The organism is Embleya sp. NPDC127516 (assembly GCF_044765325.1).
Classification (GTDB): domain Bacteria; phylum Actinomycetota; class Actinomycetes; order Streptomycetales; family Streptomycetaceae; genus Embleya.
The window spans coordinates 1-188025 of sequence record NZ_JBIWJT010000006.1 but is presented as its reverse complement, the minus strand read 5'-3'; the positions used below and the strand labels follow the sequence as shown (position 1 = coordinate 188025).

165 protein-coding genes are annotated in these 188025 nt (G+C 72.4%); 93 read left to right on the top strand and 72 right to left on the bottom strand.

The window, feature by feature from the left end; genetic code table 11:
- Positions 1-494 precede the first annotated feature (494 nt).
- The 3 genes from ACIRL2_RS13925 to ACIRL2_RS13915 all read left to right on the top strand — a co-directional run bounded on the left by ACIRL2_RS13925 (position 495) and on the right by ACIRL2_RS13915 (position 3875).
- Entirely contained in the window at positions 495-2081 is a 1587-nt protein-coding gene (locus tag ACIRL2_RS13925; protein WP_395865453.1) for an alpha/beta hydrolase, read from the top strand.
- A 292-nt stretch (positions 2082-2373) separates the two neighbouring features.
- Complete coding sequence (locus ACIRL2_RS13920; RefSeq protein WP_402232145.1) at positions 2374-3201, top strand: ATP-binding cassette domain-containing protein; 828 nt, start codon at positions 2374-2376, stop codon at positions 3199-3201.
- Entirely contained in the window at positions 3198-3875 is a 678-nt protein-coding gene (locus ACIRL2_RS13915) for an ABC transporter (RefSeq protein ID WP_402232143.1), read from the top strand. Before ACIRL2_RS13920 ends, ACIRL2_RS13915 begins: the two co-directional genes overlap by 4 nt.
- Positions 3876-3977: 102 nt before the next feature.
- On the opposite strand, the gene ACIRL2_RS13910 is transcribed toward ACIRL2_RS13915, so the two are convergent.
- On the bottom strand, positions 3978-4634 hold the full coding sequence (locus ACIRL2_RS13910) for a pyridoxamine 5'-phosphate oxidase family protein (RefSeq protein ID WP_402232142.1): 657 nt from the start codon (positions 4632-4634) through the stop codon (positions 3978-3980).
- 332 nt (positions 4635-4966) lie between these two features.
- Here ACIRL2_RS13910 and ACIRL2_RS13905 point away from each other — a divergent pair, with 332 nt between their 5' ends.
- The 3 genes from ACIRL2_RS13905 to ACIRL2_RS13895 all read left to right on the top strand — a co-directional run bounded on the left by ACIRL2_RS13905 (position 4967) and on the right by ACIRL2_RS13895 (position 8791).
- Positions 4967-6274 (top strand): aminotransferase class I/II-fold pyridoxal phosphate-dependent enzyme, encoded by a 1308-nt coding sequence (locus ACIRL2_RS13905; protein ID WP_402232140.1) that lies wholly within the window; start codon positions 4967-4969, stop codon positions 6272-6274.
- A 384-nt stretch (positions 6275-6658) separates the two neighbouring features.
- Positions 6659-7951, top strand: a complete 1293-nt coding sequence (locus tag ACIRL2_RS13900) for a sensor histidine kinase (RefSeq protein ID WP_395865443.1) — start codon at positions 6659-6661, stop codon at positions 7949-7951.
- 195 nt (positions 7952-8146) lie between these two features.
- Positions 8147-8791 (top strand): response regulator, encoded by a 645-nt coding sequence (locus ACIRL2_RS13895; RefSeq protein ID WP_395865441.1) that lies wholly within the window; start codon positions 8147-8149, stop codon positions 8789-8791.
- 360 nt (positions 8792-9151) lie between these two features.
- Here ACIRL2_RS13895 and ACIRL2_RS13890 read toward each other — a convergent pair whose 3' ends face one another.
- The 6 genes from ACIRL2_RS13890 to ACIRL2_RS13865 all read right to left on the bottom strand — a co-directional run bounded on the left by ACIRL2_RS13890 (position 9152) and on the right by ACIRL2_RS13865 (position 17944).
- Positions 9152-9400, bottom strand: a complete 249-nt coding sequence (locus ACIRL2_RS13890; RefSeq protein WP_395865439.1) for a hypothetical protein — start codon at positions 9398-9400, stop codon at positions 9152-9154.
- Between the two features lie 451 nt (positions 9401-9851).
- Positions 9852-11408, bottom strand: coding sequence for a sensor histidine kinase (locus tag ACIRL2_RS13885; RefSeq protein WP_395865437.1), 1557 nt, complete (start codon positions 11406-11408; stop codon positions 9852-9854).
- Complete coding sequence (locus ACIRL2_RS13880; RefSeq protein ID WP_402232136.1) at positions 11405-12154, bottom strand: response regulator transcription factor; 750 nt, start codon at positions 12152-12154, stop codon at positions 11405-11407. The genes ACIRL2_RS13885 and ACIRL2_RS13880 overlap by 4 nt, the downstream gene beginning before the upstream one ends.
- Before the next feature lie 216 nt (positions 12155-12370).
- Positions 12371-13288: a hypothetical protein gene (locus ACIRL2_RS13875; protein WP_402232134.1), complete on the bottom strand. Its 918-nt coding sequence runs from the start codon at positions 13286-13288 to the stop codon at positions 12371-12373.
- A gap of 723 nt (positions 13289-14011) precedes the next feature.
- Complete coding sequence (locus tag ACIRL2_RS13870) at positions 14012-16828, bottom strand: AAA family ATPase (protein ID WP_402232132.1); 2817 nt, start codon at positions 16826-16828, stop codon at positions 14012-14014.
- Positions 16829-17140: 312 nt separating this feature from the next.
- Positions 17141-17944: an enoyl-CoA hydratase gene (locus ACIRL2_RS13865; protein WP_395865429.1), complete on the bottom strand. Its 804-nt coding sequence runs from the start codon at positions 17942-17944 to the stop codon at positions 17141-17143.
- A 264-nt stretch (positions 17945-18208) separates the two neighbouring features.
- On the opposite strand from ACIRL2_RS13865, the gene ACIRL2_RS13860 reads away from it, so the two are divergent.
- Entirely contained in the window at positions 18209-18913 is a 705-nt protein-coding gene (locus ACIRL2_RS13860; protein WP_395865427.1) for a methyltransferase domain-containing protein, read from the top strand.
- Between the two features lie 12 nt (positions 18914-18925).
- Positions 18926-19597 (top strand): lipoyl(octanoyl) transferase LipB, encoded by a 672-nt coding sequence (gene lipB / locus ACIRL2_RS13855; protein ID WP_402232130.1) that lies wholly within the window; start codon positions 18926-18928, stop codon positions 19595-19597.
- A gap of 242 nt (positions 19598-19839) precedes the next feature.
- On the opposite strand, the gene ACIRL2_RS13850 is transcribed toward lipB, so the two are convergent.
- From ACIRL2_RS13850 to ACIRL2_RS13840, 3 genes are all read right to left on the bottom strand, one after another.
- Entirely contained in the window at positions 19840-20373 is a 534-nt protein-coding gene (locus ACIRL2_RS13850) for a DinB family protein (protein ID WP_395865423.1), read from the bottom strand.
- A gap of 179 nt (positions 20374-20552) precedes the next feature.
- Positions 20553-21032, bottom strand: a complete 480-nt coding sequence (locus ACIRL2_RS13845; protein WP_402232128.1) for a MarR family winged helix-turn-helix transcriptional regulator — start codon at positions 21030-21032, stop codon at positions 20553-20555.
- A 358-nt stretch (positions 21033-21390) separates the two neighbouring features.
- On the bottom strand, positions 21391-21657 hold the full coding sequence (locus ACIRL2_RS13840) for a hypothetical protein (RefSeq protein WP_402232126.1): 267 nt from the start codon (positions 21655-21657) through the stop codon (positions 21391-21393).
- 346 nt (positions 21658-22003) lie between these two features.
- On the opposite strand from ACIRL2_RS13840, the gene ACIRL2_RS13835 reads away from it, so the two are divergent.
- The 4 genes from ACIRL2_RS13835 to ACIRL2_RS13820 all read left to right on the top strand — a co-directional run bounded on the left by ACIRL2_RS13835 (position 22004) and on the right by ACIRL2_RS13820 (position 27044).
- Positions 22004-22297 carry a YciI family protein gene (locus tag ACIRL2_RS13835; RefSeq protein ID WP_395865416.1) on the top strand — a complete coding sequence of 98 codons (294 nt, stop codon included), beginning with the start codon at positions 22004-22006 and terminating at the stop codon, positions 22295-22297.
- A 274-nt stretch (positions 22298-22571) separates the two neighbouring features.
- A complete protein-coding gene (locus ACIRL2_RS13830) occupies positions 22572-24266 on the top strand; it encodes a prenyltransferase/squalene oxidase repeat-containing protein (protein WP_395865414.1) in 1695 nt (564 codons plus the stop codon).
- Positions 24263-25312, top strand: coding sequence for a hypothetical protein (locus tag ACIRL2_RS13825; protein WP_402232123.1), 1050 nt, complete (start codon positions 24263-24265; stop codon positions 25310-25312). Before ACIRL2_RS13830 ends, ACIRL2_RS13825 begins: the two co-directional genes overlap by 4 nt.
- A 382-nt stretch (positions 25313-25694) precedes the next feature.
- The gene (locus tag ACIRL2_RS13820; protein ID WP_395865410.1) at positions 25695-27044 is read left to right on the top strand and encodes an acyltransferase; all 1350 of its coding nucleotides are present in this window, start codon (positions 25695-25697) and stop codon (positions 27042-27044) included.
- Here ACIRL2_RS13820 and ACIRL2_RS13815 read toward each other — a convergent pair.
- Positions 26981-27523: a hypothetical protein gene (locus ACIRL2_RS13815; RefSeq protein ID WP_395865408.1), complete on the bottom strand. Its 543-nt coding sequence runs from the start codon at positions 27521-27523 to the stop codon at positions 26981-26983. The two genes, ACIRL2_RS13820 and ACIRL2_RS13815, sit on opposite strands and share 64 nt — an antisense overlap.
- 150 nt (positions 27524-27673) lie before the next feature.
- On the opposite strand from ACIRL2_RS13815, the gene ACIRL2_RS13810 reads away from it, so the two are divergent.
- Complete coding sequence (locus ACIRL2_RS13810; protein WP_395865406.1) at positions 27674-28843, top strand: winged helix DNA-binding domain-containing protein; 1170 nt, start codon at positions 27674-27676, stop codon at positions 28841-28843.
- 44 nt (positions 28844-28887) lie between these two features.
- Here the strand turns inward: ACIRL2_RS13810 and ACIRL2_RS13805 are convergent, their stop codons facing one another.
- The gene (locus ACIRL2_RS13805; RefSeq protein ID WP_395865404.1) at positions 28888-29718 is read right to left on the bottom strand and encodes a helix-turn-helix transcriptional regulator; all 831 of its coding nucleotides are present in this window, start codon (positions 29716-29718) and stop codon (positions 28888-28890) included.
- A 204-nt stretch (positions 29719-29922) separates the two neighbouring features.
- Here ACIRL2_RS13805 and ACIRL2_RS13800 point away from each other — a divergent pair, with 204 nt between their 5' ends.
- The 3 genes from ACIRL2_RS13800 (at position 29923) to ACIRL2_RS13790 (ending at position 31958) form a co-directional block, all read left to right on the top strand.
- The gene (locus ACIRL2_RS13800) at positions 29923-30690 is read left to right on the top strand and encodes an SDR family oxidoreductase (protein ID WP_395865402.1); all 768 of its coding nucleotides are present in this window, start codon (positions 29923-29925) and stop codon (positions 30688-30690) included.
- Between the two features lie 154 nt (positions 30691-30844).
- Positions 30845-31543 (top strand): hypothetical protein, encoded by a 699-nt coding sequence (locus ACIRL2_RS13795; RefSeq protein ID WP_395865400.1) that lies wholly within the window; start codon positions 30845-30847, stop codon positions 31541-31543.
- A gap of 58 nt (positions 31544-31601) precedes the next feature.
- Entirely contained in the window at positions 31602-31958 is a 357-nt protein-coding gene (locus ACIRL2_RS13790; RefSeq protein WP_395865398.1) for a VOC family protein, read from the top strand.
- Between the two features lie 59 nt (positions 31959-32017).
- On the opposite strand, the gene ACIRL2_RS13785 is transcribed toward ACIRL2_RS13790, so the two are convergent.
- From ACIRL2_RS13785 to ACIRL2_RS13775, 3 genes are all read right to left on the bottom strand, one after another.
- Positions 32018-33154 carry a methyltransferase domain-containing protein gene (locus tag ACIRL2_RS13785; protein WP_402232119.1) on the bottom strand — a complete coding sequence of 379 codons (1137 nt, stop codon included), beginning with the start codon at positions 33152-33154 and terminating at the stop codon, positions 32018-32020.
- Between the two features lie 174 nt (positions 33155-33328).
- Entirely contained in the window at positions 33329-34684 is a 1356-nt protein-coding gene (locus ACIRL2_RS13780; protein ID WP_395865394.1) for an NAD(P)/FAD-dependent oxidoreductase, read from the bottom strand.
- Positions 34685-34862: 178 nt separating this feature from the next.
- On the bottom strand, positions 34863-36143 hold the full coding sequence (locus ACIRL2_RS13775) for an MFS transporter (RefSeq protein ID WP_395865392.1): 1281 nt from the start codon (positions 36141-36143) through the stop codon (positions 34863-34865).
- A gap of 444 nt (positions 36144-36587) precedes the next feature.
- Here ACIRL2_RS13775 and ACIRL2_RS13770 point away from each other — a divergent pair, with 444 nt between their 5' ends.
- Positions 36588-37082 (top strand): hypothetical protein, encoded by a 495-nt coding sequence (locus ACIRL2_RS13770; RefSeq protein ID WP_395865390.1) that lies wholly within the window; start codon positions 36588-36590, stop codon positions 37080-37082.
- A gap of 42 nt (positions 37083-37124) precedes the next feature.
- Here the strand turns inward: ACIRL2_RS13770 and ACIRL2_RS13765 are convergent, their stop codons facing one another.
- Positions 37125-37898 (bottom strand): aminotransferase class IV family protein, encoded by a 774-nt coding sequence (locus tag ACIRL2_RS13765; RefSeq protein WP_395865388.1) that lies wholly within the window; start codon positions 37896-37898, stop codon positions 37125-37127.
- Between the two features lie 137 nt (positions 37899-38035).
- Between ACIRL2_RS13765 and ACIRL2_RS13760 the strand changes: the two genes are divergently transcribed.
- Positions 38036-39082: a phosphotransferase family protein gene (locus ACIRL2_RS13760; RefSeq protein ID WP_402232116.1), complete on the top strand. Its 1047-nt coding sequence runs from the start codon at positions 38036-38038 to the stop codon at positions 39080-39082.
- A gap of 166 nt (positions 39083-39248) precedes the next feature.
- A complete protein-coding gene (locus ACIRL2_RS13755) occupies positions 39249-39827 on the top strand; it encodes a dihydrofolate reductase family protein (protein ID WP_402232114.1) in 579 nt (192 codons plus the stop codon).
- A gap of 215 nt (positions 39828-40042) precedes the next feature.
- Here the strand turns inward: ACIRL2_RS13755 and ACIRL2_RS13750 are convergent, their stop codons facing one another.
- From ACIRL2_RS13750 to ACIRL2_RS13740, 3 genes are all read right to left on the bottom strand, one after another.
- Positions 40043-40870, bottom strand: coding sequence for a hypothetical protein (locus ACIRL2_RS13750; RefSeq protein WP_402232113.1), 828 nt, complete (start codon positions 40868-40870; stop codon positions 40043-40045).
- Between the two features lie 144 nt (positions 40871-41014).
- Positions 41015-41395 carry a hypothetical protein gene (locus ACIRL2_RS13745; protein WP_402232111.1) on the bottom strand — a complete coding sequence of 127 codons (381 nt, stop codon included), beginning with the start codon at positions 41393-41395 and terminating at the stop codon, positions 41015-41017.
- 172 nt (positions 41396-41567) lie between these two features.
- Positions 41568-42437 carry a RimK family alpha-L-glutamate ligase gene (locus ACIRL2_RS13740; RefSeq protein WP_402232109.1) on the bottom strand — a complete coding sequence of 290 codons (870 nt, stop codon included), beginning with the start codon at positions 42435-42437 and terminating at the stop codon, positions 41568-41570.
- A gap of 213 nt (positions 42438-42650) precedes the next feature.
- On the opposite strand from ACIRL2_RS13740, the gene ACIRL2_RS13735 reads away from it, so the two are divergent.
- Positions 42651-43448 carry a histidine phosphatase family protein gene (locus tag ACIRL2_RS13735; RefSeq protein WP_395865375.1) on the top strand — a complete coding sequence of 266 codons (798 nt, stop codon included), beginning with the start codon at positions 42651-42653 and terminating at the stop codon, positions 43446-43448.
- A 311-nt stretch (positions 43449-43759) separates the two neighbouring features.
- Here the strand turns inward: ACIRL2_RS13735 and ACIRL2_RS13730 are convergent, their stop codons facing one another.
- The 3 genes from ACIRL2_RS13730 to ACIRL2_RS13720 form a co-directional block, all read right to left on the bottom strand.
- Complete coding sequence (locus tag ACIRL2_RS13730) at positions 43760-44359, bottom strand: hypothetical protein (protein ID WP_402232107.1); 600 nt, start codon at positions 44357-44359, stop codon at positions 43760-43762.
- 520 nt (positions 44360-44879) lie between these two features.
- A complete protein-coding gene (locus tag ACIRL2_RS13725) occupies positions 44880-45722 on the bottom strand; it encodes an SDR family NAD(P)-dependent oxidoreductase (protein WP_395865371.1) in 843 nt (280 codons plus the stop codon).
- Complete coding sequence (locus ACIRL2_RS13720; protein ID WP_395865369.1) at positions 45719-46930, bottom strand: LLM class flavin-dependent oxidoreductase; 1212 nt, start codon at positions 46928-46930, stop codon at positions 45719-45721. The genes ACIRL2_RS13725 and ACIRL2_RS13720 overlap by 4 nt, the downstream gene beginning before the upstream one ends.
- Before the next feature lie 344 nt (positions 46931-47274).
- On the opposite strand from ACIRL2_RS13720, the gene ACIRL2_RS13715 reads away from it, so the two are divergent.
- Together ACIRL2_RS13715 and ACIRL2_RS13710 are read left to right on the top strand one after the other, a co-directional pair.
- Positions 47275-48960 carry an ABC-F family ATP-binding cassette domain-containing protein gene (locus ACIRL2_RS13715; protein ID WP_395865367.1) on the top strand — a complete coding sequence of 562 codons (1686 nt, stop codon included), beginning with the start codon at positions 47275-47277 and terminating at the stop codon, positions 48958-48960.
- Between the two features lie 140 nt (positions 48961-49100).
- Positions 49101-49613, top strand: coding sequence for a DUF6228 family protein (locus ACIRL2_RS13710; protein ID WP_395865365.1), 513 nt, complete (start codon positions 49101-49103; stop codon positions 49611-49613).
- A gap of 168 nt (positions 49614-49781) precedes the next feature.
- On the opposite strand, the gene ACIRL2_RS13705 is transcribed toward ACIRL2_RS13710, so the two are convergent.
- Both ACIRL2_RS13705 and ACIRL2_RS13700 read right to left on the bottom strand, forming a co-directional pair.
- Entirely contained in the window at positions 49782-50774 is a 993-nt protein-coding gene (locus ACIRL2_RS13705; RefSeq protein WP_395865363.1) for an asparaginase, read from the bottom strand.
- A 325-nt stretch (positions 50775-51099) separates the two neighbouring features.
- Entirely contained in the window at positions 51100-51309 is a 210-nt protein-coding gene (locus ACIRL2_RS13700) for a hypothetical protein (protein WP_395865361.1), read from the bottom strand.
- 410 nt (positions 51310-51719) lie between these two features.
- Here ACIRL2_RS13700 and ACIRL2_RS13695 point away from each other — a divergent pair, with 410 nt between their 5' ends.
- Entirely contained in the window at positions 51720-52235 is a 516-nt protein-coding gene (locus ACIRL2_RS13695) for an NUDIX hydrolase (protein WP_395865359.1), read from the top strand.
- A 197-nt stretch (positions 52236-52432) separates the two neighbouring features.
- On the top strand, positions 52433-53230 hold the full coding sequence (locus ACIRL2_RS13690) for an exodeoxyribonuclease III (protein ID WP_402232103.1): 798 nt from the start codon (positions 52433-52435) through the stop codon (positions 53228-53230).
- Here the strand turns inward: ACIRL2_RS13690 and ACIRL2_RS13685 are convergent.
- Positions 53218-54180, bottom strand: coding sequence for a helix-turn-helix transcriptional regulator (locus tag ACIRL2_RS13685; RefSeq protein WP_395865355.1), 963 nt, complete (start codon positions 54178-54180; stop codon positions 53218-53220). The two genes, ACIRL2_RS13690 and ACIRL2_RS13685, sit on opposite strands and share 13 nt — an antisense overlap.
- A gap of 101 nt (positions 54181-54281) precedes the next feature.
- Between ACIRL2_RS13685 and ACIRL2_RS13680 the strand changes: the two genes are divergently transcribed.
- Positions 54282-55658: an MFS transporter gene (locus ACIRL2_RS13680; protein WP_402232100.1), complete on the top strand. Its 1377-nt coding sequence runs from the start codon at positions 54282-54284 to the stop codon at positions 55656-55658.
- A gap of 7 nt (positions 55659-55665) precedes the next feature.
- On the opposite strand, the gene ACIRL2_RS13675 is transcribed toward ACIRL2_RS13680, so the two are convergent.
- A complete protein-coding gene (locus ACIRL2_RS13675) occupies positions 55666-56034 on the bottom strand; it encodes a winged helix-turn-helix transcriptional regulator (RefSeq protein WP_395865351.1) in 369 nt (122 codons plus the stop codon).
- A gap of 101 nt (positions 56035-56135) precedes the next feature.
- On the opposite strand from ACIRL2_RS13675, the gene ACIRL2_RS13670 reads away from it, so the two are divergent.
- Positions 56136-56765, top strand: a complete 630-nt coding sequence (locus ACIRL2_RS13670; protein WP_395865349.1) for an NADPH-dependent F420 reductase — start codon at positions 56136-56138, stop codon at positions 56763-56765.
- Between the two features lie 84 nt (positions 56766-56849).
- Here the strand turns inward: ACIRL2_RS13670 and ACIRL2_RS13665 are convergent, their stop codons facing one another.
- The gene (locus ACIRL2_RS13665; protein ID WP_402232098.1) at positions 56850-57248 is read right to left on the bottom strand and encodes a DUF488 domain-containing protein; all 399 of its coding nucleotides are present in this window, start codon (positions 57246-57248) and stop codon (positions 56850-56852) included.
- Positions 57249-57415: 167 nt separating this feature from the next.
- Positions 57416-58051 (bottom strand): NAD(P)-dependent oxidoreductase, encoded by a 636-nt coding sequence (locus tag ACIRL2_RS13660; RefSeq protein WP_395865345.1) that lies wholly within the window; start codon positions 58049-58051, stop codon positions 57416-57418.
- Between the two features lie 158 nt (positions 58052-58209).
- Here ACIRL2_RS13660 and ACIRL2_RS13655 point away from each other — a divergent pair, with 158 nt between their 5' ends.
- Positions 58210-58899, top strand: a complete 690-nt coding sequence (locus ACIRL2_RS13655) for a TetR/AcrR family transcriptional regulator (RefSeq protein ID WP_395865343.1) — start codon at positions 58210-58212, stop codon at positions 58897-58899.
- Positions 58900-59123: 224 nt separating this feature from the next.
- A complete protein-coding gene (locus ACIRL2_RS13650; protein WP_395865341.1) occupies positions 59124-59459 on the top strand; it encodes a VOC family protein in 336 nt (111 codons plus the stop codon).
- A 91-nt stretch (positions 59460-59550) separates the two neighbouring features.
- Here the strand turns inward: ACIRL2_RS13650 and ACIRL2_RS13645 are convergent, their stop codons facing one another.
- On the bottom strand, positions 59551-60105 hold the full coding sequence (locus tag ACIRL2_RS13645; protein ID WP_395865339.1) for a GNAT family N-acetyltransferase: 555 nt from the start codon (positions 60103-60105) through the stop codon (positions 59551-59553).
- Between the two features lie 330 nt (positions 60106-60435).
- Between ACIRL2_RS13645 and ACIRL2_RS13640 the strand changes: the two genes are divergently transcribed.
- The 3 genes from ACIRL2_RS13640 to ACIRL2_RS13630 are packed head-to-tail and all read left to right on the top strand — an operon-like array spanning position 60436 to position 62295.
- The gene (locus ACIRL2_RS13640) at positions 60436-60942 is read left to right on the top strand and encodes a methylated-DNA--[protein]-cysteine S-methyltransferase (protein ID WP_395865337.1); all 507 of its coding nucleotides are present in this window, start codon (positions 60436-60438) and stop codon (positions 60940-60942) included.
- The gene (locus ACIRL2_RS13635) at positions 60939-61655 is read left to right on the top strand and encodes a 2OG-Fe(II) oxygenase (protein ID WP_402232094.1); all 717 of its coding nucleotides are present in this window, start codon (positions 60939-60941) and stop codon (positions 61653-61655) included. Before ACIRL2_RS13640 ends, ACIRL2_RS13635 begins: the two co-directional genes overlap by 4 nt.
- 4 nt (positions 61656-61659) lie before the next feature.
- Positions 61660-62295, top strand: a complete 636-nt coding sequence (locus ACIRL2_RS13630; protein ID WP_395865333.1) for a hypothetical protein — start codon at positions 61660-61662, stop codon at positions 62293-62295.
- A 43-nt stretch (positions 62296-62338) separates the two neighbouring features.
- On the opposite strand, the gene ACIRL2_RS13625 is transcribed toward ACIRL2_RS13630, so the two are convergent.
- Together ACIRL2_RS13625 and ACIRL2_RS13620 are read right to left on the bottom strand one after the other, a co-directional pair.
- Positions 62339-62809 carry an N-acetyltransferase gene (locus ACIRL2_RS13625; RefSeq protein WP_395865331.1) on the bottom strand — a complete coding sequence of 157 codons (471 nt, stop codon included), beginning with the start codon at positions 62807-62809 and terminating at the stop codon, positions 62339-62341.
- A gap of 355 nt (positions 62810-63164) precedes the next feature.
- Complete coding sequence (locus tag ACIRL2_RS13620; RefSeq protein WP_402232092.1) at positions 63165-64073, bottom strand: TIGR03620 family F420-dependent LLM class oxidoreductase; 909 nt, start codon at positions 64071-64073, stop codon at positions 63165-63167.
- A gap of 283 nt (positions 64074-64356) precedes the next feature.
- Here ACIRL2_RS13620 and ACIRL2_RS13615 point away from each other — a divergent pair, with 283 nt between their 5' ends.
- On the top strand, positions 64357-64923 hold the full coding sequence (locus ACIRL2_RS13615) for a TetR/AcrR family transcriptional regulator (protein ID WP_402232091.1): 567 nt from the start codon (positions 64357-64359) through the stop codon (positions 64921-64923).
- Between the two features lie 118 nt (positions 64924-65041).
- A complete protein-coding gene (locus ACIRL2_RS13610; RefSeq protein ID WP_395865325.1) occupies positions 65042-65650 on the top strand; it encodes an NUDIX domain-containing protein in 609 nt (202 codons plus the stop codon).
- Positions 65651-65724: 74 nt separating this feature from the next.
- On the opposite strand, the gene ACIRL2_RS13605 is transcribed toward ACIRL2_RS13610, so the two are convergent.
- A complete protein-coding gene (locus tag ACIRL2_RS13605) occupies positions 65725-66327 on the bottom strand; it encodes a hypothetical protein (RefSeq protein WP_402232089.1) in 603 nt (200 codons plus the stop codon).
- A gap of 242 nt (positions 66328-66569) precedes the next feature.
- Between ACIRL2_RS13605 and ACIRL2_RS13600 the strand changes: the two genes are divergently transcribed.
- The 4 genes from ACIRL2_RS13600 to ACIRL2_RS13585 all read left to right on the top strand — a co-directional run bounded on the left by ACIRL2_RS13600 (position 66570) and on the right by ACIRL2_RS13585 (position 69820).
- Complete coding sequence (locus ACIRL2_RS13600; protein ID WP_402232087.1) at positions 66570-67148, top strand: TetR/AcrR family transcriptional regulator; 579 nt, start codon at positions 66570-66572, stop codon at positions 67146-67148.
- Between the two features lie 162 nt (positions 67149-67310).
- Positions 67311-68549 (top strand): cytochrome P450, encoded by a 1239-nt coding sequence (locus ACIRL2_RS13595; RefSeq protein WP_395865319.1) that lies wholly within the window; start codon positions 67311-67313, stop codon positions 68547-68549.
- A gap of 207 nt (positions 68550-68756) precedes the next feature.
- Positions 68757-69188 (top strand): DUF732 domain-containing protein, encoded by a 432-nt coding sequence (locus tag ACIRL2_RS13590; protein ID WP_395865317.1) that lies wholly within the window; start codon positions 68757-68759, stop codon positions 69186-69188.
- A gap of 182 nt (positions 69189-69370) precedes the next feature.
- Positions 69371-69820: an RICIN domain-containing protein gene (locus tag ACIRL2_RS13585; RefSeq protein WP_402232084.1), complete on the top strand. Its 450-nt coding sequence runs from the start codon at positions 69371-69373 to the stop codon at positions 69818-69820.
- 42 nt (positions 69821-69862) lie between these two features.
- Here the strand turns inward: ACIRL2_RS13585 and ACIRL2_RS13580 are convergent, their stop codons facing one another.
- The 4 genes from ACIRL2_RS13580 to ACIRL2_RS13565 form a co-directional block, all read right to left on the bottom strand.
- Positions 69863-70360: a hypothetical protein gene (locus tag ACIRL2_RS13580; protein ID WP_395865313.1), complete on the bottom strand. Its 498-nt coding sequence runs from the start codon at positions 70358-70360 to the stop codon at positions 69863-69865.
- A gap of 349 nt (positions 70361-70709) precedes the next feature.
- Positions 70710-71933, bottom strand: a complete 1224-nt coding sequence (locus ACIRL2_RS13575; protein WP_395865311.1) for a beta-ketoacyl-[acyl-carrier-protein] synthase family protein — start codon at positions 71931-71933, stop codon at positions 70710-70712.
- Between the two features lie 180 nt (positions 71934-72113).
- A complete protein-coding gene (locus ACIRL2_RS13570) occupies positions 72114-72746 on the bottom strand; it encodes a response regulator (protein ID WP_395865903.1) in 633 nt (210 codons plus the stop codon).
- Positions 72743-73930, bottom strand: coding sequence for a histidine kinase (locus tag ACIRL2_RS13565; protein ID WP_395865309.1), 1188 nt, complete (start codon positions 73928-73930; stop codon positions 72743-72745). Before ACIRL2_RS13565 ends, ACIRL2_RS13570 begins: the two co-directional genes overlap by 4 nt.
- 296 nt (positions 73931-74226) lie before the next feature.
- On the opposite strand from ACIRL2_RS13565, the gene ACIRL2_RS13560 reads away from it, so the two are divergent.
- From ACIRL2_RS13560 to ACIRL2_RS13550, 3 genes are all read left to right on the top strand, one after another.
- On the top strand, positions 74227-74952 hold the full coding sequence (locus ACIRL2_RS13560) for an ABC transporter ATP-binding protein (protein WP_395865901.1): 726 nt from the start codon (positions 74227-74229) through the stop codon (positions 74950-74952).
- Positions 74949-77387 carry an FtsX-like permease family protein gene (locus ACIRL2_RS13555; RefSeq protein WP_402232081.1) on the top strand — a complete coding sequence of 813 codons (2439 nt, stop codon included), beginning with the start codon at positions 74949-74951 and terminating at the stop codon, positions 77385-77387. Before ACIRL2_RS13560 ends, ACIRL2_RS13555 begins: the two co-directional genes overlap by 4 nt.
- Positions 77388-77560: 173 nt before the next feature.
- On the top strand, positions 77561-78400 hold the full coding sequence (locus tag ACIRL2_RS13550; RefSeq protein ID WP_395865305.1) for an N-acetylmuramoyl-L-alanine amidase: 840 nt from the start codon (positions 77561-77563) through the stop codon (positions 78398-78400).
- 60 nt (positions 78401-78460) lie between these two features.
- Here the strand turns inward: ACIRL2_RS13550 and ACIRL2_RS13545 are convergent, their stop codons facing one another.
- The 3 genes from ACIRL2_RS13545 to ACIRL2_RS13535 form a co-directional block, all read right to left on the bottom strand.
- On the bottom strand, positions 78461-78634 hold the full coding sequence (locus ACIRL2_RS13545) for a hypothetical protein (protein ID WP_395865303.1): 174 nt from the start codon (positions 78632-78634) through the stop codon (positions 78461-78463).
- A gap of 132 nt (positions 78635-78766) precedes the next feature.
- Positions 78767-79159: a DUF3037 domain-containing protein gene (locus ACIRL2_RS13540; protein WP_395865301.1), complete on the bottom strand. Its 393-nt coding sequence runs from the start codon at positions 79157-79159 to the stop codon at positions 78767-78769.
- On the bottom strand, positions 79159-79992 hold the full coding sequence (locus ACIRL2_RS13535) for a HipA family kinase (RefSeq protein ID WP_395865299.1): 834 nt from the start codon (positions 79990-79992) through the stop codon (positions 79159-79161). The genes ACIRL2_RS13540 and ACIRL2_RS13535 overlap by 1 nt, the downstream gene beginning before the upstream one ends.
- Before the next feature lie 1345 nt (positions 79993-81337).
- Between ACIRL2_RS13535 and ACIRL2_RS13530 the strand changes: the two genes are divergently transcribed.
- Together ACIRL2_RS13530 and ACIRL2_RS13525 are read left to right on the top strand one after the other, a co-directional pair.
- Complete coding sequence (locus ACIRL2_RS13530; protein WP_395867045.1) at positions 81338-81817, top strand: MarR family winged helix-turn-helix transcriptional regulator; 480 nt, start codon at positions 81338-81340, stop codon at positions 81815-81817.
- A 99-nt stretch (positions 81818-81916) separates the two neighbouring features.
- Positions 81917-82900, top strand: a complete 984-nt coding sequence (locus ACIRL2_RS13525; protein WP_402232078.1) for an NAD-dependent epimerase/dehydratase family protein — start codon at positions 81917-81919, stop codon at positions 82898-82900.
- Positions 82901-82939: 39 nt separating this feature from the next.
- On the opposite strand, the gene ACIRL2_RS13520 is transcribed toward ACIRL2_RS13525, so the two are convergent.
- Entirely contained in the window at positions 82940-83506 is a 567-nt protein-coding gene (locus ACIRL2_RS13520) for a TetR/AcrR family transcriptional regulator (RefSeq protein ID WP_395867049.1), read from the bottom strand.
- Between the two features lie 51 nt (positions 83507-83557).
- Here ACIRL2_RS13520 and ACIRL2_RS13515 point away from each other — a divergent pair, with 51 nt between their 5' ends.
- Positions 83558-84073, top strand: coding sequence for a GNAT family N-acetyltransferase (locus ACIRL2_RS13515; RefSeq protein WP_395867051.1), 516 nt, complete (start codon positions 83558-83560; stop codon positions 84071-84073).
- A 39-nt stretch (positions 84074-84112) separates the two neighbouring features.
- Here the strand turns inward: ACIRL2_RS13515 and ACIRL2_RS13510 are convergent, their stop codons facing one another.
- The 3 genes from ACIRL2_RS13510 to ACIRL2_RS13500 form a co-directional block, all read right to left on the bottom strand.
- Positions 84113-84541, bottom strand: coding sequence for an ATP-binding protein (locus ACIRL2_RS13510; protein ID WP_402232075.1), 429 nt, complete (start codon positions 84539-84541; stop codon positions 84113-84115).
- A 331-nt stretch (positions 84542-84872) separates the two neighbouring features.
- Positions 84873-85937 (bottom strand): zinc-binding dehydrogenase, encoded by a 1065-nt coding sequence (locus ACIRL2_RS13505; protein ID WP_395867055.1) that lies wholly within the window; start codon positions 85935-85937, stop codon positions 84873-84875.
- A 39-nt stretch (positions 85938-85976) separates the two neighbouring features.
- The gene (locus tag ACIRL2_RS13500; RefSeq protein WP_402232073.1) at positions 85977-87146 is read right to left on the bottom strand and encodes an LLM class flavin-dependent oxidoreductase; all 1170 of its coding nucleotides are present in this window, start codon (positions 87144-87146) and stop codon (positions 85977-85979) included.
- Positions 87147-87207: 61 nt separating this feature from the next.
- Here ACIRL2_RS13500 and ACIRL2_RS13495 point away from each other — a divergent pair, with 61 nt between their 5' ends.
- The 3 genes from ACIRL2_RS13495 (at position 87208) to ACIRL2_RS13485 (ending at position 89731) form a co-directional block, all read left to right on the top strand.
- Positions 87208-88083, top strand: a complete 876-nt coding sequence (locus ACIRL2_RS13495) for a PaaX family transcriptional regulator C-terminal domain-containing protein (RefSeq protein ID WP_402232071.1) — start codon at positions 87208-87210, stop codon at positions 88081-88083.
- Positions 88084-88289: 206 nt separating this feature from the next.
- Positions 88290-88676 (top strand): ArsR/SmtB family transcription factor, encoded by a 387-nt coding sequence (locus ACIRL2_RS13490; RefSeq protein WP_395867061.1) that lies wholly within the window; start codon positions 88290-88292, stop codon positions 88674-88676.
- Complete coding sequence (locus tag ACIRL2_RS13485; RefSeq protein WP_402232069.1) at positions 88673-89731, top strand: cation diffusion facilitator family transporter; 1059 nt, start codon at positions 88673-88675, stop codon at positions 89729-89731. Before ACIRL2_RS13490 ends, ACIRL2_RS13485 begins: the two co-directional genes overlap by 4 nt.
- Positions 89732-89821: 90 nt before the next feature.
- Here ACIRL2_RS13485 and ACIRL2_RS13480 read toward each other — a convergent pair whose 3' ends face one another.
- The 6 genes from ACIRL2_RS13480 to ACIRL2_RS13455 form a co-directional block, all read right to left on the bottom strand.
- Positions 89822-90556 (bottom strand): type 1 glutamine amidotransferase, encoded by a 735-nt coding sequence (locus tag ACIRL2_RS13480; RefSeq protein WP_395867445.1) that lies wholly within the window; start codon positions 90554-90556, stop codon positions 89822-89824.
- On the bottom strand, positions 90556-91845 hold the full coding sequence (locus ACIRL2_RS13475) for a MurT ligase domain-containing protein (protein WP_395867065.1): 1290 nt from the start codon (positions 91843-91845) through the stop codon (positions 90556-90558). The genes ACIRL2_RS13480 and ACIRL2_RS13475 overlap by 1 nt, the downstream gene beginning before the upstream one ends.
- A gap of 230 nt (positions 91846-92075) precedes the next feature.
- Positions 92076-92756 carry a uracil-DNA glycosylase gene (locus tag ACIRL2_RS13470; RefSeq protein ID WP_395867068.1) on the bottom strand — a complete coding sequence of 227 codons (681 nt, stop codon included), beginning with the start codon at positions 92754-92756 and terminating at the stop codon, positions 92076-92078.
- A 196-nt stretch (positions 92757-92952) separates the two neighbouring features.
- Positions 92953-93294: a hypothetical protein gene (locus tag ACIRL2_RS13465; RefSeq protein WP_395867070.1), complete on the bottom strand. Its 342-nt coding sequence runs from the start codon at positions 93292-93294 to the stop codon at positions 92953-92955.
- A 355-nt stretch (positions 93295-93649) separates the two neighbouring features.
- Positions 93650-95137 (bottom strand): phosphatase PAP2 family protein, encoded by a 1488-nt coding sequence (locus ACIRL2_RS13460; protein WP_395867072.1) that lies wholly within the window; start codon positions 95135-95137, stop codon positions 93650-93652.
- 61 nt (positions 95138-95198) lie between these two features.
- Positions 95199-96218: an ADP-ribosylglycohydrolase family protein gene (locus ACIRL2_RS13455; protein WP_395867074.1), complete on the bottom strand. Its 1020-nt coding sequence runs from the start codon at positions 96216-96218 to the stop codon at positions 95199-95201.
- A gap of 252 nt (positions 96219-96470) precedes the next feature.
- Here ACIRL2_RS13455 and ACIRL2_RS13450 point away from each other — a divergent pair, with 252 nt between their 5' ends.
- Positions 96471-96866: a VOC family protein gene (locus ACIRL2_RS13450; protein WP_395867076.1), complete on the top strand. Its 396-nt coding sequence runs from the start codon at positions 96471-96473 to the stop codon at positions 96864-96866.
- A 165-nt stretch (positions 96867-97031) separates the two neighbouring features.
- Positions 97032-98246: an acyl-CoA dehydrogenase family protein gene (locus ACIRL2_RS13445; protein ID WP_395867078.1), complete on the top strand. Its 1215-nt coding sequence runs from the start codon at positions 97032-97034 to the stop codon at positions 98244-98246.
- 88 nt (positions 98247-98334) lie between these two features.
- On the opposite strand, the gene ACIRL2_RS13440 is transcribed toward ACIRL2_RS13445, so the two are convergent.
- The 3 genes from ACIRL2_RS13440 to ACIRL2_RS13430 form a co-directional block, all read right to left on the bottom strand.
- The gene (locus ACIRL2_RS13440) at positions 98335-98583 is read right to left on the bottom strand and encodes a hypothetical protein (RefSeq protein WP_395867080.1); all 249 of its coding nucleotides are present in this window, start codon (positions 98581-98583) and stop codon (positions 98335-98337) included.
- Complete coding sequence (locus ACIRL2_RS13435) at positions 98580-98906, bottom strand: DUF6247 family protein (RefSeq protein ID WP_402232065.1); 327 nt, start codon at positions 98904-98906, stop codon at positions 98580-98582. The genes ACIRL2_RS13440 and ACIRL2_RS13435 overlap by 4 nt, the downstream gene beginning before the upstream one ends.
- Before the next feature lie 129 nt (positions 98907-99035).
- Positions 99036-99194 carry a hypothetical protein gene (locus ACIRL2_RS13430; RefSeq protein ID WP_395867084.1) on the bottom strand — a complete coding sequence of 53 codons (159 nt, stop codon included), beginning with the start codon at positions 99192-99194 and terminating at the stop codon, positions 99036-99038.
- Between the two features lie 259 nt (positions 99195-99453).
- Here ACIRL2_RS13430 and ACIRL2_RS13425 point away from each other — a divergent pair, with 259 nt between their 5' ends.
- The 16 genes from ACIRL2_RS13425 to ACIRL2_RS13350 all read left to right on the top strand — a co-directional run bounded on the left by ACIRL2_RS13425 (position 99454) and on the right by ACIRL2_RS13350 (position 118071).
- Positions 99454-99675 carry a hypothetical protein gene (locus ACIRL2_RS13425; RefSeq protein ID WP_020555717.1) on the top strand — a complete coding sequence of 74 codons (222 nt, stop codon included), beginning with the start codon at positions 99454-99456 and terminating at the stop codon, positions 99673-99675.
- A gap of 85 nt (positions 99676-99760) precedes the next feature.
- On the top strand, positions 99761-100963 hold the full coding sequence (locus ACIRL2_RS13420; protein WP_395867086.1) for a cation:proton antiporter: 1203 nt from the start codon (positions 99761-99763) through the stop codon (positions 100961-100963).
- A gap of 273 nt (positions 100964-101236) precedes the next feature.
- A complete protein-coding gene (locus ACIRL2_RS13415; RefSeq protein ID WP_395867088.1) occupies positions 101237-102580 on the top strand; it encodes a salicylate synthase in 1344 nt (447 codons plus the stop codon).
- A complete protein-coding gene (locus ACIRL2_RS13410) occupies positions 102580-103626 on the top strand; it encodes a ketoacyl-ACP synthase III family protein (protein WP_395867090.1) in 1047 nt (348 codons plus the stop codon). Before ACIRL2_RS13415 ends, ACIRL2_RS13410 begins: the two co-directional genes overlap by 1 nt.
- A gap of 3 nt (positions 103627-103629) precedes the next feature.
- Entirely contained in the window at positions 103630-105297 is a 1668-nt protein-coding gene (locus ACIRL2_RS13405) for a (2,3-dihydroxybenzoyl)adenylate synthase (RefSeq protein ID WP_402232061.1), read from the top strand.
- Between the two features lie 7 nt (positions 105298-105304).
- Complete coding sequence (locus ACIRL2_RS13400) at positions 105305-105634, top strand: phosphopantetheine-binding protein (RefSeq protein WP_402232059.1); 330 nt, start codon at positions 105305-105307, stop codon at positions 105632-105634.
- On the top strand, positions 105631-107124 hold the full coding sequence (locus ACIRL2_RS13395) for an amidohydrolase family protein (protein WP_395867096.1): 1494 nt from the start codon (positions 105631-105633) through the stop codon (positions 107122-107124). Before ACIRL2_RS13400 ends, ACIRL2_RS13395 begins: the two co-directional genes overlap by 4 nt.
- A 10-nt stretch (positions 107125-107134) precedes the next feature.
- The gene (locus ACIRL2_RS13390) at positions 107135-107905 is read left to right on the top strand and encodes a 2,3-dihydro-2,3-dihydroxybenzoate dehydrogenase (RefSeq protein ID WP_395867098.1); all 771 of its coding nucleotides are present in this window, start codon (positions 107135-107137) and stop codon (positions 107903-107905) included.
- A gap of 47 nt (positions 107906-107952) precedes the next feature.
- Complete coding sequence (locus ACIRL2_RS13385; protein ID WP_402232057.1) at positions 107953-108621, top strand: isochorismatase family protein; 669 nt, start codon at positions 107953-107955, stop codon at positions 108619-108621.
- Entirely contained in the window at positions 108618-110543 is a 1926-nt protein-coding gene (locus ACIRL2_RS13380) for an anthranilate synthase family protein (RefSeq protein ID WP_395867102.1), read from the top strand. The genes ACIRL2_RS13385 and ACIRL2_RS13380 overlap by 4 nt, the downstream gene beginning before the upstream one ends.
- Positions 110540-110938 (top strand): YdeI family protein, encoded by a 399-nt coding sequence (locus ACIRL2_RS13375; protein WP_402232055.1) that lies wholly within the window; start codon positions 110540-110542, stop codon positions 110936-110938. Before ACIRL2_RS13380 ends, ACIRL2_RS13375 begins: the two co-directional genes overlap by 4 nt.
- 418 nt (positions 110939-111356) lie before the next feature.
- A complete protein-coding gene (locus tag ACIRL2_RS13370; protein ID WP_402232053.1) occupies positions 111357-112946 on the top strand; it encodes an aldehyde dehydrogenase family protein in 1590 nt (529 codons plus the stop codon).
- The gene (locus ACIRL2_RS13365; protein ID WP_402232051.1) at positions 112943-113449 is read left to right on the top strand and encodes an SRPBCC family protein; all 507 of its coding nucleotides are present in this window, start codon (positions 112943-112945) and stop codon (positions 113447-113449) included. The genes ACIRL2_RS13370 and ACIRL2_RS13365 overlap by 4 nt, the downstream gene beginning before the upstream one ends.
- Positions 113436-114458, top strand: coding sequence for a ketoacyl-ACP synthase III family protein (locus tag ACIRL2_RS13360; RefSeq protein WP_395867110.1), 1023 nt, complete (start codon positions 113436-113438; stop codon positions 114456-114458). Before ACIRL2_RS13365 ends, ACIRL2_RS13360 begins: the two co-directional genes overlap by 14 nt.
- 29 nt (positions 114459-114487) lie before the next feature.
- Entirely contained in the window at positions 114488-115576 is a 1089-nt protein-coding gene (locus tag ACIRL2_RS13355; RefSeq protein ID WP_395867112.1) for a 3-deoxy-7-phosphoheptulonate synthase, read from the top strand.
- Positions 115577-115728: 152 nt separating this feature from the next.
- Positions 115729-118071 (top strand): amino acid adenylation domain-containing protein, encoded by a 2343-nt coding sequence (locus ACIRL2_RS13350; RefSeq protein ID WP_395867114.1) that lies wholly within the window; start codon positions 115729-115731, stop codon positions 118069-118071.
- Between the two features lie 66 nt (positions 118072-118137).
- Here ACIRL2_RS13350 and ACIRL2_RS13345 read toward each other — a convergent pair whose 3' ends face one another.
- The gene (locus ACIRL2_RS13345; RefSeq protein WP_402232049.1) at positions 118138-118536 is read right to left on the bottom strand and encodes a VOC family protein; all 399 of its coding nucleotides are present in this window, start codon (positions 118534-118536) and stop codon (positions 118138-118140) included.
- A gap of 77 nt (positions 118537-118613) precedes the next feature.
- The gene (locus ACIRL2_RS13340; protein WP_402232047.1) at positions 118614-119636 is read right to left on the bottom strand and encodes an NADPH:quinone reductase; all 1023 of its coding nucleotides are present in this window, start codon (positions 119634-119636) and stop codon (positions 118614-118616) included.
- A 190-nt stretch (positions 119637-119826) separates the two neighbouring features.
- On the opposite strand from ACIRL2_RS13340, the gene ACIRL2_RS13335 reads away from it, so the two are divergent.
- From ACIRL2_RS13335 to ACIRL2_RS13310, 6 genes are all read left to right on the top strand, one after another.
- Positions 119827-120405 carry an SRPBCC family protein gene (locus ACIRL2_RS13335; RefSeq protein ID WP_395867120.1) on the top strand — a complete coding sequence of 193 codons (579 nt, stop codon included), beginning with the start codon at positions 119827-119829 and terminating at the stop codon, positions 120403-120405.
- 114 nt (positions 120406-120519) lie between these two features.
- Positions 120520-122091 carry a class I adenylate-forming enzyme family protein gene (locus ACIRL2_RS13330; protein ID WP_395867122.1) on the top strand — a complete coding sequence of 524 codons (1572 nt, stop codon included), beginning with the start codon at positions 120520-120522 and terminating at the stop codon, positions 122089-122091.
- Positions 122091-123293: an FAD-dependent monooxygenase gene (locus ACIRL2_RS13325; RefSeq protein WP_402232044.1), complete on the top strand. Its 1203-nt coding sequence runs from the start codon at positions 122091-122093 to the stop codon at positions 123291-123293. The genes ACIRL2_RS13330 and ACIRL2_RS13325 overlap by 1 nt, the downstream gene beginning before the upstream one ends.
- Positions 123290-125287 carry an FAD/NAD(P)-binding protein gene (locus tag ACIRL2_RS13320; RefSeq protein ID WP_395867126.1) on the top strand — a complete coding sequence of 666 codons (1998 nt, stop codon included), beginning with the start codon at positions 123290-123292 and terminating at the stop codon, positions 125285-125287. The genes ACIRL2_RS13325 and ACIRL2_RS13320 overlap by 4 nt, the downstream gene beginning before the upstream one ends.
- On the top strand, positions 125284-126816 hold the full coding sequence (locus ACIRL2_RS13315; RefSeq protein ID WP_402232042.1) for a lyase family protein: 1533 nt from the start codon (positions 125284-125286) through the stop codon (positions 126814-126816). The genes ACIRL2_RS13320 and ACIRL2_RS13315 overlap by 4 nt, the downstream gene beginning before the upstream one ends.
- 27 nt (positions 126817-126843) lie before the next feature.
- On the top strand, positions 126844-127446 hold the full coding sequence (locus ACIRL2_RS13310) for a CGNR zinc finger domain-containing protein (protein WP_402232040.1): 603 nt from the start codon (positions 126844-126846) through the stop codon (positions 127444-127446).
- A 111-nt stretch (positions 127447-127557) separates the two neighbouring features.
- On the opposite strand, the gene ACIRL2_RS13305 is transcribed toward ACIRL2_RS13310, so the two are convergent.
- From ACIRL2_RS13305 to ACIRL2_RS13275, 7 genes are read right to left on the bottom strand one after another with little or no spacing between them, the layout of a single operon-like run.
- Entirely contained in the window at positions 127558-128703 is a 1146-nt protein-coding gene (locus tag ACIRL2_RS13305) for an acyl-CoA dehydrogenase family protein (protein ID WP_402232038.1), read from the bottom strand.
- Positions 128704-128712: 9 nt separating this feature from the next.
- On the bottom strand, positions 128713-130332 hold the full coding sequence (locus ACIRL2_RS13300) for an AMP-binding protein (RefSeq protein WP_402232036.1): 1620 nt from the start codon (positions 130330-130332) through the stop codon (positions 128713-128715).
- Entirely contained in the window at positions 130332-131324 is a 993-nt protein-coding gene (locus ACIRL2_RS13295; RefSeq protein ID WP_395867136.1) for a transketolase family protein, read from the bottom strand. Before ACIRL2_RS13295 ends, ACIRL2_RS13300 begins: the two co-directional genes overlap by 1 nt.
- Positions 131321-132226, bottom strand: coding sequence for a transketolase (locus ACIRL2_RS13290; RefSeq protein ID WP_402232034.1), 906 nt, complete (start codon positions 132224-132226; stop codon positions 131321-131323). The genes ACIRL2_RS13295 and ACIRL2_RS13290 overlap by 4 nt, the downstream gene beginning before the upstream one ends.
- Before the next feature lie 57 nt (positions 132227-132283).
- Complete coding sequence (gene argC / locus ACIRL2_RS13285) at positions 132284-133309, bottom strand: N-acetyl-gamma-glutamyl-phosphate reductase (protein ID WP_395867140.1); 1026 nt, start codon at positions 133307-133309, stop codon at positions 132284-132286.
- Positions 133306-134211, bottom strand: a complete 906-nt coding sequence (locus ACIRL2_RS13280) for a RimK family alpha-L-glutamate ligase (RefSeq protein ID WP_395867142.1) — start codon at positions 134209-134211, stop codon at positions 133306-133308. The genes argC and ACIRL2_RS13280 overlap by 4 nt, the downstream gene beginning before the upstream one ends.
- Before the next feature lie 27 nt (positions 134212-134238).
- Positions 134239-134421 (bottom strand): lysine biosynthesis protein LysW, encoded by a 183-nt coding sequence (locus ACIRL2_RS13275; RefSeq protein WP_395867143.1) that lies wholly within the window; start codon positions 134419-134421, stop codon positions 134239-134241.
- Between the two features lie 285 nt (positions 134422-134706).
- Here ACIRL2_RS13275 and ACIRL2_RS13270 point away from each other — a divergent pair, with 285 nt between their 5' ends.
- Positions 134707-135489 (top strand): SDR family NAD(P)-dependent oxidoreductase, encoded by a 783-nt coding sequence (locus ACIRL2_RS13270; protein ID WP_395867145.1) that lies wholly within the window; start codon positions 134707-134709, stop codon positions 135487-135489.
- Between the two features lie 70 nt (positions 135490-135559).
- Here the strand turns inward: ACIRL2_RS13270 and ACIRL2_RS13265 are convergent, their stop codons facing one another.
- Positions 135560-136501, bottom strand: coding sequence for a LysR substrate-binding domain-containing protein (locus tag ACIRL2_RS13265; RefSeq protein ID WP_395867147.1), 942 nt, complete (start codon positions 136499-136501; stop codon positions 135560-135562).
- A 64-nt stretch (positions 136502-136565) separates the two neighbouring features.
- Between ACIRL2_RS13265 and ACIRL2_RS13260 the strand changes: the two genes are divergently transcribed.
- Genes ACIRL2_RS13260 through ACIRL2_RS13220 form a run of 9 tightly spaced genes read left to right on the top strand, consistent with a single transcriptional unit; the run spans position 136566 to position 145490 of the window.
- Entirely contained in the window at positions 136566-136973 is a 408-nt protein-coding gene (locus ACIRL2_RS13260) for a hypothetical protein (protein WP_395867149.1), read from the top strand.
- Positions 136974-137024: 51 nt separating this feature from the next.
- Positions 137025-137918, top strand: coding sequence for a family 3 encapsulin nanocompartment shell protein (locus tag ACIRL2_RS13255; RefSeq protein ID WP_395867151.1), 894 nt, complete (start codon positions 137025-137027; stop codon positions 137916-137918).
- Between the two features lie 18 nt (positions 137919-137936).
- Entirely contained in the window at positions 137937-138932 is a 996-nt protein-coding gene (locus ACIRL2_RS13250) for a sulfotransferase (RefSeq protein ID WP_395867153.1), read from the top strand.
- Positions 138933-138941: 9 nt separating this feature from the next.
- A complete protein-coding gene (locus ACIRL2_RS13245) occupies positions 138942-139712 on the top strand; it encodes an SDR family NAD(P)-dependent oxidoreductase (RefSeq protein ID WP_395867155.1) in 771 nt (256 codons plus the stop codon).
- Complete coding sequence (locus ACIRL2_RS13240) at positions 139712-140908, top strand: MFS transporter (protein ID WP_402232030.1); 1197 nt, start codon at positions 139712-139714, stop codon at positions 140906-140908. Before ACIRL2_RS13245 ends, ACIRL2_RS13240 begins: the two co-directional genes overlap by 1 nt.
- 58 nt (positions 140909-140966) lie before the next feature.
- Entirely contained in the window at positions 140967-142826 is a 1860-nt protein-coding gene (locus ACIRL2_RS13235) for a M20/M25/M40 family metallo-hydrolase (protein ID WP_395867159.1), read from the top strand.
- Positions 142823-143284, top strand: coding sequence for an adenylyl-sulfate kinase (locus ACIRL2_RS13230; protein WP_395867161.1), 462 nt, complete (start codon positions 142823-142825; stop codon positions 143282-143284). The genes ACIRL2_RS13235 and ACIRL2_RS13230 overlap by 4 nt, the downstream gene beginning before the upstream one ends.
- Positions 143281-144234: a sulfate adenylyltransferase subunit CysD gene (cysD, locus tag ACIRL2_RS13225; protein WP_402232029.1), complete on the top strand. Its 954-nt coding sequence runs from the start codon at positions 143281-143283 to the stop codon at positions 144232-144234. The genes ACIRL2_RS13230 and cysD overlap by 4 nt, the downstream gene beginning before the upstream one ends.
- Positions 144234-145490: a sulfate adenylyltransferase subunit 1 gene (locus ACIRL2_RS13220; protein WP_395867165.1), complete on the top strand. Its 1257-nt coding sequence runs from the start codon at positions 144234-144236 to the stop codon at positions 145488-145490. The genes cysD and ACIRL2_RS13220 overlap by 1 nt, the downstream gene beginning before the upstream one ends.
- Positions 145491-145583: 93 nt before the next feature.
- Here ACIRL2_RS13220 and ACIRL2_RS13215 read toward each other — a convergent pair whose 3' ends face one another.
- Entirely contained in the window at positions 145584-147137 is a 1554-nt protein-coding gene (locus ACIRL2_RS13215; protein WP_395867167.1) for an MFS transporter, read from the bottom strand.
- A 580-nt stretch (positions 147138-147717) separates the two neighbouring features.
- Between ACIRL2_RS13215 and ACIRL2_RS13210 the strand changes: the two genes are divergently transcribed.
- Together ACIRL2_RS13210 and ACIRL2_RS13205 are read left to right on the top strand one after the other, a co-directional pair.
- Positions 147718-150003, top strand: coding sequence for a TOMM precursor leader peptide-binding protein (locus ACIRL2_RS13210; RefSeq protein ID WP_402232026.1), 2286 nt, complete (start codon positions 147718-147720; stop codon positions 150001-150003).
- A gap of 52 nt (positions 150004-150055) precedes the next feature.
- The gene (locus tag ACIRL2_RS13205) at positions 150056-151291 is read left to right on the top strand and encodes a sensor histidine kinase (protein ID WP_402232024.1); all 1236 of its coding nucleotides are present in this window, start codon (positions 150056-150058) and stop codon (positions 151289-151291) included.
- Between the two features lie 24 nt (positions 151292-151315).
- On the opposite strand, the gene ACIRL2_RS13200 is transcribed toward ACIRL2_RS13205, so the two are convergent.
- Both ACIRL2_RS13200 and ACIRL2_RS13195 read right to left on the bottom strand, forming a co-directional pair.
- Entirely contained in the window at positions 151316-151921 is a 606-nt protein-coding gene (locus tag ACIRL2_RS13200; protein WP_402232023.1) for a DNA-binding response regulator, read from the bottom strand.
- Between the two features lie 157 nt (positions 151922-152078).
- Positions 152079-153524, bottom strand: coding sequence for a hypothetical protein (locus ACIRL2_RS13195; RefSeq protein ID WP_402232021.1), 1446 nt, complete (start codon positions 153522-153524; stop codon positions 152079-152081).
- Between the two features lie 199 nt (positions 153525-153723).
- On the opposite strand from ACIRL2_RS13195, the gene ACIRL2_RS13190 reads away from it, so the two are divergent.
- Entirely contained in the window at positions 153724-156138 is a 2415-nt protein-coding gene (locus ACIRL2_RS13190) for an ATP-binding cassette domain-containing protein (RefSeq protein ID WP_402232019.1), read from the top strand.
- Between the two features lie 130 nt (positions 156139-156268).
- On the opposite strand, the gene ACIRL2_RS13185 is transcribed toward ACIRL2_RS13190, so the two are convergent.
- Positions 156269-156709 (bottom strand): MarR family winged helix-turn-helix transcriptional regulator, encoded by a 441-nt coding sequence (locus tag ACIRL2_RS13185; RefSeq protein WP_402232017.1) that lies wholly within the window; start codon positions 156707-156709, stop codon positions 156269-156271.
- Positions 156710-156759: 50 nt separating this feature from the next.
- On the opposite strand from ACIRL2_RS13185, the gene ACIRL2_RS13180 reads away from it, so the two are divergent.
- The 5 genes from ACIRL2_RS13180 to ACIRL2_RS13160 all read left to right on the top strand — a co-directional run bounded on the left by ACIRL2_RS13180 (position 156760) and on the right by ACIRL2_RS13160 (position 162871).
- Positions 156760-157899 carry a substrate-binding domain-containing protein gene (locus tag ACIRL2_RS13180; protein ID WP_395867182.1) on the top strand — a complete coding sequence of 380 codons (1140 nt, stop codon included), beginning with the start codon at positions 156760-156762 and terminating at the stop codon, positions 157897-157899.
- A 54-nt stretch (positions 157900-157953) separates the two neighbouring features.
- Positions 157954-159426: an APC family permease gene (locus ACIRL2_RS13175; protein WP_395867184.1), complete on the top strand. Its 1473-nt coding sequence runs from the start codon at positions 157954-157956 to the stop codon at positions 159424-159426.
- Positions 159423-160442, top strand: coding sequence for an acetamidase/formamidase family protein (locus ACIRL2_RS13170; RefSeq protein ID WP_395867186.1), 1020 nt, complete (start codon positions 159423-159425; stop codon positions 160440-160442). Before ACIRL2_RS13175 ends, ACIRL2_RS13170 begins: the two co-directional genes overlap by 4 nt.
- 308 nt (positions 160443-160750) lie before the next feature.
- Positions 160751-161785: an MsnO8 family LLM class oxidoreductase gene (locus ACIRL2_RS13165; RefSeq protein ID WP_402232014.1), complete on the top strand. Its 1035-nt coding sequence runs from the start codon at positions 160751-160753 to the stop codon at positions 161783-161785.
- A 93-nt stretch (positions 161786-161878) separates the two neighbouring features.
- A complete protein-coding gene (locus tag ACIRL2_RS13160) occupies positions 161879-162871 on the top strand; it encodes a hypothetical protein (protein ID WP_402232012.1) in 993 nt (330 codons plus the stop codon).
- Between the two features lie 112 nt (positions 162872-162983).
- Here the strand turns inward: ACIRL2_RS13160 and ACIRL2_RS13155 are convergent, their stop codons facing one another.
- On the bottom strand, positions 162984-164528 hold the full coding sequence (locus tag ACIRL2_RS13155) for a PQQ-binding-like beta-propeller repeat protein (protein ID WP_402232010.1): 1545 nt from the start codon (positions 164526-164528) through the stop codon (positions 162984-162986).
- 377 nt (positions 164529-164905) lie between these two features.
- Positions 164906-165220: a hypothetical protein gene (locus ACIRL2_RS13150; protein WP_402232008.1), complete on the bottom strand. Its 315-nt coding sequence runs from the start codon at positions 165218-165220 to the stop codon at positions 164906-164908.
- Between the two features lie 377 nt (positions 165221-165597).
- Here ACIRL2_RS13150 and ACIRL2_RS13145 point away from each other — a divergent pair, with 377 nt between their 5' ends.
- On the top strand, positions 165598-166542 hold the full coding sequence (locus ACIRL2_RS13145; RefSeq protein ID WP_402232006.1) for a hypothetical protein: 945 nt from the start codon (positions 165598-165600) through the stop codon (positions 166540-166542).
- A 942-nt stretch (positions 166543-167484) separates the two neighbouring features.
- Positions 167485-170274: an AAA family ATPase gene (locus ACIRL2_RS13140; protein WP_402232005.1), complete on the top strand. Its 2790-nt coding sequence runs from the start codon at positions 167485-167487 to the stop codon at positions 170272-170274.
- A gap of 100 nt (positions 170275-170374) precedes the next feature.
- Here ACIRL2_RS13140 and ACIRL2_RS13135 read toward each other — a convergent pair whose 3' ends face one another.
- The 4 genes from ACIRL2_RS13135 to ACIRL2_RS13120 all read right to left on the bottom strand — a co-directional run bounded on the left by ACIRL2_RS13135 (position 170375) and on the right by ACIRL2_RS13120 (position 174602).
- On the bottom strand, positions 170375-171877 hold the full coding sequence (locus tag ACIRL2_RS13135) for an ATP-binding protein (protein WP_402232371.1): 1503 nt from the start codon (positions 171875-171877) through the stop codon (positions 170375-170377).
- Between the two features lie 158 nt (positions 171878-172035).
- Positions 172036-172767 (bottom strand): response regulator transcription factor, encoded by a 732-nt coding sequence (locus ACIRL2_RS13130; RefSeq protein ID WP_395867200.1) that lies wholly within the window; start codon positions 172765-172767, stop codon positions 172036-172038.
- Between the two features lie 75 nt (positions 172768-172842).
- Positions 172843-173688 carry an ABC transporter permease gene (locus ACIRL2_RS13125; RefSeq protein ID WP_395867202.1) on the bottom strand — a complete coding sequence of 282 codons (846 nt, stop codon included), beginning with the start codon at positions 173686-173688 and terminating at the stop codon, positions 172843-172845.
- Positions 173685-174602 carry an ABC transporter ATP-binding protein gene (locus ACIRL2_RS13120; protein WP_395867204.1) on the bottom strand — a complete coding sequence of 306 codons (918 nt, stop codon included), beginning with the start codon at positions 174600-174602 and terminating at the stop codon, positions 173685-173687. Before ACIRL2_RS13120 ends, ACIRL2_RS13125 begins: the two co-directional genes overlap by 4 nt.
- 501 nt (positions 174603-175103) lie before the next feature.
- Here ACIRL2_RS13120 and ACIRL2_RS13115 point away from each other — a divergent pair.
- The 3 genes from ACIRL2_RS13115 to ACIRL2_RS13105 all read left to right on the top strand — a co-directional run.
- Positions 175104-175919 (top strand): hypothetical protein, encoded by an 816-nt coding sequence (locus tag ACIRL2_RS13115; RefSeq protein ID WP_395867207.1) that lies wholly within the window; start codon positions 175104-175106, stop codon positions 175917-175919.
- A 241-nt stretch (positions 175920-176160) separates the two neighbouring features.
- Entirely contained in the window at positions 176161-179442 is a 3282-nt protein-coding gene (locus tag ACIRL2_RS13110; RefSeq protein ID WP_402232002.1) for an amino acid adenylation domain-containing protein, read from the top strand.
- A gap of 235 nt (positions 179443-179677) precedes the next feature.
- The coding region (locus tag ACIRL2_RS13105; RefSeq protein ID WP_402232000.1) for a type I polyketide synthase at positions 179678-188025 on the top strand (8348 nt) is incomplete at its 3' end.

Below are 188025 nucleotides of genomic sequence, written 5' to 3'. Positions count from 1 at the left end.
CCCGGCCTCGCGGCGGTTGCTGACTTCGTTCCGGCCGTCGGGGCGCCCGAGCGTCGCGTTGCCGTTGTGCCACGGTCGCGCCGCCGCTTTGCCTCGGTTGCCTCCTCCCGGTAGGCCGATGTGCCCGAGCGTTTCGCCACGGCTGTGCCTCCGCCGGGCCGCCGTTACTTCACCGACCTGCCCCGGTATCGCCGCATCACCACTCGTGCCACATGCCGCCGCGCGCACCGCGCCGCGTGCCGGGCTGACGTGGCGTCAACTACGCGCGTCGGCTACGGAGCGCGATCATCCGGTTTTCCGATCGATCGGGTGCAAATGCGATGAAACGGCTTTCGCGTATGTCAAACCCAAAATTTGGGTAATGGTTACCTCTCCCCTTGGCAAGGATTCACACTCCGACCCGACCGCCCCCTCGTCGCACCCGTCGTCGGCACGGCAGCATCTCCGGCGTCGATGTCACTCGTGACAGCTCCGTCACATGGAGGAACACCCACGTGAAGAGACACACTCTCGTCGCGTTCGCAGCCGCCACGACGTTGGTGGGCGGGCTTCTGACCCTCGCCCCACCGGCTTTGGCGGACGACTCGCCCGCAACTTCGGCCGAGTCCGCATCCACCCCCATTGCCTGGAAGAACTGCGGCAGCTCGAACTATCCGACGCTGGAATGCGGTTCACTCCAGGTCCCGATGGACCACAGCAACCCCGGCGGCCGACAGATCACCATCGCGGTGTCGCGGATTCCGCACACCGCCGCGAAGTCGCTCGGCCCACTCCTGGTCAACCCCGGCGGTCCCGGTGCCCCCGGCCGAGGTCTGGCCGGCTACGTCGCGAAGAACCTGCGCCCCGAGGTGGCCGCGCAGTTCGACGTGATCGGGTTCGACCCGCGCGGCTCCGGCGCCAGCGAACCGCACCTGGACTGCGTACCGGGCTTCAACAACCCGGTCCGTCCGGACACCGTCCCGGACAACTTCGGGGACGAACTGACCAACATCAAGCGGGTGTACGACTACGCCCAGGCGTGCGGCGCCAAATACGGCGACTTCCTCAAGCACATGAACACGCCGGCCTCGGCGGCGGACATGGACTCCATTCGCGCCGCCCTCGGGGCCAAGCAGATCAGCTACTTCGGCTATTCGTACGGGACTTACCTCGGCTCGGTCTACGCCAAGCTGTTCCCGAACCGGGTCAAGCGACTGGTGCTGGACAGCATCGTCGACCCGAGCAAGGACAGCATCTGGTACGGCAGCCAGCTCAGCCAGGACGTCGCCTTCAACAGCAACCTGAAGGCGTTCTTCGCCTGGGTCGCCAAGTACGACGCGAACTACCGCCTGGGCACCGACCCCGCCAAGGTGGAGAGCGCCTGGTACACGATGCGCGAGAAGCTGAGCAAGAACCCGGCCGAGGGCGTCGTCGGCGGCTCGGAACTCGAGGACGCATTCGCGCAGGGCGGCTACAACGACTCGACCTGGGCCGAACTGGCCGAGGGTTTCTCGGGTTACGTGGTCGACAACGTCACGGGTCCGCTGCGCACGGCGTACGAGGACCTGGCGGCGCCGAGCCCGGCCAACGACAACGTCAACAGTGGCTACCTGGCCACCCAGTGCCGGGACGCGTCCTGGCCCAAGGACTGGGCGACCTGGCACCGTGACGCGGTCAAGACCTACGCCAAGGCACCGTTCCTGACCTGGAACAACGTCTGGTTCAACGCGGCTTGCGCGTTCTGGCCGACGTCCGGCCTCAAGCCGGTGAACGTCGCCAACGACAAGCTGCCCAAGACGCTGCTGTTCCAGGCGACCAACGACGCCGCGACCCCGTACCAGGGCGGCGTCACGATGCACCGGCTGCTGCGCGACTCGGCCCTGGTGGTCGAGCAGGGCGGCCGTAACCACGGCATCTCGCTCAGCGGCAGCAGTTGCCTGGACAACTACCTGAACGAGTACCTGGTCACCGGCAAGACCCCGAAGGGCAGGGGCCACGGCCCGGCCGACGCGGTCTGCCAAAAGCTCCCCGACCCGGTGCCGAACGCGGCCGGTGCCGAGCTGAAGGCCGCCGCGCCCAAGACGTCCAAGACCGCCATGTAGATCCGCGCAACCGCACCACAAGCACGTACGCAGGGCTCGTCGCCTCGGCGGCGGGCCCTTGCGCGTGTTCGAGCCCTTGCGCGTCCGTCCGGGGCGATGAGCCCGTCCGGAGCCGTCAGCCCGTCCGGAGCCGTCAGCCCGTCCGGAGCCGTGATCACGTTCGAAGCCCTGAGCCGGTTCGGAGCCTTATGCGGCATGGCAGTTCGTACCCGACGCCGACCGAGGGCGCCGTGTGCGCGATCTCGTCCTGCCGTAAGGTCTGCTGCCGAGGTTCCGGTGAAGGGGGACGGCGGTGCACCTGACGGGTGTCGGCAAGCGATACGCCCTGCGCGGACCATGGGTGCTGCGCGCGGTGGACCTGCACCTGCCGCGCGGCGGCCTGGTACGGGTCGAAGGCGCCAATGGCAGCGGCAAGTCCACCCTGCTCCGGGTCCTCGCGGGGGTCTGCGAACCGACCACCGGCAGCGTCACCGAACGCGGCTCGGCCGCCTACGTCCCCGAACGATTCCCGCCCGAACTCCCGCTCACCGCCCTGCGCTACCTCACCCACCTGGGCAGGCTGCACGGCCTGACCGGACGGGAGAGCAGGCGACGCGCCCAGGAGTGGGCCGAACGCCTGGACTTCGCGGACAAGACCCGCGCGCCGCTGCGCGGACTGTCCAAAGGCACGTGTCAAAAGGTCGCCGTGGCACAGGCGTTCATGGCCGAACCCGACCTGCTCGTCCTGGACGAGGCGTGGACCGGACTGGACGGCCGCTCGCGGGACGTCCTGGACGGTTGTGTCGTCGAACGGGTCGAGGCCGGCGCCACGGTGGTCTTCGTGGACCACGACCCGCGCCGGCTGGCCGACGAGGTGACCGACACGTATCGGGTCGAGTCGGGCGCGGTCACCCCGGCGATCTCCGCCGTGAACGCGATCCGCGTGGTGATCGACATCGACAGCGGCCACCGCCCCGAACTCGACCGCCTCCCAGGCGATCCCGACCGCGAGGAGACCCGCCCGGGCGTCCTGCGGCTGCACACCACCACGGCGCACTCCGACGCGTTGCTGCGCCATCTGCTCACCAGCGTGCCCGGGGTCGGCGTGCGCTCGGTCCGCCGGGAAGGAGACGGCGCGTGATCTCCGCCGTGGTGCGTTATCAGGCGGCCCTGGTGCTGCGTTCCTACCGGTGGGTGCCGCCGGTGTTGGTCTACGCCGCGGTGATGGCCATCGGCGTGGCCGGCGGCGATCCGCTGCTCGGCTCGTTCGCGTGGGCCGCCGCCGCGATCATGCCGATCGCGGTGTGGCTCACCCGCGTGTCGGTCACGGTCGAGCCCGCCGCGGCCCGGCAGACCGCGTCGGCGGCGGTCGGACCCGGCCGCTCGCATCTGGCGGCGCTGCTGGTCGCGCTGGTCCTGTCGGGCGTGCTCGCCGCGCTGTGCACCGGCGTGCTGGCCGCTTCCACCGATCGTATCGCCGACCACGCGACGCACGGCGTCGATCGCGGCGAGGCGATCGCCGCGGGAGCGGTGGCCCAACTCGTCACCATCCTGGCCGGCGTGGCGATCGGCGCGCTGACCAACCGCCCGCTGTTGCGTCGCCCGGCGTACGCCGTCCCGCTCGCCGCGCTGGCCACCCTGGCGGCCCTGATCGTCCCGGGTAGCCCGGCGGCGCGCGTCCTAGAGGTGGTCACCGACGCCGCCAGGAACGACAGCGTGGACCTCCCGACCACCCAACTGGTCATCGTGGCGGGCGTGTTCGTCGTCGCGGTCGCCGCGGTCTGTCGGTTGGCGGCCCGCGTCGAACACGACTGACCCCCCAGGTCGACCGAGCAGCCGCAACGCCCCTGATCCACCAGGACGACCGAGCCGGAACACCCCTGGGGCACCGTGCCGGCCGTGCACACCGGGGTCGGCTCAGGACGCGCCGAGCCACTTGGCTAGGTAGGCCGGGATCTCCTGCTCTCGGTCCGGGCGGATCGGGCCCCGCGTGGTGGTCAGGGGTACCACACCGGCGTAGGTCGGCAGGTCGAGGTCGTCGGGGTCCTCGGCCAGGCCGTGGTCGCGGATCTTCGCGGCGACCTGGTCCAACTCCAGGCGGAGCACCGCCGTCTGGGCGTTCTCCTTCGGGGAGGGCTGCCGCACGTCGTCGGCGCGGCCTGGGACCAGGTGGTCGATGATCACCCGGTAGGCGTGCAGTTGCTCGTCCGGGTCGGCGACGTAGGTCAGCGGGCCGTGCGCGATCACGCAGCGGTAGTCCATCGAGTGGTGCATCGCCGAGCGGGAGAGCACCACCGAGTCCACGTGGGTGACCGAGACCGCCACCGGGAGGCCCTCGGTGCCGCTCGCCCGCGCGGCCAGTGCGAGTTGGCCGCCGCTGGAGGTGTGCAGGTACAGACGTTCGCCGTCGCGACCGAACGCCAGAGGGATGAGTTGGGGGCGACCGCCGACGGTGAACGAGACGTGGGCCAGGAAGCCCGCGTCCAGGATCGCGTGCACGGCTTCGACGTCGTAGTGCATCCGGTCGCGGTGCCGATACGGGGTGGTGGCTGTGGTTGCGGGGTACTCGGTCATCGCGAAGATCCTTTGTACTAGTTCAAAGAACTCATTGGAGTAGTACGATAGAGGCGAGGTCGGGGAGGCTGTCAACGGCATAATCCGACGACCTGTCGCTCAACCCGCCGACCGATCTGCCGCCCGACCGCCCGACCGCCCGACCGCCCGACCGATGAGCCACCCGGCCCGCCGCGAGACCGGCGAGTTCGGCGTGGCCGCACAGACCCGCAGCCCATGAACGAGCACGGCCCGCACCGGACGCCCAAGTCCCCGACGCCCCGACCACCGACGCCCCGACCACCGACCCCGCCGGGCAGCAGGCACCGAACGTGCCCGGATGCAGGAGAGACATGGCCACCACCGGTCGCACCGCCGCCGACATCGCCGCATCCGTCGAGCGCGACCTGCACGCCCGCGAACTCGCCCCCGGCGACGCACTGCCGCCCGTGCGCACACTCGCGGCCGAGTTGGGCGTCAACGCCAACACCGTCGCCGCCGCGTACCGCACCCTGCGCGAACGCGGCATCGTGGAGACACACGGCCGGGCCGGTACCCGGATCCGAGCCCGACCGGCCACCATCCGGCGCAACGACCTGGGCCCGTCCATGCCGCCCGGCACCCGCGACCTGTCCACCGGCGAACCCGACCCCGATCTGCTGCCGTCGCCGGCGTTCCCGAACCCGGCCGAATGGCGCACGCTCTACCAACACGGCGCCTTGTACGAACCGTTCGCCGATGCCGCCCGCACGGTGCTGAGGGCGGGCGGCATCGACACCGCGCACCTGGCCGCGACCTCCGGCGCGCTGGACGGCCTGGAACGCGCGCTCGTCGCACACCTGCGCCCCGGCGATCCGGTCGCGGTCGAGGACCCGACCTGGGCCAACCTGCTCGACCTGCTCGCCGCGCTGAATCTGACCCCGCAGCCGATCCCGGTCGACGACGAGGGTCCCGACCCGGCCGCGACCGAGGCCGCGCTACGGGCGGGCGCCCGCGCGTTCGTGGTCACCACCCGCGCGCAGAACCCCACCGGCGCCTCGGTGTCGGCCGAACGGGCCGCCGCGCTGCGCCCGATCCTGGCCGCCCACCCGCACGTGGTGCTCCTGGAGGACGACCACGGCAACGACATCTCCGGCCTGGACCTGCACACCCTCACCGGCGTCACCACCCACTGGGCGCACATCCGCTCGGCCGCCAAGGCGTACGGACCGGACCTGCGCTGCGCGGTGGCGACCGGCGACGAGGTGACCATCGACCGGATCGGCGGCCGGCAACGGCTGGGCCCCGGCTGGGTCAGCCACATCCTGCAATTCGCGGTCGCCCACGCGTGGACCGACCCGGACGTGGCCGAGCGCATCCACGTCGCGCGCGAGACCTACCGGCTACGCCGTACCCGACTCATCGACGCCCTGCGCGCACGCGGTGTCGTCGCGATCGGCCGGACCGGCATCAACGTATGGGTCCCGGCCCCGGACGAGACCACCGCCGTCGCCTCCCTGCTCGCGCGCGGCTGGGCGGTCGCGCCCGGCGCGCGCTACCGGATCGGCTCGCCGCCCGGCCTGCGGATCACCGTGGCCACCCTCACCGCCGAGGAGACCGAGCGACTGGCCGACGCGGTGGCCGCCGCGATGCGCGTGGGAGCCGCGCGGCAGACGCGGTGATGCGTCCCGGGATTTCGAGCGGTGGGTTGGGAGGCATCGTGGCTCGTCGTGGCTCGTCGTGTCGGCGGAGAGGCGGAGAGGCGGAGAAGCGGGGAGGCGGAGAAGCGGGGAGGCGGAGAAGCGGGGAGGCGGAGAAGCGGGAGGGGCGGCGGAAAGGCGGGGGAGAGGCGGGCAGGGGTGGCGGAAAGGTGGGGCTAGCCGAACCGTGAGGTCGGGGGGTGTCACCCTCGCCCGCACACCCCCGCCGCGTGGAGCATGAACACACTCCACCGATACGGTCTCGACCGGACCATGACGAATCCGCCGGTACGGCCCAACCGCCGTGACGCTCCACCGTCGTGACCAGTCCACCGCCGCACCCGATTTGCCCCGAGGACGTCCCCCATGCATCCCTTCCTGAAGGCGCCGTTCACGAGACGAACGTGGGCCGAGACCGGCTACGCGATCCTCACCCTCCCGCTCGCGGTGATCGGTTTCGGCGTGACCTTCGTGTTCACGGCCTTCGGCGTCGCACTGACCATCACGCTGATCGGTCTGCCGATCCTGGCCCTGACGGTGATGGGCGCGCGGGCGTGGGGCGGGGTCCATCGGGGGTTGGCGCGCGCCATGCTCGGGGTCGAGACGCCGCCACTGCGCAAATTCCGGCCCAAGCGCGGCCCGCTCGGACTGCTGGGCTCCTCGCTGGGCAACGCCGAGGGCTGGCGGGCGATCGCGTACCACGTGATCAAGTTCCCGCTGGGCGTCGTCATGGCCGTCGTGACCGGCGCGTTCTGGAGCTACGGGCTGATCATGGTGGTTTATCCGCTGCTCGTGGCGGTGTTCGACCCGACCGTCACCGACTCGCACGGCGTCGTGCGCCACTCGGGGATGCAGATGGGCGACGTGTACTTCGACACCTGGCCGCTCAAACTGGCGGCGTCCGCGTCCGGAATCCTGCTCGTCCTGCTCGCGCCCTGGGCCGTACGCGCCGTCGTATACCTGGACCGGCTGCTCATCCCGGCCCTGCTCGGGCCGACCAAGTCCGCGCAGCGGGTGGCCGATCTGGAGGAGACCCGGGCGATCGCCGTCGATGATTCGGCCGCGACGCTGCGCCGGATCGAACGCGACCTGCACGACGGCGCGCAGGCCCGGCTCGTCGCGCTCGCGATGAACCTCAGCATGGCCAAGGAGAAGCTGGACGCCGAGGACGTCGAGCGCCCGATGGACGTGGACCGTGCCCGCACCCTCGTGGACAGCGCGCTCGGCAACGCCCGCGAGGCGATCGTGGAACTGCGCGACCTGGCCAGGGGGATCCATCCGCCGGTCCTGGACCAGGGCCTGGACGCAGCGCTGGCCACCCTGGCCGCGTGCAGCGCGGTCCCGGTCGAGGTCCGCACCGACATCGACGTACGCCCGCCCGCCACGATCGAGACCATCGCGTACTTCTGCGCCGCCGAATTGCTCACCAACGTCGCACACCACTCGGGCGCGACATCGGCGGCCGTCGACGTGCTGGTCCGGGACGGCCGGTTGCGGCTGTCGGTCACCGACAACGGGCGCGGCGGTGCGAACGCGGGCAAGGGCAGCGGTCTTACCGGTCTGGTCGAGCGGGTGCGCACGGTGGACGGCGTACTGCGCATCGTCAGCCCGTTGGGTGGGCCGACCGAGGTGACGGTGGAACTGCCGATCCGGGAGTGAGGGTCGGGATGCTAGCGCGGTGGGCGCCGGTAGGCGTTGGGGGTAGGGGGGAGCGGCCGGAGGGGCTGGTCCGAGATGATCTGACCTGAGACGATCTTGTCTGAGACGATATGTTCCGAGAGGATCGGCGCCCAGAGGATCAGGCCCGAGACGATTGGGTCCGAGATGCGGTCGGATCATGGGACGATCGGGCCCATGCGCATCGTCATTGCCGAAGACGCCGCGATCCTGCGGGACGGCCTGGTTCAACTGCTTCTCGACCGCGACCACGAGGTCGCGGCCGCCGTCGCGGACGCCGACGCGCTGCGCGCGGCGGTGGCCGAACACAAGCCGGATGTCTGCGTGGTCGACATCCGGATGCCCCCGACGCACACGGACGAGGGCCTGCGCGCCGCGATAGACATCCGCCGGGACTACCCCGGCATCGGGGTGTTGGTCTTCTCGCAGTACATCGAGACCCGGTACGCGGCACAACTGCTCGGCGGCAACGCGGCGGGCGTCGGTTACCTGCTCAAGGAACGTGTGGTGGACACGCGGGACTTCACCGACGCGCTGGAGCGAGTCGCGGCCGGCGGCACCGCGTTGGACCCCGAGGTGGTCACCCAACTGTTCGGTGCGGGACTGCGCAGCGGCGGATTGAGCACCCTCACCCCGCGCGAGCACGAGGTGCTCGGGCTGATGGCCGAGGGCCGGACGAACGCGGCGATCGCGAAGAAGCTGGTGGTCACCGAGCGGGCGGTGGAGAAGCACGTCGGCAACATCTTCACCAAGCTCGACCTGCCGCCCTCGGACACCGACCACCGGCGGGTGATGGCGGTGTTGCGCTTCCTCGAGCTCTGAGGCGGGGGAGCGGTCGAGGCGATGCGGGTTCGCGGTGCGGCCTTGCGAGGCGGTTCGCACTGTGGCCGTGGCGCGGCTTCGTGGTGCGCCGGCCGGGTCGGTGCGGGAGCGCGGATGGGCGCGTGAGGCGGGTCCGGCCCGTGCCGTGGCGCGGCTGCGGGTGCGGCGTCACGCGGCGGGGGCGGTGGTTGCGGCGCTGCCGATTGCGGGTGGCCAGCGGTGGTCCGGTGCCTGGTGTGGCCGGCGGGAGGTGGGAGGTGGGACCGGTGTGGGATGTTCGGATCGCCCCCTCCGTGATCCGAACATCCCACACCGGTTCCTCGGGGCCGACCACGGCATCGGCCCCCGGCGCGGCTCGGTTCAGGGTTGTAGTGGCTTCTCCACGTCCACGCACGCGTGCCGAATCGTGTTCCGTGTGCCGACGACAGTCGACGTGAACGGCGATCCCGGTGTGGTCGGTCCGGGGGCGGCCGCCGGGGCCATCGTGCCCAACTCGTGGGTGCCCGGGTCGTTTTCGTCGGCACCGCACGCGGTCAGCGCGACGATCGCCGACACCACCGCCGCCAGGACGCCCGCCGCCGCTCCGGGCAGCGCGAGTCCGCGGCTCACCCGATCGGTCTCTCCGGTCGGGCGGCACGCCACGCCCGGCGCACCGTCGAAGGGCTGCTCCGCCGCCGCCACTCCGGCGTCGGATACCCAGGCGTGGCCCGGTTGTTCCCGAGGCGGGTCGCCACCTCCGGCCGGATGTGCCGCTCGTCCGTCGCGCTCCGCCGCCGGATGCGCGCCATGTGACCCGTGCCGCTACGGTCGCCGTCGAATCGAGTCGGCGCCTCGGCCTGCCGCGGGTCCCGCCGCGACAGTCGTGGGCACGGGGCGGGCGCCCGGTGGCCGCCGCCACCGGGCGTTCCCGCATACGCCAGGGGCGCGGCAAGCCGTACCCCCATGGACACCGGGTCGGTGAGGTCCGCGCCCCCCATGCGGTCGGACACACGCATGCACGGCCTCCCCCCAAAAAACGCCGGGCCCGCCCCACCCCGGGCGGGCACGGCGTACCGGGAGGCTAGGGACGATCCTTGTGGGTTTCCTGTGAATGGGCGGCCTGGGAAGGGATTTTCCCGACAGGGCGGGGCGCCGCGCGGGATTTCGGTACGTCGGCGCGCACCGAGGGCACCGGTGCGGCCCGGGCAGGCGTATTCGGCGGTTCCTGGGCCCGGACGCCCAGCCACGCGCGCTCGCGCGCCGCCTGGGGATCCGCGCGCAGCGGCAGCACCACCTCGATCCGAGTGCCGCGTCCGGACGGTGGCACGCCCACGGTGACCCGACCGCCGTGCAGCGCGACCTGTTGGGCCACCAGGGTCAGTCCCAGCCCGGCGCCGGGACTGTTCGGCCCGCGGTGGAAGCGCTCGAAGACCACCTCGCGCAACTCCGGCGCGATCCCGGGCCCATCGTCGTCCACGCACACCACGCCGCAATCCAGCCCGGGCAGCACCTTCACCAGCACCCGATTGGCGCCGTGCACCAGCGCGTTGCCGATCAGGTTGTCCACGAGCAGCCGCAGCCCCGCCGCGAGCCCGTACACGACCACCTCGTGCGGCGCCTCGACCCGTACCGCGGCCCGCACTTCGACGCCCGGACGGCGGGCGGGCGCGGCCCGGACCGCCGCGTGCGCGACCTCGGCCAGCTCCACCGGACCGAACGCCGCCGCGTCCACCAGGTCGCCCTGGGCGAGTGCGCGCAGCGCGGTCAGTACCGCCAACACCCGTTCGTGGCCGATCCGCAGGTCCGCGACCACGTCCTCGCGCTCGGTCGAGGCCAGGTCCGGATAGGTGGCCAGCACGTCCAGATCGGTACGCATCCCGGTGAGCGGGCCGCGCAGTTCGTGGTCGACGGTGGCGGCGAACGAACGTGCGGTCTCCAACGCCTCGCGGGTGCGCGCGGTCTGCGCGGCGTACCGGCCCAGCACGTCGTCGAGTGTGCGGCCGAGTTCGTCCACCTCGACCACGCCGGAGGGTACGTGCACCGCGTTGTGCGCGCCGCCGTCCGGATCCAGCCGGGCCGCCCGGCGGCGCAACACGCGCAGCGACCGGGTGGCCGCGGTACCGGCGACCAGACCGGCCAGTGCGGACAGCGGCACCGCGAACGCCGTCACCACATACACGCGCCGACGCAACAGCGCCGCCTGCGCGTCCGGTTCGCCCGAAGGCACGAACACGTAGAGCGCGCCGGTCGGCAGCGGCCGGGTCACCATCCGCCACGAACGCCTGTCCGTGTGCACGGTCACCGGGTACGGCGCGTGCGTGGGCAGGGGCGTTCCGTCCGGCGGTTGGGGGCCCATCCGCAGCGGCCCGTCCGGGGTGTCCACCCGCACGCCGACGTCCAGGGCCATCCCGAGCATCCGGTACTGCCGTGTGCGGATCGCCTGTTGGCGGTCGTCCAGATCGGTGCGGACCAACGCCCGCGCCGGCGGCGTCAGTCGCTCGGCCCGCTCCTGTAACTGCCGATCCTGGCGCTGGGTCAGATCGTGCCGGGCCCAACCCACCACGAGCGTGCCCGCGCCGAGTACGAGCAGCGGGACCAGGACGGCGACCGACAGCGCGACCCGCGTGGAGAGTTTCATCCGGGACCGCCCGAGATCCGCAGCACGAAGCCGATCCCGCGCACGGTGTGCAGTACGCGGGGGCGCCCGCCCGCCTCCAACTTGCGGCGCAGGTAGCAGACGAACGTGTCGACCACGTCGGTGCGCACGTCGAAGTCGTAGCCCCAGACCCGGTCCAGCAACTGATCCCGGGTCAGCACCAGCCCCGGATTGCGGGCGAACACCTCCAGCAGCGCGAACTCGCGACGGGTCAGATCCAGTGCGACGCCGTGACAGGTCGCGATGTGCGCGGCCACGTCCACCGCGACCGGGCCGACCCGCAGCAGCGGCTCGCCGGGCCCCCCGCTAGGTCGTCGGCGCAGTAACGCCCTTAATCGAAGGTCGAGTTCGCGCAGATCGAAGGGCTTCACCAGGTAGTCGTCCGCGCCGCTCTCCAGGCCGGCGATGCGGTCCGCGGTCTCGTCGCGAGCGGACAACATCAGGACCGGCGTCTCGGTGCCTCGCGCGCGCAGCGTGGAGCACACGTCGATGCCGCTGACGCCGGGCATCGCCACGTCCAGGACCACGACCTGCGGGGCCGGAGCGGGCGCGATGGGCGTCATCGGCTCGGCGGGCGCGATCAGTTCGAGGGCGCGGGTGCCGTCGGCGGCGAGGGTGACGTGGTAGCCGGCCAGGCGCAGGCCGCGCTCCAGGGCACGCCGGATCGAGGGGTCGTCGTCCACGACCAGCACGTGCGGGGGGCGGTCGGTCTCCGGTTCCGCGGTCACCGGATCGCGGCCTCCGGCTCCGGGACCGGCGGGCGCGGTTTCCGTAACCGGCTCGACTTCCCTGTGGTGATCATGTCGTCGGCTCGACCCATGTCGTCCCCCGGATGGCTGCTGCCGATGTCGCGAAGTCGCCGACGTGCGTGCGTGTGGCCGTCGGCGTTGTCGGTGCACAACCTATGGCGGGAGGCGGTGTGTTGTACGCGGAATGACGGCTCGTCAGGGGCCGGGTGGGAGCGGGTCGGCGGGAGTGGTGGTGGGCTTGTGGGGGCCACCGTCGGGGCCCGTGTTCGAATCCGTGTCCGCATCCGGGTCCGCGCCTTCTGCGTCCGCGTCCGCGTTCGCCTTTACATTCGCGTTCGAGTCTCTGTCCGTGCCCGTGCTCGTGCCCGTGCCCGTGCCCGTGCCCGTGTCCGTGTCGGTGCCCGTGCCTCTGTCCGTGCCTGTGTCCGTATCGAGCGGGTCGCCGGTCGGTAGCTTCGCGGACAGCCAGCGGAACCAGTTCGTGCGGTTGATCGGGATCTGCGGGTTGCGCAGCAGCCACAACACGTGCCCGGCCTGGTCCCGGGTCCAGGGCTCGCCGGAGTCGCATGCCTTCGCCAGTCGGGCGCGCAGGTCATCGCCGTCCACCGCACGGGCGATCCGCGAGTACTCGCGGTCCTTGCACCGGTGTCGGCGATACACCACGAGTTCGACCAGGTCCACCAGGCGGGCCCGGACCTCGTCGTGGTGCCCGGGCACGGCGAGCAGCCGGATCAGCCGCTGCTTGGTGCTCCACACCTTGGCGTGCCGGGTCCACTCGATCGGGTAATGGGCCTCCCACTCCAGATAGATCAGCGCGTACGGCAGTCCGCCCCAATCGGGTACGTCGGCCGGCGCGAGCTGCTCGGTGAGCAGGGCCGCGGCGGGCGTACGCAGCCACGCGGCACGGAAGCGCTGCCACGCCGCCTCCTCGGCGGAGACCGAGCGCGGCACACGCAACACGATCGTGTCGTACGCCTCGCGCGCTTCGCGTGTGTCCCGGGTCACCCGCAGATACCGGTCCAGGGCGCGCCGATGTGCGATCTCGTCGTCCGACACGAGCGCGCGCATCCAGCCCAGCCGGGTGTCCCAGTCCTCGATCGCGCCGCGTTCCATCACGCCGACGATCTACCCAGGAGTCCCCCGAACAAGTCCGCCATCCCCCGGTCCGCCCACCGAATCCCCCCATCGAAGCCGCCCATGACGGCAGGGTGATCGTCCGGTTGCTGTACGTAATCCCGCGCCATTGCGTAGACCCGGACGGGCCCAGCGCGCACGCTTCACCCCGCGCTTCGTCGAGACCCCGCGCCACAGGCACCCTCTGCCTTGCGCGGCCGGGTGGTTCGGCCTGATCGGACACCCGGCGCCACGCCCGGTGGGCCGTGTGGTCAGGCCGGGTCCTCGCGCGGAGGCACGGTGGCCCGGCCTGGCCATCATGCCGAGGTGCGGGCGCCGGATCGCGGCCCGCCCGAGTGAGCCGCGCCGATGCCACCGCCGCCCAAGCCTCGCGTGGCCGCCCGATCCGGCCGGGGTGTAGGGACGCCCGGGAGTATCGAGGACTCGATCGACGCGGCGTGTGGTCCGGGAGGGCAGTGGGTGGGACGCGATGTCGTGTGCAGCCCGGGAGGGGTGTGGGTAGGACGCGATGTCGTGTGCAGCCGGGAGGGGTGTCGGCGATCGCCGATGAGGTGTCCCCTTCGGCGGCCGAGCGCGTCACGTGTCGCCCCCGCCGTCAGTGGTGGGCGGGATCGGCGGGGGAGGGTGGGTGGCGGGGCGCGCTGTGCCGATGCCGATGTCGTGAGTGGTGTGCACCTTGGGTGGCGGGCGCGTGGGTGGGGTTCAGGCGGTGCCGGCGGCTAGCTGGGGGGTTCGGGTGATGCGGCCGGCCAGGGTGGGGAGTTGGGGGTGGGTGGGGCGTGGGGGGAGGGCGGCTACGCCGGAGCGGTTCGGGCCGGCGGTGGCGAGTTCGGCGCGGATGCGTACCTCCATCAGGGCGCCGGCCGGGGCGGCGAGCGCCTTGGCGAGGAGTTCGCAGGCGGCTTCGGTGCGGCCCTCGGCGCGTTCGACGACCGCGAGTGCGTACAGGGCGTAGGCGCCGACCGGGGTGAGGCCCTTGGTGCCGGTCAGGCGCAGGGCCTGCCAGGCGCCGTCGCGGGCTTCGGCGATTCGGCCCTGGGTGGTCGCGGCCATCGAGAGCGCGGCCAGGAACCAGGCGGCCAGCGTGCCCTGTCCCGTGGCGCGGGCCAGGCGCAGGCCCTCGGCGGCGTGCGTCTCGGCCTCGACGGCCCGTCCGGACAGCGCGCCGGCGACCGCGAGTGGCATCAGGGCCGCGGCGAGGGCGCCTCGGGCGCCGTGTGTGCGAAGGACCGCGGCCTCGTCCAGCAGGACGTCGTACGCGGACTGGTCGGTCGCCGCCGCGTGCACCGCCAGCGGGGTGACCTCCCACAGCGCGATGCCCAGGCCGTACAGCCGGGCCCGGGTGGCCGGCGCCACCATCGCGGGCGAGACGCCGTCGGCGCCCAGCGCGGCCACGACGGTGCGCAGCGGGTCGTCGTCGGCCAGGGGGAGAGCGGCCAGGGCGGTGCGGGCCTGAGTGGTACGGGCGCGGTCGCCGGCCTCCCACGCGGCGCCGGTCGCGGCGAGCAGGAGCGCGGCGCGACCGTGGGCGGCGTCCAAGAGCAGTGCTCCCGCTTCGGAGCGGTGCCCTTCCGCGTGCCGCAGGGCGGCGCGGAGGCGGATCGCGGTCCCGGAGGAGTGGGCCGAGGTGCCTTCGTCGGCGACGCCGTCGAGGTCGGCGGCGTCGGCGGTGTCGAGCAGGGTGCGGGCGCGGGTCGGGAAGCCGGCCTCCCACGCGGCGTACGCGGCGGCGACGTAGCGGCGGCGAGCCGCCGGGCGGTCGGCGGTCAGCCGGGCGGCCTGCTCCCAGGTCGCGGCGGCGGCGCCCGCGCCGAGTTCGCGGCGGGTGCGGCCGGCCCCGGCTTCGAGGGCGGCGGCGAGTTCCGCGTCGGGCCCGGTGGCGAGCGCGGCCAGGTGCCACGGTCGCCGGTAGGCGAGAGCACCGCTCGCGGCGTAGACCAGTGCTCCGTGAAGCGAGCGGCGCTCCGCGGAGGTAAGCGAGCGGCGTACCTCCTCGCGAGCCGACGCGTTCCGGAAGCGCACCCGGTGTTCGGCGGTGTCGACGAGACCGGCCCGCAACACCGCGAGCCGAGCGCCACGTCCGATGCCCACCCGGCGCCCGGCGACAGCCAACTGGTCCAGGTCGGCGGCAGGTTCGAGCGCGGCCAACGCGAGCAGTCGGCGAGCGTCCTCCGGCAACGCCGCGAACGGTACGTCCCCACCCGCGACGGCGGCACCCGTACCCGCCCGACGCGCACCCGACGCGGCGGTGCCCCGGGAGCGTCCCGGTCCGACGTCGAAGGCGTTCGCGTGCGCTGATGCGCGCTCAGCGGCAGCCGTTTCGTCAAGGTTGTCGAACTCGCGTTCGTCGGAAGCATGTTCCGGCTTCGTGTGCTCGCCGGCAGTCGGTGTGCATCGCGCGTAGCTCACACCAGCGTCGGCATCGCCGAGACCCGCCCGCGCCGACCAGGCATCACGCTCGGCCGCCGACGCCGGGCACGCCTCGCGGACGAACTCGCCGATGTCTTCGCCGACTCCCACCTCTCGCCCGGTCTGCGCCACCGGTTCGTGTGTGGTGGGCGTACTGAAGTCGCCGTCGACGTGGGCGACTCGGGTAGCGTCCTGGGCCGACGTGTCGAACCGGGCGGCCTCCGCCGCGGCCCGGTTCGTGGCGTCGGGCCGGAGGTCGCCATGACGACCCTGCCCGTTCGTGGTCGAGTCGGCGTCGGCCGCGGTGTTCGATGACAGGTCGGTGGTGGTATCGGCGGCTTCCGCCGCCGCGCCGTCTTCGAACACGCCCGCCGAGGCAGGCCACTCGGTCGAGTGCGCCACGGATTCGTCGCCGTGGACCGACGCATTCGCGGCCTTCACGCTCGCTTCGTCCTCGACCGACGCGACGGCGACATCCGCAGCCGGAGCCGGAGCCACATCCGCGGCTTCCGCCCCGGCAACGCCGGCAACCCCGTCCGTGCCGCCCACATCACCCGTGCCCGCCAGGCCCGTTCCGGCCCCCGACGCCGAATTCCCCCCGTTCGCAGACGCGTCGACGCGTTCCCGTGTCGCGCGCAGGACCGCGATCGGGAGGCCCTCGGCGCGGCCCGCGATGTAGGAGATGACCGCCGCCGAGGCCGCGTCGAGCCAGTGCGCGTCGTCCACGAGGATCAGGACCGGCTGTTCCCGGGCGGCGATCACGACGAGAGAGCAGGCCGCCGCGGCGACCACGCCTCGGTCCGCCGCGCCGGGAGCCAGGCCGAGCGCGATGCGCAGGGCCTGGGCCCGGGTGTGCGGCAGGCGGCCGATCCGGGGGTGCAGCGTCGCCAGCAGTTGGCGCAGCGCCGTATAGGGGAGCGCACCGCCCCCGCGCGGGCCCGCCGTCCGCAGGACGGTCATGCCCTTCGCCTCCCACACCGCCTCCGCCAGGAGCGTCGTCTTGCCCGCCCCCGCGGCCCCACGCAGCACGACCGCTCCGCCGTCACCGGCGCGCGTCCGTTGCAGCAGTGCCGTGACGGCGGCCAGTTCGTCGTTCCTTCCGTGCAGCACGGAAACTCTCCTCGCATCTCGCTCACACCCCCGTGGTGTGGCCGGCGGCCCCGCCGGATCCGGCCGGACCGCCGCACTATGAGCCTGAGCTTGCCCGTTCCCGGTCAACACATGTTCAACATTCACTCAACGTGTGAAGTCCGGACCAAGTAATTACGGACATGTGACACCGGCATCGCGTCGACATCACGCCGGCATCCGGCTGAATATCCGTCAGTCTTTCGGTTGAAGCTTCGTGACTCCAACGCTCCAAAGCCCCGAAGGCCGGTGGCCCCATGGGTCCGTAGGTCCGTGGATCCGTCTGAAAGTCCGTCAGTCCTTGTACTCCGGTCGCCGCTTGTCCTTGCGGGCCCGAATGGCCTCCTCGAAGTTCTCCGTCGTCAGTCGCACATACAACTGGGCGTGCCCCTCGTGGTCCATGTGCGAGTGCATGCTGCCTGCCTCCATGCCGGACCACAGCAACCGTTTGGTCACTTCCACCCCCACTCGACTGAACCCGATGATCCGTTCGGCGAGTTCGTACGCGTCGTCGAGCAACTTCTCGCCCGACACCACGCGCGACACCAGTCCGATCCGCTCGGCCTCGGTCGCGTCCACGTCCCGCCCGGACAACATGATCTCGAATGCCCGAGACGACCCGATCGCCCGGGGGAGCAAATAGCTGATTCCGAGCTCGCTCGCGGTGAGCCCGTTGTTGATGCCGGCGGCCCGGAAGTACGCCGTGTCGGCGGCGATTCGGATGTCGGTGGCGGTGGCGAGGCAGAAGCCGCCGCCGATCGCCGGGCCGTTGATGGCGCCGATCACCGGTTGGTGCATCCGGCGCAGCCCCAGGATCACGTCGTCCAGGATCTCCATCGATCGGCGGGCGATGCTGGTTCGGGTCAGGCCCTTGATGCCGGGGATCCGACCGGAATTCTCCAGATCCGCACCGGAGCAGAATCCACTCCCGGCACCTGTCAATATGACGACACGCGTATCGTTGTCCGCGCTCACGGCTTCCAGAGCCTCACGAAAGGGGACCATGACGTCGAAGGCCATGGCGTTCATGCGGTCCGGACGATTGAGGGTGATGAGCGTGACATGGGGGCGGGGTTTGTCGACGAGTACGAAGGACATGGGGGCGTCATCCTCGGCATGATTGAGGGGCGAAGGGCTTCGAGTCGCACGGTGTCGGACCGGGCGACCGGGGGACCGAAGAACGCGAATCCGGTCCCGCCACCGCGAATCGGAACGAATCGCCCAATGGTCGATCGGGCGACCGGCCGCGCGCCGGCCGACGGGGAACGTTCGGTGCCGCGTCGGTGGTTCGGGGCGCGTGCCTGGTCCGCGGCGCGCACTTGGTTCGGTACCCGTACGTGGTTCGGGACACGCAAGCCATTCTTGACCAAGTCAACGAAACCGCTCAAGGCCGCCCCGGAACTCTTCGACGCCTTCGCGGGCGACTACGACCGCTATGCGGGACTGTGCGACCCCCTCGGCGAGTGGCTCGCCGAACTCGAACTGACCGGCGACCGAGCGCTGGACGCGGGGTGCGGCTCCGGCCGACACGCACTCGCCCTGGCCGGCTCCTACGCCGAGGTGCTGGCCGCGGACGTGAGCGCGCCGCTGATCGAGGTCGCGCGGGTACGGCGCCCGCACGAGCGGGTGCGCTACGAGGTCGCCTCGCTCACCGACGTACACGACGCCGAGGGCTTCGACCTGGTGCTGAGCATGGGCACGCTGCACCACCTCCCGGACCTGGGCGCGGCCTTGGCGCACCTGAAGTCGCTGCTCCGACCGGGCGGGGAGATCGTGCTGGTCGACAACGTGGCCACCGTGCCCGCCGCGACGCGCCGGCAGTACATCGTGTGCGCCGCCCGTGAACTGGGTCGTGACGTGCGCCGGCTGCGGATCCGGGACGCGTGGTGGCTGTACCGCTTCCGTACCGGCGCGGCGTGGCTGGACCATCTGATGTCCGACCACTACCTGACCCGCGCGCAGTACCGGGCCCGCTACGCCGAGGTCTTCCCGGACGCCGAATTCGTGGACCTATCCTTCGCCACCGCGATGCGCTGGCGCCGCGCCGACGGCCTGCCGGTCGGGTAGGGGAGCGGGCGAGTGCGCGAGCAGACCGCGAATCCCGGCGCACCGGTGCGGGTCGACCTGGGTGCGGTGGCGTACCCGGCGGCGCAGGCCGACATGGCGCGGTGGGTCGCCGAGCGGCAACAGGATCTCGCGCCCGACCGGCTGTTCCTGCTCACCCACCCGCCGGTGATCACGTACAGCGCGCGCACGCCGCTCGCCGACCTCCCGGATCCGGCGTCGCCGATTCCGCTGGTCGAGGTGGACCTCGGTGGCCACGCGACCTATCACGGGCCGGGTCAACTGATCGGCTACCCGATCGTGAACGTACGGGCGCTCGGCCCCGGCGACCTGATCCGTCGGGTGGAGGACGGCCTACTCGCCGCGCTGGACACGCTCGGCTTCCCGGCGATCCGGCGGGAGACCCCCACGGGCGCACCGAGCCTGGTCGGCATCTGGACGCCCGACCACCGCAAGCTCGCGTCCATCGGCATGCGGATACGACGAGGCGTCAGCAGCCACGGCTTCGCGCTCAACATCGACCCCGACCTGAGCGCGTTCACCACCTTCACCGCCTGCGCCCTCCCGGACACGACGATGACCTCACTCGCCGAACTCGCCGCCGAGACCGGCCGCGCGACCCCCACCGAAGCCGCCGTCCGCGACGCGGTGGCGACGGCCCTCACCGAGCAACTCACCCGCCGCTAGACGCGAGGGCGCATCGGGTACATCCGGCAACGCGCCGCGTCTCCCGGCGAGGTGGGAAGACGCGACACGGAGTGCTCGCGTGGCTGCCGCGGTTCTCGGCTTGCCGGGGCGCACCGAGGCGCACCCGGCCGTCCGGCCGGCGGGCGGCCTCGTGTGCGTCTCGGATCGCCTCGTGCCCGATCGGGTACGGCCGGGGCCGCCGCGTCGGCCGGGGGTGTCGACGGTCGGCGGTCGCGGGCGGGTCAGGTCGCGCGAAGGCCGGTGACGTCCCAGAGGTGGTGGACCGGGTCGTGGATGAAATAGCGCGCGAAGGACTCGACGGTGAAGACCGTGCCGTCGCTGCGGGTGCCGGTACGCGCCCACTGGTCCTCGGTCACCGCCGCGAAGTGGTCGGCGAGTTCGGCGCCCGCCGCCGCGAGGTCGGCGGCGACCCGTACCGGGTCCTGTTCGGCGTAGCGGGACTCGATCGCTGTCGCGTCCTGGTCCCAGTTGGCGAATTCCGGGGCGTCCTGGGTCAGCATCAGCCGCAGCCGCTCGTCGAACAGGACGAACACGTCGCGCACATGGCACGCGTACTCGGTCGGGGACCAGGTGTCCGGGGTCGGCCGGATGCGCAGCTCGTCGCCGCCGGAGACGAGCAACTCGTGCCACGCGGCGGCGTTCGTGCGAGTCATCGCGGGGATCCGGGTACGCGGGACGGTCGGGGTGTCCAGCCCACAGTCGGGACACGCCGTGTCCAGGACCCACGTCCAGCTCTTGGTCTCGGGAGTGATCATGCGCCGAGAATGGCCCACCCGCCCCCGCCCCAACAAGGCATTTCCGCTCGAAGCCCCCGACAACGGCTTCCCGACATCAGGCCCCCGACATCGGCGCCCCGGACGCCGGCGCCCCTGACGCCGGCCCCCGAAACCAGGCCCCCGAAACCAGGCCCCCGAAATCAGCCCCCGACCCGGGCTCAGTGCCCGGCGGCGGTGGCGTTCGTGATCATGCGTTGCAGGACGCGCACGGTGGTGGCGTAGTCGGTGTCGGAGATGCTGTCGTGGAGGTGGGCACGAACGGATGGACCGATGGCCTTCACCCGCAGCCGCGCCGCTTCGCCCTCGGCAGTGATCCGTAGACGGTGATCAGGCGTTTCGGCGAGCCAACCCCGGTCGACCAGCGCGGCCGACTCGGGGCCGAGCCGATCCTCGGGGAGCAGGTATTCGCTCATCGCCTCGGTGAGTTCGGCCACGGATCGGGGTTTGCCGTCGACCGAGAGGTCGTCGGTGGAGAGGTGACGCAACAGCCAGAACTGCGGCTGGGTGATGCCGAGCTCCGCCTGTCGGCCGCGAATGTAGGCGATGACCTCGCGGTGCGCGAGACCGGTCCAGTAGCCGACGGGCTGCGTGGCGAGTTCGGCGTCCGTGGCGGTCGTGGTCGTGGCTTCGGTGGTCATCGGAGGCTCCCTTCCGGCCGTTGACGATCATCGTGTTGATCATCCGGTGGTGATCATCAGGCTAGGCCGCAGGGGAGAGGACCGAATCCGTAGAACCACGTGTGCGCTCGACCGGAGCCGGAGCCGGAGCCGGAGCCGGAACCGGGGCGGGAGCCGCGACCGCGACCGCGCACTCGACCTCGCCGACGACCGGGCCGGGCGAGCCTCGGCGAGCGGTGGTCGAATCCCGAAATCCCGCCCCGCACTCAGGTCGATAAACCGACTAATGGAACGGCCTCGCGAAACCGACCCAACGAAACGGACCCAACGAAACCGGCCCAACGAAACCGGCCCGGCGCCGCCCGAGCCCGCCGGTCGGCTATCGCTTGTCCCGCTCGGCTTGTGCTCCGGATATCGAGCCTCTTTTGTTCTTCTCCTTCTCGGTGGGCAAAAGCTTCTCGGCGACGATCCACACCGCGAAGCCCAGGACGATCAGGGCGATGCTCGCGGCCACATCGTGCCCGTGCAGAAAGGACTGCCGGGTGAGCAGTGTCCACAGACGGAACCAGCCGAAGAAGTGGTGGATCATGCCCCCGACGCCCTGGAGAACCAGGAGCAATCCGAATATGTCGAGGATCTTTCGCATATTCGTCAATCTACTGACAGCAATTGACCCGCGACACGGCCAAGCGGTCATATTCCGCCGACCAAAGTTGAGAACCTCAACCCCGGGCCGCTACCTTCGTCGCCCCGATCGGCGAGACCCGCCCCCGAACCCGACGCCCGAACCCGACCGCCGACCCCAACGCCCGGACCCAACCCCCGAACCCAACCCCCGGATCCAACGCCCGGACCCGCCCCGCCCCGCCCCACCCCGTCCCGGGACCGGTCCCGACCGGTCCCGACCGCCTCGGACCACCCCTGACCAGCCCCGTCGGCCCGGTGACCACAACCCCCCACCCCCGACCCCCGGCACGCCCTACGATCGGGGCATGTTCGTGATCACGCTGACCTACGTGGCCCCCATCGAGGACGTCGACGCACTCATGCCCGGCCACCTCGAATGGCTCGACCGGCACTACGCCGCCGGCACCCTCCTCGCCTCCGGCCGCCGCGTCCCCCGTACCGGCGGGGTGATCCTGGCGCATGCCGGCGACCGAGCCGCACTGGACGCCGTGCTCGCGGAAGACCCGTTCCGGCGCGAGGGCGTGGCAACGTACGACGTTGTCGAATTCGCACCCACCAGGACCGCTCCCGGGCTGGAAGGGTTGCTCCCGACGGTCTGAAGTGCCGTCAATAGCCGTTCATTTCCAGCACATTTGATGGCGATTACTCACTAATTCAGACAACAAACGAGTACAGGCTTCCGCATTCACGCCTTCGGGTGATTTCGTGTTGGGAACACACCGGTCCGGGCGATGGGGGTCGCTCACCTGCCGGGACGTGCATCGCACGCCGGGTACCCCAACCGCAGCACCCATTCCCCGCTCGGCGCCATACCCGGCGACACCGGATACGACGGCACAGCTTGCGACAGGACGTGTGGGGAGGCGTTGACCGATGCGCGTGCGAGATACCCGGATGCCGCCGTGGCCTGCGGAAATGTTCACGCCCGAACTGCCCGTGGCGACCGCCAGGCTGCGTCGGCGGGTCGCCGATTCGGTCCGTCCCGACGGAGCCGTCCGCGGCCCGTGCCGCAGTCGCGTGCTCGAATCGGCACTGCTGTTGCGGCTGCTGGAGCGGGCCGGTCTCGAGGCCGATCACCACCGCCGGCTCGCCGGGTTCCTGGCCGATCGCCTCGACAGTGTCGAACCTCTGGATCGGTTGCTCGCGACGATCGCTTTACGCCACTCCGGCGAGACCGTGGAGCACGCCTCGGGTGACCTGCTCGACCGGTTCCTCCAGCGCGCGCCGGCGTTTCTGAACGCCCGCAAGCGGGTCATGCTGGAGACCGTCCTCGCGCTGCTCGGCCCACCGCGTCGCGCCGCCCGCCGGCCGTTCGACCCGGACGCGTTCGACACCGGCAACCTGCACCCGTGGGCGCACGTGCAGACCGTCGCGCTCAAGGTCGCCCTCGCCGACCTCACCGGTCATGCGGACGAGATCGACCCGGCCGACCTGCGCCTGCTCCTGGATACCCAGCAGGCGTCGGGAATCTGGGAGGGCAACCTCCTCGTGCACCTGTTGGTGCTGCACGCGCTTGCCGACCGGCCGTACCTGGACGGCCTGATCGTCAACGGCGTGGCCAAGGTGCTGGCCCACCAACGCGCGGACGGCGGCGTACCGTTCGTGACCGACACCGACACATGGTGCGCGGTCACCGCGGGCGTCGCGTTGGACGCGGCCGGTGCACCGTACGAGGTCCGCCGGCGGATCGCCGACTACCTCGCGGCCGGCCAACGCGCGGAGGGCGGCTGGTCGTACACCGAAGCGGCGGCGCTCGCCGACGTGGACGACACGTCGGTGGCGATCGAGTTCCTGCACGCCACCGACCCGGTGCGCTACCGGCGCAACATCGACTTCGGCTTACGCACCTTATGGTCCTACCAGGCCCCCGACGGCGGGTTCCCCACCTACATCGCGGGCGCGCCGTCCGAGGCGTGCATGACCGCCGCCGCCGTCAACGCGCTCAGTGTGCGTGCGCCGCGGCACGTGGAACGTATCACCGCCGCACGCCGGTTCCTGGCCGGCGCCCAGCACCCGGACGGTACGTTCGACCCGGACTGGAGCCGCAGCCGCTACCACGCGATCTTCCGCGCCCTGCTGGCGACCGACGCGTTCGGCCCGGACGCCTACCGGGCCACCGTCAAACGGGCGCTGACGGCGGTGCGCGAGGGGCAGAACCCGGACGGCGGCTGGGGCCAGCAACCCGGCGACCCCAGCGACGCGATCAGTACCGCGTACGCCCTGATCGCGCTGTGCCGACAGAACGACCCGCGCCCGGTCGCACGCGGCGTCGAACACCTGCTGCGGGCCCAACGCGCGGACGGCGGTATCGAGTCCGTACCGGACATGCTCGGCACCAGACCATTCCTGTACGTGATCCCGTGCCTGGCCGACCACTTCTCCCTGCTGGCCCTCGGTCATCTGGGCAATCGACTGACCGCCCGATCGCACCGCCGGCCGGGTGTGCCACCCGGCCCGGGCGCCTCGGCGGCGCATCCCGCACCTCTGCGCGCCCCGGCGCCCGGCACCGCCGGAACGCGTGGGGGCAGGAACCATCCGACGCAGACCGGCGAAAGGAGCCCGGCGTGAGCACTCCCACCGTCGTCGACCTCCCGATCAGCTTCCACCTGCCGAAGCTCGCGAACCTGTTGCCGATGACGTTCCATCCCGAGACCGATCGCCTGATGCGCGAATCCCGCTGGTGGGCGCACCGGCACCTGGGCTTCGCGTACGGCGGCGACGCTGCTCGGATCGACAAGAACGTGGACGGCACGCTGCTGGTCTCGCTGTCCGTTCCGCACGCGGACTACGAACTCGCGTTGACCACGGCCAAGGTGATGAACTATCTGATCGGCATCGAGAACAGCCTCGTCGACAAGGCGGGCCTGGGCGGCAGTTCGTTCGCCACCCGCAACGTGTTCGGTCGATTCATGTCCGATCTGCTCGGCTGGGGGGACGGCTCGACCCCCCTGCGTGAGGACTTCTCCTGGCTGCGCGAGCGCATGCCGCCCGCGCGCTGGATCCGCTTCGTGTCCTACATGGAGGACTTCGCCCACGGCTTCACCACCGAACTGGAGAACTGGCGCGACGCCGGGATATCGGACTACGACACCTACATGGACGACCGCCGGCACAGCCTGGGCGTGCGCTGGCTGTTCGGCTTCGCCGAGGAGGGCGTTCCGGGTGTGGCGCTGTCCCAGGAGGCGTTCCGCACCGCCGACATGGTGGCGATCCACGACACCGCGATCGACGGCTACACGCTGATCAACGACCTGGTCTCGTATCGCAAGGAACTGGTCATGGACGACCGGGTGAACCTGGTCTACTACCTCGGCGAGGCGGAGGGGCTCGACCTCGAAGGCGCGATGAACAAGATCTGCGGATTGATAGACGCCACCGAACGCAAGTTCCTCGACCTGCGCGACCGGATCATGGCCGGCCCGCACGGCGGCGAGCCGGGGATGCGGGCGTACCTCGACGAGGTCGGCCACGTGATGACGTCCAACCTGTGGTGGGCCACCGTCAGCAAACGCTACGAACCCGGCGGCTTGGGCTGGGACGGCTCGACGGCCGGCACGATGACCTTCCACCGGGACCGCGCGGTCTTCGTTCCCGACCCGCAATCCGTCACATAGCGGACGGTCGATCCGGTACTCCACCCGTCTACCGACCCGGTACCCGTCCCGATTCGCGACCCGACACGCGTCCCGGCTCGCGCACGACCCACCGCCCCTCCCACCGCCCGGCGCACCCCTCGGTGCGCCGGCGGGCTTTGCCGGAACCTGACGTAACGTCAATCCTGCTCCGGGGCGGCTTTAATCATTCACTCATGAAGCGCGTCCATGCTGCCTACATGGACTTTCCGCGTTGTGGCACCCCGCGTCCTGCGGTTCGATCCGGCTCGACCCCCGTACGGACGGTGCGACCGCCCGTCGCCCTCGTCACCCTCGTCGCACCGCCGAGAAAACGACGGGCCGACGGCGAGGTGGTCGCCGATTTCGGGGCAGGCGCCCGGTGATGGCACTCTCCTTCGGCACCTCCGACAAGCGCACAGCGGACCTGCGCCCGGCTCCCGCGCCGGCGCGCGCGGCCGAGACCCCGGGGCGCGAGCAGGCACCCGGCGGGACCGATCCGACCCCGTCGTCCCGCACCGGCCCGCGCGCCGCCGCCGGCCGCCGGCCGCACCTGCACCGGGTCGACCTGATGCGCGACATCGCCTTCCTGTGCGTGATCGTCGTGCACGTCATCGGCGTCACGTACCCCTTCCCGGGCGAAGGCCCCGCGTTCACCCAGCTCGTGCTGCACTCGACCCGCGCGGTGTTCTTCTTCGTCAGCACGTTCGTGCTCTTCCACAGCGCCTACGGACGCCCGCTGCGGGTGGGCGCCTTCCTCACCAAGCGGTTCAAGCTGCTCGGCGTCCCGTACCTGCTGTGGTCCACCGCCTACTGGGTGCTGGGCGACCACGAACGGATCCGGCACGACCTGCCCGGCGCGCTGACCGACCTGCGCGGCGGCATCGTCTGGGGTGGATCCTGGTACCACCTCTACTTCCTGCTCGTCTCGCTCCAGATCGCCGTGCTCCTGCCGCTGTTCGTCAAACTGGTCCGCGCCTGCGCGGGCCGGCACGTGCTGCTGCTCGCGGTCACCGGCGTGGTGCAACTTGCGGCGCTGGTGGTGCTGTTCCACGAGATGCCGCTGAGCGGGCCGCTGGAGTGGTATCGCGTGCACGGCGGCATGTTGTTGCCGACCTACGGCTTCTTCGTGATGGCCGGCGCGCTGGCCGCGGTGCACCTGGACGCCTTCCACGCGTGGATCCTGGGGCACACCCGGACCATTTGCGTCGGCACGCTCGCGATGCTCGCGCTGACCTACGCGTGGTACCGACACACCGTGGCCGCGGGTCGGGACACCGCGACCGCCTCGATCGCCACCCAGCCGGTGAGCCTGTTGTGGGGGCCGTTCGCGGTGCTCGCGCTGTACGCCGTCGCCACCCGCTGGGAGCGGGCCCGAACCCCGTTCCCGGGACGCGCCGCCGCCGCGCTCGGTGCGCAACTGGCCTTCGGGGTCTACCTGGTGCACCCGATGATCCTGCGGTTGCTGGAACTGAGCGGGTTCGCCGCCGCGTTGCCGTGGTCGCCCGTCGCCGACACCGCCGCGCTGGTCGCCGTGGTCGCGATCGGATCCGCCGGATTCGCCTGGCTGGTCTCGCGGACCCCGCTGAGCCCGTGGCTGATCGGCCGCGAGCGCGCGCGGGGTCGGCGGCCGGCCCACCGGATCCGGCGGTCCGTACCGGCACCCTCGGGTCAGCAGACGGGCAGCAGGTCCTTCGCCGAGCCGGTCGTCTCCAACCAGGCCTCGGGCGCATAGCCGGCGCCCTGTCCGGTGGTCACCAGCACCCACTGATCGCTCTTGCCGCCACGCCAGCCGTAGACGTTCGAGCCCTTGGCCCGGCAGGTGGCGGTCAGTTCGGTGCCCGCGCTCACCTCGGCGATGGTCTTGCCCTTGCCCGGCTTCTCGCGTATCTCCAGGCCGATCGCCTGGCGTGCGATGACCGCCAGCTTGGCCGTCGAGGTGGGCGAGGGCACCGCGGTGCCACTGCCGCTCGCGGACGGGTTCCCCGATCCGGACGCGTTGGGCAGCGCCGTCGCCGAGGCGGACTTCTTGCCGTTGTCGCTCCCGTCGGAGGAGAGCAGCCACCACGCGAGGATCACTATCGCCCCGATGATCACCGCCCCGATCACCAGCCCGTTCCCGGGTTTCGGGGGGCGCGGACCACCCGGGCTCGCCGCCCGACGGGCGAGCGTCATACGACGCCAATCGAACCGGGACGATCCCCCAGAGGGCATGGTGACTCCTTCACGCAAACGTGCGGTGGTACGGGCGGAACCCGATACTCGATTCTTCCGTGTATCGACCCCGTCACGGTAAAGCGATCCCGAATCGCCGCGCCGTATGATTCCCGGCCACATGTCGTCTCGGACCCCTATGGTCGGCGCATGACCTCTGCGCTGCCACGGATCACCGACGACGAACGACGAGCGCGTTTGGGCATTCGGCATCGCCTGGCGCCCGGCGCGCGAGCCGCGAGGGCGGAGGACGCGGCCCGCGCCGTGCTCCTGCTGCACGCCACCGACCCCGCGACGGTGTACGTGTCCACCTGCGCGCGCCTGGTCGAGCCGTCGTCGGCCGAGGTGGAACGCGCGCTGTACGAGGACCGGACGCTGGTGCGGATGCCCGGCATGCGGCGCACGGTCTACGTGGTTCCGCGCGAGATCGTGCACGTGGTCCAGCGTTCCAGCACCGACGCGGTCGCGATCACCCAGCGCCGGGTGATGCTCCAGTTCCTGGCGTCCGGCGGCTACGACGAGGCGTGGTTGGACAAGGTCGAGGCCGACACCGTGGCCGCGCTCACCGGGATGGGCGAGGCCACCGCGATGCAACTGGGCGAAGTGGTCCCGCTGTTGCGCACCCAGATCCGAGTGGCGGTCGGCAAGCCGTACGAGGCGAACCAAGGGGTGTCCACACGGCTGCTGTTCACGCTCTCCTGCGAGGGCAGGATCGTGCGGGCCAGGCCGCAGGGGTCGTGGTTGTCCAGCCGGTTCCGATACACCATCGCGCCGCCGCTGCCGGAGATCGGCAAGACCGAGGCCAAGGCCGAACTGGTGCGCGGATGGCTGGCCGCGTTCGGGCCCGGGACGCTGGACGACCTCAAGTGGTGGACCGGATGGACGCTCACGGACACCCGACACGCGCTCGCCGCGGTGCGCGCGACGGAGGTGCGCCTGGACGACGGAAGCGTCGGGTACGTGCTGCCCGGCGACGAGGCGCCGGGCCCGACACCGGAGCCGTGGGCGGTGATGTTGCCCGCGCTCGACGCCACGCCGATGGGTTGGAAGGAACGGGACTGGTACATCACCCCCGAACTGCGCGAGCGCCTGTTCGACCGGATGGGCAACATCGGCCCGACCGTGTGGTGGAACGGACGCGTCGTCGGCGGGTGGGCCACGCGTGCCGACGGTGAAGTCGTCTGGCGCGCGCTGGTCGACCTCCCGCCGGAGGCGGTCAAGGCGATCGAGGCCGAGGCGGCCCGGCATACGTCGTGGTTGTCCGGGACGTGCGTGACGCCGCGCTTCAGGGTCCCCCTGGAACGGGAGCTGAGCGAGTGAAGCGGATCCACGGATTCGCGCGGGCCTTCGGGGCCGGGCGGGACTCAGTTCCGGGCGGCCGTCGCGGACAACTCGGCGGGCGCGGTCCGGACCCGCGGGGCCGTGGTGTAGACGACGAGGAGCAGATCGGGGTCGCCCGGAAAGGACAACGTCTCGTAGGCGGTGTCCAGCACGCTGCCGTCGGCGGGGCGTAGCCGCTTGGTGCCGTGCGTCTTCTCGGCCACCTGGTGGGCGTCCCACAGCGGCCGAAAGCGCGGATTGCCGGCGGACAACTCCTCGACCAGCGCGGCCATCCGCGTGTCCGGGGAGTGGCGCGCGGCGTCCAGACGCAGGAAGGCGACCGTGTCGGCGGCGACCCGCTCCCAATCCGGGTAGAAGCGAGCCGCGTCGGCGGACAGGAACGTGTGCCGCGCCATGTTGCGCTCGTGCGGTGCCATCGCGCTCAGCCCCATCACCGCGTCGGCGGCCGCATTCCATGCCGACACGTCCATGCACCGGCCCAGGACGAACGCGGGCGCGTCGATCCGGTCCAGCAGCACCTGTACGCCCGGCCGCGCCGTCGAGGGCGCGACCTGCCGAGCACTCGTCCGGGTCGGCCGGGCCAGATCCCACATGTGCTGGTACTCGGTGGGGTCCAGCCGCAGCGCGCGTCCGATCGCGTCCAGGACGGCGTCCGAGACATGCTGCCCCCGACCCTGCTCCAGTCGCACGTAGTAGTCGACGCTCACCCCCGCGAGCTGCGCGACCTCCTCGCGCCGCAACCCGGCCACGCGCCGCTTGCGACCGAATACCGGCAGCCCGACATCCTCGGGCCCGACCCGAGCCCGACACGCACGGAGGAAGTCGCCGAGCTGTTCGAAGGACGCGTCACTCATGCCCGGACTCTAGCCGCCGACGTATCGGCGGCCGGCGCGGACCGCCCGGAGGTGGTACGGGCAGACCCAGGAAAACGTGAGCTCTGGGTGCCCTCGCCGAACGCGGGCAAGGTAGGTGCCGTCGACGGGGCACCCGCCCCGGATCGTCTCCCCGCATCGCTTCCGCGCCTGGTTTTCGCGCACCGCCTCCACAGGAGTCCTCCCATGAGCTACACCGCACTCGCCGGTCGGATCGCCGTCGTCACCGGAGCCGCCAGCGGCATGGGCGCCGAGACCGCGCGCCTGCTCGCCGCCCACGGCGCGCATGTCGCGCTGCTCGCCCGCCGCGAGGATCGGCTCAAGGAACTGGCCGCCGAGATCACCGCCGCCGGCGGCACCGCGCTCGCCGTCGCGGTCGACGTCACCGACCAGGCTTCGGTGGACGCCGGCGCGGCGCGGATCCACGCCGAACTCGGCCGGGTCGACCTGGTCGTCAACTCCGCCGGGGTGATGTTGCCCAACCCGGTCGACGACGGCCGGATCGACGAGTGGACCCGGATGATCGACACCAACATCACCGGCGCGCTGCGGATCATCCGCGCGTTCACCGCCGACCTGGTGGCCGCCGCGGCCGACGGACGCACCGCCGACCTGGTCGACATCTCCTCGATCGGCGCACACGTGACCTTCCCGAACTACGCCGTGTACGGCGCGACCAAGGCCGCGCTGACCCACCTGTCCGCTTCCCTGCGCAGTGAACTGGGCCCGCGCGACGTCCGGGTCACCAACATCGAGCCGGGCCTGACCGACACCGAGCTGGGCTCGCACATCGACAACGCGGAGCTGGGCGAAGCCGGCCAACTGGGTGCCATGTTCGACACGATCGGCAGCCTCGCCGCGACCGACGTAGCCGACCTGGTGGCGTACGTGGCGACCCGGCCGCGACACGTGAACCTGCGCCAGATGGTGATCCTGCCGACCCGCCAGGCGTGAGCCGGACGGCGCGGACGGGGCCCGCGCACCCGGGCGGTGACCCCGGTCCGGCCCGTCGTACGGACGCCGGCGGTACGGCGTGATGTTGCGCGGGCCGGGGGGTGTTGACTATGACTTGTCAGGCCCGCCCGCCACCCCGTACGAGGAGCCTTCCGTGGCGCTGTTTCGTCGCCAGTCCCGCAACCAGCAGAACGCCGCCTGGGGGCAGGACGTGCGCGGCGTCCTGATGAGCGCGCCGCCGGATCGCATTCGGCAGGACCTGCGGCTGATGATCAGCCGGCCCGGTCCGCACCTGGGCACGCAGGGCATGGTGTGGCCGCTGGGCGATCGCGGCGAGATCCTCGCGGTGGCGTGCGTCAAGGGCCCGGACGGCACCGCCGTCACGATCGAGACGCCGATGGTGCAGCACTGGGGGATGGCGGTCGAGGACGTCTGGCTCCAGGCCGCGACGAACCTGCGGATGGAGAGCTTCAGCGGCACGCCGATGGAGATCTCCACCGGCACGACCCTGCACTCGCTGCTCGGCCAGAGCTGGCCCGGCTCCGCGCAGTTGTTCCGGCTCGGTGAGGCGCTCGGCGACCCGCTGCGCGCGGGCGCGCTGGTCGTCCCGCCGATCGACAACGGACTGCTCGCGCTGCCGCTGAACTCGCAGCGCACACTGGGCATGGCGGGCTTCGTGCTGAAGACCGCCCAGGGCCTGACGCGGGATCAGCAGCCTTTGTCCACCGGCATGTTCTGGTGGCACGAGGGCATCCTGGAGGAACTCGAGGTCAATTGGCGGGGACCCGAGCACGCGTCCCTGACCGGGTCCGCCCGCTTCGGGCAGGTGGTCCGCGCACTGCCGCCCCAGTGACTGGGGACGCGTCCCACCCCTCCCACCCCTCCCTCCCCGCCCGCACCGAGGAGTCGTCATGCCCGCCGTGTTCTCCGAACTCGTCGTCGACGCGCACGACGTGCCCGCCATCGCCGAGTTCTGGCGCCGAGTGCTCGGCTGGAACCTCACCGTCGATGGCGAGGACATCGAGCTGAGCGCGCCCGACGGGTCGTTGCCCACGATCCTGTTCCAGCCGGTTCCCGAGGGCAAGACGGTCAAGAACCGGCTGCACATGGACGTCAGCCCGGCGATCGGCTCGGACCAGGAGAGCGAACTGGCCCGGTTGCTCGCGCTCGGCGCCAAGCCCGCCGACATCGGCCAGGGCGAGTGCGGTTGGCATGTGCTGACCGACCCCGAGGGCAACGAGTTCTGCCTGTTGCGCACCCCCAGGTAGGGCCGGGCGGCCGAGGCGCCCGCCCGGCCGGGTTCCGGTGTGGGCGGGCGGCGTTCGGCTCACATCTCGGTCAGCCGATACCGGTAGTGCTCCCGCTCCACCGTCCACGCCCGGCCACCCGCGTCCGGCGCGTGCGGGAAGTCGGTGCCCACCGGGACCGCCTCCAGCCGCAGCCGGTCGGCGTTCACCACCGGTGCGCCGGCCACGCCGTAGTACAGGTCGACCGCCGCGTCGCGGTCGCCGTAGACCAGGATGCGGTCGCGCATGAGCACCGCGAGTGCGGGCCGCTCCGGGTCGAACAGGCCCCACGTCAGCCCGTCGCCCGGATGCCCCAGGAACAACACCGAGCGCGGTTCGGCCAACGCGAATCCGGTCAGCCGCATGTCCACCGGACCCAGTACCGGGCCCGCGTCCACCGCGCCGTGGTCGAGCAGAACGCGCAACACGTCCAGCGCGGCCGGCGGCAGATCCTCGCCGATCACCGCGAGATCGCCGGTCAGCGCGTGGGTGCGCCCCGGCCCCGCGTGCGGGCCACGCAACTGGAGGAATCCGCAACGGGAGACCGACACGCTGGTCAGCGTCCCGTCCGCGGCGCGCTCCCACGCGACGGCCAACTCCAGGCCCGGCCGCAGCCACATCGGGGCGACCAGCACCCCGTCCGGCGCGAGCTGCGCCACCCAGGCCGGCGGCAGGTCCGGGACCCCCACCGTGGCCTCGATCCGGTCGAAAGGCGCGCGATCCGCGACCCCCTCCCAGCCGTCCCCGGCCCGCACGTCCACGTGCACCCCGAGCCCGGCCAGGCGTCGCGCGGCCGCGCCCGCCAGATCGGCGGACACCTCGATGCTGACCACTTCGCCCTCGACCCCGGTCAACCGGGCCAGCAGCGCCGCGTTGTACCCGCTTCCGGTGCCGATCTCCAGCACGCGCATCCCCGGCCGGATCGCGAGCTGTTCGAGCATCAGCGCGACCATCGCCGGCTGGCTGACCGTGCTGTCCGGCAGTCCCCGGTCGTCGGTGGACAACACCACGACCCGGTCCTCGTAGGCGCGCTCCAGCGAGGACACCCCGGGGGTGAACACCTCGCGCGGCACCTGGGACATCGCGTCCGCGACCGCCTCGGTGCGTATGCTCCCGGTCAGGCGCAGCCGCTCCACCAGCGCCATCCGCAGGCGGGCCGCCGTGCGCTCGTCGCTCATGGCCCACGTGTACCCGCCAGGGCGGGATCCGGCACCCCGCACGGCGTCCCGGCGCCGGTGCGCACCCGCGCGGGCCGCTCGGGCGGACCCGCGTCCTCGTCGGGGTGGCCGTTCTCCGTCGGGCAGGTCCGTACGGTGACCGGCGTGCGGTGCGGGCGCTACCCGAGGGGGTGTCTACGGGTGTGCGGCGCGCGATCCGGTGCGGGCGGTGACCTCGTTCGGGGAGAGGTAGGCGTCGGTCTTCTCCAGGTTGCCCATCCGGCCGTCCTGATCGGACATGAAGCCCAGTCGGACCAGGTCGTCGCCCGCGAACGCGTGCTGGATCCAGTTGGAGAGCACCCGGGTGCGGGCCCGGATCGAGGGCACCGTCATCAGGTGGTAGCCGCGGGTGATCGCCTGCGCGGGCAGACCGCGCATCTCGTAGCCGAGCGGTCGGGCCACCGCCTGGGTGCCGCCGAGGTCGACGACCAGACCGAGGTCCTTGTGCCGGAACGGGCTCATCGGCTGCCCGCGCAGCGACGCGACCACGTTGGCGGCGGCGACCTTGGCCTGCCGGTGCGCGTACTGCGCGGTGGGCGGGCAGATCGCGCCGTTGCCCTTGGCCAGGTCCGGCACTGCCGCGGCGTCGCCGAGCGCGAACACGTCCGGGTGACCGGGCACGGCGAGGTCGGCGGCGACCGCGAGCCGGCCGCGGATCAATTCGGCGCCCATCGTGCCCATCAGCGGGCTCGCGGTGACCCCCGCCGTCCAGACCAGGGTCCGGCAGGGCAGCTTCTCACCGGTGGTCAGCGTCACCGAGTCCTCGGTGATCTCCCGCACGCTGATCCCGAGCCGCACGTCCACGCCGCGCTTGGCCAGCATCTGCAGCGTGGCCTTGCCCAGGTTCTCGCCGAGTTCGGGCATCAGGCGCGGTGCCACGTCGACGATCATCCAGCGCACCTGCGCCGGGTCCAGGCGGGGGAAGTGCCGGAGCGAGTTGGTGGTGAGCATCTCCAGGCACGCGGCGGTCTCCACGCCCGCGTAGCCGCCGCCGACCACGATGAACTGGCAGCGCGAGGCACGCTCGGCCGGGTCGATGCTGGAGTTGGCGATCTCGAGTTGGGCGATCACGTGGTCGCGCAGATAGACCGCCTCGGCCAGGTTCTTCATGCCGTGCCCGTAGGTGGTCAGGCCCGGGATGTCGAAGGTGCGGGTCACGCTGCCCGGTGCCAGGACGAGCTTGTCGTAGTGCTCGTTGGTGATCTCGCCGGAGATCTTGCGCACCACGCACACCTTGGCGGCCAGGTCCACACCGATCGCGCCGCCGGGCAGCACATGGGTGCGCTTGAACATCCGGTGCAGCGGCACCGCCGTAGTGCGCGAGGACAGTACGCCCGCCGCGACCTGCGGCAGCAGCGGCCGGTACACCATGTAGTCCATCGGACTCACGAGGACGATCTCCGCCTCGCGTGGACCGAGCGAGCGTTCCAGCCTTCGCACCGTTTCGAACCCGGCGAATCCTGCTCCGACGACGACCACCCGCTGCACCATGGTTGCCCCTTCCGGGAAGGCCGGGGCAGGAAACCCGCGACCATTTGGCACATTTTGTCCAAACATATGGGGATCGCGGATCGGCCACGACCCGGGCGGGCCATCCGAGGCGGATGATCACCGGGGTCCGGGCGGGTCGGGTGCGGCACGCGCCCGTGCTCGTCCCGGGGCGCGGGGTTCAGGCGGTCGGGCGCCGGGAGCGGCCCAGTGCGAAGCCCGCCGCGACGCACAACACCGGCGCGGTCAGGAAGCCCGCGACCAGGTTGAGGCCGCCGTAGCCGGCCAGGCCCAGGACCGAACCCGAGACCGCGCCGCCCGCCGCGCCGGCCAGGTTCATCAGCAGGTCCGAAACGCCCTGCACGCCCGGTCGCTCGCCGGCCGGCACCGATTCGCCGAGCAGCGCCGAGCCCGCGACCAGGCAGCACGACCAGCCGAAGCCGAGCAGGATCAGCCCGACCATGGTGCGCCACGTCGAGTGACCGGAGGTACCGGCGACGAACACCGCGAGCAGCAGGACGAGCTGGCCGCCCAGAATCACCGGGATCCGGCCGAACCGGTCGGCGGCCCAGCCGACCACCGGCGACAGCGCGTACATCCCGGCGATGTGCAGGCTGATGGTCAGCCCGACCAGGGTCAGCGCGGTGCCGTGATCCTTCATGTGCACCGGTGTCATCGCCATCACCGACACCATCACCACGTGCCCGAACGCCACCGTTGCCAGCCCGAGCATCGCGCGCGGCGCCCGGCGGATCACGCCGAGCGCGCCGCGCAGGTTGCCCCGGGGCGGCTGCCGGTCGCCGAGGTCGGCGCGGGCGATCAGCAGCGGATCCGGGCGCAGCGCGACCCACAGAATGGCGCCGGCGCCGCCGAAGGACACGATCGAGAACAGGAACGGCCCGGCCAACTCCGGCAGGCCGACCGCGCGGCCGACCACCGCGCCCGGCTCGTTCAGGTTGGGGCCCAGGACCGCGCCCACGGTGGTCGACCACACCACGATCGACAACGCCTTGGCCCGGCCCGCGTCGTCGGCGAGATCGGTCGCGGCGTACCGGGACTGGAGGTTGGCCGCGGTACCGGCGCCGAACACGAGCAGCGCGGCGATCAGCAGCGGGAACCACTCCAGGACCGCCGCCAGGATCACCCCGCCGGCCGCGAGCGCCGCGAGCCCCCACCCGGCGGTCAGCGCGACCCGCCGCCCGTACCGGGACGCGGCCCGCGACATCGGGATCGCGAACACGGCCGCGCCCAGCGTGATCGCGGTGGTCGCGAAGCCCGACCAGCTCTTGGATCCGGACAGATCCTCGGCGAGCAGCCCGCCGACGGTCAACGCGGAACCCATGCCCACCCCGCCGACCACCTGCGCGGCGATCAGCGTGCGCACGGTCCGCCGCTGGAGCCCCGAACGGTCCACCCGCACGGGGTCGACCGACTCGGGTATGGCCGGGTCCAAGGCGGTCATGCCGGATTCACCACCAGATCTGGAACGGATACACGAACCCACAGCGTGCCGGACACCCCCACCCCACCCCAAGCCGGGGCGATCGTGTGCCGATCGCCGGGACGCCGGTGCCGCGGCGGCAGGATCTTCGCACCGAAGCGGCCGTCGGGGCATCTGCGAGGACGCGGGCGGTTGCGGCGGGATGATTCGACATCGTGGGAGCGGACATGTTCGTCGCCGAGGTGGGTGGGGTCGGGCGGCGAGTGTGGCGGCGGAGTTGATGCGGGGTGGGTGAGCCGAGCGGATCAGGGGGCATGCGTTGGATCGGTGAGGTGAGGCGGGGTGACGTGAGGGGGCACGACGGATGGGTGAGGGCGTTCCGGGTGTGTGCGGTTGGAGGTGTGCCCGAGTGCGCACCCGGGTATGGGCAGGCGCCGCGCGCCGCATGGATCGGTGGACACGCACATGACGCTTGACGAGGACGAGGCCTGGACACTGTTGCGTGCCCTGGACCATCCGGAGCACCTGACCGTCCCGCCGGACTACGACCCGGTCGCCACGCGCGAGCGCTTCGATCGGCTCGTGGAGCGGCTGGAGACGGACTTCGCGTGCCACTGTGCGGTGGAGGGGGAGGCGCGGGCGGCGAGTCGGCACGGCGCGATCGTGGTGCCCGCGAGCGCGTTGGCGGGGAGCGGGCGGATCACCCTCGTGGTCAGCAACTTCGGCGACCTGGTCGCCACGAGCGTCGGTGCGCCGGACGACAACCCGGTCGGCGCGGCGCCCGCGTACGTGTCGCCGGCGGATGCGGACCGCGTCGCCGCCGCGCTGGACGACCTCGGCTACACGGTGGTCCCGGAGGATCTGCTGCGGTGCACGTACGACGGGGTGAGCCGGCTCGCGGACCACTACACCGTCGAGGATGGGCCGACCTGGTGGATCAGGTTCTTCGACTTTCCGTGACCGGGGGCGACCGGGCCGGGCGTGCCGGCGGGCCGAGCGGGTCTACACGAGGTCGCCGGGGATGGCGCGATAGGTGTCGGCCAGGGTGGCCAGGAGCGGGTGGTCGGTGGGCAGTACGTGTGTGCCGATGGCGCTGATCGGGCGCACGCCGATGGCCGTGTTGGTCGCGAACGCGGCCTGGATCGGCGCGAGTTCGCCGATGTGAACGGGCCGGGTAGGAGCGGGCCGGTGGGCCTGGAGCAGGTCGGCGGTGACGCCGCGCAGGCACGGGGCGTCGGGGCGGATCAGGCGGTCGGCGACCACGAAGCCGATGTTCCAGGTGCCGCCTTCCGAGATCCGACCGTCCGGCTCGACGAACAGCGCGTCGTCGTAGCCGGCCAGCATCGCCCGGCGGCGTTGGCGCAGTTGGCCGAACAGGCCCACGTGCTTGACCTCCGGCAGATCGCGTCGATACGTCAGCGGCAACACCCGCAGCGGCGGCATCGTCAGGGGCCCGGCCGGCCGGGTGCCGACCAGGATGTGCGGCGTGGCCGGAGCGGCCGGGTCGGCCAGGCCGATCGCCGGATCGAAGACGGTCACCCGGATCACGAACGCCTCGTTTCGACCGGCGGTGAACCGACGGACCAGGGTCCGGACGCGGTCCGGGTCCAGGTCGGCGTCGAACACGATGCGGCAGTCCCGGACCAGCCGGGCCAGATGCAGGTCCAGGCCGCGCACCCGGCCGTTCTCGACCCGCATGGACGTGAAATGCCCGATGTTCGACAGAGCCAGCGCGGCGAGGTCGTCGGGATGCGCGGGTGTGCCGTTGATCTCCACCCGGCAAGTCTGCCGGCCCGCGCGGCTCGGCCGGGAGTTCATGCTCTCGGCAGGGTGCGCGGAGCCGTCCCGGGGGCTCGGTCGGGCGGCGCGACGGTCGGGGCGGTGTGGTGGCGCCTGGGTAGGGTGTCGGATCCATGGGAATCCAACTAGTGCCGATCGGTGACACGTTGCGGGCCGCGCTGGGCCCGCCGAAGAGGGCGGAACTCCTGGACAGCAGCCCGCGTTCGCGGGTGTGGCGGGTGGAGTTCGGCGGCGAGCGGGCGATCGTCAAGCAGATCATCGGGGCGGGTGACCACCGCTACGGCGCGTCCGAGCGGTTCGCGCGGGAGGTCGCGGGGCTGCGGCTGGCCGCGCGGGGGCCGGTGGGTCCCGAGGTGCTCGCCACCGATCCCGACGCGTGCGTCATGGTGCTCGAACATCTCGACGACCTGGGCCGCATCGACGACTGGATGCCCGGGTACGCCGACGCGTTGGCCCGACTGCACGCGCTCACCGGCGTGGCGGACGCCGAGGCGCTGCCCGCGTGGCGCCCGCCCACCGCCGCGGACGCCGAGTCGTTCCTGGCGCTGGCCACGACGCTGGAGGTGGCGATCCCGGCGGGCGTACCGGCCGAGTTGGCCGCGCTGCTCACCCGGCTGGAGCCGGTCGGTCGGTATGCCCTGCTGCACGGTGACCCGTGTCCGGGTAACGATCTGCGGACCGCGGACGGGGTGCGGTTCGTCGACTTCGAGCAGGCCGCGCTCGGTGACGGGCTGGTGGAACTCGCCTACTTCCGGATCGGGTTCCCCACCTGCTGGTGCGCGATGTCGGTCACCGGCACACCGTTGGCCGAGGTGGAGGCGGTGTACGCGTCGACGTGGCGGGCGCGGACCGGACGGGCCATCGACCCGCGGACGGACATCGCCGACGCGTGCGCGGGCTGGTTGATCCGCGGCGACGCGCTGGTCGAACGGGCCCATCGGGAACGGGTCGACCAGTTGGCCCGGGTGCCGGTGCAGGACTTCACGTGGGGTCCGGTCTCGGCACGCGAGCGCCTGGTACACCGCCTCGGTGTGGTCGCCGACACGGCGACCGAGCCGTTGCGCGAGTTGGGTGAGCTGGCGCGGCGGCTGCGCGGGCGAATGGCGGCGGCCTGGCCGGGTCTGCGTCCGTTGCCGGGGACGGACACGCGGCCGTGGTGACGGGACGGGGGCTTGGGTCGGGCGGGCTTTCCAGGGTGAGACGGATGAGGCGGACGAGTTTCGAGCGAGAGCTTGCAACCACTACATCCGAAGTACTATAACTGTAGTCATCATCGGGCGGCCGAGCCGTTTCGGCCCGCTCGGCATCACTACGGAAAGAGTTCGCATGCGAAAGCTCACGTACTTCGTCGGCACCTCGCTCGACGGCTTCATCGCCGGCAAGGACGGAAGCGTCGACTTCTTCCCGGTCGGCGAAGACGTCCTGGCACACCTGGTCTCCGAGTATCCGGAGACGCTCCCGGGGCATGTGGCTCCGCACGTGGGGGTTGCGCCGGACGCCGAGTTCCGGCACTTCGACACGATCGTGATGGGTCGCGCGACGTACGATCCGGCGCTCCGGGAGGGCATCACCAACCCGTACAGCCACCTGCGCACGTACGTGGTCACCAACAGCATCACCGAAAGCCCCGACCCCGAGGTGACGCTGATCGCCGGCGACCCGGTCGCCAAGGTCCGCGAGTTGAAGGCAGAGTCGACCGGCAAGGGCATCTGGCTCGCGGGCGGCGGGCGCCTGGCGGGGAGCCTGATGGCCGAGATCGACGAACTGGTGATCAAGACCTACCCGATCCTGATGGGCACCGGGATCCCGATGTTGTCCGGCGGGTTCGAGGTCACCGCGTTCACCCGTACCGGTGGCACGGTGCTCGAGCACGGAGCGTCCGTCGCGACCTACCGAAGGACGTGACGCGGTGGCGGTCGCGATCGTGCGTGCGGTCGCGGCGTGGCCGGTGAGCAGGCGAGGGCGCTCGTGACGCGGCGGATCGATGTGGTTCGATCCGCCGCGTCACGTCGTGTTTCGGCGCGGCGGCCCGTCGACGTGGGGGCGCCGGATTCGGGGACCGCGGCGGGGGGTTCACGCCTGCGGGATGTGGAGCCGGGGGCGGGGCGGGGCTTCGAGGTTCAGGCGAGGGGGAGTTCGAAGTCGAGGACGCGGTGTTCGATGCGCAGGCCGGCGAGCGGGAGGGCTTGGCGGACGGCGCCTTCGGTGTCGCCGTCGAATTCGAACACGGCGAGCTCGTGTACGTCCGGGTGCTCGCGGCGGAGCGAGTCGACCAGTTCGGCGACCACGGCCCCGAGGATGTCGGCCGCGACGCCGGGGGCGGTGATCGCCTCGCCCGCGTTGAGGTACGCCCGGCCGTCCGCGATGTCGACGGTGAGTTCGGCGCCCTCGCCGATCAGGCCCACGCGGGGCGGCGGCAGGGCGCGTACGCGGATCGCGGGTAGCCCGCCCGGAGGCCACCAGCCGTGTGGGTCGACCGTCCAGATCCGGGCGATCTCCCCGGTGACCCGGGCCGCGAGCGCCCGGGCCGCGTCGCCCTCCGGCCCGGTGTCGGTACCGCTCCAGTGCAACACCCGGGCGCCGACCGCGCGGGCCTGTTCGGCGGCGCGCCGGTACATCGACACGAACGCGGCGCGTTCCTCGGCGGTCGCGGGAGGATTCCCGGCATAGGACCCCCGGACCAGCCGGCGGGCGAGCCGGTCGGCTCGCTCACCCTGGGCGGCGACGCCGGACTCGCCGTCGCCGTAGATGCTCACCCAGCCGAGCAGTCGGCCGGCGCGGCGCGCGCCGACGGTGCCGATGCGATCACCGGACCCACCGGCGTCGGGGCCGGCGTCGGTGCCCGCCGGTGCCGGTGCCGGGAGGCCGACCGAGGCGTACACCTCCGTGGCCCGCCGGTCCTCGGCCGCGGGATCGCCGTCCCACTCGAGGGAAATGTCGTGCTTCATCGGTCCATCGTCTCCCGGACCGGGAGGCCGTACAGATCGGATACCGCCGTCCGGCCGAGCCGGATCGGGCCAGGGGAGGGGCGCGACGAAGCGGGGGGACGACTCGCGGTGTCGGGCCGCTTGTCGCGATCGCCGCGGTGTCGGTCAGTCGGCGGTGGGGCGGGCGAGGCGGCGTCGGATGTGGTGGATGCGGCGGTCGGCGGTGGTGCCGTCCTCGATGCCCATGCGGACGCGGCGTTCGAAGCCGCGGATGAGCGCCTCGGCCAGCGGCTCGTCGGGAGCCTTGCGCCACGACTTGGGGCGCTTCGCGAACAGGCCTTCCTCGACGGCGTCGGCCCCGGTGCCGTCCCGGACGCCGGTCAGCGCGGTGAGGACCAGGTGCTCGCGGCGGCGATTGGCGCTGTGCACCGCGCGCTTGTTCCGACGGATGTTCCGGCGCGAGCTCTTGTCGTTCTCGCCGTAACCGTTGCGTCGGTCCTTGAGGTAGCTCAGGCGCTTGCGGTCCTGCGGATTCCGGCCGGTCATGACGTCGCTCGCCTTTCGGTGGGATGCGCGGCTGTCACGGTACGCGGCCGGCACTCGCGCGGCGACGCGATTTCCGGCCGCCCGAGTGCGTGCGAGGCCCGACCGGGGTGGTCGGGCCCCGCGCGACGGGTGCCCGGCCGGCGGTGGGCCGAAGGCCCGGGTGCGGCGCCGGTTACGGGTGCAGCGCGGCGACGATCGTGTCGGCGAAGCGCTCGGCGGCGCCCTCGGAGTGGGCGAGGAACAGCGACGGTTCGGTCAGCTCCAGTTCCAGCAGGGTGGGCGTGCCGTCGGCGTCGGGAATCAGGTCGACGCGCGCGTACAGCAGTGGGCCGACCGGGATCTCGGTCAGCACCCGGGCCGCGACCGCGAGTTCGGCGGCGGATGGTTCGCGGGCGTCGATCCGCTCGGACTTGTACAGGCCGTCGACCTCTTCGGCGGTGCCGTCGAGCATCGGGCCCTTGCGGACGGCGTGGCTGAAGACGCCGTCGAAGTAGACGAGCGCGGACTCGCCGACCGTGTCGACGGCCGCCAGGTACGGCTGCACCATCACGGTCCGGCCGGCCGCGAGCAGGCTGGTGGCGTGCCCGGCGGCGAGCGCGCGTTCCTCGGGGACGGCCAGGTCGTAGCGCTCGGTGTCCATGGATCCGGCGCCGACCGCGGGCTTGACCACGTGCACGCCGGACGTGGGCAGCGTGACGGTGGAGTCGGGCTCGAGCCACATCGTCTCGACGACGGGCAGGGCCGCCTTGGTCAGGTCGCGCAGGTAGGTCTTGTCGGTGTTCCAGGCCACCACGACCGCCGGGTTGGCCAGGCGCGGCACGCCCGCGGCCCACTCGACGAACTCCTTGCGGTGCGCCGGGTAGTCCCAGACCGAGCGCAGGATCACCAGGTCGTACGCGGCCCAGTCCACCGTCGGGTCGTTCCACACGGCGGCCTCGGCGCGGATACCGCGAGCGGCCAGCGGTTCGACGAGCAGGCGATCGTCCGGGTCGAGGTCGGGCAGCTCGGCGCAGGTGACGAGGGCGACGCGAGGTTCGATCATGCGGTCAGATTATCCGGACACACGGATGGATGATCACACAAGTCCGGCCGTGTCTCGTGTGATGGGCCGACCGGATGGTCGGTGCGGACCCGTCGCCTCGCGCGGCCGGGTTCGGAGCCGACCGGCCGGAGGATGTGGGGTGTGGCCCGGTGGCGCGTTTCGGCCCGGTCCCGGGGGTGAGAACCATGAGAGGGAACGAAGCTTGGGGGCACCGTGGGCAGCACGTTGGACAACGCGCCCTTCGGGCCGGCCGAGATCGTTGCCGTGCGGCACGGCGAGAGCACCGCCAACGCGGCCATGGCCACCGCCGCTGCCGCCGCCGGCGCGGGCGACGCCCCCGGCGGGTCCTTCCGGGCCGGTCGGGGATCGGAAGAGGACGCGGAGTTCGGCGAATTCGCCGCGGCGATGACCGGTCGCGACGCCGACATCTCGCTCACCGCGCGTGGCGAGGATCAGGCCGCCGCGGTCGGGCGTCGGCTCGCGCTCAAGGGCGAGACGCCGGACGTGGTGCTGGTCTCGCCGTACCGCCGGGCCCGCTCGACGATGCGCATCATCGCCCGCGAGGCCGCCCGGGTGGGCCTGTTGCTACCCCCGCCGCGCCGCGACGAACGGCTGCGCGACCGCGAGATGGGCGTGCTGGAACTGCGGACGGCCGCCGCGATCGAGAAGCTCTACCCGGACGAGGCCGAGCGTCGGCGCCGCGTCGGCGACCTGTACTACCGCCCGCCCGGCGGCGAATCGCTCGCCGACGTGGCGCTGCGGCTGCGCACGCTGCTGGCCGACCTGCGGCACGAGGCGCCGGGCGCGCACGTCCTGATCGTCGGCCACGACGCGACCGTGCTGATGCTGCGTTACATCCTGGAGGGCCTCACCGAGACCGACGTCGATCGCCTGGTGCGGACCGATCCCGTGGGCAACGCCTCGATCTCGCGCTGGCGCGTCCGCGACGGGCGTCCGCGCGCGATCCGCTACAACGACACGCGGCATCTGCGCGGCATCGACGTGCATTGAGCGCGGGCGGGCGGCGGCGGAGCGGGTTCGGGCAACCGGACGGCCGAAATGCGCCCGCACGGCGCGATCTTGATCGATTGCATCGGGGTGAGCGGCGTGCTGTTCGTCGGCGCCGCCGCCGTCCCGTCCCGTGCGCCGTGATCGGCGTGGCGTCGTTCACGATCGCGTCGGCCGGTTGCGGGCTCGCCGCGGACGCGCCGCAATCGGTCGGCTGCCGGGTCGCACAGGGTGCGGCGGCGGCCCTGATGGCTCCTCGGGTACTGGTGCTGATCGGCTCGTCGTGCCCCCAGGGTTCCGACGGGCCGCCGGGTTCAGTTCGAGTGGCGCGGCCGGGCCCACGGGAGCCGCTTGCGGAAGCGCTCCATCGGCGGCACGGGATCGATGCACAGGTCGAGGAGAGGCGTGTCCGGCGCGAGACGGGCGAAGGCGGCGGCCAGGCCCGCCCGATCCTCGGGGCCGGCCCCCTGCCACGAGGTCATGACATGGATGGTGGGAACGCCGGGGACGAGACGCCATCGGCGCATCCATGCGGGGAAGACGTCGCTCTTGCCCCCGCGTGTGACGGCGGCGCCGATCGTGACCAGGCGACTCGACGCCGAGGGGTTCCACAGGACCACGTACTCGACGTTGCGCCACGGGATTCGTCGGGGCGTTCCGTGTCGGTGAAGCGGCGGCCGGGCGAACGTGATGCCCTGGATATCGGCCCGAAAAACCGCGGTGTTGCGTGTCGCGAAATTCGCGGCGGCGGCGAGCAGCGGGAGGCCGCCGAAGAAGACCCAGCAGAAGATCGCCAAGGGGAGAGGGGTCCCGGGCAGAAAGGCTGCCGCGCAGAATCCGGCAGCGCACGCAAGGGGGATCACCGACCCCTTGATCCACCGGTGGTGCGATTCGAAGGCTCGACGTCCGGTCACGACCCCGATCCTGCCGGCAGGCAGGGCCGACCGACACGGTGGACGGCTTGCCGGTCGCGACGGGTTGGGGGCGGCGGCCGGCGGTCGGGCACGGGGGAGTGGGCCCGACCGCCGGCGCCTTGATACCCACGGGGTGGGGGGTGCGCCGTCGCGCATCCGGGGGTGTCAGGTCCCCTCCCGTCCCGTTCGGTGCCCTTTGGTTTCCCGTCTCCGGGGCCGGAAAACCGTCTCGGATCGAAGAGGTCGAACCCGGCCGTAGCAGGCTGCCAACCGATCGCGGACACGACCGTTCGGAGGCGATAGCGCCATTACCGATCAGAAACATGACGCATCGTCAGTATCCGGAAGAGGAACCCCCGCGCCCCTTTTCGGCCCTGATCAGCCGCTTGATCACCGATCCGGCGCGCCCGTCGGAACCGACCCGATCGGGCGTAGTCACCGCTACGGCGACCCGCGGCCGAGCCGGTCCCGCGGGCGCCCGGCGTCACCCGCTCCGCCCGGCGTCACTCGTCGGCCGGCGTCATCCGTTCGACAACCGCTCCAGGGCTCCGATCAAGTCCGGATAGCGTCGGGTTCGGGCGCCGCCGTCGACTCCGTACACGCTGCCCGAGACGAAGGACGCCTCATCGGAGGCGAGGAACAGCACCACGGCGGCCACCTCTTCGGGTTCCGCGAAACGGCCCAGTGGGGCGTTCTCGACGTACTCCTCGACCACGCCCGGGACATGCCACATGCCGGCGGTGGCCCGGGTGCGGATCAGGCCCGGGGCCACGGCGTTGACGCGGATGCCGGCCGGTCCCAGTTCGAGGGCGGCGACCTCGGTCAACGCGACCACGCCGGCCTTGGCCGCGCAGTACGCGCCCATGCCCCGACCGGGCTGGACGGCGTTGAGCGAGGCCAAGGTGATGATCGAGCCGGCCCCGCCGTCCCGGGCGCGCATCGCGCGGCCCGCGTGCTTGACGGTCAGGAACGCGCCGTTCAGGCACAGGTCGACGATGCGGCGCCAGGCCGCGTAGTCGTGGTCGGCCAATTCCGCCGCCGTACCGCCGCCCGCGTTGGCCACCGCGATGTCCAGGCCGCCGAAGCCGTCCACGGCGACCTGTACCAGCGCGGCCACGTCGTCCTCGACGGTCACGTCGCACAGCCGGGTGGCGCACCGCTCCGGGCCCAACTCCTCGGCCAGCGCCGCGAGTCCGGCCGCGTCGATGTCGCCCGCGACCACGTACGCGCCCTCGGCCGCGAAGCGTCGTGCGACGGCCAGGCCGATGCCCGCCGCCGCCCCGGTCACCAGTGCGACCTTGTCGGCGACGCGCCCCACCCCGATACCCCGATCCGCCGCGCTTTCCTCGATCCGCTCGCTCACGCCGTGCTCCCCTTCGTGTTCTCGTAGTCCTTCAACGCACCGCCGACCGCCTGCGCGGTCCGGTCGCGCCAGGTCTCGGAGAGGCCCACCTGCCAGTCCTGGGACGCGAGCGGGGCGTACGCGGCGCCGGTGAAGTACGGGATCACCTCGCGCGCGATCAACTCGTAGGAGCGCTTCGTCGCCTCGGGGTCCGCGAAGTCGGCGCCCATGAACAGGTAGGTGCCGAAGCCACCGGACTTCTGCCACAACCGCTCGATCTGACGGATCGCCATCTCGGGCGTGCCGCAGATGAACGACCCGGTGGCGTTGCCGTGTTCGATCCGCTCGGCGAGGGGCGTCGCGGTGTCCAGCGGGATCGGCAGCACCTTGGCCTGGTAGTTCTGGATGCCTTCGAGGCCGTAGGCGACCTCGCGGCGCGCCTGCTCCTCGGTCTCGGCGATGTGCATCATGCCCATCAGTCGCCACTTGGACCGATCCATGCTCTGTCCGTACCGCTGCGCGACCTCGTTCGCGATGCCCCAGTGGGTGCCGAGCGCGTCGAAGCCGCCCTCCTGGCTCGCGGCGATCGAGAGCATGCCCGCGCCGAACCGTCCGGCCGTGCGCGGGCCGGCGGGCGAGAACGTGGCGGCGACCGCCAGCTCGAACGACGGGTGTGTGTACGGCCGCAGTTGCAACCGGGCGTCGCGCAGCGTGAACCAGTCGCTCTCCCGGGTCACCGGCTCGCGACCGGCCAGCAGGGCGACGATCGCCTCCAGCGACTCTTCCATCATGGCCCGCTGGCGCGCCGTGTCGATGCCCAACATGTGGGCGTCGGAGGCGAGTTGGCCGGGGCCGACGCCGAGCATGACCCGGCCTCGGGTGAGGTGGTCGAGCAGCACCATGCGATCCGCGACGTGCAACGGGTGGTGGTACGGCAGTGAGACGACACCCGTGCCGAACCGGATGTGCCGGGTCCGCGCGGCGGCACTCGCGATGAACAGTTCGGGCGAGGCGACGATCTCCCAGCCGCCCGAGTGATGCTCGCCGATCCACGCCTCCGCGTAGCCGAGTCGGTCCAGGTGCTCGATCAGGGCCAGGTCCTGTTCCAGCATCAGGGTCGGGTTGCGCCCGGCTTGATGGAAGGGGGCCAGGAACACCCCGAACTCGAGCGGACTGCGTTCGCCCCGGGCGACCTGCCCGGCGATCTGCTGCGGTTCCGTGTGCGCCACCGCGACTCCTTGGATAACCCCGAAACTGATGAGCCGTCACCGTTCCAGCTCGCGATGCGCGAAGCAAGAGACGCACTATGCGAAAGGATTCCCGCCGCGTTCCCGGTCGACGGGGACTCGTCGCAACCGTCGGGTGATGGCGCGTGCGCCTTCGGTGATCGTCGCGTGCCGTCTCGGCGGACCCGGGAGGGCCCGGGAGGGCCCGGGAGGGTGAAATGCGTTGGCTCGGGTGGGGTCGAGCGGGTAGGAAGGGGTGTCATCCTCGGAGTGACCGTGGGACCCACCACCGAACGCAGCCTCGGACCCACCACCGACGAACGCAGGACGAAGGACGCGCGCACGCCATGGGCTACATCGATGTCAACACCGTCGGCTTCACCCTTCCCGACGGGCGTGTCCTGCTGGACGAGGTCTCCTTCCGGGTCGGCGACGGCACCACCGTCGCGTTGATCGGCGCGAACGGCGCCGGCAAGACCACACTGCTGCGGATCATCACGGGCGAGCTGAAACCGGATACCGGCGCGGTCGCCCGTACCGGCGGGCTCGGCATCATGCCGCAGTTCGTCGGCCGGATCCGGGACGCGTCCACCGTGCGTGACCTGCTCGTCTCGCTCGCCCCGCCGCGGATCCGGGACGCGATGCGCGCGGTCGACGAGGCCGAGCTGGCGCTGATGGAGAACGACGACGAGAAGCACCAGATGCGCTACGCCACCGCGCTGGCCGAGTTCGGCGACGCGGGCGGCTACGACATCGAGCCCGCGTGGGACCAGTGTTGTCAGGCGGCGCTGGGCACCACCTACGACGGCGCCAAGTGGCGCGAGGTGCGAACGCTCTCCGGCGGCGAGCAGAAGCGGCTCGCGCTGGAGGCCCTGTTGCGTGGTCCGGACGAGGTGCTGATCCTCGACGAGCCGGACAACTACCTCGACGTCCCCGGCAAGCGCTGGCTCGAACAGTCCCTGCGCGAGACCCAGAAGTCGGTCCTGTTGGTCTCGCACGACCGCGAACTGCTCGCTCGGGCCGCCGACCGGATCGTCACGATCGAACTCGGCGCGGCGGGCAACACCGTGTGGATCCACGGTGGTTCGTTCTCCACCTACCACGAGGCACGGCGCGCCCGCTTCGAGCGGTTCGAGGAGTTGGGCCGCCGCTGGGACGAGGAACACGCCAAGCTCAAGGCGTTGGTCCTGATGTACAAGAACAAGGCGGCCTACAACGACGGCCTCGCCTCCCGGTTGCAGGCCGCCCGGACCCGGCTGCGCAAGTTCGAGGAGGCCGGCCCGCCGCAGAACATCCCGCGCGAACAGGACGTCAAGATGCGGCTGCGCGGCTCCCGCACCGGCAAACGCGCGGTGATCGCCGAGGGGCTCGAACTCACCGGCCTGATGCAGCCGTTCGACACCGAGGTCTGGTACGGCGACCGGGTCGCGGTGCTCGGCTCGAACGGCTCGGGCAAGTCGCATTTCCTGCGCCTGCTCGCGGCCGGCGGCACCGATCCCGAGGCCGAGCACGAGCCGGTCGGCGACACGGTGATCGCGCCGGTGGCGCACACCGGCCGGGCTCGGCTGGGCGCGCGGGTACGGCCCGGGTGGTTCGCGCAGACGCACGACCACCCCGAGTTCGCGGGCAAGACCCTGGTCGACATCCTGGGCCGGGGCGACGAGCACCGCAGCGGGTTGGGCCGCGAGGGGGCCGCGAAGGTTCTGGACCGATACGAGTTGGCCTACGGCGCCGAGCAGCCCTTCGACACCCTCTCGGGCGGCCAACAGGCCCGGTTCCAGGTGTTGTTGCTCGAACTCTCCGGCGCCAATCTGCTGCTGCTCGACGAGCCGACGGACAACCTCGACCTGGTCTCGGCCGAGGCGCTCCAGGACGCCCTGGAGGCATTCGACGGCACCGTGCTGGCGGTCACCCACGACCGCTGGTTCGCGGCGTCCTTCGACCGCTTCATGGTCTTCGGCCAGGACGGCCGGGTCCGCGAGACGGACGGCCCGGTATGGGACGAGGGCCGCGTCGAGCGCGTTCGCGGCTGAGCGGGCCCACCCGGGTGGGCCCGAAGTCCTCGGGTCACCCGGCGTCCAATCGGCCGCGCGGTGCCGGTCTTCGGGCGGTCGCACGCGAGTACTCGTAACCGGAATGACGCCGACGGGTGCTCTGCCCTACGGTTCGGCGGATGCATCCCCACTTCGACGCGGCGAACGAATCGAACGAGCCGACCGAATCGTCCGGCCCGAACGACGTGATCGTGCGGTGCAACGACGATCCGAACACCGGGATTCGCCTTCGGGGCGCGGTCAGTCCGGACGACGAGGTCGTCGCGCACTACACCGCGTCGCGGCTCGTGCACTACACGGTCGAGATCCACGCGCCCGGGATGGCCGCCCGGTTGGACCGCGTGGTCGGCTGGACCGGCGAGGCAACCGAGATAGACGGCTTCCTGACCGACCTCGCCCGCGACTTCGGTGGTTGGGACGGTGAGCGCCGCTGGCACACCGACGATCGCGATCTCACCGTCACGGCGGTCTTCCGGTCCGGCGGGCGGATCGCGCTGACCTGGGAGTTGCGACCGCGGCGCATAGGCGCGTGCGGGTGGGCGGCGTCCGTGACCACCGTGCTGGAGGCGGGGGAGCAGTTGGCGGCGCTGGCGGCGGACGTCCGGCACTTCCTGTCCGCCGCCGACGGCTGACGGGCGCGATCCGCACGCGGGCGACCCGGCTCGGCCGGCGGCGTATCGAGGGGGAGAGCCGGTCGGGCGAGCAACGGGACGCGTGGGCCCAGGCGTTGGACGGGTGGGTCGATCCGCGGCTGTGGGCGGGCGGGACCGGACCGGCGCCGCGGACGGGGGCGGCGACACTCAGCCGTGGGCGGCGAACCCCGCGACCACGGCGGCGCGATCCGCGCCCGACGCGAGGAGCAGGCGCAGCAACACCCGAGCCTTGTACGGGTCGAGCAGGCCCGCGTTGATCAGGCCGCGGCGTTGCAGGTCGGTCTCCGAGCCGATCGCACCGTACGTGTGCCGCAACACGGAACCGGCGCCGGTGCGCGAGGTCAGCACGACGGGAATGCGTTCGGCCAGCGCGCCGAGTACGGGCGCGAGCGAGGCCGGGACGTGGCCGACACCGAACGCGGCGACCACCAGGCCGCGTTGGTCGGCCGGGAGGTCGACGAGCAGCGCGCCGTCGTCGTCGAGGGTGACCGTGTACAGCGCCACTTTGGCCGCGGTGAGCGCGGCGGGTTCCGGGATCGGCAGCGGCTCGTGCCGCGGCGGCGTGCTGAGGATCCGTACGGTGCCCTCGATCACGTGTCCCAGCGGTCCGGTGTCGGGCGAGCGGAACGTGGCGGTACTCGTACTGTGCGTCTTGCGGACCCGGCGCGCGGCGTGGATCTCGTCGCCGAGGACCACCAACGCGCCCAGGCCGCGGGCCGATTCGGCGACCGCCACCCGGGCCGAGGCGAGCAGGTTCGCGGGGCCGTCGGGGCCGGCCAGCGTCGGATTGCGCATCGCGCCGGTGAGGACGAACGGCTCCGGGTGCGGCCAGACCAGGTCGACGAGGTAGGCGGTCTCCTCGAGCGTGTCCGTGCCCTGGGTGACCACGACGCCGAGCGCGCCCTCGGCGACGGCGCGCGACGCGGCGGCGACCACGTCGAGAACCTGCGTGAACGTCAGATTCCCACTGGGCACGGCCTGTACGTCCCGCACGTCGAGCGGCACACCCAGGTCCGCCAGGGCAGGCACGGCGGCGGTCAGTTGCGCGCCGTCGAGACGGGCCACGACGGTGCCGGCGCCCGAGCCGACGGCCCCGGCCATCGCGATCGTGCCGCCGAGGGTGAACAACGCGACGCTCATCGGCCGAGTCTCCCCATTCATGGATTCGGTGGGTCGTTGATGCGGTGGATCGTGGTTTCGGTGGGTCATCGCGTTCGGTGGTGCGGCGAACGCCGCCAAGGTAGCGGTCCGCCATCGAGCGCGTGATCGCCGGGCGACACGTTTCGTCGGGTGCCACGTGTGGCGGGGCCGGCGGACCCGAACGTGCAGCGACCCCGAGGGACAAGGTCCACTCGGGGTCGCCTGGGGTGTTTCGGTGTCGCCTCTTCGCACTGTCGCGGTTCGTGCGGCCGGTGGTTACATCGCCCGGCCGGTTCGGACCGCCTGTCGGGGGTCACCGCCGTCCTCACCGGGCGAGGAGCTGCAGGTTCCGACGCATGCGTACCGACTCGGTCGCGGCGGCGCTCTGCACCACCTCGTGCTCCAGCCGCCGCTCGGCGCGACGGGCCTTGGCCGCGGCGCGGCGGGTGCGCAGGGCTGCCATGACCATGCGGTCGTTGGCGGCACCGGCGAGAAGCTCCTGCTGACGGCTCTTGTACAGCTCGTACTCGATCACTGTGTCCACCTTCTGTTACTTCGACCCGGTCTCCCCGGCTCGTGGTAACAGCTTCGCGCCCCAGTGGGGGTCCGGGCATGAGGCGGATGCCGCATCTATTCGGGCACCCGGACCCGATCCCATACCTAAGCCGCGGCCGGCGGACCTAAGGCGAGGTAAGGCGGTCTAAGGTAGGCCAAGACGACCTGTGGCACACCCTAAGGTGCCCTGTTCGTGGGGCCCATGGGAAGCGTGTGGCGAAGCTTTTCGCGGCGGGCTCGCGCCGAGCCGATCGTAGAACCCGATCGCGCCTTCGATCCAGACCCGCGTGTGCCATCGCACCTCATCGGGCGACGGGGACGGGCCGGCACGCCGTGCGCCGGCGTCGACCCGACCGGTGTGATCGCCGATCGGCCCGCAAGGATGGCCCCATGGCGTCAACCGTGCTCGAATCGCTGACCGTGCCCTGGATCCCCACCACGCACCGGATGGACATCCTGCGCTGTGCCGACCTGCCCGAGGGTTACACCGTGACCACCGCGTTCGTCTTCGCGCTGGACGGCCTCGGGCGCACGCTGCTGACCCGGGTGGCCCGGCCGGGCCGGGGCTGGGAGGTGCCCGGCGGGCACCTGGATCCGGGGGAGACCCCGGAGCGCGCGGCGGCGCGCGAACTCGCGGAGGAGGCGGGGCTGCGGCTGAACGCCGACCGGCTCACCCTGCTCGGCGGCCAGCGGATCACCCTCCTGGCCACGCCGCCGGCCGAATACCGCTATCCGACTCGGGCGTTCCAGGCCTTCTACACCGTGCGCCTGCCGGATCCGGGCGCGCCGACCCACCCGGACCCCGACTCCGAGTGCGACGCGGCCGAGTGGGTCGACCCGGCCGAGGTAGCCGTCCGCTGCGCGGGCGCGGCCTGGCTGCCGCTGCACGCCACGCTGTACGGGTGAGACCCCCGCGCCGCGGCGCACACCCTCGACGCCGAGCGCATCGACGCCGAGCACGCGAGACCTCCGCGCCGCGGCGCGCACCCGCCCGACCGCTGCGATCACCGCGGCCCATCGGCCCCATGGATCCCATCGGCCCCCGGTGCCCCAACCCCCGACCCCCGGCCTCGCGCCACCCCGAAACGGGCTAATCTGCACCGATGATCACCGTCTCCACCGCCAACGTGAACGGCCTGCGCGCGGCCGCCGGCAAGGGCTTCACCGCATGGCTCAACGCGACCGAGGCCGACGTCGTGTGCCTCCAGGAGGTTCGGGCCACTCCCGAGCAGCTCAGCGACGAGGTGCGCGACCCCAAGGGGTGGCACGCCTACTACGCGCCGGCGGTGGCCAAGGGGCGGGCCGGGGTGGCCGTGTACAGCAGGGCCGAGCCGTCGGCGGTGCGGATCGGGTTCGGGTCGGCCGAGTTCGACACGGCCGGGCGGTGGATCGAGATCGACCTGCCCAAGGTGACCGTGGCCAGTCTGTACCTGCCCACCGGCGAGGCGGAGACGCCCAAGCAGGACGAGAAGAACCGGTTCATGGCCGACCTGGTCGCGCACCTCAAGGTGATGCGCGCGACGGCGGCGATCGGCGGACGCGAGTCGCTGGTGTGCGGGGACTGGAACATCGCGCACACCGAGCACGACATCAAGAACTGGAAGGGCAACATCAAGAAGTCCGGCTTCCTGCCGGAGGAGCGGGCCTGGCTCACCGAACTGTTCGGCGCGGCCGACTGGCACGACGTGGTGCGCCGGATCCACCCCGAAGGCCCCGGGCCGTACTCGTGGTGGTCCTACCGGGGCAAGGCGTTCGACACCGACGCGGGGTGGCGGATCGACTACCACGTGGCGACCCCGGCCCTGGCGAACGCGGCCACCACCGCCGTCGTCGAGCGCGCGGACACGTACGCCGAGCGCTGGTCGGACCACGCGCCGGTGACCGTCGCCTACGACATCTGAGCCGAAGCACAAGCCGGAACGGCGGTAGGGATCGAAGCGGAGGCCGGGGCCGAGAGCGAGGCCCCGGCCTGCTGCGCCCGCCGCCGCTTCGTCCGGCAGTGCTCGCAGCACCACGGAGCCTCCGGCCGGCTCATCAGGTCGGCCATGCGCTCGCGCGTCAGGTCGTCGACCGGGGTGTACACCATCATCCGGGTCTCCGGCACGGTCGGCAGCAGTCGGGTGGCCGCGAAGTCCATCCGGCCCACCGCGCTGTGCAGGATCCGCTTCACGTGCCGATTGCCCGAGCCGACCTCGCGGCGCGCCCACAGTCGGGCGAACTTCGGGCTCGAACCCGCCAGTCGACGTACGAACGCCTCCCACTCCGGCTCGCCCACGTGCCGCGCGAACGCGGCCTGGAGCTCGGCGACCATCCGCAACTCCTCGAAGTCCTGATCGAGGAACGGATTGCAGCCGTCCGGAGAGGTGAACATGGCCCAGATCACGTTGCGTTCCTCGATCGGCTCCTCGGTCATGCTGGGAAACAGCTTGGCGTACGCCTCGTTCCAGGCCAGCACGTCGTAGCGGGAGTTGTAGACCGCGGCCGGATTGGGGACCAGGCCGTCCAGGATCTCCTGCATCTCCGCCGGCAGTCCCGCCCCGGGCTGCGTCTCGATCTCCCAGGGCACCTGCGCGAGTCGGTACAGGTGGGTGCGCTCGGCCGGGTCGAGCCCCAGCGTGCGGGCGACCGCGTCCAGCACCTGGACACTCGCGTTGATCGGACGGCCCTGCTCCAGCCACGTGTACCAGGTCACCCCCACGCCGGCGAGCAGCGCGACCTCCTCGCGGCGCAGCCCCGGTGTGCGCCGGCGCAGACCGGGCGGCAGGCCGACGTCCGCCGGGGTTCGGCGTTCGCGCCGGCTGCGCAGGAACGCGCCCAGTTCGGTACGTCGGCTCGCGGTGTTGGTGCTCATGCGGCCATCCTCGCCGCTGTCTCGATCCGGTGCCAGGTGCTCCGGGTACCAGGATCGACAGGCTCTCGGCAACAGGATCGTGCCGCCCGCACGCTCCTGGCATGACCACCACAACCGCGGCGCCGGACACGGCGCGACGCGCCCATCCGCTGCTGCTGACGGCACTGCTCACCGCACAGTTCATGGCACTGCTGGACACCTCGGTCGTCAACGTCGCCGGTCCCACGATCCGAACCGACCTGGACACCAGCGGTGCGGGCCTGCAATCGATCGTCTCCGGTTACACCGTCGTCTACGCGATGCTGATCATCACCGGTTCGCGGCTCGGTGGCCGGCTCGGCTTCCGCCGGGTGTTCGGCGCCGGCCTGGTCGTCTTCACCCTCGCGTCGCTGCTGTGCGGCCTGGCCTGGGACGACACCTCGCTGATCGTGGCCCGCGCGATCCAGGGCGGCGGCGCGGCGCTGATGGTGCCTCAGGTGCTCAACCTGATCCAGGCCACCTACGTCGGCGCCGACCGGGCCCGGGCGATGGGTCGGTACGCGGCGACCATCGCCGGCGGCCTGGTGGCCGGACAGGTGGTGGGCGGACTCCTGGTCAGCGCCGATCTGTTCGGGCTGTCGTGGCGGCCGGTGTTCCTGATCAACATCCCGGTCGGGATCGTGCTGTACGTGCTCGCGAGGCGGGTGCTGCCGCCCGGTGGCATCCCCTCGGCGCGCGGCCTGGACATCCCGGGCCTGACCCTGCTCGCCCCCGCGCTGCTCGCGCTGGTCGTCCCGTTGGTGATGGGGCACGAGTTGGACTGGCCGACCTGGGGTTGGCTGAGCCTGGGTGGCTGCGTGGTGCTGTTCGCACTGTTCGCGCTCGTCGAACGGCGGGTGTCCGCACCGCTGATACCGGCCGCGCTGCTGCGGGTGCCGGGCGTGGTGGCGGGCGCGGTCACGCTGTTGCTGGCGATGACCGCGTTCGGCGGGCTGATGTTCTCCACCGCGCTGTACGTGCAGAACGGCCTGGGCTACAGCGCGCTGGAGGCGGGGCTGACCTTCATCCCGTCCTCGGTCGTCTTCGCGACGGTGTCGCTGCGCTGGCAGCGGCTGCCCGCGGCATGGCATCCGCGGCTGCCGATGATCGGGATGCCGATCGGCGCGCTCGGATTCACGGCCACCGCCTGGGCGTTCGGCGACGGACAGTCGTTGCCGGTGCTGCTCGCCACGATGATCCTGGGCAGTTTCGGGCTGGGTGTCGCGTACAGCCCGGTGATGATGCTCGCGCTGCGCCGGGTCCCGTTGCCGCTGGCCTCGGACGCGTCCGGGCTGATGGTGACGATGATCCAGCTCGGTCAGGTGCTCGGGGTGGCCGCGTTCGGCACGCTCTACCTGTCGGTGGGCGGCGACTTCCACCACGCGGGCGAGGTGACCTCGCTGACGATCGCCGCGACGGCGCTGGCGACCGCCGTGCCGGCGGCCCGGTTGCGCAGGTAGCGCGCGCTCACGCGGTGCGTGCGGCGTCGGCCGCGTCCTGGGCGGCCAGGACGCGGTCGCCGTGTTCGATGGACCACGCGCCGATGGCCTGGAACGCGACCAGGAGGGACTCGCCCAGGTCGGTCAGCGCGTACTCGACGCGCGGTGGCGCCTCGGCATAGGCGTGACGGGACACCAGACCGTGGTACTCGAGTCGGCGCAGCGTCTCGTTGAGAACCTTCGCGCTGATCCCGCCGATCCGCGCGGCCATGGCGCCCGGTCGCATGGGGCCGGCGGCCAGCGCGTAGACGACCACGCTGTTCCAGCGGTTGGTGAGCAGGTCGAAGCCGATGCGAGCGCGGCAGTCGGCGACGTACTCGCCCTTGTGTTCGGTCATGGCTTCATTCTCGCCCCGGTGAGACTTACCGAATGGTGCCTGTCGGCTTGCCTAGCTTCGAGGAGTCGGAGACGACCTTTCGAGCGAGCGGGGTAGTGGCTGTGCGAATCGGAATTCTGGGTGCGGGCAACATGGCGGTCGCGTTGGGCGGCAAGTGGGCGCGGGCCGGACACGACGTGCTGATCGGTGCGCGGTCGGCGGAACGGGCCGAGGTGTCGGCGAAGTCGATCGGGGCCCGGGCGGGTACGTTCGCCGAGGCCGCCGGGCACGGCGAGGCGGTGTTGTCGGCGGTCGGGCACGCGGCGACCGGCGAGGTGATCCCGCCGTTGGCGGAGTTGCTGGCCGGCAAGGCGCTGCTCGACTGCTCGAACCCGATGGTGCCGGGCCCGAGCGGGCTGGTCCTGACCACCGACGGCGGCCCGTCGGCGGCGCGCACGCTCGCGGACGCGGCGCCGGGGGCGCACGTGGTCAAGGCGTTCCACCTGGGCGCGGCCGGGGTGTGGGCGGGCGAGCACGCGAACGGGCTCGGGGTACCGCTGTGCGGCGACGACGCGGACGCGCTCGCCGTGGCGCACACCCTGGTCGCGGATGTGGGCTCGGTACCACTGGCGGTCGGCGGGCTGGAGCGGGCGGGCTATCTGGAGGCGACCGCGGCGATCGTGATCGGGATGTGGTTCGCCGATCAGGACCCGCGGACGATGTTGCCGGCGGCGGAGCACGCGCACGGGTAGCGGGCGGCCGGTGCGCCGAGGGGCTGCGGTCGCGAACGGCCGGACGGCGGGCGGGTGGTCCGTCCGGCCGGTCGACGCGGGTTCCTACCGGTCGTCTTCGCGCCGGTGCTCGTCGAGGTAGGCGATCAGGACCGGGACATGGCTGTGCTCCGGGTCGCGGACGGCGGTGAGCAGTGTGAGTCGGCCGTCGCCCACCCGGGTGAGCAGGGCGGCGCGGGCCGCGTGCGCCGGCGCGGATTCGAGCTCGTCGCGGTAGCGGGCGCGGAACACGTCCTCCGCCAGACCGCCGGCGTGCCGGGCCCGGCGCAGCTCGGTGGACGGGGTCAACTCCTTGGGCCAGTCGTCCAGCCGCGCGTCCGCCTTGGCGAGGCCCCGCGGCCACAACCGGTCGACCAGGACGCGCAGGCCGTCGTCGGGTTCGGCGGGTTCGTACACCCGGCGGACGCTGATGGTGGGTCCGTCGGCGGTGCCGCGCCGGCTCATCGTTCCTCCCGTGGGGATCGGTGCCGGCGTGTACCCGGCTCGGGTCGATCTCACCGGGCGCGTCGATCGACGTGATCGCAGGGGCCGTTCACCGCCGGCGATCGTGGGTGTCGCCCGCGCCGGTCGCGGCACACGCGTGCCGCTTGCGCCCATCTCCGGGCCGGGCGTCAGTACGCGATGCCCACCGGCCGGCGGTAGGTGGCCGGGTCGTCCAGGACCGCGAGCATGCCGTGGGCGAGGTCGGCCCGGGCGATGGTGCCGCCGCGTGGGACGCTGCCGCCGATGTGGGTGCGGTAGGTGCCGGTGCCGGACCCGTTGGTCAGCCTCGGCGGTCGCATCGAGGTCCAGTCGCTGTCGCTGCGGGCCAACTCGCCCTCCATGGCGTCCAGGTCCGCGTACACGTCCTTGAGGATCGCGCGCAGGATCGGGATCAGCGCGCCGCGTACGAACACCGAGTCCTCGGTCGGCGTCGGGCCCACCGGGGCGGCGCTGATGGTCACCAGGCGCCGTACGCCGGTGTCGGCCATCGCGCTCAGGATCGCGGCGGTGGCCGCCGCCGCGATGCCGGCGGCCCTGCGGTTGCGTGGCCCTATCCCGGATATCACCGCGTCGCGGCCCTCGATCGCCTCGCGCAGTTCGGCCGGGTCCGTCACGTCCGCCCGTACGACCTCGATGTTCGGGTGTTCGAAGGCGGGCCGGGACGGCGCCCGGACCACGGCGGTGACCTTGTGTCCGGCGGCGACGGCATGGCGCAGGACGTGTTCGCCGGTGCCACCGGTCGCTCCGAGAACGGTGAGCCTCATGTGTTGCCTCCCGAGGTGGGTGAGTGTTCACTCACCTGCACATGGTGAATACTTGCTCACCCCTGCGTCAAGTCCGGGACCGGACCGCGCCGAACCCCACCGGACCGGCCCGAAATCCCCCGGACCGGACTGCCCACGAAGAACGGACGACCGCCGCGATGCCGCACTCGACCCGCCCCGAACCCCAGCGGCGGGAGCCGCAACCGGCGCCGACCCCCGGGCGCCGGCAGCAGGTCGTACCCACCCGGCAGCGGATCCTGGACGCCGCCGAGCACCTGATGCGCACGCTCGGACTCGCGCGCACCACGACCAAGGAGATCGCGCGCGCCGCCGGTTGCTCGGAGGCCGGGCTGTACAAGCACTTCACCGGCAAGGAGGAACTGTTCGTGGCGGTACTCCAGGAGCGGCTGCCGCCCCTGGGCCCGTTGCTCGCGCAACTGGCCGTCGAGTCGGACGGGCCCGACGGACCGGACGAGCCCGGCGGGGTGGAGCGGCGACTGACGGCGATCGCGACCCGGGCCGCGGAGTTCTACGAGCAGAGCATGCCGATCGCCTCGTCGCTGTTCGCCGAACCCGCGCTGCTGCGCCGGCACCGCGAGGCGCTGCGCGGCATCGGCGCCGGTCCGCACGTCCCGCTGCGCCTGCTCGCCGCCTACCTCACGGTCGAGCGCGACCACGGCCGGATCGCCCCGGATGCCGACCCGGAGGCCGCCGCCGCGATGTTGCTCGGCGCGTGTTACCAACGCGCTTTCCTGCGGCACTTCATGGGCATCGAGGACGGCCCGACGGTGGCCGAGTTCGCCGCGAGCGCGGCCGGGACGCTGATGCGAGGCATCGCGCGACCGTGACCGGCGAACGCGTCGAGTCGGCCCGGTGTCGTGGTGCGTGGTGCGTGCCCGGGTGGTGCGTTGCGGGGTGGGTGCCCGGTGATGCGTTGCGGGGCGCGGTGGGCCATACGCGGCTGCGAGCCATGCCGTAGGCACGGTTCGGCTGTCGGCGCGGCCTGCGACACTCCGGGCCCCGAAGGGCTCGGCTGCACCGACGTGTCGGTCGCGGCTCGTATCGTGCGTGCATGGAGCTGACACCACAGATGATCACGATCGACTGCGCCGATCCGCGCAGCCTCGCCGCCTGGTGGGCGAACGCACTGGGAGTGGAGATCGCCGAGGACTTCGGCGAGTTCGTCATCGTCGGCGCCGAGCCCTTGGTCCTGGGCTTCCAGCGGGTGCCCGAGGAGCGGGTCGGCAAGAACAGGGTGCATGTGGACTTCTCGGCCCCGGACCGGGCGGACGCGGTCGAGCGGTTGGTGGGACTGGGCGCGACGGTGGTGGCCGAGCGCGACGCGCCCGGACTGAAGTGGACCACCATGCAGGACCCCGCGGGCAACGAGTTCTGCGTCTCGGGCTGAGCGAACGCACGGCTGCCGACGCCGGAGGGAGGCCCGACCGGGACCCCTGCGGTGTCGGCGCCGCGCTCCGTGCGGCCGGGGCCGGTTCGGGTCAGGTGCGGGTGCGCAGGTAGCGCCCCCTGGCGAGTTCGGTGACCAGGACCGGCTTCTTCCCGTAGGCGGGCACCGTGGTGCGGCGTTCCTCGGTCATGCCCAGCTTGGCCATCACCTTGGCGGACGCGGTGTTGTCCACATGGCAGATGCTGACCAGGCGCGGCACGCGGGCGTACTCGAAGGCGAAGCGCAACACCTCGACGGCGGCCTCGGTGGCGATGCCGTGGCCCCAGTACGGTCGGGCCAGCCGCCACCCGATCTCGACCGCGGGCATCACCTCCGGCAGGAACTCCGGTACGGCCAGGCCCGCCCAGCCCGCGAACGCGCCGACCGGGCCCGGTTCGGCGGTGCGCAGTTCGATCGCGAACAGGCCGAAGCCGCGTGCCTGCCAGGCCTGTTCGTACTGGACCAGGGCGGCGGCGCTCTGCTCGGGGGTGCGCGGCAGGCCGTCGCCCACGTAGCGCATCACCTCGGGGTCGGCGTTCAGCGCGGTGAGCGCGGGCAGGTCGTCGTCGCGCCAGCGGCGGAGCAGGAGTCGGTCGGTCTCGATCATCGGACCATCCTGCCCGAGCGGAACCGGACCGCGAACCGGACGGGTGACCGGCCCGCGAAACAGACGAGGGGCGGACCGCGACCGGATGGCCGATCGGCCCGTCGACCCGACCGCACGAGGGCTCGATCGCGGGCGCCATCCGACCGACGACCCCGCGGGCCACCCACCCCGCCCGCACCCCGGATCGGGGCACAACGCGATGTCCGATTCCCGCCGGACGACGCGCTCGCGATCGCGCACAGTGGGATCCGGAAGCACCTATGACCAGTGCGCAAGGCCGGTCCCCGACCGATGCACACGGCCATCGCGATCTCGACGAAGGAAGCGACCATGACCGTCCACACCACCCTCGACAGCCCACTGGGCGAACTGCTGCTGATCGGCGACGAGCGCCCCGACGGCACGCTCGCGCTGTCCTCGCTGTCCGTGCCCGGGCAGAAGGGCGGCGCCGCCGTGCCCGCCGACTCGCGCCCCGACGCGGCACCGTTCGCCGAGGTGGTGCGCCAACTCGGCGCCTACTTCGCGGGCGACCTGCGCGACTTCGACCTGCCCCTGGCGCCGCGCGGCTCGGCCTTCCAGGAACGCATCTGGACCGCGATCGACGAGATCCCGTACGGCACCACGACCACGTACGGCGCGATCGCCGAACGGGTGGGCACCTCGCGGGCGGGGGTGCGCGCGGTGGGCACCGCGATCGGGGCCAACCCGCTGCTGCTGATCCGGCCCTGCCACCGGGTGATCGGCGCGGACGGCGCGCTGCGCGGGTACGCGGGCGGCCTGGACCGCAAGGAGTACCTGCTCGACCACGAGGGCGCGCTGCCGGCGCGCCTGGGGTGAGCGCCGTGGACACGCTGTTCGCCGGCACGCCCGCGACCACCACGGATTTGGCCGCACGGGTGGACGAGCACGGACACGCGCTGACCCACCGGATCCTGGACCCGGACACGTGCCGCGAGATCGCCGAACTGTACGACCGCCCCGAGCTCTTCCGCGCCACCATCGACACGGCCCGGCATCGCTTCGGCGCCGGGCAGTACCGCTACTTCGCCGCGCCCGTGCCCGAGCCGATCGCCGCGCTGCGCACGTCCTGCTACCCGCACCTGCTGCCGATCGCCCGCGCGTGGGCCGCCCGCCTGGGTAGGCCCGCACCCTGGCCGGACACCCTGGACGAGTGGCTGACGATGTGTCACGCGGCGGGCCAGACCAGGCCGACGCCGATCCTGCTGCGCTACGGACCGGGAGACTGGAACGCGCTGCACCGGGACCTGTACGGCGACCTGGTCTTCCCACTCCAGGTGGTGATCGGCCTGGACGAGCCCGGCATCGACTACACCGGCGGCGAATTCCTGATGGCCGAGCAACGCTTCCGGGCCCAGTCGCGCGGCACCGCGATCAGCCTGCCCCAGGGGCACGGGCTGGTCTTCACCACCCGGGACCGGCCGATCCGCTCGGCCCGAGGCTGGTCGGCGGCGCCGATGCGGCACGGCGTCAGCACGGTGCACTCCGGGCTGCGCCGCACCCTGGGCCTCGTCTTCCACGACGCGGCGTGACGCGATGTACACGCTGATCGGGCCGGACGGGCGGCCCTACCGCAGTGCGACGCCGGGCACGCTCGGCGGCACCACGGGCGGTCGGCTGTACGGGCGGCTGGACTGCCGCAGCGCGCTGCGGGCGATCGAGCGCGGCGGCTACGTCGCCGGCCGGGTCTTCTTCGCCGACGAGGCGACCGCGATCAAGGCCGGGTTCCGGCCGTGCGCGGTGTGCCTGCCGGCTGCCTACGCCCGTTGGAAGGGCCGCCCGCCGGCGCCGCACACCGAGGCCGAACTGGCCGATCTGCTCCGCAGGTTGGCCGGTCGGCGGACGCTGGCGATCGGGCACGGCCGGGACCGCGCCTCGACCGCCGCCGCGCACGCGCTCGCGGCGGTCTGGCCCGGGGAGGTGGTCGCGGTGGTCTCCTGGCCCGAACAGGCCGCGTCCTGGCTGCGCCCGGCACAGCGGTTGACCGCGCACGCACCGGACGCGTGGGTGGTGGCGGGCTCGGCACCGGGGTGGGCCGGCATGCGCGAGCGACTGCTGCGCAGCACCGACTGGGACCCGGAACGCACCTACGCCTTCGCGTCGTTGGCGGATGCGATCACGGACCCGGACCGGGACGAGGGTGTCTGGTGGGCGGCGGCCCGACCGGGGTGACCGACGACCCGGCGGGCCCGCCGCGCAGGCCCGCGGGCACCGGCTACCGCGCGGCGTAGCGGATTTGCTCGAACGGCCAGTGTTTCGCCAACCACGCGGAGACCTCGCGGTACAGCGGCGCGTCGAGTTCGGCCCGATCCGCCCGTACCCAGGAACGCACCGAGGTGACGGCGGGGTCCTCGCGGTCGGGGTAGATGTACACACAGCCGATCACGTCGTAGTCACCGGCGTTGCCACCGTTGTCGAGCACGGTGTACGTGAAGCCGGTGCGCTTGGTGAAGTCGTCGGCGTGCCGGACCAGATCCCGCAGGTTCTCGTCGGCGGTCATGCCGTCGAGCGGCGGCCAGTGCCGGTCCGCGAAGCCGGGCGTGGCCCGGATGTGCTCGATGCTCGACGACCACGCGGTCAGATCGGCCCGGTTGTGCCGGGCGGCCAGCGGTTCCAACCGGAAGGACGGCGTGACCGGCGGCGCGGGGACGACGAACTCGTCGGGGACGAAGGTGCGTTCGGACATGTCGGGAGCTTACGCCGGTGGACGGGAGCGGTGGGAGTGACGCGCCGGGCGGGTGTGGCGCGAGGTGGGTGTGTGGTCGGCGCAGGGCGGACGCGTCCCGTGTGGAGCGGGAGCGGGAGCCGGTGCCTTGGCGGATCCGGTGCGGTGGCGCGGCCGGGCGCCGGGCTCGGGTGTCGGACTCGGGCGCCGTGCCCGGGGTCGGGGTCGGGCTCGGAGGTCGGGCCCGGTCTCGGCCGCGTGGCGCTATCCGGCGGCGGGTGCCGGTGTGCGTGCGTCGGCCGCCGGGCGGGAGCCCGGTGGTACCGTCGCCGTCGCCGTCGAGGGGGTGGGGCGCTTCGACCGGGTGGCCGGGGTTTTATGTGAAATCGCCGACTAGTGAAGCCAGTTCGCGCCATTCGGTCAGCGGGATGCGGCCCTGGTCCGGGGTGAGGACCTGGAGGCAGACGTGGTCGGCGCCCGCGTCCAGGTGTTCGCGGATCCGTTCGGCGATCGCGTCGAGATCGCCCAGCGCGCACAGCGCGTCGACCAGGCGGGTGCCCTCGCCGTCGAGTTCGGCCTCGGAGAAGCCCATTCGGCGCAGGTTGTTCATCTGGTGCCGGGCGACCCGGTAGCCGGATGTGAAGCCGCGCGCGACCTCCACGGCCCGGGCCCGGTCCGGGGACAGCACCGTGGTCAGGGACACCGACAGGTACGGGTCCGGGCCCATCGTCTTCCGGGCCAGCGCGGTGTGGTCCACCGTCACCAGATAGGTGTGCGCGCCCCAGGTGCGTGCGCCGGCCAGCGCCAGCATCTTCGGGCCGAGCGCGGCGAGCACCCGGCGGCCGGGGCGTTCGGGCGGCGTGCCGATCAGCACGGCGGCGTCCATCTCGTCCAGGTAGGCGCCGACGCCGGCGACGGCGGGAGTGGTGTTCGCCTTGGGCATGCCCGGGATGTCCGCCTGGCCGGCGGCGCGGTGGCCGCCCAGGCCCAGCACGAAGCGGTCCGGGTAGGCCTCGTTGAGGGTGCGCTCGGTCGCGGCCATCAGGCGCGGCGTGCGCTCGGACATGATCGCGATGCCGGTGGCGACCGGGAGCGTACGGGTCGCGGCGAGCAGGAGTTGGGCGTGCGTGCCGGCCTCGCGGCCGATGCCCTCGCCGACCCACAGGCCGCCGTAGCCGAGTTCCTCGATCTCGGCCGCCGCCTCGCGCACCGCGCCGGCGGGTTGGCCGTCGAACGCGAAGGTCCACAGGCCGAGCCGCCCGAGGGCGGCCTTGTCGTGCGTCATCGGTGGTTCCGTTCCGTTGGTGGGCGGTCACAGGTCACAGGTCATGGGATGCGGGTCATCGGGCGCCGGTCGTCGGCCGCCGATGCCGCGACGGGTTTTCCGCGCGCGGCATCGCACGGTGCCGAGGCCGGGATGGCGCCGGGGCACGGCCGCGCCCCGGGAGGCGGGGTTGCCGCGGTACCGGGCATGGCTGTGACCGGGACATTCCGGAGGCTGCCTCCGGTTTGCCTCGACCACCATATGGAGGCAGGCTCCGTTTGACAACGTCCGAGAGGGAACGCCGATGACCCGACCGATGCGCGCCGACGCCCGCCGCAACTACGAGCGCCTGCTCGCCGAAGCCCGGGTGGTGTTCGCCGAACAGGGCATCGACGCGTCGCTGGAGGAGCTCGCCCGTCGGGCCGGGGTCGGCATCGGCACGCTGTACCGGCACTTCCCCTCCCGGGACGCGCTCGTCGAGGCGGTGGTGCGGGACCGCTACGACGGCCTGACCGCGCGGGCTCGGGCGCTGGGCGACACCGCGGCCGCGCGCGACGCGCTGGCCACCTGGCTGCGGCTGCTGATCGAGGGCGCGGGCACGTTCCGGGGGATGAGCGCGACGTTGATGGCCACGCTCGCCGACGAGACCTCCGAGTTGTACGCCTCCTGCCACGCGATGCGCGCGGCCGGCGCCGACCTGCTCGCGCGCGCCCAGGCGGCCGGCCAGGTCCGCGCCGACATCGACACCGACGAACTCTTCACCCTCGCCCACGGCATCGCCTGGGCCCACGAACAGCGCGGCGTCGACGACCCGGAGCGGTTGCCGAAGCTCGTCGACGTGGTCGTCCTCGGCCTCGCCACGCGCCCCTGATCCGGCGCCCTCGATCCGAGGCCGAGGGTGACCGGCGTCGCGGGCCCGAACGCGGCACACGTCGCCGGCCGGGACCCTGTCGGCCGGTGCGCCGCGGGCTGGGACAGACTTCGGTGTCATGGACGAGCATGCGAACGGCCTTTCGGAGAGCGGTGCGGGCGGCCCGGGTGAGGGCCGTGCGGACGATCCGGCGCGGAGCGCGTGGACCGTCGCGGCGGGGGCGTTGTTCTTCGACGACCGGGGCCGCGTGCTGCTCGTCGAGCCCGACTACAAGCCGGGGTTGGAGTTTCCGGGTGGCATCCTGGAGCCGGGGGAATCGCCGTGGGCGGGTTGCGTCCGCGAGGTTCGCGAGGAACTGGGCATCACCCTGGACGGGCCGCCGAACTTGCTCGTGGCGCAGTGGGTGGCGCCGGTGGACGGGCATCGTGGCGGTATGCGCTGGTTGTTCGACGGTGGCGTGCTGACTCCGGATCGACTCGCCGGGATCCGGCTCCAGGCCGACGAGTTGCGGGCCTGGCACCTGCTGACACCGGATCGGGGCGCGGCCGCGATGCCGGCGGGGCGGGCCGCACGGCTGCGAGCGGCGCTGCGGGCGCGGGAGAGCGGACGGGCGATGTACGTCGAGGTCGGGGAGTTCGATACGGCGGACGTCGGCACGGCGGGCGCCGGGATCGAAGACGTCGACACCGGGAGCGTCGAGACCGAAGACGTCGAGACCGCGCGCTGACGCGTACGGCGGGCCGCGGCCGGCGTGCGGGGTGCCTGCCGGGGCGCCGGCTCGGCTGACCCGCGCGGCGCGGCTCAGACCTGCGGGGCGGCGTTCGCCACGGCCGCCGTCAGCGCCTCGACGAGCGGGACCGGTGCGGCGTCGGCCGGCGGATACACCACCAGCGTGCCGTCGTCCGCGACGCCGAAGCAGCCGCCGGCGCGACCCTCGCGTGCGGCCCGGTCGGCATCGAGCACGATCGGCGGGCCCTCGCGGAGGATGACGGTCTCCGCTGTCAGGCCCGCGCCCAGCAGGGCCGCGCGCAGCGCCTCGGCCCGACCGGGGTGCGAGACGCGCAGCCAGACCTCCTCGGTCGCCAGGGCGCCCCGCTCCAGGAACGGCCCACCGCGCGCGTCCAGCGAGAACAGGTCCAGGACCGGTCGACGCCGGTCGACGACGGCGGCGGTCGGGCGGCGGGTCAAGCGCGCCGGGCCTCTCCTCGGCGGGAACCCGACCACCGGCAGCGCCACGGCGCCCCGGTTCGCCAACTCCGTCGCCGTCGCGGTCAGGAGACGCTCGATGCGTGCGAGGGTCCGGACCCAGTCCTCCCGACGTCCCGCCGCCGCCCGGCCGGCCGCCGTGGCCGGGTCCGCCGACCGCTGTCGCTCCGCCTCGATGACGGCGTCGAAGTCGCTCATGCCGGCAACCTACCGGCGCTCGACGTGCTCCGGTCGGACGCGGCCGTGCGGGGTGGATCGGGAGCGATCCCGGGCCGGTCGGGTCGACCTGCCCGACCGTCAGTGCGCCCGACCCCGTCCCTGGCCGAACGGCAAGCCGCTTTCCGTGTGAACAGCGGTGCCGAGATGAAAATTGACGCCCCATCAGCCTTGTCGATTGGCAGAGGTCGACGTATGTTCATGCCCAACAGGAAGGGGGACCCGTGGCGATTCCGGCACCGGAGGACACCTATGACAAGGTGCTCCAGGCGGCAGAGGAACTGTTCGGCGAACACGGTTTCGCCGGCACCTCGCTGCAGGCCATCGCCGATCGGGTCGGGGTGACCAAGGCCGCCCTGTACTACCACTTCCGCACCAAGGACGAACTGCTCGACGCCCTCCTGCGCCCGGCCCTGAACGACCTGGACCGGGTGTTGGAGGTCGCCGAGAGCAGGCGCGGCAGCACCGCTCGCCAGCGCCTGCTGTTCGAGGGCTACGTAGAGTTCCTGATCCGGTACCGCACCCTCGCCGTCATCCTCGATCGGGACGTCGCGATCGGACGCCACCGCGCCATCAAGCCCCGACTCGCCTCGATCACCGCGCGGGTGCGCGAAGTCCTCGACGACGTCGACGACTCGATCGAGTACCGCGTGTCCACGGCCGTGGCGATGGGCGGCATCTACTCCGCCGTCGCCGCCTTCCCGGAACTGCCCGACGACGAGCTCGGTCGCATCCTGCGCGGTGTGGTCCGCAAGCTCCTGGGCCCACGCCGCAGGGCGTCGGGCCCGGTCGCCGGGGTCTGACCCGCACCACCGCACCGCACCACCCAGGCACGACGCCCAGCCAGACCACCCGCACAGGCACACCATCTCGCACGCACCACCGCACCACCGCGCTTTCCGGCACCCGTCCCCGGCCGGTTTCCGCGGCGACCTCGCACACCCTCCGGCAACGGGAGTTCCACCATGACGTGTCCGGTCCTCGACCACGGCTTCGACCCCACCGACCCCGACCTGTACACCACGCGCATCCCGCTGGACGAGTTCGCCCAGTTGCGCAAGACGTCCCCGGTCGTGTGGGTCCCGCAGACGCCCGAGGTGTCCAACTTCGGCGACGACGGCTACTGGCTGGTCACCCGGCACGCGGACGTCAAGGAGGTCTCCACCAAGCCGGAGATCTACTCGACGAACAAGAACACGGCGATCATCCGGTTCGCCGAGGGCATGGACATGTCCAACATCGACGCGCAGAAGCTCATCATGATCAACATCGACCCGCCGGAGCACACCCGGCTGCGCAGCATCGTCCAGCGCGGTTTCACGCCCCGGGCGATCAACGCGCTCCAGGCCGCGTTGACCGAGCGGGCCGCGCAGATCGTGGCGGACGCCAAGCTCAAGGGCTCCGGCGACTTCGTCACCGAGGTCGCGTGCGAGCTGCCGTTGCAGGCGATCGCGGAGTTGATCGGCGTACCGCAGGAGGATCGCAAGAAGATCTTCGAATGGTCGAACAAGATGCTCGGGTACGACGACCCGGAGTACGCGGAGTCCACCGAGGTCGGCGCGCAGGCCGCCGCCGAGCTGATGCTGTACTCGATGGGCATGGCCGAGGAGCGCAAGGCGTGCCCGGCGCAGGACATCGTCACCCGGCTGATCACCGCGGAATCCGACGGCAGCCTGTCCTCGGACGAATTCGGCTTCTTCGTACTGCTGTTGGCGGTCGCGGGCAACGAGACCACGCGCAACGCGATCACGCACGGGATGCTCGCGTTCTTCGACAACCCCGACCAGTGGGAGCTGTACAAGGCGGAGCGCCCGGAGACCACGGCGGACGAGATCGTGCGGTATTCGTCGCCGGTGATGTCCTTCCAGCGCACCGCGACCCAGGACACCGTGCTCGGCGGCCAGGAGATCAAGGCGGGGCAGCGGGTCGGCATCTTCTACAGCTCGGCCAACTACGACGCCGACGTGTTCGAGAACCCGATGAAGTTCGACATCACCCGCAACCCGAACCCGCACCTGGGCTTCGGCGGTGGCGGTCCGCACTTCTGCCTGGGTGCCTCGCTGGCCCGGATGGAGATCAACCTGATGTTCAACGCGATCGCCGACGCGATGCCGGACATCACCAAGGCGGCCGACCCTCGCCGGCTTCGCCACGCGTGGATCAACGGCATCAAGGAACTCCAGGTGCACTACACGGGCAAGTAGCCCACCGGATCTCGGCAGGAGCGCCGGTCGACGACCCGCGACCCGGCCGAACGTGACAGGCGCCGTCCGCTACGGGAGCAGCGGGCGGCGCCTTCGCGGTTTCCGGGGTGGGACTTCGGTGTCGGAGAAGGTCACGACTCGGTGAACGAGGTCCGATCGGGTGGTCCGGGGGCATAGCCTCCGCCGCATCCGACCGTGGGGGGTCTCGTGAGCAGTCAGTCGTCGCAGCCGCGTCGACGTATCGGCAACCGCGTCGTAGGGGCATGCGTTGCCATCGTCCTGGTGATCGGCGCCGCCGTGTTCGTGTCGACCCTGGTGCGGGGCAAGGGGGACGGCGACACGGCGACGCCGGCCGCCGGAGCCGGGGCGAACTCCGCCTCGGCCGGCGACAGTCGCTCGCCGAACGATGCCCGCTTCATCGCCGAACTGGGTCGCGTGGCGCCACAACTGGTGGGCGCCAAGGCCGACTTCAGCGTATTGCTGAGCATGGCCAACGTGTCCTGCGGGTGGGTCGCGATGGGCAAGGAGCGCGACGAGATCGCGGGCCGCATCATGGGCGTCACCTTCACCCGCGAGGAGGCCGCCGCCATCACGAACGCGGCGATGGCGGTGTACTGCCCGGCGGGAGGCCGCAAGTAGCAAGTAGGGGGCGCAGGCGGCGGGACGCCACCGGGGACGGCGCGGCCGGGGCGGTGTGCGCGACGCGGTCACCCACTCGGATGTCCCGAACGGGGCGGGCCCGGCGGCCGGCGCGCGGAGTGTGGGAGCGGCGTGCGAAGGTGACTGGTTCAAGATCGATGGACCGGGACCAGGGGAGCGACGTGGGCGGCGTTGACGAGGGTGTGTACGTGGTGCGCAACGTGCACAGTGGGCTGGTCCTCGAGGTCGAGGGCGGGCGTACGAACAGCGGGGCCAACGTGTGGCAGGGCGCCGAGGACGGCTCCACCGCGCAGCACTGGCGGATCACCGCCGTTCACGCGGGCGGCGCGGTGTACCACCTGGAGCACGTGGTCAGCGGGAAGCGGCTGGACGTGACCGGTGCCTCGGAGGAGAACGGGGCCAACGTGCAGCTCTGGCGGGCGAACAACTTCGGCGCGCAGGAGTGGATCCTGGAGCAGCACGCGGACGCGCCGGGGCGGGTCACGCTGATCAACTACGTCAGCGGGCTGCTCCTCGAGGTGGCCGACGACAGCACCGAGCCCGGTGGCAACGTGCGGCAGTGGGAGGACACCGACCGCCCCTCACAGTGGTGGGCGCTCGAAGCACGCTGAGCCCGCGGCCGGCCGCCGCGTGCCGCCCCGGCGTCGCCGTGGCTACGCGGCGGCCACCACGTGGGTGCGCGCGAGTGCCGGGGCGGTGATCCGCGGGCGAGCGCCGGGGCGGGCGAAGACGAACAGCCGCAGCACCACGAACCGGCCGATCCCGGCCAGGCCGGACGCGCCCAGGTAGACGCCCTGCTCGACCAGGACGCCCGCGCCCGGGGCGGCCGCGTGCAGCCCGAGCACCGCGGCGGTGGTGAACAGGTAGGCGACCAGCGCGCTGAGCGCCGACTGCCCGTGCGCGCGCAGCCCTGCGCGCCCGCCGCCGAAGGTGAACCGGCTGTGCAGCTCGGTGGCGGCCACCGTGGAGACCACGGTCACGAACGCGTTGGCGACCGCGATCGGCATCGTGTCGGAGAGCACGACCAGCGCGCCCGAGGAGGCGATCCCGGTGCCGCCGCCGAAGACCACGAACCGCGCGAACGCGGCGATCGAACCGGACTTCCCGGCCCTGCCGCCGGCTGCGTTGCTGGTGTTCCCCGTGGTCTTCATGTCCTTCAGCCTAGAAACGAATGAGGCCAGGGACGTTCCTGATTCACCAGGTGCGCGCGAGGTGCTCGGCAAAAACCTGACGGCTCGCCGGAACCCCTCTCCCATATGGCCTTCGGGCCCCTCCGCCCGCTGATCCGGGACGGCTGTGACCCCTCCACCCTGATGCACGAGCGCCCCTCGACGCACCCGATTTTTCCGCCCGCCGGGTGTCCGCACCGAAGGGTTGGCGGCGGCGCGGGGATCGCCGGAGCGGACCCCGCCGAAGGCCCGAACACGCGACGACCCCGGTCGGCCCGCGAGGCGGGGGACCGGGGTCGGTGCGGCGCGTGGCGCCGGTGTCGGGCGGGTCCTAGTTGGCCGAGGTGAAGACCAGGGCCGCGTTGTGGCCGCCGAAGCCGAAGGCGTTGGCGACGGCCACGTTCAGGGGGCCCACCCGGGGTTCCTTGGCGACCACGTCGAGGTCGATGTCGGGATCCTGGGAGTCGAGGTTGATGGTGGCCGGGACGACCCCGTCGCGCAGCGACGCCACCGCGGCGACCGCGGCGATCGCGCCGGCCCCGCCGCACAGGTGACCGAGCATCGACTTGATCGCGGTGACCGCCGCGTGCGTACCGATCGCCTCGGTGATCGAGGCGGCCTCCAGCGCGTCGCCGCCCGGCGTCGAGGTGGCGTGCGCCTGGATGTGGTCCACGTCCGCGCCGGTGACGCCCGCCTCGGCCATCGCCATCCGCAACGCGCGGACCTGGCCTGGCCCGTACCCGGCGGTGATGTGGTTGGCGTCCGAGGTGACCCCCGCGCCGGCCAGGTACGCGTGCACGAACGCGCCGCGCGCCGCCGCGAAGTCGGCCCGCTCCAGGACCACCAGCGCGGCGCCCTCGCTCATCACGAACCCGTTCCGCCCGGCGTCGAACGGACGCGACGCGGCGGCGGGGTCCCCCTCGTAGGTGGACAGCGCGCGGGCCTGCGCGAAGCCCGCGATCGGCAACGCGCCTATCGTCGCCTCGGCGCCGCCGGCGACCACCACGTCGGCGCGACCGAGCCGGATCAGGTCCAGGCCGTACGCGATCGCCTCCGAGCCCGACGCGCACGCGCTGACCGGGGTGTACGCGCCCGCCCGGGCACCCAGTTCCATACTTACCTGCGCGGCCGGCCCGTTGGGCATCAACATCGGCACGGTGTGCGGGGACACCCGGCGCACGCCGGACGCGGCCAGTACGTCGTGCTGCGCGAGCATCGTCATCGCACCGCCCATGCCGGTGCCCACCACCACGGCGAACCGTTCCGGCTCGACCGTCGGCGCACCCGCGTCCGCCCACGCCTCGCGTGCCGCCACGAGCGCGGCCTGCTGACATCGGTCCAGGCGCCGGGCGCGGACCCGGTCCAGTACCGTCTCGGGGCAGACCCGCATCCGTCCGGCGATCCGCACCGGCAGGTCGGCCGCCCACGGATCGGCCAGGGCTTCGATTCCCGACTCGCCCGCGAGGAGGGCCGCCCACGTGGACGGCACGTCCCCGCCCAAAGGCGTGGTCGCACCCATCCCGGTGACCACCACATCGGTCTTGCCGAGCGTCATAGAACGCACCCCAGCTCTGTCGAAGAATTGTGGAAACACGACACGGGTGACCCACTCGCGCTCGCGTGCGGGCCACTTGATCCGCAACGCTGTCAGGGAAAGGCCGGTCCGGGGGTATCGACACCGATAAAGAGGACGTCCTATTACTTGTGGAGACCCGACAACCGACCGGTAACCGGCTCAGCCCCGCAAATACGCCAGAACGGCCAATACCCGTCGATGATCGTCGGCCGCAGGCGGCAGATTCAGCTTGGTCAGGATGCTCGCGATGTGCTTGGACACCGCCGCCTCGCTGACCACCAGGGCCCGGGCCACAGCCGCATTGGAGCGTCCTTCGGCCATCAGCGCAAGCACCTCACGCTCGCGCGGCGTGACCTTGGCGAGCGGATCGCGCCGCCGGGCCAACAGTTGGCGGATCACCTCGGGATCGACCACCATCCCGCCGTCTGCGACCCGCTCCAGGGCGGCCATGAATTCGGTCACATCGCCGATGCGATCCTTGAGCAGGTAGCCCGTACCCACCCCGTCGCGCGCGTCGAGGAGTTCGTCGGCGAACGTTTGTTCGACGTACTGGCTCAGCACCAGCACCGCCAGGTCCGGCCGCACCCGCTGGAGCTCGCGGATGGCTCGCAGGCCCTCGTCGGTGAAGTCCGGCGGCATCCGGACATCGGCGATCACCACGTCCGGGGCGTGCGCGCGCACCGCAGCCACCAGCGAGGGACCATCGCCCACGGCCGCCGGCACCTCGTGCCCGAACCGCTCCAACAGGCCCACCAGGCCCTCGCGCAGCAATACCGCGTCCTCCGCGATCACCACTCGCAAACGCCGCACGGTATCTCCACTCGCACCAGGGTCGGCCCGCCGATCGGACTCGACAACAACATCCGACCATCCACCGCCGCGACCCGGTCGGCCAGCCCCGTCAGACCCGAACCCGCGGCCGGGTCCGCGCCGCCGCGCCCGTCGTCCGCGACCTCCAGGACCAGCACCTCGTCCTGGATCCGCCCATGCACCCGGCAGCGCTCGGCGCCGCTGTGCCTCGCCGCGTTCGCGAGCGCCTCGCACACCGCGAAGTACGCGGCCACCTCCACCGAGGCGGGCAGCCGCGACACCTGGACGTCGGTATCCACCGGCACCGGCGAGCGCCCCGCGACATCGCGAATCGCGGCGGGCAACCCGCGCTCGGTCAGCACCTGCGGATGCACTCCCCGGATCAACTCGCGCAACTCCGCCAGCGCCTCGCGGGCCATGGTGTGCGCCTCGGCCACCTCCCGGGCCGCCCGCGAGTCGGGCGGCAGGTCCAACGCGGCCAGCCCGAGCTTCATCGTCAACGCCACCAGGCGCTGCTGCGCGCCGTCGTGCAGGTCCCGCTCGATCCGCCGCTGCTCGGCCTCGAACGCGTCCACCAGGCGGGCCCGGGAGCGGCGTACCTCGGTCAACTCGGCGTCCCGCGAGCCCAGCACCGCGATCGCGACCGCCGAACGCGCCCCCGCCCACGCCGCGATCGGATACGCCGCGACGGGCAGCAGCACCAGCCCCGCGAGCACCCCGCCCACCGACGCCCAGGGCGTCGCGGAGGGTTGCCACGGCGCGCTGAGCAGCACACCGGGAATCCCCACCGCGACGAACAACACCGCCAGATCCACCCACCCCAGGGTGAGCACCGACAACGCCCCCCACCCCAGCTCGCGCCACCCGGCCGGCTCCCGCAACGAGGACCGGGCCGGCCGCGCGTCCGGCGCCACCAGGCGCAACCGGCGCCGTTCGAACGGCCCCGCGAGCGCGACCAGCACCGTGAGCACCAGGCCCGCGCAGACCACCGCCGCGACCGGCCCGATCCGGTTCCAGGACGCGGCGATCCCACCCGCCGCGACGCCGCCCGCGACTCCGGGCACCCCGCCCGCCAGCAGGTACCCGATCGAACGCCACGGCCAGGCCGAGGACAGGAAGCCCACCGGGCGCGCGGTCAGCGCCTCCAACACATTGCGAGGAATCACCGCTCGACCGTAGCCGGCACCCGGGCCGCTGTCGGTAGTGCCAGGTGGAGTGTTCGAACCAGTGCCGGCACCAATGCGCCGACCCCCACCCGGCGCCTTGACTCGACGTCGTGACGAACCGACCCGGCGCCGTGCCGCGCCACTTTCCGGACCCCTCCGCACACCCCGCCGGCGCCGCGCCGGGCGATCGCCCGGATCCCGCCGATCGCGTGACCGCCGACCGCCCGCCCGCCGACGGCCCGTTCGACGAACGCCCGTCCGTCGAACGCCCTTCCGCGGCGCACGCGGACGCCGTCGTGGTGCGGCTTCGCGACGTCACCCGGGTGTTCCACACCGGCGGACACCCGGTCGCCGCGCTCGACGGGATCGACCTGGACATCGCCGCGGGCACGATGACCGCCGTGATGGGCGCCTCCGGCTCCGGCAAGTCCACCCTGCTGCACTGCGCCTCGGGCCTGGACCGGCCCACCTCCGGCCTGGTCACCATCGCCGGCACGATCACCCGCGACCTGGACGAGCGAGCGCTGGCCCACCTGCGCCGCGAGCACATCGGCTTCGTCTTCCAAGCGCTGAACCTGGTCTCCGCGCTCACCGCGGAGCAGAACGTCGCGCTCCCGCTGCGACTGGCCGGGCGCCGGGCCGACCCGGACGCGGTGGCCCGCGCCCTGGCCGCCGTGGGGCTGGCCGATCGGGCCCGCCACCGGCCCGATCGACTCTCCGGCGGCCAGCAGCAACGCGTGGCGATCGCCCGCGCCCTGATCACCAGGCCCGCCGTGCTGTTCGCCGACGAACCCACCGGGGCGCTGGACAGCAGCGCGTCGCGCACCGTGCTGGGCCTGCTGCGCTCGCTGGTCGACGAGCACGGCCACAGCGTGGTCATGGTCACCCACGACCCGGCCGCCGCGTCCTGGGCGGACCGGGTGGTGCTCCTGGCCGACGGTCGGGTGGTCGACGAACTCACGCGGCGCACCGACCCGGAGACGATCGCCGCCCGCGCGGCCGCGGCGGAGGTGCGGGCGTGAACACCCTGGCCACACTGCGCGAACGCGGCACCGCGCTCCTGGGCTCGCTGCTCGCGCTGGTCCTGGGCATCGCGATCCTCACCGCGAGCGCGCTGATCCAACTCACCGGCGGCACACCGGTGCCCGAGCGCTACGCCGGCACACCCGTGCTCCTGCACAGCGCGCACGGCACGGACCGCGACGGCGAGTTCGCCGAACCGGTGCCCTGGTCGCCCGAGCGCACCGGGCAACTCGTGCGCGAACTGGCCGCGATCCCGGGTGTGCGGGAGGTGGTCGCGGACCGGCCCTTCTACGCGCAGGCCGTGTCGGGCGGCCGACCGGTGGGCGGGCGGGACGGGGACGAACGCATGGGCCGGGGATGGTCGAGCACGACGCTCGCGCCGGCTCCGCTGGTCGCCGGACACGCCCCGCGCCGCGCCGACGAGATCGCCGTGGACGCCGAACTGGGGCCGCGCCCGGGCGAGTCGATCACGGTGTTGACCGCGAGCGGGCCCGCCGCGTACACCGTCAGCGGCACGGTGCGCGGGCCCGGCTACTACGTCACCGACGAGCGCGCCCGGGAGTTGGCCCCCGGTGTGCGGGTGCTGGGCGTGCAACTGACCGACGGCGCCGACCCGCGGGCGGTGGCCGCCGCCGCGCGGGCCCTGGCGCGCACCGACGCGCGCGTGCTCACCGGCGCGGATCGGCGCGACCTGGCGCCGGCCTCGGCCCGCCGCACGTCGTGGATCGGTGCCCAGGTGATCATCACGATGGCCGGGCTCGCGGGCTTCGTCACGATCCTGGTGGTCGCGGGCACGTTCGCCTTCGGCGTGAACACGCGGCGTCGCGAACTCGCCCTGCTGCGGGTCATCGGCGCCGACCCCGGACAGGTGCGACGCGCGCTGTACGCCGAGGCGCTCCTGCTCGGCGCGCTCGGTTCGGCCACCGGCGTGCTGATCGGTGTGCTCGGCGCACCCGCGGTGACCGGGATGCTGGTGGACACCGGCTTCGAACCGGCCGGGTTCACGATCCGGGTCCGGACCTGGATCCCGGCCGCGGTGTTCGTGGTGGGAGTGGGCACGGCGCTGGTCGCCGTGTGGTCCGCGTCCCGACGGGCCGCGCGGATCGATCCGCTGGAGGCGCTGCGCGAGGCGGTCGTCGACGAACGGCCGATCGGCAGGGTCCGCCGGATCGCGGGCATCGCGAGCGTGGCCCTGGGCGGCGGTTGCGCGCTCGCGAGCGCGTTCGCGGCGCCGACCGAGATGATCACCTGGGCCTTGGCCACCGCGGTCGCCTCGATCAGCGGCGCGACCCTGCTCGCCCCGGTGTTCGTGGCCCCGCTGGCCCGCGCGCTCACCCGCCCGTTCGCCCGCCGAGTGGGCGCGGGCGCGCTGCTGGTGCGGGAGAGCGCCTGCGCCGCCGTGGGCCGCACCGCCTCCACCGTCGCGCCGGTGCTGGCCACGATCGCCTTCGTGGTGCTGATCACCGGCAACACCCGTACCGGCGCCGAGGCGTTCGCCGACCACGCGAGCGCGACGACGCGGGCGAGCGGCGCGGTGGTCGCGAGCGGTACGCCGGGTCTGTCCGACGCCGCGGTGGCGGGGGTGACCGGCAGCGCGCAGCTCGCGAGCACCGTGTACGCGGGCCCGGCCCGGCTTGCCGTCGACGCGGCCGGCATCGACCCGCACGCCTTCGCCCGCACACACGACCGGCTCGACCCCGTCCGGGGCACACTCGCCGACCTGGTCGGCCCCGACACCGTCGCGGTGACCGCCTCGACGCTGGCGGCACTGGGGCAACCCCCGTCTCAAGAAGCGGAGTTCACCTTCGCGGACGGGCGTACGCGGGTGTTGCGGATCGTCGCGGTGCTCGACGACCGCGCGGATTCGCACGGCGTACTACTCGCCCGGGACACGCTGCGCGCACACGACCCGGACGCGCTGACCGAGGTGGTCCATCGCACCGGCGGGCCGGCGATCGTGCCCGGCGACCCCGCGGCGACCGCGCTGGGCGTCCGGGAGATCGGGGTCGCCGCGTACGCGCGGCGGGCCGATGCCGAAGAGGACCGACTGATCGACGTGTTCACCCTGCTGCTGGTGGCGACGACCGCCGGCTACACCGCCCTGGCCGTCGGCAACACGCTGCTCATGGCCGGCGCCTGCCGGGTCGCCGACTTCCGGGTGTTGCGCCTGTCCGGGGCTACCCGCCGCCAAGTGTTGTGGACGGTCGCGGGGGAGACCACGTTCGTGGTCGTGCTGGGCGTGCTGCTCGGCGGCCTGGTCGCGGTGCCGTCGCTGCTCGGGATCCGGGCGGGACTGGCGGGCGCGCTCGGTACGCCGGTGCGCCTGGTGGTGCCGTGGGCGCCGGTGACCTGCGCGATCGTGACATGCCTGGCGATCGCGCTCGCGGCGAGCGTGCTACCGGCCCGACGGGCGATGCGCGGAGTGGCGCCGTGAGGGTGGGCCGGGCCGGGCCGACGCGGTGACGTTCGGCGGGTTGTCGGGCGGCATTATCACCGACTTGGGTGCGATTGGCCCGGGTTTGCCGAAGATCACGGAAAATCCGGCGAATCATCGTGACCATGGTCATTCGCGACTTCGTCCCCCGACCTCGACTTAGGGAGACCGCCATGGCCTGGTACCCCGGAGCCACCAAGCGCGAGCTGCAGCCGGAATCCGACGCGCAACCCGCCATCCGTCCCACCCAGTTCATCCTGCACTCGATCGCCGCGCCGTGGTCGGGACAGCGCATGTACGAGTACTGGCGCGATTCCACCAACCTCGAATCGCACTTCGGCTGCGCCTACGACGGCGGCCTGTGGCAGTACATCGGCACCGAGACCCGCGCGGACGCCAACGCGTCGGCGAACCGCCGATCCGACGGCACCGGCGCGGTCAGCGTGGAGACCGCGAGCAACCTGGAACACACCGACCCGTGGACCGACGCCCAGATGGACAGCCTGATCCGGCTGGGCGTGTGGCTGCACGAGCGGCACGACCTGCCGCTGCGGATCTGCCGCGCCTGGGACGACCCGGGCTACGGGTATCACCGGCTGTTCGCCAAGTGGTCGATCAGCGGCACCGCGTGCCCCGGCGACGCACGCGTGCGGCAGTTCCACGACCGGGTCTTCCCCGGCATCGTGGCCGGCACGGGCGGAACCCCCGTCCCCGACATCCCCGCCCCGCGACCGGCCGTCGACCTGGCCGAACTGGTCGCCGCGGCACGGTCCGACCCGAGCCGCGAGGGCACCCCGGTCACCTACGTGGGCACCCGGATGGTCGAGAACGCCCTGGTCGCGGAAGGGCTGCTCGCGCGGAACCTGGCCGACGGGCACTACGGGACGGCGACCCTGCGGGCCTACGCGGAGTGGCAGCGCAGGCTCGGCTACAACGGGTCGGACGCGGACGGGATCCCGGGGCGGCGATCATTGACGCGGCTGGGGGCGAAATACGGCTTCACGGTCGCCTGAGGGGCCGGCCGGGCACGGGTGCCGCGGAGCACCCGGCGCCCGAGTGTTCGGATCCGGGCTTCACCCGTCCCGGTCGGTGGCCACCAGCAGACCGGTGACGATCGCCATCAGTGACCACACCAGCCACATCCAGGCGACCGCTTCGTAGAGGGCGCTGTACAAACCCAGGATGGTCAGCAGCACGAGTGTGCAGACCACCATGCCCCGACTTTGTGGACCGTACGTACTGATCATCGTCGCCTCCACCCTCGGAGCCCGGGAACGAACCGGTGCTTGGCACGGTAGCGCAGCAGGTCACGGCACGGACAGAGAACGGCCGCCGGCAACCGCGCGTCGCGTCGGATCGGCGCGCGGCGGCCGGCCGCACTACAACACCAGCAGGTCGAAGAGCCGGTCCAGGTCCGCCGCCGGATTCGCGGTCAAGCCGCCGTGTACCGGACCGGGCTGGACGATCGTGCTGCGCGGGGCGGTCAGCCAGCGGAACCGTCGACCCACCGGCTCGGCCCCCGGAGCGCCGGCCGCCTCGCTGCCCGCGCACACCAGCTCCCACGCGGCGAGCACCGCGCGCGCCTGGGTCACGTCGGCGTCCGGGTCCAGGGCGCACAACCTGGACTGCTCCACATGGGTGCGCGCGCCCAGGAAGCCGAACGCCTGGCTGTACAGCGCGACCCCGACGTTCAGACACTCCCCGCGCTCCACGCGCGGCACCAGGCGGATGATCGAGTACTCGAAGAACTGCCGCTGCGCGTTCATCGTCATCACTTGAGCCAATCCGGGCGGTTCGACGACTGCGCCGCGCCCTGCCGCGCGACCACGTCCGGCGCGATCTCCGGCAGCCACGCGCGCGGACCGGCGGCGCGGGCGAGCAGGTGCCCGATGTACGCCTCACGCAGCGCGTCGGGGCTGTCCAGGCCCAGCGCGCGCTCGGCGTCACCGGGATCCAGCCACTCGTCCGGGACCAAGGCCAACACCTCGGTGAGCAACTCGCGGGTGATCCGAGGGGCCAGCTCGGCGTCCGCCTTGAGCAGGCCCGGACCGCCGAGGGCGGCCAGCACGTGGTCGGCGGCGTCGAACGGCCGCGTCGCGGCCGCCTTGGCGGCCTGCCACGCGTGGTGGAACCACAACGCGGCGCCGTGGTCGATCAGCCACAACCGGCCGTGCCACACGAGCAGGTTCGGATTGCGCCAGGAACGGTCCACGTTCGAGGTCAGCGCGTCCAGCCACAACACCCGCGCGGCCAGTTCGGCGTCCGGCTCCCAGGTGGCCGGGGTGAAGTCGGCCGAGCCCGGCAGGAAGTCCATCCCCAGGTTCAGCCCGGCACTCGCCTGGACCAGTTCCTGGACCTCCTGGTCCGGCTCGCCGCGCACGATCACCGGGTCCACCTCGACCCGCACCAGCGCCGGCACCGGCAGCCCGAGCCGGCGGGCGAGCTCGCCCACCACGACCTCGGCGACCAGCACCTTGACGCCCTGTCCGGCGCTGCGGAACTTCACGACATAGGTGCCCAGATCGTCGGCCTCTACGAGGCCGGGCAGCGAACCGCCCTCCCGCATCGGCGTGACGTAACGAATGGCATGGACCAGGGGAAGCATTCCCGAACAATGCCACGCGCCGTCCGGCAAAAAACACTCGGCCTGTTGGGCGACTTTGTCGCCGGCTCGGGAGGGGGTGGGTCGTGGGTGGGGGTGTGGGGTGGGGGCCGGGGTCGTGGGTGGGGTGGTGCTGTTTGTTGGGCGACTTTGTCGCCGGCTCGGGAGGGGGTGGGTCGTGGGTAGGGCGTGGGGTGGCGGGCCGGGGTCGTGGGTGGGGGCGTGGGGTGGGGGGCCGGAGTCGTGGGTGAGGCGTTGCTGTTTGTTGGGCGACTTCGTCGCCGGCTCGCGAGGCGCCGCTTTTTCTTTCCCCCGCTTCGCTCCTCCAAGAAAAAGCGGCGCCTCGCTCGGGACGGCGTGTCCCTCCGCTTCGCTCCGGGCCACACCGTCCACACTTGCGGCTCCGCCGCTCTCCGCGCTTCGCGCGTCGATCACCGGGGTGGGGCTGGGTCGGGGGCGCTGACGCGCCGGGGTGTGTGGGGACGTGACCGCGCCGGTCGTGGGGTGGGCCGGGGCCGCTTTGGTGGACCGGGCCATCGGTGGGGTCGGCCCGGTCCCGGCCGCTCAGCCGGCGACACCGTCCGGTCGACTCGGGCCTCGGCGCGGGAAGCCACTCGGGCGCCACCGCGCCCCACCCCCGGCGCGTCAGCGCCCCCGACCCACCCCCACCCCGGTGATCGACGCGCGAAGCGCGGAGAGCGGCGGAGCCGCAAGCTTTGACTTCGTGGCCCGGAGCGAAGCGGAGGGACACGAAGTCACGAGCGAGGGGCCGCTTTTTTGCGGAGGAGCGAAGCGGGGGAGCAAAAAAGTGGTGCCTCGCGAGCCGGCGACGAAGTCGCCCAACAAGCAGCAACGCCGCGGGACACGACTCTGGCGCGTCGGCCCGCCCGTGTCCGCGATTCGGGCGGGTGGCGGCGGCCCCTGCGATCCCGGCAAGTGGGCCCGGCCGTCCCCGCGACTTTGGCGCGTCGGCCCCCCGTGTCCGCGATTCGGGTGGGTGGCGGCGGTCCCTGCGATCCCGGCAAGTGGGCCCGGCCGTCCCCGCGACTTTGGCGCGTCGGCCCGCCGGTGTCCGCGATTCGGGTGGGTGGCGGCGGTCCCTGCGATCCCGGCAAGTCGGTCCGGCCGTCCCCGCGACTTTGGCGCGTCGGCCCGCCCGTCCCCGCTACCCCGGCAAGTCCACCCGCCCATCCCCACGGCCCCAGGTCCCTCTCACGTTCCGCCCGCGCTTCCGCCGACCCGCTCCCGCCGCGCCGACCACACGCCCGCGTCGTTGCCGGTCGCGCCTGACGGGACAATGGGCGCACCCGGATCCAGCAGGATCCCCGCTCCTCGGGACGTGACACGCGTGAGTTCGCCGGAATCCACCTCGGCGCCGATCGGCGACCTGTTCATGCGCGTGGCCAAGCGCATCCGGGTACGCGCCGGCCGGGAACTCGCCCCGCTGGGCCTGACTCCGGCCCAGGCGCACGCGATGAAGGTGCTCGCCCATGCCGACGAGCCGCTGCGGATGGCGGACCTGGCCGCGCGGCTGGAGATCGTGCCGCGCTCGGCGACCACCGTCGTGGACGACCTGGCCGCGCGCGAACTGGTCCGCCGCAGCGCCTCCGAACTGGACCGGCGCGCGACGCTCGTGGAGCTGACCGAGCGGGGGCGGGCCGAGCTGCGGCGGATCCGGGCGATTCGGCAGGGGGCCGGGGCGGCGGTGTTCGATCGCCTGGGGGAGGCGGATCGGGCCGAGTTGTTGCGGTTGTTGCGGTTGGTGGACCGGGAGTTGGTGGAGCAGGACGCCGCGGGGGAGCCTTGCTCGCGGCGAGGGGCCGGGTGAGCGGTGGGTGGTCTTCGCCGAGGGCGATTCCGCCGAGGGCGATTCCGCCGAGAGCGTGACGTGGTTGTGGGGGCGGGCGGGGGTGGGCAGGGTCGGGGCATGCGACTTTTGATTCTGGGTGGGACCGCGTTCGTGGGTCGGGCCGTCACCGATGCCGCGGTGAATCGGGGCTGGGATGTGACCGTGTTCAATCGCGGTCGGCATGAACTGCCGGATGGTGTGCGCTCATTGGTGGGCGATCGGACCTCCGAGGGCGGGTTGGCGGCGTTGGCCGGCGGCGAGTGGGACCTGGCGGTGGACACCTGGAGTGCCGCGCCGCGTGTGGTTCGCGACTCGGCCGACCTGTTGGCCGATCGTGTCGGTCGGTATGCGTACGTCTCGAGTTGCTCGGTGTACGACCAGCCGACGCCGGCCGGGCTGGGGGAGGAGGCTCCGCTGGTCGAGGGGTCGCCCGACGACGGTGACGTGGCCTATCCGAACGCCAAGCGCGGGGCGGAGATCGCCGTCGAGCGGGCGTTCGGCGATCGGTACGTGCACGGGCGTGCCGGGTTGATCCTGGGGCCGCGGGAGAACATCGGTCGGCTGCCGTGGTGGCTCAACCGGATCGCGCGGGGCGGCCCGGTTTTGGCGCCGGGGCCGCGGGAGGCCGAGCTTCAGTTCATCGATGCCCGTGACCTGGCCGAATGGACCCTGGACGCGGCCGAGGCCGGTCGCAGTGGCGCCTACAACCTGGTCAGCCCGACGGGCCACAGCACGATGGGCGAACTGCTCGATCTGTGCGTTCGGGTCACCGGTTCGGACGCGGAACTGCGCTGGATCGATCCCGACACGATTGTGAAGGCGGGTATCGAGCCGTGGCTCGAACTGCCGATCTGGCTTCCGGCCGGTGCGGACTACGACAGCATCCACCGTCGCGACGTGCGCAAGGCATTGGGCGCCGGACTGCGTGTGCGGCCGGTGGAGGAGACCGTCGCGGACACCTGGACCTGGCTCCGCTCGGTGAACGGCATCGTGCCGCAACGTTCGGACCGGCCGGTGGTGGGACTGCCGCCGGAGAAGGAGGCCACGATCCTGGCGGGCTGAGCCGGGCCCGGTCCGTCTCCACCGGAGCGCGCGTACCCGTCAGTGCGGGAAGGCGTGGTCCAGGAAGGACGTCCACGCGGCCTGGACTCTCTCGTGGTGTCGCGGAGTGTCCGCGGCGAGGTGATCGAGGAGGAGGCCGCGCAGGACGGCCAGGACCAGGGTCGATGGGACGGGGTGGTCGGCGAGGACGCGGTCGAGCGGGGGGAGCCAGTCGTCCAGGGACTTGCCGGCGAAGTCGGACCAGGGGCCGTCGGGGGCGTCGAAGGAGCGCACGTAGCCGTCGAAGAACAGCCGGAGGGCGCCGCGGCGTTCGGGGACGACGAGCCAGGTCCACAGCAGGTCGAGGGTTTCCCGGGCGGTGCCGGGGTGATCGTCGGCGCGTTCGACCAGGGCGAGTTGTTCGACGCGAGCGACGGCGAGGATCTCGCGGATCAGGCCCTCCTTCGAGCCGAAGAGGTAGAGCAGGACGCGCGGGCTGGAGCCGATCGCCTGGGCCAGCGGGCGCAGCGAGAGTTCGGCCAGGCCGTGTTCGGCGACGTAGGCCACGCTCGCGGCGAGCAGGTCGGCGCGGCGGGCGGAGGTGGGGGGTTTCGCGTCTGCGGTCACCCGCCTACTCTCTACTGAAACGACTGTTTCAGTGAAGGGGATTTCGGGATCATGACCTCGACGCCCGACCCGGCGGCGGTGACCATTCGTGACGCGACGCGGCCGGGTGACCTCGGGGCGATCGCCGCGTTGCACGGGGTGCTGTACAGCCGTGAGTACGGGATGGACACGACCATGGAGGCGGATGTCGCGGCCGGGATGGCCCGACTCGTGCAGGCCCGGGCGCGGGAGGGGGACGACGGGCCCGGGCGGATGTGGGTCGCGGAGGACGGGCGGCGGGTGCTGGGCGGGATCGGGCTGACCCGCGAGGAGGACGGGTGGATGCGACTGCGCTGGGTGATCCTGGATCCGGCCGCGCGCGGACGTGGTGTGGGTGGTGCGTTGCTCGACACCGCGCTGGTCGAGGCCCGTCGGCGCGACGCGGCCGGGGTGTACCTGTGGACGATCGCGGGCCTGGGCGCGTCCCGGCACCTGTACGACCGGGCCGGATTCACCCTGACGGAGGAGCATCCGGCCCGCGCCTGGGGGATCGACGCAGTCGAGCAGCGCTTCGACCTGAAGTTGTGATCGGCGGCGGCGAGCGCTACCCGCGGGTCCGCGAGCGGTTCAGCGCAGGGGCAGGGTCACCCACACGGTTTTGCCGCCGGTCGTGTCCGGCTGGATCCCCGCGTACCCGCCGACCTCCGCGACCAGGGCCTTGACGATCAGCAGGCCGCGCCCGCTGTCGTCGTCGACCGTCTCCAACAGCGCCTTCGGGCAGAACGGGTGTCGGTCGTGCACCCCCACCTGCACGCCACCCTCGGCGGTGCCGCGCACGGTGACGCCGATGGCGGGGGTCAGTACTCCCGCGTGCCGGACCGCGTTGGTCACCAGCTCGGACACGACCAGGCGCAGCGTGTCCACGAGGTCGCCATGCGCGGGCATGCCCCACTCGACGGCGATCGCGACCACCTTGCGGCGCGCCGCGGACACCTCCGCCTCGTGCGGCGGCAGATCGAACCGACACACCGGCTGGGCATCGTTGAGCACGGTCATACCGCGCCTCCCGAGCCGGTGGCGGTCACGTGATGGACGGACACGGCACCGTGACGGTGCCCGGTGTGGCTCATGATGTCCCCGATGGCGGGTGTACGGATCTTCCGAGGGAATTCCCTCGGAGCGTACCGATTCCGACGCCCGGCGCGTCCAGTTTGCGACACTTCCACACCCCGCTCGGCGGGGCGTTCGGGGCGTGGGTCGGCGAAACGCCCTGGCGGGCGCGCCGCCCGCGCACGGCGCGCGCCAGGGTCGTCCGAACCGGGTCCACTCGTACGCGTGACATCCGCCGAGGTCCGGCCCCGGCGTCCGGCGCCGGGCCGGACAGGGCCTAGGCGGTGGCGGGATGTACGCCCGAGCCCTCCAGGTGCGGTCGGACCAGAACCTTGACGTGCTCGTCCGGGCGGCCGAGCGTGTCGATCGCGGCGGCTACCCCGGCGAAGCCGACCTGACCGGTGACCAGCGACGCCGCGTCCACACTGCCGGCGGCGATCCGGGCCAGCGTCCGGGGGTACTCCTCGGGTGGATAGGTCAGGCACATCTTGACCGTGAGGTCCTTGTAGATGCCCACCACCGGCCGGAAGGTGTCCTCGGTCATGCACACCCCGATCAGCAGCACGGTGGCGCCGCGCGGCGCGGCGTAGGTGATCCGGTCGAACATCCCGGCCTTGCCCGAGCACTCGAAGACGGTCAGCGGTTGTCCGGGCTCGGCGATCTCGCGCCACGCGAGGAACGGGTCCCGCTCGGCCGGGTCGACCACGACGTGCGCGCCGAACGCGCGGGCGAGTTCGCGGCGGCGCGGCGAGGGCTCGGAGACCACCACCGGCGCCACGCCGCGCTCGACGAGGCCGGCGATCGCGCCCAGGCCGATCGGACCGGCGCCGATCACGATCGCCGCGCCGCCCCGCTCCGCGCCGGAGCGGGCCACGTTGCCGAAGCCGACCGCGAGCGGCTCGGTCAGCGCGGCGATCTGCGCCGGTACGTGCGAGGGCACCTTGACCAGGGCCGCGGCCTGCATGACCATGCGCTCGCCGAAGCCGCCGGGGAAGGTGTTGGAGTAGCCGATGGTGCGCAACACACCACCGCCGTCCAGCGCCCACGGCAGACCGACCACCACCTCGCCCTCCTCGAAGCCGGTCACGCCCGGGCCGGGTCGCAGCACTCGTGCGGACAATTCGTGGCCCATCACCAGGTCGGCGTTCGGGTCGAAGACGAACGAGGGCGTATCGGAGTCGATCGAGGCCTGGAGGAACTCGGCGGTGTGCTTGTACGCGGACAGGTCCGAGCCGCAGATCCCGCAGGCCACCGTCTCCACGAGGACCTGCCCCTCGCCGGGTTCGGGGGCCGCGATGTCCTCGACCGTGAACGCGCCGCCGCGCAGTACCGCTGCTCGCATGATGGGTCATCTCCCTGGTGAGTCGACGAACGGGTGGATTCAGGAGGCGGCGGGCGGTGTCATCGCCGCCACGACCGCTTGGCGCAGCGCGCCGATGAAGCGCTCGCTGTTCTCGTTCGCCCAGGCCATCGAGGCCTGCCGGGGCAAGTTGGCGCCGGTGAAGTGCGGCACGACGTACTCGGCGAACAACTCGTAGCTGCGCCGCTTGTCCGCGGGGCGCGCGATCGGCAGGTCGAGCAGGAGCAGCGTGCCGAAGCCGCCGGAGTGCTCGGCCATCGCGGTGATGCGTTCGATCGCCTGCGCGGGTGTGCCGATCATCGCGACGCCGAAGGTCGGGAAGCCCTCGCCGGTCCACTGCGCGACGGCCTGCCGGGCGGTCGCGCCCCAGGGCATGGTCATCGCGGACAGTCCCTGGATGTAGTCGACGAGGTGGTGCACGCCGTACTCGGCCTGCTCGCGCGCGGCCTCGGTGGTCTCCGCGAGGTGCATCGGCACCACCAGCCGCCAGCGCTCGCGGTCGGCGACATGGCCGTGCTCGGCGCAGGTCTTCGCGTACACGTCCCAGTTCGTGGCCAGAGCGGCGAGGCCCGACGGGTCGGCGGCGGCGAGCGAGAGCAGACCCATGCCGTGGGTGCCGGCCTGTACCGACCCGGACGGCGAGACGGTGGAGGCGCACACGGTCTCGATCCCGTCGCGGGAGTACGGGGCCAGGTGCAGCCGGGCCTGGTCCAGGGTGAACCAGTCGGTCTTCATGGTCACCGTCTCGCCGCGCAGCAGTGGCACGATCGCGGCCAGCGCCTGGGCCATCATGCTCCGCTGGCGCATCGGGTCGATGCCCATCATGAAGGCGTCCGAGGCCAGTTGGCCGGGGCCGGAGCCGAACATCACCCGTCCGCGCGCTTGCAGGTCCAACTGCACGATGCGGTCCGCCAGGACCAACGGGTGGTGGTACGGCAGCGAGTTGACGCCGGTACCGAGTCGGATCCGGGTGGTGCGTTCGGCGGCGGCGGCGATGAACACCTCGGGCGAGGCGATCGTCTCGTACCCGGCCGAGTGGTGCTCGCCGATCCACGCCTCCTCGAAGCCGAGCGCGTCCAGGTGCTCGACCAGGTCGAGGTCCCGGCGCAGTTGCAGCGCGGGGTTGCCGTCGATGCCGTGGTAGGGGGCGATGAAGGCGCCGAAGCGGGTCGGGGGAGCGGCTGCGGACACGAGTGGAACCCTTCATAGGAACGTAGGACACAAGAACATGCTTGAATGAGTTATGTCCTACATGGAGGATGACGAGGAAACAAGGGGCGACGGCCGCACGGCGCCGCGCACCCGGCGCACCGCCGGCGGCGGGCCCAGTGCGCGCACGTTGTTGTTGACCGTGCTGGGGGAGTACGTGCGCTGGCCCGGGCACGACGGCGTGTGGTCGCCGACGGCGGTGGCCGCGCTCGGCGCGCTCGGTGTGCCGGAGGCGGCGACCCGGCGGGCGATCACCCGGCTGACGCAGGAGGGCTGGCTGTCGGCCCGGGCGCAGGGGCGCTACACCCGGCTGACCCTCGCGCCGTCGTTGTACCGGCTGCTCACCGGGTGGACCGAGCGGCTGTCCCGGGCGACGCGCGAGACGCCCTGGTCGGGGCAGTGGCAGCAGTTGCTCCTGCGGCCGCCGGCGGCACTGCGCGAGGCGCGCGCGGTGGTCGAGGAGCAGCTCGCGTTCGAGGGCTTCGGCGATCTGGGCCGAGGGGTGTGGATCGCGGCGGACCCGGGCGGGGTGGACGCGCTGCGGGCGCTGATCGACGAACGCGGCCTGACCGGGCACGCGACCTGGATGACCTCCACCGTGTGCGACGCGGCGCGCGAACGGGCCCTGGTCGACCAGGCGTGGGACCTGAGTGCGGTACGGGCGGACCTGGAGGCGTTCGTGAACCGATTCACCGATGCCCGGGCGGGCGCCGACGAGGAGGCTTTCGAGCTGCGCACCAGGCTGGTGCACGCGTGGCGGCTGACCTTCGAACGCGACCCGCGGCTGCCCGCGGCGCTGCTGCCGGCGGACTGGCCGGGACCGGCCGCGAGCGACCTGTTCGTGGCCACGTGGCGGCGGGTCCACGAGCCGGCGCAGCGGTGGTGGGCGCACCTGGATCGGGATCCGCGAACGGGCTGACGTTCCCCCGAATGGACCTCGTTCCGGCCGGCGCCCCACCGGTCGGGGCGAGGTCCGTCGTCGTTTTCGTCTCGCCCGGCGGCGCGGTGCACTTGCGAAGGGATACCCCCACCCCCTACCTTCTTCTCATGCTCGTATGAAGAGCTGTTCAGACGTTACGATGTCCGAGTCGATGCGATGGCGGACGTGATCGTGGAGGTGACCCGGTGGCGCAGCCGGTGAACGCGGATCTGGTGGACTCGGTGCGGTCGCGGCTGCCCGACGGCCCCCATCTGGCCGAGACCGCGGACGTGTTCGCGCTGCTGGGCGATCCCGGGCGGCTGACCCTGCTGGTCGCGCTGCTGGAGGGCGAACTGTGCGTACGCGACCTGGCCGCCGCGTGCGGGCAGGGCGAGTCGGCGGTCTCGCACCAGCTTCGGCTGCTGCGCGCGCACCAGGTGGTGACGGTGCGCCGGGAGGGCCGATTGGCCTACTACCGGCTCGCGGACGCCCACGTACGCCTGCTCCTGGACGTGGCGCTGGCGCACATCGGCCACGCCCCCGCCACCGATCACACCGGCTGCGCGAGCGAGATTCCCGGAGGGATTTCATGACCACCCGCGAGCACGACCACGCCCCGGGCGCACCCGGGTCCGCCGCGCCGGCCGGCGAGTCGTACGGTGCCCATGCCGCCCCCGACGGCCACGACGGCCACGACCACGGGGGATCCGGGCACGCGGGTCACTCCCACGGTGTGGCCCCGGACGCGGACCGGCGCTACCTGACCGCCGCACTCGTGCTGATCGGCGCGTTCATCGTGGTCGAGGTCATCGTCGGCATCCTGGCGAACTCGCTCGCGCTGATCACCGACGCCGGACACATGGTCACCGACGCGTTCGCGATCGGCCTCGCGCTGGTCGCCATGCGCCTCGCGGCCCGACCCGCGCGCGGGCGCTGGACGTACGGATTCAAGCGCGCCGAGATCCTGTCCGCGCAGATCAACGGCATCACGTTCCTGGTACTCGCGGTGTGGTTCACCTACGAGGCGGTCCGCCGGTTGATCTCGCCGCCCGACGTCGAGGGCGCGCTGGTGATCGTCACCGCCGCGGTCGGCATCGTGATCAACGTGATCGCGGCGTGGCTGATCTCGCGGGCCAACCGCTCCAGCCTCAACATCGAGGGGGCCTACCAGCACATCCTGAACGACCTGTGGGCGTTCATCGCGACGCTGATCTCCGGCATCGTGGTGCTGAGCACCGGCTTCGCCCGGGCCGACGCGATCGCGTCGCTGATCGTCGCGGCGCTGATGCTCAAGTCCGGGATCGCGCTGGTCCGCGAGTCGTGGCGGATCTTCCTGGAGGCGGCCCCCGCCGGCATCGAGCCGGACTCGGTCGGCAGCGACCTGGCCTCGGTCGAGGGCGTCACCGAGATCCACGACCTGCACATCTGGACCATCACGTCCGGCTTCCCGGCGCTGTCCGCACACGTCCTGGTCGAGCCCGGCGACGACTGCCACCGAGTGCGCGACCGGCTTCAGGAACGGCTGCGCGAGCGGTACGCGATCACCCACACCACGCTCCAGGTCGACCACGCCGACCCGGCGGTGCTGGCGATCGGCACGACGCGGGGGCACTGCGAGGACCCGCACGGGGCGGTGCACACGCCCTGACGGGTGGGGCGGACGGCCGAGGGGCCCGGGTACCGATCGGTACCCGGGCCCCTCGGCATGTTCCCTGGTGCTCGGTTCGAGGCGGCCTGCTCAGTTCGAGGCGGCGGCCCGGACCGTGCGCAGGCGCTCGGAGCGCAACTGCTCGTGCCAGTGGTCCCCCAGCGGGGTCAGCGGAACGCCGGTTGCCCAGGTGAGCAGCAGGTCGGCGAGCGCCGGGTTGCGCGACATCACCGGCCCGTGCATGTACGTGCCGATCACCCGACCCGCGTAGGCGCCCTCGGTGCCGTCGCCGGTCCCGTTCCCGTTGCCGTGGGTGACCCTGGCCAGCGGCTTGGCGCCGGGGCCCACGTAGGTGACGCCCTGGTGGTTCTCGAAGCCGGAGAGCACCGGCAGGCCGAGCGCCGGGTCGACCTCGGCCAGCACCTCGCCGACGCAGCGCTTGCCGGGCGCGCCCCGGCCGGAGCGTACGTCCAGCAGACCCAGGCCCGCCTCGGGCTGGTCCAGGTCGTCGATGAACTCGTTGCCGATGATCTGGTATCCGGCGCACACCGCGAGCAGCGCGGCGCCGGCGCCCACGGCGGTGGCCAGTCCCGGGTCGCGGCGCAGCCGCTCGGCGGCCAGGCGCTGCGGCCGGTCCTCGCCGCCGCCGATCAGGTAGATGTCACCGGAGGTGGGCACGGGCTGGTCGGAGCGCACGTCCACGCGCTCGACCTCGATGCCGCGCATCAGCGCGCGCCGCTCCACGATCAGCGCGTTGCCCTGGTCGCCATATGTGCTGAGCAGGTCCGGGTAGATCCAGACCAGGCGCAGCCTGCTCTCACCGATCATGCCTGTGCCGCTTCCTTGATCGTCTTGCGAAGCTGTTGGAACGCCGTGTAGTTGGCGATGACCTCGATCTGGCCGGGCGGCGAGGCGGCGACCGCCTGGGCGAGCGTCTCGAAGACCTGGAATTGCAGGCCCGCGACCTCCAGTCGGACGGCCAGGTCGAGCCGACGCTGGCCGAGCACGAACAGCGGGCGGCCGGCGAGCTGGGTGAAGTCGACGTCCCAGATCCACGAGGTGTCCTTGCCGTCCGCGTCGAGCGCGTTGACGGACAGGATCACCGGGGTGGGCGGCGGGTCGATCAGCGAGAACGTCTCGACCCAACCGGCCGGGTTCTTCGCGAGCAACAGGCGCAGCTTGCGACCCAGGTAGTCGACCACGTCGTAGCGGCCGGCGACGGCGGTGACGTGCTTCATCCGCTCCAGGGCCGCGTCCACGGGCACCCCGAACAGCGACGCGACGGCCGCGGCGGTGACCGCGTTGGCCCGGTTGGCGCGGCCGGGGAGCTGGAGGTGCAGTGGCCACACCTGCCCGTCCGGGTCGACCATGCGATCCCCGGCCAGCGACCAGGTCGGCGAGGGACGGCGGAAGTCGCACTCCGAGCAGAACCAGTCGTCGCCCGGACGCTGCATCACGCCGCCGCACTGCGGGCAGGACCAGGAGTCCTCCTGCCAGGTCTGCCCGGCGGCGACCCACAACACGTCCTTGCTGGAGGAGGCGGCCCACACGATCAGCGGGTCGTCCGCGTTGGCGACCACGATCGCGTCGCGCCCGCGCAGGCCCTCGCGCCACTTCTCGGCGAGCATCCGGGTCTCGGCGGCGCGGTCGAGCTGGTCGCGGGAGAGGTTGAGCAGCGCGATGGCGACCGGGTCGGAGTCGCGGGCGACACCGGCGAGATACTTCTCGTCGACCTCGATCACGCCGTAGCGGGCCTCGGCGCCGGCGCCCGCGAGCGCGGAGGTGATTCCGGCCGGCATGTTCGCGCCCAGCGCGTTGGACACCACGGGACCCGCCGCGCGCATCGCCTCGGCGACGAGGCGGGTGGTGGTGGTCTTGCCGTTGGTCCCGGAGATCAGCACCACCTGCAGGTCCACCGACAACTGCGCGAGCAGGTCCGGAGCGAGCCGCAGCGCGAGCTTGCCGCCGATGACCGAACCGCTGCCCTTGCCGGCGCGTCGCGAGATGGCCGCGGTCACCCGACTCGCGGTGATCGCCAGTTTGGAACGCGGCGGCAACGCCTTGGGGGAGCGCTGCGGCGCACCCCCCTGGCCGGGAACGCTATTGCCTGACATCGAAGAAGGTTCCTCCAAGCGACGGCCCCGACCGGCGGTGGCCCATGACCGGTTGTACCGGCCGCCACCCTATAGGCGTGGACGCGCGGGGTGGTTGTCGTGGTTGCGCCCTGTCCGGGTCGCGAGGGTGTGTCCGCCCACACCCGCGCCTCGCGTGGGTCGGGGTTTCGCGGCGGGTGGGCGTGCGCGCTCCGGGCGTGTGGCCCGGAGCGCGGGTTGGTGCTTTGGGGTTACGGAAGGCGCCAGTCGATCGGTTGTGCCCCCTGGGCCACCAGCAGGTCGTTGGTGCGGGAGAAGGGGCGGGAGCCGAAGAAGCCGCCGGCGGCGGACATCGGGGAGGGGTGGGCCGACTCCACCACCGCCGCGCCGGGGCCCAGCAGCGGCCGGGCGTTGCGGGCGTCGCGGCCCCACAGGATGGACACCAGCGGAGTGCCGCGCGCCGCGAGGGACTTGATCGCCTGCTCGGTGACCTCTTCCCAGCCCTTGCCGCGGTGGGCGGCGGGGCGACCGGGGGCGGTGGTCAGCGCGCGGTTGAGCAGCAGCACACCCTGGGAGGCCCACGGGGTCAGGTCGCCGTTGGTCGGCATCGGCAGGTCCAGGTCGCGGTTCATCTCGGTGAAGATGTTGATCAGCGAGCCCGGCAACGGCCGTACCTCGGGGGCGACCGCGAAGCTCAGTCCCACCGCGTGTCCGGGGTTGGGATAGGGGTCCTGACCCACGATCAGAACCCGCACATCCGCGAACGGCTGCGTGAACGCCCGCAACACATTCGCGCCCGCGGGCACGTAACGCCGCCCCGCGGCGATCTCTCCTCGCAGGAAGTCGCCCATGGCGGCCACACGGCCCGCCACCGGTTCCAGGGCCTTCGCCCATCCTGCCTCGACAATTTCGCCCAACGGCCGTGCCACCATGGGAGTTGAGCATAGGGCAAACGGGTGACACCCCCTGCCGTAGAGGCGTTGCGCGGGCACTCCCTGGCACGGGCCGGGTTCGTGCCGCGCCGCCGGCCCGGATTCGCCCGGACGCGGTCGGGCCCGGGTGCCCGCGGTTCGCCGGCCGGGCGGCCGAGGCGATCCGCCTCGCCGCACCCGGACCGGCAGCCGCGGGCTACTCGATCAAGCCCGTCACGATGTCCCAGGCATCCTCGGGGTCCGAGCCGGCCAGGGACAGGGCCACCGCCGCCTCGCACGCGGCCAACGCGAAGACCGCGCCCACCCACGTGCGTTCCGCGGGGGTCAGGCGGCGCCACTCGATCGCGCCGCCGGCCCCGTCGACCAGATCCGAGGCCACCACGAGCCAGCCCCACTCGGCACTGCCCCGGCCGGCCGCGAGGGCGCGCAGTACGCCCGTGCCCAGCAGGACATCCCGCGCGCCGAGGCCGCGGCCCAGCAACGACGCCTCCCGGGCCGCGGTGGGCCGCAACCACACCCCACCGCGCGGAGCCACCATGGACACCACCCCGGCGGCGACTCTTCCCGCCGCCAATATCGCCGCCATACGTCCGGCCGACCCGGATATCGCCCCCGAAACCGCCACCACTGCCCCTTATCGACAACAGCTCGCATCCCCCCGGCCCATCGACCGGCGGCCCACACCGTAGCGGTGCCCCGAATCACGGGCCTCGCACCCCCACCACGCACGGGACCCCCGTTCCGGTTTCCGTTCCGGGCGCCCTCCGGGCCTGCCGGGACAAGTCGACGGCAAGCCGGGCGAGTTCGGCCGCAGGTACACGGGCGGCGTGGTGAGGCGGTCGGTGCGGGCGGGGCGGGGTGTGCGGCGTGGTGGCGGCGTGGGCGATGCGGGGTCAGTCGCGAACCGCGCCGTCCGGGCGGTAGACCATCAGGCGGCGGCCCTTGGCGACGCGCAGTTGCGAGGCGCCGGGGCGGACCTCGCCGTCGACGGCGAGTTCGGCGCCCTCCTGGATCTCGGAGAGCCTGACCGTGCGGGCCGTGGAGGCCTCGTACACGCGCGAGGTGCCCAGGGTGCCGGACAACACCGCGGCCACCAGGCGGGTGCGGGCCAGCGGGCGGGAGGCGTCCACGATGCGTACGTCGAGCAGGCCGTCGGTGAGGTCGGGGCGGTAGGTGGGGGCGAAGCCCTCCGGGGCGTACTGGCCGTTGCCCAGGAACAGCAGCCACAACGAGCGCGGCCGACCGTTGACCCGCATCTTGACCGGACCCGCGTCCCGGAGCACCCGGACCAGGCCCACCAGCATGGCCGGCCACTTGCCGATCTTGCCCTCCAACTCCTCGCGGAAGCGCACCAGATCGGGGTAGACGCCGAGCGAGAAGGTGTTCAGGAAGAGCTCGGGACCCAATTCCTCGCCGTCGTCGGAGAACGGGTGCGAGTGGTCGCGCTGCAACTCGGCGACGTCCACCAGCACCGCCTCGCCCGCCGAGAGCGCCATCACGGTGTCCTCCAACCGGGTCAGGCCCAGGTCGCCGGCGAAGTGGTTGAGCGTGCCGGCGGGGAAGACCGCGAGCGGCATGCCCCGGTCGAGCGCGATCCGCGCGGCGCAGTTCACACTGCCGTCGCCGCCCGCGACGCCCAACACCCGCGCCTCCCGGGCCGCCTCGCACAGCAGCGCGACCAGGTCGCCGTTCTGGCCGCGCTCGACCACCTTGGCCCCGGGCAGGAGTTCGCGCAGGCGCTGGGCGGTGTCGCCCTCGGGGCCCGCCGAGCGGTTGACCACGACCACCAGGCCGTCGCCCTCGCCCAGCGCCGGCACCTTCCCGCGCGGCTGCGGCGCGGACGCGGCCTCCACCGGCCGGGTCGGCCACCAGCGCAGCGTCACCGCGGCCAGACCCGCGCCGAGCGCCGCGCCCGCGAGCACGTCACCCGGGTAGTGCACGCCCGTGTACACCCGGGAGAAGGCCACCGAACCGGCCAGCGCGCCGGCCGCCACGCCCAGCGGACGCGACTCCAACGCGACGCCGGTGGCGAAGGCCGCCGCGGACGCCGCGTGCCCCGAGGGGAACGAGGTCGTCCACGGCTGCCGGCTCAGCCGGCGGGCGATCGGTACCGCGTCTATCACCGGCCGGGGCCGGCGCACCCAGCTTTTGAGGACCACATTGGTCACGGTCGACGCCAGCGCCACCGAACCCAGCCCGCGCAATGCCGCCCGGCGCCCGCTGCGTCCACCGGAAAGCGCCATCCCCGCACCGGTCACCGCCCACAGGCGCGAATGGTTCGCCGCGCGCGACAAGGCGGGCAGCGCCTTGTTCGCCCACGGCACATGATGCGTTGCCACCCACGCGAAGGCCGCCCGGTCGGCGGCATGGATCTTTCCCATGGCGCCATCACTACCCGCAAGCGCTCCCGACCCGCAAGCGCTCGGCACACCGCGACCCATGTCACATACGGAGGGCCTCGGACACCTCGGACAGTTCGGCCCGATACTCGATGCGATCGAGCCACTCGGCGGGCCAACCGTCCAGGCCGTGTACGGCGCCGATCATCGCGCCCGCCAGCGCGGCGATCGAGTCCGAGTCGCCGGAGGTGGCCGCGGCCCGGGCGAGCGCCGACCTCGGGTCGTCCGGGTACAGCGCGACGCACAACACCGCCGTGGCCAGCGCCTCCTCCGCGATCCACCCGGCGCCGGTGATGCGGCACGGGTCCGATCGTCGATCGCGCTCCGACAGGGCCCGCTCCAGCCGGGTCAGCACGCCCAGGCATTCGTCCCAGCCGCGCGCGATGAAGCCCTCCGGGGTGTCCGCGAACGGACCACGCCACAGGCCCTCGCCGAGCCAGTCGGCCCGATAGACCTTGCGCTGCGCCTCGGCGTGCGCGCGCAGGTACCCGGGCAGGTCGCCGATGGAGACCCCGACGCGCAGCGCGTGCACGGCGGTCGCGGTCAGGTCCGAGGCGGCCAGCGCGGTGGGGTGGCCGTGGGTGACGGCCGCCTGGAGTTGCGCCGCGCCGCACCGGTCGGCCTCGCCGAGGGCGTCGACCAGGCCCAGCGGGGTGACCCGCATATTCGCGCCGCAGCCCTTGGAGCCGCGTCGGGTCGCGTCGAGCCAGGTTCGGCCGGCGGCCAGCTCCGCGCACGCGGACATACACGTGTGCCCCGGCGCGCGGGTGTTGTCCGGGGAGTCCCACCAGGTCAGGAAGTGGTGGATCACCAGCGGCGCGAACCGCTCGGCGGTCAACGCGCCACCGTCCGCGCGCGCGTCGATCAGCGCGTGCGCCACCGCCAGGCCCATCTGGGTGTCGTCGGTGACCAGGGCCGGCGTGCCCTCCAGATCCAGCGGGCCGGGCAGTTCGTACCGCCGCACGATCTGTGCGTAGGACAGGAACTCCGTCGGCGCGCCCAACGCGTCCCCGTACGCCAGGCCGAACATGCTCCCGCGCACGCGCTCCGCGTTCCCCACCATGTGGCACCACCCTTCGTCGAGCACCAGCCTGCCGGCCCGACGATCATCGCCCGGATCTTTTTCCGGTTCGGCTCGATGCGGCCGGCGCGGGGCGGTGCCGGGCACGCCGGCGCGCGGGGCGCGGGCCGACGTGGCGGGTCGAGAACGGCGGGCCGAGGTGGCGCGTGGGGACGGTGCGTCCGGGCGGCCCGCCGGGTGAGGCGCCCGTTCGGTGAGGGTTCGGAATCGGCGGCCCGGGGCGAAGCTGAGGGCATGGACGTACTCTCCGGTCGCATCCTGCTGCGGCCCACCGATCTCGAACGCTCGCTGGTCTTCTACCGCGATGTGCTCGGACTCGCGATCGCCCGCGAGTTCGGGACCGGGATCCATCGCGGGACCGTGTTCTTCCTCGGCGGAGGCTTCCTGGAGGTCTCCGGCAGCGCGTCCGCGGTCGGGCCGGGGTCCGAGGATCTGCGACTGTGGCTCCAGGTACGGGATCTGGTCGCCACCCACAAGGAACTCCTGGGCAAGGGCGCCACCGTGCTGCGCGAGCCGCGCCGCGAGGCGTGGGGGTTGGACGAGATGTGGATCGCCGATCCGGACGGCGTGCGGATCTGCGTGGTGCAGGTTCCGGACGAGCATCCGATGCGCTTTCGACCCGGGATCTGACGGGTCGTCCGAAGCGGTGGCGGGAGTCGTCGCGGATCGCCCCGCGAGGCGGTCGCGAACCCCGATCGGCCGGTGGTCCCGGGCCCCTTGACGCTCTCGGGTGGCGACGACACACTCAAGCTACCAGCCGGTAACAATTCGACGATGCCCGGGGGCCCGCCACCCATGACCGCCTTCAACCTCGCCCTGAACGAGGACCAGACCACCATCCGCGACTGGGTGCACACCTTCGCCGCCGACACCATGCGCCCGGCCGCCGCCGAGTGGGACGAGCGCGAGGAGACCCCCTGGCCGATCATCCAGGAAGCCGCCAAGGTCGGACTGTACTCCCTCGACTTCTTCACCACCCAGGCCTTCGATCCCACCGGGCTGAGCATGCCGCTGATCATGGAGGAACTCTTCTGGGGCGACGCCGGGTTGGGCCTGGCGCTGACCGGCACCGCGCTCGCCGCGGCCGGCCTGGTGGCCAACGGCACCCAGGAGCAGATCATCACGTGGGCGCCGGAACTGTTCGGCACCGCCGACGACATCCGGGTCGCCGCGTTCTGCTCCTCCGAGCCCAACGCCGGCTCCGACGTCTCCTCGATGCGCACCCGCGCCGTCCACGACGAGGCCACCGGCGACTGGATCCTCAACGGGGTCAAGACCTGGGCCACCAACGGCGGCATCGCGCACGTGCACGTCGTGGTCGCCACCACCGACCCCGCCCTGGGCTCGCGCGGTCAGGCGAGCTTCGTGATCCCGCCGAACACGCCCGGCCTGTCCCAGGGCCAGAAGTTCAAGAAGCACGGGATCCGCGCGTCGCACACCGCCGAGGTGGTGCTGGACAACGTGCGCGTCCCCGGCGACTGCCTGCTCGGCGGCAAGGAGAAGCTGGACGAACGGATCGCGCGGGCCAAGGCGGGTACGTCCGGGCGCTCGAACGCGGCGATGGCCACCTTCGAGTCCTCCCGCCCGGCGGTGGCCGCCCAGGCGGTGGGCATCGCGCGCGCCGCCTACGAGGTGGCCCTGGAATACGCGCAGGTCCGCGAGCAGTTCGGCCGGCCGATCATCGACAACCAGGGCGTCGCGTTCACCATCGCCGACATGCGCACCCGGATCGACGCGGCCCGACTGCTCACCTGGCGGGCCTCGTGGATGGCGGCGACCAACCAGCCGTTCACCGCGGCCGAGGGCTCGATGTCCAAGCTGTACGCCGGAGAGACCGCCAAGTGGGTGACCTCCGCCGCGATGCAGATCCTCGGCGGCAACGGATACACCCGCGAGTACCCGGTCGAGCGCATGCACCGGGACAGCGCGATCTACACGATCTTCGAGGGCACCAGCGAGATCCAGCGACTGGTCATCGCGCGGACGTTGGCGGACGTGCCGATTCGCTGACGCGGGGCTACCGGGCGCCGCGAGGCGTCGCGTCACTCGGCCCGAGGCACGGGTCGGGTGTCGCGACGGTCGCCCGTGAATCGCCGGTTCAGCCGGTCCAGACCACGTTCATCACGGTGACCCGGACGCGGCTGTCCTCGATGACGAACGTGATGAAGCCGAAGGAGCCGAACGGGGCCTCGCGCATGGTCTTGAGGCCGCTGTGCATTCGGCCGCCGACCGCCCAGGGGTCGCGCTCCAGCGCACTTTCCAGGGTGTTGAGCGCGCCGATCGCGCTGGTGGGCAGGGTTGCCTTCTGGCGGGCGGCGGGCGCGTCGTACACCACCAGGCAGCTCATGCGCGCCTGGTTTGGGCGGCGGGCACGGTTTCCAACCGCTCGCCCGCGTGCAGTCGGGCGGACCGTTCGACAACCCGCTCGTAGTCGCCGGTGCGTCGGAGGATGAGATGGCGCTGCCAGCCGGCCAGGACATCGGCCAGGGCGGCGAGTTGTCCGGTGCCATGAGCGTGGTCGAGCGCGCCGGCGAACTCGCGCTCGAACTCGACACGCGCGTCCTCGGGCAACTCGGCGCGGATCTCGGCGGGCGACGGCCAGCGGGCGCCGCCGACGCGGATGACGAGATCGGCGGTGCGGGGCGCGGGAACGGGAAGCTGCTCGTCCATGTACTGAGCGTGCCGGCCCGGCCGGACCGCGCGGTAGTCGGCGCGTGCGCGTCGGGCGTACGCCCCGCGTCGTTGGGCGCGCGCCGCGCGCGACCCCGGATGCGACGGTCCGACCGGGCTCGGCCCGGGTCAGCGCATCGGTGCCGGTTGTGGTTCGGGTTCCGGCTCGTCCGGGACCGGCGGCCGGCCCGGGTCCGGCGGCAGCGGCTCGGGGCCGGGTTCCGGCAGCGGGTGCGGGCTGGGCATCGGCGGGACCGGGGGCAACGGGTCCGGCCACGGATCGGTCACGGTAACCTCCTGGCGAGGCGGGGTCCGGACGAGTCCGGACACGTCGCGGCGGCGACGTCACTTTCCGAATACCCCGCCGGCGCCGGACCACCGCCCGCGGTGGTCGTCCGGGGCGCGGACATCCGACGCCCCCATGACGCCCACACAAACCGTGTCGAACCGGGGTCGTGCCCGAGGAAGCTCGACACCCGGGGGAAGAGGGCCGACCATCCCCCGGTTGCACCTAATCTGAAGGCCCTCGTTCGAACAGGAGAACCTCATGGGCGGCCAGGTCCCGATCAGCGAAACCCCCCTCCCGGGCATCGGTACGCAGTACACCCTGTCCACCGTCGCGGGCCGGGCCATCTCCGTGGTCGCCGGCCGGGACGGCGTGCGTCGGATCGCCTTCTACAACGTCGACGACCCCGACGCGTGCGGCCCGGGCGTGCGGCTGACCCGCGCCGAGGCCGTCGCGCTCGCGGAACTGCTCGCCGAGGACTGACCCACCCGCCCGCGGACCCCCCTCAACCCGCGGTTCGAGCCGCAGACCGTCCTGCCCCTTCGAACACCGCGAGCACAACCCACCCATGCACCCGGCAACACTGCTCATCGAACTCGGCGCCATCATCCTGGGCCTGTCCATCCTCGGCCGGGTCGCGACCCGGATGGGGATGTCGCCCATTCCCTTCTACCTCCTCGGCGGCCTCGCCTTCGGCCACGGCGGCGTGCTCGACCTGTCACAGAGCGACAACTTCATCGAGATCGGCGCCGAGATCGGCGTCGTCCTGCTCCTGCTGCTGCTGGGCCTGGAATACACGGCCGGCGAACTGGTCACCAACCTGCGCGCCGCCGCGCCCGCCGGAGCGATCGACGCGCTGCTCAACGCGGTGCCCGGCTTCGTGGCCGGCCTGCTGCTCGGCTGGGGGCCCACCGCCGCGCTCGCACTGGCCGGCGTCACCTGGATCTCCTCGTCCGGGGTGATCGCGAAGGTACTCGGCGACCTGGGCCACCTGGGCAACCGGGAGACCCCGGTGGTGCTGTCCGTGCTGGTCATCGAGGACCTCGCGATGGCGCTCTACCTGCCCATCCTGACCGCGCTGCTGGCCGGCGTCGGACTGCTCGGCGGCTCGCTCACCGTGGCCATCGCGCTGGGCACGATCAGCATCGTGCTCTTCCTCGCGCTCCGGCACGGCGGCCGGATCTCCAAGGCGCTCTCCAGCGAGGAACCGGAGTTCCTGCTGCTGGGCGTGCTCGGCCTGACCCTGTTGGTCGCCGGCATCGCGGACAAGCTGCAAGTGTCCGCCGCCGTCGGCGCCTTCCTGGTCGGCATCGCGATCTCCGGCGACGTCGCCGAACACGCGCAGACCCTGCTCGCGCCACTGCGCGACCTGTTCGCGGCCGTCTTCTTCGTGTTCTTCGGTCTGTCCACCGACCCCGGCGCGCTGCCCGGCGTACTGCTGCCCGCCGCCGCCCTGGCGCTGATCACCGCGCTGACCAAGATCGCCACCGGCTACTGGGCCGCCGCCCGCGCGGGCATCGCCAAACCCGGCCGCTACCGGGCGGGCGGTGCGCTGGTCGCGCGCGGCGAGTTCTCCATCGTGATCGCCGGCCTGGCGGCGACCTCGGGTGTCGAGCCGCGGATGGGACCGTTCGCCGCCGCGTACGTGCTCATCCTGGTGGTGGCCGGCCCCTTCACGGCGCGCTACGCCGAGCCCGTGCTGCGCCGCCTGTTCGGCCCCAAGGCGGTGCCGGCCCCGATCGAGGAGGACGACGACCTGACGCCGCGGTAGCGGCGGACGGTCGGGCCCCTGCCCGGTCCGGGCCGGGGTGGCACACCCCGAGTCGGCGTATCCCCAACGGGATGCGCCGACTTCGCGTTTCGAGAAGAACCCCTTATCGCGGGCTTGTGGTTCCCACCCGGTTACCTCCGTATCGTCGTTGACGGTAACCCAAGGCATCGGTCCGACTCCGGCCCGCCGCGCCCCCGCCGCCGTCCCGCCCGCGGCCGTGCGCGTCGCGGTCGTCGACGCGCGATCCCGACCGCTACGAGAGGACGCCCGCAGATGAGTCCCACCAGGTGGCTGCACTACTTCGAGACGCAGATCCCGCTCGCCGAGGAGCCGCTGCTCGTCGCGGCCCGACTGGCCGGCTCCGGCCTGCACGCGTCCTACGTGGTCTACGAGAATGGCGGCACGTGGTCGTACGCGGGCGGGGTGCGGGCCGAACTCACGCTGGACCGGCACGGCGCCAGGCTGAGCCGAGAGCACGAGCCGGACATCGTGCTGCCCTGGGACGACCGGCCGCTGGACCTGGTGTCCCGACTCCTGGACACCGTGACGGTGCCCGAGTGGCGCGCGTACGGCTGGGCGGCCTTCGAACTGTCCTACGCCAAGGACGGCGACCTCACGCACGTCGGCGACGAGCGACTGCTGCACCTGGTGGTGCCGCGCGCCGAGGTCCGACTGGAGGAGGGGCACGCGCTGTTGCGCGCGGTCGACCAGGAGACGCTGAGCGCCCTGATGACCACGATCGACACACCGGTCGCGGGATCCGCCGAGCCGGCCCGACCGCTGGACGTGCACGGCCGGGGCGAGTTCGAGTACCGCGAGGCGGTCAAGCTCGCGGTGGACGAGATCAACCACGGCGACCTGCACAAGGTGATCCTCTCCCGGGTGGTCGACGTGGACGAGGACATCGACCTGATCGCCACCTACGTGACCGGCCGGCGGAGCAACAACCCGGCCCGCTCGTTCCTGCTCGACCTCGGCGGCATCGAGGCGATCGGCTTCAGTCCGGAGATCGTGGTCAAGGTGTCCGCGGCGGGCACCGTGGTCAGCCAACCGCTGGCGGGCACCCGCGCGCTGACCCCCGACCTGCTCGTCAACGAGGGCCTGCGCGCCGACCTGCTGGCCTCCGCGAAGGAGGTCTACGAGCACGCGATCTCGGTCAAGACCGGGACCGACGAACTCGAGGACGTGTGTGTGGAGGGCAGCGTGTCGGTGCCCGAGTTCATGACCGTACGCGAGCGCGGCAGTGTGCAGCACCTGGCTTCCCGGGTGTCCGGGCAACTGGCGCCGGGCGCGGGCATCTGGGACGCCTTCGCCGCCGTCTTCCCGGCGGTGACCGCGTCCGGCGTGCCCAAGGACGCCGCGTACACCTCGATCCGCCGACACGAGCCCGGCGCGCGCGGTCTGTACAGCGGCGCGGTGCTCACGGTGGACCACACCGGCGAACTGGACGCGGCCCTGGTGCTGCGCAGCGCCTACCGCAAGGACGGGCACACCTGGCTGCGCGCGGGCGCCGGCATCGTCGGCCACTCGACGCCGGAACGGGAGTTCGAGGAGACCTGCGAGAAGTTGGAGAGCGTGGCGCGCTACCTGGTGCCCGCGCGGGAGGAGGACGCGTGATGAGGTTCCACGAAGACGTGTTCGTCGCGGGCGTGGGCTCGTATCGACCCGACGTGGTGAGCACCGCGTTCGCGGTCGGCGCGTCCTGGTACGACCCGGCGGACCGCGAGGCGTCCGGCATGGAGTCGGTGATGGTCGCCGGGGACCTGCCCGGGCCGGACATGGCGGTGCGGGCGGCCGAGGTCGCGGTGCGCCGATCGGGCCACGATCCGGACGACTTCGGCGCGCTGCTGCACACCGCCACCCACCACCAGGGCCCGGACGGCTGGTCGGCGCCGCACTACGTGCTGCGCAACACGTTGGACCGGCCGATCACCGCGGTCCAGGTGGGGCCGGGTTGTCTGGGTTCGCTGGCCGCGTTGGAGAGCGCCGCGTACCGGCTGCTCGGCAACCCGGACCACGACGCGGTGCTGCTGACCTGCGGAGACAACTTCGGTACCCCGCTGGTGGATCGGTGGCGGGCGTCGAAGTTGTTCCTGCTCGCGGACGGCGGCGCGGCCGCGGTGGTGTCCCGGCGGGCCGGCTTCGCCCGACTGCTGGCCTTCGGGGCGGTGTCGAATCCGTCGATGGAGGAACTGCACCGAGGCGGCGAGAAGCGCTTCCCGCCCGGCATCACCATCGGCCGCTCGCTCAACTTCGAGGAACGCAGCGCCTATTGGCGCGAGCAGTGGGCCAAGGGTGTGGCACCGCCGATGGGGCACTTCGGTGACGTGGTGGCCGATACGGTCGAGCGCACGCTGGCCGAGGCCGGCCTGGCGTTGGACAAGGTGGCCCGGATCTGCCACTCCGGCTACACCCGGGGCGCGTTGGAGAGCATCTACCTCGACCCGCTGGGCATCGACGACACACGCGGCACCTGGGAGCTCACCCGCACGCTCGGGCACGCCGGTGCGGCGGACCCGTTCATCGGCCTCGAACACGTGTGGACCGGCGGCGAGGTGGTCCCCGGCGATCACGTCCTGCTGTTGTGCGCCGGGCCGGGCATGGAGACCGACTGCGCGGTGCTGGAGATCCTCGCCCCGTACGAGCCCGCGAAGGAGGGCTGACCGATGCCGGACGGATGTGTACCGTGGCCGGCGGAGGTCGCCGCACGCTATCGGCGCGACGGGTTGTGGCTCGGCGTCGACCTCGGCGGCCTGCCCCGGGCCTGGGCCGACGCGCACGGCGACCGCACCGCCCTGGTCGGCGGCGAACGCAGGCTCTCCTACCGCGACCTGGCCGACCGGATCGACCGGATGGCGGCCGGCTTCCACCGGCTGGGCCTGCGTCCCGGCGAGCGGGTGGTGCTCCAGCTGCCCAACGTCGCCGAGTTCGTGATCGTCGCGTTCGCGCTGTTCCGGGTCGGCGTCAAGCCGGTGTTCTCGCTCGCGTCGCACCGTGCCAACGAGATCCGGCACCTGTGCGAGTCGTCCGGGGCGTCGGCATACGTGGTGCCCGATCGTCATCGGGGCTTCGACCACGCCGGTCTCGCGCTCCGCATGCTCGACGAAGTCCCTTGTCTGCGCGCGGTGTTCGTGCACGGCGACCCGCCGCCCGGAGCCGGCGCATCGGTGTTCGCACTGGCGAGCGTGGACGCCGATCCGCTCCCGCTGCCCGCGAACGACCCGGCGGATGTGGCGTTCTTCCTGCTCTCCGGCGGAACCACCGCGCTGCCCAAGCTGATTCCGCGCACGCACGACGACTACGCCTACCAGATCCGGACGGCGGCCGAGGTGTGCGAAGTCGGCCCGGACGAGGTGTACCTGGCCGCGCTGCCGGTGGAGTTCAACTTCACCTGGGGCTGCCCCGGTGTGCTCGGTACGCTCGCGGCCGGCGGCACCGTCGTGTTGGCCGAGGACCCCTCCGCCGACGATTGTTTCCGTGCCATCGAGCGCGAGCGGGTCACCCTCACCTCGGTGGTGCCCACCGTGGCCCGGCTGTGGCTGGAGGCGCTGGAGTGGGGGGCGGCGGACCTGTCGAGCCTGCGGCTGATCCAGATCGGCGGCGCCAAGCTGCCGGTCGAACTGGCCGCCCGGATCGAGCCGGGCTTCGGCTGCCGATTGCAGCAGGTGTTCGGGATGGCCGAGGGCCTGCTCGCGATGTCCCGCCCCGACGACGACGCCGAGGCCGTCCTGACCACGCAGGGCCGCCCGATCTCGGCGGCCGACGAGGTGCGCGTGGTGGACGAGCGGGACGCCGATGTGCCGCTCGGCGCGGTCGGTGAACTGCTCACCCGCGGCCCGTACACGCTGCGCGGCTACTACCGCGCCGACGAGCACAACGGGCGCGCCTTCACCTCGGACGGCTTCTACCGCACCGGCGACCTGGCCCGACTGACCCCGGCCGGGCACCTGGTGATCGAGGGGCGGCTCAAGGACGTGGTGATCCGCGGCGGCGACAAGATCGCCGCCGGCGAGGTGGAGGGCCACCTGCTGAGCTGCGCCGCGGTGGACGCCGCCGCGGTGGTCCCGGTCGCGGACGAGTTCCTCGGCGAGCGCATCCACGCGTTCGTGATCTGCCGGGGCGAACCGCCGACCCTGGCCGACCTCAAGCGGGCCCTGCACGAGCGCGGGCTGGCCGAGTACAAGCTGCCCGACCGGATGGAACACGTCGACGCCTTCCCGCTGACCGCGCTCGGCAAGGTGGACAAGAAGGTCCTCACGGCAGCGGCGAACGACCCGACACTGAGCCGGAATTGGGGACCGGCCGCAACCGTCTCCGAACACCGGGAAGGGTGAACCGGACATGGACGGCACCACCAGCACCAGCACCAGCACTTCCGGCACCACCGGCACGACCGGGACCGCCGGGCCCACCCCCGCTCCGCCGACCTCGGCCGACCTGCGCGAGAGCGTCTCGGCGATGATCGGCACCCCCTCCGGCGAGATCGCCGGCGATGCCAACCTCGTGCTGCTCGGCCTGGGTTCGCTGGAGATGATGCGCCTGGTCACCCGGTGGCGACGGCAGGGCCTGGCGGTCGAATTCCGCGACCTGGCCGCCGAACCGACCATCGACGCGTGGACCGAGCGGTTCGCCGCGGCCGGAGCGAAGGGGCAGCCGGAGGCGGACCGATGAGCGCGCTGTTGATCCGGGGCGGCTGCCTGTATCCGGGAGACACCGGCGCACGGGTGATCCCGGACGGTTCGGTCCTGGTCGAGGCCGGGCGGATCGCCGCGGTCGGGACCACCGCCGATGTCGAGGCCGGCTTGACGCCGGCCCTGCGGGCGGACCTGCGCACGATCGACGCGCGCGGGAAGATGATCCTGCCCGGCTTCGTGAACGCGCACTGGCACGAGATGTTCGCACTGCGGTTCCCGTTCAAGGGGGCCCTGCGACCGCCCGCCGATCGGGACGACAAGCCCGCGTTCATGGCCCTGGGCGGCGACATCCGGCAGATCTCGACCGCCTTCGACGTCTTCCACGATCAGCTCGAACTGCTCACCCCGGACGAGGCGTCGGCCATCGCGCGCTACTCGATGTGGACCCAGTTGCGGTCGGGGACGACCACCCTCGGCGACGTCGGCTCGTTCAACCGGCCCCAGGCGCTGATCGGGGCCGCACGGGACCTGGGCATGCGCTGCGTGGTCAGCACGTGGGCGAGCGACGCGGTGTGCGCGGAGGGCGAGACACGGTTTCGTCGCACCCGTGACGCGGACGACGAACTGCGCCGGATCGAGGACGTGCTGCGCGAGGTCGCGGCCGATCCCGACGGGCTGGTCCGGGCCTGGCCGACCGCGGTCTACGGCACCAACATGAGCGACGAACTCGGCGCCGGGCTGGCAGAGTTGGTGGACCGCTACGACGTTCCGTTCGGCACGCACGTGGGTGCGCTGCGCAACGAGTCCGCGGTCATGCTGGCCTACCACGGCAACACCCCGGTCCGCCGGTTCGCCGAACTCGGGTTGCTGTCCGACCGGTTCATGGCGGTGCACTGCGCGTTCGCGGACGAGGACGAGAGCAAGCTGCTGATCGAGGCGAACGCGCACATCAGCCACTCGCCGGCGAAGTACGGTCCGGCGGGGGAGTCCGCGCTGACCGAGACCCGGGCGATGCCCCGGTTCCGGCGCGCCGGTCTGGACGTCTCGCTGTCCACGGACGGTGCCTCGCTGCCGATCGGCGGCATGGCCGAGGCCATGCGGGCCTGCTGGCAGATGTACAACGAGATGTACGCCGATCCCACCGAGGTGTTGCCCACCGACGCGCTGGCGATGGCCACCCGGCTGCCCGCCCGAGGTCTGGACTGGGCCGCGGAGATCGGCAGCATCGAGGCGGGCAAGCAGGCGGACCTCCAGCTGATCCCGACCGACGACTGGCGCTACCTGCTCAACCCGCGTCCTCTGGAGGCCTTCCTCGCACTCGGCGGATCCACCGACGTGGACACCGTCCTGGTCGCGGGCCGGGTCCTGGTCGAGGGCGGCCGGGCCACCGGCGTCGACGAGGCCGACCTGGAAGCGGAGTACCTGGCGGCGCTCGGCTCGTTCTCGGTGCGCTGCCTGGGCATCGACCCGGACGTGGTGGCCGCGCTCACCGGACGACCCCGGAAATCTCGACGACAGCGGAAATGAGGTGTGCCCGATGCGCGACACGACGGCCCTGGTCACCGGGGCGGCAGGTGGCATCGGCGGTGCGGTGACGCGCGCGCTGGCCGCCGAGGGGATCGCGGTCGCGGCCCTCGACGCGAACGCCGAGGCGCTCGGGCCGCCGGTCAAGGAACTGACCGAGGCCGGACACCGCGTGCGCGGATTCGCCGCCGACGTGCGATCGAGCGCGGACGTGGACGCGGTGGTGGCCCGAATCGAGGACGAACTGGGACCGATCGGCTACCTGGTCAACGCGGCGGGGGTGCTGCGCACCGGCGCCGCGGCCGAACTCTCCGATCAGGACTGGGAGCAGACCTTCGCGGTCAACACGACCGGTGTCTTCCACGTGTGCCGCGCGGTGGCCCGCCGGATGATCCCGCGCGCGAGCGGCGCGATCGTCACGGTGGCCTCCAACGCGGCGGGCACCCCGCGCTGGGACATGGCGGCATACGCGGCGTCCAAGGCCGCGGCGACCGTCTACACCAAGTCGCTCGGCCTGGAACTGGCCGGGCACGGCATCCGGTGCAACGTGGTCGCCCCGGGCTCCACCGACACGCCGATGCTGACCTCGTTGTGGGCGGACGGCGACGCGCGCGCGGCCTCGATCGAGGGCACCGCGGCCACCTTCCGGGTCGGCATTCCGCTCGGCCGACTCGCCCGCCCGCAGGACGTCGCGGACGCCGTGCTGTTCCTGCTCTCCGACCGCGCCGCGCACATCACGCTCCACCAGCTCACGGTCGACGGCGGCGCGGCGCTGGGCAACTGAGCGCGCGCTCCGTCGAGCGTCCCCCACCGCACGAGAAAGGAGGCATCATGGCGATCCCGGCGATCGCGTCCTACCCCATGCCGACCGAGGACGAGCTGCCGCGCAACGTCGCGTCCTGGACGATCGATCCCGCGCGCGCGGTGTTGCTGATCCACGATCTGCAGCACTACTTCATGCGGCCCTTCGACGCGGACCGGGCGCCGATGGCCGACCTGATGGACAACGTCGCCGCGCTGCGGGCCCGGTTCGCCGAATGCGGCGCGCCGGTCGCGTACACCGCGCAACCCGGCGGGATGAGCGACGAACAGCGCGGCCTGCTCAAGGACTTCTGGGGCCCGGGGATGACCGCCGAGCCCGGGCAGCGGATGATCCCGGACCGGATCGCGCCGAACGCGGCGGACACCGTGTTCACCAAGTGGCGGCCCAGCGCGTTCTTCCGCACCGGCCTGCTCGACCTGCTGCGCGCGCAGGGCCGGGATCAGTTGGTGATCTGCGGCGTCTACGCGCACGTGGGCATCCTGATGACCGCGCACGAGGCCTTCTCGCACGACATCGAGACCTTCGTGGTGGCCGACGCGGTGGCCGACTTCTCGCCGGAGTACCACCGGATGGCGCTGGACTATCTGGCGTCCCGGTGCGCGGTGACGGTGTCCACCCGGGTCGCGTTGTCGACGGCGACGGCGACGGCGACGACGTCGGGCGGAGCCAAGCGATGACCGGCCCGCCGCCCGGCCCGTCCGTCCTGGATCGCATCCTGGCGCCGGACCCACCGCCGTTCGCGTTGTTGCACCGGCCGGGCGCGGCCGGGCCCGAGCGGATCGACGTACTGCTCGGGCGGATCACCGAGCCGGACCGGATCGCGGACATCCCGCTGCCGCCGGCCGGTGGTCGCGGCCGGCACGAGACGCTGGCCGTGCTGCCGTATCGGCAGATCGGCGAGCGGGGCTACGACTTTCCCGACGACGGCGCACCGCTGCTGGCGATGACCGTCCTGGAGCAGGACGCGGTGTCCGTCGCGGAGATCCTCGATCGGCTGCCGGACGGGCCGATCGAGCTGGGCCGGGGCGGTTTCGACGCCGACGACGAGCAGTACGCGGACACGGTGCGCACGGTGCTCGCGGAGGAGATCGGGCGCGGGACCGGCGCCAACTTCGTGATCAAGCGCTCGTTCCGGGTGGAGATCGGCAACTGGTCGCCGCATACCGCCTTGGCCTTCTTCCGTCGGTTGCTGGGGCGCGACCCGGGCTCCTACTGGACGTTCGTGATCCACACCGCCGGCCGTACGTTCGTGGGCGCCTCGCCGGAGCGGCACATCAGCCTGGACGCGGGCACCGTGGTGATGAATCCGATCAGTGGCACGTATCGGTATCCGGACGGTGGGCCGGACCTGGGCGAGGTGCTGGACTTCCTCGCCGACGAGAAGGAGGCCGGCGAGCTGTACATGGTGCTCGACGAGGAACTCAAGATGATGGGCCGGGTGTGCGACCTCGGTGGTCGGGTGGTGGGCCCGCGGTTGAAACGCATGGCGCGGCTGGCCCACACCGAATACCTGATCGAGGGCCGCAGTTCGCTGGACGTGCGGGACATGTTGCGCGAGACGATGTTCGCGCCGACGGTCACCGGCGGCCCGTTGGAGAGTGCGTGCCGGGTGATCGCGCGGCACGAACCGGCCGGGCGCGGCTACTACGCGGGCGTGGTCGCGTTGATCGGGCGGGACGCGCACGGTGGTCGGGCGATGGACTCGGCGATCCTGATCCGTACGGCGGATGTCGACCCGGCGGGTCGGTTGCGGATCGCGGTCGGCGCGACGCTGGTGCGTGATTCGGATCCGGTCTCGGAGGCGGCGGAGACCCGGGCCAAGGCGGCGGGCCTGCTGGAGGCGTTGCGCGGCCCGGTGGGCGGTGCGGTCGGCAGACCGGTCGGAACCGGCGCCGATATCGGCGAACATCCGGACGTACGACGGGCGTTGGCGGCGCGGAACCTGCCGCTGGCCGGCTTCTGGTTCGCCGGGCCGGGGGAACGCACCCGGCCCGAACCGAGGTTGGCGGGTCGTACCGTGCTGGTGATCGACGCCGAGGACACCTTCACCTCGATGGGGCGGCACCTGTTGGCCGCGCAAGGGTTGCTGGTGACCGTTCGGCGGTTCGACGAGGACTATCGCCTGGACGAGCACGACCTGGTCATCGTGGGCCCCGGCCCCGGGGACCCTCGGGATCACGCGCATCCCAAGATCGCCCGGATCCGGGAGGTGACCCGCACGCTGCTGGCGGCGGACACGCCGTTCCTGTCGGTGTGTCTGGCCCATCAGGTGCTGAGCACGATGCTCGGGCTGGACATCGTGCGCAATCCACTGCCGAATCAGGGCACGCAACGGACCGTCGACTGCTTCGGGCGGGCCGAACGGGTCGGGTTCTACAACACGTTCGCGGCATTGAGCCCGAGCGATTCGATCCGGTGCGCGGCGCGGGACGGTGCGGTCGAGGTGTTTCGCGACCCGGGCAGTGGCGAGGTGCATGGGCTGCGCGGGCCGGGGTTCGCTTCGGTGCAGTTCCATCCGGCTTCGGTGTTGACCGATCACGGGGCCGAGATTCTGGGTGAGTTGTTGGGCGATCTGGCGGAGGGGAAGGTGCGCACGTGAGCGGCGACGACGGCGAGGAGACCCTGTACTTCGCCTCGGCCGAGGAGTTCGGCGCCTGGATGGAGGCGAACCACGCCGACTCGGACGGGGTGTGGGTGGCGTTGGCGAAGAAGGGCACGTCGGAGCCGTCGGTGACCCAAGGACAGGCGTTGGACGTGGCGTTGTGTTACGGGTGGATCGACGGCAAGGCGTTCTCCGGCGGTACGCCGGAGGGGTGGTGGGCGCAGCGGTACACCCCGCGCCGGGCGCGGAGCAACTGGTCGAGGATCAATTGCCGGCGGGCGGAGAAGTTGATCGAGCGCGGGCGGATGCGGGCGGCGGGGTTGGCGCGGATCGAGGCTGCGAAGGCGGAGGGGCGTTGGGTCGCGGGTTCGCCTGCGGCGGGCTCTGGTTGAGGGGTGGCCTCAAGCGCCGGCCGGGCTGTTTGGCCTCATGCGCCGGCCGGGCTGGTTGTGCTCAAGCGCCGCACGGGCTGGGTGGCCTCAAGCGCCGGCCGGGCTGTTTGGCCTCATGCGCCGGCCGGGCTGCTGTGCTCAAGCGCCGCACGGGCTGGGTGGCCTCAAGCGCCGGCCGGGCTGGTTGTGCTCAAGCGCCGCACGGGCTGAGTGGCCTCTAGCGCCGGCCGGGTTGGTGTGCTCAGGCGGCGCACGGGCTGATTGGGCTCGGGTGCTGGTTGGGCCGAATTGGTGGGCTGGGTGGCTTTGTTGGTTCGCAGGGTGAGAACCAAGTCTTATCGCGGGTGCGTTGTTCCGGTTCTGTTACCTGCGTAGCGTTTTTGCTGGTATCCACATCCTTCGCTCGAAAGGGAGAACCGTGACCACCAGGGTTTATCCCGCCTACATCGGCGGCCGGGACATCGGCGGCGAAGGCGGGGAGTATGTGCACACCGTCACCGCTCGGGCCATCATCGAGGACACCTTTCCCAGTCTGCGGTTGAAGCGTGATCTCGACCTGGGCGTGGTCGATCGGGAGAGTGCCGGGGATCGGCTCGCGGGAGCGTGTGCGGTCGCCGACGAAGGCATGATCGCGGCGGCGCTCGCGGCGGCCGCCGGTGCCGCGCCGGAGTGGGCGCGCACGCCGCTCGCCACCCGGATGGAGATCGGGCGGGCGATCGCGCGGCGGCTGGGCGAGCATCGGGATCCGCTGGTGGAGATCCTGGTCGCCGAGGGGCAACCCCGTTCGGGAGCCGAGGCGATGATCGACGGGATCCCGCTCACCGGATGGAGCCCCGAGACGCTCGAATGGTGCGCCGAACAACTGGAGTTCCGTCGTCACGACGGAGAGCGCGAGATGATCCTGCGACGCGTGGCCGACGGTGTGGTGTGCGTCAACCCACCACAGAACGCGGCGACGGTGAACGCGTTGTCCGCGATCACCGCGCTGTTGGCGGGCAACACCGTCGTGGTCCGCGCGCCGCGCGGCGTCGCACTCAGTTGCATGTACGCCATGCGTGAGGTGGTGGCGCCGGTGCTGGAGGCGGCCGGAGCGCCCGCCGGCACGCTGAACGCCTACTGCGGCCCGCCGGCCGTCGACACCTGGCTGGCCAGCGAACACGTGAACGACATCGTCTACTACGGCGGCAGCAAGCAGGGCCTGGCCTTCGAACGGGACTGCATCGCCGCGGGCAAGAAGCCGATCCTCGAACTCGCGGGCAACGACTGCTGCGTGGTGTGGTCCGACGCCGACCTGGACGCCGCGGTGGAGACCATGACCCAGTTCTTCCTGAACTCCGGTCAGATCTGCAACGTGCCCAACCAGGTGATCGCACACCCCGCGATCGCGGACGAGCTGATCGAGCGACTGATCGTGGCGACCGGCAAGATCCACCCCGGCTATCCCGACGAGCCCGGCGTGGTGCTCACCCCCGTGCTCGGTGCCGACTGGTTCTTCGGCTGCCTGACCGAGGCCCTGATGGGCGGCGCGACGATGGTGCACGGCGGCCGTCGCCTGGAGGTGGACGGCACCCCGTCGGACACCGGCTTCTTCATCGAACCGACGATCGTGCGGGTGGCCGGACTCGGCGACGCCCGCTCGTTGTCGGTGGTCCGGGACGAGACGTTCTTCCCGCTGCTGCCGATCATCGTGCCCGAGCCGGGCGACTCGGACGAGCGACTGTTCGAGGAGATCCTGACGTTCGTCAACAGCAATGCCTACGGCCTGCGGAACTCGTTCTGGTCGACCGGCCCGGAGCACATCGAGCGGTTCCTGTCGGGTGTCACCAATGGCGGCAACCTGAAGATCAACGACTCGCACGGCAACTTCCTCCCGTTCCTGCCCAACTCGGGCGGCACCGGCCTCACCGGCGGCGCCTTCGGCGAGGCGAGCCATCCCATGTTGCGCACCACGCATCTGCAGGGCGTCAGCATCGTCCGTCCGACGCCCCGACTCGGAGGAGCCCGATGACTTCCCGCACTCTCAAGGCCGCACTGCCGTGCTCGGCGGCGACCGCGATCGAAGGACTCCGCGACGACCGGGTCTTCCCGGACTGGGCCGCCGAGATCGTCTCGGTCCAGGACGCCGGCGACGACCTGCGGCACTGGACGCTCGCCTTCCGCGGCGGTACCGCCCGGTGGGCGCAGCGCACCCGGGACGCGAGCGGTGAGCAGCAGCCGTACCGGATCGAGTTCGAACAGGTCGACGGCGACTTCCAACGGTTCGGCGGCGCGTGGACGTGCACCGACACCGACGACGGCTGCGAGGCCGTGTTCGAGGTCGGCTACCGCACCAGCGTGCCGCACCTCGCGGGCGCGATCGACTCCGCCGTCGGCCGGGTCGTGGTCCGCGCCGCACACCACATCCTGATCGGCGTCGGCGGCACCGCGGAGATCACCTCCGGTGGGCACCACCTGCGCGACCTGCCGGTCGCCCTGATTCCGGAAGGGAGCCCGAGCCATGCGCTTCGATGACATCTGGATCACCGGAACCGGCGGCACACTCGGCGAGCGGACCCCCGTTTCCGACGCCGTCGCGGCCGGCCACTACGAGGCCGAGGCCGCCGAGAGCACCGGCATGGTCAGCGTCGCCCAGGCCCGGCTCGCGCCGCCGGAGATGGCCGTGATCGCGGGGCGCCAGGCGATCAAGGACGCCCAGGAGTACGGCACCGTGGTCGACCCGGGCAGCCTGTACCTGCACAGTCACGGGCACTTCCAGGGCATCGACATGTGGCCCGCCGCGTGCTGGATCGCCAAGGAGCTGCTGGGTCCGCGCGTCGACGGGGTACCCACGACCGTCTCCGCGTGGTCCAACGGTTCGCTGGTCAGCATCGACATCGCCGCGGCGATGCTCGCGTCGCGCCCCGCGCTGCCGTCCGCGCTGATCACGCTGGGGGACCGGTTCGCGCCGCCGACCGATCGCTGGCACACGTCCCCGGGCATCGTGTTCGGCGACGGTGCCGCGGCGGCCGTGCTCGCCCGAGGCGGTGGTCGGCTGCGGCTGGTCTCGCTCGTCTCGGAGACCGACACGGTCCTGGAGGGGCTCTCGCGCGGCGACGAGCCGTTTCGTACCGCGCCTTCCGGGCAGGGCGACATCCGGCACCGCACTCGGCAATTCCTGGCCCAGGGCGAGGTTTCCATCCGGGACGTCCAGACACGTTCGGCGGACCGCACCCGCAGCGTGGTGGCCCGTGCCCTGGCCGACGCGGAACTGGACCAGGAGCAGATCGACTGGTTCGTCACCCCGTTCGTCGGCAGCACGCTCCACCGGGAGAGCTTCGTCCGGCCGCTCGGCATCACCCCCCGCCACGACCTGCACGAACTCGGGCTGACCATCGGCCATCTCGGCGCGGCCGACCAGATCTACGCGCTCGACCACCTGCTCAAGGAAGACCTGTTGGCACCCGGGGCCCGGGTGCTCGTGATCGGAACCGGCATGGGCTTCACCTTCTCCGCCGCCGTGTTCGCGGCGGACCGGTCCTGACCCCACGATCGGAAGGAAGGAACTTTGTCATGAGCCTCAGCCGCAACTCCGACTCCCGCGTGACGGCGGTCGACAGACTCATGTCGCCGACCGCCCTGCGAAAGGAGATACCGATCCCGCCCGAGACCCGCAAAGCCGTGCTGGCGGCCCGCCGGGACGTCAAGCGCATCCTGAACGGGAAGGACGATCGCCTGGTCCTGGTCACCGGTCCGTGCTCGATCCACGACACCGAGGCCGCACTGGTCTACGCCGAGCGCCTGGCGGAAGTGTCCCGGCGGATGGCGGACCGACTGCTGATCGTCATGCGCGTGTATGTGGAGAAGCCGCGTACCCGGATGGGCTGGAAGGGACTGGTCAGCGATCCCGGCCTGGACGGGTCGTTCGACCTGAACACCGGGCTGCGGATGGCGCGCGGGCTGATGGTGCGGATCCTGGAAACCGGGCTGCCGATCGGCTGCGAGTTCCTCGACCCGATGATCGCCCGCTACTTCGCCGACGCGGTCTCGTGGGCCTCGATCGGTGCGCGCACCGTGCAGAGTCAGGTGCACCGCCAGCTCACCAGTGGGTTGGACATGCCGGTCGGGATCAAGAACACGACCGCCGGTCGCACGGGCGACGCGATCGACGCGATCGTCACCGCCTCGAACAGCCACGTGTTCCCGAGCATCACCGACGACGGGCAGGCGGCGGTGGTGACCACCAGCGGCAACCCCGACTGCCACGTGGTGCTGCGCGGCGGCACCGAAGGCCCCAACTACAGCGCGCCCGACGTGGCCGAGACACTCGATCAGTTGCAGGCCGCGGGACTGCCCGGACGGGTGGTCATCGACGCGAGCCACGGCAACAGCGGCAAGGACCACGAGGAGCAGACCAACGTGGTCGAGGACGTCGCCGAACGCATCGCCGACGGTGAGTCCGGCGTCGCCGGGATGATGATCGAGAGCTTCCTGGCCTGCGGTCGACAGGATCTGATCCTGGGTCGGACCGACGGTCTCGCCTATGGCCAGAGCGTCACCGACGCGTGCGCGGGCTGGGAGCAGACCATGCACATGGTCGAGCGCCTGGCGGAGGCGGTGAAGGCCCGGCGCGCGGCGGATCCGTCGGTGATGGTGGCCTGAGCACTCGGACCGACACCCGGCTTCCCGACACCCGCACACCCGACACCTGCACACCCGACACCCTCACCTCCCCGTACCCACATCCCCGTACCCACCTCCCACCTCCCGACATCCGACATCCGACATCCGAGAATTCGAGAGGAACGATTCCGGTGGCCACGACCACGAGTTCGGCACTTCCGCTCGCGCGGCACATCGACGGCGATCGCACCGGAGCGGTGCATCGGATCGCCATCGCCGCCCCCGATCGGGCGAAGTCGGATCCGGCGCGGTACGCGTCGGCGGCGCTCGCGGCGCTGATCCACCGATACACCGGCGAGACCGATCTGCTGATCGCTCGCCGTACCGGTCCGGGACCGACCGAGACCATCGAGCCGCGGGTGTCCGGCGACGAGACGGCGGCGGAACTGCTCGCCGGCGTCGCCGCCGCGCCGCCCGCACAACCGGCGGCGGGTCGCCCCTGCCACGGCATGGTGGCCGACGCGGCCGCGCGGGACTTCGCCTCCCGCGCCGCGCTGACCCTGTGCGTCGACGAGGCCACATACGAACTGCTGCTCTCCCAGGACGAGTTCGATGAAGAGGCGGCCGCCCAGTACGGCCGGCATCTGGCCCGCGTGCTGTGCGCGCTGAGCACCGACGACGGCGTGCTCGTCCGTGATCTGCCGCTGCTGGGCGACGAGGAGAGGCAGCGCATCCTGGTCGAGTGGAACCGGACCGAACAGGACGTACCCGAGCCGTTCTTCCACGAGATCGTCGCGGACTTCGCGCGCCGAACCCCCGAGGCGATCGCGATCGCGCTGCCGGACAGCGCGCTGACCTATCGGGAACTGGACGACCGGGCCAATCGCCTCGCGCACCGCCTGGCCGCGACCGGTGTTCGCCGGCGGGACCGGGTGGGGGTCTGCTTCCCGCGCGGTGCGGAGAGCCTGATCGCCCAACTCGCCTGCTTCAAGCTCGCGGCGGCGGCGATCCTGCTCGACCCGGACTTTCCCGCCGATCGGGTGCGCTTCATGGTCGAGGACGCCTCGGCCGCCGCGGTCGTGACGCTGTCCGCGCACGAGGACAAGGTCTCCGGACACTGTCCGGTGCTTTCGCTGGACGTCGCCGACTGGCACGCCGAGCCGAGCACCGAGGTGAGTGCGCCGGTGGACGTCGACGACCTGATCCACATCTGCTACACCTCCGGCTCCACCGGCGCGCCGAAGGCGGTTCTGGTCCGGTTCGGGGCGGCGCGCAATCAGATCCACAGCATGTGCGAGATGACCGGGATGAACGCCGACACCCAGGGCACCTGGCTGGCCGCACCCGGCTACGGCATGGTCGAGGTCGAGTGTTTCCCGGTGCTCGCGGCCGGCGGTACGGTGCACATTCCCGATGTATCGGTGGTGGCATCCCCGCAGTTGCTCCAGGACTGGTACCTGGACAAGCGGATCACCACCACGCTGTTGATGAAGCCGATGGCCGAGCGGCTGTGGAGCCTGGACTGGCCCGCCGACACCCCGTTGGCGAACATCAGGGTCTGCGGCGAGCGGATCCAGTCCTGGCCGCCCGCCGGGCTGCCGTTCCGCCTGATCAACCTGTACGGCTCCGCCGAGGCGACCACCGTCGCCGGCTGCGACATCACCGAATTGGGACGAGAGTTGGGGGCCGAGGGACGGGCCCGCCGGCTGCCGCCGATCGGCCGGCCGATCCCCAACGTCAAGATCTACGTGCTGGACGAGAACCTCGCGCCGGTACCGCCGGGCGTGGTGGGCGAACTGTGCATCGCGGGCCACAGCCTGTCCGCCGGCTACCTGAACCGGCCCGAGGCGACCGCGCTGAAGTGGGTGTCCAACCCGATCGATCCGGACCGGAACCCGGTGCTCTACCGCACCGGCGACATGGCGCGGTACTGGCAGGACGGCGGCATCGAGATCATCGGCCGGGTGGACAACCAACTCAAGGTGCAGGGCAACACCGTGCAACTCGGCGAGATCGAGGTGGTCGCCGCAAGGCAACCGGGCGTCGCCCAGGTCGCGGTCCTGGCGCATCGGGACACCGACGGGGACGTGCGCCTGACCGCGTACATCGAGCCCAAGGGTGAACCGGCGCCGGCGGTCCCGGACATCCGTCGGGCGCTGCGGGAGAAGCTGCCCGCGTTCATGGTGCCGTCCGCGTATGTCGTGGGCGGGCTGCCGACATCGGTCAACGGCAAGATCGACCGCGCCGCGCTGCCCGAACCGCCGCGCTCGCGGCCGGACCTGGACAGCCCGTACCGAGAGCCGCGCACCGACACCGAGCACTCGCTCGTGCAGTTGTGGACGAAGGTGCTCGAACTGGATGGGATCGGAGTGCGGGACAACTTCTTCGAACTCGGCGGCGACTCGCTGCGTGGCGCCCGGCTGACCGAGCAGGTGCGCGAGCTGTTCGACATCGACGTCGAGTTGGGTGATCTGCTGCACGAGCCCACGATCGACCGGATGGCCGCGGTGATCGAGGCGGCCCGCGTGCGTTGACCCTCGTGCGAGCGGCCGTCGTCCCCGGCGTGACCGACGGGGACGACGAGCCGCGGCGCGCCGGGCTCAGCCCTTGCCGGTCTCGGCCAGGACGTCCAGGTAGTTCGGGTTGTGCATGATGCCGAGCACGTTCCCGAACGGGTCGATCACCGAGGCACCGGCGAATCCCTCGCCGAAGTCGCGGGCCGGCTCGTGCTCCTTCGCGCCCATGGCCAGCAACCGGTCCAGCGCGGCGGGCAGATCCCCGACATGCCAACTGACGACGGCACCGCCGGCCTCGGCCGTGCCGTGCGCGCCCAGCTCCGAGACGTAGGCAGCGTCCACCAGACCCAGTTCCTGTCGGAAGTCGCCGACCCGGAACTCGACATACCCGGGGCGTTCGAAGTAGGGCTCGATGCCCAGCAGTTCGGTGTACCAGCGGCGGGCCGCGGCCAAGTCTGCCGCCTGGTACCTGACATGGGCCAAACCTCGCAACATTCGTGCTCCCTCGGTGTTCGGCGGAACCGGTCCGACATGGTGATAACGCCGCGGGTCGTGAGGGGTCACTCCCCGGCGGGACCGGGCGAATCGGGTCGGGGCGCGTGGTCGGTGCGCAGTACCACTCTTGTGCCGTGCAGTTCGTGCCGTTCCATCCGACGGTGCACGTCGGCGGCGGCGGACAGCGGCAGGATCTCCATCGCGCGCGGGCGCAACCGGCCGGTGCCGAGGAGGCGGTTGATCGTCCCCGCGGCGGCGGCGAGTTCGTCGACGCCGGCGTGCGAGATCACGAAACCTCGGATCGAGCCGTCCTTCATGTAGAGCTCGCTCGCGGGCAATACCGGTGCGGTGCCCGGTCCCGCGCCCGCGAGCAGAACGATCCGGCCGCGGCGGGCGAGGAGGTCGACCGCCGCCGCCAGGTCGTTGCGGCCGGAGGTGTCCAGATACAGGTCCACGCCGTTCGGGGCGGCCTCGGCGAGGTGTCGGGTCAGGTCTGGATCGCGATAGTCGCAGACGATCTCGGCGCCCAGTTCACGGCAGTATCGGGCGTCCCGGGCCGAGGCGGTGGCCAGGATCCGGGCGCCCGCCTCGGCGGCCAGTGTGACCAGTGCGCCGCCGACGTTTCCGGCGGCGCCCGCGATCAGCACGGTGTCGCCGGCGCGCAGGCCGCCGTGCGCGAACAGCGCGAGGTGGGCGGTGGCCGCGGGGTGCAGCACCGCCACCGCCGCGTACGGATCCACCCCCGGCGGGAGTCGGTAGAGCCGGTCGGCGGCGACCACCGCCCGTTCGGCCGCCGCACCCTGCCGGCCGCCGTGGCCGAGGCTGTTGCTCCAGACCGGGTCGCCGACGGCGAAGCCGGGCGCACCCGGGCCGACCCGGGCCACCCGGCCGACCAGATCGCGGCCGATGACGAACGGGAACGCGACGGGAGTGGCGAACCGCCCGGAGCGCACGAAGGTGTCGACCGGATTGACCGTGCCGGCCCACACGTCGACGAGCACGTCGCAGGGGCCGGGGGAGGGGTCGGGCAGCTCGCCGAAACGGATCTCCGACGGTGGGCCGAGCCGTTCGAGGTAGGCAGCGCGCATGTACCGGAGTCTGGCATCAGGCGAAGTGAATTCCCCTGCGTGACCCGCCGGTTCGGGACGCGCGTGGCTTCGCGATTCGAGAAGGACGTCTTATCGCCAGGGCGTGGTCGCCGCGCTGTTACCACCATAACGTGATGAGTGGTAGCAGTGCTCTCGCCCATACCAGCGACACCGAAAGGGGCGCCGGGAGATGACCAACGCACCAAGCTTCGCGGCCTTCGAGGCCGGCGAGCGTGCGCCGCTGTTCCTGTTGGCCGCGCATACGCACATCACGGCCGACCCGGCCGAGGTCTACGCGGTCGTCAGCGATCTGCCGCGCAGCGCGGAGTGGAGTCCCGAGTGTGTCGGCGGCACCTGGATCCGCGGCGAACCGGGCACGGTGGGCGCGGTGTTCCGCGGCGAGAACCTGCGGGCCGCGGACGTGGTCGGCTGGGCCCCGGTGGTCCGGGGCACGTGGTTCACCGAATCCGAGGTGGTCGCCGCCGAGCCCGGGCGCGGTTTCGGCTGGGCGATGCGGGACTCGGCGGGGGTGCGGCAGGACAGCGTGTGGGGCTACGACATCGAGCCCGCCGACGGCGGTTGTGTGCTGACCCACCGGTTCCGGATGGGCCGTGCCACCGAGGGGATCCGGGGCATCACCGCGGCGATGGACGAGCGGGAGAAGCTGCGCTTCCTGGCCGAGTGGGGCGCCAAACTCGCCACGGACCTGCCGGTCACCCTCGAACGCATCAAGCGGGTCGTCGAGCGCTCCGCCGCCGTCCGGCGCTGAACCGCCGCCGGCACCCGCCCCCCGACCCTCGGCCGACCGGGTCCACCGCCCGCCATCCCGCACCCTCCCCGCGGTCGTCGGCCCGCCCGAACCCACCGACGAAGGTCTGACCTCATGTTCTTGCAACGCATCGGTAATCGCGGCATCCGACTGGGCACGCTCTTCGAACGCGCGGCGGCCCGACACCCGGCCAACGTCCTGATCCTCGACCACGACCTGGACATCGCCCCCGACCTGGGCCGGCGCGCGACCATCCCGGAGATCGCCGACCTGATCGACGACTTCGCGGCCCGGCTGCACGCGGCCGGGATCCGACCCGGCGACCGGGTCGTGGTGCACAAATCCGACGGCTTCGACATCACCCTCCTGGCCTGCGCGATCGCCCGAGCCGGCGGGGTTCCGGTGTTGCTGTCGCCGATGCTCGACGGCGCGACCGTCGCCGAGTTGGTGCGGCGCACCGACCGGCCGTTCCTGGTCACCGACCGGGCCAAGCTCGACGGACTGCCGGGCGCGGTCTTCGCCGAGACCGCGCGGGTGCTGCTGACCACGGGCACACACCCGGACGCCACCACCCTCGACGCGTTCGCCGGGGTGGCCCGGGTGCCCGCGGTGACCCGGCCCGCCGAGGAGCCGACGCTGATCACCCATACCTCGGGCACCACCGGAGTGCCCAAGCTCGCCGTACACACCGGCCGCAGCCTCCAGGCCCGGTATCGGCCGCAGGCCGCGATCGTCGCGCCGATCCTGCGGCGCCGGGAAACCATCGCGCTGCACGTGTCGTTCGTGCACTCCCGACTGATCACCGCACTGGCCATCTCGCTGCTGCGCGGCTTCCCGATCGCCGTGCTGGCCGACTCCGATCCCCGACGCGCCGCCGATCTGTTCGCGCGGCTGCGGCCGGGGGTCCTGGAGGCGCATCCCAACACCTTCATGGAATGGGAGGAGTTGGCCGACGATCCGCGCGAACCGCTGGCCGGCGTGAAGCTGTTCAGCTCCACCTTCGACGCGATCCACCCGCGCACCGTGCACCGACTGCTGGCCGCCACCCGGCGCCGCGCGCCGCTGTTCGGCCAGTTGTACGGCCAGAGCGAGGTCGGGCCGGCCGTGGTGCGCGCCTTCACCCGGGGCCGGGCCCCGGACGCCGACGGTCGCTGTGTGGGCCGCCCCTTCCCCGGGATGACCGCCGCCCGGGTGGTCGGTCGGGCGGGCCGGCCGCCGTCCGCCGAGCACCCCGGCTTCATCGAGGTCAAGAGCGACGGACGGGTCCTCACCTACCTCGGCGAACAGGACCGCTACGACGCGCAGGTGTCCGCCGACGGCTGGTGGCGGATGGGCGACGTCGGCTACCGGACCAGGTGGGGTTGTATCCACCTGCTGGACCGCGAGGTCGACCTGATCGAGGGCTTCGGCTCGACGCTGGCCGCCGAGGACGTGCTGTTCGACAAGCTGGACGAACTCGCCGAGGTGGTCATCGTGCCCGGCGCCGACGGCACCGCCGTGCCGGTGGTGTGCACCAGGGACGACCACCCCATCGATCGGGACGCCTGGCGTGCGGCCACCGCCGAACTTCCGGACATGGCCGATCCGGTCCAGCGTCGGATCGAGGACCTGCCGCAGACCGCGACCACCAAGATCAAACGCCTCGAGTTGGCGCGCCGGCTCGAGGACGAGGATCGGGGTGCGTGATGGCCGAGGTCATCGTCGCGGGCGGCGGGATCGGCGGGCTGGCCACCGCTCTCGCGGTGGCCGCCCGCGGACACCACGCGGTAGTGCTCGAACGAGCGGACGAGTTCGCCGAGATCGGTGCCGGCATCCAACTGGCCCCCAACGGACTGCACGCCCTGGACGTCCTGGGCGTGGGCGCGGCGGTGCGCGCGGCCGCGGTACGAATGGCCGAACTGCGCTTCATGGACGGCATCACCGGTGCGCACGTGGCGAGCCTGCCGCTGACCGAGCAGTACCGGCGCCGCTTCGCCGGCCCCTACGTCGTCGTGCATCGCGCGGAACTGCACCGGGCGCTGCTCGACGCGTGCCTGGCCGCCGACGCCGTGTCGCTGTACGCCGGCGCGCACGTCGTCGACTACACCCGGGACGCCACGAGCGCGACGGCCCTGCTCGCGGACGGCACCGGGATCACCGGCGACGTACTGATCGGCGCGGACGGGATCCACTCCGCGATCAGGGCCCGGCTGGTCGGCGACGGCGAGCCGCGGATCTCCGGGATCAGCGTGTACCGGGCGGTGATCCCGATGGAACGGGTACCCGACGCGCTGCGCTTCGACCGGTCGGTGGTGTGGTGGGCCGGACCCGGCTGTCACTTCGTGCACTACCCGATCGCCGGCGGTCGCTTCCTCAACCTCGCGGCCAGCCGCGCGGACGGCGGCACCGAGGCCGTCGCCGGGGAGTGCGTGCACCGCGACCGGGTGCTGCGCGAACTCGCCGCCCTGGGCGGCACCGCACAGCGGCTGCTCGAACTCGGCGCGGACTGGAAGACCTGGATGCTGGTCGACCGCGACCCGGTGTCCCGATGGACCGACGGCCGAGTCGCGCTGCTGGGCGACGCGGCCCACCCGATGCTGCACTACGCGGCGCAGGGCGCGTGTCAGGCCCTGGAGGACGCCGTCGTGCTCGGCGCGCGACTGGCCGGTGCGCGAGCCGACGACCTGCCGCAGCGCCTGGCCGGGTACCGCGACGCGCGGCACGAGCGGACCACCCGGATCACGCTCGCCGCGCGCGACAGCATCCGTCTGTGGCATCCCGCGGGCGCCGCGGCCGAGACCAGGAACGCGCTGCTCGGCGCGATGTCGGCCGATCGGCTGCACGACCACGTGGCCTGGATGCACGGGTTCCGGGTCGGCGGCCCGCGCGCCGAGGAGGCGGCGGCATGAGCGCCGCCGGCCCGATCCGGGTCTGCGTCGTGGGCGCGGGGCCGCGCGGGCTCTCCGTCCTGGAGCGCCTGTGCGCCAACGAACGCGCCGCGCCCACCCATCCGGAGGTCACGATCCACGTGGTCGACCCCGCCTCGCCGGGGGCCGGCGCGGTCTGGCGTTCGGAGCAGTCCCAGCACCTGCTGATGAACACGGTCGCGGCGCAGATCACGGTGTACACCGACGCGAGCTCGCGGATCGAGGGGCCGGTCGTGCCCGGGCCGAGCCTGTACGACTGGGCGCGGTCCGCGGCGGCCGCGGGCGAAGCGGGCGACCTCGGTGCGGAGATCCTCGCCGAGGCCCGCGCGCTGGGCCCCGACGACTACCCCACGCGCGCGTTCTACGGCCGCTACCTGCACGACGCGTTCGAGCGGGTGGTGGCCCGCGCGCCGGCGCATGTCGCGGTGCGGGTGCACCGCTCGCGCGCGGTGGCGCTGGCGGACACGCACGGCATACCGGGCGGCCCGCAGGGGGTGCGACTGGAGGACGGCACCCGACTGCACGAGTTGGACGCGGTGGTGCTGGCCCTGGGCCACCTGCCGGCCCGGCTGTCCGCGCGCGAGGCCCGCACCGCGAGCCTGGCCCGGATCCACCATCTGACCTACATCACCCCGGCCAATCCGGCGGACCTGGACCTGGATCGGGTCCGGCCCGGCGAGAACGTGTTGTTGCGCGGCCTGGGGCTCAACTTCTTCGACCACATGGCCCTGTTCAGCAGCGGCAGGGGAGGCCGCTTCGATCGCGCCGAGGACGGGCGGACGGTGTATCACCCGTCGGGCAACGAGCCCGCCATGTACGCGAGTTCGCGGCGCGGCGTGCCCTACCACGCCCGTGGCGAGAACCAGAAGGGCGCGCACGGGCGGTACGTTCCTCGGCTGCTGACGCCCGAGTACGTCGAGGGTCTGCGCCGGCGCGCCCGAGAGGGACGGCCGGTCGACTTCACCGCGGACCTGTGGCCGCTGATCGTCCGCGAGGTGGAAAGCGTGTACTACGCGGCGCTGTTGCGCCGGCGAGGCCGCCGGGAGACCGAATGCGCGGCGTTCACCCGGGAGTACCTGGCGGCGGGTTCGGACGACGAGAGTGCCGACCTCGCCCTCGCGTACGGCATCGAGCGGGCCGCGCACTGGGACTGGTCGGCGATCTCCCGGCCCTACGGCGAGCGGGAGTTCGCGAGCCGGGCGGAGTTCACCCGGTGGCTGGTGGAGTACCTGGAGCGGGACGTCGCGGCGGCCCGGGAGGGGAACGTGGACGGACCGCTCAAGGCCGCGTTGGATGTCCTGCGGGACCTGCGCAACGAGATCCGGCTCGCGGTCGACCACGGCGGCCTGACCGGCGACTCGCACCGGGACGACCTGGAGGGGTGGTACACGCCGCTCAACGGCTTCCTGTCGATCGGCCCGCCGGCCGCCCGGATCGAGCAGATGATCGCGCTGATCGAGGCCGGCGTGTTGACCCTGACCGGGCCCGGCACCCGGATCTGCCTGGACGTCGCCGAACCGGCGTTCGTGGCCGCCTCCACCATGGTGCCGGGCCCGCCGGTACGCGCCGCGGTGTTGATCGAGGCCCGGCTGCCCGAGCCGGATCTGCGCCGGACCGAGGACCCGCTGCTGCGTCACCTGCTGAACACCGACCAGGCCGCGCCGTACCGGATCCGCGGTGTCGGCGGCGAGGACTACGAGACCGGCGGCCTGGCGGTGACCGAGCGGCCGTACCGGCTGATCGATGGGCGGGACCGGCCGCATCCGCGCCGATTCGCCTACGGCGTGCCGACCGAATCGGTGCACTGGGTCACCGCCGCCGGGATCCGCCCCGGCGTGGACTCGGTCACGCTCGCCGACTCGGACGCGATCGCCCGCGCGGTCCTCGCGCTGCCCGCCGCCTCCCGAACGCCGGCGAACGTGCGTCCGGTGTTGTCGACCGACCCGGAAATCACCCCGAACGGAGTGATCGTGTGACCGCTGTCCCGCACGTACTCGACCAACACGTGGGCGCTCGCCCGGACATCGAGCAGGACGCGGGACTGCTGTCCCCGGTCCGGGTCGGGACGCCGGTGGAGGCGGCCGTGTGCGATCGGGCCTGGCTCCAGGCCATGCTCGACGCGGAGGCCGCGCTCGCCCGAGCCCAGGCGCGGCTGGGCACCCTGCCGCGGGCCGCCGCCGAGATCATCACCGCGACGGCCCGGGCCGAGCGCTTCGATCTGCGCGAGGTGGCCCTGGCCGCCCGGGAGAGTGCCAATCCGGTGGTCGCGCTGGTCGCCGCGCTCACCCGGGCGGTAGCCGAACAGGACTCGGCAGCGGCCGAGTTCGTGCACCGCGGTTCGACCAGCCAGGACATCCTGGACACCGGCGCGATGTTGATCGCCGCGCGGGCCCTGGGCATCGTACGGGCCGACCTGACCCGGATCGCCGACGCGCTCGGCGTGCTCGCCGAGCGGCATCGGGACACCGTGCTGGCCGGGCGCACCCTGACCCTGCACGCGGTGCCCACCACCTTCGGCCTCAAGGCGGCGGGCTGGCGGCAGTCGGTCCTGGACGCCCGACGACGGATCGACGCGCTGCTCGCGGACGGCCTGCCGGTGTCACTCGGCGGCGCAGCCGGCACGCTGGCGGCCTATCTCGAATACGCGGCGCTCGAATACGCGGCACGCGACGGTTCGGTCCGCGACGGTTCGGTCCGCGACGGTTCGGTCCGCGACGACTCGGCCGAACGGCTCGACCCCGGTGTCTACATCGAGGCGCTGGTCGACGCGTTCGCCGCCGAAACCGGCCTGGCCCGGACGCCGTTGCCGTGGCACGCGCTGCGCACCCCGATGATCGACCTGGCCGCCGTGCTGGCGGGTACCACCGGCGTGCTGGGCAAGATCGCGGTGGATGTGCAGGTGTTGGCGCGGACCGAGGTGGGCGAGGTGGCCGAACCCGACGTGGCGGGCCGGGGCGGATCGTCGGCGATGCCGCACAAGCGCAATCCGGTGTTGTCCACGCTGATTCGCAGCGCGGCGCTCCAGGTGCCGGCGATCGCGGCGGCGTTGTCCGGGTGTTCGGTCGCCGAGGACGAGCGCTCGGCGGGCGCGTGGCACGCCGAATGGCTGTTGTTGCGCGAGGGCCTGCGGCTCGCGGGCGGCGCCGCGCACACGGCCGTGGAACTCGCCGAGGGCCTGGTCGTCCACCCCGAACGCATGCGCGCCAACCTGGAGTCGACCGGCGGCCACATGGTCACCGAGCGGCTCGCGGCGATCCTGACCCCCGCGCTCGGGCGGGCTCGGGCCAAGGCGCTGGCGGCCGCGGCGTCCGCGAGCGCGGCGCGGACCGGGCGGTCGTTGGCCGAGGTGCTGGCCGGCGAGCCGGAGGTCACGACACGGATCCCCGCCGAGCGCCTGGCGGAACTGCTGGACCCGGCCGGGTACACCGGCGGCGCCGGCGTGATGGTCGACCGTGTACTCGGTTCGCCCGGACGGGAGCACGGGCGAACGGGGAACTACCAGTGAAACGGAGACGCCGGTAGCATGAATGGCATGCGGTCACAACGCGAAATCCGACAGCCGGGAGACCGGGCCGTCGCACCGGGCGGACTCGCGCTGGTGCAGGCATTCGTGAACAGCGTCAACGTCGAGTTCGGTCCGGACGAGTTCGCCTCGGTCGAGGGCCTGAACCGCTGGCTGGCGCGCAACGGCTTCGCGCCACCGGCGACCGCGCCGGACGACCTCGACCTCGCGCGGACGATCACGCTGCGCGAGGCGCTGCGGGGGCTCCTGCGCGAGAACAACGGCGCGCCGACCGACGAGCGGTCCAGGCGGACCCTCGAACAGGTCGCGCGGGAATGCCCGCTGGTCGTCGGATTCGACGGTGGCGGGCCGGACCCGGTGCTCCGGCCGACGCGGACGGAACTGCCCGGCGTATGGGCCGCGGTGCTGGCGGCCACCGTCGAGGCGCGGCTCGACGGCACCTGGCAGCGGCTGAAGTCGTGCAACGAACACCGCTGCGAATGGGCCTTCTACGATCGCTCGCGCAACCGGGGCAGCCGTTGGTGCTCGATGGCGGTATGCGGCACGCGGGCCAAGATGGCCACCTACCGGGGGACGCGAGCGACCTCGAACGCCGGTTCGTCCGGGGGATGACCCGGGGCGGGGTGGGCGTTCGAGCGCCCGGTCCCGGGTGTCTCTCGTGTCCCGCGACCGCGTTCCCCGCCGCCGGCCGTCTTCGCCGAGGTACGGCGGCCCGCCGTCGTCTCACGGCGCGGCGGTGCGGCCCAGGAGTTTGCGGGCCACCACGAGCTTGGTGGCGGCGGCGGTGCCGTCGGCGAGTTGCAGGCCGATCACGTCGCGGAGCCGGCGGGCGATCGGGCCGTCCTCGGTCCAGCCGAGTTGGCCGAAGGTCAACAGCGCCTGGTGCACGGCGTCCATCGCGGCCTTGGGGGCCCACCACTTGGCCATGTTCGCCGGGACCCGCGGATCCTCGCCGGCGTCCGCCAGCGCCAGCGCCTGGTAGGCGACCAGGCGCGCTGCATGCAACATCGTCGCGTGCTCGACCAGGGCGAAGGCCACCGACTGGAACCGGCCGATCGGCTGCCTGAACGCCTCCCGCCGCCCGGCGTGCCCGACCGCCTCGTCGAGTGCGGCCTGCCCGACCGCGATCGCCATCAGCGAGATCAGCGCCCGGGAGACACCGAAACCGCGCATCACCTCGACGAAGCCGCGGCCGGGCGTGCCCACCACGTCCCGCGCACCCACCGGCAACCCGTCCAGCAGCAGCCGGCCTCGGCCACCGGCCCGGCAGCCCAGATCGTCGAGCTGTTCGCGGGTCACGTGCGCGTCGTCGAGCCGCACATAGAAGGCGGTGACGCCGTGCGCGCCCGCCTCGCCGGTGCGCGCGAAGACCAGCGCGTGGCCGGCGTACATCGCGGCCATGATCGAGGTCTTCTCGCCGGAGAGCACCCAGCCGTCGGCGGTGGGTTCGGCGCGCATCCCGATGTTCGCCGCGTCGGTGCCGTGTGCGGGCTCGGTCAGCGCGAGGGCCACGATCGTGTCGCCGGAGGCGATCGACGGCAACCACTCGGCGAGTTGCCCGGGCGTACCGTTCGCCGCCAGGACACCGCCCACCAACGCCGCGTTGAGCACCGGGAAGCACACCGACAGGTCGGCCGCGGCCAGTTCGGCCAGCGCGATGCCCGCGCTCGTCGCGTCCAGTTCTCTCCCGCCGTACGCCCGCGGGATGCGCAGGCCGAACAGGCCCTCGGCGCCCATCTCGGCGAGCAGGCCGGGCCGATAGCTGCCGCGCGCGTCGCTCTGCCGGGCGTGCGGGGCGATCCGCGAGTCGGCGAACTTGCGCACATGCTCCGCGAGTTCGTTCTGATCCTCGGTGAAGGTGAAGTCCATGGCCCCTCCTCAGGCTTGTTGGAATCGGTCGCGCAGGGCGAACTTCTGCACCTTTCCGGACGGCGTCCGGGGCAGCGCGGTCGCGATCTCCACCCGCTCGGGCCAGTAGCGCTTGGCCATGTCCAGACCGGCGAGGTGGGTCTGCAGGTCGGCGAGCGTCGGCGCGGGGCCCGCCGGGACCACGACCGCACACGCGCGTTCGCCCAGCCGGGCGTCCGGGTAGCCGACGATCGCCACGTCCTTGATCGCGTGGTGGCGCAGCAGCGCGGCCTCCACCTCCACCACCGGGATGTTCTCCGCCCCGCGCATGATCAGGTCCTTGACCCGACCGGTGATCCGGATGCCGCCGTGTCCGTCGGAACGGGCCAGGTCGCCGGTGTCGAACCAGCCGTCCTCGGTGACCGACGCCGCGTACACCTCGGGACGGCGGAAGTAGCCCAGACACTGCGCGGCACCACGCACCTGGAGCAGCCCGGACTCCCCTGCGGCCACCGGCCCGCCGTGGTCGCGGTCGACGACGCGCACCCACATCCCCGGCACCGCGGTGCCGTCGCTCTCGGCGGCGCGCAGGGCGGGCTGCTCGGGACGGGTGATGGTGACACAGCCGTTCTCGGTCATGCCCCACAGCGCGTACAACCGGCAGCCCAGGATCTCGCGCGCGTCCTCGACCAGCATCGGCGCGATCGGGGCGCTGCCGGTGGCGAATGTGGTCAGCGCGGACAGGTCCCGGGGAGCGGCGCGCTGCGCCTCGATCAGGTCGGAGAGGAAGGTGGGCGCGCCCATGAAGAAGGTGACCCGACGCTCCTCCAGCACGCGCAACATCAGCGCCGGATCCCACGCGTCCACCTGGACGGCGGTCGCGCCGAGCAGCAGGGGCATCACGAAGTTCCAGGTGTAGCCCGCCTGATGGGAGGTCGGCGAGCCCATCGCGGTGACCTCGTCGGGGGTGAGCCCGAGCACGTCGGCCTGTGCCTTGTTCATCGCGTAGAGCGTGTTGTGGCTGTGCACCACGCCCTTGGGCTCGCCGGTGGTGCCCGAGGTGAACATCACCTGCGCGGCGTCGTCGGGTCCCGCCTCCAGATCGTCCAGGGCGGCCAGTTCGGCCGTCGTGGGCTCGCGCTCGATCAGTTCGCGGTCGAAGTCCAGCGCCCCGTCGGCGGTTTCGCCGCCGTCGCCGCCGAGCAGCACGCGCCGGCGCAGGGTGGGCACGGTCCGCGCCACCTCCGCGCTCATCCGGGCGTAGGAGAAGCCGCGGAACTCGGCCGCCGCGATGTAGAGCGGACTCTCGGTCAGGCCGGTCATGAACTCCACCTCGCGCCGGCGCATGACCGGGACGACCGGGCCGGCCACCGCGCCCATCCGCGCGCAGGCCAGGCACAGTGCCACCAACTGCCACGAGTTGGGCAGTTGCAGGGTGACCACATCGCCCGAGCACACGCCCAGCCTTACCAGGTTGGCGGCGAACCGGTCGACCCGGTGCGCGAGTTCCGCGTAGGTGAGGGTCACGACGGTGTCGTCCTGGTAGCAGACGAGGGCGTCCTTGTCGGGATGGTCGGCCACCGCGCGGCGCAGGTCGGCCAGGAGGGTCTCCTCGCGCCACCATCCGTTCGCTCGGTACGAGCCGGTCATCACAGGTCCTTTCGGGTCGGGTCGACGGCCGAGCGGGCGTGCGCGGCGATGGCGCGGGCGGTGATGCCGCCGCGCTCGACCAGATACCGCTGGCCGCCCGCGACCGACACGAACGCGTCCGGCATGGCCACTCGACGCACCCGCACCGGCACGAGTTCGGTCAGCGCCTCGGCGACGGCGGAGCCGAAGCCGGCGGTGCGCCAGTGCTCCTCGACGGTGATCACCGTGCCGCCGGGGCCGACCGCCGCGGCGAGGGCGGCGGTGTCCAGCGGTTTGACCGTGTGCACGTGCAGGACGCCGGCCGAGATGCCCTCGCCGGCCAACTCGTCGGCCGCGGCCAGGGCGGCGAGCACCGGGTACGGGCCGCACGCGGCGATGGTGATGTCGGCGCCGGGGCGGAGCCGCTGCGCCCGGCCCAGTTCCAGGGGCGGTCCGGCGGGGAGGTCGGGGGTGGCGTTGCGGCCCATCCGGAAGTAGACCGGTCCGGGCAGCGTGAGCGCCTGGCGAAAGAGCGTGTCGGTGCCGGCCGCGTCGGCGGGCACCACTACGGTCATGTTCGGCAGGGTGCGCATCACGGCCAGGTCCTCCAGACCGTGATGGGTGGGGCCGAGGTGGCCCGCGGACACGCCGGAGTGGGTCGCCGCGATACGTACCGGCAGGTTGTTCAGGGCGATGTCGATCTTGACGGCCTCCAGCGCCCGGGACGCGGCGAACGCCGCCATCGTGTTCACCAACGGCATCCGGCCCTCGCGGGCCAGCCCCGCGGCGGCGCCCATCAGGGTGTGTTCGGCGATGCCCAGATTCAGGTAGCGGTCGTGTCCGGTGCCGAAATCGACGCCGGCGAACAGGCCGGTGTCGCTGTCCAGGCAGACCAGGCGCTCGTCGCCGGGCAGCAGTTCGGCCACGATGTCGCGGTAGACCTCACGCGAGGAGCGGGGCTCGGCCGCCGCGGTCGGTTTCGGGGTCGGTTCGGCGGTGGTGGCGGTGGTCATCGGTTCTCCCCGGGGGTCTGCGTGCGCAACGCCGCGTGGGCGCGCCGCTGTTGCCGCTCGCCCAGTCGGGCGTAATGGCTGCGGGTCTGGCCCTCGACGAACGGGATGCCCTTCCCCTTGACGGTGTGCGCGAGGACGAGAGTGGGCCGGTGCGGAACCGGCGGTGCGGTCAGCACCCGGGTGAGCGCGTCCATGTCGTGGCCGTCCACCTCGTGGACGTGCCAGCCGAACGCGCGCCAGCGGTCCGCCAGCGGTTCCAGACCGCCGACCGACTCGGTCCCACCGGTGATCTGCAGGCCGTTGCGGTCGATGATCGCGGTCAGCCGGTCCAGGCCGTGGTTGCCCGCCACGGCGGCGGCCTCCCACACCGAGCCCTCCTCCAGCTCGCCGTCGCCCATCACCACGAAGCAGCGGCGGTCGCCCCCCTCGAGCCGGTGCGCGAGCGCGAAGCCGACGCCCAGGGCCAGGCCGTGCCCCAGCGAACCCGACGGCATCTCCACGCCGGGGATCTCCGGATGCGGGTGGGCCATGAACGGGCTGCCCGGCCGCGCGTACTCCGCGAGTCGCTCCTCGGGGAAGAAGCCGACCTCGCACAACGTCGCGTACAGGCCGATGCCGCCGTGGCCCTTGCTCAGCAGCAGGATGTCGCGGTCCGGCGCCTGCGGGAAACGGGGGTCGATCCGCAGTACCCGCAGGTACAACGTGGTGAGCACCTCGACCAGCGACATCGAGCCGCCCAGGTGGCCGCCCTCGGGTCCGGCACACATGTCCACGATGTGTTCGCGGATCCGGCCGGTGGCCTCGCTCGGGTCGGCCGTGGGGCCCGGTTCGCCGGCCGGCTGCGGCCGATCGTGCCGGCCCGGCGGGACGGGACCGGGCAGGGTCGCGGGACTGCTGCTCATCGCTGGCTCCTTTCGCCTGGGTCGGTGTGGGTGGTGCGCGATATCGCTGACTTCGGGTCAGTTCGGGTGCAGCCCGGTGAACTCCAGACCGAGCCGCTCGGGCATGTCGAACCGCACGTTCAGGCACTGGACCGCGTTGCCCGCGCCGCCCTTGACCAGGTTGTCCAGGGCAGCGATCACGGTGAGATGGCTCGAACCGCGATCCAGCGCGAAACCGACGTCGCAGAAGTTCGAGCCGGCCAGGATCTTGGCCTCGGGAAAGCGGTGCATGCCGCGCCGCTGGGCGACCACGCGCACGAAGGGTTCCGCGGCGTAGCGGGAGCGGTAGGCGGCCCGGACCCGGCGCTCGTCCGCGCCCGGCACCAGGTGGGCCCGGCCCACGAGTTGCACGCCGCGAATCGCCTCGATGCCGGTCGCGGTCATCCGGACCGGGACTCCGGCGGCCTGTGCGATCTCGGCTTCGTGCCGGTGCCGGGTGGGCGCGAAGACCCGTAGTGCGCCGCTGCGTTCGGCGTGCAGGTTTTCCGGGCCGGCCTTGGCGCCGGAGCCGCTGGAGCCGGTCCGGGCGTCGATGGTGACCTCGCCGCGGATCAGCCCGGCCTCGGCGAGCGGGACCAGCGAGAGGATCCCGGCGGTGGCCATGCAGCCCGGTACGCTGATCCGCCGCGCGGTGCGCAGTCGCCTGCGGTGGAACTCGGGCAGGCCCGGCACGAACGTCTCCAGCAGGTCCGGCGCCGTGTGCGAGACGCCGTAGTAGTCGGCGTACACGTCCTTGTCGTGCAGGCGGAAGTCCCCGGACAGGTCGATCACGGTGTCCGCGAGCTCCAGGAACTCCGGCATCCGGCGCATCGTCTCGCGGTGCGGAGTGGCCAGGAACAAGGCGTCGTAGAAGTCCAGTTGCTCCTCGGAGCAGAAGTCGAGTTCGGTCCGCCCGCGCAGGTTCGGGTGCACGCCGTCGATCCGCCGGCCGCGCAGGGTGCGCGAGGTGGCGGCGGCGAGCTCGACCCCGGGGTGCACGGTGAGCAGCCGCAGCAGCTCGCCGCCGATGTAGCCGGCCGCCCCGACGACCCCGACCCGGATCACGCCCGTACCCCGGCCGCGAGCAGGTCCGCGATGGCGCCGGCCACGTCGATGTCGCGGCCGTGGGCGCCCTGTAGTCCGGTGAACTCCACCCGGTCGTTGACTTCGAGCACGGTGAGCCGTCCCTCCAGGTCCTCGATCAGATCGACACCGGCCAGTTCCGTGCCGACGGCGGCCGCTGCGGCGACCGCGAGTTCGGCGTGTTCGGCGCTGGGCGGCAGGGGTTCGCTCACCGCGCCGCGCGCCACGTTGGTGCGCCATTCGGTGCTTCGGCGATACGTACCGCCGAGCGCCCGGCCGGCCACGACCAGGACGCGGATGTCGCGATCGGCCTTGGCGACCTGCTCCTGCACGTAGACCACGTGCGACTGCGGGGAGGGGAGCGCGGCGATGTGTTCGAGTACGGCGCCGGCCATCGCCGGATCGGTGACCCGGGTGACCAGTCGTCCCCAGGAGCCGACGAGCGGTTTGAGCACCGCCGGATAGCCGATCTCCTCGAGCGCGGCCAGGGCCGCGTCGGGCGTGATCGCCAGCGCGGTCCTGGGCGTGGGCAACCCGTGCCGGAGCAGGGCCGCCGAAGTGTGCCACTTGTCGCCGGCGACGTGGGTGGCGGCGGCGCTGTTGACCACCGTCACGCCCGCCGACTCGAGCGCGCTCGCCGCGTACAGGGCCCGGAAGTGCCCGACCTCGCGGTTGAGGACCAGCCGGGGACCGGTGTACGACGTGCCGCTCGCGACGAACAGCCTGCGGGGATCGAGATGTTCGAACGCGATCCCGCGTCGGTCGAGGGCGGTCATGATGCTCTTCTCCTCGAACCGCACCCGGGACGCGAGCACGGCGAGGCGCGGGGACGCGGCCGGCGCAATCGCCGCCGACCGGTTCACCGCTGATCGGATCGAAGTCATCGACCGAATCCCCTCTCCCGATTCCCGTTATTCGCCCCAGTCCTCTTCGACCTCGGGCGCGAGCTCGACCTTCGGCGGCTTCACGGACGCGATCTCCAACTCGCTCCGACAGTCCACGCACTCGATGATCTCGCTCACCCTGGCGTCCTCGTCGAGCGTCACCGTCGTCGCGCATTCGGGACACTCGGGGGCCTGCACGACCTGCTGCATGAGTTCAACCTCCGGCTGTGGTGGTGATATCCGGGCGATCTCGACCCGTCGGCTGGTTGCCACTGAAAACCGTAACGCGATTTCCCCGGTAAATGCCAATGAGGAAATCTGATCGGACCGAAAGCGAACCGTTATGGTCGACCGGTCATAACCGGGAAGGATTTCCGCATAAGCAGCCCTGCTTGTCGACGCCGGTACAACCGGTCGTTTCGCGATTAACATTTCCCGGATGGAATCGTCCTCGGACGATTCGTCGCCGCAAGATTGACATCGAAAGGCCCGATCATGAATGTTCGACCGCGAGACCGCGTCGCCATGGTCGTGGCGTCGAGCGCCGGTGTGGGCCTGGCCGCGGCCAAGGGCCTCGCCGTGCGGGGCGCGCACGTGTCGTTGTGCGACCTGGACCCGCGCCGGCTGGCCCGCGCGCATGTCGAGGTCAACGCGCTGGGGCCGGGCGACGTGCTGAGCATGCCGGTGGACCCCTACGATCCGTGCGCGGTGGCCGAGTGGGTGCGCCGCACCGCCGACAACTTCGGCGGCCTGGACATCGTGGTGACCAACTCCGGCCCGATCACGCCCGGTCCGGTGGACGGCTTCCGGCTGGCCGACTATCGCGCGGCGATCGACGCGAACCTGCTGCCGCACGTGAGCGCGACGCTGGCCGCGCTGCCCATCGTCAAGCGCGGCGGCTGGGGTCGGTTGCTGCTGATCGCGCCGGCGAAGGCACGTCGCCCGCACGGGCGCGAGGGGTTGTCCGGCATGGCCCGGATGGGCCTGATCGGCTATCTGCGCGGGTTGGTGGACACCCTGGACGGCACCGGCGTGACGGCCAACGTGCTGGTTCCGGGAGCGGGGCCCGGTGCCGGCCCCCGGCTGTGGGGCGATCCCGGGGCGGGTGCCGAGATCGCTCGGGTGGCCGACCGGATCCGTGGTGAAGGCACCCGCGAAGGCGCCGAGTTCGGGGCGCTGGCCGCGTATCTGGCGAGCGAGCGGGCCGAGCCCGTCACCGGTCTGGTCTTCGACACGCACGGCGGCGACGTCGGTGCGATGGCCGCCTGCCGCGGTTAGCCGGCGATCGGCGGATCCGGGCGGGGCCGCGCCCGACCCGGGTTCGCGCGCCGGTCGCGGCGCGGGCCGGCTAGCGGTGCGCGAGCACCCGGCGGGTCTCGGGGCGGTTCGCGCGGCCCGGGTCCGGGACGGGCGGGGCATCGACGAACGGGTAGCCGAGCAGCGCCCGGCGAAAGGCCTTCTCCGCGATGGCCGGCAGGTTCGAGGGGGCCAGACCGGAGGGATAGGCCATCGTCACCGGCAATGGTCCGGGCGGGGCGGGCAGCCCGGGGCGGACCGCCTTGGGCAGGTCCCACAACTCGTCCCCGTTGGCCACCAGGCACGCGACCCCCATGCCGGCCTTCGCCGCCGCGCGCAGCCCGACCAACTCGGGGCCCTCGTAGGAGATCCGCCACGGCACGTCGCAGGCGTCCAGCGCGGCCACGATCCGCCCGCGCATGGTGCACGGCTCGGTGAACAGGGTCAGCGGCAGCGCGGCGTTCTCGCCGTGCGCCGGCTGGCCGAACCAGTCCATCCGCAGGTGGCCGAGTCCGCGACTGGTGGCGGCCGGTTCGTCCGAGCGCGTCTGCAGGAGCAGCGCCAGGTCGAGTTGGCCGGTGCCCACCTGGGTCTCCAGCGCCTCGCTCAGGCCGGTGCGCACACTCACCTGCGCCTGCGGCAACCTGCGGGTGACCAGCCGAAGGAACTCCGGTAACGCCTCCGCGAGTTGATTGACGATCCCGATGGAGAGCCGTTCGTGTCCCGAAGCCGGCACGAAACGGTCCACCGCCTCGTCGTTGAGCGCGACGATCCGCCGGGCGTAGCCGAGGAGTTCCTCGCCCTGGGGGCTGAGCCGCAGGTTGCGCCCGGTCGAGGTGAAGATCGGACCCTTGATCAGACCGTTGAGCTGCCGGATCTGCTGGCTGACGGCGGGCTGGGTGATGTGCAGAGCCTCCGCGGCCCGGCGGAAACCACCGAGGTCGACCACGGTCAACAAAGCCCTCAGTCGATTGACTTGCAGGTCGTGATGCATTCTCCACTCACATCCATGAAGGGTCTTGCCACACACCTGACGCTCGGGTGGCGACGGGGCCAAGATGATGCTGTGCGGCAACAAGATCAATAAACCTGAGCAATTCGGCCTCGCCGGCGCCTTCGGCGTCGTATTGCCGGCCGAAACCAGGGTACGGGGCGCCGACCGGCCGTTCCACGGTACGGTTCACGACTTCGGCATGAGATTTTCACGGCCGAATGCGAATATGCGATCGGGTGGCATGATCCGGCGCCGAGCGGGCAGGCGGCAGGCGTCGCGTGCGACGAGCATGCCGGCAAACGGGCATTCGGTGGAGACGGGCGACGCCGAACCGGGCGTTTGCCGGCACGGCGCCGACGGCCATTTCGTCGACGATTCGCCCGCCCGAGTGTCCGGAGAAATCACGCGCACTTATCCGGGTCATAAAAACACGCGTTCGACGGCGACCCCCGGCGGTGGAGATCACGCCTAACGTCGATTACTCAGGAACGTTTCCGAGTTCGGATCCAGCCGAGGAGTCGCCATGCAGGGAGCCGCCGCCGGGCCCGCCGTCGAACAGGGAGTCCGGGTCACGCTCGCCGATCCCGGGCTGCGCACGCGCAGTCCCGGCGAGGAATTCGCCTGGGCGATGGGCGGCGTGCCCGCCGCCGAGGATCGGGTGGTCCCGTTCCGGGCCCATCTGCCCGCCGTCTTCCCGCTGTTCGCGACCCGACCGCGCTACGCGGTGCGGCACCTGCTGAAGACCGCGTCGGTGCCCGACCGTCGGGTGCCGTACGTGCACGAGCCGCCCGCCGAGACGACCGCCGCGGCCGGCACCTCCTATCGCAGCACACCCGAAGGCGCCTTCGTGCCCCGCCTGGAGCAGGCCGAACTCACCGACCTGACGGTGTCCGTACCGCTCCCGCGCGGGCTACTCGACCAGCCCGCGCTGCTCGCGTCCTTCGTGGACTACCGCGTGCTGGTCCGGCTGTCCGTGGTGGAGAACGAGTCGCTGCTGCACGGCAGCGCGGACAAGGCGATCCCCGGTCTGCTCACGCTGCCCGAGAGCAGGCACGGCCGGCTCGGCGCGGACCTGGCCGAGGGCCTGACCGTCGCCGCCGCCGAGGTCGAGGAGACCGGTGGCTCGTGCGACGGCATCGTCGTACACCCCTTCACCTACTGGGAGTTGGTCAAGACCGGCACGCTCGCCCTCCTGGCCCAGGCGGGCGTCACCGTCTCCCGGACCCGGATGATCCCGCGCGACCGGGTACTGCTCGGCGACTTCCGCGCCGCCGCGACCCTGCTCGTCCCGGACGTGGCCGCGCTCGCGCTGCGTCGCGGCGCCGGACCCGACGGCTGTGACGCGGTGCAGGCAACCACCCGAGTGGGACTGGCCGTTCACCTTCCGCAGCACTTCCTGCTGCTGACCCGCGACTGAGAAGGGAGTGTGCTCGCGATGGCCGACCGGTCCCCACGCGTGTTGTACATCACCGGCTGGATGCGCAGCGGCAGCACGCTCCTGGGCAACATCCTCAACGAACTTCCCGAAGTCCGGCACGTGGGCGAACTGCACTACCTGTGGCGCAACGGCGTCCTGGGCCGGGGCAGCAACTCGACCTGCGGCTGCGGCACGAGCCTGCGCGCGTGCCCGCTGTGGTCGGGTGTGCTGGAGGACACCGACGGCACCGGGCTCGAGGCGACCGCGCGGCGGACGGCCATGCGGCAACACGCGCTGCTGCGCACCCGGCACGTGCGCACCCGGCTCGCCGAGGCCCGCGGGCGGGTGCCCGCGGCCCCCGGCGTGGACGAACTCCTGGACCGCACCGCGCGGATCCATCGCCGGCTCGTCGACGACGGCGCCGGCCGGCTGATCGTGGACGGCTCGAAGTACCCGGCGGAGGCCGCCGCGCTGCTCGGCCGCCGCGACCTGGACGTGCGCATCCTGCACATCGTGCGCGACCCCCGGGCCACCGCGCTGTCCTATCGGCGGGCCAAGCAGTACATCGACCCGATGAGCCCGGCCCGCAGCAGCGGCTACTGGAACGCCTTCAACGTGGCGTCCGAACTGGTCGGCGCCACCGCCGTGGGCCGCTACCTGCGGGTGCGCCACGAGGACCTGTGCGCGCGGCCCGCGGACGTGCTCGCCGACGTGCTGCGCTTCGCCGGACTCGACGACGAGCCGCCGGTCGACGCGCGGGGCCGGGTGCACCTGGGCGGCAACCACACCGTCACCGGAAACCCGGACCGGTTGCGACAGGGCGTCACCGAGATCCGCCCCGACGAGCGGTGGCGGACCGAACTGGCCCCGCGCGACCTGGCCGTCGTCACCGCACTGACCGCGCCCCTGCTGCGCCGCTACGGCTATCCACTGCTGCCCGGGCACGGCGACCGGGCGCACCCGACGAAGGCATCGGCGGAGCCGGTGCCGGCGACCGCCGCCGCGCAACGATAGGAGCCGACCGTGGATCTCGGACTCGATGGCCGCGCCGCGCTCGTCGCCGCGGCCGGCAGCGGGATCGGCCTGGCCGTCGCGCGTGCGCTGGCGGCGGAGGGCGCCGATGTGTCGATCTGCGGACGGGATCCGGACAAGCTGGCCCGCGCCCGGGACGAGATCGACGCGTGCGGCAAGGGCCGGGTGCTGGCCACCTCGATCGATCTGCGCGACGAGGAGGCCGCCGCGGGCTGGGTCCGGCGCACCGCCGAGGAGTTCGGTGCCCTGCATATCGTGGTGAGCAACTCCGGCGGCGTGCCGTTCGGCCCGGTGGAGAGCTTCACCGTCGCGCAGTACCGGGAGGCGGTCGACGGCAACCTGCTTCCGCACGTGTCGCTCGCGCTCGCCGCGGCGCCGTACCTGACCGCGGCGGGCTGGGGCCGGATCGTGATGATCACCTCGGAGTCGGTGCGCCAACCGCACCCCGGCAGCGGGCTGTCCTCGGTGGCCCGGCTCGGGGTGCTCGGCTTCGCCAAGGGCCTGGTGCACGCGTTCGGCGCGGCCGGGGTGACCGTGAACGTGCTGGCCCCCGGATTCCACCGGACACCCATTCTGGACGTGCAGTACGGCGCCCGGGTCGAGGAACGGCTCGCCGAGGTGGCCCGGGACATCCCGCTGGGCCGGATCGGCCGGGCCGAGGACCTCGGCGCGCTGGTCTGCTTCCTGGCCGCCGAACAGGCCGGCTACGTCACCGGCTCGGTCGTGGTGGTGGACGGCGGCAACTCGCGGGGGATCGGCTGATGGCGGCGCCCGCGCACCGGCCCCAGGCGGATACCGCCGGCACCGACGCCCGCCCGACGCAGCCCTGGGCGCGCACCTTCGCCGGCGTCCTGGTCGCGCTGTTCACCACGTTCGTCGCGGTCGGCCTGGCGATCACGGTCATCCCCCGACTGGTCACCCGGGAACTGCACGGCTCGCCCCTCCAGGTCGGCGTCGCGTTCACGGTGTCCGGCGTGGTGGCCCTGCTGGTGCGCCCGTACGCCGGGCGGCTGGCCCAACAGCGCGGCTGCCGCCCGGTGATGATGCTCGGCGCCGCGCTGATGGTGCTGGTCGGCGGGCTGTACGCGCTGCCGCCGACCCTGTTCGGGTTGTTGGCGGCCCGGTTCGTGCTCGGCGTGGGGGAGGCCCTGCTGTTCACCGCCGGATCGGTGTGGACGGTGGCCCTGACCCCGGTGGACCGACGCGGCCAGGTGGTCGGGTTCTACGGACTGGCGATGTGGGCGGGCCTGGCGGTGGGGCCGGCGCTGGGCGAAGTGTTGTATCGGACCGGCTCGTACGGCGCGGTGTGGACGGCCGCCGCCGTGTTGCCCGCGGTCGCCGTGGCGGTGCTGACCCGGCTGCCCGACAGCGCCCGCCAAGGCGTCGCGGTGTCCGCCCGGTTGTTGCCGCGCGCCGCGATCCTGCCCGGCCTCTCACTCGGCTTCGGCGCGTTCGGATACGCGGCGGTGGCGAGCTTCGGGGCGCTGGCCTTGACGTCCCGCGGGATCGGCAACGGTTCGCTGCTGATCAGCGTGTTCAGCGCGTCGTACGTGGGTGTGCGGGTGGTCGCGGGGCGGGTGCCCGATCGGGTCGGCGCGCTGCCGGTGATCGTGGTGTCCGCGTGCGTCGAGGCGGTCGGCCTGGTGCTGATCGCGTTCGCCTCGACCCTGTGGGTCGCGGCGGCCGGCGCGCTGATCGCCGGCGGCGGCTTCACCCTGCTGTATCCGGCGCTGGCGATGATCGCGATCGACACTCCGCCGGAATCCGAACGCGGCGCGGTACTGGGCGCCATCTCCTCGTTCTTCGACGTCGCGGTCGGCCTCGCCGGGCTGCTCGGCGGGCTGCTCGCCGAGGTCGGCTACACCGCCACCTTCCTGCTGGCCGCGGTCGCCGCACTGGGCTCGCTGTACACCGGCACCGCCGCGGCCCGGCGCCGGGACCGAGCCCGGGCCTCGTGACCTGATCGATCCCCCGCGCGTGGCCACACGCGTGCCGACCCACCGAAGGAGTCCTCGCATGTCCGCCGCACCGAGCGAGACCGCCCGCGCGCGCGACGCCGCCCTGTACGTGCTCAAGCTGGGCAGCGCGACGCTCACGCACGAATCGCTCTTCGACGAGATTCTCGCGCTGCGCCGGCGCGGGGCCCGGCTGCTGGTGATCGCCGGCGGCGCGGCCGGCATCACCGAGCACTACGCCCGGATCGGGCGCGAGGTGCGGATGTTGACCCTGCGCTCCGGCGACACCGTGCGCTACTGTCCGCCCGCCGAACTGCCGCACCTGCTGGCCGCCTACGAACAACTCACGCTGCCGCGCGTGGACGACGCGCTGACCCGGCGCGGCCTTTCGGTGTTCGCCGCCCCGGCCCGCACCGCCGGCCTCGTGCGCGCCACCGCCGTCGGACCCCTGCGAGTGGTCGAGGACGGCCGCACCAGGGTGGTGCGCGACCAGCGCGCGGGACGCGTGAGCGGGGTCGACGCGGCGCGCCTGACGGACCTGTTGGCCACCTTCGACGTGGTATGCCTGTCCCCGCCGGTCGCCGACGCCGACGGCGGCGTGGCGCTGAACGTGGACGCCGACGTGCTGGCCGCCGAGGCGGCCAAGGCCCTGGACGCCGACCACCTGCGCCTGGTCACCGGAACGGCCGGACTGCTGGCCGACCCCGAGGCGGACGGCGGCACGCTGCGCGACATGTTGCCCGGACAGGGACAGCGCTACGCGCGTGGCCGGATGCGGCACAAGGTGCGGGCCGCGGAGATCGCCCTCGGCGGCACCTGCGACGTGGCGATCACCGGCCCGCATACCCTCGACACCACCCGCGCGACCCGGTTCTGGCGCGCTCCCGCGCCCAGCCCTGACCTCGAACTCCTGTCCCGAGCCGTGCAGTTGTCGTCGGTATCGCACGACGAACGCGAACTCGCCGAGTATCTCGCCGGCTGGTGCGCGGCCCACAAACTCGATGCCGAGATCGACGCGGCCGGCAACCTGGTGGCCACGCGCGGCACCGGCCCGCGCCGGCTGCTGCTGCTCGGCCACCTGGACACCGTGCCGCACCGCTGGCCGGTCCGCTGGGACGGCGACGTGCTCACCGGGCGCGGCTGCGTGGACGCCAAGGCGAGCCTGGTGACCTACCTGCGCACGCTGGCCGAGCTGGAGGTGCCGGACGACGCGCAGGTGCGCGTGATCGGCGCCGTACAGGAGGAGATCACCGGCGCCGGTGCCTTCCACGCCCGCGACCACTACCCCGCCGACGCGGTCGTGATCGGCGAACCCAGCGGCGCGGGCGCGCTCACCATCGGCTACTACGGCCTGGTCAAGCTGCGGCTGAGCATGTCCGAACACACCGAACACACCGCCGGAAAGGGCGCGCGCACGGCCGGCGACCGCATGGTCGAGGGGCTGCGGGCGGTCCGCGCCGAGGTGGAACGACTGAACCCGGACGCGCTCACCGCGGTGCTGGGCATCCGTGCGCACAACCGCGGCGACGTACAGCTCGGCGAGGCGACGGTGGACGTGCGCGTGCCGCCGGGCCTGGCCGTGGACGACCTGCTCGCGGCGCTGCGCGCACTGCCCCTGGCGCCCATCGCGCTGGACGTGGTCCGGGCCACCCCCGGGGTGTCCACCGCGCGCTCCAGCCCGCTGGTGAAGGTCTTCCAACGCGCGTTCCGCGCCGCCGGGACCACGCCGCGATTCCTGCTCAAGAAGGGCAGCAGCGACATGAACACGCTGGCCACCACCTGGCACGACATCCCCATGGTCGCCTACGGCCCGGGAGACTCCAAGCTGGACCACACCCCGCACGAAAAGTTGGACGCGGCGGAGTTCCGCGCGGCCGGCACGATCCTGACCGCCGCGGTCCGAGGATGGTGTGCGTCGTGACCGGGCCCGCGTACTGCACCTGCCGGCCCGGCGCCACCGTCTGGCTCACCGGCCCGCCCGGCGCGGACCGGGACCGGCTCGCCCGGGTCGCGGCCCGGTCGTTGCGGCGTGCGCACCGTCGGGTGGAGATCCTGACCGGTGCCGCGCTGCGCCGCGTCGTCGGCGCCGACCCGACGTCCTCCGGCGCCGAACGCCGCGGGCACGTGCTGCGGATCGGCCGAGTCGCACACGTACTGGCCCGCAACGGCGCCACCGTGCTGGTGACGGTGCCCGCCCCCGACGCGGCGACCCGGGCCCGGGTGCGGGCCTGGCACCTGGACAGCGGGACCCGCTACCTGGAGGTGCGCGTGGGCGCCGCCGCGGACTCGACCGGGCCGTCGATCGCGGCGGACCCGGCGCACGGACCCGAGGCCGCGGCGGCGCTGCGCGCGCTGCTCATCGAGGAGGGATCGGCATGACCATCGCGACGAACCGCGCCGACGGTGCCGACGGCACCGGCGGCACCGACAAGGGGTATCCGTTCGCGCACCTGGAGGCGATGGAGTCCGAGGCGGTGCACATCCTGCGCGAGGTGGCCGGGGAGTTCGAGCGGCCGGTGATCCTGTTCTCCGGCGGCAAGGACTCCATCGTGATGCTGCACCTCGCGCTCAAGGCCTTCGCGCCCGGAGTGCCCCCGTTCGCGCTGCTGCACGTGGACACCGGCCACAACTTTCCCGAGGTGCTGGAGTACCGCGACCGCACGGCGGCCCGACACGGACTGTGCCTGCACGTGGTGTCGGTCCAGGAGTTCATCGACGCCGGCGAGCTGCGCGAGCGTGCGGACGGCACCCGCAATCCGTTGCAGACCGTGCCGCTGCTCGACGCGATCGAACGACACGGCTTCGACGCGGTGTTCGGAGGCGGCCGGCGGGACGAGGAGAAGGCCCGCGCCAAGGAGCGGGTGTTCTCGCTGCGCGACGAGTTCGGCGGCTGGGATCCGCGCCGGCAGCGGCCGGAGTTGTGGCAGCTGTACAACGGGCGGCACGCGCCGGGCGAGCACGTGCGGGTCTTCCCGCTCTCCAATTGGACTGAACTGGACATCTGGCAGTACATCGCCCGGGAGCGGATCGAACTCCCGGCCATCTACTACGCGCACGAGCGGGAGGTCTTCCACCGATCCGGCATGTGGCTGACCCGGGGCGAGTGGGGCGGCCCGGGCGAGGACGAACCGACCGAGTGCCGGCGCGTGCGCTACCGCACGGTCGGCGACATGTCCTGCACCGGCGCGGTGGACTCCGACGCCGACACCGTCGAGAAGGTCATCGACGAGATCACCGCGTCCCGCCTGACCGAGCGGGGCGCCACCCGGGCCGACGACAGGATGTCCGAGGCCGCGATGGAGGACCGCAAGCGAGAGGGCTACTTCTGATGATCGTCGACACACTGCGCTTCGCCACCGCCGGCTCCGTGGACGACGGCAAGTCCACCCTGGTCGGCCGACTCCTGCACGACTCCAAGTCGATCCTGGCCGATCAACTGGAGGCGGTCGAGCAGGCCTCCTTCGACCGGGGGCAGCACACACCCGACCTGGCCCTGCTCACCGACGGCCTGCGGGCCGAGCGTGAGCAGGGCATCACGATCGACGTGGCCTACCGCTACTTCGCCACGCCCCGCCGCCGGTTCATCCTCGCCGACACCCCCGGGCACGTGCAGTACACCCGCAACATGGTCACCGGGGCGTCCACCGCCGAGCTGGCCGTGGTGCTCATCGACGCGCGCAACGGCGTGGTCGAACAGACCCGGCGGCACGCCGCGGTGGCCGCGCTGCTGCGGGTCCGGCACGTGGTGCTCGCGGTCAACAAGATGGACCTGGTGGACTGGTCCGAGACCGTCTTCGCGGGCATCGCGGACGAGTTCACCGCCTACTGCGCCGCGCTCGGGGTGGCCGAGGTCACCGCGATCCCGGTCTCCGCGCTGACCGGGGACAACGTGGTGGAGCCGACCGGGACGATGCACTGGTACGCCGGGCCGACCCTGCTCGAACACCTGGAGACGGTGCCGGTCACCCGAGACCCGGACGGCGACCCGACGCGCTTCCCGGTCCAGTACGTGATCCGTCCGCAGACCGCCGAACTCCCGGACTACCGGGGCTACGCGGGCCAGATCGCCTCCGGCGTGCTGCGGGTGGGGGACCGGGTCAGCACGCTGCCGTCCGGAGGCACCAGCACCGTCGAGGGCATCGACGCTCTCGGCGAACCGGTGGACACCGCGTGGGCGCCGCAATCGGTGACCGTACGGCTGGCCGACGACCTGGACATCTCCCGCGGCGATCTGCTCGCCCCCGAGGACACCGCGCCCGACCCCACCCGAGACGTCCGCGGGACCGTCTGCCACCTGCACGACCGGCCGCTGGCACCGGGTCAACGGGTGCTGCTGCGGCACACCACCAGGACGGTGCGGGCGATCGTCAAGGAGATCCCCTCGCGGCTGAACCTCGACGACCTCTCGCACCGGTCCGCCCCCGGCGAACTCGTCGCCAACGACATCGGCACGGTCGTGCTGCGCACCGCCGAGCCGATCGCCCTCGACCCGTACGCGCACTCCCGGCGCACGGGCTCGTTCCTGCTGATCGACCCGATCGACGGAACGACGTTGTCCGCGGGGATGGCCGAGACCCCGGCCTGACCGGGGAAGACACCCGTGCCCACGCTCGCCGTCCGCGGACGGCGAGCGTGGGCACGGGTGTTCGTCGACCGCATCGACTCGGCGGCCGGGTGGTCAGCGGGGTGCGCCGATCGCGCCGTTCCGGGACTCCCACTCGGCGGGCGCGTCCCCGGCGGGGCCGTCCGCCGGAGCCGCCGCGGCCTCGGCCTCGAGCGTCGGGTCGACCTCGGGGCGCGCCGGCAGCGCGAACATCAACACGAAGATCACGACCAGGACGACCGCGGCCCACAGCAGCGAGTTCTCGAAGGCGTTCACGAACGCGGGCCCCACCTTCTCGGGCGCGAGTCCGTCCTCGATCAGCCGGAAGAAGACCACCGACGTCAGCCCCAGACCCAGCGCGTTGCCCATCTGCAGCGTCGTGTTGATCAGCCCGGACGCCGATCCGGCATGCTCGCGCGGTACATCGGAGAGCACCGCGTTGGTCAGCGGCGCCACGATCAGCCCCATGCCGACGCCGATCACCAGGAGCGGCAACGCCATCTGCCAGGCCGTGATCCCGGTGCCGTACCGGTCCGCCTCCCACAGGTAGATCAGCATGCCCGCGGCCATCACCAGCGCACCGGCCTGGAGCACCTTGCGTCCGAATCGCGGCACCAGCTTCTGCACCGAGACGCCCGCGGCGGCGGCGACCGCCACCGAGAACGGCAGGCTGGTCAGACCGGCGCGCATCACACTCCAACCCAGTCCGATCTGCATGTACAGCGTCCAGACCAGGAAGAACATGCCACACACGACACCGAAGCCGAACTCCACCGCGATCCCGGCACTGAAGCTCTTCACCCGGAACAGCGACATCTCCACCAGCGGCGAGCCGTCCCGACGGGTCTTGGCCCGCTCGTACAGTGCCAGCGCGGCGAACACGAACACCGAGCCGGCCATGGAGAGGTAGCCCCACAGCGGCCAGCCCAACTCGCGGCCCTGGGTGAGCGGGTACAGCAACATCAGCAGGCCCAGCGTGACCAGGCCGACGCCGACCAGGTCCAGATGCAGGGCGCGGGCGGCCTTGGACTCGGTGATGTACTTGCGGCCCAGGATCAGCCCGGCGATGCCCACCGGCACGTTGATCAGGAAGATGGTCCGCCATTCGAGGTCGAACACGTTCCACTCGGTGAGCAGCGCGCCCAGCAGCGGTCCGCAGACCCCGCCCATGCCGACGATGGCGCCGAACAGGCCGAAGACCTTGCCGCGTTCGTGCGCGGGAAAGGTGGCGTGCACGATCGACAGGACCTGCGGGACCATGATCGCGGCCCCGGCGCCCTGCAGGATCCTGGACGCGACCAGCATGTCCGCGTTCACCGCGCAGCCGCTGAGCGCGGAGGCGACGGTGAAGGTGGTGACACCGATCAGGAAGATCCGCCGGCGCCCGTGGATGTCGCCGAGCCGGCCGCCGGTGATCAGGCCGGCCGCGAACGCGAGCACATAGCCCGCGGTGATCCATTGGATCTGGCTCGTGGAGGCGTCCAGGTCGCGCTGGATGGAGGGCAGTGCGACGTTGACGATCGTGACGTCGAGCAGATCCATGAACGCCGCGGTCATGACGATGGCCAGTGCGATCCAGCGCCGCGAATCCGGCGGGGCCGCTTCCGGGTGAGCGATGGGTGAAGTCATGCTTCCAGGCTAGAAATCGAAGGGGGTGGACAGGGGGTCGCGCGTTAAGGGCTTGCGTTCGTTTCGATCAGCACGGTTTATGGCCGAGCCGCGGGATTTCCGGGGAAAGCGCGGCGCAGGCAATCGGCCCGCCGCGGATCGAATGCATGTTCCATCGGGCGGGCGGTGCATTTGTGATATCCGTTGGGTACGTGAAGAGTTCACATCCCGACCGGGAAAAACCCGCGGCACACCGCCGGCGTACTCACGCCGAGCGGAGGAAGACTTCCCCTCGCCATCGACGAAGTGCCCGGTCCGGCCCGCCGACTTCGGACGCACCGGCCCGGCACGCCGCCCGCCACACAGCCCCCGAGGAGCGCCATGAACACCATTGCCCTTCCGCCCGCCCGAGTCCACGCGCCCACCGTCCCGGCACTTTCCCCCGACGGCTGCGAGAAACTGGTCGTCGAGAATCTCACCGCATCGCCGGCCGATCGAAACCGGCCGGCCACGTGTATCTGCTGGTCGGACGCGCAGCCCGTCGACTGAACCGGATATCCCGGACCGATCGGCGGACTTCCCCGAGGACCGAAGGGAAATCGTGAACGGCGCGCGACACAATGCCCCCGGCCTTGCCTTCAAACCCCACCTCGAGGTCGAAGTGGTGCCCGCCGAAGGCGTGTTCCTGGTGTCCGAGCGCGGGGTGACCGCACTGCGCGGCACCGGCCTGGTCACCCTCGCACCGCTCCTGGACGGCACCCGCACCCTGGACGCGCTCATCGCCGAGACCGCACCGACCCTGCCCGCCGCGCAGACCCGACACCTGGTCGGCGGCCTGCTCGACGCGGGCCTGCTCACCCACCGGCTACCGGCCAAGAACGTCCCCGAAGCCGATCGGGCCTACTGGGAACTCGCGGGCCTGGACGGTGACCTCGCGGCGGACCGGGTACGCACCGGCCCGGTCCGCGTGGTCGGTGTCGGCCCCACCGGCACCGCGACCGCGACCGCGCTCACCGAGGCCCTGGTCGCCTCCGGGCTGCACGTGCCCGACACCTCGGACCGACCCCCGGCGCTGACCATCGCCGGGTGCGACGACTACCTCGACCCCGCGCTGGCCGACCTGGACGCCGCGCACCGCGCCTCCCGGGTGCCCTGGCTCCTGGTCCGCTGCGGCGGCGAACAGCCCTGGATCGGGCCGCTGTTCCGCCCCGGCGATGCGGACGCCCCGTGCTGGCGCTGCCTGGCCGAAGCGCTGCGCCGCAATCGCCCCGCGCACCGCTACCTCGAACAGGCGCTGGGCCGACCGGTGGGCGCGCCCGCGTCCGCCCACCCGGCCGGCAGGCTGCTCGCGCTGCACCTGGCCGGCCTGGAGGCCGCCAAATGGCTGGCCGGCCGACCCCGGCCCGCCCCCGACACGATCTGGACACTGGACACCCTCACCCTCACCGGCCGGCACCACCCGGTGCGCCGCCGCCCGCAATGCGCCGGCTGCGGCGACCCCGAAATCGTCGCCCACCGGGTGCGGGCCCCGGTCCGCCCCGGCACCCGGATCAAGGCCGACACCGCGTACGGAGACCGGGCCTCGACCCCCGAGGAGATCCTCGAGCGTTACGGCCACCTGGTGGATCCGCTCACCGGAGTCCTGGGCGAGATCACCCGGGACACCAGAGGCCCCGACTTCCTCAACTGCTTCCACGCCGGCCACAACCCGGCCGCCGCGCCCACCGGCCGGACCGCGCTGCACGCGGGGCTGCGCACCCACAGCTCCGGCAAGGGCCCGACCGCGCGCGACGCCCGGGTCGGCGCGCTGTGCGAGGCCGTGGAACGGTTCAGCGGCGACCACCACGGCGACGAACCGGTCGTCCGGGCGGCCTACGCCGACCTCGGCGACAACGCCGTGCACCCCGACCTGGTCCAACTCTTCCACCCCCGCCAGTTCGCGGACCGCGAACGCTGGAACGCCGAACACGCCCCCGCCCACCACGTGTGCGCGCCGTTCGACGACCACGCGCCGGTGCACTGGACCCCGACCTGGTCGCTCACCGGGGACCGCCCGCGACTGCTGCCCACCTCGCTGCTCTACTACAACACCCCGCGCGACCCGGGCGGTCGCCGCTGCGTCGCCGGCTCCAACGGCTGCGCCGCGGGCGGCTCGCTCGAGGACGCCATCCTCCAGGGCTTCCTGGAACTGGTCGAACGCGACGCCGTCGCGCTGTGGTGGTACAACCGCACCCGGCAGCGCGGGGTCGACCTGGACACGTTCGAGGACCCCTGGATCGCCCGGGTGCGCGGCGGCCACGCCGAACTGCACCGGCAGGTGTGGGCCCTCGACCTCACCAGCGACCTGGGCGTGCCGGCGTTCGCCGCACTGTCGCGGCGGGTGGACAAACCCGCGGAGGACATCTCGCTCGGCTTCGGCGCGCACTTCGACCCGGGCATCGCGCTGCGCCGCGCGCTGGCCGAGGTCAACCAGATGTTGCCGCCCGTCGCCCGGGTCGCCGCCGACGGGTCCGGCTACGGGTGCGACGACCCCGTGGCGCTGCACTGGTGGCGCACCGCGACGATCGCCGAACATCCCTACGTCACCCCCGATCCCGGCCTGCCCGCGAGTGCTCCGGGCGACTTCCCGCACCGGCGGCACCGGGACCTGCGCGAGGACGTGCGGACCATCGAGAACCTGGTCCGGGCACACGATCTGGAACTGCTCGTGCTGGACCAGACCCGCCCCGACATCGGGCTGCCCGTGGTGCGGGTGATCGTCCCGGGACTTCGCCCGGTCTCGGCCCGGTTCGCCCCGGGGCGGCTGTACGACACGCCGGTGCGGCTGGGCCGGCTCACCGCCCCGACCCGCTATGCCGACCTCAATCCGATTCCCCTGTTCCTGTAGCCCGTCCCGCTCCTACGCTGCGTTGCACAGCGACCTCGAGCGAGGAGCCTTGATGCACGCAACTCCCGCGCGCGAACCCGAGATCAGCCCGGGACACAGACCCGCGCCGCACACCGAACTCGCTCCGCGCACGGCGGTGACGATCACCGCGATCGTGATCCTCGGCTTCTTCCTGGTCGCGCTCACCTATGTGCTGCGCGACGAACACGGAGCCGGTGCGCTGGTGTTGTGCCTGGCGCTGATGTTGCTGCTGTTCGCGTTGCAACTGGGCCACTCGTTCCCGTCCCGGGTGCCGATCCTGGCAGGCCGGCGCGAGCGCACACTGGCGGCGCAGGCCCTGCTGACCTACCTGCCGTTCACCCTCTTCGGCGCGGCCTGGCTGGGCATGCCCGGGTTCCTGGCCGCGTCGTGTCTGCTCGTGCTCAAGTCCGTCCTCGCGTGGGTGTGCTTCGGTACCGTCGTGGTGTCCACCGGAGTGATCCAATACGCGGTCGGCTTCGGCGGCGGTGAACTCGCCTACAACGTCACCGCCACCGCGCTGACCGGGCTGGTCGTCTACGGGCTCAGCCGACTCGCCGAGCTGATGCGCGAAGTCCAGGAGGCCCGTGAGGAGTTGGCCCGCTTCGCGATCACCCGCGAGCGGCTGCGCTTCGCTCGCGACCTGCACGATCTGCTCGGTTCCAGCCTGTCCACCATCACACTCAAGTGCGAACTCGCCTACCGTCTGGTGCGCCTGCACCCCGCGCGGGCCGAGGCCGAGATCGTGGAGATCCTGCACACGTCCCGGCAGGCGCTGGCCGACGTCCGCTCGGTCGCCAGCAGTTACCTGCACATGAGCCTGACCCGCGAGATCACCGCCGCCGAGTCGCTGCTGAGCGCGGTGGGCATCGACACCCGGGTGCGCGCCGCCGCGGACCTGCCCACGGGCGGCGCGGACGCGGTGCTGGCCACCGTGCTGCGCGAGGGCATCACCAACGTGCTGCGGCACAGCAAGGCCCGGCACTGCGTGATCGAAACGGTCCTCGACCACGACCGGGTGCGGCTGACCCTGACCAACGACGGCATCGACGCGAGCAAGACGCCGCCGGTCGCCGCCGGCGCGACCGAGGGCGGCAGCGGGCTGCGCAACATGGCCACCCGGGTGCTGGCCCTGGGCGGGACGCTGACCGCGGCCACCCGTGCGGACGGCTGGTTCGAACTGACGGCGGAACTGCCGGTTAACGCGGAGGCCGATCCCGATCGGAACGCGGGGTGGGACACCGCGGTCGGCGGCTCCCCGGGCCGGTGACGCCGCGCGGCCGGTCGACGCGCGTCACAACCAGCCGGAGTCGCGCGCGATCCGCACCGCGTCCATACGATTGCGGGCGTTGAGCTTGGTCACCGTCGTGGTCAGGTAGTTGCGTACCGTCCCGGCGGAGAGGAACAGGCCGCGCGCGATCTCCGGCACGTCCACCCCCTCGGCGGCCAACCGCAACACCTCGGTCTCCCGCGCGCTCAACGGATTCTCCGCCGCCTGGAGCGTGGCCACCGCCAACTGCGGATCGATCACCTGCTCACCGGCGGCCACCGCGCGGATGGCGGCGGTCAGTTGGTCCGGATCGGCGTCCTTGAGCAGGAACCCCGAGGCGTGCGCGGCCAGCGCCCGCCGCAGATTGCCCGGCCGGCCCAGGCTGGTCAGGATCACCGTGCGGCACTCGGGCAACCGCTCGTGCAGCAGCCGGGCCGCCCGAATGCCGTCCAGACCCGGCAGATCGATGTCCAACACCGCGACCTCGGGGCGCACCTCGAGCGCCACCGGCAGGATGAGATCTCCGCAATCGACCTCGGCGACGACCTCGATGTCGGGCTCCAGTTCCAGTAACGACACCAGCGCCCGACGCAGCATGAGCATGTCCTCGGCGAGAAGAACCCTGACCATCGTGTCCCCCCACGGCATCCCAACGGGATGGTCACTGTCATCGACCGTTCCTCGGGAGCACCGGCGGCAGCGCCCCGCCCGCGACACCGACGACCCCACGCCCTCTCACCTGCCCCGACGCGCTCCGATCACGCCGGTCCAAGGCGAGCACGACCGGTCAGATCGAGAACGTGTCGCCGCGCACCCGCACCGACCGGCCGATCCACGGGTCGGTGCGCATGGACGCCAGCACGTCGGCGTCCGTCGAGGAGGCCACCGATCGCACGCCGCCCGTGCCCTCGACCACCGCGATCGCCACCGCCGGCTCGCCCTGCTCGAACGCCACCGTGCAGCCCACCACGTCCGCCGGGCCCGCGTAGTCCGCGTCCACCGGCCGGGCCGGCAACTCGGCACTGACGTCCACCGCCCGGAAACCGCCGGCGGCGGGGCGGCCCGCCCACAGCGCGCCGGCCTGCTTGGTCACCATCCCCGACACGGCGGTCACCAGCCCGTCCCCACCCGCGAGCACGTTCGCCGCGACCTCGACCGTGGCCTGGAGCACGTAGTTGTTGAGCGGCCCCCCGGCGAAGGCCATCCCGCCCGTACCGGTCAACGCCCGGCCGGCACGCTCGGTCAGACCCAACTCGCGCTGCTGGATGCGCACCGCCGCCGGGAAGCAGCTGTACAGGTCAACGTGGGTCGTGTCCCCCACCCCGGAGCCCAGCGCCGCGCCGACCGCCGCGAACCCCGGGGAGCGGTCCAGGTCCGGTCGGGCCACCAGCGGCACCATCGTGTTCGCCTCGGCCGCCATGGTCGGGAACACCCACCGCCCGCGCTCGACCCCGAACCGCCGCGCGGTCTCCGCCGAACACAGCAGCAGCGCGGCAGCCTGGTCGACGTTCATCTGCGAGCAGTGCCACTTGGTGTACGGGTCGGCCAGCCACGCGTTGCGCCCCTCGGGGGACAACAACTCGTCTTCGCGCAGCGCGCGACCGCGCACCGAGTGCCCGGCGTCGGCCGCGACGGCCGAGAAGCCCTGCCACAGCGCGGCGATCTCGCGCGCGTTGTCCGCCGGCGACAACCCGCGCGCCGCGCCGATCGCGGACTCCATCACCGCGTACTGCCGGGCCGGCACGGCCAGATGGCGATCGATCTCGACCCGGGCCAGGATGTCCGCACCCGGCGCCCAGACCGTGTCGGGCACCCCGTCCGCGACCGGATCCGCGAGCTCGACCCCGGCGATCCTCGCCCGCAACCGCCGGTGGGCCGCCTCGCCGCCCACCACCAGGACCACGTCCGCCCGCCCGGCGGCGATGTCGGCGCAGGCCCGGCTGATCAACGACTGCTGCAACACCCCGAGTTCGGCCAGCGTGCTGTGCGCGTCGACGATCTTGAACCGGTTCGCCAGCCACCGTCCCGGATCGCCGTGCCGCCACGTCCCGCGCGGGACCAGCACATGCCGCACCGCCCGCAACAGGCCGCCCAGGCCGTCGGCGGCGTCCTCGACGGCCCGGGCCATCAACTCCAGCTCGCCGACCCCGGCGCCCGCCTCGGCCAGGCGCTGATTCGCCACCCCGGCGCCCACCAGCACCGGTGTCCGCGGATCGATCGTCTCCAGCGCCATCGACGCCCCCTCGCAACGCTGCTCCTCGGCACCGGACCACCCGGCGGGCCGACCGTAACGGCGGATCCCGACGATCACCAGAGCCGACGATCACCTTTGCCGCGGCCCCGCGGCCGGGCCGACCCGACCGGCGCGGTTGCGGACCGCCCGCCGGCGGGCATACGACAACCTTCGGCCCGGCACCCCGAGGAGCAGCGCGATGACCGAACACGACCCCTATGTGCGGGTACGCGGCGCGCGTGAGCACAACCTGCGCGACGTGGACGTGGACATCCCGCGCGACACGTTCGTCGTGTTCACCGGGGTCTCCGGCTCCGGGAAGTCCTCGCTCGCGTTCGGCACGCTGTACGCGGAGGCACAACGGCGGTATTTCGAATCGATCGCCCCGTACGCCCGGCGACTGATCCAGCAGGTCGGCGCGCCGCACGTGGACGAGATCAGCGGACTGCCGCCGGCCATCGCGCTGCGCCAACAGCGCTCGGCGCCGACCTCGCGCTCGACGGTGGGCACCCTGACGACGCTGTCCAACTCGCTGCGGATGTTGTTCTCCCGGGCCGGCCACTACCCGCCCGACGCGCGGCGGGTGGACTCGGACGCGTTCTCGCCGAACACCGTCGCCGGCGCCTGTCCGAACTGCCACGGCCTGGGTCGGGTGCACGAGGTGAGCGAGGAGTCGCTGGTCCCGGACCCGGGCAGATCGATCCGGGACGGTGCGATCGCCGCGTGGCCGGGCGCCTGGTACGGGAAGAACCTGCGGGACATCCTGGCCACCCTCGGCTACGACGTGGACCGGCCGTGGCGCGAGCTGCCGAAGGTCGAGCGGGACTGGATCCTGTTCACCGACGACCAGCCCGTGGTCACCGTGCGTCCGGTGCGCGACGCGAGCCGGATCCAACGCGACTACCAGGGCACGTACAGCAGCGCGCGGCGGATCGTGCTGAAGACGTTCGCGACCTCCAAGAGCGCGACGCAGCGCAGGCGGGTCGAGCGTTTCCTGCGCAGTGGGCCGTGCCCGGTGTGCCACGGCCGGCGGCTGCGGCCGGAATCCTTGGCGGTGACCTTCGCGGGGTACGACATCGCCGCGCTGGTCGCGCTGCCGCTGGCCGAGGCGGCGAAGGTGTTGGCCGGCGCGGAGGCCGACGGCGAGCCGGCCGCGACGATCTGTACGGACCTGGTGGCGCGGATCGCGGTGCTGGTCGAGCTGGGGCTCGGCTACCTGAGCATGGATCGGGAGACGCCGACGCTCTCCTCGGGCGAACTCCAGCGGTTGCGGCTGGCCACCCAGCTCCGGTCGGGCCTGTTCGGGGTGGTGTACGTGCTGGACGAGCCGTCCGCGGGATTGCACGCGGCGGACACCGAGGCGCTGCTCGTGGTGCTCGACCGGCTGCGCGCGGCAGGCAATTCGTTGTTCGTGGTGGAACACCGGATGACGGTGGCGCGCCGCGCGGGCTGGCTCGTGGACGTCGGGCCCGGCGCGGGCGAGGGCGGCGGCCGGATCCTGTACAGCGGCCCGCCGGCCGGGCTGCGCGAGGTGGCCGACTCGGCGACCCGCCGATACCTGTTCCGGACCGGCCCGGCGGCGATCCGGGAGCCGCTGTCGCCCACCGGGTGGGTGACGCTGACCGGGGTGACCCTGCACAACCTGCGCGATGTGGACGTGCGCTTCCCGCTGGGCGTGTTCACCGTGGTCACCGGGGTGTCCGGCTCGGGCAAGTCCAGCCTGGTCGGCGGGGTGTTGGCGGAGGTGACGGCGGATCACCTGGGCACCCGGCCGGAGGAGGACGAGGACCGGCGGCAGGAGTCGGGCGAGATTCGCGCGGTGGAGGGCCTGGACGTGGTCGATCGGCTGGTGCGGGTGGACCAGAAGCCGATCGGGCGCACCCCGCGCTCGAACCTGGCCACCTACACCGGCCTGTTCGACACGGTGCGCAGGCTCTTCGCGGACACCGACGCGGCGCGCGAGCGCGGGTGGACCGCGAGCCGGTTCTCCTTCAATGTGGACGGCGGCCGATGCGAGACGTGTTCGGGGGAGGGCTTCGTCGCGGTGGAGCTGCTGTTCCTGCCCGGGACGTACGCGCCGTGTCCGACCTGCCACGGCGCGCGCTACAACCCGCCGACGCTGGAGGTGACGTACCGGGGGCTGAGCGTCGCGGACGTGCTCGGGCTGACGGTGGACGCCGCCGCCGACTTCCTCGCCGAGGTGCCGGCCGCCGCGCGCAGTCTGACCACGTTGCGCGAGGTGGGCCTGGGCTACCTGCGACTGGGACAGCCCGCGACCGAGCTCTCCGGCGGCGAGGCGCAGCGGATCAAGTTGGCCAGTGAGCTGCAACGGGCCCGGCGCGGGCACACGCTGTACGTGCTGGACGAGCCGACGGCCGGGCTGCATCCGGCCGATGTCGAGCTGTTGATGCGCCAGTTGCACGGTCTGGTCGCGGCGGGCAACACGGTCGTGGTGGTCGAACACGACCCGGACGTGATCGCCGGCGCGGACTGGATGATCGACCTCGGTCCGGGCGGCGGCGCCAACGGCGGCCGGATCGTGGCGAGCGGGGTGCCGGCGGATGTGGCGGCGAAGGGTGTGGGGGTGACCGCGCGGTTCCTGGCGGCGTACTGACGCGGCGCACTGACGCGCGGGGCGGCGCCGGGCGGGTGGGCGAGCCGGGCCACGCCGGCGCCTCGTCGCGCGGTTCGGCATCGCGTGGTTCGGGCGGGTGGATCGGCCCGCGCGGGTCGGCCCGGCCGGCTCAGTCGGCGTCCGGACCGGCCAGGAACTCGAGGAGTGCGGCCGGATCGTCGCCGGCACACGCCGCGCGCACGGCCGCCTCGTGTGCCTGGGCCAGCGCGTCCAACCGGGCGAGGCGGTGGCGCCCGCGCCGGGACAGGTGCGCGGCGATCCGGCGGCGGTCCACGCCGGACTGGCGTCGGTAGATCCAGCCGTCGTCCACCAGCGCGTCCACGATCCGGGTCAGGCTGGCGTGCGGGATCAGCAGGCTCTGCGCCAGGTCGCCCATCAGCCGGCCGTCGCCCTCGCCGACGGCGCGCAGCACGAGCCACTGGTCGAGGGTGCAGTTCTCCTCGGCCAACACGAGGGTCAGGGTGCGGGTCAGGCGGCGCTGCGCGATGGTCAGCAGCTCGGCCAGGGGCGGTCGGGCGACGGCTCGTTCGGCGAGTTCGCCGGCGGACATGCGCATCACCCCTTCACCGGGCCGGTTCCAGGAGCATACTTACTCGCCTGATGAGCGTCGACACAGTCTTGATCGAGCCGCTCGACGCGCTGCATTCCGACCGGAATCCCCAGGTGCTTCGAGTGGGCCTGGTGGTGCCCCAGTCCGGGCCGCTCGGGATCATCGGGCCCTCGGCGGTGGACGCGGCGCTGCTCGCGGCGTACGAGATCAACACCGCCTGCGGGGTGCGCGACCGCCCGGTGGAACTGGTCCTGGTGGACGCCGGCGGCCCGCCCGAGAAGGTCGCGGCGCAGGTCGAACTGCTCGGCTCGGCGGGTGCGGTGGACGTACTGGTCGGCTTCCACACCAGCGACGTGCACCGCGCGATCGAGTCGGTGGTGAGCGGCCGGACGCCGTACGTCTTCACCCCGCCGCACGAGGGCGGCGGTCGGCTGCCCGGGGTGGTGTGCACGGGAGTCGACCCGATGCGCCAACTGCGTGAGTCGATCGGGTGGCTGACCGAGCACCATCGGCTGCGCCGGTGGGCGCTGATCGGCAACGACTACATCTGGCCGCAGGCCATCCACGCGGCCGCCACGCGGTTGATCACACACGCGCACAGCAGCGTGGTGTACGAGCGACGGGTGGCCTTCGGGGCGGTACGCGCGGGCCTGGACGAGTTGTTGGCCGGGCTGCGGGTCGCCCGCGCCGACGCGCTGCTGCTCAGCCTGATCGGCCGCGACCTGGTCGACTTCAACCGGGCACTGCGGCACGCAGGGCTGGATCGCATCCTGGTCCGGCTGTCCGGGGCGCTGGAGGAGAACGGGCTGTTGGCCTACGGCGGCGACGACACCGGTGCGATGTACGCGGTGATGCAGTCCTTCGCGTCGCAGACCGACGATCGCCGGCTGGGCCTGGCCGAGCGGCACCGGTCCCTGTTCGGCGCGCAGGCGCCGGTGTTGGACGCCTACGCCGAGGGCCTGTACGACGGGCTGCACCTGGTCGCGGCGTTGGCCGCGCGGGACGAACTGGCGCCGGACGGGTTGGCGGCGGCGGTGCGCCGATTGTTCGACGCCGATCCGGCCGCCGCGCGAGGGGCGTGGGCGCGGTCGTCGCTGGGGCCGCCGCGCAGGCAGGTGTACCTGGCCCGAGCGGAAGGGCTGGATTTCGTTGTGCTGCCGCGACGAGAAAGTACTTCCATTTGGAAATAACTGGTTCTAGGGTTTCTCCGTGACCCCTCGGGGTCGTCCCGAGGAGAGACCACCATGAGCGAAGTCCCCACGCGCGGATCGACCGGGAGACCCGAGTCGACCGGCAGACCCGAGTCCCCCGGCAGACCGGACCCGACCGGAAGCCCCGCGTCGATCGAGAAGTACGGCTACAAGCAAGAACTCCGCCGGTCCCTGAGTTTCCGCGACCTGCTCGTGTACGGCCTGGTCTTCATGGTCCCGATCGCGCCGTTCGGCATCTTCGGCGGCGTGTTCCAGGGCTCCGGCGGCATGGTCGCGCTCGCGTACGTCATCGGCATGGTCGCGATGATGTTCACCGCGTTGTCCTACGCGCAGATGTCCCAGGCCTTCCCGATGGCCGGATCGGTGTACTCCTACGCCGGCCGAGGCATCGCCGCCCCGGTGGGCTTCCTGGCCGGCTGGATGATCCTGCTCGACTACATCCTGGTGCCCGGCCTGCTCTACCTGATCGCCGCCGTCGCGATGAACTCGCTGGTCACGTCCATCCCGGTGTGGATGTGGGTGGTCGGGTTCGTGCTGCTGAACACGGCGGTGAACTACCTCGGCGTCGAGATGACCGCCAAGGTCAACAAGATCATGCTGATCGGCGAACTGATCATCCTGGTCCTGTTCATCGTGATCGGCGTGGTCGCGCTGATGGACGGCAAGGGCCGCGGCTTCGACTTCACCCCGATCTACAACAGCGACACCTTCTCCTGGAGCCTGGTCTTCGGCGCCGTCTCGATCGCGGCGCTGAGCTTCCTGGGCTTCGACGGCATCTCCATGTTGTCCGAGGAGAACAAGGACTCGGCCAAGGCCATCGGCCGGTCGATGGTCGCCGCGCTGCTGCTGGCCGGGACGTTGTTCATCGCGCAGACCTGGATCGCCTCGCTGCTGGTGCCCGACCCCGGGACGCTGATCGACAAGGGCGACCCGGACGGCACCGCGTTCTACGACGCGGCCCGGGTCGCGGCGGGCGGCTGGCTGGCCAAGCTCACCGCCGTGGCCACCGCGATCGCGTGGGGCTTCGCCAACTCGCTGGTCGCCCAGGCCGCGACCTCACGCCTGCTGTACGCGATGGCCCGGGACCGGCAACTGCCGTCCTTCCTGGCCAAGGTGCACCCCAAGCACCGGGTCCCGGTCAACGCCACGCTGCTCACCGCCGTGATCTCGCTCGCCCTGGGCCTGTACACCAGCACCCGCGACGACGGCATCACCACGCTGAGCAGCCTGGTCAACATCGGCGCGCTCACCACGTTCCTGGTGCTGCACGTGTCGGTGGTCGTGCACTACCTGATCCGGCACAAGAGCCGGGACTACTGGCGGCACCTGATCGCGCCCTCGCTGGGCTTCGCGATCCTGGCCTACGTCGTCTACAACGCCGACGGCGACGCGAAACGACTGGGCACGATCTGGTTCGCGATCGGCCTCGCCCTGCTCTCCGGTCTGGTCCTGGCGGGCCGCCGGCCGAAAATCTCCGCCATCGACCAGGTCGAGGAACCCGTATGACCCTGCTCGAAGTCGTCTCCCTGCAGCCGACCTACCACCAGTACGCCTACACCTTCGGCGGGCGCCGCCCGCTGGTGACGGTCCGCCCCGGCACCATCGTGGAACTGTCCACCGAGGACTGCTTCGGCGGGAACGTCAAGGGCATCGACGACCTGCCCAGCGCGGTGTGCACCTTCCCCTATCTCAACCCCGTCACCGGACCGATCGCGGTCGAGGGCGCCGAACCCGGGGACACCCTCGCGGTGCACTTCGTGGACATCGCACCCGCGCGCGACTGGGGCATCTCCACCACGTTCCCGCACTTCGGCGCGCTCACCGCCACGCCCACCACGGCGATGCTGCACGAGGCGCTGGAGGAACGGGTGTGGGTCTACGACCTGGACGCCGACGCGGGCATCTGCCGATTCCGGGCTCGGGAGAGCGACTTCGTCGTGGACCTCCCGCTGGACCCGATGCACGGCACGGTCGGGGTGGCGCCCGCCGCGGGTGAGACGCTGATGTCGATCACCCCGGGCGCGCACGGCGGCAACATGGACACCCCCGAGATGCGGGCCGGCACCACCGCGTACTTCGGCGTCAACGTCGCGGGCGGCATGCTCTCGATCGGCGACGGCCACGCCCGCCAAGGCGAGGGCGAACTGTGCGGGACGGCGGTCGAGGCAGCGATGCGCACGGTGATCGTGGTCGACCTGATCAAGGGCGGCGCGCCGGTGTCGCCGCGCCTGGAGAACGACGACCACCTGCTCACCACCGGGTCGGCCCGCCCGCTCGAGGACGCCTTCCGGATCAGCCAACGCGATCTCGTGGGCTGGACGGCGGAGCTGCTCGACCTGGAACTGCTGGACGCCTACCAGCTCGTCAGCCAGGCCGGCCTGGCCCCGGCCGCCAACGTGTGCGACACCAACTACACGATGGTCGGCAAGCTGCCCAAGGCCGTGCTCGGACGACACCGGGCCTACGAGGGCCGGCACGACCACCTGCGGGCGGTGGCGGCGGCCTATCTGGCCGAGCGCTGAGGCCGCGCGGCGGGCCGTGACGACTCCGGCACCGGAGGGGCCACCGGTTGCCGGCGCCCGGCGGCGGATCATCCGCAGGCCGGGCGAGCGGGGGACATCCCCGGGAAGGACGCGTCCGCCGACGCGCATCCCGCAGGGGAGAACTCGGGGATGTCCCTGTGGGTGCCGGGTGCCGGGTGCCGGGTGCCGGGTGCTCGGGCGGTTCGGTGCCCGCGTGCCCGCGTGCTTGTGGGTTCGCGGCGGTACGACCGGGTGCGAGCGACCCGGCGCGGCGGGAATTCCCGGCCCGTGTGCGTGTTGGGATTCGTGTGAACGTGTTGCCGCCGGGTGTCCGGTTCTCCGTGCTCGACAGGTCGCTCACCCTGGAAGGGGAGCACCCCGCGTCGGCGCTGCGCCACGCCGTGGCCTTCGCCCGGGAGGTGGAGCGGCTGGGGTACCACCGCTTCTGGGTCGCGGAGCACCACAGTGTGCCGGGCGTGGCCGGGTCGGCACCCACCGTGCTGGCCGCCGCGGTGGCCGCGGTCACCGAGCGGATCCGGGTCGGGACCGGCGGGGTGATGTTGCCCAACCACCAACCGCTGGTGGTGGCCGAGCAGTTCGGCGTGCTGGAGTCGCTGTACCCGGGCCGGATCGACCTGGGCGTGGGCCGCTCGGTGGGCTTCACCGACGGGATCCGCGCCGCGCTGGGCCGGGGCAAGGACGCCGCGGAGGACTTCCCGGATCGGTTGGCCGAACTGCTCGGCTACTTCCTGGGCACCCAGGACGTGCACCCCGGGGTGCACGCGCGCCCCGCCGAGGGATTGCGGCCGGCCCCGTTCGTGCTGGCCACCGGGGCGGGCGCGGACCACGCCGCCGCCGCCGGGGTGCCGCTCGTGGTCGCCGCGGCGATCGGCGAGGAACGCATGCTCGCCGCGATCGAGCGCTACCGGGCCGCCTTCCGGCCGTCCGCGTGGTCGACGCGACCCTACGTCGTGGTGGCCGGCACGATCGCGATCGCGGACACCGAGGCGGCGGCGTACGACCTGCTCCTGCCCGAGGCGTGGGCGGCCGCGTACTCGCGCACCAAGGGCACCTTCCCGCCGCTGCTCCCGGCCGAGCGCATCCGGGCGACGGCGATGACCACGCGCGAGCGGGAACACCTGGACGCCGCGCTCCGGGACCAGATCCACGGCACCGCGGAGACCGTCGCCGGCGAGCTGGCCGGCCTGTTCGCCCGCACGGACGCGGACGAGTTCCTGGTCACCACCAGCTCGCACGACCGGGCCGGCCGGTTGCGATCGGCCCGGCGACTGGCCGAACTGGCGGGCATCGCGCCGCGGATCGGCGCGGCTGCCGCCGGCTGAGCCGGCCGGGCGGACCGACCTCCGCCGGCAGCCGGCGCGCGTTGCTAACGTGGTGCGGCCCGAGCCGGTCGTTCTGCGGGGAGGTTCCGACCGATGGCCCATGCCGGCCACCAAGCACACACGCTTCCACACCCATACCCACCCGGGCACACGCCCGCGCACGCGGCGACCGAGACACCCGCGCAGATCGAGCGGCGCCGGATCGCCAACGTCGCCTCCGTGGTCGTCCCGGGTGTCCTGGCGCACCGGATGTTGCGCCCGGCGCACCGGATCGGGAAGCCGGACGGGCTGATGGGCAACCTCAATCGGGTGCGCGCGTGGCTCGGCCTGATGATCGTGCTGGCCGTGTTCCTGCGCGGGCTGTACCAGGAGCGCACGCACTCCTCGGGCGCGGCCGCCGGCACCACCACCAAGATCCAGGGGGCGCAGGTGGTCGCCGAACTGGCGTCCGCGATGGTCCGCCGGATGGTGCTGCTGCCGCTGTACGGCATCGTCGGCATCGTGCTGATCGGCTGCCTCCTGGTGCTCTGCGCCCGGCCGCACCTGCGCTCGCTGACCCTGCGCCAACTGATCCACCCGGTCCGCACGGTCGGGTTGTTCCTGGTGGTTCCGGGGCTGGGCCTCGCGTTGGCCTGGGGATGCCGCAAGGGCGCGGGGCTGGGGGCGAACACCAACACGCTGCGCACCGACGGCACGATGGTCCAACTGGTGTTGTCCTGGGTGTCCATGGTCGCCGGGATCTGGGTCTTCGGATTCGCCCTGGTGGCGATCTGGCAGGTGGCGCAGCACCTGTTCTCCGCGGCGGACGGCCACCCGATGTTGCCCGCGCTGATGGCGATGTGGCTGGCCTGGACGTTCACCCTGACCGACATGCTGGTCAAGACCGACAACCCGCTGTTCGCGGGATCCGATATCGTGCCGGGCAACATCAAGGCCGTGGTCGGCGTGGGCGGTTCGGTGATCATCACCGCGTTGAGCGTCTGGGAGATCCGCCGCCTCGGCCGTTGGAACGGGATCACCTGGCGCAGCGGCCCGTGGGGATCGCGATCGCCGCAGACGCGCGCGACCGCCCAGGGAGTGGCCTGAGTTCGGGTCGGGGCCTCCTTGTCCGGGGCCCCGGTCGGATCCGCCGAGGCCCCGAGCGCGGGCGCCCGATGGACGGGCATCCGGGCTCGGGGCCTCGGTGTTCTCGTGCCGGCTAGGACTTGCCGCGGATGCTGCCGGTGATCAGCCGGTAGCCGAGGCCGGCGGTGCTCTCGTCGACCAGGAAGAGCCGGCCGTCGTGTTCGAACGGCTTGGGCATGGCCTCGGCGAGGGAGACGCCCAGCCGCAGGGGGTACTCGGCGAGGACCCGGATGTGGCCGTTCTGCGGGTCGAAGCGGACCAGGCGCGGCGGCTTGCTGCCGCGCGCGTTGACCCACACCCGCAGGGCGCCGTCGGGGGCGACCGCGATCGGCGCGGCCTTGCTGTCCACGCTCAGGCCCACCACCTTGACGGCGGCCGGCAGCGCGGAGATCCAGCGCACCCGACCGGTCTGCCGGTCGACGGCCACGATCTGGTTCGCTCCGGGCGTGTTCGACGCGTGCACGGACCGGCCGTTGTTGCCGGGCACGTAGATCGTGCGCTCGTCGGCGAGTACGCGCGGCGAGGTGTCGCGCTTGTCCTCGCGCGCGTCGCCGCGGGTGTCGTCGACCAGCGGGCCGCCCGCGTCGATCGTGTAGGCGGGCTCGCCGCGTTCGGTCAACACGGTCAGCCTGGCCGGGCCGCCCGGCGCGGTCGGCTCGTCGACGATCACGGGGGAGGTGGCGACCACCGGTGAGGTGCCCGCGAGCACCGTGCCCTCCGTGGGCAGCTTGTGCACCCAGGCCGGCTTGCCGGTGAGCGGATCGACCGCCCACACCGCGTCCGTGCTCCCGCACCGGCCGTTGGCCACCAGCGCGGCCCCGCCGCGGAAGCCGGTGACCTGACAACCGACCGCGAAGGTGCGGTCGGCCACCCACAGTTGGGTGCCGTCCCTGATCCGGAACGCGGTGTCGCCGCTGACCGCCACGCCGCGCGAGACGGCCAGGCGTTCCAGGGCCGCGGGGCCCTTGGCGGTGCGCGGTTTGGCCCACACCTCGGTGCCCGACGTGATGTCGATGCCCGCGATCCGGTCGCAGGCGGTGCCGACTCCGTAGACGACGACGGCGATCGGCCCGTCGGTCTCGGCGCCGGCCGCGCACATCGCGGCGCCGTTCGGGAGCGGCTTCTCCCAGACGGTGGCCCCGCTGTCCACGCGGTACGCGACCACGCGGGTGCGTTCGGAACGCACCACGGTGTCGCCCTGGAACCAGGTGCCCTCCAGCGTGCGTACGTCCGAGCCCGCCGTCGACACCGGCTTGGGGCCGTCCCGACCCTCCTTCAACGCCCAGGCGACCGACACGTGTTCGCCGGTGTTGCCGTACTCGTCGCCGTGCAGCACGGCCTGCCGGACCGCGCCGACGCCGGCGAGGGCGAGCACCAGCAGGGCCAGGATCGCGGTGCGCAGCAGGACCGGGCGATCGCGCGCGGGCCGGATCCGGTCCGGGGCGAGCGGCGGGCCGAAAACGAAGTGGTGGTCCGAGGGCGCCGGTTGCAGCGGCATCGGCGCGGGGGTCGGCGGGAGGGCCGAGCCCGGTCCGGCCGGGCCGCCGTACCCGGGGGTGTGCGGGTGCGGCCCGGGTTGGGGATGCGGGTCGTGCAGGGGCAGGTTGGGATTGGCCACGAAGCCGCCACCCGAGGCATTCGGGAACGGCGCGGGGCGTGAGTGCGGTTGTGCCGCCGGGCGCGCGTGCGACGGCGGCTGCGCCTGGGCCGGGATGTGCGGCTGGGGCGATGGCTGCGGCTGCGCGTGACCGGGGCCCGGGCCGGGGCCCGACGGCTGTGGTCGGGCCGGTGACGAGGAGGCGGGCGGTGCGAAGGGCGGTGGCGCCTGGCCCGACGACGGCGGTGCGAACGCCGGGGGTGCCTGGGCCTGGCCCGGTGGCGCGAAGGGGGGCGGCACGGACTGCCGGGCGTGCGAGCGTCGTTGCTCGTCCCACGGGTTGTGTGCGTCGTCCGGGCTGTTCGGGCTGTCTGGGCCGGGCGGGTACTGCGGGGTGCTCACGCGGTGCCTCCCGACGTGCCGGATATCACCGGGGCGCCGAGGCCGACGTCGCGCGGGCCCGGCAGGTCCTTGAAGTCGCTCCGGTCCACGTGGCCCACCGACTGGCCCACGTTGTGCAGCCACAACACCAGGAACGTGATCGCGGCGGCCGAGGCCGCGACGATCAGCACGCTCACCACGATCACCAGACCGCTGCGCGGCGCGGCCGGCCCGCGGGCCGGCCGAGGTTCCGCCGGCGCGCCCCACGGTGGTGGCGCCTGCCCCGGGCCGGAGCCCCGCACCGAGCCCTGCGGTGGCAATGAGTGCGTCATGACGATCGCGCCCCCCCGTGTTCCTGTCCCGAATTCACCCCGTACCGCGACCACCGCCCGGCACCTCCGACGCAAACGCCGCGTCGATCACCGTACCGACCCCGCTCTCCTCCCGCCGACCATCGCCCCCTCTCCGCCCGCGACACTCCACGAAATCCCCCCAACCGGGCCCGAGTCGTATGACTCGGGGGCGTCGCGTTCGCGCTCGTGCGTCGTCGTCCGTCCCCGGAAGACCCCCAGGTGTCGGGCCCCACATGGGTGGGAGCCCGAGGCGACCGGGTGCCCGACGGGCGGGACCACCCGGTGGGGGTGTCGTGGCGGTGAGGCAGGATGTCGGGGCGGCGATCGGCGTCGTGGTCGAAACGGGGAAGTGGATCGTGTCGTTTCAGCAGCCGGCGGGAGGCGAGCAGCCGCCGCCCGGTGGTGGGCCCTACGGGCCGCCGCCCGGATCGTACGGGGCGCAGTCCCAGGGTCAGCCGTACGGGCAGCCCCAAGGTCAGCCCTACGGGCCCTACGGCCCCCCACCCGGGGCGCTGCAGCCGGGTGTCCACCCCTATGGCGCTCCGCAGCCTCCGGGGCAGCCGATGTACGGACCGCCCGGATACGGGATTCCGCAGCCGCCGGGGCGTCGGGGCCCGAAGGTCGGGGTGATCGTCGCGGCCGTGGTGGGCGTGGTGGCGGTGGGGACCGTCGCCGTGCTGGGTGCCACCGGAGCGTTCTCCTCCGACGACAAGGACCCGGTGGCGAAGCCGACGTCGTCGGTCTCGGCGAGCGACCGGCCGACCACGTCGCCCACCTCGCGAGTGCCGGGGCCGCCGGAGTTGCCGACCCGGCCGCCGGCCACGTCGTCCAAGTCGTCCACGACCAAGCGCACCGTGGACACCCCGGCCCGGGCGGGTGGCCTGGACCGGATGGGCGACGACGCGTATCCGCTCCAGACCTCGATCCGGCGGCAGGCGGTGCCCGGTTCCAAGGTCGCCGCCTACGGTGCGGCCGGGGACGCCACGCCGACCGCGCTGGTGATGGTGATGGCCAACCCGTCGCCGTTCATGTCGCCGACGACGGTGATGGACCAGCTCATCGAGGGGATGCAGGAAGGGGCCGAGGAGAAGTCCTCGGGCCTCGGCGGTGTCCGCGAGATGGACCCCGGCAGCATGGGCGGTGTGCTGCGCTGCACCGAGATCCGATCGGGCGGCAAGGCGCTGCCCACGTGCGTGTGGGTCGACCAGGACACCGTGGGCGTCGTCTACGGCATCAGCGAGAAGTCGTTGGACAGCGCCGCGGCACTGGCCCTGCGGTTGCGTCCCGACCTGGAGAAGTGACCAACGGGTAATTCGTCCGCGGTATCACGGGCCGGCTCGACTCCGAGCCGGCCCGTTTTCGCGCCCGCGCCGCGCCATCCACCTGGATCACACGGATTATGCGGGCACAAGCGCTACGCCCGTGCTGGTGTGCAATTGCACGGATTGGCGCCCGAGTGCGTACGTCGTGAGCTGCTGTCCGCGATATCCGACCGGTGATTCCGCCCGTGAATTGTCGATACCGCAACCACTGTCGTCGGGCCGTCGAGCCGGTGCGGTGGAGAGCGTCGATCGGTCGAATGTCGGGTGATTCGTCACACTTCCTCGGAGCGGATATCGGTACGGATTTGCAATCCCTGTCCCGGCGGCTCGCGGCGGTACTCGGCAAGCGGAATTCCGCTGCGCGGAATATCCGGTCGGTTGGCGGATCGGTCGCCGACGAGGGGGTGGGTCGGGTCGTCGGCGCGGTCTCCGAAATGCTCCGGTTCCGCCGCTGACCAGCGCGATGGCATCGGATTCGGTGCCGTGCAGGCGCCCATTTCGGCCGGCGGGTCGTCGGGTCGGTGCGCGGAGCCGGGCGGATGTCGCCGGCGGCGCGTCCGAATGTGGCCGGGGATTGGCCGTAAATCGACGCAGGCCAACCCTGTGGTGGCCGGAATATCAGTGCACGGGATCGGTTTCCATGACGAGTCCGGCGGGTTAACCGTTTGCTACGAACGCGCTCCGGAATACTCGTGGGATCGATCGGATGACTGCAAAAGTGGGCCTTTCGGCCATCGGGCGCAGATGGCCTTCTTTCATCCTGGATCACCCGTAATCATCTCAATTTCGGGCAGCCCTCCGGTTCCCGCGTGTGGGCGCGTAGAATGATTCCTCACGAACTACTCGGTTCAAGCGACGGCGCGGCACGGGGATGTTTCGCGCGTCCGGAAGTGCGACGAGATTGGTTCTCAGGGGGTCACAGTGAAATTGGTGGAACGAGAAAAGGATTTCTCCCGGCTCAATAACTTAATGATCGGATGTCGTCAGGGGAAAGGAGGCGTCGCAGTAGTCACCGGACCACCCGGCATCGGCAAAACGGCCTTACTCTCGCAATTCACCGGTCGGGTGACGGGATCGGACGTACTGCTCCTGGTGGCCACCGGGTCACCGGTGGAGGCGGACCTTCCCTTCGGACTGCTCAGTCAGCTCTTCCACAGCGCCAAGGTCCCGGACACGATCGGTGAGCACGTACCCCGGTTGATCGAGGAGGCGACGGCCGCCGGGCCGGAGACGCCGATCAGCCTCGGTCACCCCGCCTACGAACTCTTCGAGCTGTTCCTGCGGCTGGCCGAGCTGCAGCCGCTCGTGGTCATGGTCGACGACTTCCAGCACGCCGACCTCGCCTCCCGCAAGCTGCTGTTCTACCTGGCGAATCGGCTTCGGGTGGCCCGGATCCTGATGATCTGCAGCGACCTGAACCTGGGCAAGCGGCTCGACCCCACCTCGTGGGCGGGGTTCGTCGACCGGCCCTTCGGCCACCACGTCCGGTTGCGGGCGCTGTCCCCGGTGGGCGTAGCCAACATCCTGGAGCAGCGGCTGGGCGCGGTCGGCGCGCAGGGCCTGGGGGTGCGCTGCCACGCGCTCAGCGGCGGCAATCCGCGTCTGGTGCACGCCCTGGTCGACGACCTGCCCACCACCCTGCCCGGGGCCGTCCGCCAGGCGGACGGCGTGGTGATGGGCGAATCGTTCCGCGAAGCGGTGTTGGCCTGTCTGCACCACGGCGCGCCGCTGGACGGCGAGGTGGCCCGCGCGATCGCGGTGCTGGGGTCGCCGGCCGCTCCCGCGCTGGTGGGCGAACTGATCCAGATCGGCTCCGAGGACGCCGCGGGCGCGATGAAGACGCTGCGCGGCGCGGGGCTGCTGGACGGGGAACGGTTCCGGCATCCGGCGATCGAGGCGATCGTGCTGGCCGACCACGACTTCACCCACCGGGCGGACCTGTCCGGGCAGGCCGCGAACCTGCTGCACGAGACCGGGGCGTCGGCGCGCCGGATTGCCGAACGGCTGATCGCGGCCGAACCGGTCGGGCAGGGCTGGGCGGTGGCCGCGCTGCGCGAGGCGGCCGAACAGGCGGCCCTGGGCGACGAGATCGACTTCGCCATCGAATGCCTCAACCACGCCCGCAGATGCAGCGTCGACGAGGGTATCCGCGCGACGGTCACCGCGGAGCTGGCCCAGATGGAATGGCGGGTGGACCCGTCGGCCGCGGCCCGCCATCTGACCGCGCTCACCCAGGCGTTGCGGGACGGACACCTGGGGCGGCGGGACGGACTCGCACTGGCCAGGCACCTGTTGTGGCACGGCCGCTCGGAGGAGGCCGCCGAGGTGATCGGCCTGATGTTCGAGCTGTTCCGGGCCACCGACGAGGCCGACCGGCACGCCGCCGCCGGCTACCACGTCGCCCACCAGTCGCTGTTCGTGCTCCATCCGCCCGCGGTGGTCTACGCCGCGGACTCCGGCCTGGGACCGCCGTTGGATCCTGGCCACCCCACGGTGATGAACCCGCAGGTGCAGGCGGTCGAGGTGCTCTCCGCGGTGCTCACCGGGCGCTCGGACGAGAGCACCGTGTACGCCGCCGAGCAGGTGCTGCAGAACTGTCATCTCGGCGATCGCACCGAGGACGCGATGGCCTCCGCGCTGCTCGCGCTGCTGTACTCGGACGAGTTGCCCAAGGCGCGGGTGTGGACCGACCGGCTGATCGAGCAGGCCGACCGGCGCACCGCGCCCAACCGGCAGGCGCTGCTGCGGGCGATCAAGGCGAGCGTGGACTTCCGGCTCGGCGACCTGGGGGCCAGTGCCGACACCGCGCTGACCGCGCTGGCCTGCCTGTCCCCACAGAGCTGGGGGATCGGCATCGGCGGACCGCTGGCCTGGCTGGTCCTGGCCGAGACGATGCGCGGCGACCTGGACACGGCCGCCCGCTACCTGGCCCATCCGATCCCGGAGGCGATGTACGAGACCCGGGCCGGGCTGCACTACCTGCACGCCAGAGGCCGACATCACATGGCCGGTGACCGGCCCTCGGCGGCGCTGCGCGACTTCACCGCGTGCGGCGAACTGATGCGGAGCTGGCAGATGGACCTGCCGGCGCTGGTGCCCTGGCGCAGCGAGTCGGCGCTGGCGCACCTGCGGTTGGGACGGCGCCGTCGGGCCCGGGAGTTGGCCGAGGAACAACTCGCGCTGACCGACACCCGGGGCACCCGTACGCACGGCATCTCGCTACGGGCGTTGGCCGCCACCCTGTCGCCCGCGGAACGTCCCAAGGTGTTGACCCGGGCGGGCGATCTGCTCCTGGATTCCGGTGACCAGCTCGAACTGGCGTACTGTCTGGCCGATCTGGGTGACGCCCACCAGGCACTGGGGGATCCCACCCGGGCCCGGATGGCTCGGCGCCAGGCGACCGGTCTGGCGATGATCTGCGGCGCGGAGCCACTGCTGCGGAGCGCGGGCGGCGGTGAGCCGACCCGGCCGCCGACCTTGTCCGGGCCGGTCCGTACCTTCGCCGAGCCGGTGGACACCGGGTCGCTGAGCACGGCCGAATGCCGGGTGGGCCGGCTGGCGGTACGCGGCTACACCAACCGGCAGATCGCCGACGAACTGCACATCACCACCGGCACCGTCGAGCAACACCTGACCCGGATCTACCGCAAGCTCAACGTCAAGGGCCGGCCCTTCCTGCCGGTGGCCCTGGAGACCTGCCGAGCCGGTTAGCATCCCGGGCCGTGCCGGGTCGCGGGCCAGGCGACCCGGTACGGAGCGGGCGGGGCGGACCGGGTCGGGCGACCCGGTAGGGAGCGGCAGGGCGGCCGGTTCAGGTCGCCGGGTCGCCGGTGTGTGCGGGCAGGATCAGGCGGAAGGTTGCCCCGGTGCCGGGCACGGTGCGCAGTTCCAGGCGTCCGCCGTGGGCCTGGGTCAGCGACTGGGCGATGGCCAGACCCAGGCCCGCGCCGGCGCCGGTGCTGCGGCTGCGCGAGCCGTCCACGCGGTAGAAGCGCTCGAACACCCGGTGCGCCTGCTCGTCGGTCAACCCAGGTCCGCTGTCCGCCACCTCGATCAGCACCCCGTCCGCGATCGTGCCCACCCCGATCCGCACCGGGCTGCCCGCCGGGGTGTGGGTGACGGCGTTGCCGATCAGATTGGTGACCACCTGGCGCAGTCGGCGCTCGTCGCCCATCGTCGGTGCCGGGCTCACCGGGCCGCCGTCCGGGCCGGTCAGCCGGACCGGCCGGGAGGGGTCCAGGGCGCGCAGGTCGTGCAGCGCGTCGGCGGCCAGCGAGCGCAGGTCCATCGGCTCCGGGCGCAACTGCAGCGCGCCGGGATCGGCGGCGGCGCGCTCGTCGAGCCGGGCGAGCAGCAGCAGGTCCTCGACCAACCGGCCCAGCCGGGTCGACTCGCGCTCGATCCGGTCCATCGTGCGGTCCACGTCCGTGCGCTCGGGCAGCGCGCCCATGCGATACAGCTCGGTCAGGCCCTTGATCCCGGTCAACGGGGTGCGCAGTTCGTGACTGGCGTCGGCGACGAACCGGCGCAGCCGGGCCTCCGAGGCGGCGCGCGCGGCCACCGCGGTCTCGATCTGCGCGAGCATGCCGTTGAGCGCCGTGCTGAGCCGGCCGATCTCGGTGTTCGGCGCGGCGGTGTCCGGGACCCGACGGGCCAGATCGCCGCCGGCGATGGCCGCCGAGGTCTCCTCGATCCGGCGCAGCGGGCGCAGTCCGCCCTTGACCGCGAAGAAGCCGAGCACGGTGAGCAGGGCCAGCGTGGCCGCGGTGATCACCAGGCAGACCAGGCGGACCCGGTCCACGGTGGCCTCGACCTCGTCGAGTGACGCGGCCACCAGCACCCCGGAGCCGGGCGGGCCGGTGGTGCGCGCCAGCACCAACACCCGCCACGTGGTGTCGCCGCGGCCCGCGAGCTCGAACGGGCGGCCGGCCCGGCGCGCGACGGCCGCGGTGTCCAGGGTGGGCGGCTTGGGGTCCGGGTTGTCGCGATGGGCGCCGGCCCGACCGGTCTGCTCGATGCGGCCGTCCGGTGCGAGGTAGGCCACGTACAGGTCGCCGACCAGGTCCAGCGGCAGGGCCTGGGGTTGGTCGGGGGACTGGCGGAAGGTGATCAGGAACTGCGGGGTGACCCCGGCCATCAGGCGGCCGGTGGTGCGCAGTTGGCTGTCCACCCGGTCCACCAGCGGCGCGCGCAGCGACGCGAGGACCACCGCGTTGCTGATCAACAACCCGATCGCGAGCAGGCACACGGTCAACAGCAGTACCCGGGCGCGCAACGATCGGCGGCCCAGGACGCGCCGGCCGCGCCGGAGCAGCCCGGCCGCCCGGCGCAGCGGCCCGGTTCGACCCGGCCCGGTGCTCCCGTCGCCGGCGCCGGGACCGGGACCGGCCCCGTCCTCGGCGGGCCGTGCGGCGCTCGACCCGGCCCCGCCCCCGCCCCCGCCCCCGGCCGCGGCGTCGGCGTCGGCGACGGTCACGGGCGGGGCCTGCGCAGCACGTACCCGATCCCGCGCACCGTGTGGATCAGCTTCGGTTCCACGTGGTCCACCTTGCGGCGCAGATAGCTGATGTACGACTCGACGATGCCCGCGTCCCCGCCGAAGTCGTAGCGCCACACGTCGTTGAGGATGCGGGACTTCTCCAACGCCTGGTCGACGTGTTCCAACAGGTAGCGCAGCAGCTTGAACTCGGTCGGGGACAGATCGATCGCCTGCCCGGCGCGGGTGACCAGGCGCGCGTTCACGTCGACCTCCAGGTCGGCGACGATCAGCGTGCCCTCGCCGGCCGTTTCGCCCCGCGCCCGGCGCAGCACGGCCCGGATCCGGGCGATCAACTCGTCGAGTTGGAACGGCTTGGTGACGTAGTCGTCGCCGCCCAGGGAGAGTCCGTTGATCTTGTCCTCGGAGCCGTCCCGCGCGGTGAGGAAGAGCACCGGGACGGCCCCGCCGAACTCCTCGCGCAGTCGCCGAAGCACCTCGAAGCCGTCCATGTCCGGCAACATCACGTCCAGGACGACCAGATCCGGGCGATCGCGCACGGCCATCGCCAGCGCCTCGTCGCCGGTGGCCGCGGAGGCGACCGCGAAACCGGAGAAACGCAGGCTCGCGGACAGCAGTTCGCGCACCGTGGGTTCGTCCTCCACCACCAGGAGCAGTTCCGGCCCGGGCCGAGCCCGGCCGGGCCCGCCGTGGATCCCGCCTGTCATGCCCAGCCCCCATCGTTCCCGTGCGTTTTCGAGCCAAGTCCCGCCGATCCGGCCGGCCGCGCCATCGGTCGCGCGCTACACGTCGCGGGTGCGGAAGACCGCGAAGGCGATCGCGAGGATCAGCGCGACCCACGCGCAGAGCATCCCGTACCCGGCCCACGGACCGAACATGTCCGGATCCCGGTGCACCGCCATGATCTGACTGCCCGCGTTGGTGGGCCACCACTTCTGCACGTTGGTCTCCCACGACGTGGGCAGCGCGGTGACCAGGGTGGGTACCAGCAGGGTGACCGAGACCAGTACGGCCAGCGCGCCGGCCGTGGCCCGCAGGAGGGTGCCCAGCGCGACGCCGAGCAGGCCGATCGCGGCGAGGTAGAGCCCGCAGCCGAACACCGCGCGCAGCACGCCAGGATCGCCCAGGCTCACGTACGGCGCGTCGCGCGCGTCGAGCACCGGTTGGCCGACGAAGAACGCGGCGAACCCGACGATCTGGCCGACCACCAGCGCCACCGCGGCGAACACCGCGGCCTTGGCGCCCAGCAGCCAGGACCGGCGCGGCACCGAGACCATGCTGGTCATGATCATCTTGGTGGCGTACTCGGAGGTGACCACGAGCACGCCCAGCACGCCCACCGCCAACTGGGCGATGATGTAGCTCTTGATGCTGGTCGCCGTCGGGTCGAAGTCGAGCCGGTCGGCCGCGCTCGAATCCTCGTACTGCGCCGCCCCGGCGGCGGTGAACAGCAGTCCCAGTCCCACCCCGAGCGCGATCGTCGCCAGCAGGGTGTACGCGGTCGAGCGCAACGAGCAGATCTTCGACCACTCGGAGAACAGCACGTCGGTCACCCGGTACGCGCGCGCCTTCCCGGCCGGCGACTCGGTCGACTCGACCCGCTCGCGGGTCTCGGTCACGGTGGTCATCGAACCGCTCCTTCGGTCACGTTGTACTCCACGCTGTCCCGGGTCAACTCCATGAACGCCTCCTCCAACGAGGTGCGCTGCGGCGTCAGTTCGGCCAGTGGAACCCCGTCGGCGGCGGCGTGGCGACCGATCTCCAGGCTGTCCATCTCGGACACCACCAGCGCACCGGTCTCGTCCAGCCGCACCTTCGCGCCGTGCGCGGTCAACACCCGGCCGAACGCGTCCGCGAACGGGGTGCGCACCAGCACGGAGTGGGTGGAACTGCGCTCGATGAACTCCTCCAGGCCGGTGTCGGCGACCAGCCGACCGCGGCCGATCACGATCAAGTGGTCGGCGGTGAGCGCCATCTCGCTCATCAGGTGGCTGGAAACCAGCACCGTGCGGCCCTCGTCGGCGAGCCGCTTCATCAGTTGCCGGATCCACCGGATGCCCTCCGGGTCCAGCCCGTTCACCGGCTCGTCGAACATCAGGATGTCGGGATCCCCCAGCAGCGCGGCGGCGATGCCCAGACGCTGACTCATCCCGAGCGAGAACTGCCCGACCCGCTTGCCCGCCACCTCCTCCAGGCCGACCCGCTCCAGCACCTCGCCCGCGCGCCGTGCCGGCAGGCCGTTGCTGCGCGCCAGGCAGACCAGGTGGCTGCGCGCGGTACGGCTGGGATGCGCCGCCTTGGCATCCAGCAACGCCCCCACCGCGCGCATCGGTTGCGGCAGATCCACATACTTGCGACCGTTCACCGTGGCCGCTCCCGCGGTCGGGGTGTCCAACCCCAGGATCATCCGCATCGTCGTGGTCTTGCCCGCGCCGTTGGGCCCGAGGAACCCGGTCACCCGACCCGGCCGGACGGTGAAACTCAGGTCGTCGACGGCGACCTTGTCGTCGTAGCGCTTGGTCAGTTGCTTGACCTCGATCATCCGGCGGCCTCCGCGATCCGATGGTGCACCGTGCTGTGGTGCGACCCGTGTGCGCTCATGCCGGTACCGTGCCGGCGCCGAGTGGCCTGTCGCTGAGAGGTTCCTGAGCGTTCGCTGAATCCCGCGGCCGGTCGCGCACGACCTCGGCCGCGCGCCCGGCGAGCCGGACGCGACGTTCAGGAAACTCTCAGGAATCTCTCGGGAAGCTGCCGGCAAACCCGCGTTCGGGCCGGTCGAGGGCATCCACGGGCGAACGCGACCACGGGCACGCACCGTGTTCGACCCACTATCACGAGTTCTCATTTCGATGCAATGGTCAACGTCACGACCCCGATCGGGGGCATAGGGGTTGTTCGGGGTACCCCCATGCTTACTCCGGGTGCCCGTCGAACTTCTATGGGTGGTGTCCGTGGAAACCCCTGCATAGCGTCGACCGCAGTGGCAGCGATGGGAAAAGCGCGGCCGGCTCAACCGGCCGGCTCATCCGACTGGGGGATCGCAATGGCGGACCAGGGCTCGTGGAAACTGCTCAACGACCGAGGCGGCGAAGGGGTCATCCTGGCCGCCGACTTCCCGGCCACCGGCCGGCCGGAGGCAGGCTTCGCCGAGTTCGCGCCGCGGATCGCGCCGGGCCTGCAACTGTGGGAGACGGTCCCCACCGCCGCCGGCGCGCCGGGCGCGGGTTCGGGCGCCGACCAGGTGGCCCGCTGGGTCGACGGCCTGCCCGGCGGCGACATCCCGGTGGTCGGGGTGTTCGGCTACTGCGCCGGTTCCGTGTACGCGGCGGCACTGGCCGAGCACGTCACCAAGCGCCAGGAGACCGCGCCCGCGGTGGTGCTCTTCGACCCCGAGGCGGTCTCCGAACTCACCCTGTACTGGCAGTTCCACAAGGTCGTCGGGAACCTCTCCGTGGTGCTCTCGCCGACCGAGGTCGGCGACGCCCAGGAGGCGGGCAAGAAGGCCCGCGAGGAGAACCCGGAACTGGTGGCCTTCGGCGCCGCGTTGGACCGGATCTTCCAGGACGTCGGCCGCACCGCCTTCGCCCGGGCCGGCCTGGACGCCGAGCGCTCCGCCGAACTGGGCGGCACCTTCACCGCGTTCGTCTCCTATCTGACCGCGGCCACCGAGATCGACTACGCCGCGGGCTGGGCCGCCGCGACCGCGATCACCTCGCGCACCGAGACCAACGGCCTGAACCTGGCCCGCAGCAACGGCCGCGAGGATCTGATCGGTCGGGAGATCACCTTCGACATCGACCACGCCGACCTGCTGCGCGACGAGGACGTCGCGCGCACGGTGCTCGGGCTGCTCGGCTGAGCCGAACGCCGGGGCGACCTCGCCCCGAGGCGGTGGGCCGACCGGGACCCGCCGCAGGGCGACGCCCGCGATTCGGGCGCGGCACACGGGCCAGGTCCACAGCGGGGGGACCGGGTCGGGAAGGGACCGGGTCCACAGCGCGGACCGGGTCGGGAACGGGCCGGGAATCGGCCGATACGAGAGCCGGCCGAGCCGAGCACCGGCGGCGGCGACGCACCAGTGCAATGAGGGGACGTCAGACATGCGTGGGCACTCCGGCGCGCACGACGCGCACACCGCGACTCCGGTCGCGGCAGCCGACAACGACACCGACCCGGCCGCCGACACCGGGCGGACCGACGCGCCCGGCGGTGCCGCGGAGCGGGCCGGGTCCGACCGCCGGAGCGCGGCGGTGCGCAAGGAGGAGGCGCTGTGGCTGCTGGAGAAGATGGTCCCCGGCACGCCGGTGAACAACCTCTCCATCTCGCTGCGGAGCACCGGCGAGTTCGACCCGGAGACGCTCGGCTCGGCGCTGACCGTGCTGTTGCGCCGGTACGAGGTGCTGCGCACCGTCTTCCACGCCGACGACGCGACGTTGACCAAGGAGGTGCGGCCGGCCGCCGCGACCACCGCCCGGATCGACCGGGTCCAGGTCGCGGCCGGTGAACTGGACGTCGCACTCGCCGAGTTCGCCGGCACCCCGTTCGCACTCGAGGGCGAGTCGCTGGTCCGTGCGGTGGTGTTCACCGACGGCGAGCAGGACGTGCTCTGCCTCACCGCACACCACCTGGTCTTCGACACCACCTCGGCGATGATCGTGCTCGAGGAACTGGTCGCGGTACACGACGCGTTGGTGGAGACCGGGCGCCCGCCCGAGGAGCTGCGCGCGGTGGTGCCCGCGCTCACCGAGGCGCCGCCCGCGCCGGCCGGTCTGGCGTACTGGCGCGAACACCTCGCCGGCTTCCGCCCGGCCGGCCTCGAACTGGCCTGCCAGACCCCGGAACCGGCCACCACCACGCTCACCGGCGACCAACTCGTGGTGGACCTGTCGGACGAGGCGACCGCCGTGGTGCGCCGACTCCAACGCGAACTCAAGGCCCCCGAGGCGGTGGTGCTCCTCGCCGCCTACTACGCGCTGCTCGAGGCGCACGGCGCCGGCCCGGACCTGACCGTGGGCGCGCCGGTCAACCTGCGCGGTCCGCGCGATCAGCGCGCCGTCGGCTACCACATCAACGTGCTGCCGCTGCGCGTGCGGGTGGATCCGGCGGAAGGTTTCCGCGCACTGGTGCGCCGCACCCGGGACGTGTTCTTCGCCGGCTTCATGCACACCGGCGTGCCGGTGGACACGATGCTCGAGGACGTCGAGCGGGACGGCTCCGGCTGGCGCAACTCGCTGTTCCGGCACGTGTTCAACTACGTGCCCGGCATGGGCCTGCCCGACCTGGAGATCGGCGGCCGCAAGGCCTCGGTGGCCGTGGTCGAGAACGGCTCCAGCAAGTTCGACCTTGAGTTCTTCCTGATGTCCGCGCCGGAGGGCATCCGGCTGCGCGCCGTGCACTACACCGAGGTTCTCGACCGGGCCCAGGTGCGCGCGCTGGCCCGTCGCTACGAGGCGCTGCTGTTGGCGCTGGGCGCCGACCCGGACGCCCCGGACCGGCCGCTGCGCGAGATCCCGATCGGGTATGCCGAGGAGCGCGCGCTGCTCGCCGCCGCCAACGACACCGGCGCCGAGGACGCCGCCGGTGTCCCGGCCGCGGTCGCCGCCCGGGTCGCGGCCGATCCGACGGCGCCGGCCATCGAGGACGGGACCCGGCGGATCGGCTACGGCGAACTGTGGGCGGGCGCGCAGTCCGTGCGCGACCTGCTGCGCGGCGCGGGCGTTGCGTCGGGCGACGTGGTCGCGCTGGCCGCGCCGCGCGGTCCCGAACTGGCCGCCGCCGTGTTCGGCGTCTGGCTGGCCGGAGCCGCCTACCTCCCCCTCGACCCGGACCACCCCGAACATCGCATCGCCTACCAGCTCACCGACTCCCGGGCACGGGCGGTGCTGGTCGCCGACGGCGTCGCACTGCCGGAGATCGCCGACCTGACCGTGCTCGCGCTGCCCGCTCTCGACGCCGGAACGCCCGCCGGTTCGGCGTCGGACCTCGACCCGGAACTCGACCCGGACCTGGACCTGGACGTCGACGTCGACCCGGAGTCGTGCGCCTACCTCATCTACACCTCCGGCTCCACCGGCCGCCCCAAGGGCACCCTGCTGAGCCACCGCAACCTGGCCAACCTGGTCGCGCACTTCGCCGCCGAGCAGCACGCGGGCCCCGCCGACGTGACGTTGTGGATGACCACGTTCACGTTCGACATCTCCGCGCTGGAACTGTTCGTGCCCCTGGCCACGGGCGGTCGACTCGTGGTCGCCCCGGACTCGGCGCGCACCGACGGCGCCGCGCTGCGCGAGGTGCTGACCACGCACCGGGTCGGCATCGTGCAGGCCACCCCGACCACCTGGCGACTGGTGCTGGCCGACGCCGGCCCGGTCCTGGCCGGCCTGCGGGTGTTGTGCGGCGGCGAACCGCTGCCCGCCGACCTGGCCCGAGAGCTCCTGGCCACCGGCTGCGAGCTGTGGAACGTGTACGGCCCCACCGAGACCACCATCTGGTCCACCTCCGGCCGGATCGGCGCCGACGACACCGACGGCGGGCCGGTGTCGGTGGGCAGGCCGATCCGCAACACCCGAGTCTTCGTCGCCGCTCCCGACGGCCGGGAACTGCCGGTCGGCGTCCGTGGCGAACTGTGCATCGCGGGCGAGGGGGTGGCCATCGGCTACCACGAGCGCCCGGAACTGGACGCGGACCGCTTCCGCCGGCACCCCGAGTACGGCCGCCACTACCGCACCGGCGACCAGGCCCGGTGGCGCGCCGACGGCACCCTGGAGGTACAGGGCCGGCTGGACCGGCAGGTCAAGCTGCGCGGCAACCGGATCGAGCTCGGCGAAGTGGAGGCGGTGTTGCGCGCCCACCCCGAGGTCAAGGGCGCCGCCGTGGTGGTTCTCGGCGGCCCCGGTCCCGACGCCACGCTGGCCGCGTTCGTCGAGGCCGCGCCCAGCACCGACCCCTCCGACGGGCTGTGGGAGCACGCCCGCGGCGAACTGCCCGCCTCGGCCGTCCCGCAGGAGTTCTTCGTGGTGGAGAGCTTCCCGACCACCCTGAACGACAAGATCGACTACCCGGCGCTGGTCCGGCTCGCCGCCGAACACCGCAGCGCCCGCGTCGAAGGCGCCGGCGGCGCGGAGCCGGACGACGAGTCGACCGCCGCCCTGGTCGCGCTGTGGCGCGAACTCCTGAACCGACCCGACGTCGACGCCGACACCAACTTCTTCTCGCACGGCGGGCATTCGCTGCTCGGTGCGCAACTGGTCCAGCGGGCCGAGGCGATGATCTCCGGCTCGCTCAAACTCGCCGACCTCTTCGACCACCCGACCCCGACCCGACTCGCCGCGTACATGCGCGCGAGCGAACCACAAGGGGTGTCACAGGCGCGGGAGGAGTAGCCGCCGCGCCGGCGGCGGGGGTGGAACGCGACGGGTCGCACGGTATGCGGTCGCCTCGTTCGCGCCGCCGCCCGCCGCCGACACTCACCGCCGGCACCCACCGCCCACCGCCCATCGGCCGTCGTCCGCCGCCCGTCCTCGCTCGCACTCGCCGTTCGGTGAGCGGCCGAGTCCCGCCCCGACACTCCGCTCGACCGTTCGATCCATCCGTTTTCGGTACGGGGGTACCAGCACCATGGCCAGGAAGTCCGCGTCCGTGCAGCCGGCAGACGACTCCATCGCGGTGATCGGCATCTCCTGCCGGCTGCCGAAGGCGCCGGACCCGGCCGCCTTCCGGGCGCTGCTGCGCGCCGGTGGCCACGGCATCACCGAACCCCCCGCCGACCGCTGGGACGCGGACGCGTACTACGACCCCGACCCGAGCGTCCCCGGCCGGATGAACACCCGGTGGGGCGGCTTCATCGACGACGTCGACCGGTTCGACCCGGCGTTCTTCGGAATCAGCCCGCGCGAGGCCCGCTCGATGGACCCGCAGCAGCGACTCGCCCTGGAGCTGGGCTGGGAGGCGTTCGAGAACGCCGGCATCGTGCCCGCGAGCCTGGCCGACAGCGCGACCGGGGTCTGGATCGGCGCCAACTACGACGACTACGCGCGACTGGTGCACCAGGCCGGCCCCGAGGCGGTCGACCGGCACACCGTCACCGGCCTGCAGCGCGGCGTGCTCGCCAACCGCCTCTCGTACCTGCTGCACCTGCGCGGACCCAGCATGTCCGTGGACGCGGCCCAGTCGTCCGCACTGGTCGCCGTGCACCTGGCCTGCGAGAGCCTGCGCCGGGGCGAGACCACCCTCGCCGTGGCCGGCGGCGTGAACCTGAACCTGATCCCGGACAGCACCCTGGGCGCCGCCAAGTTCGGCGGCCTGTCGCCCGACGGTCGTTGCCACACCTTCGACGCCCGGGCCAACGGCTACGTGCGCGGCGAGGGCGGCGCGCTGATCGTGCTCAAGCCGCTGGACCTCGCCCGCCGCGACGGCGACCACATCCACTGCGTGATCCGCGGCGGCGCGGTCAACAACGACGGCGGCGGGGCCGGGCTCACCGCGCCCAACCCGCTCGCCCAACAGGACGTGCTGCGCGCCGCCTACCGCGCGGCCGGCGTCGATCCCGCCGACGTCCAGTACGTCGAACTGCACGGCACCGGCACCCGGGTCGGCGACCCGATCGAGGCCGCCGCACTGGGCGCGGTGATCGGCGCGGCCCGCGCCGATCGATCCCGCGGCCCCCTGCTGGTCGGCTCCGCCAAGACCAACGTCGGCCACCTCGAAGGCGCCGCCGGCATCGTCGGCCTGCTCAAGACCGTGCTGTGCCTGGAGCATCGCGAACTGGTGCCCAGCCTCAACTTCGAAGTACCCAATCCCGACATCGACTTCGCCGGACTCAACCTCCGGGTCAGCCGGGACACCGGCGAATGGACCGCACCCGACGGCGAACTGCTCGCGGGGGTCTCCTCGTTCGGCATGGGCGGGACCAACTGCCACCTGGTGCTGTCCTCCGCTCCGGACGCGCCGACCGACTCCGGGACGGCCGACGCGCAGGACGACGACACCTCGACCACGCTGCCGTGGGTGGTGTCCGGCCGTACCGAGCCCGCCCTGATCGAACAGGCGGCCCGGCTGCGCGACTTCGTGACAAAGCGGCCCGAGTTCACGGTGGCCGAGGTGGGTCGTGCGCTGACCGGGACCCGGTCCGCCTTCGAGCAGCGTGCCGTGCTGCTCGGCACCGGACGCACCGAACTGCTCGCCGCACTCACCTCGCTCGCGGCGGCCGACGACCTGCCCGACGCCGGCGTGGTGCGCGGGGTCGGCGGCGCCGAGCGTCCGGTCGCGCTGGTGTTTCCGGGTCAGGGGTCGCAGTGGGTCGGCATGGCGGCCGAACTCCTGGACACATCGCCGGTGTTCGCGGCTGGGGTCGCGGAGTGTGAGGCGGCGTTGGCGGAGTTCGTCGACTGGTCGCTGGTCGAGGTGTTGCGGGGCGGTGCGGGTGCGCCGTCGTTGGACCGGGTGGATGTGGTCCAGCCGGTGTTGTTCGCGGTGATGGTGTCGTTGGCGCGGGTGTGGCGCTCGTTCGGTGTGGTGCCGGCCGCGGTGGTGGGTCATTCGCAGGGTGAGATCGCGGCGGCGTGTGTCGCGGGCGGGCTGACGTTGTCGGATGCGGCGCGCGTGGTGGCTTTGCGCAGTCAGGCGATCGCGCGGTCGCTGGCCGGGCGCGGCGGCATGGTGTCCGTACCGCTGCCGCTCGCCGACACCGAGGAGCGCCTTTCCGCGTGGACCGGCCGGATCGGCGTGGCGACGGTCAACGGGCCCGCCTCAACGGTGGTTTCCGGTGACCCGGACGCGCTGGAGGAACTGATCGGCGCGCTGGCCGCAGACGGCGTCGAGGGTCGACGGATCCCGGTGGACTACGCGTCCCACTCGGCACACGTGGAGGACCTGCGGGAGGAACTCCTGGAGATCCTGGCCCCGATCGCACCGCGTCCGTCGGTGATCCCGTTCTACTCGGCGGTGACCGGCGAGCGCCTGGACACGGCCGGGTTGGATGCCGCCTACTGGTTCCGCAACCTGCGCGAGCCGGTGCGGTTCGACCTGGCCACACGGGCGCTGCTCGCGGACGGGATCGGCGCGTTCGTCGAGGCGACCCCGCATCCGGTGCTCACGGTCGGGGTGCGTGGCACCGTCGACGAGAGCGGTGCCGACGCGATCACCCTCGGCACGCTGCGCCGCAACGACGGCGGCGCGGACCGCCTGCTGCGGTCGCTGAGCGAGGCGTACGTCCAAGGCGTCGCCGTCGACCTCTCGGCCGCCTTCGCGCACATCGACACGCGCCGGGTGCCGCTGCCCACCTACGCGTTCCAGCGCGAGCGCCACTGGCTGGACGTACCGACAGGGCGACGCCCGGCGGCGTCGGTCGCCGCGCCCGTCGCGGCGGCGATCGACGCGGACGGCGACGAGCGGCGCGAGACCGAGGCGAACCCGCTCGTACGGCGCCTGGCCGGGCTCGGCGAGGCCGAGCAGACCAGGACGCTGACCGACCTGGTCCTTGGCCACATCGCCGTCGTACTCGGACACGGTTCCGCCGGATCGGTGGACGCGACCCTGTCGTTCAAGGACCTCGGCTTCGACTCGGTGAGCCTGGTCGAACTGCGCGACCGCCTCACCGCCGCCACCGGGCTCGACCTTCCACCCACGCTGCTGTTCAACCACCCGACCGGTGCGGCCACCGGGCAACACCTGCGTACCCTCCTGCTCGGCACCGACCCCGGCGCCGACGAGCCCGGGCCCGACGCGCGCCTCGACGCGGCCGCGAGTGCGGAGCGCGACGCGGACGATCCCATCGTGATCGTGGGAATGAGCTGCCGACTGCCGGGCGGCGTGCGATCGCCCGCGGACCTGTGGCGACTGGTCGCGGACGGCACCGACGCCGTCTCGGTGTTCCCGACCAACCGGGGCTGGGACCTGGACAACCTCTACGACCAGGACCCGGACCGGTCCGGCACCAGCTATACCCGCTACGGCGGATTCCTCTACGACGCCCCCGAGTTCGACGCGGCCTTCTTCGGTATCTCGCCGCGCGAGGCGCAGGCCATGGACCCGCAGCAGCGGCTGCTCCTGGAGACCTCCTGGGAGTCGCTGGAACACGCCGGAATCGACCCCGACTCGCTGCGCGGCAGCCGCACCGGCGTCTTCGTCGGCGCGATGGCCCAGGACTACGGCGCCCGCCTGCACGAGGCCGCCGCCGGCCATGAGGGCTATCTGCTCACCGGCAGCACGGTCAGCGTCGCTTCCGGCCGGGTCGCCTACACGCTCGGCCTGGAAGGCCCCGCGATCACCGTGGACACGGCGTGCTCGTCCTCGCTGGTCGCGCTGCACTGGGCGGCCCAGGCGCTGCGGCGCGGCGAATGCGGCCTGGCCCTGGCCGGCGGCGTGGCGGTGATGTCCTCGCCCGGCATGTTCGTCGAGTTCAGCCGCCAGCGCGGCCTGTCCGCGGACGGTCGGTGCAAGGCGTTCGCGGCGGCGGCGGACGGCACCGGCTGGGCCGAGGGCGCCGGCATCGTGGTCCTGGAACGGCGCTCGGACGCGCTGCGCAACGGCCACCGGATCCTGGCCGTGCTGCGCGGCTCGGCGATCAACCAGGACGGTGCCAGCAATGGCCTGACCGCGCCGAACGGCCTCGCCCAGGAACGGGTCATCCGCGCGGCGCTGGCCGACGCGGGTCTGTCCGCGGCGGACGTGGACGCGGTGGAGGCACACGGCACCGGCACCGCGCTGGGCGACCCGATCGAGGCGCACGCGCTGCTGGCCACGTACGGACGCGAGCATGCGGCCGAACAGCCTTTGTGGCTGGGGTCGTTGAAGTCGAACATCGGACACACCCAGGCCGCCGCCGGGGTCGCGGGCGTGATCAAGATGGTGGAGGCGCTGCGCCGCGCCGAACTGCCCCGCACGCTGCACGTCGACGCGCCCTCCCCGCACGTGGACTGGGCCTCGGGCGCGGTGGCGCTGCTGACCGAGCAGCGGACGTGGCCCGAGACCGGCGCGCCGCGCCGGGCCGCGGTCTCCTCGTTCGGGATCAGCGGCACCAACGCACACGTGGTCCTGGAACAGGGCTTCCCGAGCGCGGCCTCGAAGCCGACCCCGACCCCGACCCCGACCCCGGCACCGGCGGACCCGCGACCGGCGCCGACCCCGGTCCCTTGGGTGCTCTCCGCCCGCTCCGCCGCCGCGCTGCCCGCGCAGGCCGAACGGCTGCGCGCGTACGTGGCGGCCGATCCGCGGGCGACGCCCGCGCCGATCGCTCGGGCGCTGGTGAACACGCGTGCCGCGATGGAGCACCGCGCGGTGCTGGTCGGCACGGACCGGGACACACTGCTCGACGGGCTCGCGTCCCTGGCGGCGGGCCAGGGCGTGCGGGCCGAGGCCGCGGTGAGCGGGCGTGCGGTGGCCCTGGTCTTTCCCGGCCAGGGCTCGCAATGGGTGGGCATGGCGAGTGAGTTGCTCGACACGTCCCCGGTATTCGCGGCGCGGATCGCGGAGTGCGAGGCCGCGTTGACGGAATTCGTCGACTGGTCGCTGACCGAGGTGCTGCGCGCCGAGGATCCGGAGGCCGGCGGGCTGGACCGGGTGGACGTGGTCCAGCCGGTGTTGTTCGCGGTCATGGTGTCGCTGGCCGAGCTGTGGCGCTCGTTCGGTGTGGTGCCCTCGGCCGTGGTGGGGCATTCGCAGGGCGAGATCGCGGCCGCGTGCGTGTCGGGCGCGCTGTCGCTGTCGGACGCGGCCCGGGTGGTCGCGCTGCGCAGTCGGGCGATTGCCGTGTCGCTGGCCGGCCGGGGCGGCATGGTGTCCATACCCCTGCCGGTCGCGGACGTCGAGGCGCGATTGCCGCGCTGGTCCGGGCGCGTGAGCGTGGCGACGGTGAACGGCCCCGCGTCGACGGTGGTTTCCGGTGAGTCGGACGCGCTGGACGAACTGCTGGCCGGGTACGAGGCCGAGGACGTACGGGCCCGGCGGATCCCGGTGGACTACGCGTCGCACTCCGCGCAGGTGGAGGACCTGCGGGCGGAACTCCTGGAGATCCTGGGCCCGATCGTGCCGCGTGCGTCGGTGATCCCGTTCTACTCGGCGGTGACCGGCGAGCGCCTGGACACGGCCGGGTTGGATGCCGCCTACTGGTTCCGCAACCTGCGCGAGCCGGTGCGGTTCGACCTGGCCACACGGGCGCTGCTGGCCGACGGGATCGGCGCGTTCATCGAGTCGAGCCCGCACCCGGTGCTGACGGTGGGCGTACAGGGCACGCTGGACGCGGTCGACGCGAACGCGGTGACCGTGGGCACGCTGCGCCGCGACCACGGCGGCCCGGCGCGCTTCCTCGAATCGCTGGGCGAGGCGTACGTCCAGGGCGTCGAGGTGGACTGGTCGCCCGCGTTCGCCGGCACCGACGACGCCGACGACGCACCGCCGGTCGACCTGCCGACCTACGCCTTCCAGCGTGAGCACTACTGGTTGGACGTGCCGGCCGCCGGATCGGAACGGGAGCAGGATCCGGAGGAGGCCGCGTTCTGGGCCGCCGTGGACGACGAGGACCCGACGGCGCTGCCCGAGATGCCGGCGACGGACGCCGACGACCGGCGCTCGCTGGAGGAGGCACTGCCGATCCTGTCCTCGTGGCGCCGGCAGCGTCGGGAGAGGTCCACCATCGACGGGTGGCGCTACCGGATCGGTTGGCAGCCGATTCCCGAGTCGGCCGCGCCCACCGCGACCGGCACCTGGTTGCTGATCACGTCGGCGGACGCGACCGCCGACGACGACACGATCGCCGCCGCGATCGCCGCGGAACTCACCGCACGCGGCGTCACCGTGCGCACCGTCCCCGTCGCCGGCGGCGCCCCGGACCGCGCGAAGCTCGCCGCCGCACTGCGCGCCGCGCGTGACGAGGTCTCCCACGTCGACGGCGTTCTCTGCCTGACCGCCCTGACCGACACGGCAGGCGGGTCCGGGCTGTCGACGCGGACCTCGGCCGTGCTGACGCTGATCCAGGCACTGGCGGACGCGGACGTACCGGCCAGGCTGTGGACGCTCACCCGAGGCGCGGTCGTGGTTCCCGGCGGTCACGACACCGACGCCGCGCCGACGCCCGGAGCGGCGGCGGTATGGGGTCTGGGCCGGGTCGCGGCGCTCGAACACCCGCAGCGCTGGGGCGGCTTGATCGATCTGCCGGAGACCCCCGACGAGCGGACCTACCGGGCCCTCGTGGCGGTCCTCGCGGACTCGGACGAGGACCAGGTGGCGCTGCGCCCGTCCGGCGTGTTCGGCCGACGCCTGACCCGCGCCCCCCGCGTGGTCGGGCCGACCGCCGAATGGCACACCCGGGGCACCGCGTTGGTGACCGGCGGGACCGGCGCGCTCGGCGCACACCTCGCCCGCTGGCTGGTGGCGCGCGGCGCCGAGCACCTGGTGCTGACCGGCAGGCGGGGCCCGGACACGCCGGGCGCCGCCGCCCTGGTCGCCGAACTGAGCGCGCTGGGCGCGCGGGTGACCGTCGCCGCGTGCGACACCGCCGACCGGGCCGCGCTGGTCGAACTGGTCGAGCGGGTACACACCGAGCACGGCCCGATCCGCACCGTCGTACACGCCGCCGGCGTCATGCGGTCCACGCCGCTCCTGGACGCCGACCCGGCCGAGACCGAGGCCGTACTGGCCGGAAAGGCGCTCGGCGCAGAGCATCTGGACGCGCTGTTCGCCGGCACCCCCGGCGACGACCTGGACGCCTTCGTGCTGATCTCCTCCAACGCGGGCGTGTGGGGCGGCGGCGGGCAGGGCGCCTACGCCGCCGCGAACGCCGAGCTGGACGCGATCGCCGAGCGCCGCCGGGCCCGAGGACTGACCGCCACGTCGGTGGCATGGGGGGCGTGGGCCGGAGCGGGGATGTCCGCCGGTGACACCGGCGAGCGATTCGAGCGCCTCGGCGTCACCGCGATGGACCCCGAGGCCGCGCTGACCGTGCTCGGCCAGGCCCTCGCGGACGACGAGACCTTCCTCGCGGTCGCCGATGTGCAGTGGGCCCGGTTCGCCACCACCTTCACCGTGACCAGGCCCAGCCCGCTGATCGGTGACCTGCCCGAGGTCCGGCGAGCCCTGGCCGGGACGGCCGACGACCACACCGCCGAATCCGCGACCACCGCGCTGCCGGCCGGCCTGGCCGGGTTGCCCGCGAGCGAACGGCTGCACGCGCTGCGCGAACTCGTTCGCGGCGCGGCCGCCGGAGTCCTGGGTCACGCCTCGGTCGCCGCGATCGAGGCGCACCGCACCTTCAAGGAACTCGGCTTCGACTCGCTCACCGCGGTCGACATCCGCAACCGCCTCAACGCGAGCACGGGTCTGCGCCTGGCGGGCAGCCTGGTCTTCGACTACCCGACCCCGGACGGCCTGGCCCGCTACCTGCTCGACGAACTCTTCGGCGCCGCCGCGGATTCCGGGCTTGGTGACACGGCCGGCCCGACCGTGCCCGCGGTGCGGGTCGATCCGGACGAGCCGATCGCGATCGTCGGAATGAGCTGCCGCTACCCGGGCGGGGTGACCTCGCCCGAGGAACTGTGGCAGTTGGTCGCGGAAGGCCGCGAGGGCATCACCGGCTTCCCGGTCGACCGCGGCTGGGACCTGGACGCGCTGTACCACCCCGACCCTGCGCACGCCGGGACCAGCTACACGCGGCAGGGCGGATTCCTGCACACCGCCGGCGAGTTCGACGCGTCGTTCTTCGGCATCTCGCCGCGTGAGGCGCTTGCGATGGACCCGCAGCAGCGGCTGCTCCTGGAGGCCTCCTGGGAGGCGTTCGAGCACGCCGGGATCGACCCGGCCTCTTTGACGGGCACACACACCGGTGTCTTCGTCGGCTCCAACGGCCAGGACTACGGCCCGCACCTGCACGAGGCACCCGAGGGCCTGGAGGGCTACTTCCTGACCGGCAACGCCGCCGCGGTGATCTCCGGGCGGGTGGCCTATGCCCTGGGCCTGGAGGGTCCCGCCGTCAC

What these genes read in the sequence shown, in the direction of transcription:
- ACIRL2_RS13910 (WP_402232142.1), bottom strand. Translation starts at nt 4,634, where the DNA reads ATGACCGAGTACCCCGCAACCACAGCCACCACCCCGTATCGGCACCGC.
- ACIRL2_RS13905 (WP_402232140.1), top strand. Translation starts at nt 4,967, where the DNA reads ATGGCCACCACCGGTCGCACCGCCGCCGACATCGCCGCATCCGTCGAG.
- ACIRL2_RS13900 (WP_395865443.1), top strand. Translation starts at nt 6,659, where the DNA reads ATGCATCCCTTCCTGAAGGCGCCGTTCACGAGACGAACGTGGGCCGAG.
- ACIRL2_RS13895 (WP_395865441.1), top strand. Translation starts at nt 8,147, where the DNA reads ATGCGCATCGTCATTGCCGAAGACGCCGCGATCCTGCGGGACGGCCTG.
- ACIRL2_RS13885 (WP_395865437.1), bottom strand. Translation starts at nt 11,408, where the DNA reads ATGAAACTCTCCACGCGGGTCGCGCTGTCGGTCGCCGTCCTGGTCCCG.
- ACIRL2_RS13875 (WP_402232134.1), bottom strand. Translation starts at nt 13,288, where the DNA reads ATGGAACGCGGCGCGATCGAGGACTGGGACACCCGGCTGGGCTGGATG.
- ACIRL2_RS13865 (WP_395865429.1), bottom strand. Translation starts at nt 17,944, where the DNA reads ATGTCCTTCGTACTCGTCGACAAACCCCGCCCCCATGTCACGCTCATC.
- ACIRL2_RS13850 (WP_395865423.1), bottom strand. Translation starts at nt 20,373, where the DNA reads ATGATCACTCCCGAGACCAAGAGCTGGACGTGGGTCCTGGACACGGCG.
- ACIRL2_RS13845 (WP_402232128.1), bottom strand. Translation starts at nt 21,032, where the DNA reads ATGACCACCGAAGCCACGACCACGACCGCCACGGACGCCGAACTCGCC.
- ACIRL2_RS13840 (WP_402232126.1), bottom strand. Translation starts at nt 21,657, where the DNA reads ATGCGAAAGATCCTCGACATATTCGGATTGCTCCTGGTTCTCCAGGGC.
- ACIRL2_RS13835 (WP_395865416.1), top strand. Translation starts at nt 22,004, where the DNA reads ATGTTCGTGATCACGCTGACCTACGTGGCCCCCATCGAGGACGTCGAC.
- ACIRL2_RS13830 (WP_395865414.1), top strand. Translation starts at nt 22,572, where the DNA reads ATGCGCGTGCGAGATACCCGGATGCCGCCGTGGCCTGCGGAAATGTTC.
- ACIRL2_RS13820 (WP_395865410.1), top strand. Translation starts at nt 25,695, where the DNA reads ATGGCACTCTCCTTCGGCACCTCCGACAAGCGCACAGCGGACCTGCGC.
- ACIRL2_RS13815 (WP_395865408.1), bottom strand. Translation starts at nt 27,523, where the DNA reads ATGCCCTCTGGGGGATCGTCCCGGTTCGATTGGCGTCGTATGACGCTC.
- ACIRL2_RS13810 (WP_395865406.1), top strand. Translation starts at nt 27,674, where the DNA reads ATGACCTCTGCGCTGCCACGGATCACCGACGACGAACGACGAGCGCGT.
- ACIRL2_RS13805 (WP_395865404.1), bottom strand. Translation starts at nt 29,718, where the DNA reads ATGAGTGACGCGTCCTTCGAACAGCTCGGCGACTTCCTCCGTGCGTGT.
- ACIRL2_RS13800 (WP_395865402.1), top strand. Translation starts at nt 29,923, where the DNA reads ATGAGCTACACCGCACTCGCCGGTCGGATCGCCGTCGTCACCGGAGCC.
- ACIRL2_RS13790 (WP_395865398.1), top strand. Translation starts at nt 31,602, where the DNA reads ATGCCCGCCGTGTTCTCCGAACTCGTCGTCGACGCGCACGACGTGCCC.
- ACIRL2_RS13785 (WP_402232119.1), bottom strand. Translation starts at nt 33,154, where the DNA reads ATGAGCGACGAGCGCACGGCGGCCCGCCTGCGGATGGCGCTGGTGGAG.
- ACIRL2_RS13780 (WP_395865394.1), bottom strand. Translation starts at nt 34,684, where the DNA reads ATGGTGCAGCGGGTGGTCGTCGTCGGAGCAGGATTCGCCGGGTTCGAA.
- ACIRL2_RS13775 (WP_395865392.1), bottom strand. Translation starts at nt 36,143, where the DNA reads ATGACCGCCTTGGACCCGGCCATACCCGAGTCGGTCGACCCCGTGCGG.
- ACIRL2_RS13770 (WP_395865390.1), top strand. Translation starts at nt 36,588, where the DNA reads ATGACGCTTGACGAGGACGAGGCCTGGACACTGTTGCGTGCCCTGGAC.
- ACIRL2_RS13760 (WP_402232116.1), top strand. Translation starts at nt 38,036, where the DNA reads ATGGGAATCCAACTAGTGCCGATCGGTGACACGTTGCGGGCCGCGCTG.
- ACIRL2_RS13755 (WP_402232114.1), top strand. Translation starts at nt 39,249, where the DNA reads ATGCGAAAGCTCACGTACTTCGTCGGCACCTCGCTCGACGGCTTCATC.
- ACIRL2_RS13750 (WP_402232113.1), bottom strand. Translation starts at nt 40,870, where the DNA reads ATGAAGCACGACATTTCCCTCGAGTGGGACGGCGATCCCGCGGCCGAG.
- ACIRL2_RS13745 (WP_402232111.1), bottom strand. Translation starts at nt 41,395, where the DNA reads ATGACCGGCCGGAATCCGCAGGACCGCAAGCGCCTGAGCTACCTCAAG.
- ACIRL2_RS13740 (WP_402232109.1), bottom strand. Translation starts at nt 42,437, where the DNA reads ATGATCGAACCTCGCGTCGCCCTCGTCACCTGCGCCGAGCTGCCCGAC.
- ACIRL2_RS13715 (WP_395865367.1), top strand. Translation starts at nt 47,275, where the DNA reads ATGGGCTACATCGATGTCAACACCGTCGGCTTCACCCTTCCCGACGGG.
- ACIRL2_RS13710 (WP_395865365.1), top strand. Translation starts at nt 49,101, where the DNA reads ATGCATCCCCACTTCGACGCGGCGAACGAATCGAACGAGCCGACCGAA.
- ACIRL2_RS13705 (WP_395865363.1), bottom strand. Translation starts at nt 50,774, where the DNA reads ATGAGCGTCGCGTTGTTCACCCTCGGCGGCACGATCGCGATGGCCGGG.
- ACIRL2_RS13695 (WP_395865359.1), top strand. Translation starts at nt 51,720, where the DNA reads ATGGCGTCAACCGTGCTCGAATCGCTGACCGTGCCCTGGATCCCCACC.
- ACIRL2_RS13690 (WP_402232103.1), top strand. Translation starts at nt 52,433, where the DNA reads ATGATCACCGTCTCCACCGCCAACGTGAACGGCCTGCGCGCGGCCGCC.
- ACIRL2_RS13685 (WP_395865355.1), bottom strand. Translation starts at nt 54,180, where the DNA reads ATGAGCACCAACACCGCGAGCCGACGTACCGAACTGGGCGCGTTCCTG.
- ACIRL2_RS13680 (WP_402232100.1), top strand. Translation starts at nt 54,282, where the DNA reads ATGACCACCACAACCGCGGCGCCGGACACGGCGCGACGCGCCCATCCG.
- ACIRL2_RS13675 (WP_395865351.1), bottom strand. Translation starts at nt 56,034, where the DNA reads ATGACCGAACACAAGGGCGAGTACGTCGCCGACTGCCGCGCTCGCATC.
- ACIRL2_RS13665 (WP_402232098.1), bottom strand. Translation starts at nt 57,248, where the DNA reads ATGAGCCGGCGCGGCACCGCCGACGGACCCACCATCAGCGTCCGCCGG.
- ACIRL2_RS13660 (WP_395865345.1), bottom strand. Translation starts at nt 58,051, where the DNA reads ATGAGGCTCACCGTTCTCGGAGCGACCGGTGGCACCGGCGAACACGTC.
- ACIRL2_RS13655 (WP_395865343.1), top strand. Translation starts at nt 58,210, where the DNA reads ATGCCGCACTCGACCCGCCCCGAACCCCAGCGGCGGGAGCCGCAACCG.
- ACIRL2_RS13650 (WP_395865341.1), top strand. Translation starts at nt 59,124, where the DNA reads ATGGAGCTGACACCACAGATGATCACGATCGACTGCGCCGATCCGCGC.
- ACIRL2_RS13645 (WP_395865339.1), bottom strand. Translation starts at nt 60,105, where the DNA reads ATGATCGAGACCGACCGACTCCTGCTCCGCCGCTGGCGCGACGACGAC.
- ACIRL2_RS13640 (WP_395865337.1), top strand. Translation starts at nt 60,436, where the DNA reads ATGACCGTCCACACCACCCTCGACAGCCCACTGGGCGAACTGCTGCTG.
- ACIRL2_RS13630 (WP_395865333.1), top strand. Translation starts at nt 61,660, where the DNA reads ATGTACACGCTGATCGGGCCGGACGGGCGGCCCTACCGCAGTGCGACG.
- ACIRL2_RS13625 (WP_395865331.1), bottom strand. Translation starts at nt 62,809, where the DNA reads ATGTCCGAACGCACCTTCGTCCCCGACGAGTTCGTCGTCCCCGCGCCG.
- ACIRL2_RS13620 (WP_402232092.1), bottom strand. Translation starts at nt 64,073, where the DNA reads ATGACGCACGACAAGGCCGCCCTCGGGCGGCTCGGCCTGTGGACCTTC.
- ACIRL2_RS13615 (WP_402232091.1), top strand. Translation starts at nt 64,357, where the DNA reads ATGACCCGACCGATGCGCGCCGACGCCCGCCGCAACTACGAGCGCCTG.
- ACIRL2_RS13610 (WP_395865325.1), top strand. Translation starts at nt 65,042, where the DNA reads ATGGACGAGCATGCGAACGGCCTTTCGGAGAGCGGTGCGGGCGGCCCG.
- ACIRL2_RS13605 (WP_402232089.1), bottom strand. Translation starts at nt 66,327, where the DNA reads ATGAGCGACTTCGACGCCGTCATCGAGGCGGAGCGACAGCGGTCGGCG.
- ACIRL2_RS13595 (WP_395865319.1), top strand. Translation starts at nt 67,311, where the DNA reads ATGACGTGTCCGGTCCTCGACCACGGCTTCGACCCCACCGACCCCGAC.
- ACIRL2_RS13580 (WP_395865313.1), bottom strand. Translation starts at nt 70,360, where the DNA reads ATGAAGACCACGGGGAACACCAGCAACGCAGCCGGCGGCAGGGCCGGG.
- ACIRL2_RS13575 (WP_395865311.1), bottom strand. Translation starts at nt 71,933, where the DNA reads ATGACGCTCGGCAAGACCGATGTGGTGGTCACCGGGATGGGTGCGACC.
- ACIRL2_RS13550 (WP_395865305.1), top strand. Translation starts at nt 77,561, where the DNA reads ATGGCCTGGTACCCCGGAGCCACCAAGCGCGAGCTGCAGCCGGAATCC.
- ACIRL2_RS13545 (WP_395865303.1), bottom strand. Translation starts at nt 78,634, where the DNA reads ATGATCAGTACGTACGGTCCACAAAGTCGGGGCATGGTGGTCTGCACA.
- ACIRL2_RS13540 (WP_395865301.1), bottom strand. Translation starts at nt 79,159, where the DNA reads ATGACGATGAACGCGCAGCGGCAGTTCTTCGAGTACTCGATCATCCGC.
- ACIRL2_RS13535 (WP_395865299.1), bottom strand. Translation starts at nt 79,992, where the DNA reads ATGCTTCCCCTGGTCCATGCCATTCGTTACGTCACGCCGATGCGGGAG.
- ACIRL2_RS13525 (WP_402232078.1), top strand. Translation starts at nt 81,917, where the DNA reads ATGCGACTTTTGATTCTGGGTGGGACCGCGTTCGTGGGTCGGGCCGTC.
- ACIRL2_RS13515 (WP_395867051.1), top strand. Translation starts at nt 83,558, where the DNA reads ATGACCTCGACGCCCGACCCGGCGGCGGTGACCATTCGTGACGCGACG.
- ACIRL2_RS13510 (WP_402232075.1), bottom strand. Translation starts at nt 84,541, where the DNA reads ATGACCGTGCTCAACGATGCCCAGCCGGTGTGTCGGTTCGATCTGCCG.
- ACIRL2_RS13505 (WP_395867055.1), bottom strand. Translation starts at nt 85,937, where the DNA reads ATGCGAGCAGCGGTACTGCGCGGCGGCGCGTTCACGGTCGAGGACATC.
- ACIRL2_RS13495 (WP_402232071.1), top strand. Translation starts at nt 87,208, where the DNA reads ATGGAGGATGACGAGGAAACAAGGGGCGACGGCCGCACGGCGCCGCGC.
- ACIRL2_RS13485 (WP_402232069.1), top strand. Translation starts at nt 88,673, where the DNA reads ATGACCACCCGCGAGCACGACCACGCCCCGGGCGCACCCGGGTCCGCC.
- ACIRL2_RS13475 (WP_395867065.1), bottom strand. Translation starts at nt 91,845, where the DNA reads ATGTCAGGCAATAGCGTTCCCGGCCAGGGGGGTGCGCCGCAGCGCTCC.
- ACIRL2_RS13470 (WP_395867068.1), bottom strand. Translation starts at nt 92,756, where the DNA reads ATGGTGGCACGGCCGTTGGGCGAAATTGTCGAGGCAGGATGGGCGAAG.
- ACIRL2_RS13465 (WP_395867070.1), bottom strand. Translation starts at nt 93,294, where the DNA reads ATGGTGGCTCCGCGCGGTGGGGTGTGGTTGCGGCCCACCGCGGCCCGG.
- ACIRL2_RS13460 (WP_395867072.1), bottom strand. Translation starts at nt 95,137, where the DNA reads ATGGGAAAGATCCATGCCGCCGACCGGGCGGCCTTCGCGTGGGTGGCA.
- ACIRL2_RS13455 (WP_395867074.1), bottom strand. Translation starts at nt 96,218, where the DNA reads ATGGTGGGGAACGCGGAGCGCGTGCGCGGGAGCATGTTCGGCCTGGCG.
- ACIRL2_RS13450 (WP_395867076.1), top strand. Translation starts at nt 96,471, where the DNA reads ATGGACGTACTCTCCGGTCGCATCCTGCTGCGGCCCACCGATCTCGAA.
- ACIRL2_RS13445 (WP_395867078.1), top strand. Translation starts at nt 97,032, where the DNA reads ATGACCGCCTTCAACCTCGCCCTGAACGAGGACCAGACCACCATCCGC.
- ACIRL2_RS13440 (WP_395867080.1), bottom strand. Translation starts at nt 98,583, where the DNA reads ATGAGCTGCCTGGTGGTGTACGACGCGCCCGCCGCCCGCCAGAAGGCA.
- ACIRL2_RS13435 (WP_402232065.1), bottom strand. Translation starts at nt 98,906, where the DNA reads ATGGACGAGCAGCTTCCCGTTCCCGCGCCCCGCACCGCCGATCTCGTC.
- ACIRL2_RS13425 (WP_020555717.1), top strand. Translation starts at nt 99,454, where the DNA reads ATGGGCGGCCAGGTCCCGATCAGCGAAACCCCCCTCCCGGGCATCGGT.
- ACIRL2_RS13420 (WP_395867086.1), top strand. Translation starts at nt 99,761, where the DNA reads ATGCACCCGGCAACACTGCTCATCGAACTCGGCGCCATCATCCTGGGC.
- ACIRL2_RS13415 (WP_395867088.1), top strand. Translation starts at nt 101,237, where the DNA reads ATGAGTCCCACCAGGTGGCTGCACTACTTCGAGACGCAGATCCCGCTC.
- ACIRL2_RS13410 (WP_395867090.1), top strand. Translation starts at nt 102,580, where the DNA reads ATGAGGTTCCACGAAGACGTGTTCGTCGCGGGCGTGGGCTCGTATCGA.
- ACIRL2_RS13405 (WP_402232061.1), top strand. Translation starts at nt 103,630, where the DNA reads ATGCCGGACGGATGTGTACCGTGGCCGGCGGAGGTCGCCGCACGCTAT.
- ACIRL2_RS13400 (WP_402232059.1), top strand. Translation starts at nt 105,305, where the DNA reads ATGGACGGCACCACCAGCACCAGCACCAGCACTTCCGGCACCACCGGC.
- ACIRL2_RS13395 (WP_395867096.1), top strand. Translation starts at nt 105,631, where the DNA reads ATGAGCGCGCTGTTGATCCGGGGCGGCTGCCTGTATCCGGGAGACACC.
- ACIRL2_RS13390 (WP_395867098.1), top strand. Translation starts at nt 107,135, where the DNA reads ATGCGCGACACGACGGCCCTGGTCACCGGGGCGGCAGGTGGCATCGGC.
- ACIRL2_RS13385 (WP_402232057.1), top strand. Translation starts at nt 107,953, where the DNA reads ATGGCGATCCCGGCGATCGCGTCCTACCCCATGCCGACCGAGGACGAG.
- ACIRL2_RS13380 (WP_395867102.1), top strand. Translation starts at nt 108,618, where the DNA reads ATGACCGGCCCGCCGCCCGGCCCGTCCGTCCTGGATCGCATCCTGGCG.
- ACIRL2_RS13365 (WP_402232051.1), top strand. Translation starts at nt 112,943, where the DNA reads ATGACTTCCCGCACTCTCAAGGCCGCACTGCCGTGCTCGGCGGCGACC.
- ACIRL2_RS13360 (WP_395867110.1), top strand. Translation starts at nt 113,436, where the DNA reads ATGCGCTTCGATGACATCTGGATCACCGGAACCGGCGGCACACTCGGC.
- ACIRL2_RS13355 (WP_395867112.1), top strand. Translation starts at nt 114,488, where the DNA reads ATGAGCCTCAGCCGCAACTCCGACTCCCGCGTGACGGCGGTCGACAGA.
- ACIRL2_RS13340 (WP_402232047.1), bottom strand. Translation starts at nt 119,636, where the DNA reads ATGCGCGCTGCCTACCTCGAACGGCTCGGCCCACCGTCGGAGATCCGT.
- ACIRL2_RS13335 (WP_395867120.1), top strand. Translation starts at nt 119,827, where the DNA reads ATGACCAACGCACCAAGCTTCGCGGCCTTCGAGGCCGGCGAGCGTGCG.
- ACIRL2_RS13330 (WP_395867122.1), top strand. Translation starts at nt 120,520, where the DNA reads ATGTTCTTGCAACGCATCGGTAATCGCGGCATCCGACTGGGCACGCTC.
- ACIRL2_RS13325 (WP_402232044.1), top strand. Translation starts at nt 122,091, where the DNA reads ATGGCCGAGGTCATCGTCGCGGGCGGCGGGATCGGCGGGCTGGCCACC.
- ACIRL2_RS13320 (WP_395867126.1), top strand. Translation starts at nt 123,290, where the DNA reads ATGAGCGCCGCCGGCCCGATCCGGGTCTGCGTCGTGGGCGCGGGGCCG.
- ACIRL2_RS13310 (WP_402232040.1), top strand. Translation starts at nt 126,844, where the DNA reads ATGCGGTCACAACGCGAAATCCGACAGCCGGGAGACCGGGCCGTCGCA.
- ACIRL2_RS13305 (WP_402232038.1), bottom strand. Translation starts at nt 128,703, where the DNA reads ATGGACTTCACCTTCACCGAGGATCAGAACGAACTCGCGGAGCATGTG.
- ACIRL2_RS13300 (WP_402232036.1), bottom strand. Translation starts at nt 130,332, where the DNA reads ATGACCGGCTCGTACCGAGCGAACGGATGGTGGCGCGAGGAGACCCTC.
- ACIRL2_RS13295 (WP_395867136.1), bottom strand. Translation starts at nt 131,324, where the DNA reads ATGACCACCGCCACCACCGCCGAACCGACCCCGAAACCGACCGCGGCG.
- ACIRL2_RS13290 (WP_402232034.1), bottom strand. Translation starts at nt 132,226, where the DNA reads ATGAGCAGCAGTCCCGCGACCCTGCCCGGTCCCGTCCCGCCGGGCCGG.
- ACIRL2_RS13280 (WP_395867142.1), bottom strand. Translation starts at nt 134,211, where the DNA reads ATGACTTCGATCCGATCAGCGGTGAACCGGTCGGCGGCGATTGCGCCG.
- ACIRL2_RS13275 (WP_395867143.1), bottom strand. Translation starts at nt 134,421, where the DNA reads ATGCAGCAGGTCGTGCAGGCCCCCGAGTGTCCCGAATGCGCGACGACG.
- ACIRL2_RS13270 (WP_395867145.1), top strand. Translation starts at nt 134,707, where the DNA reads ATGAATGTTCGACCGCGAGACCGCGTCGCCATGGTCGTGGCGTCGAGC.
- ACIRL2_RS13265 (WP_395867147.1), bottom strand. Translation starts at nt 136,501, where the DNA reads ATGCATCACGACCTGCAAGTCAATCGACTGAGGGCTTTGTTGACCGTG.
- ACIRL2_RS13260 (WP_395867149.1), top strand. Translation starts at nt 136,566, where the DNA reads ATGATGCTGTGCGGCAACAAGATCAATAAACCTGAGCAATTCGGCCTC.
- ACIRL2_RS13255 (WP_395867151.1), top strand. Translation starts at nt 137,025, where the DNA reads ATGCAGGGAGCCGCCGCCGGGCCCGCCGTCGAACAGGGAGTCCGGGTC.
- ACIRL2_RS13250 (WP_395867153.1), top strand. Translation starts at nt 137,937, where the DNA reads ATGGCCGACCGGTCCCCACGCGTGTTGTACATCACCGGCTGGATGCGC.
- ACIRL2_RS13240 (WP_402232030.1), top strand. Translation starts at nt 139,712, where the DNA reads ATGGCGGCGCCCGCGCACCGGCCCCAGGCGGATACCGCCGGCACCGAC.
- ACIRL2_RS13235 (WP_395867159.1), top strand. Translation starts at nt 140,967, where the DNA reads ATGTCCGCCGCACCGAGCGAGACCGCCCGCGCGCGCGACGCCGCCCTG.
- cysD (WP_402232029.1), top strand. Translation starts at nt 143,281, where the DNA reads ATGACCATCGCGACGAACCGCGCCGACGGTGCCGACGGCACCGGCGGC.
- ACIRL2_RS13220 (WP_395867165.1), top strand. Translation starts at nt 144,234, where the DNA reads ATGATCGTCGACACACTGCGCTTCGCCACCGCCGGCTCCGTGGACGAC.
- ACIRL2_RS13215 (WP_395867167.1), bottom strand. Translation starts at nt 147,137, where the DNA reads ATGACTTCACCCATCGCTCACCCGGAAGCGGCCCCGCCGGATTCGCGG.
- ACIRL2_RS13205 (WP_402232024.1), top strand. Translation starts at nt 150,056, where the DNA reads ATGCACGCAACTCCCGCGCGCGAACCCGAGATCAGCCCGGGACACAGA.
- ACIRL2_RS13200 (WP_402232023.1), bottom strand. Translation starts at nt 151,921, where the DNA reads ATGGTCAGGGTTCTTCTCGCCGAGGACATGCTCATGCTGCGTCGGGCG.
- ACIRL2_RS13195 (WP_402232021.1), bottom strand. Translation starts at nt 153,524, where the DNA reads ATGGCGCTGGAGACGATCGATCCGCGGACACCGGTGCTGGTGGGCGCC.
- ACIRL2_RS13190 (WP_402232019.1), top strand. Translation starts at nt 153,724, where the DNA reads ATGACCGAACACGACCCCTATGTGCGGGTACGCGGCGCGCGTGAGCAC.
- ACIRL2_RS13185 (WP_402232017.1), bottom strand. Translation starts at nt 156,709, where the DNA reads ATGTCCGCCGGCGAACTCGCCGAACGAGCCGTCGCCCGACCGCCCCTG.
- ACIRL2_RS13180 (WP_395867182.1), top strand. Translation starts at nt 156,760, where the DNA reads ATGAGCGTCGACACAGTCTTGATCGAGCCGCTCGACGCGCTGCATTCC.
- ACIRL2_RS13175 (WP_395867184.1), top strand. Translation starts at nt 157,954, where the DNA reads ATGAGCGAAGTCCCCACGCGCGGATCGACCGGGAGACCCGAGTCGACC.
- ACIRL2_RS13170 (WP_395867186.1), top strand. Translation starts at nt 159,423, where the DNA reads ATGACCCTGCTCGAAGTCGTCTCCCTGCAGCCGACCTACCACCAGTAC.
- ACIRL2_RS13160 (WP_402232012.1), top strand. Translation starts at nt 161,879, where the DNA reads ATGGCCCATGCCGGCCACCAAGCACACACGCTTCCACACCCATACCCA.
- ACIRL2_RS13150 (WP_402232008.1), bottom strand. Translation starts at nt 165,220, where the DNA reads ATGACGCACTCATTGCCACCGCAGGGCTCGGTGCGGGGCTCCGGCCCG.
- ACIRL2_RS13130 (WP_395867200.1), bottom strand. Translation starts at nt 172,767, where the DNA reads ATGACAGGCGGGATCCACGGCGGGCCCGGCCGGGCTCGGCCCGGGCCG.
- ACIRL2_RS13125 (WP_395867202.1), bottom strand. Translation starts at nt 173,688, where the DNA reads ATGACCACCGTGACCGAGACCCGCGAGCGGGTCGAGTCGACCGAGTCG.
- ACIRL2_RS13120 (WP_395867204.1), bottom strand. Translation starts at nt 174,602, where the DNA reads ATGATCGAGGTCAAGCAACTGACCAAGCGCTACGACGACAAGGTCGCC.
- ACIRL2_RS13115 (WP_395867207.1), top strand. Translation starts at nt 175,104, where the DNA reads ATGGCGGACCAGGGCTCGTGGAAACTGCTCAACGACCGAGGCGGCGAA.
- ACIRL2_RS13110 (WP_402232002.1), top strand. Translation starts at nt 176,161, where the DNA reads ATGCGTGGGCACTCCGGCGCGCACGACGCGCACACCGCGACTCCGGTC.